This is a genomic window from Paenibacillus sp. JT22N15 (genome assembly GCF_059383755.1).
Genome location: NZ_JBXENV010000013.1, coordinates 57,672 through 241,931 on the forward strand (window position 1 = coordinate 57,672; position 184,260 = coordinate 241,931).

Here is a 184,260-nt window from a genome sequence, read left to right on the forward strand (position 1 = left end):
CTCCGCTTTGTTTGGACATCGTACGATAACACGCTGGAGCGATTGCTTCCATGAGCTGCTGGTTCAGGCTGCTCGCTCCCAGGATGCGAAGCTAGGGACATACGATATAGTAACGGGTCAGGAAAGAGAGCAACTGTTAGGCCAATTTGCCGGGACTAAGAAAAACTATGGCCCAGCAACCTCGGTGCTAACGTTATTTGAGCAGCAAGCTGTGGAAACTCCAGACCAACCGGCGGTCATTTTGGAAAAGGACGAGCTGAGCTACCGGCAACTCAATGAGTGGGCAGAGCAGCTCGGCGCTGAGCTGCGGAGGCAGGGAGTGGGAGCGAACACGATTGTCGCTGTTATGACTCATCGTTCGTTAGAAATGGCGGTAGGCATACTAGCGGTCTTGAAAGCAGAGGGTGCCTACCTTCCGATCGATCCTGAATTTCCGATCGATCGCATCCGGTATATGCTGGAGGACAGCCTCCCTCAAGTGCTGCTTACGTTCAGAACGTATGAGCCGCTCGTAGCGGAACTCCATCAGGACATTTCTGTTTTATATTTTGAGGACCACCCGCTACGGCAGATCCCAGTGAAGGCAGTAAAACGCTCGTTCGCTCTAGAACACTTGGCCTATGTCATCTACACATCGGGTACTACAGGGAAGTCTAAGGGCGTTATGATTGAACACGGCAGCTTGGCGAACACGATACAGTGGAAAAAACGCCACTATTCGTTTGGCCCGCAAGATAGAGCGTTGATGTTGAATCCTTTTATTTTTGATTCGTTTGTGACTCACTTTTTTGGGCCTATCGTCTCAGGGGCAGCCGTTGTTATTTTGAGTGATCAAGGCAGCAAAGATGCTTCAGCCATTCGCGAAGCGATCGTGAACCATCAAATTACCCATTTGCAAAGCCCTCCGAGCTTCTACTCTGCCATGCTGGAAAGCATGATGCATAAGGATTGGCGCTCGGTGCGAAGTGCGGTAGTAGCCGGCGAGGCGGTTGGCCTGCCTTTAATTCGTCGACTGAAGGCTATGAATCCCGATATGCAGCTGATGAATGAATACGGTCCAACCGAAAATACCGTCGTGACGACAGCAGTGGAACTAACGGAAGAGACGGCTGTAACCATTGGGCGCCCCGTACCGAATGCGCGGGTTTATATTTTGAATGCACAAGGCATGCTGAATCCGCTCGGTGTACCGGGCGAGCTTTGCATTGCCGGGGCCGGCTTGGCCCGGGGCTATATGAATCAACAGGAATTGACGGCATCCAAGTTTACGGCTGATCCTTTCGTGAAGGGCGAACGTATGTACCGAACAGGCGATTGGGGCCGGTGGTTGCCCGATGGCACGTTGGAGTATTTGGGACGAATGGATCATCAAGTGAAAATTCGGGGGAACCGGATTGAACTCGGCGACATTGAGGCGCATCTATTAACGCTTCCAGAAATGAATGAGGTAACCGTCACTGTGATCGAGGAATCAGAGGGCAACGCCAGTTTATGCGCTTATTTTGTAGCGGAGCGGGAATACGCAGTGAAGGAATTAAGACAGCTGCTTGGCTTGGCATTGCCGTCTTATATGATGCCGTCTTATTTTGTTCAAATACCGCAAATGCCGCTGACTGCCAATGGCAAATTGGACCGCCGAGCGCTTCCGCTTCCTGACAGCAGCAATCTGACCAAAGATGGCAGCTACTTGGCTCCGAGATCCGAGGCAGAACGAAAGATGATCGAAGTGTGGCAGGAAGTGCTGGGCGTACGTCCGATCGGGATTCGGGATGATTTCTTTGAACGAGGCGGGCATTCGTTAAAGGCCACGTTTGTAGTTGCTCGCATGCAAAAAGAGCTTCAGGCCGACGTTACGCTGCGGGATCTGTTCCAATACCCGACCGTTGAGTCGATGACAGAAGTGATCGCATCCAGGTCGATGAAAATATTCGATGCTCTGGAGCTAGCGACGCAGATGGACTATTATCCGCTTACGAGCGTGCAAAAAAGGCTATTCGTGCTGCAACAAATGGAAGGAGCAGAAGTCAGCTACAACATGCCCGCCGTTCTGCGGATGGAAGGCATGCTGGACCCATTACGCTTTGAGTCCTCCTTGCAGCAGCTCATTTTGCGTCATGACGCGTTGCGAACATCCTTTGCATTCATTGACAACGAGCCCGTACAGCAAGTGCATGAGCATGTGCAGATAGCCGCAGCCTACCGGGAGGCGGAACAGCAGCAGCTTGATGCCGTAATCGCGGAGTTTGTACGGCCATTCGATCTTGGACAGGCTCCTTTGCTTCGCGTGGAGGTTGTGCGCGTGGAAGCACAGCTGCACTATGTGCTGCTCGACATGAACCATATGATCTCTGACGGCGTGTCAATGAGCATTTTTGTAGAAGAATTTACGAAACTGTATGCTGGAGAAAAATTGGAACCGCTGCGGCTGCAGTACAAAGATTATGCCGTATGGCAGCAGAAATACGCCCAAAGTGCCGTGTATATGGAGCAAGAGGGCTACTGGCTCCAGCATTTGGGCGGAAAATTGCCTGTGCTGCATCTTCCTGCCGATTACACACGTCCGGTATTGCGCAGTTTTGCGGGGGACCGAGTCGATTTCAAGCTAGACAATGCGTTGTCGGAGGCGGTACAAAAGCTCGCGCTGGATAAAGGGGCCACTGTGTACATGGTGCTGCTGGCGGCGTACAGCACGTTCCTGTCGCGGCTGTCCAACCAGGATGAGATCATCATTGGTTCCCCTGTTGCTGGACGTCCGCATGCAGATTTGTCATCCATGATGGGGATGTTTGTTAATATGCTGCCTTTGCGTACATTCCCTTCAGGACCAAAGGGTTTTGCCCAATTTTTAGAGGAAATCAAGCAAACGACACTGGATGCTTTAGTGCATGGGGATTATCCTTTGGAGGATGTTGTAAATCAGGTTGTCAGAGAGCGGGATATGAGCCGCAATCCGTTGTTCGATGCCGTTTTTGTGCTGCAAAATACCGATTTGTTGCCCATTGCGCTACCTGACTTGAGCGTAGAATCGTATCCGTTTGCCGAAACATCGGCGAAGTTTGACCTCACGCTTCAGGTTAACGAGCATCAGGACGGCTACTACTGCTCCATGGAGTTTTCCACGGCATTGTTTGCTCGTGAAACGATAGAGCGCTGGTGCCGCTATTTTACGGACATGCTGCATCATGTAGTCGCTGAACCGGATACGCGGCTTGCCGAAGCGAGGTTGCTTCGTGAGCAAGAGCAACATGAACAGCTTATGGCCTATAGCGGGCTACCTGTGTCGCCTGTGATGCAAGTGTCTATTACAGAGCGTTTTCAAGAAATCGTCCATCATCATCCTGAACGACTGGCCGTTGTATGCGGCGAGCGGCAGCTTACGTACGAGGCGTTGCAGTGCCAGTCCTTAGCTGTAGCCGGGAAGCTATTTAGAAAAGGGCTGCTGCCTCAAGCGGCTGTTGGCATTTTGGCTGAGCGTTCCATCGAGTTTGTTGTTGCAGTCATGGGCATTTTGCAGGCGGGCGGCGCTTACGTACCTTTGGACCCGGAGGCTCCGGATGACCGTCACATGTATATATTGAACGATTGCGGTGCGGACTGCCTGATTGTTGTTGGCGATTTGCGCGTGTCGGAACGGTATGAGGGATCGGTAATCAGGCTTGATGCTGATATGCTTCTGGAGGAAGGTCTGGAGGACAACGGGGAATTGCGCACGATCCGTAAAACCCGCAGCGATGATCCTGCCTATATTATGTACACCTCTGGCACAACAGGCAGTCCAAAAGGCGTGCTGGTCACACACGGCAATGTCGTCAACCTGGTGACAGGAGGCGGGTATGTGCCGTTTCATAGCGATCATCGTTATGCGCAGACCGGCTCGGTCAGCTTTGATGCGGCAACATTTGAAATTTTTGGCGCGCTGCTTCATGGCGGAGCGCTGTACCCGGTAGAAAAAGACGTACTGCTGAGCGCGAGACGATTAGGACATTTTATTGCAGCAAACGGCATTACGGTCATGTTTTTGACAACATCGCTATTTCACCACTTGGCCAATGAGGATGCGGGAATGTTTGCTGGGCTTCAGCATTTGATCATGGGTGGAGAAATATTGCTGCCGAAGCCTGTTCACGCTGTTCAGAAGGCTAGCCCGTCCATCACGATATGGAACGGATACGGGCCGACGGAGAACACTACGTTTTCGACTGCTTTCCATCTCAGTGAGACGATCGGGATGACGAGCATTCCGATCGGACGGTCGATTGGCGGAACGACAGCCTACGTGCTGGGCGCTGGCGGTCAGATGCTTCCCGTTGGCGTACCGGGAGAGCTGCACCTCGGAGGTGCCGGTGTAGCCAAAGGCTACTGGAATCAGCCTGAGCTTACGAAGGAAAAATTCAAGTCTGATCCGTTTATTGAAGGTAAAACCATGTATGCAACAGGGGATTTGGCGCGCTGGCTGCCTGATGGCAACCTCGAATATATGGGCCGAATCGATCAGCAGGTCAAAATTCGGGGATACCGGATTGAACTGGGCGAAATTGAAGCGCATCTGCTGGTGCACGCCGATATTCGTCAAGCGTCAGTCGTCATTCGGAAAGATACACCTGGAAACGAAGTGCTTTGCGCTTATTATGTTAGCGACGGTATGTTAGATCCTTCAAAATTGAGATATATGATGAGCACAGCTCTGCCTGTATATATGGTTCCTGAGTATTACATTCGGCTTACGGAACTGCCGCTTACGAGAAATGGGAAGCTGGATCGATCGGCATTGCCTGCGCCTGCATACGATGCAGCGGCAACTGCGCCATATGTGGCTCCTCGTACAACGACGGAAGCTCAACTAGCGGCAATTTGGGGGGATGTATTGCAGACGTCGCAAGTGGGAGCGCGAGATAACTTTTTTGCACGGGGAGGGCACTCGCTAAGCGCGATGACGCTGGCCTCGCACATCCATCAAGTGATGAATGTGCGAGTGGAGATTCGTGACATATTCCGTTTTTCGACTCTTGAAGCGCTGGCGCTCAGAGTAGAACAGGGAGCGAAAGACCTGTTTGAAGGCTTGCAGCCTTCCGCTCCGCGTGACTACTATCCGCTGTCTTCCGCGCAAAAGCGGATGTACGTGCTGCACCAGCTTGAAGGTGCGGAAATGAGCTATAACATGCCTGCGGCCCTGCTATTCAATGGACGGGTGGAGTTTGCCCAACTGGAACGCGCTTTTAGGGAGCTTATCGCCCGCCACGAAGTGCTGCGGACCAGTTTTGAGATGCTTGATGGCGAGCCAGTTCAAAAAATTAGCGCAGAGGTTGATTTCAATTTGTCTTACCGGGAAGCGGGAGACAGACCAATAGAAGAAATGATTCGGGCGTTTATGCGTCCTTTCGATTTGGGCCTGGCTCCGCTGCTGCGCATTCAGTTGACGAAGCTGACCGATACGCAGCATCTGCTGCTGTTTGATATGCATCACATTATCTCCGATGGGACTTCAATAAGTCTTTTCATCGAGGAGATGACAAGGCTGTACGCTGGCAAACGTTTAGAGCCGTTATCCCTTCATTACAAGGATTATGCGGTATGGCTTGCAGCTAACAAACACTCGGAAACGTATGTCAAGCAAAAAGAATATTGGGTGCAGCAGCTTGGCGGTGATGTCCCGATTCTTCATTTGCCGTCGGATTTCCCCCGTCCAGCTATAAAAAGCTTTGCGGGAAGTCGGCTGGATTTTGTCATAGATGCAAAATTGAGCACCCATGTAAAACAACTGGCGCAAGACACAGGGACTACTTTATTTATGGTATTGCTTGCTGCTTACAACGTGTTCCTAGCGAAAATTTCAGGTCAAGATGACATTATCGTGGGCACGCCGATTGCCGGTCGTCCTCATGTCGACCTGTCCGATATGATGGGGATGTTCGTGAACACGTTAGCGATTAGATCAATGCCGTCTGTAGACAAAACATTCAGGGACTACTTGGAGGAAATCAAGCAAATTTCTTTGGCGGCGTTTGAACATGCGGACTACCCGTTTGAGGAAATTGTCGATCAAGTCGTTCAACACCGGGATGTGAGCCGGAATCCGGTCTTTGATGCGATGTTCGCTCTGCAAAATATGAAACGATCTGTTCTGCATATGTCAGATGTCGAGATCATTCCTGTCCCGATGGAAAACCCGACGGCAAAATTTGATTTGTCTTTGTTTGTCAACGAGTCCGCAGATGAGTTGCACGGCAGCTTGGAGTATGCAACATCGCTGTTTGAGGCGAGTACCATTGAACGTTGGAAAGATCATTTTATCGCATTGCTTCGGCATACCGTGGCTGAGCCGGACGTCATGCTCGGCAAGGCGAACTTGCTTAATGAACAAGATTTGATGACTCTGCATCGGTGGATGGACGGGCCTGTGAAGAAGCTCGAAGACACAAATGTGCATCAGTTATTCCATAAGCAGGCGGAGAAAACACCGGAAGCGGCTGCGCTCGTATTTGGCGATACCATGCTTACTTACGGGGAACTTGACCGTTTATCGGATCAAATGGCTGCTGCTCTGCGACAAGAGCAGATCGGAGACGGAAGCATTGTAGGGCTAATGGCTCAGCGTTCTCCCAAAATGATTATCGGTTTGCTTGGCATTTTGAAAACGGGAGCGGCCTTCCTTCCGCTTGATCCTTCCTACCCTGAGGAACGAATTTCGTTCATACTGGAAGATTCTAAAGTCTCTTGCCTACTGGTGGATTCGGATTCCGCCCAAACGCATGATCGCCTTGTCCATCGCAGCAAAACGAGAATCATCGAGCAGCTTCTTGCGACAATAAGCTTCAGCGATACAATTGAGGTTTCACATGAGCAGCTTCAAAGTCCGGCAGCGACCGAAAGCAGCCGGTTGCTCTACGTCATCTATACATCGGGTACGACAGGCAATCCGAAAGGTGTCATGCTTGAACACGGCAACCTCATCAACTTGATTATGCATCAATATGAGCATACTTATATTCCGTTTGACAAGGATGTGTTGCAGTATGCTTCGTATAGCTTTGATGTGAGCTATCAAGAAATTTTCTCGACTTTGCTTGCCGGAGGAACGCTGCACTTGATCGAGGAGGAGATGCGCCAAAATGCAACTGCGCTTTTCCGTTATGTGGAGGATCGAGGCATTCAGACCTTGCTTCTGCCTTCGTCGTTTGTCAAATTCGTCTGGAACGATCCGACTTATGAATCGGTATGGCCGAAGTGCGTGAAGCATTTGATTACAGCGGGAGAGGCGCTAATTGTTGGTCATACACTACAGCAATTTTTGCGAGAGCAGGGCGTAACGCTGCACAATCATTACGGTCCTTCCGAGACGCATGTGGCTACGACGTATACGATAATACCGAAAGAGCCGATGGTTGCGCTGCCTCCGATTGGTAGACCGATTAGCAATTCGTCTGTTTATATTGTCGATTCTCTGGGGCAGCTGCAACCGATCAACGTAGCTGGCGAGCTGTATATTGGGGGAGCTTGTGTCGGCAGAGGTTACCTGCATCAGCCTGATTTGACAAGTGAGAAGTTCCTTTCTAATCCCTGGTCACCCGGAACCCGGATGTACCGAACGGGGGATAAGGCCCGCTGGTTGGCCGACGGAAGCATTGAGTATTTAGGCCGTATCGACCATCAGGTTAAAATTAGAGGATACCGAATCGAACCGGGCGAGATCGAAACCAAGCTGCTGGAGTTGGACGGGATTCGAGAGGCAGCTGTAATTGCACTGCAAGATGAACGCGGCAGCAATGAGCTGTGCGCTTATGTGGCAGGGGAGCGTGAATATACCTTTGCTGAGCTGCGTGCAGCGCTTAGAACGATCTTGCCGGAATATATGATACCGGCCTATTTCGTGCAGCTTGCAGAGCTGCCGGTTACGCGTAACGGCAAAATTGACCTTAGAGCGCTGCCGAAGCCGACGGAAAGATTGGCGGAAGGCGATTACGTCTCGCCACGGACGCAAGTAGAAACAAAGCTGGCTCTGCTGTGGCAGGAGGTGCTGGGGCTTGAGCGCGTCGGCATTCGCGACAACTTCTTCGAGCTTGGCGGCCATTCGCTCCGAGCGATGACGCTCGTATCGCGCATTCATCAGGTATTGGAGACCGAGGTTCCCCTGCGGCAGTTATTCCTTTCGCCTACGGTCGAAGGCCTGGCGGCTGTACTAGAAACAGCCGACGAGCGCGAATTTGAAGCGCTGGTGCCTGTGAAGGCTCAGGAGGCGTATCCGCTGTCCTCAGCGCAAAAGCGCCTGTACATTTTACAGCAGTTAGAGGGAGCGGAGCTTAGTTATAACATGCCAGCCGCTCTGCGTCTGTCGGGACCGCTGGATCGTCAGCGGCTGGAAAGGGCGCTGCAAGCGCTGGTGGCCCGCCACGAATCGCTGCGGACAGGATTTGCAGTAGTTGACGGGGAGCCGATGCAGCGTATTGTGGCGTCTGCCGTGTTCTCGGTAACTTACGAGGAGGCGACGGAGGAGGAAGCACAGGAGCGCGTTCGGACCTTCCTTCGTCCGTTCGACCTCAGCGAAGCGCCGCTGCTGCGGACGACGGTGGTGCGCGTAGGCGAAGCGAATCATTTGCTGCTGTTCGACATGCATCATATTATTTCCGATGGCACGTCGATGAGTATATTTATCCAGGAGTTTACGAAGCTGTATGGAGGAGAAGAACTGGAGCCGCTGCGTTTGCAGTATAAAGATTATGCGGTGTGGCAGCAAAGCTACCGGGAAAGCGCGTCTTATCGGGAGATGGAGCGCTACTGGCTGAAGCAGTTCGCCGGGGAGCTGCCAGTGCTGAGCCTGCCGCTCGATTATCCGCTTCCGGCGGTGCGGAGCTTCGAGGGAGCACGCGTAGAATTCGAGCTGGACAGCGAGCTGTCAGCAGCGCTGCGGGAGCTGGCCCGGTCAAGCGGGGCGACGGTGTATATGGTGCTGCTGGCGGCGTACAGCGCGTTGCTTGGCCGGTTAAGCGGCCAGGAGGAGCTGATCGTCGGCACGCCGATTGCGGGACGTTCGCATGCTGACATGCAGGGCATGCTGGGGATGTTCGTGAACACGCTGGCGCTGCGGGTAAGCCCGTCGGGTGAAAAAACGTTCTCCGCCTACTTGCAGGAAGTGAAGCAGACGGCGCTAAGCGCCTTCGAACACGGGGACTATCCGTTCGAGGAGCTGGTGGAGCAGGTAGTCAGGCAGCGGGATTTGAGCCGCAATCCGCTTTTTGATGCGATGCTGGTGTTGCAAAACACGGAGCAATCGGAGCTGGAGCTGGCGGATCTGCAATGGACGCCGTATCCAATAGAAAGCGGAGCGGCGAAATTCGATTTGACGCTGTCGGTGAATGAAGAGGAGCAGGGCATGCGTTGCACGCTGGAATATGCGGTGAAGCTGTTTGAGCAGGCCACGATAGAGCGCTGGGTGGGTCATTTTACGGAGCTGCTGCGCCGAGTGACTCGCGATTCGCATACAACGCTTGGAAACATGGACTTGCTGATGGCAGGGCAGCGTGAGCAGCTCTTGGTGCACTTTAACGCTACGGAGCTGGAGCTCCCTGAAAACGCGACGGTGCATGGGCTGTTCGAGCAGCAGGCTGCCCGAACGCCGGGGCATCCGGCGTTGGTGAGTGGACTGGCCGTCTGGACGTACGGCGAGCTGGACGGTCAAGCGAACCGCATCGCGGGCTGGCTGCGCGCGCATGGCGTGAGCAGCGAAGACCGCGTCGGTGTGCTGCTATCCCGTTCGCCTTGGCTGATCGCCGGTCTGCTGGGGATTATGAAAGCCGGTGCGGCCTATGTGCCACTGGATCCGGCGCTACCAGCCGGGCGCATCGAAGGGATGATCCGAGATGCCGGAATCCGCATTCTCTTAAGCGAAGAAGCCCAGCGGGAAACGGTGGCGGGCTGGGTAGAAACCCCGCTGCGTCAGGTGCTGTGTCTGGAGGAGCAGGGCTCAGATGGACAGCAGGAGGAGCAAGCTTCGCAGGTGAGGTTTGCCTCCGTGGAGGAACTGAAAGCTTATTCCTCGGCATCAACGAAGGTGGAGACCCGCGCTGAAGGCAGCGCGTATGTGATCTACACCTCGGGGACGACCGGCACGCCGAAAGGCGTGGTGGTGGAGCATCGAAACGTCGTCAACTTTATGACGGGGATGGTGGAAGCTCTGCCCTTTGCGCCATCTGCCACGATGCTCAGCGTGACGACGGTGTCCTTCGACATCTTCGTGACCGAAAGCTGGGTACCGCTGAGCTGCGGCATGCAGGTTCTGCTGGCGAGCGAGGCAGAGCAGCAGGACCCTGCACAGCTGGCTGCGCTGCTTACGAAGCATCCAGCCCAGGTGATGCAGACGACGCCTTCCCGGCTGGTGATGCTGCTGGAGGATGCGCGCAGTGCAGCTGCGCTGCGCCCTATGCAGGCGCTGTTGATTGGCGGGGAGCCATTCCCTGCCCCGCTGGAAAGACAATTGCGGAGTCAAACGGAGGCGGAGCTGTACAATATGTACGGCCCGACAGAAACGACGGTTTGGTCGACGTTTGAACACCTGAGAGAAGCGGGCGAAGGAGGAAAAATGAGCATCGGCCGTCCGCTGTCCAATACGCAGGTGTATGTGCTGAACGAGGCGCTGCAGGTGCAGCCGATCGGAGCGGTGGGAGAGCTGTGCATCGGAGGAGCAGGCGTAGCCCGTGGCTACTGGGCACGCGAGGAACTGACGAACGAGCGGTTTGTCGCGCATCCGTTTGCCCCAGGCGAGCGGATGTACCGGACTGGCGATTTAGCCAGATGGCTGCCGGATGGTCGTCTGGAGCATTTGGGCCGGATGGACCATCAGGTGAAGATACGGGGTTACCGGATCGAGCTGGGCGAGGTGGAAGCGCATCTGCTGCAAATCGAAGGGGTAAAAGAAGCGGTGGTGACGGTGATCGCTGGAGAAAGGGAGACGGACGCAGCGGAATTGTGCGCGTATGTGACCGGCAGCAGCGAGCTGGGAACGAAGGAAATGCGCAGCAAGCTGGCAGAGGGACTTCCCTCGTATATGCTCCCTTCATATTTCATATCCCTGCCCGAGATGCCGCTAACGCCTAACGGAAAGCTGGATCGCAAGGCACTGCCGAAGCCGGAAGTTGGGGCGCAGAGCGAGGCGGCGTATGTAGCGCCGCGGACACCAGTCGAAGCGGAAATCGCGCGGCTGTGGCAGGAGGTGCTGGGACTTGAGCGTGTTGGTATTCGCGACAACTTCTTTGCGCTTGGCGGCCATTCCCTCCGGGCGATGACGCTTGTATCGCGTATGCATCAAGCATTGGAGACCGAGGTGCCGTTAAGAGAGGTGTTTCTTTATCCGACCGTTGAAGAGCTGGCAGTGGTGATTAGCCGACGGGAACAGAAGGCGTATGCCGCCATTCCACGTGTGGAAGCCAGAGACTACTATCCGCTGTCCTCAGCGCAAAAACGGATGTACATTTTACAGCAGCTTGAAGAAGCGGGTAAAAGCTACAATATGCCCGGGATGCTGATGCTGGAAGGGGCGCTGAACCGAGCGCGTTTTGAAGCGTCGTTCCGGCTCTTGATTGCCCGCCACGAAACGCTGCGTACCGATTTTGAGCTGGTGCAGGGCGAACCGATGCAGCGGGTAAAGGAAGCGGTTGACTTTGAGGTTGCCTATGTAGAGGCAAGCATGGAGGAGGTCGAAGCCCGAGTGCGCGATTTCGTGCAGCCGTTCGACCTCAGCGAAGCGCCGCTGCTGCGGGTGGAATTAATCGAATGGGCGGAAGAGCGCTATGTGCTGCTGCTGGATATGCATCACATCATTTCTGATGGGGCGTCGATGGATATTTTGGTGGAGGAATTCGCCCGTCTATATCGGGAGGAGAAGCTGCCTGAGCTGCGGATTCAGTACAAGGATTATGCGGTTTGGCAGCAGTCTGAAGCCTATAAAGAGCAAATGAAGCAGCATGAAGCTTACTGGCTGAAAGCATTGGATGGAGAATTGCCCGTGCTGGAGCTGCCGACGGACGCAGCACGTCCTGCGATAAGACAGTCCGATGGAGCCGCGTTTGACTTTGAGCTCGATTCGCATCAGAGGGATGCGCTGCACGAGCTTGCTGCTCAGCATGGATCTACGCTTTATATGGTGCTGTTAGCGGCGTATACGATTTTGCTGCATAAATACTCCGGGCAAGAAGACATTATCGTCGGTACGCCGATTGCAAGCAGAACGCATCCGGACGTAGAGCCGCTAATTGGAATGTTCGTCAATACCCTTGCGATCCGCACATATCCGCACGGCAGCATGCCATTTTTAAGCTATTTGCAGGAAATGAAGGAAACGGCGCTCGGAGCGTACGAGCATCAGGACTACTTGTTTGAACAATTGGTAGAAAACGTGCAGGTTAATCGTGATTTAAGCCGCAATCCAGTGTTTGATGCCATGTTTGTCCTGCAAAATACAGAAAACACAGGCATTCGTATAGAAGGGCTTGAACTAAAGCCATATCAGAGCGAATACGCAATAGCTAAATTCGACCTAGTTCTGGATGTTCGGGAAGAAAGCGACGGACTATCATGCAGCCTACAGTACGCAACAGCTTTGTTCAATAGGGAAACGGCGCAGCGGATGGCGAAGCATTTTGCTCATTTGGTAGACAGCATTATTGAAGCACCTGAGGCAGAGATTTCTGATCTGAGCATGCTGAGCAGCATAGAGCTTTCACAGATTTTGCACGCTTTCAACGATACAACAGCGGAGTATCAGCGGGAGAAGACAATTCAGCAGCTGTTTGAGGAGCAGGCGCAGCAAAATCCGAACGCTGTAGCCGTTCGGTTTGAGCAGGAGCAGCTGACGTATCGGGCGTTGAACGAACGAGCCAATCGCTTGGCCCGAACACTGAGGGCTGCAGGTGTGAAGCCTGATCAATTGGTGGGCATTATGGCCGAGCGCTCGCTGGATATGGTCGTTGGCTTGATGGCGATTTTAAAAGCAGGGGGCGCATATGTGCCGATTGATCCGGACTATCCACAGGAACGAATCAGCTACATGCTGGAAGACTCTGGGACGCAGGTACTGTTGGTTCAGGAGCAGAGGCAGCAGCAAGCTGTGTTTGAAGGCACAGTCATTTTGCTGGATCACGAGCAGTCTTATCATGAAGATAGGGCCAATCTAGAATCCGTCAATGCGCCGAGCGATGCGGCCTACGTCATCTACACATCGGGGACGACAGGCAAGCCGAAAGGAACCTTGATCGAGCATAAAAATGTTGTGCGACTGCTGTTCAACAGCAAAAACTTGTTTGATTTCGGCCCGTCGGATACGTGGACGCTGTTCCACTCGTTCTGCTTTGACTTCTCGGTATGGGAGATGTATGGGGCTTTGCTGTACGGAGGAAAATTGGTCATCGTGCCGTCGCTGGCGGCAAAAAATCCGGCGCAGTTTCTGCGATTGCTGGCTGAGCAGCAAGTGACGATTTTGAACCAGACACCAACCTATTTCTACCAATTGCTGCGTGAAGCGCTGGCAGAGGAAGCGCCGATGCTGAGCGTGCGCAAGGTCATTTTTGGCGGTGAGGCACTAAGCCCGCAACTGTTAAAAAACTGGAGGGCGAAATATCCAGCGACGCAGCTGATCAATATGTACGGCATTACGGAAACGACGGTACATGTCACGTACAAAGAGATTACCGAGGTAGAGATTGAGCAGGCGAAAAGCAATATCGGCCGTCCGATTCCTACGCTAAAAGTATACGTGCTGGATGCAAAGCGCAATTGCGTGCCTGTCGGTGTGATTGGGGAAATGTATGTAGCTGGCGAAGGGCTGGCGCGTCTGTACTTGAACCGTCCTGATTTGACAAGTGAGAAGTTTGTGGACAATCCTTTTGATGCTGGCGCAAAAATGTACCGTTCCGGGGATTTGGCCAGATGGCAGCCAGATGGCAGCATCGAGTATTTGGGCCGAATCGATCATCAAGTGAAAATTCGCGGGTACCGCATTGAGCTTGGCGAAATCGAAACGCAGCTGACCAAGGTGGAAGCAGTGCAGGAGGCAATCGTTCTCGCCCGCGAGGATGGAGGCGGAGAGAAGCATCTTTGCGCGTATTTTGTAGCGGATCAGCCGTTTGCGGTAAACGAGATAAGAAGCCTGCTATCGCAAGAGCTGCCGGGCTACATGATTCCGTCGTACTTTGTGCAGATGGATCGGATGCCGCTGACATCGAACGGAAAAATCGACCGCAAAGCGCTGCCAGCGCCTGAAGGCAGTTTGCAAACAGGAGAGGAGCATGTCGCGCCGCGCACGTCGCAGGAAGCGCAGCTTGCGGAAATTTGGCGGGAAGTGCTCAGGCTGGAGCGGGTTGGTGTAAAGGACAATTTCTTCGAGCTTGGCGGCCACTCTTTAAGGGCAGCAACGCTGGTAAGCATGGTGCGTAAAGCGATGAATGTGGACCTCCCGCTGCGGGATGTGTTCCACTTCGCTACCATTGAACAGATGGCGTATGCGATTGGTAAGCTGGAACAAGCTTCTTACAGCTTCATTCCTTCAATTATTGAAGAAAACGAATTTTATCCGCTGTCCTCAGCGCAAAAACGCCTGTACGTGCTACAGCAGCTGGAGGGAGCGGAGCTTAGTTACAACATGCCAGTCGCTCTGCGTCTGTCAGGACCGCTGGATCGTCAGCGGCTGGAAAGGGCGCTGCAAGCGCTGGTGGCCCGCCACGAATCGCTGCGGACAGAGTTTGCAGTAGTTGACGGGGAGCCGATGCAGCGTATTGTGGCGTCTGCCGTGTTCTCGGTAACTTACGAGGAGGCGACGGAGGAGGAAGCACAGGAGCGCGTTCGGACCTTCCTTCGTCCGTTCGACCTCAGCGAAGCGCCGCTGCTGCGGACGACGGTGGTGCGCGTAGGCGAAGCGAATCATTTGCTGTTGTTCGATATGCATCATATTATTTCCGACGGCACGTCGATGAGTATATTTGTGCAGGAGTTTACGAAGCTGTATGGAGGAGAAGAACTGAAGCCGCTGCGTTTGCAGTATAAAGATTATGCAGTCTGGCAGCAAAGCTGCCGGGAAAGCGCGTCTTATCGGGAGATGGAGCGCTACTGGCTGAAGCAGTTCGCCGGGGAGCTGCCGGTGCTGAGCCTGCCGCTCGATTATCCGCTTCCGGCGGTGCGCAGCTTCGAGGGAGCACGCGTAGAATTCGAGCTGGACAGCGAGCTGTCAGGAGCGCTGCGGGAGCTGGCCCGTACGAGCGGGGCGACGGTGTATATGGTGCTGCTGGCAGCGTACAGCGCGTTGCTTGGCCGGTTAAGCGGTCAGGAGGAGCTGATCGTTGGCACGCCGATTGCGGGACGTTCGCATGCTGACTTGCAGGGCATGCTAGGGATGTTCGTGAACACACTGGCGCTGCGGCTGAGCCCGTCGGGTGAAAAACCATTCTCTGCCTACTTGCAGGAAGTGAAGCAGACGGCGCTAAGCGCCTTCGAACATGGGGACTATCCGTTCGAGGAGCTGGTGGAGCAGGTAGTCAGGCAGCGGGATTTGAGCCGGAATCCGCTTTTTGATGCGATGCTGGTGTTGCAAAACACGGAGCAGTCGGAGCTGGAGCTGGCGGATCTGCAATGGACGCCGTACCCGATAGAAAGCGGAGCGGCGAAATTCGATCTGACGCTGTCGGTGAGTGAAGAGGAGCAGGGCATGCGTTGCACGCTGGAATACGCGGTGAAGCTGTTCGAGCAGGCCACAATAGAGCGCTGGGTGGGTCATTTTACGGAGCTGCTGCGTCAAGTGACCCGCGATTCGCATACAACGCTGGGAAGCATGGACTTGCTGACGGCAGGGCAGCGGGAGCAGTTGCTGGTGGACTTTAACGATACAGGGGCAGAAGTGCTGCTAGAGCAGCGGGCGACGCTGCATGCGCTGTTTGAGGAGCAAGCGGCGAAGACGCCGGAACGTGTCGCCGTCGTTTGCGGGGAGGAGGCCTTGACCTACCAAGAGCTGAACGAACGCAGCAGCAGTGTGGCGTTTAATTTGCAGAAGCGCGGCGTGGCGCCAGCAGATGTTGTTGCCATCATGCCTACGCGTTCCGTGGAACTGATCGTTGGCATCCTAGGCATTTTGAAAACGGGCGCTGCTTATGTGCCGATTGATCCCGACTATCCGACAGAACGGATTCATTTCATGCTGGAGGACAGCAGGGCTCGTTTTTGCCTGACGCATCAAGCACATGTTCATCAAGTTAAACAATCAGCAGTGGAGGTTCTTCTACTAGACGGGTTAGAAAAACTAGAGGAGCATTCCGAACAGCCTTTACCTGCAATCCTTCCGACAGATGTAGCTTACATCATTTATACGTCCGGTTCGACCGGCAGGCCGAAAGGCGTTATGATCGAACACCGCTCTGTCGTTCATTTGTGCAGATGGCATCAGGCCTATTTTGATATGAGTGCAACAGATCGGACAACCCAATATGCAGGTATTGGTTTTGATGCAGCGGTGTGGGAAATATTCCCTTCCCTTACGATAGGAGCCGCCGTGCATATCGTACCGGAAGATTTGCGTCTGGACCCTGTCGCCTTAAATGCCTATTTTGAGGAAAAAAACATAACGGTCAGCTTCTTGCCGACACAGGTGTGCGAACAGTTTATAACGCTGGAAAATCGTTCTCTGCGCGTTTTGTTGACGGGCGGGGATCGTTTGAAGAAAATCAGTCATACTAGGTATGCTTTATACAACAACTATGGACCTACAGAAGGTACAGTGCTTGCTACATCGGCCCGAGTGGATGCATCCCTTCCTGTCATACCGATCGGGAAGCCTATTTCTAACACCCGAGTGTATGTACTTACCCAGGAGAACGGCTTGCAGCCTGTCGGTGCTGTTGGTGAACTGTGCATAAGCGGAGTCGGTCTAGCCCGAGGGTATTGGGATAGAGCGGATCTGACTTTGGAAAAATTTGTGACGAACCCGTTTGAGCCAGGGGAGCGAATGTACCGTACGGGGGACTTGGTTCGCTGGCAGGCGGATGGTTCCTTGACGTATGTGGGACGAAGGGATGAACAGGTGAAAATTCGCGGTTACCGCATCGAGCTCAGCGAGATTGAGGCGGTGCTGCTTCGGGGGACAGGGGTTCGCGAGGTCATCGTGCAGGCGCTGCCGGATGCGGGGGGCAGCCATCAGCTGTGCGCCTACATCGTAGGCAGCGAGCTGGAGATTCCGAGGCTGCGCAGCTTGCTGTCGGCTTCCTTGCCCGCCTATATGGTGCCGGCCTCCTTTGTACAGCTGGAGAGCCTGCCGCTCACGGCCAACGGCAAAGTGGACCGTCAGGCGCTGCCGATGCCGGAGGCTCAGGCTTCGCACCTCCCGTATGCTCCGCCTCGCACAGCGATGGAGCACGCGCTGGTGACGGTATGGCAGCAGGTGCTCGGCGTGCCGGAGGTGAGCATCCATGACCATTTCTTTAATCTGGGCGGCGACTCGATCAAAGCGATTCAAGTCGCTTCCCGGCTGCTGCAGGTCGGGTACAAGCTGGAAATGAAGACGTTATTCCGCTATCCGGTGGTGGCGCAGCTAGGCACCCATCTGACGGCGGTTACCCGCACGGCGGAACAAGGAGAAGTACACGGGGCGGTGCCGCTGACGCCGATTCAGCACTGGCTGGTGGAACGCGATCCCGTCGACCTGCATCATTTCAATCAGGCGGTCATGCTGTATCGGGAAGAGCGATTTGACCGCGTGGCGCTGAGCGTGGCGATGCAGCACCTCGCCACGCATCATGACGCGCTGCGGATGACGCTGACGCAGGCCGAGGACGGCAGCTATGTCGCTTGGAACCGGAAGGTGGCGGACGGTGAGCTTTACAGGTTGGACGTTTTCGATTTCCGGGGTGAGCCCGGATGGAGCGAAAAGGTCGAAGCCGCTGCCGCTGAGCTGCAAGGCAGCATTTCGCTAGCGACCGGCCCGCTCATGCGGCTGGGCTTGTTCCAATGTGGGGATGGGGATCATTTGCTCATCGTCATTCATCACTGGGTCGTGGACGGGATATCTTGGCGAATTCTGTTTGAAGATTTTTCCACTGCGTACGAGCAAGCAGTACAAGGGGAAGACATCCGGTTGCCACAGAAAACGGACGCATTCCAGACATGGGCGCAGCAATGGAGCGCTTATGCAGGAAGTCCGGCAATGGAGGCGCAGCGTGCGTACTGGAAACGGATTGTAGAGATGGCGGTTCCGCCGCTGCCCAAGGATTACGACTCAGTAGCTTTAGGAGCTTTAGGAGCTTTAGGAGCTTTAGGAGCTTTAGGAGCTTTAGGAGCTTTAGGAGCTTTAGGAGCTTCAGAAACCCCAGTAGCCTCAGGAGCTTTAGGAGCTTCAACGCTAGCAACTAGCAAAACGCTGGCCGTGGAGTGGTCGCAAGTCCAGACGCAGCAACTGCTGAAAGAAGCGCACCGAGCTTACGGAACGGAGATCAATGATTTGCTGCTCACTGCCCTGGCGATGGCGGTTCAGGCGTGGAGCGGTATGGGGCGTGTGGGGATCATGCTGGAAGGGCATGGAAGGGAAACGATTCTTACGGATGTGGATGTCAGCCGGACGGTCGGCTGGTTCACGAGCGCGTACCCGGTGGTGCTGGAGATGAAGCCAGAGATGACCTTGTCGCAGCAGATCAAGCGAGTGAAGGAAACGCTGCGAGCGATCCCGGACAAAGGGGTTGGCTACGGCCTTCTGCGGTATGGGTCCAAGCAGGTGGAAGGGGAAGACTGGTCGTGTGACCCCGACATTTCCTTCAATTACTTGGGCCAGTTTGATCAGGATTTGGAGCGCAGCGCGCTTGAGCTATCCCAGCTCTCCTCGGGAGAGGCGATCAGCAGTAGAAGGCAACGAGCCGCGGTGTTGGAATGCAACGGGATGATCGCGGAGGGAACGTTGCGCCTGACCGTTAGCTACAGCGCTGCGCAGTACCGTCCAGCGACGGTGGAGCAATTCGCGCAGCGGTTGAAGCAGAGTTTGGAGGCGGTGATCGCGCATTGTATGGCGCAGGAGCGGACGGAGCTGACGCCAAGCGATGTGGGGCTGCCTGATCTGACACAGGAAGAGCTGGATGCGTTGGTGCAGCGGAGCGCCGCCATCGGGGAGCTGGAGGAGGTGTATGCGCTGACGCCGACGCAGCAGGGCATGTTGTTCCACAGCCGTCTGGAACCGCAAGCGGGGGCTTATGTGAACCAGATGCAGCTAACGCTGCAAGGGGAATTGGATGTGGCAGCGTTTGAGCGAAGCTGGCAAACGATCATTCAGCGGCATGCGGTGCTGCGGACGAGCATCGACAGCGGGTGGAGAAAAGAGCCGCTACAAGTCGTGTACCGCCACCGGCCGTTTCAGCTCGCGTATGCCGATCTGTCGCTGAAACCCGCCAGCGAGCAGGAAGCTGGCGTGGCGCAGTGGCGGACGGCGGATCGGAGGCAGGGCTTTGATGTGGAAGCGGAGAGCCTGATGCGAGTGGCGGTGTTCCGCACAGGGAAGCATACGCACGAGCTGGTCTGGAGCTTCCATCATATTGTGATGGACGGCTGGTGTTTGCCGCTCGTGATGGAGGAAGTACTGCGCACCTACAGCGCCTACAGTATGTCGGGTAGCGAAGAGGAGCAGCAGGAGCAGGAGCAGCCAAAAGGTCCGGCGTACAGCGCCTATATCCGCTGGCTGTCGGAGCAGGACGAGGCGTCGGCGCTGCGCTACTGGAAGGAACGACTGTCGGGCTGTGAAACACAGGCGGTGTTCCCGAAACGCCAGCGCCAGACGTCAGGCTATGAAGCGAGGCGTGTGAGCGGAGTCGTGCCTCGGGAGCAAAGTGAGCGAATCGCGGCGGCGGCCAAAGCGCATGGCGTAACGATGAACACGCTGCTGCAAACGGCATGGGGATTGTTACTGCACCGCTACAGCGGCAGCCGGGATGTGGTGTTTGGCGGGGTGGTGTCGGGCCGACCTGCCGACCTTCCAGGCGTGGAAAGCATGATCGGACTGTTCATCAATACGCTGCCCGTCCGGGTCGCGTGCGAGGGTCAGGATACGGCGGCGGATGTGCTGCGGCGGATGCAGGCGGACGCGCTGGCTGCGCAAGCCTATGGCTACTATCCGCTGCATGAGATCCAGGCGCATTGCACCGGAACGAGAGAGCTGTTTGACCATATTTTAGTGTTCGAGAATTATCCGATGCCGACGAGCTCGGAAGCCTCCCTGGATGCGAGCGGACTGGCGATTACCAGCGTGCAGGCAGACGAACAAACGAATTATGACCTGAATGTGATGATTCAGCCTGGAGAAGAACTGGTCGTACATTTCGACTATAACGGACAGGTATACGAACAGGAGGCTATGGAGCGGGTGCAGGGTCACTGGCTGCAACTGGTGGAACAGATCGTGAGCCAGCCGAACGTGCCGGTCACGCAGTTGGAGCTGCTGACGGCAGAGCAGCGGGAGCAGCTGCTGGTGCACTTTAACGCTACGGAGCTGGAGCTCCCTGAGAACGCGACGGTGCATGGGCTATTCGAGCAACAGGCTGCCCGAACGCCGGGGCATCCGGCGCTGGTGAGTGGACTGGCCGTGTGGACGTACGGCGAGCTGGACGGGCAAGCCAACCGCATCGCGGGCTGGCTGCGCGCGCAGGGCGTGAGCAGTGAAGACCGCGTCGGTGTGCTGCTGTCCCGTTCGCCTTGGCTGATCGCCGGTCTGCTGGGGATTATGAAAGCTGGTGCGGCCTATGTGCCACTGGATCCGGCGCTGCCAACCGGACGCATCGAAGGGATGGTCCGGGATGCCGGAATCCGCATTCTCTTAAGCGAAGAAGCACAGCGGGAAACGGTGGCGGGCTGGGTAGAAACCCCGCTGCGTCAGGTGCTGTGTCTGGAGGAGCAGGGCTCAGATGGACAGCAGGAGGAGCAAGCTTCGCAGGTGAGGTTTGCCTCCATGGAGGAACTGAAAGCTTATTCCTCGGCATCAACGAAGGTGGAGACTCGCGCTGAGGGCAGCGCGTATGTGATCTACACCTCGGGGACGACCGGCACGCCGAAAGGCGTGGTGGTGGAGCATCGGAACGTCGTCAACTTTATGACGGGGATGGTGGAAGCACTGCCCTTTGCGCCATCTGCGACCATGCTCAGTGTGACGACGGTGTCCTTTGACATCTTCGTGACCGAGAGCTGGGTACCGCTGAGCTGCGGCATGCAGGTTCTGCTGGCGAGCGAGGCGGAGCAGCAGGACCCTGCACAGCTGGCTGCGCTGCTCACGAAGCATCCAGCCCAGGTGATGCAGACGACGCCTTCCCGGCTGGTGATGCTGCTGGGGGATGCGCGCAGTGCAGCTGCGCTGCGTCCGATGCAGGCGCTGCTGATTGGCGGGGAGCCATTCCCTGCTACGCTGGAAAGACAATTGCGCGTTCAAACGGAGGCGGAGCTGTACAATATGTATGGCCCGACAGAAACGACGGTCTGGTCGACGTTTGAACACCTGAGAGAAGCGGGCGAAGGAGGAAAAATGAGCATCGGCCGTCCGCTTTCTAATACGCAGGTGTATGTGCTGAACGAGGCGCTGCAGGTGCAGCCGATCGGAGCAGTGGGAGAGCTGTGCATTGGAGGAGCAGGCGTAGCCCGTGGCTACTGGGCACGCGAGGAACTGACGAATGAGCGGTTTGCCGCGCATCCGTTTGCCCCCGGCGAGCGAATGTACCGGACCGGCGATTTAGCCAGATGGCTGCCGGATGGTCGACTGGAGCATTTGGGCCGGATGGACCATCAGGTGAAGATACGGGGTTACCGGATCGAGCTGGGTGAGGTGGAAGCGCATCTGCTGCAAATCGAAGGGGTAAAAGAAGCGGTGGTGACGGTGATCGCTGGCGAAAGGGAGACGGACGCAGCGGAATTGTGCGCGTATGTGACCGGCAGCAGCGAGCTGGGAGCGAAGGAAATGCGCAGCAAGCTGGCAGAGGGACTTCCCTCGTATATGCTCCCTTCATATTTCATATCCCTGCCCGAGATGCCGCTAACACCTAACGGAAAGCTGGATCGCAAGGCGCTGCCGAAGCCGGAAGTCGGGGCACAGAGCGAAGCGGCGTATGTAGCGCCACGGACACCAGTGGAAGCGGAAGTCGCGCGGCTGTGGCAGGAGGTGCTGGGGCTTGAGCGCGTTGGCATTCGCGACAACTTCTTTGCGCTTGGCGGCCATTCCCTCCGGGCGATGACGCTTGTATCGCGCATGCATCAAGCATTGGAGACCGAGGTGCCGTTAAGAGAGGTATTTCTCTATCCGACCGTTGAAGAGCTGGCAGCAACGCTGGAAATAGCCGACGAGCGCGAATTTGAAGCGCTGGTGCCTGTGAAGGCTCAGGAGGCGTATCCGCTGTCCTCAGCGCAAAAACGCCTGTACGTGCTACAGCAGCTGGAGGGAGCGGAGCTTAGTTACAACATGCCAGTCGCTCTGCGGCTGTCGGGACCGCTGGATCGTCAGCGGCTGGAAAGGGCGCTGCAAGCGCTGGTGGCCCGCCACGAATCGCTGCGGACAGAGTTTGCAGTAGTTGACGGGGAGCCGATGCAGCGTATTGTGGCGTCTGCCGTGTTCTCGGTAACTTACGAGGAGGCGACGGAGGAGGAAGCACAGGAGCGCGTTCGCACCTTCCTTCGTCCGTTCGACCTCAGCGAAGCGCCGCTGCTGCGGATGACGGTGGTGCGCGTAGGCGAAGCGAATCATTTGCTATTGTTCGATATGCATCATATTATTTCCGACGGCACGTCGATGAGTATATTTGTGCAGGAGTTTACGAAGCTGTACGGAGGAGAAGAACTGAAGCCGCTGCGTTTGCAGTATAAAGATTATGCGGTCTGGCAGCAAAGCTACCGGGAAAGCGCGGCTTATCAGGAGATGGAGCGCTACTGGCTGGAGCAGTTCGCCGGGGAGCTGCCGGTGCTGAGCCTGCCGCTCGATTATCCGCTTCCGGCGGTGCGCAGCTTCGAGGGAGCACGCGTAGAATTCGAGCTGGACAGCGAGCTGTCAGGAGCGCTGCGGGAGCTGGCCCGTACGAGCGGGGCGACGGTGTATATGGTGCTGCTGGCGGCGTACAGCGCGTTGCTTGGCCGGTTAAGCGGTCAGGAGGAGCTGATCGTCGGCACGCCGATTGCGGGACGTTCGCATGCTGACTTGCAGGGCATGCTGGGGATGTTCGTGAACACGCTGGCGCTGCGGTTAAGCCCGTCGGGTGAAAAACCGTTCTCCGCCTACTTGCAGGAAGTGAAGCAGACGGCGCTAAGCGCCTTTGAACACGGGGACTATCCGTTCGAGGAGCTGGTGGAGCAGGTAGTCAGGCAGCGGGATTTGAGCCGGAATCCGCTTTTTGATGCGATGCTGGTGTTGCAAAACACGGAGCAATCGGAGCTGGAGCTGGCGGATCTGCAATGGACGCCGTACCCAATAGAAAGCGGAGCGGCGAAATTCGATTTGACGCTGTCGGTGAATGAAGAGGAGCAGGGCATGCGTTGCACGCTGGAATATGCGGTGAAGCTGTTTGAGCAGGCCACGATAGAGCGCTGGGTGGGTCATTTTACGGAGCTGCTGCGTCAAGTGACCCGCGATTCGCATACAACGCTTGGAAGCATGGACTTGCTGACGGCAGGTCAGCGGGAGCAGTTGCTGGTGCATTTTAACGATACAGGGGCAGAAGCGCTGCTTGAGCGGCCAACGACGCTGCATGCGCTGTTTGAGGAGCAAGCGGCGAAGACACCGGAACGTGTCGCCGTCGTTTGCGGGGATGAGGCCCTGACCTACCAAGAGTTAAACGAACGGGCAAATCGACTTGCCAGAATGATACAGGGCTACGGTGCAGGGCCAGAACGTATTGTTGCGGTTCAGTGCAGGCGTTCCGTAGAGATGGCCGTCGCCTTGCTCGGGGTGCTTAAGGCAGGCTCTGTTTATCTGCCTCTTTCTTTGGAAGATCCTGTGGAACGTATCCAGTTCCTCTTGAAGAACAGCGGTGCATTGCTATTGCTGTCTGATTCTGTGCAGGAAGCGCCGTGCCCCGTATTGCTATTGGATGACGCCCGCATCGATGCCGAAATGTCTGGAAATCTCTTAAACAATGCAAAGCCCGAAAATTTAGCATATGTCATTTATACATCCGGCACGACAGGCCAGCCTAAAGGCGTTATGGTGGAACATCGCAGCATCGTTCATACGCTTCAATGGAAAGCTGCAACCTACCATTTTGATCAGGGAAAAGTACTTCATGCCAGCCCGTATGTGTTTGATGCATTCATCTCGCACTTCTTCGCACCTCTTATTACAGGAGCAACCGTCGTATTGATTCGAGATGAAGAACTGAAAGATCCGGGGGCCATTGCGAAGGCGTTAGAGGAGCACTCGATTACGCACGCTCAATTTACGACAGGGATGTTTGCAGTCCTGCTGGATATGTTGAAGCCAGCCCAATTAGCAACTATGCGCAGTGTGGTGATTGGTGGTGAGAAGCTCAGCAGGGCGCTCATTGAAAAAATACTGAATTATCCCCAAATTGAGTTTGTTAGCGAGTACGGACCGACGGAAAACAGCGTTGTAACAACCGCTTTGCCTATCACTGGTGTCTGGCAGGAACATGGACTTGGCAAAGCGATTGGCAAAACGAAGGTGTATGTACTCGCAGCGGACGGGCAACTCCAGCCGATTGGCGTGCCAGGTGAACTGTGCATAAGCGGAGTCGGTCTAGCCCGAGGGTATTGGGATAGAGCGGATCTAACTTTGGAAAAATTTGTGACGAACCAGTTTGAGCCAGGGGAGCGAATGTACCGTACGGGGGACTTGGTTCGCTGGCAGGCGGATGGCTCCTTGGCGTATGTGGGACGCAGGGATGAACAGGTAAAAATTCGCGGTTACCGCATCGAGCTCAGTGAGATTGAAGCGGTGCTGCTGCGGGGGACAGGGGTTCGCGAGGTCATCGTGCAGGCGCTGCCGGATGCGGGGGGCAGCCATCAGCTGTGCGCCTACGTCGTAGGCAGCGAGCTGGAGATTCCGAGGCTGCGCAGCTTGCTGTCGGCTTCCTTGCCCGCCTATATGGTGCCGGCCTCCTTTGTACAGCTGGAGAGCCTGCCGCTCACGGCCAACGGCAAAGTGGACCGTCAGGCGCTGCCGATGCCGGAGGCTCAGGCTTCGCACCTCCCGTATGCTCCGCCTCGCACAGCGATGGAGCACGCGCTGGTGACGGTATGGCAGCAGGTGCTCGGCGTGCCCGAGGTGAGCATCCATGACCATTTCTTTAAACTGGGCGGCGACTCGATCAAAGCGATTCAAGTTGCTTCACGGCTGCTGCAGGTCGGGTACAAGCTGGAAATGAAGACGTTATTCCGCTATCCGGTGGTGGCGCAGCTAAGCACCCATCTGACGGCGGTTACCCGTACGGCGGAACAAGGGGAGGTACACGGGGCGGTGCCGCTGACGCCGATTCAGCACTGGCTGGTGGAACGTGATCCCGTCGACCTGCATCATTTCAACCAGGCGGTCATGCTGTATCGGGAAGAGCGGTTTGACCGCGTGGCGCTAAGCGTGGCGATGCAGCACCTCGCCACCCATCATGACGCGCTGCGGATGACGCTGACGCAGGCCGAGGACGGCAGCTATGTCGCTTGGAACCGGAAGGTGGCGGACGGTGAGCTTTACAGGTTGGACGTTTTCGATTTCCGGGGTGAGCCCGGATGGAGCGAAAAGGTCGAAGCCGCTGCCGCTGAGCTGCAAGGCAGCATTTCGCTAGCGACCGGCCCGCTCATGCGGCTGGGCTTGTTCCAGTGTGAGGATGGGGATCATTTGCTCCTCGTCATTCATCACTGGGTCGTGGACGGGGTATCTTGGCGAATCCTGTTTGAAGATTTTGCGACTGCGTACGAGCAAGCAGTACAAGGGGAAGACATCCGGTTGCCACAGAAAACGGACGCATTCCAGACATGGGCGCAGCAATGGAGCGCTTATGCAGGGAGTCCGGCAATGGAGGCTCAGCATGCGTACTGGAAACGGATCGTAGAGATGGCGGTTCCGCCGCTGCCCAAGGATTACGACGCAGTCGACTCAGAAGCCTCCACGCTAGCCGCTAGCCAAACGCTGGCGGTGGAGTGGTCGCAAGTCCAGACGCAGCAACTGCTGAAAGAAGCGCACCGAGCTTACGGAACGGAAATCAATGATTTGCTGCTAACTGCTCTGGCGATGGCGGTTCAGGCGTGGAGCGGTATGACGCGTGTGGGGATCATGCTGGAAGGGCATGGCAGAGAAACGATCCTCCCGGATGTGGATGTCAGCCGGACGGTCGGCTGGTTCACGAGCGCGTACCCGGTGGTGCTGGAGATGAAGCCGGAGATGACCTTGTCGCAGCAGATCAAGCGAGTGAAGGAAACGCTGCGAGCGATTCCGGACAAAGGGGTCGGCTACGGCCTCCTGCGGTATGGGTCCAAGCAGGTGGAAGGGGAGGACTGGTCGTGTGACCCCGACATTTCCTTCAATTACTTGGGCCAGTTTGATCAGGATTTGGAGCGCAGCGCGCTTGAGCTATCCCCGCTCTCCTCGGGAGAGGCGATCAGCAGTAGAAGGCAACGAGCCGCGGTGTTGGAATGCAACGGGATGATCGCGGAGGGAACGTTGCGCCTGACCGTTAGCTACAGCGCTGCGCAGTACCGTCCAGCGACGGTGGAGCAATTCGCGCAGCGGTTAAAGCAGAGCTTGGAGGCGGTGATCGCGCATTGTATGGCTCAGGAGCGGACGGAACTGACGCCAAGCGATGTGGGGCTGCCTGATCTGACACAGGAAGAGCTGGATGCATTGGTGCAGCGGAGCGCCGCCATCGGAGAGATGGAGGAGGTGTACGCGCTGACGCCGATGCAGCAGGGCATGTTGTTCCACAGCCGCCTGGACCCGCAAGCGGGGGCTTATGTGAACCAGATGCAGCTAACGCTGCAAGGGGAATTGGATGTGGCAGCGTTTGAACGAAGCTGGCAAACGATCATTCAGCGGCATGCGGTGCTGCGGACGAGCATCGACAGCGGATGGAGAAAAGAGCCGCTGCAAGTCGTGTACCGCCACCGGCCGTTTCAGCTCGCGTATGCCGATCTGTCGCTGAAACCCGCCAGCGAGCAGGAAGCTGGCGTGGCGCAGTGGCGGATGGCGGACCGGAGACAAGGCTTTGATGTGGAAGCGGAGAGCCTGATGCGAGTGGCGGTGTTCCGCACAGGGGAACAGACGCACGAGCTGGTCTGGAGCTTCCATCATATTGTGATGGACGGCTGGTGCTTGCCGCTGGTGATGGAGGAAGTGCTGCGCACTTACAGCGCCTACAGTATGTCGGGTAGCGAAGAGGAGCAGCAGGAGCAGGAGAAGCCAAAAGGTCCGGCGTACAGCGCCTATATCCGCTGGCTGTCGGAGCAGGACGAGGCGTCGGCGCTGCGCTACTGGAAGGAACGGCTGGCGGGCTGTGAAGCACAGGCGGTGTTCCCGAAACGCCAGCGCCAGACGTTAGGCTATGAAGCGAGGCGTGTGAGCGGAGTCGTGTCTCGGGAGCAAAGCGAGCGAATCGCGGCGGCGGCCAAAGCGCATGGCGTAACGATGAACACGCTGCTGCAAACGGCATGGGGATTGCTATTGCACCGCTACAGCGGTAGCCGGGATGTGGTGTTTGGCGGAGTGGTGTCGGGCCGACCTGCCGACCTTCCAGGCGTGGAAAGCATGATCGGACTGTTCATCAACACGCTGCCCGTCCGGGTCGCGTGCGAGGGTCAGGATACGGCTGCTGATGTGCTGCGGCGGATGCAGGCGGACGCGCTGGCTGCGCAAGCCTATGGCTACTATCCGCTGCATGAGATCCAGGCGCATTGCACCGGAACGAGAGAGCTGTTTGACCATATTTTAGTGTTCGAGAATTATCCGATGCCGACGAGCTCGGAAGCCTCCCTGGATGCGAGCGGACTGGCGATTACCAGCGTGCAGGCAGACGAACAAACGAATTATGACCTGAATGTGATGATTCAGCCTGGAGAAGAACTGGTCGTACATTTCGACTATAACGGACAGGTGTACGAACAGGAGGCTATGGAGCGGGTGCAGGGTCACTGGCTGCAACTGGTGGAACAGATCGTGAGCCAGCCGAACGTGCCGGTCACGCAGTTGGAGCTGCTGACGGCAGAGCAGCGGGAGCAGCTGCTGGTGCACTTCAACGCTACGGAGCTGGAGCTCCCTGAGAACGCGACGGTGCATGGGCTATTCGAGCAGCAGGCTGCCCGAACGCCGGGGCATCCGGCGCTGGTGAGTGGACTGGCCGTGTGGACGTACGGCGAGCTGGACGGGCAAGCCAACCGCATCGCAGGCTGGCTGCGCGCGCAGGGCGTGAGCAGCGAAGACCGCGTCGGTGTGCTGCTGTCCCGTTCGCCTTGGCTGATCGCGGGTCTGCTGGGGATTATGAAAGCTGGTGCGGCCTATGTGCCACTGGATCCGGCGCTGCCAGCCGGACGCATCGAAGGGATGGTCCGGGATGCCGGAATCCGCATTCTCTTAAGCGAAGAAGCCCAGCGGGAAACGGTGGCAGGCTGGGTAGAAACCCCGCTGCGTCAGGTGCTGTGTCTGGAGGAGCATGCCTCAGACGGACAGCAGAAGGAACATGCCTCAGACGTACAGCAGAAGGAGCAGGGCTCAGATGGACAGCAGGAGGAGCAAGCTTCGCAGGTGAGGTTTGCCTCTGTGGAGGAACTGAAAGCTTATTCCTCGGCATCAACGAAGGTGGAGAGCCGTGCTGAGGGAAGCGCGTATGTGATCTACACCTCGGGGACGACCGGCACGCCGAAAGGGGTGGTGGTGGAGCATCGGAACGTAGTCAACTTTATGACGGGGATGCTGGAAGCACTGCCCTTTGCGCCATCTGCAACCATGCTCAGTGTGACGACGGTGTCCTTCGACATCTTCGTGACCGAGAGCTGGGTACCGCTGAGCTGTGGCATGCAGGTTCTGCTGGCGAGCGAGGCGGAGCAGCAGGACCCTGCACAGCTGGCTGCGCTGCTCACGAAGCATCCAGCCCAGGTGATGCAGACGACGCCTTCCCGGCTGGTGATGCTGCTGGAGGATGCGCGCAGTGCCGCAGCGCTGCGTCCGATGCAGGCGCTGCTGATTGGCGGGGAGCCATTCCCTGCTACGCTGGAAAGACAATTGCGCGTTCAAACGGAGGCGGAGCTGTACAATATGTATGGCCCGACAGAAACGACGGTCTGGTCGACGTTTGCACACCTGAGAGAAGCGGGCGAAGGAGGAAAAATGAGCATCGGCCGTCCGCTGTCCAATACGCAGGTGTATGTGCTGAACGAGGCGCTGCAGGTGCAGCCGATCGGAGCGGTGGGAGAGCTGTGCATCGGAGGAGCAGGCGTAGCCCGTGGCTACTGGGCACGCGAGGAACTGACGAACGAGCGGTTTGTCGCGCATCCGTTTGCCCCAGGCGAGCGGATGTACCGGACTGGCGATTTAGCCAGATGGCTGCCGGATGGTCGTCTGGAGCATTTGGGTCGGATGGACCATCAGGTGAAGATACGGGGTTACCGGATCGAGCTGGGCGAGGTGGAAGCGCATCTGCTGCAAATCGAAGGGGTAAAAGAAGCGGTGGTGACGGTGATCGCTGGCGAAAGGGAGACGGACGCAGCGGAATTGTGCGCGTATGTGACCGGCAGCAGCGAGCTGGGAGCGAAGGAAATGCGCAGCAAGCTGGCAGAGGGACTTCCCTCGTATATGCTCCCTTCATATTTCATATCCCTGCCCGAGATGCCGCTAACGCCTAACGGAAAGCTGGATCGCAAGGCACTGCCGAAGCCGGAAGTTGGGGCGCAGAGCGAGGCGGCGTATGTAGCGCCGCGGACACCAGTCGAAGCGGAAGTCGCGCGGCTGTGGCAGGAGGTGCTGGGACTTGAGCGTGTTGGTATTCGCGACAACTTCTTTGCGCTTGGCGGCCATTCCCTCCGGGCGATGACGCTTGTATCGCGCATGCATCAAGCATTGGAGACTGAGGTGCCGTTAAGAGAGGTGTTTCTTTATCCGACCGTTGAAGAGCTGGCAGTGGTGATTAGCCGACGGGAACAGAAGGCGTATGCCGCTATTCCACGGGTGGAAGCCAGAGACTACTATCCGCTGTCCTCAGCGCAAAAACGGATGTACATTTTACAGCAGCTTGAAGAAGCGGGGAAAAGCTACAATATGCCCGGGATGCTGATGCTGGAAGGGGCGCTGAATCGAGCGCGTTTTGAAGCAGCGTTCCGGCTCCTGATTGCCCGACATGAAACGCTGCGTACCGATTTTGAGCTGGTGCAGGGCGAACCGATGCAGCGGGTAAAGGAAGCGGTTGACTTTGAGGTTGCCTATGTAGAGGCAAGCATGGAGGAGGTCGAAGCCCGAGTGCGCGATTTCGTGCAGCCGTTCGACCTCAGCGAAGCGCCGCTGCTGCGGGTGGAATTAATCGAATGGGCGGAAGAGCGCTATGTGCTGCTGCTGGATATGCATCACATCATTTCTGATGGGGCGTCGATGGATATTTTGGTGGAGGAATTCGCCCGTCTATATCGGGAGGAGAAGCTGCCTGAGCTGCGGATTCAGTACAAGGATTATGCGGTTTGGCAGCAGTCTGAAGCCTATAAAGAGCAAATGAAGCAGCATGAAGCTTACTGGCTGAAGGCATTGGATGGAGAATTGCCCGTGCTGGAGCTGCCGACGGACGCAGCACGTCCTGCGATAAGACAGTCCGATGGAGCCGCGTTTGACTTTGAGCTCGATTCGCATCAGAGGGATGCGCTGCATGAGCTTGCTGCTCAGCATGGATCTACGCTGTATATGGTGCTGCTCGCGGCGTATACGATTTTGCTGCATAAATACTCCGGGCAAGAAGACATTATCGTCGGTACGCCTGTTGCGGGCAGAACGCACAGCGACTTGCAAGAGCAGATTGGTATGTTCGTTGGCACGTTGGCCATTCGTAGCTATCCAGCGGGTGAAAAGGTGTTATCGGCTTACTTAAATGAGGTCAAGGAAACGATGCTTAACGCCTATGAGCACCAGCAATATCCGTTTGAAGAACTGCTTGAGAATGTGCAAGTTAATCGTGATTTAAGCCGTAATGCAGTGTTTGACACGATGTTTGTCCTGCAAAATACGGAAAGCAAGCAGTTTGAACTGGATGGGCTCCAAATGAAGCCGTATGCCAGCGCACAAAGGACAGCGAAATTTGACTTGACCTTGCAGGCAATAGAGAGTGAGGCTGGGGTCGCTTTCAGCTTGGAGTACGCAACTTCATTGTATAAGCCGGAAACTATACAGCGGATTGCGGGGCACTTTGTCCGGTTGATTGATGAGATGATCGCCCACCCTCAGGCAAGCCTTGCGATGCTGCAAATGGTGACGGATGAGGAACGAACGCGGCTGATAGACGTGTTCAATGATACAAGGGCAGCGTATCCGCGAGAGCTGGCCATTCATCAACTGTTTGAGGACCAAGCGGAACAAAGGCCGAATGCACCAGCCATTTTATTTGGAGAGTCGCAATGGTCTTACGGCGAGCTAAACGATAAGGCCAATCGGTTGGCACGGACACTGCAGAAGGCGGGACTTGAAGCGGAACAACTGGTAGCCATTGTAGCAGAGCGTTCCTTTGAGATGATTGTCGGCATATTGGCGATTCTTAAAGCTGGAGGGGCCTACGTGCCTATTGATCCGGAGTATCCGGAAGAGCGCATTCGCTATATGATGCAGGATGCAAATGTGAGAACTGTACTGATCCAGAGCCATTTACAAAGACCTGTGTTTACGGATGCGATGGTTGTGCTGCTTGATGCTGAGCAGGCTTATGACAAGGATGGTTCAAATCTGGCATCAGCCACAGAATCAACTCAGATGGCGTACGTAAACTATACTTCCGGCTCGACAGGAACACCCAAAGGAGTGTGCGTCACGCATCGCGGGGTTGTTCGACTTGTGACACATGCAAATTATATGGATATTTGCGAGAATGACGTTTTCTTGCAGGGATCAACTATTTCCTTCGATGCCGCGACGTTTGAGATTTGGGGCAGCTTGCTGAATGGAGCAGTATTGGCGCTTCTGCCTCCTGTCACTTTATCGCTTGAGGATTGGTCGCAAGCGATCCGAAAGCATCAGGTTACGATTGCTTGGTTCACGTCAGGATGGTTCACGGTTATGGTAGAACACAAGCTTGAAGGATTGGCAGGAATCAGACAATTGCTCGTCGGAGGCGATGTGGTATCCAGAGCGCATGTGAAGAAAGCGATGGAGCATTATCCGCACTTGCGTTTGATCAATGGGTACGGTCCGACGGAAAACACGACATTTACAACTTGCCATACAATCCGTTTGGAGGATATGGATCGTGCCTTGATTCCAATTGGCCGTCCTATCGGAAATACGCAAGTATATGTGCTCGATCCATTAGGCATGCTGCTGCCGCAAGGCGCAATTGGAGAGTTGTATGCGGCTGGAGACGGTGTGGCACGCGGTTATTTGAATCAACCGGAATTGACGGCGGAGAGATTTGTTGATAATCCTTTTGTACCAGGGCAAAAAATGTACCGGACTGGTGATCTTGCACGCTGGTTGCCGGATGGTACGCTCGAATACGTAGGGCGTATGGACAGTCAGGTGAAAATTCGCGGGTACCGGATCGAGCTTGGGGAGATAGAAGCACAGCTTGGCCGAATTACTTCGGTGCGCGAAGCGGTTGTGGTCGCAAAGGCCGATAACAGCGCAATACAGCAGCTTTGTGCGTATGTTGTAGCCAATCGGGAGCTGGCTGCTGGTGAACTAAGAAGGCACTTAGCCGAGCAATTGCCGGGGTATATGATTCCAACGTACTTTGTGCAACTCGAACGCATGCCGCTGACGCCAAATGGCAAAATCGACCGCAAGGCGCTGCCAGCGCCAGAAGGAATCATTCCTGCTGCGGTCGAATATGCAGCGCCGCGCACGCACATCGAAGCGCATCTTGCCCGTATTTGGCAAGACGTTCTCGGTCTTGAACGTGTAGGCGTGTACGACAACTTCTTTGAGATTGGCGGTCACTCTTTGCGGGCAACGGCAATGGTGAGCCGTCTGCATAAAGAAATGCAAATTAATGTGCCGCTTAGACACATTTTCAGGTTCCCGACCATCGAGCAGCTTTCCAAAGCAATTGCAGACATGGAACAACAGGCGTTCCAGGCTATCCAACCTATCGAAGAAAAAGCGTATTATGCCGTTTCCTCAGCTCAGAAGAGGCTGTATATATTGCACCAGCTTGAAGGGACGGGACTGAGCTACAATTTGCCGAGAGCCATGCTGCTGGAAGGAACGCTGGACCGAAAGCTGTTCGAGGCCGCGCTGAACAAGCTAATTGCAAGGCACGAGACGCTGCGGACGAGCTTCCATATGGCGGAAGGTGAATCGGTGCAGCGCGTGCACAATGAAGTGCGCTTTGCTGTGGAATATATCCAGGCAAGTGAAGAGGAAACAGCAGAAGTGATGCGGCGATTCGTTCGCACCTTTGATCTGGAGCAGCCGCCGCTCTTGCGCGCCGGACTCATCGAGCTTGCATCTGAGCGCCATCTGTTCATACTCGATATGCACCATATTATCTCCGATGGTATTTCGATGGGCATTTTGGTGGAAGAGTTTGCACGCATGTATGCCGGGGAAGAACTGCCTCCATTGCGTAATCAATACAAAGACTATGCGGCATGGGAGCAGTCTCAGGAGCAGAAGAAGCGTCAGCTTCAGGAGGAAGCGTACTGGCTGGATGTGTTTAGCGGGGATTTACCGGTTCTGGAAATGCCAACGGATTATGTGCGGCCTGCGGTGCAAAGCTTCCAGGGTGAAGAGCTGTCATTTATGCTTGGCGCTGAGCAGTGTGAAAGTTTGCAGCGCATAGCGGCCGAAAGCGGATCAACGCTGTATATGATATTGCTGGCGATATACAAAACCTTACTGCATAAATATTCGGGGCAGGAAGATATTGTAGTCGGTACGCCAATTGCGGGCAGAACACATGGCGACTTCCAGTCGCTGGTGGGCATGTTTGTAGGCACATTGGCGATTCGCAGCTATCCGGCGCGCGAGAAAACATTTATATCGTACCTGGAAGAAATCAAGGAAGCGATGCTAGGCGCTTACGAGCATCAAGGCTACCCATTTGAGGAACTGGTGGAGAAGGTGCAGGTCAGCAGGGACATGAGCCGCAACCCGATTTTTGATACGATGTTTGTTTTGCAAAATATGGAACAAAGAGATTTACAAATGCACGGCTTGCAGATTCAGCCATATGCAAATGAACATACCGCGGCGAAGTTTGACTTAACCTTCCAGTTAGAGGAAATGGAAAATGGTATCTCGTGCAGCATCGAATATGCTTCTGGTTTATTCAAGCGAGAGACGGTGCTCCGGATGGCGAAGCAATTCGAACAGCTAGTTGAATCCGTTACGGCAAATCCGTATGCAAGGCTAGCGTCGTTAGATATCCTAACAGCGGAGGAGCACGCACAGCTTGCAGCATTCAATGCGACAGCATCGGAATACCCAAGCGAAAAAACAGTCTACCATTTGTTTGAGCAGCAGGCGGAAAAAACACCGGAAGCGGTAGCCGTCGTTCATGATGAAGAGCGAGTGACGTATGGCGAGCTAAACGCCCGTTCCAATCGCTTGGCAAGGACGCTGCGAGCATCCGGCGTGCGACCGGATCATTTGATTGGCATACTGGCTGATCGATCCGTGGAAATGATTATAGGCATACTGGCCGTGCTAAAAGCTGGTGGGGCTTACGTGCCAATAGATCCGGAGTATCCTGAGGAACGCATACGTTACATGCTGGAGGACGCTGGCTCGGAGGTGCTGCTAGTGCAGCAGCATTTGCTGAATCACGTACATTTTGAAGGAAAGCTTATCAATCTGAATGATCCGGAGGTCTTTAGCGAAGAAGAGTCGAATATAGAGCCGATATCTGGCGCGCATGATCTTGCTTATGTGATCTATACGTCGGGAACGACGGGAAATCCGAAGGGCGCGATGATTACCCACCAAGGGCTGACGAATTACTTGTGGTGGGCACAAGAGGTATATGTCACTGGGGAAAAGCTTGATTTTCCGCTGTACTCATCCATTTCCTTCGACCTGACGGTAACATCCATATTCACGCCGCTGCTAACAGGCAACCTTATTCGCATTTACAGTGGAGAAGACAAGGCGCTAATAATCGAGCGGATCGTAACAGATAACCAAGTGAACATTATCAAACTGACACCAGCCCATTTAAGTATAATCAAAGAAATGAATATAAGGGCTGGCTCAAATATCCGTAAGCTAATTGTCGGAGGTGACAATCTTGGCGCGGATATAGCGAGAAGCATCCATGACAAGTTTGGCGGAGATATTACGATATTCAATGAATATGGACCAACAGAAACCGTTGTCGGCTGCATGATTTATCGTTACGATCCAGAAACGGATACGAGCGGTTCCGTTCCCATTGGGGTACCGGCTGCGAATGTCAGCATTTATTTGCTTGATGCTGAGCGTAAGCAAGTGCCGATTGGAGTACCAGGAGAAATATACATCGTTGGAGATGGAGTTGCGCGTGGGTACTTCCGTCGTCCCGACTTGACCGCGGAGAAGTTCGTTGACCACCCATTCGTTCCTGGGAAGCGGATGTACCGTACAGGGGACTTGGCCAAAATGCTGTCAAACGGAAACTTGGAATATTTAGGCCGCGCAGATGACCAAGTAAAAATACGCGGCTTCCGTATTGAGCTCGGCGAAGTAGAGGCGCAACTGATGAAAGTAGAGGCGGTGAAGGAAGCCGCGGCCATCGCTCGCGAAAACGACGCGAAAGAGAAGCAGCTATATGCCTATTACGTAGCGGATAGCGAGCTTACGGCCGGGGAACTGCGGAGAGCGTTATTGCAGAAGCTCCCAGCCTATATGATTCCAAACCGCTTCGTGCAACTGGATAAATTGCCGCTTACAGCTAATGGCAAAGTCGATCGCAGACGTTTATCTCTTTTGCAGCAAAATGAGCCGCTTCAAGCCAATTACACTGCGCCAAGGAATCAGCTGGAACAAGCGCTTGCTGACATCTGGCAGGAGGTTCTGGGCATAGAACGGGTTGGCATTCACGATAATTTCTTCGATGCAGGCGGACATTCTTTGAAGCTGATTCATATGATCGGGGAAGCTCGCAGCAGGCTGGATGTGGAAATATCGTTTAGCACCGCCTTCACTTACCCGACGGTCATGGAGCTTGCCGAGCAGCTGGGAAGCCGAAACCACTTTGATGATTCTACAGATCAGCAAGGTACAGGGGTATCTGTATGGAACAGCAGCAAAGGAAACGGCTTAACTTTGCATTGCTTCCCGCCAATCGTAGGCTATGGGCAAGTGTTCACGATGATGGCACAATCGTTGCAGGATACGGCATCTATATATGCCTATGATTTCATCGTTTGCGACGATACAACGGAATACTTTGCACAACATGTTCAAAAATTGCAGCCTCAGGGCCCCATTTATTTGCTGGGCTACTCTGCCGGAGGCAACCTTGCATTTGAAGTAGCCAAGCGACTGGAGGAACAGGGTCGAATAGTAGCAGCTATCCTTATGTTTGACGCCTATCCGAGAGAAATGTCTTCATCTAATATGCAGCAAGAAGCGTATCTGGAGACGCTCAAAGAAGAGATTTCGATGTTCATTCGCCATGTTCCCGGGGAGACGGCAGAAAAAGTTAAACAAAACATCCTAGCTTACACAGCATGGATTGATGGGATGCAAACAAATGGAGAAGTTCAGGCTGAAATTCATCTGATCCAATCAGCAGATCCCATAGGAGAAGAGGAATGGAGAAGGAAATCCTGGAGCGCTTTAACAACGGGGCAACTGCACATTTATTTAGGAAACGGCAAACATGAGCAGATGCTGGAAAGAGATTATGCTTCAACCAACGCCTTACTTATAAAAACTATACTTGAAAATTTCACTGTTTAAAGGTGACCCGTAAAAAAGGTCAACCCTATTCATGAGATGCTCCTTGTTAAGCAGTCGGTTTATTCATTAAACCTGTCTGCTTAACGGGAAGCATGAATAATCAGGCTTTCAGATTGACGAGAAACCCGATCGTCTTGTCTCAAGACGTTTGTGGTTTCTCTTTGTTATGGGGACCTGAATGAAGATAAAGGAAGGGCATTGCGCAGCCCATTATCTTGTGAATACGTGCAAAAGTTGTCAAAGCAACTACAGTTGCTTTATCATAAAAAAGACATCTTCATCAGACCTATAACATGCCAAGGACATAAGAAAGGAGCCGAATGATGGCTGTTCAAATCGGACTTACAGGCTGGGGTGACCATGATTCGCTTTATATTCCCGGTTCAAAGGCGAAGGACAGGCTGGGCCAATATGCCAAATATTTTCCCGTCGTCGAAGTAGACAGCTCCTTCTATGCGATTCAATCTCGGGAACGGTTCGCCAAATGGGTAGCGGAAACGCCGGACTCGCTCCATTTTATGATAAAAGCGTATCAGGGCATGACGGGGCATCAGCGCGGTGAGGCAGCAGCAGCTGCGGCATTAAATGACACGGGCCAGATGTTCGCCGCTTTTCGCGAATCCATTGAGCCGGTTATGGAGGCTGGGCGGCTGACTGCTGTGCTTTTTCAATATCCGCCATGGTTTGATTGCACGCAGGACAATGTCCGGCTGCTTCGCGAGACGAAGCTCAGAATGGGCAGCATTCGCTGTGCTTTGGAGTTCCGCCATCAGAGCTGGTTTATGCCGGAGTTTCGGGCGAAGACGCTGGCGTTTATGGAGCGCGAGGGCTGGATCCACAGCGTATGCGATGAGCCGCAGGCGGGTGTCGGCTCGGTGCCGACCGTGCTGCAAGCGACCGATCAGGAGCTGACGCTGGTTAGGCTGCATGGCCGAAATGCAGCTGGCTGGAATCAGAGCGGAGCGCCGAATTGGCGCGAGGTTCGTTATTTGTATCGCTATAACAGCGTAGAGCTGCGAGAATGGGCAGACAACATCAAGGAGCTGCAGCAGCAGAGCAAGCATATTTGCATTATTTTTAACAATAACTCCGGCGGGGACGCGGCTGATAATGCCAAAGAACTGATGGACCTGCTTGGAATGAACTGCCCCGATGGGGAGGGGCCTTATTTTGTTCGAAATGAGCCAGAGCCGCCAGCGGTAGAGCAGCTGGAGTTATTTTAGAGTGGGAGGACAGGATTATGCCCTATCAGGGACTTGAGCAATCGATAGGTTTTACAATGGGAATGACCTATCGCAAGCTGACTAATTTATTTCAGCAACGGTTGAGAGAATATGCGATTACGCCAGAGCAGTGGTCGGTACTCATTCAAATTAGCAAGTCGGATGGCTTGATTCAGAAGGAAATTGCTTTGCGGACAAGCAAGGAAAATCCAACCGTTACCCGGATTATCGACCATTTGGAGAAGGAGCAGCTGATTCATAAGCGGCCTGGCGTTCAGGATCGCCGCAGCTTTGCTGTTTATATTACGGACAAGGGACGGCAGCTTATTAATGAAACAACCGCTATTAATGAGTCGGTAAACGATGAAGTGAAGAAGGTTATTTCCGCAGAGGAGTACGAGCTGATGATTTCGCTGCTGCTGCGGATTAATCATCATTTGCAAGCTTCAATCGAGAAAAATTAACCATTTCGCCAGCTGCTATATTTTTGCGCCACACAAGGTTTCTTGGCATCTGTTGAAATATCCTCTTAACAATCCAACATTTCCCACCGATATAATTAAAAGATAAATACGATGTCATTTAAGACGGGCTGCGCCGTGTACATATATAAAAGCGATATACATGCGCGCATGGGATAATGGTTGGAGGAGGGAAGGCTTTGAGCGGTACAGGCCACAGCAGCAAAGATGCCGAGGGGGCAGCTTTCAAGTGGATCAGGCTAACAGGGTTTGGACGAGAAGAGTCGTGCAGGCGGCGAGAGCGGAAAGATACCCGGAAAGCGCGGATGCTCCGTCATTTTTATAAAAACTGTTTTATACCTGCTCTTGAGCAAACGGTGTTTCAGGAAAATCGTTATTACCACATCCATCAAGAACAGCTGATTGAGCTGTTTTTGTCTTCTTTTCGCCAGTTATGCCATCGGCTTTATGCCAGGCAGCAGGAGCGGCTGATTGGAGCCATTAGCATTATTGAATATAGCTTGCAGGCATCTTCCAACGCGGACGAATTATTTGCCTATCGGGTAGAGGCCTATGGCGAGCAAGGATACGATGATTCGGAGCCTTATTTCGAGAACTATAATACCGCCTGGCTGTATCAGTTCGTTCCGGAGCTGATGACGAATTTGAACGAGCAGCGCAAAGCTTATGGGGGGGAAATATTGGGCGGCGATATTGAGGATATGATGCGGGGAGAGCTGGTTTTATTTCATCAGTTTGCGGTCGGGCTAATCCGCAGCGCCATTCCAAGGGCCATTAGCGAGCCGCAATATGCGGCGCTTGCCAAAACAGATTCATTCAACATTCGGCTGGGCCAAGAAGGAAAACAACGCAAGACGATATATATAAAGCATGATGTCATTGATTTTGAACAATGATGGCTTGAAGACAAGGCAAGAAGAAGGAGCGGACGATGAACCAAGAGCAGCTAATAGCTTTATTCACGAAGGAGCAGCGAATCGATATTACGTTTCCGGGCTATCGTCGCGAGCAGAAAGGCGCAGTCATCCGGCAAATCGCGCTGGAAAATGAGAGCGAAGGCGGCTTCGTCCTGTATACAGATTTGAACGAAAATAACGTTGATGAAGCCATTGCAGAGCAATTGGCGTATTTCCGCGAGCTGGGGCAATCGTTTGAGTGGAAGGTGTATAGCGATGACAAGCCTAGTAATCTCAAAGAACGGTTGCTGGCGCATGGCTTCGACATCGGCGAAGAAGAGGCCATGATGGTCATTCAGCTTGCTGATGGACATGAACTGCTTCAGTATGAAATTCCGCCTTCGATTCGCCCTGTCACGGATGCAGCGGGCATTGATGCATTGGTCGCGCTGGAAGAAGCGGTGTGGGGCGTGCCGCATGCCGAGCATGGCGAGCGATTAAAGCAGGATTTACAGGATAAGCAAATCGGACTGCACATCTACGCAGCTTATGACGGAGACCAAATGGTCAGTACCGCCTGGATGTATTTGCACGAAGGAACGTCCTTCGCAAGCATTTGGGGCGGATCTACGCTTGCGGAATACCGCGGCAAAGGGCATTATTCAGCGCTGTTGGCTGTTCGGGCACAGACTGCCTGGCAGGCGGGCTTTCGTTTGATGACGGTGGATGCAAGTCCAATGAGCCGTCCGATTTTGGCGAAGCGAGGCTTTGAGCTGCTCGCTTATACGTGGCCATGCCAGTCGCCTGCGCATAATATTTAATCTAGGTTGTTACTAGTAATAATGATACAATAGTCAAAGCTATAGTGAATAATAGGAAGATGCGGGAGGGCAAAATGACGACTTTATTGCTGCTTGGCAGCATCAATATGTTTTTATCGGTAATGCTCGGCGCATTCGGCGCGCATGCTTTGAAGAAGAAGCTTTCCGCCGACATGCTGGCTATTTTTCAGACGGGGGTGCAATACCAGATTGCCCACGCGCTTGGCTTGCTGCTTGCCGGCATTTTAGCGGGCGGGGTATTGACGAGTGGGCTCGTCGTAACCGCAGGCTGGTTTCTCTTTGCCGGCATTATTTTGTTCAGCGGCAGCCTTTACTCCCTTAGCCTCAGCGGTGTGAAGAAGCTGGGTGCGATTACTCCGCTAGGCGGACTTTGTTTTTTGATCGGCTGGGCCATTCTTGCCGTTGCGATTATTCAAGGCTAGCTGCATAGCCGTACAGGACGAGAGAGCTTGCCGCGGGCAGGCTCTTTGGTCATTTTGCTAAAGGATTGGGAGGAAGTTCGTTTATGTTTACGGGATGGCGCCTTTCGGTGCTGGGACTAATTATTGTGGGGACAACCGCTATTGTCGCTCCTCTGTTCAAATTAATGGAGTTCGGCAAGACGATTCCATTGTTCATTTTATTCGCGTTGTTTATCGGCTGTATGGAGCTGTTGGAATGGAACAAACGTCGCAATCGAAGACGCTAATCCTTGCAAGGAGTAATAGAGCCTGACGAATGACAAACTACTGCTTATTAAGAGAAAGGGGATTCAGCAAATGCCGCAAATCGACACGCCGTCTGTCCTGCTGCTTTTTTTCGCCCTGCTGGGCATATTGAGCAAAAACAACTCCATCACCATCGCTGCCTTATTTCTGCTGCTTCTCCGGGTAACGAATGTGCATCAGGCTTTCCCGTGGATCGAGAAACACGGTCTGACTTTGGGCATCATCATATTGACGATTGGCATTCTTGCGCCGCTGGCAAGCGGGACGATCAGTATGAAATCGGTCTATGAATCGTTTCTCCATTGGAAATCGATAGCGGCCATCGTCGTCGGCGTGCTGGTTGCTTATTTGGGCGGGCGCGGCTTTCATCTCATGTCCAGCCAGCCGACGATCGTGACCGGGCTTATTATCGGGACGATCATTGGCGTTGCTTTTTTTAAAGGTGTTCCAGTCGGTCCGCTTATTGCGGCTGGGCTGCTGTCGCTGTTGATTAGCAAGTGAGGCTGAGCCATTCTTCATGCAAAATAGCGTAGTAATACTCATCCCACCAAGCATGGGCGCCATTAGGAATGCATTTTTTGAAAAAGCCTTCTCTGCGCATGCCTATTTTCTCCATCATGCGATAGGAGGGGATGTTCTCGGGTTGGCAGGTGGCAATTATTCGGTGCAGCTGCAGCTCCTCAAACCCATATTTCAGCATGGAGCGTGCGGCTTCCGAGGCATAGCCTTGATTGCGATAATGCGGGCTGAATACCCAGCCAATTTCATAGGTATGATTTCCAAAATAGTTATGGAACACAAGATGCCCAATAAGCGGTTCGCCGTTTTTCAACAGTACAGCGTAATTTTGCGTCTGGTCTCCGATATTATCTAGAACGAACTGTTTAGCGCCTTCTTCTGTTTGCACGCCTCCGGGTATGTAAGTCATAACAGCAGGATCGCAGGTATAGGCCCACACAGCCTTCCAATCGTCGGATTTAAAAGCGCGAATACGCAACCGCTCTGTTTCAATTAACATGTAATGAACTCCATTTCACAATGAATGATTTTGGAAAGAATGATTTTTTTTAAAATGATTTTTAAAAAAAGATTGGATATAGGGGCAGCTTATCCCTCGAATTATACAAAAATCCTTCCTAATTACAAGCTTTAATTGTTTTGGGGCTTTGTGACAATACAAATGGCACGCATGCTTGCACCTAATAAGGTGAAGCTTGTGTGCCTTTTTGGTGTTTTGCTAGGTTTGCGGGGACAGGAAGCTGCTGTTACCTTTGCAGCTCCTGCTCCTGTTCTTCCTCTTCATCCAAAGCTTGCGGCGGCGGGTTGCCAATTCGCCATTGTACGCCTTGCGCCGATCCGTGGCCGTAGCCTCCGTATCCACTCGCGCCAGCTTGGGCATTAACGCAGGCTGGTCCGATAATAGTCGTATTTTGAATCGGCGACAGCACATGGGCGAGCTGTCCGGCATTAACGCAATAGGCGAGCTGGAATACTTCCTTCGGGGTAATGCGCAGCACGTCAGAGCCAAATACCGTTTGTGGACAGCGGTCATCAAAAATCGTAATAAAATGCGTATACTCGCTGCACGCAATAATCCAGTGCCACCAGCCCATTGGAATGTATACGGCCTGGTGATCGCACACCCGGTAAGTAAGCAGCTGCTTTGTGAAAGGATTCAAAATCGAAACGACAATTTCACCATGCGTGACGAATACAAGCTCCGTCGTATTGGGATGCCAATGGGGCTCAACAATATGATTTTTGGTCATATGCGCATCGAAAAACGACGTGCTTCTTAGCACAGGCAATTCATGTGCAGTTAATTGGTTTAAGTAATTGCAGGAGTCCTTATGGAACAAGGGGGCGCAATTGACATCGTAAAACAAATTTAATGCGGGTGATGTGAGGTCTACATATTCTGTACTCATGATCGGCCTGCCTTTCAGAATCTTAGTTTTTCCAGCAGTGTATGCAGCTGCCTAGATGGAGGTGAAGAGCTGGCGCGAAAGTCAGTTCTATCGGTGTCTATTGAAATCAGAATATAGTCCATTAGAACAAGTGTATCGTGAATTGGATCTCCTGCTCCCAGGCGCTAAAGTTAAAGCATTAAAGCTAGGGAGGAATCACGTTGGAGCAGCAAGTGAAGATTTGGGAAGAGACGGTTTCCATACCGACATATGGCGTAGGCAAACCAGAGCGAAATCCGATGTTTTTAGAAAAAAGAGTATATCAGGGCAGCTCGGGCCGGGTGTACCCGCATCCCGTAATTGATAAAATCGAAAATGAAAAGCAGCTTCAGCCCTACAAGCTCGTCATTCTCGAAAATGAATATGTGCGTATCGAAATGATGCCGGAGCTGGGCGGCCGCATTTATCGGGCGCTGGATAAGACGAATGACTATGATTTCGTTTATTACAACAAGGTGATCAAGCCTGCGCTGGTGGGGCTCGCGGGACCTTGGATTTCCGGGGGCATTGAATTCAACTGGCCGCAGCATCATCGTCCAAACACCTACGGGCCTGTAGAATATCGTCTGGCTGAAAATAAAGACGGCAGCGCTACGGTGTGGGTCAGCGAAATTGACCGCATGTATGGAACGAAGGTAACGGCTGGCTTTACGCTCTATCCAGGCAAGGCGTATTTGGAAATTTCCGCCCAGCTTTACAACCGTACGCCTCAGCCGCAAACTTTTTTATGGTGGGCCAATCCGGCCGTAGCGGTTAATGAGCATACGCAGTCGGTATTTCCTCCTGACGTCACAGCGGTGTTCGACCACGGCAAGCGGGACGTAAGCCGGTTTCCAATAGCGACAGGCACATATTATAAAATGGATTATTCCGCCGGCGTTGATATTTCCCGCTATCGCAACATTCCTGTGCCAACCTCTTATATGGCTTACAAATCCGACTATAATTTTGTTGGAGGCTATGACCATGGGGTGCAGGCGGGGCTGCTGCATGTGGCGAACCATCATATTTCCCCCGGCAAAAAGCAGTGGACATGGGGAAATGGCGAGTTCGGCATCGCCTGGGATCGCAATCTGACCGATGAGGACGGGCCTTATATTGAGCTGATGACGGGCGTATATACGGACAATCAGCCGGATTTCACCTGGCTTCAGCCGTATGAGGAGAAGGCGTTCAAGCAATATTTTATGCCCTACAAAAATATTGGGGTCGTCAAAAATGCGTCCATCGATGCCGCTGTTAATTTGGAGGTCGATGAAGAGGCGCGGGAAGCTGTCGTTTACGTTTATGCAACAGCTGTGTTCGAGGATGCCCAGATCGAGCTGCGTGGACGGGGACGCAGCTATATTCAAGAGAAGGTGAAGCTGTCACCGAACGACATATTCAAGTCGATCGTCACATGGGATGAAGCGGATCAGGCTTTTGATTTGTTGCTGTCGGTCCGTGATTCGGCAGGGAAGCTGCTCATTTCTTACCAGCCTGCCAAGCCTTCGCTTGAGCAAATACCCGATGCGGCTAAGCCGCTTGAAGCGCCTGCTGCGCTCAAAACCAATGAGCAGCTGTATTTGGCGGGGCTTCATTTGGAGCAATATCGCCACGCGACCTTTGAGCCGGAGGCGTATTATCTGGAAGGGCTAAAGCGCGATGCCAGCGATAGCCGGATTAATGTCGCCTATGGCACGCTGCTGCTGCGGCAGGGGAAATTTCAGCAGGCGGAAGGGTATTTCCGCACCGCCATTAAGTCGCTGACGTCGCGCAACCCGAATCCGTATGACAGCGAGGCGCTTTATCAGCTTGGTGTTGCCTTGAAGCATCAGGGGAAGCGCGAAGAAGCGTTCGCTGCTTTCTACAAGGCAACATGGTCAGCGGCTTGGCAGGATGCCAGCTACTTCTCGCTGGCGCAGATCGCTTGCGCGGAAGGCGCGCTTGCGGATGCGCTGGAGCTGGTGGAGCGTTCCATCGTGCGGAACGCTCGCAATTATAAAGCGCGCCATTTGAAGGCGGCGCTGCTGCGCAAGCTTGGACGCAGCGATGAGGCGATAGCCTTCGCGGCGGAAACGCTCGGGCTCGATGTGGCCGATTTCGGATCGGCCAACGAGCGCTGCTTGGCGCTGGCTGCTGGGGGGCAGCAGCAGCTGGCGGATCAGGCGCGCGCCGAGCTGCAGCGGCTTATGCGCGGCGATGCGCACAATTATTTGAATTTAGCTGCCGACTATATCGGCAGCGGGCTGCATGAGGAAGCGATTGCGGTGCTTGCGTGCATCGTGTCTTCACTAGAGGTTGCAGCAGCAGATGGCGCGGCAGCGGTCTACCCGATGCTGCATTATACGCTTGCTTATGCGTATGAGCAGTCAGGCCACACGGAAGCCGCGGCTGCCTCGCGCCAAGCTGCGGAAGCTGCTGCTCCCCATTATTGCTTCCCGAACAGCTTGTTTGAGCTGATCGTGCTGGAGCAAGCGATTGCGGCCAATCCGCACGATGCGAAGGCGCATTATTATTTGGGCAATTTATTGTATGACAAGAAACGGCATTGCGATGCGATTGCCCATTGGGAAGCATCGCGCGCAGCAGAACCGAATTTTGCTACCGTCCATCGCAACTTAGCACTCGCCTACTACAATAAAAGTGGCGACGAGGCAGCTGCGCTTGAAGCACTCGAGCTGGCTTTCGCACTCGATCAGACCGACGCCCGCGTCTGCTATGAGCTGGATCAGCTATATAAAAAGCTAGGGCATCCTACTCAGCAGCGGCTCGCCAAGCTAGAACAGCAGCGGACGCTTGTCGAGCTCCGCGACGACCTGTACATCGAATATGTCACGCTGCTCAATGCGACAGGGCAGCATGGTCAAGCAGTAGCTGCGCTCGCTTCACGCCAGTTCCATCCTTGGGAGGGCGGGGAAGGCAAAGTGACGGGACAGCATGTGTTCACGCATATTGAACTCGCCAAACAGGCGCTCCAGCAGGGGAATGCGTCCCATGCGATACAATTGCTGAACATGGCGCTCGTCTATCCGGAGCATTATGGCGAAGGCAAGCTGCATGGCGCACAGGAAAACAATATTTATTATTATTTAGGCTGTGCGTATGAAGCGCTGAATGATCCGCTTAGAGCGGAAGATTGCTTTAAGCAGGCTTCTCAAGGGCTGGAGGAGCCTGCTAGCGCGCTGTATTACAATGACCAGCCGCCAGATATGATTTTTTATCAAGGGTTGTCGTGGTTAAAGCTGGGCAACGACCCGGAGGCAAATCGACGCTTCCATAAGCTGCTCGATTATGCGGAAAAGCATATTTTCGACCGGGTTGAATTTGATTATTTTGCCGTTTCGCTGCCAGATTTCCTCGTTTTCGAGGATGATCTGAGCAAACGCAACGAAATTCATTGCCGTTATATGATGGGATTAGGCCTTCTTGGGCTTGGGGAGCGTAAACAGGCGGCGGAGCAGTTTGGCGCCGCTCTGCGATTGGATGGCAATCATAGCGGAGCGCGCATTCATAGCTTACTGGCGTTATCTAATTAAATAGTTTGTGTCTTTTAGTCAAAGGATGAAGCCGCTGTCCATGATCTGGACAGCGGCTTTTTTTGTTTTCATTTTACTGATTCTATGAACGCAGTAAGCATGGGGAGGAAATGATTGTTTTCTTTATTTTCCCATAAATATAAAAATGTATAAATTTTAAAACTCTTCGAAAAAATAAGATTAAATAAAAATGCAATAAGTATTGTAAGGAGAGTGTGCCTGTGTCAGACATCAACGTAAAGGAATTAAATCGCAAGCTTGAGGAGTTGTTTGTAAATCCCCTTCATGCTGAAATTGAAAATTTGGAATCGGAACCTTTTTCTTTAGGAGTTGAAAGGATTGCCCCGTCAAACATAGCTCGAAGAGAATTAGGGGCCATCCATCCATTTTCGCCATTTGATAATGAACAGTTGGAAGTGGCGGGCGATTTTGCCCGAAAATATGAGCATATTTTGGCAGTTGCGAGTGATCATGAAAGTGGGCTTGCACAAATCGTAGCAGCGTTTGCGCAGGATACAGCAAGTAAAGATGTTTTGGCTGCGCAGTATGGCATGAGATTGTTTTTAGTTCACCATCCTGATGTGCGCGGACTCGAGCTTCCAGCATTAGAAAAACAATATCCTGACTTTATTAAGCTAAATGTGGAAAATCAAATTCTACTCGAAATGCGGGGTGCCGGAGGGGCCATTTCATTTGAAGCTGCTGTGAGTACAGGCGAGCCTGATATTAAGCAATTTCGCGAGGATATATTACTCAATGAGCATCATATTCATTGGCATGTTGTCTATGATCGCCGTAAGATTGTGGATCGCGGCGGAGAAATGTTCTTATATATGCATCGGCAAATGCTAGCCCGATATGATGCGGAAAGATTGTCAGTCAATCTTTTACGTGTAGAAGCCTTTAGTCAATATGAGGGGCCAGTTGATCCGTATGATCCGGGCCTTCCTTCGAGCGGGAACAGAAAACTTGCAGTAGAAGATGTTACCAAGCTGAAAAATGGCCGCACAGGCATAAAAGGCAAATTCGAGCTTTATCTCAACAATCCGAAAAAAGCGGTAGATCTGCTTGGCAATGATACGGAATGGAGAGCGTCAAATGAGCCGGAAAATTTGAATGATTCCCAACGAGAAAATAATTTTCACGGATCAGGGCATGGGGCTGTTGTGAATTTGTCTGTTGCAACCTCAACTGTAGAGGATGAGCTTATGGGAGATCCGGCAACAGCTTGCCGTCACGCGTTCTTTTGGCGTTGGCACAAGGAAGTTGATAATCTTTACGACGAATTTCTCCAGCGAATGCCGGTTAATGCTTTCGGAGGCGGGCCCGAAGTAAGAATAAATAAAATTATTTTGTGCAGGGAAGATGGTCTGCCAACAGTAGGAGACTTGCAGCAGATTGGAAAAGAGGCTTTCGCCGATTGGGAAGCAGCTTTCCAGGACGGACCGTTTGAAGGTGGAGGAGCCACCATTACAACGACGGATGAGCTTCAAACGGTTTACAAAATGTATGAACAAATTAAATATTTGACCCATAAAGGGTTTGCTTATTTTTTACGTGTAGAAAACTTATCCTCGCGTGATATCGAATCGACCGTACGTATTTTTATTGCACCTGAGCAAACGCAAGAGGACTACCGCTCATGGATTGAAATGGATAAGTTTGTCGCCAAGCTTTCCCCTGGTAAAAATGTCATTTATCAGAATGCTAAAGAGTCTTCTGTTATTCAAAAACCAGCGGTATTAGAGCCTAATCCTGAAAGAACACAAGGAGATAGAGGCTGTCAGTGTGGTTGGCCTTATACGCTGCTGCTGCCCCGCGGCAACGAGGAGGGAATGCCGTATGTGATGATGGTTATGCTGACAGATTGGAATGAAGACAAGGTGAGTGAGAGCACCTGCGGTTCAATTAGCTTCTGTGGTGTAACGAATCAAAATCAGCCGTATCCAGACAGCAGAGCGTTGGGCTATCCTTTTGACCGTCCAATGGCGGGTATTGCAGATACACTCATCACCAATCCCCATATGGCGACTCGCCCCTTTAAAATCCGGCATTTGGGCATGGAGGGATAGGGTTGCGAATCGATATCGTTCGATCAGAGGATAATGCTGTGCTGGGGAGGCTGCGGGAGTGTCTGAAACAAGCTTTAGATAACCAAAACAAACTATCCACGTGGTCGGAATGGTTGGCGGGAGATCCGAGAATACCTTCGTATATCAAACGAAAAAAAGAGCATGGGCTATATATTAATGGAATTCGGGTATTAAGCCTGAAGGCTGGTGCTGACGTTTATGATGCTGCATTCCTGTCCCGGAGGATTGCTGAATTATCAGCAATCCCTGAGCCTAAGGGCAGACGAAGGTTGTCTTATCGTTTTTTTACATCTGTAGTACCAGGAATAGCGCTCATTGTGCTGCCAAAATGTGCCATTTGCGGTTCCGCCTATATGGGACTGTTCGAAATCATTGGTTTAGGTGTTGGGAGAGGGTTGGAACGTCCTTGGCTATTGCCTCTTATGGCTCTAATGATGATGGCAACAGTTGCTGCGATGGCGTATCGTGCGCGTGAACGCAATGGATATGGCCCGGTTGCTCTGGCATTCGTTTCGTCCGCGTTGATGATCGCGGGCAAATTCAGCGATAGTCGAGCGGAGCTTTATTTTGGAGGGGGCGTACTGATCGGGGCTACAGCATGGAATGCCATAGCTTTGCATAAACTTACAGCTTTCCAATATCAAATCAAACAAGGAGGGGTAAGTCTATCTCATTTTCTAGTGAAGACTTTAAACGTGCTGCAACGAAAATCTACGCTAAAGTAAATTACTGAATCTGCTAGCTCTTAGCTCCCATTTATCATACAATTGTTTCTGGTAATCTTATTTTCCAGAAGGAGTATATGATGAAACGATTGATTTGGCTAGGCTGTTTATCTTATTTCATTATCGGGCTTGCCCATGTTGTGCTGGGCTCTGTATTGCCCGTTGCGCTCGAGCATTATGGTAAAGCCTACAGCGAGGGCGGCACACTCATTTTCACACAGTTCGGCGGATTTCTAGTCGGAGTGCTGCTCTCGCCGTGGCTGAATCGGCATTTGGGCAAAAGAGGCGGACTGCTGCTGGCATTTGGCATGCTGTTTGCCGCTGAATTTATGTTTATGCTGCTGCCGCCTTGGGGCTGGCTGTATGCAATTGCCATCGTAGCCGGTTTTGGGTTTGGCATGATTGAAGCGGTAATCGGAACGATTATAATCGCAGCAGTCAAAAATCAAACGGCCGTCGCGATGAGCCGGCTTGAGGTATTTTTCGGCGTTGGCGCCATGGTCATGCCACTTATAGCAAGCGGCCTGATTTGGGCCAATTATTGGAAGCTGTCCTTTTTGGTCGTTTCTTTTTTTGCAATTTTGACTTTGTTCTTATGGGCAAAAGGCTCCTTCGGCGAGCTGGATGCGGTGCTGAAGAAGTCAGTCGCAGCCGCCGCAGCGGAACGGCAGCAAGCGAAGCGCGCAGGCAAGCCGCTTTATCAAGGCAAGGAATGGGTTATTTTTTCCTTATTTATTGTGTTTTTCTTCCTCTATGTAGGGACGGAGATGAGCCTTGCAAACTTTATGCCAGCCATTCTCATTGAGAAGCTAGGCATGAAGGAGGCAGGAGCAACGCTCAGTGTAACCTGCTTCTGGATTGCAATGGCTTTCGGTCGTTTGTTCGCTGGCGTCATTGCCGAGAAAATCAAATACCGGGTGTACATTATGGCGAGCTGCGGGGCGACGGTGCTGCTGTTCATCTTATTTCCGTTTATGAACCAGGTATGGTCGGCGTTCGCGGTCATTTTGCTGCTGGGACTCGCCATGTCCGGCGTGTTCTCTATTGCGCTCGTCTTTTCGAGCAAGCTGCTTCCAGGGGCAGAGGAATCTACCCCTAGCTTTATGATTGCAGCAGGCGGTGTCGGCGGCGCCGTGCTTCCGCTAACGATGGGCTGGGGGCTTGATCATTTGGAGGTGAACCAGTCAGTATGGCTGCTGGCAGCCTTTTCCGCGGGCTTGATTGTTTTAAGTGTCATCGCCTTTCAACTGGACCGCAGGCAAATAAGCATGCGAGCTGGCGGAGGGTCTATAGGACGCCCTAAGCACGAAACATAAAAGGTTAACGAAACTGTAAATCGCCATAGGGCGATTTGCAGTTTTTTTGTTGCCTCAGCATGCTGAGGCCTGATTTTTGGCTGCGGGGTGAAGGAAGGAGGAGCGTTGTGTTTTGCCGAATGTATAGCAAGGGCGCCTGCTGGGCTTAGGAGAGATGATGAGGAAAGCGGCGAAGCAAATATATACTAGGCTGGCATATGATTATGCCGACTAGCGACCGATATAAGAAATAAGAGTTTAAATATTATTTTTGAAAAAAAGAGGTGAGGGCATGTCTATTGCTCCAGTCAATCCAGTCTTTGAAGTAAAGCTTTTGCCTCTTGGAGATACGGCAATTATTGTCGAGCTCGGCAGCGCGATTGACCGCAAGACGCATGAGCGCGTGCAAGCACTCAGCTCTTATTTGCGGCGCGAGCCTTTTCCCGGTTTTATTGAGCTTGTACCAGCGTATGTAACGCTGACGATTTTTTATGATCCAATGAAGCTGCTGGCGCCGCTAGCCGAAAACAACTGGAATCCGCAGGCTGAAGCGGCTGCTTCCCCTTATGAATGGGTCTGCCAGCTGCTCTTGGACATGGTCAGCAAGCTGGAGGACGAGCAGGCAGCTGCTCCGCGAATCGTAACCCTTCCCGTCTGCTACGGCGGAGAGCTGGGGCCGGATCTTGCAGCAGTTGCGGAGCATAGCGGACTTTCGGAAAGCGAGGTCATCGCCATGCATGCGGCGCAGCCTTATCTCGTCCATATGGTCGGCTTTGCCCCCGGTTTTCCATATTTGGGAGGCTTGCCTGAGCAAATCGCTACGCCTCGGCGGAGCACGCCCCGCTTGCGGATCGAGCCAGGCAGCGTAGGCATCGGCGGCAAGCAGACTGGGGTCTATCCGATTGTCTCCCCTGGCGGCTGGCAAATTATCGGGCGAACGCCAGTGGCGCTGTTCCGCCCAGCGCATGAGCAGCCGAGTTTATTGCGGGCGGGAGATCAGGTTTATTTTGAGCCGATTAGCTATGAGGCGTTTATCGCATGGGAGGAGCAGGCATAATGGGCATTCGAATAAAACATGCCGGACTCCTCACGACCGTGCAGGATCGGGGACGTCATGGATATAGGCAGCAGGGCATTATTGCCGGAGGGGCGATGGATGATTTTGCGCTTCGCGCGGCTAATTTGCTCGTTGGTAACGATGCGGGAGCAGCGGTGCTGGAAGCTACGCTTATCGGCCCAAAGCTGATTTTTGAGCAGGATGCGTTAATTGCTATATGCGGGGGCAATTTGTCGCCTGCTGTGCAAGGAACAGCCGTTCCGCTGTGGCGGCCGGTGTACATAAAAGCAGGGAATGAGCTTTCGTTCGGAAATTGCGTCGCGGGCGCTCGCGCTTATATAGCAGCGGCTGGAGGCATTGATGTGCCGCTTGTTATGGGCAGCAGAAGCACGTACACACGTGCGGCTATAGGCGGCTTTGGAGGCCGGGCTTTAAAAGCGGGCGATGTGCTGGCGATTGGTGAAGGAGCCTCGGAAACGCTATATTATTGGGAGCAGGAAGCTGAAGACAGGCAGGATGCCGCGCCATTTTTTGCAACCAGCTGGTCGATTGGCTCAGAGGGACGTCCCTTTTATCGGAAAAACCCAGTCATTCGTTTTGTGCCGGGACGGCATTTTGATGCGTTTACCGAAGGGAGCAGGAAGCATTTTTTGCAGAGCGATTTTCGTATTTCGTCGCAATCGGATCGAATGGGCTATCGGCTGGAAGGGCCGCGTCTTAGTACAGTTGCAGCGCTTGAGCCTATTTCTGAGGCGGTATCCACGGGTACGATTCAGGTGCCTGCTGGCGGCAGCCCGATTATTTTGATGGCGGACCATCAGACGATTGGCGGCTATCCGAAAATCGCCCAAGTGGCGACGGTAGATTTGCCGCTGCTGGCGCAAGCGAAGCCGGGAGAGACGATTAGATTCAAGCAGATTACTAGGCAAAAATCGGAAGAGCTTTATATCAAGCACGAGCTTCAAATGCAGCGGCTTTCCATGTTTATTGAAATACGCTATAGAGAGGAGAGGTAGAAGAATGACGCTGGCTATCGATTTGAATTGTGATTTGGGCGAGCAATATGGCGTGTATGAGCTGGGGCAGGATGCTGAATTGCTGCCGCTCATTACATCGGCCAATATAGCTTGCGGCTTTCATGCTGGCGATCCGGGAACGATGAGACGGACAGTAAAGCTGGCGCTGAAAAATGGCGTTGCCATCGGCGCCCATCCTGGGCTGCCGGACTTAATCGGCTTCGGACGGCGTGAAATGGCGATTTCACCTGAGGAAGCGTATGACCTGACCGTGTATCAAATTAGCGCGCTGAATGGCTTCGTTGTGTCCGAAGGCGGCGTCATGCAGCATGTGAAGCCTCATGGCGCCTTATATAATATGGCGGCTAGGCGAGTGGAACTGGCTGAAGCGATTGCTGAGGCGGTGTACAGGGTGAATCCGGAGCTTATATTATATGGCTTGTCTGGCAGCAAATTGATTCATGCGGGGAAAAAGCGGGGTCTACGCACCGCAAGCGAGGTATTCGCAGATCGTACCTACCAGCAAGACGGCTCGCTAACACCGCGCAGTCACGAAGGCGCGCTAATAGAGGAGCCGAATGAAGCGCTGAAGCAGCTCCTTCAGATGATAAGAGAAGGAGCTGTATGGTCGACGCAGGGCGTAAAGGTTCCGATTGCAGCGGATACGATATGTGTCCACGGTGATGGCGAGAAGGCGTTCTTGTTCGTCCAGCAGATTCGCAAGCTGCTGGAGTCGGAAGGAATTATCCTTTGTGCGCCGGGCTCCCATAAATCCAATTAATCCACTTTAGGGCTTCTCTATTTATTTTCGTTTCTTTAAATTTTCCATAATTTTGCGGCCTGTCGGCGTTTGGGCGAGACCGCCCTGCGCCGTTTCTCTATGCTTGCTCGGCATGGCGCTGCCGACCTCCAGCATGACGTTAATGACTTCATCGGAGGGAATGATGCTGCGGACGCCAGCCATTGCCATATCTGCTGCCGCTAAAGCGGTGACAGCACCAAAGCCGTTGCGTACAATGCAAGGAATTTCTACTAAACCGCCAACGGGATCGCAAATGAGCCCAAGCGAGTTTTTAAGGGCAAGCCCAACCGCGTGAACCGCTTGGTCTGTCGTGCCGCCTCGCAGCTCAACCATAGCTCCGGCCGCCATGCCGATCGCTGAACCGACCTCGGCTTGACAGCCGCCTTCCGCACCGGAAATAAAGGAATTATTCGCAATGACATAGCCAATCGCGCCTGCGCAAAATAAACCTCTAACCATATGCTCATCGCTCCACCCAAAGCGCTCCTGCGCGCTCACGAATACGCCAGGAATAATGCCGCATGAGCCTGCGGTCGGCGTTGCAATAATCCGGCCCATGGAAGCGTTGACCTCGGAAACGGCGAGGGCATAGGCCATTGCTCTGCTTGCCGGCTCCCCAGAGGAGGGAGCGTTATTAGCGGTGAAGGATTGCACGCGCTTAGCATCGCCCCCGGTAAGCCCGCTCTTGGATTGCGTATTAGCAGTTAGCCCTTTATGCACGGCCTCCTTCATAACTTGGTAATAGTCGGCCATTTGCCTAAAAATATGCTCCTCGGTTTGGCCGGACTCTGCGATTTCTTCCTCAAGCATAATTTGCGATATAGGCTTGGCTTGCTGCTGTCCCGCTGCGGCCAGCTCATGCAAAAACCGATATTTCATGCGGCTCAGCTCCTTAAGGTGAGATCAATGACAGAGCTTTTGATCATATGGGGCAGCTGCTGGATTTTGAGCTGCGTCGCTGCTGTTATTTTCGTATCGGCTTCAATAACGGTCATCGCTTCGCCATTCCTCGCTTTCCGATCCACATCCATGTAACCTATATTGACGCCATCCTCGCAGAGCACATGTGTGATGCCGGAGAGTACGCCGGGGAAATCGCCATGAAGAAGCACAAGGGTTGGAAACTCCCCCGTACACTGAACATCAAATCCATTCATCTGATGAATCATAATATTGCCCCCGCCGATAGATGCGCCGACAATTTCAGCGTATCGATCTCCTGCCCACAGCTCGACTCTGGCCGTATTCGGATGCGGAACATGTCCGACTCCCAGACTGAAGTTGATTTCCACGCCAGATGACCAAGCATCTTTAAGCGAATGGCGAATTCGGGCATCATCTGTATCATAATCAAGCAAGCCTGCCGCGAGTGCGAGATCAGTGCCATGTCCTTGGTAGGTTTCGGCAAAAGAACCGTACAGCTTAATAGCAGCTTTGTTCGGAACCGTACCGAGCAATTGCCTTGCTACGCGGCCAATCCGGACGGCGCCTGCTGTATGCGAGCTGGAGGGGCCGACCATGGCAGGCCCGATTATAGAAAATACATTTTTAAAACGCATCGCTTTACCACCGTTCTGATCAGTAATCACTGCTACTTAGAGTAACGCAACACTACTTTTCATGTCAATATATATAACTTTAGTGTTCGTCATCTAGGTTTTTGCGTTATTAAACATAACATTATTGCCGTGGTGATTCGACTGGTTCGCTGGTGCTGCCGAGTGTCAAGAAGCTGCTGACATCTTATAAAGCTTATTCATTTGCCAGCTCGCTTATATCTATCGTATTTCTGATACGGAAAGAAAAAAAGTTGTAGCTGTGGAAAATGCTATGTTGATTTTTGTTGTAAATGCAACAAAAATAGTGTACTATTTTTTTAACTCATTTGAAAAATAATATAACCAAAAAATAAAAAAACTATTTTCTGCAGAGCAAGAAAAGACGGTTTGCCCTTTACAATAAGGGAAGCGCGAGAAATGATTGATCTAGTAACAGGAGGAAAAATAAAATGAGTATAAATATAAAAAAGTGCACAATTGAAGATGTAAGATTGCTTCAAGAAGTTAGTGTTGAAACATTTATTGAGACATTTAGCCATCAAAATTCGCCGGAAAATATGAAAGCCTACCTGGAAAAAGCATTTAACTTTAACCAATTAGAAAAAGAATTATGTAATAGCTCTTCGGAATTCTTTTTTATTTATTCTAATGAGGAAATTGCCGGGTATTTAAAGCAAAACACCGACGATGCTCAAACTGAAATAATGGGCAGCGATTCGCTTGAAATCGAGAGAATTTATATAAGGAACAAATTTCATAAGCAGGGGCTAGGCAAACATCTAATAAATAAAGCTGTGCATGTAGCGATAGAGCGGAACAAAGAGAAGATCTGGCTAGGGGTTTGGGAAAAAAATGAGGGCGCAATTGCCTTCTATAAAAAAATCGGCTTTGTTCAAACAGGGGCCCACTCTTTCTATATGGGTGATGAAGAACAAATAGATTTTATAATGACCAAATCGCTCCTATCCCATTTGTCTGAAAGGCCATTCAACTGACGGAAAACATCCCGCACGAATATAAATGCCTTTCCAAACAAGTGGAAATGCTATTATAATTTTAATAAGAATGAGGAAGATAGCATCATGATGCTTGCAGGAGGTTGGAAACTAGCATAAAGCGGCGGAAGAATTATTTTTTACTCGTAAAAAAGGGGGCGTTGGAATGGATTTACAACGTGTTTATTTGGATAGCATTCAATCACAGTTCCACTACTACAAGAAGCTTGCTGAAAAAGCAATGAATCAGGTCGAGCCGGAGCAGCTGTTTGTGCAGCCTAAAGAGGATGTAAACAGCATTGGCACGATCGTCAAGCATATGTGCGGCAATATTTTGTCCAGATGGACGGATTTTCTGACAGCAGACGGCGAGAAGGATTGGCGGGATCGCGACGCCGAGTTTGAAAATGACTGGGCGAATAAGGAAGAGCTGCTCGCAAGCTGGGACGAAGCATGGGCTTGTTTTTTTCAGGCGATAGATTCGCTCCAGCCAGAGCAGCTTGGCCAAATTATTTATATTCGCAACGAAGGGCATACCGTTTTGGAGGCGATCAACCGTCAGCTGGCGCATTACCCCTATCATATTGGGCAAATCGTTTACGCTGCAAAAGGGTTGAAGGAAAACGAGTGGAACAGCCTGTCCGTGCCAAGAAACGGCTCGAAGCAATACAATGCCGGAAAATTTGCCAAAGAGAAAGCGATCAAGCATTTTACCGATGAGGAACTAAAGCGGTTGGATGGAGATAGAGAAGGGGAAAATGTTTGAGAATTTGTTACACGCTGGTTATTATCTGCTTGCTGTTCATGAGCGCATGCAGCGGCGGCACGAATACGAATACTGGGAGCATTGAGCCTGAAGCTGATCCTATTTTGGCAAGCGCAGCGCCTAGTCTGTTCAGTCAGGATCATGCATTGGATATGAGTCAGGGTGATTCGGAATCGCCAATAGCAAGCGCCACGGATGACGGGGCTGAAGCAGCAGATTTCGAGTCACTCGTTCCAACTGGATGGAAGGTGCTGGAGATTTTTGAGGGAGAGCCTGAGCAAGCAGAAGGAGATTTGAACAACGATGGGCTTGTCGACATCGCCGCTGTGCTAGAGAAGGAAGACATCTCGCAAGAAGCGCCGGATCGCGCCATTATGGTTGCTTTTGGACAAGAGGATCATACATACAAGCGGTCTGTTATTGCAGAGCATGCGGTAATGAGCGCTAATGAAGGCGGCATTTACGGCGACCCGTTTGAAGGCTTGACGATTGAGAAGGGCGTTCTTGTTCTTCGTCATGTCGGCGGGAGCAACTGGAGATGGTACAATACGTATCGTTTTCGTTATCAGGATGAGGCCTGGTATTTGATTGGGGCCACAACGGGCTCGTATTTTACGGGCAATGAGCTTATAGATAATGCCGATGAGGATGATTATAATTTGCTGACAGGTGATTTCGTGAAAAAAACATGGGATGAAGAGGCTGGTAAGCAGGTGGTTGAGAGAGGAAATCGCGGCAAGAAGGCGCTTGTGAACATACAGAATTTTGATGTGCTGGCGGCAGAACCGCAATATTAGGTTGAGACGTATACGAGACCGTCAAAGTGCGCTTTGACGGTCTTTTTACGTTCAAGTGAGGGCGAAAATTTCCGAATGCATTACATATGCCTATACCACATAGTGACCTTCTGCATAGGCTGTTATCATTACAAAGTAACGAAGGAGCTTAATCCGGATGTCAAAAACCACTACAAAACCGGAATCGAATGAACCTTCAGCTGATGATCTCGCCTTATGGTCTGCTGTAATATTAGTGGTTGGCGATCTTTTTGGGCTATTTGCCGTTTTAAAAGCCAGAGCGGAGAAAGATGATAACTCCTGACGAGGTTTTGAACAATCCCGCTTTATATAGGGCTGATGAATATAATCATCTATTGAGGAGGAGTAAATAATGGCTAATGAACAAAAAATAACCTCTGACGATCTGTTTAAAATTTCTGCTTCGTTGTCGTTGATTGGTGATGGTTTGGCCTTGCTTGCTCTAAAAAAAGCGGAAGAGGAAAGCAATAATCAGAAAGCGATTTCCACAGCAATTAATCGCCTAATCCGAAAACGCCCCTGAATTTATAATTGAAGAGAGGGAACAATAAGCGAATGCATACAGGAAAAAAGCCTGTTTAAGCAGGCTTTTGGTTGTAATTTGATGATTTATTTGTTCTGGCAATAGGTGGTGAATGCCCTGCGTTTCCATTCATAAAGAAAAAAGTAGTATACTGTTAACGTCCTTAATTTTGCAATATGTTTACAAAGGGCAAGAGCTCACGATAGTAAGGAAGTGGTTGTGTTCTCTCTTTCAAAGTTGAATGTGCTTGCGCTTGCGAGCTTCGTTCTATTTATTTCAATTGGGCTATCCGTTCAAACTGAACTGGTGAGGATGCTGGATCAAGAGGTAATCCATTACATTCAATTGCTCCATGCTCCGATCTGGACAAGCATCATGAAGTTTCTATCTTTTATTGGGTCTGTGTACATCGTGTCTCTGTTAGCGGTTCCCATTACGCTTTTTTTGTTGCTTGTTTGGAAGAGCCGCAGGGAGACGATCGTGTTTTTAACAGCTGTAATTGGCTCCGCGCTGCTGAATCTTGGGCTAAAGCTATTGTTTCAACGTGCAAGGCCGAGTTTAAATGCGATTATTGTTGAAGCAGGCTACAGCTTTCCGAGCGGTCATTCCATGAGTGCGTTTACCTTTTATGGAATCGTTACATACTTATGCTGGCGTCATATTCCGTTAGAGCAGGCGAGGATATGGCTGCTCGCCTTCAGCTCGATTATGATTGCCAGCATAGGGATCAGCCGAATTTATTTAGGCGTGCATTATCCGAGTGATGTTGTAGGTGCTTATTTGATTAGCCTGGTTTGGCTCATTGTCGTCATTCAGTGCTCGCGATATTTCACTCGTGTAAAAGCTGCTTAAAGCGACCAAAAAGCACCCAAAAATAATAGGAAGCAGTATAGAAGACCGCCAAAGGGTTTGGATCATACGTCCAAATGCCACTTGGCGGTCTTCTTTGAAATTTAAGAATTTATCAGGTTCACACTTATAATCGGCTTATATTTCATCGCGAAACGGCTGTTACCGCCAGAGGACGGCAACAGCCGTTTACGCTTGAAATATAGGAAAGGATATGATTATTCCATCCATTCTCTATATTTCTACGCGAAACGGTAGCTTTGCCACCAGAGGACGGCTACAGCCGTTTACGCTTGAGCCAGGTGGATTTTGTCGGATAAAGGGAGCCGTTGTCGAAGAAAATTCAAATACCAAGTTGACAGATAGGGATTGATATGGTAGTTTTGGTCTAAGGTTTGAACCTTAATGTTTTTCTGTTGATTTGGAGGGGTCAAATGCAGTTCGAAAAAGTATCCGCTAAAAAAGTTAGCGATTTTATTTTGGAGCAGCTAGAGGAAGCGATTATCCTTAAAGATTTTCTGGCGGAGGAGCAACTGCCAACGGAACGTGAGCTTGCAGCAGTATTCAAGGCTAGCAGGCTTGCGGTCAGGGAAGCATTATCCGACCTTGAAGGCAAAGGGCTAATCGAGAAGCGGATTGGAGCCAAGGGCGGCACATTCGTTCTTCCTTTAACGATAAACTCGCACCAGAGAACACGCGAGGAGGTGCGCGGCGGCTGGGACGATATGCTGAAAGTATTCGAATATCGCTCCATTATAGAGCCGGAAGCGGCTTACCTTGCTGCTAAGCGGATAAGCACGGCAGAGCTCGAACTGCTGCGGGGTTTTATTGAAACGAGCATGGAGGAGGATTGCACGCGTGAAATGTTCCGTTCCTTGGACGTCAAATTTCACTTGTCGATTGCGAAAGCTTCCGGCAACGATTATTTCGAGAAGGCAGTCAGGAAAATTCGCACCAAAATTAATCCTGCACTGGATCTGATGCCCTATAACGAGAACGTCAGACGGACAAGTTATGACAAGCATATGCTGCTGCTCGAAGCGCTTCAAGCCGGCAATGGAAACGGCGCGAAAGAAGCGATGAATCAGCATATCGACGAAACCGTACATGCGATTTATGCGCGTGTCGTTGTCGAAGGAGACAGTTAACTGGTCAACCGGCACTGTAGGAGGGTGAACAAATTGAAATTAAATGAGCTTCTTGCTCTTGCAAATCAGCAGAAGGAACAACTAGTAGCATGGCGCAGAGATCTCCATCAATACCCTGAAACTGGATTTGAGGAAGTAAGAACTTCGGGAATCGTCGCCGAGCATTTGCGGCAGCTAGGCTTGGAGGTTCAGACGAATATTGGGAAAACAGGCGTTGTCGCACTGCTTCGCGGCGAAAAGCCTGGTCCCACCATCGCGCTTCGGGCAGATATGGATGCCTTGCCGATCGAGGATTTGAAGAGCGTTCCTTATAAATCGAAAATACCGGGAAAAGCACATTTATGCGGCCATGATGCTCATACGAGCATGCTTATGGGCGCAGCCCAGCTGCTAGCAGGTTTAGGGAAGCCGGTAAGCGGAAATATCAAATTTGTATTTCAGCCTGCCGAAGAAGGGCTTGCTGGAGCGAAAGCGATGATGGACGACGGTGTGCTGCAAAATCCCGCTGTGGACGTAATGGCAGGGCTTCATGTCTTTCCTGCGCTGCCGACAGGCTCCATTTCAGTAACGAAGGGAGTTGCCTTCGCTTCAGCGGACAGCATTAAGATCAAGGTGATCGGCAAAGGCGGTCACGCTGCCCGTCCTCATGAGGGAGTAGATGCGATTACGGTAGCGGCACAGGTGATATCAGCCTTGCAGCATGTAGCGAGCCGTCTGGTTGATCCGCTTGAGCCGGTGGTCGTGACCATTGGCAAAATCAACGGAGGCTACATGGGAGCAGCGATTGCACCCGAAGTGGAGATGGTCGGCACAGTTAGGACACTGACACCGGCAGTACGCGATCGGATGCCGCAGCTGCTTGAGGACATCATTCGCGGCGTGACCTCATCCTTTGGCGCGGATTACGAATTGAACTACCAGATGGGCTATCCGGTTGTGCAAAACGATGAAGCGATGGTTGATTTTCTTACCTCGACAAGCGAGCAGGTACTCGGCGGGAAAAAATGGATTTATGTAAAGCCGTCGATGGGCGGCGAGGACTTTGCTTTTTATTCAGAGGCTGTGCCAAGCGTGTTTTTCCGCTTGGGGGTTGGAAGCGGAGAGGCATATACATCCTACCCGCTGCATCATCCCCAATTTGATTTGGATGAAGCTGCTCTCCCTTATGGAGCTGCAATGCTGTCGGCCCTTGCACTTAACTATTTGGCTGATCCGCAATTGTGAATGGCAAGGTGAAACTTATAAATTCTTATATTAGAACAAACAAACTAAAACGAATTTCAGGAGGCTGTGCGATTTGAAAAGATGGTATGTACAGGGCTTTGCAGCAATAATAGCGGTTATGCTGGTTGTTACAGGATGCGGCAATGCCGCAGAGACGAAAAATGAGACGCAAACGAATGGCGGGACGGCTAGCGCTCCAGCTGGCGCAGACAAAACGACTTTAACGATCGCTAACTCGACGGATATCGAAAGCTTCGATACCCACAACAACAACAATACGATGAGCGAAGCGGTACTCGTCAATGTGTTTGATTATTTGCTGAAAAATGACGACGAGCAAAACAAAGTGCCCGTGCTTGCCACTTCGTGGGAGCAGGTCAATGATACAACATGGAGATTGAAGCTGCGCGAAGGCGTCAAGTTCCACAACGGCGATCCATTCACAGCGGCGGATGTAAAGTTCTCGCTTGAGCGTGTCGCAAAGGATACCACTTTGAAGCAAAACACCTATTACAAGCATATTAAAGAAGTCAATGTTATTGACGATTTTACGGTTGATATTATCACTGAAACGCCAGACCCGATTATGCTTAATCGTTTGTCCCGTATGGGTGCAGGCATTTTGCCTTCCAAATATATTGAGGAGAACGGCATGGAAGCTTTCTTGAAAGCTCCGGTAGGCACAGGCCCTTATAAATTTTCCAAATGGACGAAAGATGACCGCATTGAGCTGGTGAAAAATGCCGATTATTTCGGTGGAACGCCGAAATGGGAAAATGTTGTTTTCCGCTCCATTCCTGAAGCGTCCACTCGTGTATCCGAGCTGCTGACAGGCGGCGTTGATATTGCTGCTGGCGTTCCGGCAACGGACATTGCCCGTATTGACGGCGTCGATGGCCTGAGTGTAGAACAAGCGAAAATTCAGCGTGTGCTTCATATCATTATGCGCATGACTGAAGGTTCGATTACTGCTGATCCGAAGGTTCGCGAGGCGATTGATCTTGCGATCGACAATCAGGTTATTATCGACAGCATCGCTGGCGGCGCAGGCATTCCGACTAGAACGTCGGTTACCCCTGGCAACTTCGGTTCAGATCCGAGCTTGTATGATACGTTTGAGTACGACCAAGAGCGTGCGAGAGCTTTATTGAAAGAAGCTGGTTATGAAAATGGCGCGAAAGTATCGTTCTCAGCTTCTGTACAATACAAAGAGGTGGCCGAGGTCGTAGCAGCGATGCTTACGGATGTAGGCTTTGAAGTTAATTTGGAAATTTTGGAAGCCAGCAGCTTCAGCGAAAAGCTGAACTCGAAGAAATTCAACGAGCTGTTCCTGCTGGGCGTAGGAAATTCCTTGTTTGATGCCTCGAACAATTACAATCGCTTCAAGAAAGAAAATGCGGCAGGCGAGACGGATTATAACAACCCAGAAGTAGAGGAGCTGCTGCAATCGGCGCTGCAAAACATGGATTTAGCTGACCGTGAGAAGCAATACCAGAAGGTTCAACAGCAATTTACAGTTGACCGTCCTACTATTTATTTGTATCAAATGAAAGGCATTTACGGCGTCGGAGCAGGCATCAGCTATACGCCAAGGCTCGATGAAATGTATTATGCGGAAGATATTACGCTAAAATAGCATCAACTATAAAGGGGGGAATAGCGTTCTATTCCCTTCCTTTTGCTTTAATCTATTACAGGGAGAGGGGCCGTTCAGTGGGCAAATACTTGATCAAATCTTTGCTGCAAATGGTGCCGGTTCTATTTCTCATATCCGCCATCGTTTTTGTGCTTGTGCATGTGACGGGTGACCCGGTCAATCTGATGCTGCCGGAAACGGCAACAGCGGAGGATCGGGCCGTTCTGTCTGAGGCGCTGGGTCTGGACCGGCCTCTATATGTTCAATTCGGCCTATTTCTCTTTAATGCAATCCAGGGAGATTTCGGACATTCCTTCCATTACGGACAATCAGCTTTGCCGCTTGTGCTGGAAAGGCTGCCTGCAAGTTTCCAGCTTGCTGGAGCGGGAATGCTGATTGCCACGCTGATTGCAATTCCACTGGGCATTATTTCGGCGCTGAAGCGCAACACTTATTTGGATCTATTCATTTCAGGCTTGTCTGCGCTTGGCAAAGGGATGCCGAATTTCTGGACGGGCATTATGCTGATTTTATTATTTTCGGTCATATTAGGCATTTTCCCCGTTTCCGGCAAGGGCGGGCCGGAGCATCTTGTCCTTCCGGCCATAACGCTTGGAGCCGGCATTGCGGCGCAAATGACGAGGCTCATTCGAGCAAGCATGCTGGAGATTTTGAATCAGGAGTATATTCGTACGGCAAGAAGCAAGGGGCTGCTGGAGACGATCGTTATTTTCAAGCATGCGCTGCGCAATGGACTTATTCCCGTCGTTACAATCATGGGCCTGCAATTTACAAGCCTGATCGGCGGGACGCTCGTAACCGAGACTGTGTTCTCATGGCCGGGGCTTGGACAACTGCTCGTGTCGGCCGTCAATACGCATGATATGTCGATTGTACAGGCAGCCGTATTCGTCATTGCCATCATCGTATTGGTTGTGAATTTATTAACGGATATTGTATACCGGTATCTGGACCCACGCATTAAATACAGTTAAAGCCAGAGGTGAGGCAGATGTCGTTATTATCCAAATCGCAAGCGGATGACTTGCTGGGCAAGCGGTCCGAGGAAACGGAAAGCCGGTGGCGGCAAGGCATAAAGTCGCTTTTGAAAAGCAAGACCGGTACGCTCGGTATTCTGATTGTACTCGCCGTGTGCATCATTGCTATTGGCGCGCCATTGTTTGCCACCCATGAGCCAGCGAAGATCAGCCCGGCGCAGCGGCTGCTTCCGCCGATGTGGCTGGAGGGCGGCACGCATGAGCATTTTCTGGGGACGGATAATTTGGGCAGAGATATTTGGAGCCGAATTGTTTATGGCTCGCAAGTATCTTTAATCGTCGGCATTGGAGCCGTTATGCTGTCAGGTGCAATCGGAGCGCTTCTGGGCTTGCTTGCAGGCTTTTATGGCAAATGGGTAAATGCCATTATTATGAGGGTCGCCGATGCCTTTATCGCTATTCCAGCGATTTTGTTTATGCTCGTTGTACTGGCCGTACTTGGACCGGGACTTGGAACGCTAATCTTCGTTATTGGCGTAACCAACTGGGTCTCCTATGCGCGGGTTGTCCGCGGGGAAGTGCTCAGCGTGAAGGAACGGGATTTTGTAAAAGCTGCGAGAGCGCTAGGCGCACGGAATGGGCGGATTATTTTCACCCATATTTTGCCGAATGTATTGTCATCCTTCATCATTATTTCCACGATGAGCGTGGCTACAACGATTATTATGGAAGCGTCACTTAGCTTTCTAGGGCTTGGCATTAAGCCGCCTGCCGTTTCCTGGGGCGGGATGCTGAGCGATGGTCGCCAATATTTGGCTACTAGCTGGTGGGTTGCTACTTTTCCGGGGCTTGCCATTACGATTACGGTTCTAGGCGTTATCTTTTTCGGAGATTGGCTTCGCGATATGCTGGACCCTCGCATGAAATCGAAGGAATAAGAAGGGAAATGAGGGAGCAATATGCCGACACCTTTGCTGGAAGTTAAACATTTGCAAACGAGTTTTAAAACGGACAAGGGCGTTATCCCTTCAGTGAACGGCGTTTCCTTCTCCGTCGAAGCGGGGGAAACGCTAGCTATAGTAGGGGAATCAGGCTGTGGAAAAAGCGTTACGTCGCTTTCCATTATGGGTCTTATCGCATCTCCAGGTACTATAACGGGCGGGGAAATTACATTCCAAGGGCGCGATCTGGTAAAGCTCTCTCGCAAGGAGCTGCGAAAGCTGCGCGGCAACGAAATGTCGATGATTTTTCAAGAGCCGATGACATCGCTTAATCCTGTATTTACAATTGGCAATCAGCTGGCGGAAGTATTCCGCGTCCACCAAGGCACAAGCAAAGCGGAGGCCAAGCAGAAAAGTATAGATATGCTGCAGCGTGTAGGCATAGCTAATGCTTCCAAGCTGGTTCGCCAATTTCCCCATCAGCTATCGGGAGGGATGCGGCAGCGGGTTATGATTGCGATGGCGCTCGCCTGTGAGCCGAAGCTGCTTATTGCTGATGAGCCGACAACGGCGCTGGATGTGACGATTCAGGCGCAAATTTTAGATTTAATTTCAAAGCTCAGCAAGGAACAGCAGACGGGCGTTATTTTAATTACGCATGATTTAGGCATTGTTGCGGAAATGGCGGATCGGGTCGTCGTTATGTATGCAGGGGAGGTTGTCGAAGAGGCATCGGTCATTGATTTGTTTGCTGCTCCGAAGCATCCCTATACAGTCGGTCTGCTCGGTTCTTTGCCGAGAATGGATGAGCAGAGGGAGCAGCTAGCGTCAATACCCGGCATGGTACCTAATTTGCTGGACATGCCCAGCGGTTGTCCCTTCCACCCTCGCTGCTCCTATGCAGGCAGCGAATGCATGGTAATAAAACCGGAGCTTGAGCGAGTTGGCAATGGTCATTATGCGAGATGCCTGAAAAGCGAGGAGGTGTCATGATGAACCAGAGTGGCTTTAATGCGGCGCCCCTGCTGGAAGTGAAAGATTTGCGAAAGCATTACCCCTTGAAGCGGGGCTTGTTTGCCCGAGGCAATGAGTATGTCCGAGCAGTAGATGGCCTCAATTTCACGATTAATCAAGGGGAAACACTGGGCATCGTCGGGGAGTCCGGCTGCGGCAAATCAACAACGGGCGAGATGGTAGCGCAGCTGCTTGAGCCGTCGTCTGGCGAGATTTGGTTTGAGGGCAGGCGTCTTACGGGAATGAATGAGCAGGACATCCGACAGGTAAGGCGAGAGCTGCAAATTGTTTTCCAAGATCCATACGCCTCGCTGAATCCAAGAATGACCGTTAAAGATATCGTTGGTGAGCCGCTCAAAATTCATGGTCTGGCGAAAGGGCGCGAGCTGCAAAGCGAGGTAGTCCAGCTGCTGGAGACTGTGGGCCTTGGTGCCCATCAGTTGGACCGTTATCCCCATGAGTTCAGCGGCGGACAGCGCCAGCGAATCGGTATTGCAAGAGCGCTCGCGCTTAAGCCGAAGCTGATCGTCTGCGATGAGCCCGTATCGGCGCTGGATGTATCGATTCAAGCGCAAATTTTAAATTTGCTAAAATCGCTGCAGCAGCAGTTTTCACTCACTTATATTTTCATCGCCCACGGCTTGCCTTCCGTGAAGCATATTAGTGATCGCATTGCGGTCATGTATTTAGGGAGAATTGTTGAGCTTGCTGACCGTGACGACTTGTTTGCACGGCCAAAGCATCCGTACACGCAGGCTTTGCTGTCGGCCGTTCCTGTGCCTGATCCGACGATCCGCAAGGAGCGGATTGTGTTGTCTGGCGAACTTCCGAGCGCTGTTAATCCGCCGACTGGCTGTGCCTTTCATCCTCGCTGCCCTTATGTGCAGCCTATATGTAAAATTGAAGCGCCTGCCTTGGAGCCTTCCGGCTCCAGACATATGGCGGCCTGCCATTTTCCGCTTAACTAGACTAAAGCTAAGATCAAGAGGAGGCGCTTATATGCCTGAGCCTAAACGCTTAATCGAGCCTGAGGATTTATACCATTACAGCTGGATCAGCGATCCGTCCATTCATCCGGTGACATCTTCAGTCGCTTATGTGTACAAAGAAATCGATCAAGATAAAAATGATTATAAGACGCATATCCGCGTCGTAACGATAGATGGCCAAGAGGATGCTTCATTAACGGATGGTTCCAAGGATTTCGCACCGAGCTGGTCGCCGGATGGGCTGAAGCTGGGCTTTCTGCGGGTGAACGAAAACGGCAAGCAGCTGTGGCTGGCAGATGTGAGCGCAGGTACTGCTGCCCAGCTTACTTCGGCAAAGCATGGCGTTGCTGCTTTCGTCTGGTCGCCAGATGGGAGCGCAATCGCCTATACGAGCCGAATAAGCGAGGAAGAGGCGCAGGGAAAGCTCACAAAGGAAGAAATCGTCAAGCAGGAAAGCCGCCGCGGCCGAAGCTACGAGCGGACGATTCCGAAAGCGGAAGGATCAGGCTGGTGGGATGGCAGATACAGCCAGCTGTTTCGGGTTGAGGTAACAAGCGGAGAAGTGACGCAGCTTACGTCAGGCAGGTTTAATGTATCACAGCCCGTGTGGACGGAGGATGGGAGCAAGCTTGCTTTTTTAAGCAAAAAAATAGATGATCCCGAGCTTGACCCGGATTTAATCGCCTATCAGGATTTGTTTACAGTCAGGGCAGTTGGCGGAGAGCTTTGCCGGATTACGGATCGTTCACTGAGCATCAGCCAGTTCAGCTATTCGCCGGACGGCAGCATGATTGCGTTAATTGCCGAAGACCGCAAGTATGGCAGTGGCACTCAAAGCAACATTTATACAGTGCCAAGTAGCGGTGGAGCTCCTGTCGCATGGCAGGAGACGGATGTTCAGGTCGGAAATTATATTTTGAACGACATGCGCACAGCTGCGGTTATGCCCGGCCCGTTGTTTGCTAAGGATGGAACGAGTGTATTCGCATTAGGTACGCATCATGGACAAGCCCAGCTATATCGGTTCAGAGAAGCTGGAGCACCAGAGCCGGTCTCATCGGGGGAACGCGACATTTACCAGCTAGAGGAAACCATAGATGGCCGTTACTTTATTATGCTGTCTATGGATGCCCATGGATCAGGCGAGCTTTATCGTTTGGATCGACTGAGCGGAGAGGAGCTGCGGTTGACGTCATGGAATAAGGCGGCAATGGAGGAGCTGGACATCAGCATTCCTGAGACGTTCTGGTTCGATTCCACGGATGGCGACCGTATCCAAGGCTGGATGATGCGCCCGCCAGCACTCCCTCAAGGCGGAAAGGCGCCGCTGGTGCTCGTCATTCATGGCGGCCCGCATGCGATGTATGCGCCAACCTATAGCCATGAACTTCAAACACTAGCTTCCGCAGGATATGCGGTTCTTTATGTAAATCCGCGCGGAAGCTTCGGTTATGGCCAGCGCTTCGCGCAGAGCTGCCGAGGAGATTTCGGTGGCGGAGACTACCGCAATTTAATGGACGCCGTCGATGCGGCGCTTGAACGCTTTGATTTTATCGACCCTGAGCGCTTGGGTGTTATGGGAGGAAGCTATGGAGGGCTAATGACCAACTGGATCATTTCCCAAAATAACCGTTTCCAAGCGGCTGTGTCACAGCGCTGCATCTCAAATTGGCTTTCCTTCTACGGGACAAGCGATATTGGCATTTCCTACACAGAAGGCATCGTAGGTGGGAACCCATGGGAGCAGCAGGGCTTGCTGTTGGAAAAATCGCCACTGACCTATGTGAGCCAAGTGAAGGCTCCGGTGCTTATTATGCATGGTGAGCAGGATTTTCGCTGTCCAGTCGGCCAATCTGACGAGTGGTACACCGCACTTAAGCGGTTAGGCAAGCAAACGAAGCTCATTCGCTATCCAGGCTCTAATCACGCCTTCCTTAAAAGCGGCAAGCCCTCTTATCGCGTGGAGGCACTCCGTGAAGTAAACGCTTGGCTTTGCAAGCATCTTGCCGCAACTGCTCAAACAGGGGGCGCGCCAGATGAAGCATAAAATACAATTGCCGCTGCCGATTGCGTTGCTCATTGAAAACTGCCGGACTAGCGGCGAATCGGATGCGCATATTGCGGCTTGTATACGAAGCAAGGATTTCTCCTCCATTATCGATCGAACGGCAGAGCCTTCAATGGCATTCGTAGAGCGGGTCCAGCTTGCAGAGGAGCTGCATATTGATTTGGAGGAAGCTTTCCGCAGCGGCTATGAATTCGGTTTTTTGCATTTAAATGGTTTGAAGAAGCTGCTTCGTTTCCGCTTCGGCCTTCAAGCGGAGCGGGATTACAGAAGCGTGGACGATGGAGTGCGGGGTTTTGTACTGGATGAGCACGCAGCAAATGAGCTGCAAGCTCTTATCCATCGGCAGTGGCAGATCGTTCAGTATAGGGAAGCTGATGATAGCGGGAGACGCTTGTTCTCCATTCATTTAAAGCAGGAAAATTATTAATAAAGTATGGAGGGAAGGGCAGCCGGATGGCTGCCTTTTTTTCTTTGGTACAGGTTAGTCTCTTCCCGCCTCATATAGCTTTTGCGCCAGCATGCGCGGCTCGGTTTTTGCGGTAGAAAAATGATCGCCATGCCCATAAATTAGTCGGAATAAGCCCAGTCTGCTCGACATGTGAGGATGCCAGCCATACATTTGATTATATTGCGGCATAACGTTGTCTACCGTGAAGTACAGATAGCTTCTGGGGGTAGTCAGGCTGTAAAATTTTTTGAGATCCAGCTTTTCATAAAATGGGCCAGCGGGCTCCGGTGTAATTTGGCTGTACACATGTTTGGCAAAACCGAGGCCTGCAAGATTGACGAAGGTTTCTCGAAAAAAGGGAAATGGCAGCATAATTGTATTATCCTTGGAGCTTTCTCTCAGCTGTTGAAAAAAGACTTGGGCAGCCGGCTGAAACTCGTCCGCGACCATTTCCCCGTCATTCAGCACGAAGGCATTGAAAAATACGAGCCGTTTCAGGCGGTCCGGAACAAGCTCTGCCACTTTTTGAACTAAAGAGCCGCCAAAGCTATGTCCCACTAGGACAATTTGCTGCAAATGATGGGCGATAATGAAATCTGCAATCGAGCGCGATAACATCCCGTGGGTCACGGCTTTGTTCGGATCCTTGCCGTGTCCGGGATACTCTGGCGTATACACGGTATGGCCCATTTTGCGCAGCTCAGCAGCTGATTCGTCCCAAAAACTGGCATCCGCCCAAGAGCCGTGAATAAGCACAAAGGTAAGCGGCTGCTGTGGTTCGGCTGTTTGTACTTTCATATGCATCGCGGCATGATGAGGCTGGGCTTGCCAGCCATTCATCGGATACGTGCGATAAGGATCGCGATTATAGCTTGCATAAGTAGCATTCATCTTCATATTCCTCTCAGACTAAGATGCTCCACTATATGCCCAGACGTGTAAATAGGTTAATGCTCGGCAAGACTAGCTGCCTGTGAAAATGCGACTAGCCAGCCGCTCACTTGGCTGGGACTGCAAGATGGGTATGGATATCGGCGATCATTAGCTTATATTCTTCGCTCGCGACAAGAGTGGCGATATAACGCTCCCATTCCTCAATCGTTGCTGCCCCCATAATCACTTTAATTTTAAACATCACCAGCTTATTGTTTAGATCGGCATATTTGCCTTGGCTCCAGAAGCTGTTAAGCTGAGGCAGCGTCGTGTCGGCATAAGAGGTTTTACGCCACTCGGCAACGGCAGCTTCATAAGTGCTCCTTACATTGGCAGGCAACGCTGCTACACTTTGATTGCCTTTCAGCATATCGGTTTGTCCGAACAAATGATTGATGGCAGAATAGTCCGCGGCACCAAGCTCGGCAATCGCTCCCCATTCGTTTTTCTCCGTCATTTCATAGCCGCGATTCAGCCAGTTCAGCATCAGCCCAGGTTCGGTTCTCGTCATGGCGCTAATGATATACATCCCATTTCCCTCCAGCTTCCATGGGGCAATCGATGGGCTTGCTGAAGTAGCCTGAATGCCGGAAAGCGGCACCCACACCGCTTGTCCAGCAGAAAGCTGGGCTGCTTCGGTGACGCTCATGGCAGCAAGGCCAGTGAGATTTTCACTCAAGCGGTCTTGCGTCTGTTCCCCAGTTCTAACGGCGAATTCTTTGTCCACCAGCCCATCGCGGTAAGCGTGAGCGAGCCATTTCAGCGCCTGTGCTTGTTCAGGCGCAGCGGCATGATCAATCAGCTTGCCGTCTTTCATGGAGAAACGGTCAGGGCTTCCTGTAAAAGCTTGCTCGACCCAAGTTAGCGTACCTAGTCCGGCGGCAAAGGTATAGCCCGATAATCCGATTGTATCCTGTTTGCCATTGCCATCCGGATCGTTAAACGTAAATTGCTTTAATACCTCATATAGTTCATCCATCGTTTTGGGCTGGGCTAAATTCAGCTTATCCAGCCAATCCTGCCTAATGGCTGGGAAGGGCGCGTCATGCTGATCGCCAGGGCGGGCAATGCCATAAAGCTTGCCATTAATGACTCGGCCGCCCAAGGCGTTATTGCCCGCAAGCGCCTTTAAGCGCGGATAAGCATCCAACTGCTTCGTCAAATCAACCGCAAGGCTCTCCAGCAGCTCATCGTTGTACTGGTACGGATCTTCAAGCAGCATGATAGAAGCGGGATCACCCGCAGCGAACAGGACGGTTGTTTTTTCCTTATAAAATTCCGGATCAGCCAATTGCAGCCGCACATCGACATTCATATTTTCCTGCATATATTTAAGCAGCGGCATAGGTGAGGCTACCGTGCCGTCATTTGGCTTTGTCATCACGCTAAATTGCGGGAGAGCATGCGGATCGCTCACAAATGCCGTTCGATGGAAGGCGTCCCAGGTGACGCTGAGGCCAGATGCTTCTGCAACGAGCCTCAGCGGCAGCCAAATCATTTTTTTGTCCAAATAAGGGGCTGTTTTCAAATGGTTTATCCGTTTGCCACCGATCTCCATTTCCTTGCGATCCGCCCAAAATACGAGCCCCAGCTTGCTCGGATGTTCGGCGGTTAACCGCTTCTCACCAGCATGCCAGGTGAGCTTGTAGCCGTATCCTTCCAGAACGGCTTTTCCGGGAACCATTATTGTTCCTTCTATCATTCGCGGAGGAAGAGGAAGGCTGACAGTCGTATTTTGAAAAGAGACGGAAACTTGCGAGCGCGCCGTATTATTTTCAGAAGCGGTATCGTCTGTCCATGGGCTGGACATGCTGGCAGAAACGTCGGACACAGCGGTGAATGCGGTTACAGTGGCGACTAACGTCAGGCCAGCAAGCTTGGTTACGTGCAAGAAACGTCGTTTCATAAGTTATCCTCACTTTCAGTTTAAATAATTCCAATAATTACTAGACGTAATTTAGGCCAAAAGGTTACCGTTTTATTCAAATAATTGGCCATAAAAGCGGAATAATTCGGATTAGTCGGTTGGAATCCCGTCCAATAAAATTTATAATGGAAGGGACAAGGCAAGCGCCTCTATACATGTAGGAGGAAATGAATGATGGAAAGAGCGAAGGAGTTGTTCCTTCTGCATTTCGGCAGCTTTATGAGCATGCGCCAGGCAGGCGTTTATGAAGCGTACAAGCAGTTCGAGATTGATAGGGAAGTAGAAATCGAGTGGTATAACGAATGTATAGACAGCTGCACGAATCAATTGTCAATTCGAGACTGGGATGCGGCTGCATCGCTGCTGGCCATTGTGAAGGTACACAATAATGAGCGAATCATAAAAAATGTGGTCGCCTTCGTTACGAAGCAATTAATGAGTGCGGACAGCATCGTCAAGCTGATGTACGCCGAGCATATCATTGAAATGATTAAGGCGATGCGCCAAACGATTTCCGATTCCGTCCGCTTTGAGGCTTATGAAGCAGTGCTTCATTTGCTAGAGGATATTATGAAAAAGCCGCTGGTCGTTGATCCGGGGCATGAGCTGTCCCTTTTTCAGCTGAGAGACAAGAGGTCGCTTAACAATCGCGCGCAAATCAACATCGATACGATCAAAAACGATGGTTACTGGAAGGAATAACAGCTTTAAGGCATGTGCAATGAAAAATAATACGAATTTATAATTCGTCTCAACTTTGGGGGAATCACATTGAAATTCAGACCTTGTATAGATATGCATGATGGAAAAGTGAAGCAAATTGTGGGCGAGACGCTCAGTACGGACAAGCATGCGGTCGTGGAAAATTTCGTTTCCAGCCATCATTCCGTTTATTATGCCGAAATGTTCAAGAAGGACGAGCTCGTTGGTGGGCATGTCATTATGCTGGGGGGCGGCAACGAAGAGGAAGCGGTTCGCGCCCTTCAGGCGTATCCGGGCGGCTTGCAAATTGGCGGAGGCATTAATGCAGGCAATGCCCAGCACTACCTTGCTCAAGGCGCATCGCATGTCATTGTGACCTCTTACATTTTCAGCAATGGACAGCTTAATAAAGACAACCTGGAGACGATCGTCGCTGAAGTTGGCAAAGACAAATTAGTTATTGATTTGAGCTGCAAAGAGCGTGACGGCAAGTGGTATGTGGTGACGAACCAATGGACGCAGTTCAGTAATTTTGAAGTGAATGAAGCTAATATTCGCATGCTGGAGCAATTTTGCGATGAGTTTCTCATTCATGCTGTTGATGTGGAAGGCAAGCAGAGCGGCATCCAGCAAAGCTTGGTGAAGGCGTTGGCGCAATGGGTGACAATCCCTTGTACTTATGCGGGCGGCGCTCGTTCGCTGGCTGACCTAGAGCTGTTCGAGAGCCTCTCTGGCGGCAAGCTGGATATTACAATCGGCAGCGCATTAGATATATATGGCGGTGCCTTGCCTTACGAGCAGGTTGTTGCTTATTGCCAGAGCTAGTATGCAATCAATGACAGGAGGAGAATGAAAATGTGCCGAAACATTAAGCCTTTGTTTAACTTTGACCCTCCAGCAACAGAATATGAAATTATGGCAGCCTCGCTGCAATTTGTCCGCAAAATATCCGGCTATAACGCACCCTCGAAAGCGAATGAAGAAGCCTTCCGCATCGCTGTTGCAGAAGTGGCGGCTGCGGCAGAGAAGCTGATGAGTTCGCTTGTGACGAATGCCGAGCCGCGCAATCGTGAAATCGAGATGGAGCGCGCCCGCGCCAAATCGGCCAAACGTTTTGGTACAAGCAACGAATAAAAGCATAAATCAGCAGGAGATTGAGGGATGAGACTTGTACCTCGATCTCTTTTTTTAAAATATAGAGAAAGGATATGATGTTCCCATCTTTTCTCTATATTTCTACGCGAAACGGTGGCTTTGCCGCCAGAGGACGGCGACAGCCGTTTACGCTTGTGATAAGGGAAGGGGCTGGGGGTTCGCGTATGAAGTGGAAGGTTGTCGCTAATGGGAACAGTTATTTAGTTTGCCGTAAAACGTGGCACTCGCCTTTATGGATGGGGATTGTCAAGAAAGACATTCGCAGCATCACGATTAATAATCGCTCCTTTTCAGTTGAGGTATTTGCCGACTGTTCGACGTCCCAGCTTGCGCATAAGCTTCTAATGCTTGCGGAACGGCCGTAGGCTGGCCGCATTTGAGATCATCCGTAAAGATGATTATAATGAAAGTAAGTTCGCGATTGTTTTACAAATGTGCTTTACACAATTATCCAAATGAAAAGGGGAATTTACATATGTATCCTACACAGCAGCAATTAGAAAATTATGCGGCACTGGCCGTTAGAACGGGCGTCAATGTCCAACAAGGACAGACGGTTGTCCTGATGACGCCAATAAGCGCAGCTCCGCTGGCTCGGCTGATTGCCATGAAGGCTTATGAAGCAGGAGCGAAGCATGTACAAGTGGAGTATAACGATGAGGAGCTAGCTCGCATTAAGTATAAGCTGGCGCCAGAAGAGGCTTTTGGCGAATACCCAATGTGGCGCGCCAAGGCGTGGGAAGGGTATGTGGAGCAAGGGGCGGCGTTTATTACTATTTATTCGCCGAATCCTGATCTGCTCACGGGAGTGGATGCCAATCGGGTGGCGACAGCAACGAAAGCCGCATCGACTGCGCTCAGCGGCTATCGCGGTGCACTGATGAATCATTCGAACGCATGGACGCTTATTTCTTACGCGACACCAGAGTGGGCAGCTAAAGTGTTCCCGGATGTATCGCCGGAGGAGGCGGTGCAGAAGCTGTGGGAAAGAATTATTGAGGCGACACGCATTGGCCTGGAAAACCCGATTCAGGCTTGGAGCGAGCATAATGCCAAGCTGCTGCAAGTGGTGGAGCTGCTTAATGGCAAGCGTTATCGTCAGCTGCGCTATCAGGCGCCGGGTACGGACTTAACGATAGATTTGCCGGAAGGCCACATCTGGCTAGGCGGAGCCAAGGCAAATGCCAAAGGCGTGCTGTTCAATCCGAATATGCCTACTGAGGAAGTATTTACGATGCCGCATAAGGATGGCGTGAATGGCACGGTTCGCAGCACAAAACCGCTCAATTACAACGGCCAGGTTATTGACGGCTTTTCCTTGACGTTCAAGGATGGCAAGGTGACGGAATATTCGGCTGAGAAGGGCTATGAGGCGTTATCGCATTTGGTCGGAACGGATGAAGGGGCGGCGAAGCTCGGTGAAGTGGCGCTTGTGCCACATAACTCGCCCATTTCCAATTCTAATGTTATTTTCTTTAATACCCTCTATGATGAAAATGCTTCCTGCCATTTGGCGCTGGGGCAGGCTTATCCGGTTAATCTTAGCGGCGGCACGACCATGTCACCGGAAGAATTGCTTGCACATGGAGCGAATCGCAGCTTGGTGCATGAAGATTTTATGATCGGTTCAGCTGAGATGAACATTGACGGCATCACGCAGGATGGATCGGCAGAGCCTATTTTCCGGGGTGGCAACTGGGCAATTTAAATGTCTAAAGCAAAAGGAGCGGTCCTGGTGAGGGCCAGAGGGCCACTCCTTTTTTCTTAAACGCTTGTCTTAATAAAGTTTTTTTAAAAAAAGCCAACCTCTTGACTCGTTTAATCATTTCAGTTATTGTAATGTAAATTATAAAGCTTTTATCATAAACATCATGCAATAGCGTTGACCAAGAAAGAAGCGCTCCAGCTTCGCTGTCCAGAGAAGAAACCCACCGGCTGCAAGGTTTCTCGCTGCGAACGAGCCTTCTCCTGCCTTGCGAGCTGTGACGGGAATTCAACCGTTGCCGGTACATGCCGTTATCATGTTTGAGGATCGCCAGGCTTGCTGTTGGCTTTGTGGTCAAACTAGGGTGGTATCACGACACATTCGTCCCTGACGATGTGTCTTTTTTGTTTTTTCATACTAAATGATGGTCGAAAAAAGGGGAGTGCGGCTCATGCGCCAAAGTCAATTATTGCTTCATACTTTACGAGATTCACCTGCGGACGCCGAGGTGATGAGCCATCAGCTGATGCTGCGCGCCGGATACATTCGCCAGCTTGCTGCGGGAATTTATACATATTTGCCGCTTGGAAGGCGCGTGCTGCGCAAAGTAGAGACGATTGTGCGGGAGGAAATGGACAGGGAAGAAGCTCAGGAGCTGCTTATGCCTGCGATGCAGCCGGCTGATTTATGGCAGAAATCCGGGCGCTACACCGCCTACGGCCCAGAGCTGACTCGATTGAAGGACCGCCACGAGCGTGAATTTGTATTAGGACCAACACATGAGGAGGTTATTACTTCCTTAGTAAGCAACGAAATCAGCTCTTACCGGAGGCTGCCCGTCACCTTGTATCAAATTCAGACGAAGTTCCGGGATGAGCGGCGTCCGCGATTCGGCCTGCTGCGCAGCCGGGAATTTCTAATGAAGGATGCTTATTCCTTTGATACCGATTGGGAGGGACTGGACGCTTCCTATTGGAAAATGTACCGTGCTTATGAACGAATTTTCAATCGTTGCGGCGTTAATTTCCGTGCAGTAGAGGCGGATGCTGGAGCCATCGGAGGAGAAGGCGGCACGCATGAGTTTATGGCGCTTGCGGATATTGGCGAAGATACGATTGCGGTGTGCGACAGCTGCGCTTATGCTGCCAATTTAGAAAAGGCGGAGTCGGCGGCCGCGTCGTTTGAGGCGAAGCAAGAAGCCGAGACTATGAATAGCGAGCAGCCAGTGGAAAAATTTCACACCCCTAATATGAAGACGATTGATGAATTGGTTCAAGAGCTGAACGTTAAAGCAGCTGAAATCATCAAGACCCTAATTTGTCTCGTCGATGACCGCTTAGTTGCCGTTCTCATTCGAGGCGATCATGAAATGAACGATATTAAAGTGAAAAATGCGCTTGACGCCGAAAACGCAGCTATTGCCGATGCCGATACCATTCAGCGGCTGACAGGAGCGCCTGTAGGTTTTATTGGCCCGATCGGTCTCGATCTTCCATTGCTCATTGATGATGCGGTTATGAAAATGACGGCTGCCATCGCCGGGGCGAATGAACGGGACTACCACCATCGTCACATCGTTCCTGCGCGGGATTTCGCTCCCCAGCATATTGGCGACTTCCGGAGCGCGGCCGAAGGAGACGGCTGTCCGCGCTGTGACGAAGGGAAGCTGCAATTTTTCCGCGGCATTGAAGTGGGGCATGTGTTCAAGCTGGGCACCAAATACAGCGAAAAGCTTGGCGCTGTTTTTCTCGATCAAGCAGGCAAAAGCATGCCGATGATTATGGGCTGCTACGGGATTGGCGTATCGCGCATGTTATCCGCTGCGATAGAACAGCATCATGATGCGGCAGGAATAGTATGGCCGCTGGCACTTGCTCCGTACCACGTACATCTGATTCCGATATCCGTGAAGGATGAAACGCATATGAAGGTAGCCCAGCAGCTTTACAATGAGCTGCAAAGCAGCGGGGTGGAAGTATTGCTTGATGACCGGGAAGAGCGGCCAGGCATAAAATTCAAGGATTCGGATCTGATCGGCATTCCACTGCGAGTGGTTATTGGCAAAGACGCGGAGCAGGGGAAAGTCGAATTTGTTCAGCGCAAGGACAATCAGAAAGAGCTCATTACGATCGAAGAGGCCGGCGAACGCATTCGCCAAATGGTATCGGAGAAATAGTAAGATAAGACTTTCAACGGCTGTAACTAACTTGTGCAGCTGAATGTATGTTTATTAAAAATATAAGCTGCGTCATTAAAGGGCATTCTCGCAAATGAGAATGCTCTTTTTTACGCTGTCTAAAACTAAGTGATGCGAAAAAATACGTTCAAACCATTTCCTTTTATAAAAAGTGTTTTAAAATGCAACTAATTAGTCGAATTTTCTGAGTTTATTAAAATAAATGTTGCTAAAAAGGTCATATTGATTTACACTCACTAATGTAAACGCTTCGCATTATACGGATGAAAAGTTTGGGAGGATACGAGATGCCACGAGATGCCACTAGCAATTGAGGGAATTTATCCCGCATTATTGACTCCTTTTACAAAAGATGAAGAGGTAAATGAGGCTGCATTAAAACAGCTTGTCAATCGATTGATTGTTGCAAAAGTGAACGGTATCTTCGCATTAGGAACGAATGGGGAATTTCATGTTCTGTCCCGCGAGGAAAAATTAAACATAACCAAAATCGTTGTCGAGGAAACGCAGGCCGTGTACCAGTCATGGTGGGCAGCGGTGGAAACAGCACACGCGAGGTCATTGAGCTTTCGCAAGCGATAGAGAAGCTTGGTGTCGATGCGCTGTCGGTTATAACGCCATATTTTATTCCGCCAACGCAGGAGGAAGCTGAAGAGCATTACCGTAAAGTAGCGGAGGCTGTATCGATTCTGGTCGTGCTGTACAATATCCCGTCGCAAACAGGACTTTCCCTTGCGCTTGAGACGGTGGGGCGTTTGGCTAAACTGCCGAATATCGCCGGCATTAAGGATAGTAGTGGGGATTTTAGCAACATTGAGCAATATATAGCGCATACACGCGGCGAGCATTTTTCCGTTATTGCGGGTACTGACTCGCTTATTTTGAAAACGCTTCAAGCTGGCGGTAGTGGTGCTGTCGCTGCAACGGCGAATTTGCTCCCGGAAACGGTTGTTGCGATTTATAACAACTGGAAAGCTGGTGTTCCGGTCGGCCCTGCCAGAGCGCCGATTCAAGAGCCGACAGGCGAAGCGTTCAAGCAGATTGAAACAGCCGTTCAATTTTATAAAACGAATCAGGAGGGATAACGAATGCTGAATGTTTATCACTTTCAGACAGCAGACCGTATCATTGCCGGTGCGAACACCTTGTCGCAGCTGAAGGAGCATTTGCCTGCTGTTCATCCTCGCATTCAGCGCGCCTTGATTGTTACGCAGCCAACGGTTCAGCGCAAGGGCTACTCTGGCGTCATCGAGCAGCAGTTAACGGAGCAAGGCATCGCCTTTGACGTATGCACAGCGATTTTACCAGAGCCGACGGTGCAAAACATAGAAGAAACGTTCGCGGCATATCACGGTAATCACTATGAAATCATCATCGGCCTTGGCGGCGGCAGCGTGCTGGACGCGGCTAAAATTTTATCGGTGCTGATGACGAATGAGCAAAAAATCGCTGACATGCTTGGCACAAATGTAGTGGCTAAGTCAGGAGTGGCCACCGTATTGATCCCGACGACATCTGGCACGGGCTCAGAAGTGACGCCGAATGCGATCGTTACTTTCCCTGATCAGGAGCTGAAAATCGGAATTGTCAGCCCTTATCTGCTGCCGAAGCTTGTTATTCTTGATCCGGTTCTGACGCTGGAGCTGCCGAAGCCGATAACGGCTGCAACAGGCATGGATGCGTTCACGCATGCGCTGGAATCTTTTATTTCGAACAAAGCTAATTATTTCAGTGACATGTTCGCTTTGGAGTCCATCCGTCTCATATCTTCAAGCATTATTGAAGCTTACGAGAATGGTTCGTCACTAGAGGCGCGTGAGAAAATGCTGCTTGGTTCAACGTATGGCGGAATGGCGCTTACGGCAGCGGGAACGGCGGCGGTTCATGCGCTCGCTTATCCGCTTGGCGGCAAATATGGCATTCCTCATGGCGTCGCCAATTCGATGCTGCTGCCTGGTGTGATGGCGTTTAATATGGATCATTGTGTAGATCGGCTCCATCTCGTTGCTGGGCCAATGGGCATTGAGACAGAAGGGCTTTCGCCAGAGGCAGCAGCATACCGTGTCATCGAGAAAATTCGCGAGTGGACAGAGAAGCTGGAAATACCGCAGGATTTAACCGCCTATGGCGTACAGGAGGAAAATGTCGAGGCCTTAGCGCAAGCTGCTTCGCAGGTTACGAGACTGTTAAACAACAACCCGAAGGTGCTAAGCCTGGACGATATGAAAATGATTTATCGCAGCCTGATTGTGAAATAAGGGAGGATTACCGTGAAAATTGCGATTGTCGCCGACGATTTGACGGGCGCATGCGATTGCGGAGGGCAGCTGGTGCGTTATGGCATGCGCGTATCGGTTCGAATTAATCCGGTTATGGCGGAGGAGCCGCATTATGATGCTGTTGTATTCAACACGGTAAGCCGCTCCTTGCCTGCGAATGAAGCTTCGTCAATCGTCAAACAGATTAGCCAATATATTAATGAGCAGCCCTTTGACCTGATTTATAAAAAAATAGATAGCACGCTTCGTGGAAATATCGGTGCTGAGCTAAATGCGATGTCCGATGTCATTCAGCCGGACTTTACGATTATCGCCCCAGGTTATCCGCAGAACGGTCGGCAAATTATTGAACGTATTCATCATTTGAATGGCAAGCTGCTGCATGAGACCGAGGTAAGCCGTGATCCGAAGACGTCGGTGCTCCAGTCCGATGTGGTAGAGCTGGTAGCTAGCCAGACGGGACGGGCAGTTGCCCATCTTTCCGTATCAGATATTGACCAAGGAAAGGCGCATCTAGCTGACAGGCTTAAAGCATGCAAAATACAAAATATGACCTATATTGTCGCAGATTCAGTTACAGAGGGGGATTTGGAGAGGCTGGCGAATGCATTGGCGCAGCTGTCCTATAAATTTGTCTGGGTTGGCTCAGCTGGCCTGATGAACCATCTTCCGAAAGCATATGCTGTGGCTGAAAATGACAAGCCGCTGCATATGCCGCTGCCAGTTAGTTATGATCCCGTTCTGCTCGTCGTAGGCAGCGTGAGCAAGATGGGGCGCGAGCAGCTGCGCAATTTAATGAATCAGAATCTGGCAGTGCAAATCATTGCCCGTTCCGAGAAGCTGCTCGCTGACGAGGCTGGTAAGCAGGGGGAATTGCATCGCGTCATCGACGAGGCGAATCGTGCTTTGGCAGACGGTCGCGATACCGTTATCGTCGCCTCAGACAATATCGCCGACACACAAGCGGCAGGCCAATGGCTAGGCATGACACCGATCCAAATTAGCGATGCCATTTCTGCCGCTCTTGGCAGCATAACCGTTAAGCTTTTCGACAAGCTAGCAATCCATAAGCTGTTTTTGACAGGCGGCGATACCGCTTATCAGGTGTTGGAGCAGCTTGGCATAACGGCGGTCGAGCTTATGGAGGAGCTGGAGCCGGGCGTGCTGCTAGGCAAATATGAAGCTCGCGGCCTTTATATGGTGACGAAGGCTGGAAATTTTGGTTCAGATCGAACGATGGAGCATGTCATCAAAAAATTGCATGGAGGCGAATGGACATGAGCAAGCCGATTATCGGTATTACAATGGGGGATGCCGCTGGCGTCGGTCCGGAAATTATTGTGAAGGCGCTGCAGCATGAGGAAGTGCTGAATAAATGCCGCCCAGTCGTAATCGGTGATGCGAAGAGCATGCAGGGGGCTATCGAACAAACCGGTGCAGCATTTACGGTTCACACGGTAAGCAGCACAGCGGAATGCGAATTTAAGCCAGGCGTCATTGACTGCTTTGATCTAAATTTGCTGCCAGCGGATTTAAAGCAGGGCGAAGTATCGGCGGTTGCGGGTGATGCTGCATTCCAGTTTATTCAAAAAGCGGTTGAGCTGGCGCAGGCCGGCGAGCTGCAAGGCGTATGTACCGCTCCATTGAATAAAGAAGCGCTGCACAAGGGCGGACATTTGTACCCGGGGCATACGGAAATTTTCGCCGAGCTGACCGATACGCAAAATTATTCGATGATGCTATCGTCGCCGAAGCTGAAGGTGATTCATCTCACGACGCATGTCGGGCTGAGAAAAGCGATTGACAATATAACGCCAGAGAGAACGCTCACCGTTCTTCGCCTCGCTCATGCTACGTTGACTAGAGCGGGTTATGACCGTCCGCGGATTGCGGTATGCGGCATAAATCCGCATGCGGGGGAGAATGGCTTGTTTGGTGAAGGGGAAGAGGAAGAAAAGCTTATTCCCGGCATTCGTCAAGCGATTGAAGAGGGCATTAACGCAAGCGGTCCTTATCCGGCCGATACGCTGTTTTACCGGGCGGTGCGCGGAGACTTTGATATCGTCATTGCCTGCTACCATGATCAAGGCCATGTGCCGATCAAAGTGCTGGGGCTGGAGGAAGGCGTCAACATTACGGTTGGCTTAAAAGGCGGATTTATCCGCACTTCTGTGGATCACGGCACGGCCTTTGATATCGCAGGGAAAAATATAGCCGATGAGAGAAGCATGCTTGCCGCCCTTGCATCTGCTGTCGAGCTGTCGCCGAAATAAGCGCGGCCCTTGCCAATGAGCTTGAGAGAAGGGATGATCGGCTTCGTTCGGTCCCCTTCGAGTTGAAATGTAAGCGTTATCCTGCATAATGATGGTATCCGAAGCTGAATTTTGCTGACAGCCTTTATTGCGCTTTTCTCCACACCGTTCATTATCCAGGCCATTACTTCCACAAAAGATGCGAAGGCGGCTAAACGCGCTACGATTTATGCTGGACTGCTGTTTCTGCTGCTTGCTGTTGCTGTAGCGATCATCGGCGTTTGCGCGCGCTATTTGTACCCGGATATAGATCCGCTTTATGCGTTCCCGGTGTTTATGCAGCATATGCACCCGATTCTCAGTGCCATTGTCGCTACATCGCTGGTCGCTTCAATTTTTGTCGGGGTTTCCACTGTAGCTTTATCTACAACACTAGGCACAACGGTATGGTATTTACTGGATGGTCCATTCGGCATTGATAATATGTATATTGCAGTCGTCGTGCCTTACATTGTTGTGGTTATTGACCGCTGGATCAGCAAAGCTGCAGCTGGGTCGAATAAATAAGCTTACATGAATTCAAACTTATATTGCTTTTAGGAGGGTTATTGCCAATGAGTGAACAACATTCTGCTTTCCACCATGAAATGACAGCAACACCGGGAGAACCGTATCGCTCCGATGCTTATATTCCATCCCATCAGGTGCAAAATCATGCTTCCTTTCTTCATATTTTAGATAATGGCGATGTGCTCTGCGTCTGGTTTGCAGGAACACAGGAAGGCATTCCGGACATCTCCATTTATTTGTCCCGACTAAATAAAGGAGCAACGGCTTGGACGGAGCCGGTCAAGCTATCGGATGATCCGACACGCTCAGAGCAAAACCCGGTATTGTTTTCCCTCCCAGACGGCAAGCTGTGGCTGCTCTATACCGCGCAAAAATCTGGCAATCAGGATACGGCGATCATTAGACGCCGCATATCGGACGATAATGGCTATACGTGGAGCGACATTGATACGCTGTTCGATACGCCAGGCATCTTTATCAGACAGCCAATTACGGTGTTGGACAATGGCGATTGGCTGCTGCCGATCTGGTACTGCTGCACGAATCCGGGCGAGAAATGGACAGGGAACAAAGATGGGAGCGCCGTGAAAATTTCGTCCGATCAAGGGAAAACATGGGAGGAAGTAACGGTGCCGGGCAGTGTTGGCTGCGTGCATATGAATATCGAGAAGCTGGATGATGGCACGCTTCTTGCGCTCTATCGCAGCCGCTGGGCGGATTATATTTATAGAAGCGCTTCGGCAGATCACGGCAGAACGTGGAGCGAGCCTGTGCCGACATCGCTGCCTAACAACAATTCCTCCATTCAATTCACGAAGCTTGCGAATGGCGATTTGGCGCTAGTATACAATCATAAAAGCGCAAGTGATTCAATGGAGCGCCGTGCTTCGCTGTACGATGAAATAGAAGACGAGGAAGCGGATGAACTGGAGGCTGCAGCGCCTATCCTGACAGAGATTCCTTCCGGCGAGGAACGGCAAGCATTTTGGGGCGCACCTCGTGCGCCAATGACGCTGGCAATTTCCAAGGATAATGGCTTGACTTGGCCGATTAAACGCAATATTGAAGTGGGCGATGGGTATGCGATGACGAACAATTCCAAGGAGCGTCTAAATCGTGAATATTCGTATCCGACGATAAAGCAATCGAAGGATGGCAAGCTTCATATCGCTTACACTTATTTCCGGCAAGCGATTAAATACGTTGTTCTAACTGAGCCTTATATTGCGGAATAAAGGCAAACGAATCAGAGCTGCTATGAAATATGGCATAAGACAGAGGGTAGCAAGCTGTGTTATTGAGGCAGCCGTAAGTCATTTCGGCAAAATTGACAATCTCGTCAATAATGCTGGCATCAATAACCGCAGCTCTATGATTGAGATGGGGATTGATGACTGGCAGGAGGTAATGGATGTCAATTTAAACAGCACATTATACTTTTGCCGGGCTGCATTGCCGTATTATTCCTCGCTTCGTCCATGTCTGATTTTATTACCGGCGAAGCGATCAATTTAAATGGCGGTACGTATCTGAATTAACCGGACGAAACAAACAACCGACCTCAAAGGTCGGTTGTTTGTTTACACTTACAGATCGTTTGACTTGCTTTCCTCTCCATATAGCTCATTGAGATGCTCAATATGAGACATTCCCCATTCATTCATGGCCTGCAATAAAGGCGCCATTCTCATGCCGTATTCCGTAATGGAGTATTCGACCTTAGGGGGGATTTGCAAATAAATTTCACGATGAACGATGTCATGATATTCTAATTCCCGCAATTGGGAGGTAAGCATTTTTTTGGTGATGTCCGGCAATGATTTTTGCAGCTCGCTGAATCTCATCGTACCTTGCGAAAAAAGCTGATATAAAATAATAGGCTTCCATTTGCCAACTAAAATTTCTAAAGCCGTTTCCACTTTACATTCCTCAGGCATTTGAACGTTTTCCCCTTTCGTTTCCTATGGTATCTTTTTGTATACTAGGTTTAATTAAAGTTCCTACTTCTAATAAATAACTCTAGAGCTTATTATACATCTATGATTTAAACATACTCAAGGAGGAATCGTTACAGTGAAATGGCTTGTGCGAATATTGCAAGGACTGCTAGTGCTTGGATTTTTAATGTTTGGGTTTATGAAGGTTAGTGGAGATCCTACCCAAGTGGAAGCCTTTAATGACATTTATGGATATGGCACAGCGTTCATGTACGTTGTGGGGATTGTTGAGATTTTGGGGGCTGTCGGGTTATTGATTGGTTATTGGAGAAATAAGCTGATTCCTATTTTTAGCGGAGTATTAGCGGTTGTAATGGCTGGAGCTGTATTTACACATTTAAAGGCAGGCCAAGGCTTTGAAGTAGCAGGCATGCCATTGATTTTGCTGGTTTTAGCTTTGATCGTGCTTTTTGGCCAGATAAAGCTGCTTGCCAATAACAGACAATAAGGAGGCGAAAAAGCATGCTGCCATCCCTTTTTATTTGCCACGGCTCACCGTTGTCCGCGATGGCTGAATCGGATTACACCCGGTTTTTATCCGATATTGGGAAAAAGTATAAACCGCAAGCGATCGTGCTGTTCAGTGCCCACTGGGAGGAACGGAATACGACGATTTCGTTCGCTGAGGGGACATTAAACACGATCTATGATTTTTATGGCTTTCCGGATGAATTGTATCAATTGACTTATCCTGCCCCAGGTTCGCCTGATCTGGCTGCAAAATTAGAAGATCGTTTTAGACGAAATGGCATAACGGTTGATAGGGATGATGAACGGGGATTAGATCACGGCTCTTGGATTTTCCTAAGATACATGTATCCGGAGGCTAATATCCCAATTGTGACGATATCGGTAAACCCTTTTCTATCTGCGAATGAACAGCTCCAAATAGGCGAAGCGCTTAAAGGCTTGGGCGAGGAAAATATTTTGGTTATTGGCAGCGGAACGACCGTCCACAATTTTAATGAAATCAAAATGAATCAAGCGCATCCTGAAGCGTGGGCGGTTGAATTTGATGATTGGATAGCGGATAAGATCGTTCAACGCGACATAGCCGCATTTTTGCAATATGAAACATTAGCGCCACATGCCAAGCGGGCTGTCCCGAGAGCGGAGCATTTCGTTCCGATCCTTCATGCCTTAGGAAGCTCGTCTGGGGTGGAACAGCCAAAAATCATCTACAGAGGATATGAAATGGGAACCTTCAGCCATATATGCTTTGAGATGTAAGATGAAAAATACAAACGCGAAAGCTCGCAAGGCGCGATAGATGTTTAAATAGCGGTAGTCTAGGACGGTATTGACTTGTCCAAGGCTGCCGCTATTTTTTATTGCTAAAATAGTTCTAGTATTTTAATGATAGATAAAGTGACACTGAATTCGTTGTTGACAGTGAAAAAGGGTGGTGCTATTATAATTAAAACCTTTAATGTTAGATAAGTTAACATTAAATTATAAAAGCGTTATTCTTGTATAAGCCCATTAATAAGGGATGGGCGTTTCTACAGGCAACCGTGAATTGCCCCAGGCTACAAGAGACTGAAAGCGACGCATTTTTCCTGTTTAGCGATGCCCTAGGGCTGATCGCAGCAGGGAAATGAAGCTGAAGTCTCTTAAGTCTGGGTTTTTTGAAATATAAGAGCTTATAAGTTTCACACTTAGGGCGACAATAGAGAAATTTAAGGGAGAGAAGCATATGAGCCTCACAAACACCAGACTTTCCGATTCCATTGCTAATGCCAGAACAGTCAAAATTCAGAAACCAAATGATACCTTTTATGACTTTAAACTATATCCGTTCGGCGAGCGGGGAACCTATATCGTTCCAGAGCTTATCAATGAAATTACCGATAATTTGGCGGTGAGCATCGAGGACCATTTTCACAATTACGATTATATCGTATCGCCAGAGCCTGGTGGCCACACATGGGGGATGCTTGCGGCGTATAAGCTGCTGAAGCCGATTAACATTTTAAGGCTGAGCACGGATTTGTATAAAGATATTCATCTGGAGGCCAAGCGCGAAACGGCATACAACGAAAATCGCATTTGCTTTGACGGCTTTCAGAAAGGTGATCGTGTTCTGCTCGTTGATGATGTAATCAGCTCCGGTGCAACGATCCGCTCGATTGCTGTGCAGATGGAAGAGATGGGGGTAAAGCTTGTCGGCGTGCAGGCGATCATTGCCAAAGGCGAGCATTACCGCAAGCTGGAGGAAGACTTGAACGTTCCGGTGCGCATTCTTAGCCAGGTTTAAATGCAAAAAACGACAAACATAGCCCATATACGCTTAAGTCAAAGCGGTTAACTACGATAAAGAGGTGGACAATATGACGATTATGGAGCAAAACACAAGGACGGCAGCTAAAAAAAGAGAAGAGAGCGAGCTGCCGCGGAACTGTACCTTTTCTGCTGAGGATTGGCATGTATTGGCGCAATATTGGTATCCGATCGCGATTGCAAGCGAGATTGCAGATAAGCCGGTGGCGGTAACCCTGCTGGATATGAAGCTTGTCTGCTACCGCAGCAGCGACCGGGTCGTCGTCGCCCGTGACCTTTGCTTTCACCGCGGAGCCCCGCTCAGCAAGGGCTGGATTGAAAATGGCGAAATCGTATGCCCGTATCACGGTTTCCGCTACAATTGCGAAGGCAAATGCACGGCGGTGCCTGCGCATCCCGATTCGCGCATCTCGCCTAAACTAAAGCTCATCACGTATCCGGCCGTAGAACGTTACGGCTTGATCTGGACGTCACTGATGTCCTTGGAGGAAAATATTCCGCCGTTCCCCGGCTGGGAAGATCCCGATTACTTGAACGTTTTGCCGCCGAGCTTTGATATTGCCGGCTCTGCTGGCCGCCAAATGGAAGGTTTCTTGGACGTATCGCATTTTGCATATGTGCATACGGAAACGTTCGGCGACCGCAACAACACCGAGGTGCCGCAATATAAGGTGAAGCGGGAAGGACAGGAGCTGCTTGCGGAATATTGGAGCACGGTCAGCAACTATGGCAAGGGACAGGAGAATCCGGCTCCTGATGACTTTATGTGGCTGCGCGAATTCCGCGTGTTTCCGCCATTCGCTGCATCGCTCACCGTTTATTTTCCTGATGAGGGGAGATTGAATATTTTAAACTGCGCATCTCCAGTATCGGCCCGATATACAAGACTTTTCTGCCCAATATCGCGTAATTTCGATAAGAACGCTCCGATTCAAGATACGATAGATTTTAACTTAAAGGTGTTCCAAGAGGATGCTGAAATGGTCGAAGCGCAGACGCCGGAGGATTTGCCGCTTGATCTTCAAGCTGAGGCCCATATTCCGGCTGACCGTACCTCTATCGCTTATCGCCAGCTGTTGACAGAGCTGGGTTTAGGCAAAAACTACACGTCCTAATTCATTTGTATGAACGAATCTAATATTGCGCGGGATATAAGAGCTGGCCTCCGGGGCCGGCTCTTTTCCTGTTTTATGGCGAGTTCATTTGCGATTTAATAAGGCTGTGACGAGAGCTAAAGTGTCGTTGAAGACATACTGCGCAAATCTTACGGCATCAAAGCTTTTTAACCTTCGTGCTGTTTAGCTTTCTCATCGCCTCTTCGATTGCAATTAATTTTAACTTTCTCCCGATTTACTTCAAGGAAGCAGGCTTTAATAAAGGCTGGATAGGAACAGCTTACAGCATTGCCGCCATTATTGAAGTGCCGATGTTCTGGCTTGCGGTTAAGCTGCATAGACGCTTTGGCTTAATTCCGATGATGATGCTGGCAGCCTTATGCTATAGCGTGAAATGTCTCGTTATGGCTTTCTCCACTCAAGTGGGGTTGGTGCTTGCTGTGTAGCTGTTTGATGGCATAGCCTTTGCGTTCATGGCAAGCGCCTCGGTTGAGGTGATTAACCGCTATGCGAAAGCGACGTATCAGACCTTGTTTGTGGCGCTCACTTCCGGCATTGGAGGAATTATCGGCAGTGCCTTGGGCGGCGTGGTCATTTCACATTGGGGTGTCAATAAGCTGTATTTGCTTATGTTCAGCTTATGCTTTATTGCGTTGGCCGGTTTTACGGCAAGGCGCAAGCAGTTGGAGCCCCGCCCAGACAGGCCGGTAAAGCTAGAAGGAGAAGCGATTCTTTCCTGAAAATAAAGCAGATATCCAGAAGCATCTCCTCTCGCCCTCGGGTCTATTTCTTGGGAGCCGAAATCATAGCTTTCAGGTTGTCTTCTTGGTACTTGTCCATACCAGAGAAAACGGCAGTATAATAAATATTGTCCTGCTTCCACAAGTAATAAGGCATGGTGGGTGATACGTAGATTTGGTTCTGGTCATTATAAGCCGAAATTTCGACGCCATTAATCTCCAGTTTCCGAGTGAGCGTGAGCTTAGATGTGTCGAAAAGCGGCTCCTTGCTCTGATAAAGCGAGAAAGTATCCTCTATATTATAGGTTGAGGAATCGTACGATGCTCGATAGGTCGTCCATAGAGCGTCGGTCGCTTGTTTAAACGCATACTCAGTATTCTGATCGCCGGCCCTAAGTAATATTGAACCGCTCAGCTTAAGCCCCGGCAATTCCAAAGGAATTTTCACCGTAAAGTCAAGAATGTTTTCCGCCGCAAGCAAATCCTTTCCATCATAAAGGGGAAACGAATTTCCAGCTCCGTCGTAGCGGACATGCTGAACTTTCTGCGGTAAAACAAAGGATTTCACCATTTTTGCGAGCTCTTCTTGCGAAAAATACTCGCTATAATAATCGATTGCGTACCATATATTGTCATCCTGCCAGTAGAAGCTTGTGCCCGTTTCTGGCCTTTGTTTGTCGCGTCTCTTATCCGTGAATAAAGTGCCTTTGACATCGCCGATCGTCATAGTTTCCTGTCGGTACTGAGGAGTCTCGTTTGCACTTTGGGGATAGTGAGCCGCCCCCCGTAATTGATTGTGCTCCAACAAATTGCCATTTCCCATAGAAGCTTTGACTTCTATAATTTGTTTGTTTTTTTTGCCAAAGTTAGATACAAAAGTAATGGATGCTACATCAATAAGATCGTCATCGTTGGCGCTGGTGAAATTTTTATAATATAATACATTCTCGAACTGATAACCTTCAGGAAGATAATCCGGTATTTTAAAGTTATATTTCGGAAAATCGAGTGCCCGATCGAGACTATGAAACCATCTGAATGAATCGTTGTATATAGGATATAGATCCAAACTAGGGTTTGCTGCTTGGGCAACCATATCGAGCTCGGTACCATTCTCTGAATCCGACGCATTGGTGAGCAAGATGGCACTCAAGACAATAACCAAGAGAATAGCGGCGGCCGAGAGCTTGTACGAACCTTTTTTAAACTTGGTAATCATTATCATTCTCCGTTTTGCTTCATTTTTGTTGTCCCCAAAATACGATAGGTTGACCTGAGAAGAGGGGGGATGGGCAAATAAACGCGACAGCATAAGTAAGGTTCTGCCATAGGACAAAGCTTCACGCTCGCCCAGCGCTTCAAGAACACGAGCGTCGCAGGCCACCTCCTGATCGGCTTTCATCTTTCTTACGGAAAGCCACACCAAAGGGTTGTACCAATGCATCCCTACGGAAAGAGCCCACAGGGAGTTGAACCATAAGTCCTTGCGTTTGTAGTGAATGAGTTCATGCATCAGGATATGCGTTAGCTGGTTTGAATCGGCGATCGTGCTGATATCCTCGGGCAAATAAATCCGCGGCTTCCATAAACCATAAAGACAAGGGCTGCGAAGATGGCTAGTTTCATAGACGTATACTCTTTTTTTAATGTTCAGCTTCTGTTTGCATGCCTCAAGAGCCATGAGTACTTCAGCATCCTCAATTTTCACTGAGTTTCCGACTGTTTTTCTGAAAATCAGCGCGCTAAACAGATAATATCCACCCAAGCATAGAAGCCCTATAAGCCATACCAGCGAGCCAATCGATAGCCAGGTCATTCCATCTGTGCTTTCTGGAATATGGTCTTGAGAAGAACGTGTGGCGACTGAAGTTCCTGTTTCGTCTGCTTGGTTCGTGATGAACTCGGGAGGCTGCTTTTTTATATCCATATAATTGGATTGAATTTCCAAGTTGGAACCGATCTTAGTAAAGGGAGTGAGCTGCTTACTCTTCTGATCTGAATTCCATTCCAGCGGGAACGTTTGCGGCAGCACATTAAACAAGCTTAACTGACTCTGTGGAGCAATGGGAACCAGCAGCTTAATTAACACAAGAAACCACAATATATGGATAACTCTAGGTTTAAGGTGCTTTTGGAACAGCTTCCGAATCAAGAGTAATATTAATAGAATTACCGTCGATGCGGCTGACGCAGTGAACAGAAGAGAAAAGACCGTTTCCAGATACTTCATAGCTTCTTCTTGTTCTCCAAAATTTGTTGAAGTTCCTCAATATCTTTATCCGATAGTGTCTCTTCTTCGAGAAATTTCGCGCACATTATCCCTACTGCTCCTTTATAAACTCTATTCAGAAATGAACGATTCTCGGCCTTTAAGTATTCATCATGCGAAACCAGCGGATAGTAGAGGTAGTTCCGGCCGGACTTTTCGAATCGAATCGCTTTTTTCTTGTGAAGCCTATTCAGGAAGGTCTTAATCGTCTGATCCGACCAATGCATTTGTTGGGTTAGTTTGAAAATAATCTCACTGGCGGACAAAGGCTCCTTTTGCCAGAGTAGCTTCATCACTTCGCTTTCGGCCTCGGTAATGTGTGGGGACTCGTGCATCGTATTCACCCTTCTTGATTTTATTCGTTTACACTTGTAAACGATATTTAAAGTTTACAAGTGTAAACGAAACGTGTCAAGCTTAAATCGTGATCCCCGTATATTTTCTTTCGTCAGAAAAATAAGGGAAATATGTGAGCGGAGCTTGCATTTAGCGCCTATTTGAAGGACAATGGCTTCATTGTTCTGGAAGCGATTGCATTAAAGCAAGAGACTGAGCTGGTTAAAGCAGCAATGTTTTTTGAAGTGCAGCAGCTAAGGAGCTATTTTCAGACGTGGTCGGTTTCTGATAAGCATTTTGGTCTCATACATTATGATTCCGATGAGGAGATGTTGCCTGGCTGCCAAGGCTTTAACAGCGTGTACAGCTACGCTCGTGTAAGGAGGGCGATAGCGGAAACGTGGGACAATGAGTCGGAGTGGATGGTGCAGCTGCGTAGCAGATTGGAGCAGTCGCTTAAGGAAGCGGAAGCTTCCTTCGGGAAAGAAATTAAATAGAGGGAGCTGGGAGCATGAACATTTTAATTACAGGTGCAGGGCGAGGACTTGGCTACGAGTTGACGAGTGAGGCGCTGGAGCGCGGACATGCGGTTGTGGCGGGAGTTCGATCACCTAATGAGACTAATGAAAAGCTATCGGCACTTACTGAGAAGTATGGTGAGCGGCTGTCGATTGTGGAGCTGGATGTCACGAATGAGGAAGGCATTGCAGCGCTCGCTTCACAATTGAAGGAGCAGAACGTGAGCCTTGGAGCAATCATTAATAATGCAGCGATTCTCAATTCTCGAAATACACACATCGAACAGCTGGATTTTAAGGAAGTTGCGCTGACGATGGATATTAATGTATATGGGCCTATGCGTGTCGTGAAGCATTTGCTGCCTTTATTAACGGAGAAGGACGCTGCCATTTTTAATATTTCTTCTGAAGCGGGCAGCATCACGCATGCTTATCCAGGCGATTATCCTTATGCGATATCCAAAACAGCGCTCAATATGTTCACGCAGCAGCTTCATGTATATTTGCAAAAGCGGGGCATTCAGGTGCTCAGTATTCATCCTGGCTGGATGCGGACGGATATGGGCGGTGGAGAAGCGCCGCTGGATGCGAGCCACAGCGCTCGCGGCATTATTGGGCTATTGGAGCAGCGCCGCACGCCGGACAGCCGCTTTATGTTCGTTGATCATGAAGGTAATGCAATGCCGATTTAAAAAGTCGGAATTAGTTGTTGACAAATAACGGCTTTCCGCTATACTAGCATTAATTATTTGGTATGCGTAACTGGCGAAAACGCAGAGCACTGCGGTGGAGCGCATATGTCATAGCAGCCGTTCGCCTGGGCAAAGTATTTGGTCAAATGACCAAATACTTTTCTATTTTAAGGAGAGGTCGAATTGAAGCAGACGAGAAATGTAGCGGTGTTAGTTTATGAGAGAGTGGATACACTTGATTTTGCTGGTCCGTTTGATATATTCGCCATCTCGAGCGGCAAGGATAGGGATTTTAACGTATACACGGTTGGAGAGACGAAGGAAGCTTTGCATACGCTTAGCGGAATTGCGATTACACCAGCGCATAGCTTCGACGATTGTCCTATGCCTGATATATTAATCGTTCCTGGTGGCATGGGATCGCGTACGGAGATTCATAATGAGAAGCTTACGAGCTGGATTCGCCAAACGGCACAGCATGCTGAACTTATTTTATCTGTATGTACAGGTGCGCTGCTGCTGGCCAAAGCGAATTTGCTGGATGGACTCCAGATTACAACGAATCGCCGGGCACTTGATCTGCTGCGTGAGCTTGCGCCTTCCAGTGTGACGATTGTTGAGAACGTGCGCTATGTGGATAACGGAAAAATCGTCATGTCCGCAGGAGTGACGGCTGGCATGGATGCTGCACTTTATGTCGTGGCAAGGCTGCACGGTCAGGAGCGGGCTGAGCAAACAGCAGCTACTATTGAATATGATTGGCATGAAGAGAAAGTACAAAACAGCCTCCACTTGGCAGTGTCTGCATCGAAAGCCGAGCTTGAAATTAAACGCGCCGCATCTGATGATCTGGAAGCGATGCTTCGTTTATACAAGGAAGCAGCCCGCTGGATATATGAGGCGAAAGGCTTGCGCCAGTGGAGCGAGGATTCTTTTACAATGGAATATTTAGAGAAATTCATTAGGGAAAAAGAAGTGTTCGTCGCTTACTTGCGGGGCGAGCTTGCGGGCTGTTTTTCGGTCGAGTGGGGCTACGAGCCGATCTGGGGAGAGCATTTTCATACGGATGCCGGTTATGTGCATCGGCTGGCTGTATCTCGCAGTTTCAAAGGGCAAGGTCTTGGCGGTCAAGTGCTTGCGTGGTCGGAAGCATATATTCGCGGGCGTGGAAAAACCTGGATGCGCCTTGATTGCATGGCGGAAAATCCGTCGCTTAACGCTTTTTATGTTAGCCAAGGCTTGAGCTTATGCGGCAGATACGATGCAGAGGGCTGGAGCGCAAATTTATATGAGAAAAAGCTGTAACCGCCTATGAAGGGGAACTGCTATAGCATCCACCGGAGGGTGAGTTGTTATAGGTCCACAAAAAGGAAGCGCTGGACTTGCCAATACAAGACTGGTTCAAGCAGCGCTTCCCCTTATTTTTTAATTCCGCTGTAAGAAATTTCTTTTTACCAAGCACGAAGGTTTTATGCATTCCCTGATGGCTGCTTTGCCTCGGTTAAGTAATATAGAAAGGCAAGTACCGGCAGAGCGATACCGATCAGGGAAGCTAAAGCCCATCCCCCATAAGCATAGGCCCATCCTCCCAAAAAAGACCCCACGGCTCCGCCGATGAAGAAAATAGCCATGAATAGGCCATTAAGGCGTCCGCGCATCTCACTGCCTAGCGAATAGATAACGCGCTGGCCCAACACAAGATTTCCTGACACCCCCATATCCAAAACGATAGCAGCAACCAGCAGTAACGTCAAAGCGGCGAAAGAATCCCCTCGGACGAGATAGGCTGTCAAAAAAGCAAGGGCAGAAACGGCAATCGCGATGCCGCTCAGCAATTTAGTCAAACCACGATCAGCCAATCTGCCGGCAATAGGCGCCGCTACGGCTCCTGCTACACCAGCGAGAGCGAATAAAGCGATGCCTTGCTGCGTCAAATGAAAATATTCGGTTAAACGCAGTGGAATGACGGTCCAAAACAAACTAAAGGAGCCAAATAAACAAGCTTGATAAAAGGCGCGGCGGCGCAAAATAGGCGTTGCTTTCAAAAGCGAGCCTAAAGAACGGATCAATGCCCCATATTGGAGGGACGGTGTTGGTTTCCGCTGTGGAAGCGCACGGGATAGAACAATTGCGAGCAATATGATCACGATAGCAGATAAAATAAATACCGCCCGCCATCCCCAATATTCCGTTATGAGGCTGGCTAATGGCCGAGCAAACATAATGCCTAGCAGCAGACCGCTCATTACATTGCCTACAACACGACCGCGCTGTTCATCCGCTGCAAGGAAAGTGGCATAGGGGACAAGAATTTGCGCAGCAACCGAGCCTATTCCTATAAATAAAGCGGAGATGAGGAAGGTGGCTGTATTAGGGGCGAATATCGTTCCGATTAGCGCGATAATGACGACAACTAGTGAGGCGGTAACCAATCGGCGGTTTTCGATCAAATCACTGAGTGGGACGATAAATAATAAACCGACCACATAGCCTACTTGAGTTAGCGTTACAATTAGTCCTGCTGCTCCTAAGGGTATTCCGATGGAGGAACTGATCGGCCCGATTAACGTCTGGGCATAATAAAGATTAGCTACAATAAGACCGCAAGCAGCGGCTAAAAGAAACATAAGCCAGTTCGGAATGGATTTCTCCTTGGACTGTAAGTTGTTCATAACATCATGCCTTCTTTCTGCTCAAATGGGTGGTGCGAATCCTTTTTTTAATTATGGCTATATTATATACTAAACGTACAGTATTTAAAATGTTTTTTTTCAACGCGCCCAAAATTTTATATAATATAAAGAAAGTCCACAAAAGGAGCTATGACCATTGAATATAAAAAGAGGGCGACCTCGCAACGTTGAAGCGGAGCGTGCTATTTTAACGGCCTCCTACAACTTGCTGCTTGAAATCGGATTTGGCGGCGTTACCGTTGAGAAAATTGCCGAGCAGGCACAGGTGAGCAAAGCGACGATCTACAAATGGTGGCCTAATAAAGGTGCCGTTGTAATGGCTGGTTTTATGTATGCCATCACTGCAAGGCTGCCAATACCGGATACGGGCGCTGTATATGAAGATATTTTGCTTCATGCGACTAATTTATCCCGATTTTTAACGAGCCGTGAAGGAGAGGTGATTACGGAAATTATCGGAGAGGGGCAATTTGATGCGAAGCTTGCTGCTGCATTGCGGGAGGAGTATGTCCGTCCTCGCCGATTGGAAGCAAGGCAGCTGCTCATGCGAGGGGTAGAGCGGGGGGAACTGAAACGGGAGCTAGATATTGAATTGAGTATTGATTTACTTTATGGGCCGATTTTTTATCGCTTGTTAGTTACAGGAGACGGGCTGGAGGAAAGCGTGATTAAGCAATTAATAACGGGCGCTTTCGAAGGAATGAAGCAAGAGAGGGGACAATAAGCTGCCGATACCATAGCCGTATATTTGCGTTGTACCCTCTGAAGAAACCGTCAATACGATGATGAGTGACACGTATGGTGATACGGGAAATCCGATGCAAATTATTAAAAGCCTGCTTTAAGCTGTCAGTTTCATCTAAACTGCTTGCGATATTGGCCAGGCGTCTGGCCGACTCTTTTCTTGAAAAGCGCATTAAACGAATCAATGTGGCTATAGCCGACCATTTCGGCAATTGTACTAATTTTAAGCTGTGTTAAGCGTAAATGCTCACAGCTTTTTTGTATGCGCAGTTGGTTCAAATAGTTGCCAAACGTTTGTCCGGTGTGCTGGAGAAATAGACGCTGTAAATGCCGAATGCTCCAGCCGGATCTTGTGGCCAGCTTCGCGAGTGTCAGCTCTTCATGAACGTGCTGCTCCATAAACTGAATGAGCAGGTTGAAGTGCGACACATCCTTTATTTTCAACGGGCGGTTGTCGCTTCGCAGTCGGTGAATGGTTATGACCAGTTGCAGGAATAACGTGTATAGATAAGTGTCCGCTCCTGCTGCCGAGAAGGAAAACTCCTGATACATCGCCACGAGCAATTTTTCAATTGAACCATCGTGATCCTGAATCGAATGATAGGTGGCTTGACCATTTTGCAGCTCATCTAAATACTGCTCCAGCAGCGGATCGGTAAACAAGGTGGACATCGCAAGCAGCAGCTGCGGCGCAAATAAGCAATTATATACGATGAGCGGATGCTGGGATGGGTCAGGGGAGGAAGGCCTGAACACATGTGGAACGCCGACTGGTATCGTGAAAAACAACCCTTTGCTCACGGCAACAATATCGTCTCCAATATGATGAAAGCCTTTCCCTTCAGCCACAAAGTTGAACTCTATAAAATCATGGGCATGGAGGGGAACCTTGAAATCCTCCTGATAGCGATTGACGAAAATCGGAAGCTGATTGCCAAAAAAATGATCGCCTTTATACCATTGCACAGGTTTTTTCATCGATAAGCACCTCCTTAATTAGATGGCTGAATGACCGGGATATGTTGGCCTTTTTACAAGGATTGTCACTGAAAATGGACGCTATAATTATACGATAACAGGGTAAGTGATGAACAGCAGCTTTTCCTGATTAGAGGAGGTCGTCCCATGGTCCAGATCGCAAAAGTCAGATGTGAATATTTGAAAAATCCGCTTGGCATTGATGTGCCGCATCCTAGAATCAGCTGGCAAATCCAATCAGAGGAAAGAGGCATTCAGCAGCAGGCCTACCAGCTGCAAGTTTCATTGGAGCCAGAGTTTGGACAAATTTTATGGGATTCTGGCCGGAACGCTTCTGGTCAATCCGTTCATGTTGTGCTGGATCAAATCGAGCTGCAAGCGCGCACGCGATATTATTATCGGGTCAAGATGTGGACTACCGGGTTGTCTTTGGAAGGCAGCGTTTGGTCGGAAACGGCCTATTTTGAAACCGGTCTCTTGGATTACAGCGCGTGGATAGCGGAGTGGATTAGCGCGCCTTCCGATTTCGCTGCGACGGAAGAGGATGCGGAGCGCATTCCGCTGCTCCGAACTTTTGTCACCGTTGAAAAAACGGTCAAAAGCGCCCGGATTTACGCTACGGCACTAGGCATGTATGAGCTGCAATGGAATGGCAATCGCATTGGCAACGACTATTTTACACCGGGCTGGACCAGCTACGGCAAACGGCTGCAATATCAGGTGTATGATGTAACGAACCAGTTGGCCGTTGGCACGCATGCGATTGGCGCGCTGCTGGGCAATGGCTGGTACAAAGGGGAACTCGGCTGGAAGCAGGAGAAAGAGACTTATGGTTCACGCGCTGCGCTGCTCTTCCAGCTTCACATTAGCTATGAGGATGGTACGGAGGAAGTTGTCGTTTCGAATAATGATTGGCAAGCGGCTGGAAGCGCGATTCTAATGTCCGAAATGTATCATGGCGAGCGTTATGACGCCCGTTTGGAATTGGACTGGCATAGCAGCCAAACGGCGGATTCAGACGTATGGCAGCCAGTTGAAACGATTATACATCCTAAGTCGATCATAACCCAGCAGGTAAATGAGCCTGTTCGCCCCGCCGAAACACTGAAGCCGATTGCTGTAATCCAAACGCCAGAGGGCGATACGGTGATTGATTTTGGCCAAATCATGGTCGGCTGGGTAAAATTCGAAGTCGAAGGCGCCGCTGGACATAGGGTTGAATTGCAGCATGCGGAGGTGCTAGATCAGGATGGAAACTTCTATATGGGCAATATTCGCCGGGCCGAGCAGCGTATCCAATATACGTTGAAAGGGAATGGGAAGGAATCGTTTGAGCCGCATTTCACCTTTCAAGGCTTCCGTTATGTGAAGCTGACAGGGTTTAAAGCGCCGATTGAGCTCGAAGCTTTCCGTGGAATTGTGCTGCATTCGGATATGGAGCGTACAGGGTTTTTCGAATGCTCGGATGCCAAGGTGAACCAGCTGCATCATAATATCGTCTGGGGGCAAAAGGGCAATTTTGTCGATGTGCCGACCGACTGCCCGCAGCGCGATGAGCGGCTAGGCTGGACGGGCGACGCGCAAATGTTCATTCGAACGGCTTCCTATGTGATGAATGTTGCCCCATTTTTCACTAAATGGCTGCAAGATTTGAAAGCGGATCAGACGCCGGAAGGGGGCATTCCGTTCTACATCCCTAATCTGAAGCCTGAGTTTTCCGAAGGCTGGGGAGACACAAGCCATTCCTCTGCGGCTTGGGGCGATGCGGCGGTTATTTGTCCATGGACGATGTATGAAGCGTATGGCGATGCTAGGCTGCTGGAGGCGCAATATGACAGCATGAACCAATGGATTCAGTACATTTATGAGCAGGGGAGCAACCCTTATTTGTGGAACACGGGATTCCACTTTGGCGATTGGCTGGGGCTTGATTCCAAGCCGAACAGCTACGTCGGGGCCACGGACAGAGATTTTATTGCAACGGCCTATTACGCTTATTCGGTATCGCTTGTCGCTAAAGCGGCGAAAGCATTAGGGAAAGAAACGGAAGTGGAGCATCTTGCTGCTTGGCATAAACAAATTATTGCCGCATTCCAGCATGAGTTTCTGACCCCGTCCGGGCGGCTGTCTGTACCGACACAAACGGCGCAGGTGCTGGCGCTGCGCTTCGGCCTCGTGTCAGGGGCGGCGAAAGAGAGGGCCGAGCAGAAGCTTGCCGAGCTGCTAAAGGAACAAGATGACCATTTGACGACAGGATTTGTCGGTACGCCTTATTTGAATCCAGTGCTTAGCGAAGCTGGGCGCAATGATCTAGCTTACCGTTTGCTGCTGCAGGAGGATTATCCTTCCTGGCTCTATCAAATTACGAAAGGCGCGACGACGATTTGGGAGCATTGGGATGGCATCAAGGAAGACGGCAGCTTCTGGAGCGAGGATATGAATTCCTTCAATCATTATGCCTACGGTGCAATCGGAGAATGGCTGTACAGCTACGTGGCTGGCATTCAGCCAGACGAGGAGGAGCCGGGATTCAAGCATGTGAAAATCAGCCCGCAGCCGGGACCAGGTTTAACATGGGCGGAAGCAAGGCTTACAACGATGTATGGGGTAGTCGTTTCCTCTTGGCGCCGTATGGAAGCAGGACGAATGGAAATTCAAGTGACGGTGCCGGGCAATGCCCGTGCGACGCTAAAGCTTCCAGAAGCGCATGCGGCAGCCGATGTGCTGGAAAATGGCATTGCACTATCGCAAGCGGCGGGCATCACCGCGATTCATGAAGAAGCGGGAAGCGTTACGCTGGAGCTGGGCTCTGGCCAGTATCATTTTGCATACGATAGATATTTATAAGGTGTAACGGTGTTTAAGTAATAGGATTCCACTTGAGCGTGTGTGCAAAAGTAAACAATCCAGTTCCAGATCCAAATCCAGATCCAAATTCTGAGTGAAAAGGAATATCTCTCCTCAAGAATGTGAACCTGCTTACCCGAAAAGTTACGTTGTGCTCCTCGTTTCAGGGGTTTGCTCCGTGAGCAAATCCTACCAAGACACCAAGACACCAAGACACCAAGACACCAAGACACCAAGACACCAAGACACCAAGACACCAAGACACCAAGACGCCAAGGCACCAAGGCACCAAGGCACCAAGGCAGATTTGGTGGACACAGCAGCCGCTATTTTCACCGAATCGTGGATTATGGCACCGGCGGCGGACACAGGAGCCGCTATTACACTGCCCATCGCCATTTTGAGGGGATGATGAGGGCAATAGCGGCTTTCCTGTCCGCGTGCGGCCTGAAATCGAAGGAAAAGCCAAAATAGCGGAACCTCAGTCCTCCAAAGGAGGAGGGAAAGCCCGGAGCTGTGTGATTTCAGCAACAGTGGATTCATCAGCAGTCTCAGCAACAGTAGCCTCAGCATCAGTGGTCCCAGCCACAACCGGATGCTGTGGTTCCTTAAGCCTTGAATCGTCAGAAGAGATTGGCCGCGAATAAGCGCTAAGCCAGGAACAACTGGCCGACTCACGTATGCATACACACCCCAATGTATAAAAATGTTTGACGAAAAAGTCTGGTTTTCCAGGCTTTTTTTATTTTTTAATATATAGAAATTTAATAACCGGTTAACTAATAATTAATTAGCTTTGCGTATGCTAAGAAAAAAATGCTTGGATGCAGCTTGGCTATTTGACTTCGGCACTTATATTCGCAGCCATTATTGGCGCTGTAACGTCTGCCTATTACCGTTATCAATGCAATGCGGTGTTGGCATTTTGGATCGCCTATATTGTTACGCGGCCATTAGGAGCATCGCTTGGCGATTATTTGTCCCAGTCAACGGATGACGGCGGATTAGGCTTTGGAACTGTAGGAACAAGCGCGATTTTCCTGGTTTGCCTCTTAGGCAGGATTGTCTATTTAACCCGTTCGAAAAAGGATGTTATAACGGCTAGCGAGTAGGCCTTGTTACAAAAATCCATGGAGAAACACTTTGATTATATTAATTTTCTCAGTTATAATTATGTATTGATTATAAGGTGAAAAATCATATTTTCAGCGTGAAGCACAGCGATGTTTATGCAGACAAGTGTTTCTTCTTTAAGGCGAAAAGCCTATAAATGGATAGGAGTGAACGCCCATATGAACGTCATGGCTCGATTGAAGGAAGAGACTGCTGTGAATCACAAGCAGATCGAGGACAACCGCTTTGCCAAAGCCATTATGAATCAAACTTTAAACGTAACGGACTATTCCCTTTACTTACAGAAGTTTTACGGTTTTATTAAGCCGGTAGAACGCCATATTGCCGCTCTATCAGAAGCGCAAAACGTGCACGAGCTTGGCGAGTTTATTCAAAACCGGGCCAAATCCCCGCTGTTGGAACGCGATTTGCTGGCACTTGGTTTAAGCGAAGAGCAGCTGCAGCAGCTACCGGAATGCCAGCAGCTTCCTAAACTAGCTACAGTGGCCCAGATGCTTGGTTATATGTATGTGATTGAAGGCTCCACAATGGGTGGGCAAATTATTACGAAGCAGGTTCGCAAATTTCTGCCGCTTACGGACAACGCAAGCGAAGGCACGGCGTATTTTAACGCTTATGGTACCGAAACGAGAGCGAAATGGGCGGAATTCAGCCAATTTGTAAGCGAGTCTGTATTAACGGAAGAAGAGGCTACTCAGGTCGTTGAGACGGCGAAGCAAACGTTTCTGACTCTGGAGGTTTGGTTTAATGTTTAACCGAAAGCTAGACAATCCTGCCTTGAACCGCACGTTATTGACAGGAGAAGATTGTGTCACCCAAGACAGCATTGACCTGACGAATTGCGATAAGGAACCGATACATATTCCAGGCTATATTCAAAGCATGGCGTGCTGCTGGCAGCTAGAATGGATGCTCCTAACGAGATTGTGCAATGCAGCCGCAATACAAGCGAATTACTGGGCATATCTTCGGAGGGGTTGTTGGGGCGCTCCTTGGCAGAGCTCATTGGAGAGCAGTCGGTTAAGGAGATTTCGGATCGCGAACTGGCAGCATCTAACACATCTGACTTAAATTATTTGAATGTTACAATTGAAGTCGGCGGGAAACCGTCCGACTTTTTCTGTGTTGTCCACGAAAGCGAAGGGCTCATTATCGTGGAACAGAGCCGGTATCGGAAGATCAGGGGCCGGATCATGATGATTTTGGCTGGATTCGCCATTTTTTCGGAAAACTAAAGCATGCAGAGAATCGGGCTGAAGCGAGCCAGGTAGCTGCTGAGGAAATCCGCAAAATAATGGATTATAACCGGGTCATGGTCTATGAGTTCGATAAGGAATGGAACGGCAAGGTGATCGCCGAGTCCAAGGATGAGGGACTTGAATCTTTTTTCGGCCACCATTATCCCGCATCGGATATTCCCAAGCAGGCGAGGGAGCTGTATTTGCGCAACTGGCTTCGCGTCATCGTAGATGTAGCTTATGATCCGGTAGAAATTGTGCCTGCCGTTCAACCGCTCACGGGCAAATCACTTAACCTTAGCCTGTCGGTGCTTCGCAGCGTATCGCCCATGCTTGCAAAACATGGGTGTGGGGGCAACGATGACCATATCGTTGATTCATGATAATCAGCTGTGGGGATTAATTACTTGCCATCATTATTCGCGTAAATATATTTCTCATCGGGTCCGCAATTTGTGTAATTTTCTCGGTTCTTTTTTCTCCAGTGAATGGTTTCAGCGGCAGCAGCTTGACGAATATGAGCGTGAAGCGAGATTGCGGAAATGGGCTTCCCATCTTGCCAGTATTTTTGTGGGGGATAATAATCCCATTCGCCTTATGGACCAGTTGAAGCAAGAGGAATCGAACCTGCTGAATTTGATGAGCGCAACAGGAGCGGCGGTCTGTTACCAGGAAAAGCTGCTGCTGCTTGGGGAGACGCCGACGGAAGCGCAGGTGGAGCAACTGGCACAATGGCTGGCCGAGCAATCGTTAGATCATGTGTATCAGACTTCAAGTCTTAATGTGGTGCTTGATTTGGCGAAAAGCTACAAAGAGCTTGCTTCGGGCGTACTATATTTGGCGTTGTCTCCAGGACATGAAAACTTTATTATGTGGTTCCGGCCCGAGCAAGTACAAGTCGTTCACTGGGCTGGCGATCCGGCAAAAGCGGTTATTCAAGGCGATGACGGCATTCGTCTGTCACCGCGTAAATCTTTCGAGAAATGGAGACAGGTCGTTGAGTCAACGGCGCTATCCTGGTCGGATCAAGAGCTGCGAATGCTGCCTGAGCTTAAGAGCATCGTCATGAGGCATACGGAGGAGCAGCTTCGTCAAGCTCAATATTTAGCTATGCACAATTCCGCCATTGTCCGCAAAAACGAACAACGCTATATTCAGCTCATGGAAGCATCGTCTGTACCCTTTTTCACCTTAACCAATCGTGCATTTGTTTACGCGAACAGCCAGGCGGCGAGACTGCTCGGAGAAGTCGCTGCCAAAACGCTTATGGGACGCCCGTTTATGTCCTTCGTGCATGACAGCTCCCAGGCCGAGTTTGAGGCGCAGTTTCAAGAATTGGAACAGGACCCTTTAAACATAACAACCGTTATCGGCCGGATAAACAAGTCGGATGGTCAAATGATCGTTCTTGAGTTCATGCTCGTATCAGTCGTGTATGGAGGCGAGAACTCCATCATGGCCATTGCCCGGGAATATCAAACAGATGCCAATATGGAAAATGTGTATTCCGACATGTTAACGCAGCTGCAATCGCTCACGACAACGGATCCTTTAACCGAACTGCCTAATCGCCAAGCCTTTTATAAGGAACTGGCTGACGATGTGAGAGAAGGCGCAGAGCGCGGCTATTCGGTGGCCCTTTTAATGGTTGATATGGATGATCTGCGTATTTATAATGCCCTGCAGGGCTTTAACGTTGGCGACTCCTGTCTTCAGTATATAGCCGATTTGCTATCGGTCATGGGAAGGCAGGGAGAAGTCGTTGCGGGAAGGCTGGAAGGCGGGACGTTTGTGCTGTACAAAGCGAAGCAAGCCGGGAAAAATCGGGCTGTGCTGGAGAAGTGCTTTTAAGCTGCAATGAAGCATGGAAGCTTTCCTTAACGATGGTTGAATCCAAGCATTTGATCTGCGGATCAGATGCTTTTTTAATGCTATAGTATGGCGGTGTGTTATCACATTAATCATGTTATGATGAAACATAAACAAGGAACTTTATATATGGAGAAATTGAAATATGAAAAACAAAGCATTATTTGGCATGTTAGGATTTATTCTGCTATTGCTTATTGGGGCTAATGTTGCCTCTCAATTGAAGTGGGATGATCAGCCGGAAGCTAGAAATGGCGTGCTCGACTTAAGTAAATGGGACGGGTTCGGTCAGAAGGTCATTAAGCTGAAGGGGGAGTGGGACTTTTATCCGAAGCAGCTGTGGGGGGACATGGCAGAAGCGAAGACAGGCCCGTTATCCAAACAGGCGCATGTTCCTGGAAATTGGAGCAATATGCTCTTGAATATGTACGATAGTCAAGCTTTCGGATATGGCACCTATCATCTTCGCATACAATTTGGCGAGCATCAGCCAGAGCTTCAAGCCTTTCAGGTACCGCTTATCCGCAGCGCGCATCGGTTGTTGATCAATGGAGAAGAAATTGGAGCGAGCGGCGCCCTTGATGATGGTTTAAAGCAGTATAAGGGGAAAATCAAGCCGTATATTGCCTATACGCAAATTAGAACGGATAGCATAGATATTTTCGTACAGGTAGCTAATTTCGATCATGCAACAAGTGGGGGGATCATTCAAGCGATACGGATGGGGCCGCCGGATTTAATCGTTCAGGAGCAGCAGCAATTTGCCGCTTTCGAATTTGGCACCATTGCTTTTTTTATCGTGTTTGGCCTTTATTTTGGTGTGCTGCATCTACAGGACCGGGGCAGCGGCTGGATCTATTTATCCTTCTTTTTCTTATGTACGGCGCTATTAAACTCTGTTCAAGGGACGAGGTGGCTGCTGGCCATTTGGCCGGAAATGCCTTACCGAATGACGGTCACCGTATATTGGCTATGTTCAATCTCCATATTGGTAGGCATGTTCATGTACTTAGCTGTACGACATGAGCGGCGCGTTAACCGCCTGTTCAAAAGAGGTCTGCTCGTCATCTCCTCCGCAATGGCTGCCTGTATACTTATCATGCCGACGGCTATTTCCACCCGCTTGCTGCCTCTATGGCTAATGGTATCTTTTATTGTACATACATATATCCTTCTCGTAGTTTTACGAAACTTACGCAGCGGGGATGAGCAAAATCGCTATGAGTTTTGGTCGTTTTGCCTGTTTTCGGCACAGGCCTTGCTTAATTCGCTAGTGCTGTTTGGCTTTGGTGAGTTAACCCTATGGTATTTTATACAAATGATCGGGTTTAGCATCGCAATTTCGTATTTGTTTTTGCACCAGTTTTTTCGGGCTTATCAAAAAAATGAGGCGCTTACTTTGGAACTCCATCGGGTGAATCGCTTTAAGTCTGAATTTATGAAGGGTATTTCCGAACAGATGATTACGCCTTTAAATGCCATGATTGGCGTTGCAGAAGCACGCCTGCATGCGGATGAGAGCTTGTCTGAGGAGCAAATTCATGATTTGCGGCTGATTACTTCAGTAGGCTGGACGATGAGAAGGCTGGTAGACGATATGATGGATTTTGCCCGTTTACTTGAAGCGGGCATTGCGCTTACGGTTCGTCCGATTCATTTGCCATCTGTTGTAGGTGAAGTCATTGAACGCACCCGCGACTTGGTATTTAGCGATTCGATTACATTAATGAATACGATTCCACAGGGCTTGCCGCCAATTGTAGCGGATGAGCAGCGTTTGCAGCAAATATTGTCCGGACTTATACAGTCTGCTCTGAAGTTGACCATTGAAGGTGCGATTACAACGAAGGCAAGCGTGGTTAGCAATCGGATGGAACTTGAAATCATCATGCAGGGAACGGGAATAACGGACGATACTGCCGCGACTCTTGTGAAAATGCTGCATCTGGAGGACGAAGCGAGCAGACCGCTGCCCTATGATGAGCATCTGGGACTGTTCCTTGTCCATGCGCTCGTTAAGCTGCATCAAGGGCGAATCAGCATCGCCTCTGGCTTGCCCCAGGAGGTTATCATCGGTCTATCGCTTCCGATTGCTATAGAGCTATTGGCAGGGTCCAATGCCGGCAGCTTTCCTGAATTTCATGGAAACAGTGTGGATCTGTCCTTGCAGGCACAGGGGCTAGTGGATCAGCGATTAAGAAGTCGCAAGCTATATCAGAGTCAGGAAACAGAAAGAGCTGAAATTCTGATCGTTAGCGACGATTCATTAAACATCAATGTTTTGGTGAAGCTGCTTGCCATGGATCAATACCGAGTAACCGTTGTTAAAAAAGGCAGAGAAGCGCTTAAGCGGCTTCACCATATGCGGGATACGGATCTCGTAATTGTAGAACGCATCTTGCAGGATATGTCGGGGCTTGACGTATGCCGGAATATCCGTGAGCATTTTACCAGCTTTGAGCTTCCCATTCTTCTCATGACGTCCGCTGGCTATTCCGATCACGCGATAGCGGCGAGCCAAGCGGGAGCGAATGATTTTCTGGTGAAGCCTGTCGAGTGGTCAGAGCTTCGAGTGCGGATTTTGACGCTGGTGCAACTGAAGCGCTCGGTCGGCGCGCGTATTCAGATGGAGCTGGCCTTTTTACAGGCGCAAATCAAGCCTCATTTTTTATTTAATACGTTAAATTCGATTGCCGCTTTAAGTAAAAAACAGCCGGAGAAAATGACGGATTTATTGACGGAATTCGGGCATTATTTGCGGGAAAGCTTTCGTTTTGACAGCTCCGAGCCGCTGGTGCCTTTTGAGCGTGAGCTGAAGCTAGTGAAATCATACCTGCATATTGAAAAGGTTCGTTTCGAGGATTGGCTGACGTTTGATATTCAAGTGAAGACAGAGCTGTCTTTCTGGATTCCGCCCTTGACGATTCAGCCATTGGTGGAAAATGCGGTTCGGCATGGCATTATGCGCAGGGCGGATGGCGGGCATCTTGAAATTTGTGTCTGGCAGGAAGGTGGAGACATCCTGATTACGGTGAAGGATAATGGTGTTGGCATGCCAGCTGAGTTACCGCCCCATGCGGAAGCAGCACCCCTAGCCGGTGGAATTGGCCTGGCCAATATCGACCGCAGGATGAAACAATTATTTGGATACGGATTAACGATTTCCAGCCGTCCGGGAGAAGGCACGGAAATACTCATCCGATTGCCCATGGAGAAGGTAGGTATACATGAAAGTTATACTGGTTGATGATGAACCGCTAGCATTAAGTCATTTGGCCGATGAGCTTGCGTGCTTTGCAGGGCTTGAAATGATCGGCTCCTATCGCAATCCAAGGCTGGCGCTTGCCGATATCAGCAGACTGGCACCGGATGCTGTCTTTCTGGATATTGAAATGCCGGAGATGAGCGGCATAGCGCTGGCGGAGAAAATTTTGCAGCAGCGCCCGCATACGCAAATTGTATTTGTAACCGTATATGAAGAATATGCGGTTAAGGCATTTGATCTTAACGCTGTAGACTATCTATTGAAGCCCATTCAGCTGAAGCGCCTAGCTCAAACAACCGAACGGCTGCTGCAAAGAGCAGGCAGTCAGCTGCCCGCTGCGCCCCGTCAGGACTGGGTCCGGGTTCAATGCTTTCGTTCTTTGCAGTTTGAGCGGGCGACGGGCGGCTCGGCAACGCTGCGCTGGAAGACGTTAAAGGCTCAGGAACTATTCAGCTTGCTGCTGCATTTGCGCGGAAAGCCTATCCGCAAACAGACGCTGGTCGACCAATTATGGTCGGATATTGATTGGAAAAAAGGAATTACGCAATTATATACGGCGATTTATCAAATTCGCAAATTGCTACAGGATGAGCAGTTGAACATTCGCATTGAAAACGTCGATGAAGGCTACCGGCTGGATTTAAACGGCTTCCCGCTTGATATTGAGGAATGGGAGCGGCAAATGGATGCTGCTCCGCCTTTGACGAGCGAATCGCTGGAGCAGCATAAGCAATTGTCCGCCCAGTATAAAGGCGATTATCTCGCAGAATATGCTTACTTGTGGGCAGAGACCGAGAAGCAGCGGCTCCGGATGAAATGGCTGTCGCATGCCAAACAAATTGCGAATTATTTTATTGAAAGCAATAATCTCCCAGCGGCTGCCGAACATTATTTAGAAATGCAAAGTGTGCTTCCAACGGAAGAAAGTCTTTATTTTGAGCTGATGCGCATTTATGATTCTCTTGAGGATCGGCGTTCGGTCGAAGCCCAGTATGAGCTATTGCGAAAAATGCTGCTACAGGAGCTGGATATGGAGCCGCACGACTCCATCCGGTTGTGGTTTGATCGTTGGAGAAGCGTATGAACAGATGGACTGAGACAGGAAAAGCTCTAATAATCAGGCCTCTCCTATAAAAAAAGCAGGGCGATTCTCATCTTTCAAAAATGTTTCAAAATATTGTCGTATAGTAATGAGTAGACTTACTTGCGTAGGATGGGAGAAACACAGATGTTAAAAGAACTCAAAGACATAAAAGATATAAACTACGCTTTATCTGCTCTAGAACAATCCTCGATCGTTTCGATAACGGATGCACAAGGTATCATCCATTTTGCCAATGATTATTTTTGTGAGATTTCAAAATATACGAGAGATGAAATGATCGGCTCCAGCCATAAGGTCTTAAATGCCGACTTTCATTCACAAGCGTTTTTTAAAGAGCTGTGGGCAACGATCAGCGACGGGCAAGTGTGGAAGGGAGAAGTGAAAAATCGGGCCAAGGATGGCAGCGTATATTGGGTGAATATGACGATTCTGCCGTTCACTGATGATGACGGCATTGTTTATAAATATATGGCGATTGGCAGCGATATCACGACACGCAAACACAATGAACTGAAATTAATGCAAAACATGGAAAGCTTGCGCGATATTGAAAATGCATTGGACGAATCCTCAATTGTTGCCATTACGGACAATAAGGGAGTTATTACTTACGTAAATGAGAAGTTTTGTGTCATTTCCAAGTATGAACGAGAAGAATTAATCGGGAAAACGCATCGGGTCATTAATTCGGGTTTTCATCCGAAAGCTTTTTTCAAAGTGATGTGGGAAACGATTAAACAAGGCCATGTATGGAAAGGCGAGGTCAAAAACCGCGCTAAGGACGGCAGTGAATATTGGATGAATACGACGATTGTGCCTTTTCTCGGTGAAGATGGCATTCCTCATCAGTTCATCTCCATTCGTACCGATATTACCGATCGGGTCAAGGCAGAAACTGCGCTTGCCGAACGAACGGAACAGCTTGCCAAAGCGCATGACGAGGCGATTGAAGCGAGCTTGATTAAAAGCCAGTTTTTGGCCAATATGAGTCACGAGCTTCGTACTCCACTGAACGCGATCATTGGCTACAGCGAGATGCTTCAGGAAGAAGCGGAGGAGCTTGGCGAGTCTGTTTTCGTCGAGGACCTCTCTAAAATCAGCAAGGCTGGCAACCATCTGCTGGCGCTCATTAACGATATTTTAGATATTTCTAAAATTGAAGCCGGCAAAATGGAACTGCACCCGGAGACCTGCAGCCTGCCGAGCTTAATGCAGGATGTACTGACTACGATACGTCCGCTTGCGATTGGGAAGGGAAATAAGCTGCAAATGAATTGCGGAGAAAATGGCGACATTACCGCCGACATTACAAAGCTGCGGCAAATTCTCTTTAATTTGCTGAGCAATGCCAACAAGTTTACGGAATCGGGGTTTATTACCTTTGAGGTGCGGAAGGAAACGCGCAATCAGCGAGAAGGCTACAGCTTTATCGTTCAGGATACGGGAATAGGCATGACCCCAGATCAACTGAAAAAGCTGTTTCAACCCTTCACCCAAGCCGATGCTTCTACTACCCGCAAATATGGCGGCACAGGGCTTGGACTAGCTATAAGCCAGCGGTTTAGCCAAATTATGGGCGGCGATATTCAGGTAGAAAGCAGCTTTGGCGTAGGGACAACGTTTATTTGCTGGCTGCCGAATACGATGGAGGATACCCTCGTTCATTTGTCTTATCCTATAGCTGAACTACCTGTACATACGGTAGATGAGCATGGACAAACGAGCATTTTGCTAATTGATGACGAGGTGTTTAATCGGGAGCTGATGGAGCGTTACCTAGCCAAAACAGGGTGGACGCTAGCATTTGCGAATAATGGTTCAGAGGGGCTGCGGCTGGCCAAAAAACTGCGGCCAAAAGTCATTTGCTTAGATATTCTTATGCCCAATATGGATGGCTGGAGTGTGCTTAATGCCCTTAAAAATGATGCCGAACTTGCCGATATACCCGTCGTTATCTGGTCGATGACTAGCGACAGACAGCAGGGCTACACGCTGGGCGTTTCCGAGTATTTAACCAAGCCGGTTGAACGGGAACGGATGATCCGGGTGATGGACAAATATATTAAGCAAAGCGACGATCACCAAATTCTCGTCATTGAGGATGATGCGACGACAAGCGAGCTGATGACCAAGCTTTTACAGAGAGAAGGATATGTCGTTGCGCAAGCCCGTAATGGGAGGCTCGCACTAGAGCATATGGCAAGAGAAATGCCTTCCCTTATTTTACTAGATCTTATGATGCCGGAAATGGATGGTTTTCAATTTATTTCGGAGCTGCGCAAGCACGGGGAATGGAACGAGATTCCGGTTGTCGTTGTGACAGCTAAGTCGATTACACAGGAAGAACGGCAAAAATTAAACAGCTATGCCAAAAATATTATCCAAAAAGAAAAACTCGAATACCATTCGCTGCTTTCGGAAATTCGCCGATTGATGGCTCTTGCCAAGGAGAATAAAACAGAGGCTGCACCGCAAGCGAATCATGAATCAACCTGATAGATAATTTTAATAGGAGGAATAGCAAGTGAATGACGTTGTGAAATTAGTTTCCCAAAGTACGCAGGTGCTTGATGGGAAGGCGGTTCTATCCGCATTAGAGCAGTCGCTGGCGATGATCGAATTTAATTTGCAAGGAGAGGTGCTGTGGGCAAATGAGCAGTTTGCCAAGGCGATGGGTTATGCAGCTCATGAATTGCCAGGGAAAAATCATCGGCAGTTTTGCAGGCCCGAGTTTGCCAATAGTGCTGAATACAAGCAGTTCTGGGAAAATTTGCGCAAAGGCACAGCCTTTCAAGAGAAAATTGTTCGGTTGGCAAAGGACGGAGCGAGTATTTGGCTTGAAGCGACCTATATGCCTGTTTGTGATGAAGAGGGCGTTCCATTTGCCGTCGTAAAGGTTGCAACAGATATTTCTGCGCGCGAGCAGGCCGTAGTCAAAATGACCGACGAATTGCAGCAGATGGCAGCGGATTTGCTGGAGCGGACCCAAAGAGGCATCAATCGCAGCGAGCAAGTCGCCTCGGTTATTGAGCATGTTGTGAGCGATAATGCGATTCAAATCGATTTTCTGCAAACGCTGGAGCAGCAAACGCAAGCCGTGCGAGGGATTGTCCAGACGATTCGGGATTTTGCGTCACAGACGAATTTGCTTGCCTTGAATGCAGCGATTGAAGCTGCACACGCAGGGGAGCATGGCCGCGGGTTTAATATTGTAGCGATGGAAGTCAAAAAGCTTGCCCAGCATGTTCAAGGGGCTGCTAGCGAAATTCAAAATTCGCTGGAAGGAATATCAAAGCAGGTGGACAAGGTTAGCGGTAGCTCAAAAAGCTCCAGAGACGCAATTATAAGCAGCAAGCATGAAATCCAGCAGGCTGTAGGGGACTTTACAGGAATTAGTGAGGCGGCAGGCAAGCTGGAAGGGCAGGCTAAAGTGCTCAATCAAATGGTGTAATGGGGAGGCTGCTAAACGATGAACACCGTTCTGCTGATTGAAGATAATGAGATGAATCGCGATATGTTATCCCGGCGGCTGGAGCGCAAAGGGTATCGCATCATAACGGCTGAAGACGGCAGGCAAGGGGTAGATCTCGCTGAAGAGGTGCTTCCAGATTTAATATTGATGGATTTGAGCTTGCCGGTGCTTGATGGATGGGAGGCAACCCGCATGCTCAAAAGCTCAGCTCTTACGAAGCATATTCCCGTTATCGCCTTGACCGCTCATGCGATGACGAACGATGAGGATAAGGCCTATCAGGCGGGCTGTGACGATTTTGATACGAAACCGGTTGTGCTTGAGCGGCTGCTAGAGAAGATGAAGGCTGCTTTGGAGAAAGAAAAAGCGTAAGCAGGCATTTCACGAATACAGAATGGAGAAGAACGATGGAGGACATTTCACGCGCAAAAATATTAATCGTGGACGACCAGGAGCTCAACATTACGCTTTTAGAACGGATTCTGGTCCGCTCAGGGTTTACTCATATATATAGTATAATGGATCCTCTCCAGATTCAGCAAAAGCTATTGGAAATTGAGCCGGACATTATCCTGTTGGACATGCATATGCCGGGCATGGATGGACTGCAGGTATTGACACTCATTCGTGAGCAGCTTTCGGCCGACAGTTATTTGCCCGTTTTGATGCTTACCGCTGATGTCACTCCTGAAGTGAAGAGGCGCTGCCTGGAGGCGGGAGTGAATGACTTTTTGACTAAACCGTATGACCGGACCGAGGTCATTTTGCGAATTAATAATTTGCTCAAAACCCGTCAGCTGCACAATCAGATTCAACAGCATAAAAATACGTTGGAAATGAGAGTGTTGGAGCGGACGGAGGAGCTGCAAAAGGCAAAGCTGGAAATGTTGCTGCTGCTTGGGCGCGCGGGAGAATATCGCGATGATATGACGGGCAGGCATACGCTGCGGGTCGGACGGCTTGCGGAGCTTATTGCCAGCCGTTTGGGGCTTTCGGAAGAGGACGCTGATCGTATTCGCAAAGCGGCACCGCTGCATGATATCGGAAAAATCGGTATTCCTGATGAGATTTTGCTGAAGCCCGGGCGTTTTGAGCCTCATGAATTTGAGCAAATGAAGGCTCATACGATTATTGGGTCCAGCATTTTGGAAGGAAGCACATTTTCCATCCTGAAGCTGGCGGGGATTATAGCGAAATCCCATCACGAAAAATGGGATGGTTCCGGCTATCCGTTTGGTCTGAAAGGGGAAGAAATACCTCTGGAAGCACGAATTGTAGCGCTTGCCGATTTTTATGATGCGCTTACACATGAACGTCCCTATAAGAGAGCCTGGACGATTCAGGAAACGATTGAAGAGGTGAAAAAGCAAAGCGGCATGCATTTCGATCCACAAATTGCCAATGTTTTAATTGAATTGTTTGATGAAGGCATTTTATCTTCACTCGATGAAGAGGTTTATGTATAGGTTTGCGTGGACAAGCTGACTCCGATTCTATATCGAAGGCAGCTTGCTTAGGCAGTTTTTTTGCATGAAAGAAATGAAGCAGCATCAAACGGTATTTTTTATTTAAAAAGCTGGATTGGCAATCGAGTCAAGCTTTGTCCGGCAGCACTAGGGACAAGGCTGTCTTCCAAAATAAAGGTTGTATCGGGCTCAATTCTGGAAAATGTTTTTAAAAAGGTAGTAAGAACGAGAGTGGCTTCCAGCCTCGCTAGAGGTGCTCCTAGACAAAAGTGGGCGCCATAGCCAAATGCAAGCTGCTTATTGTTATTTTCCCGGTGAATGTTCAATGTAAAAGGATCTTCAAACATGCTTTCATCCATATTCGCTGCGCTCATCCAAGCCACGATGGTATCCCCTTTTTTGAGAGGAACCCCTAGCACATCATTATCCTCCTTCACAGTCCGGTCCATTTTGCTAATGTGAAACCGAAACCGGAGCAGCTCTTCAACCGCGTCTGGAACGAGCTCGGGATTATTTCTGAGTTCCTGATACAGCTCGGGCTGGTCGTATAAAAAAGCATAAAAGGAATTAGCCAGCAAATTACTCGTTGTTTCAATCCCCGCCCCAAGTAAAAACATCGTCGTGCGTACAATCTCATCATCTGTAAAATGCCCGCCATCTACTTCTACTCTAATTAAGTCAGATATAATATCGTCTTCTAAATGGGATCTCTTCGCTACAACGAGCGGATAAAGGTATTGATAATATTCGTCGCCGGCCTTCTTTTTCAATTCATTAATCTCATCGAAGTTTTCATGAGTTGCCGGCAAAAACAGCTTGTCTACCCATGCTTTGAATAAGAGGCGGTCCTTGGAAGGGACGCCAAGCAGGTCGGACATGACGACAACTGGCAATACGCTTGTGTAGGCTTCAACGATATCCACCTGTGATTGATCGGCAAATTGGGCCACTAATTCATCGACAGCAGCTTGAATGCGCGGTTCCCATAACCGCAGGCTTCTTGGTGTGAAAGCAGCGGCGAGCAGGGATCTCCGTTTGCGATGCTCTGGCGGATCAACATTGTGAATATCAAGCTGATCGGGAAACGTTTTGACCATTTCTTTATCTTTGTCGTCATTGCTCTGATAACCGACCTGGACGATGCTGCGTGTTCTAACGCTGGAAAAGTTTTTGAAATCACTAAGCACCGTTTTCACATAATCGTACTTGAATACATGGTAGGCATTTGATCCTTCATTAAAAATGACCGGGTCTTGATTCAACATGCGGCGATACCAACTATAAGGGCTGAACTCTTCTTCTTTAGACTGAAAGCTCGTAATATCAGCTAAAGAAATGACATGGTTATTCATTGCATATTCCTCCTTTAGTCGCTGCGGTGAAAACTGTTGTACGATTTTGATTCATCGCAATAGTAAGGCTGCTGGAATAGAGAGTCATCAGGTCAATTCAAATTACCATTGTTATTTACAAATATACCAGAAATTTATACTCTAATTCAAGTATTCTATTTTTTGTAATTTTGATAGAGTATAGGAGGTGTGAAAAATAAAGACGACCGCCGATAGTTGCGGTCGTCTCTCCCTGTATGCACTAGCTTAATAAACATCGCGGGCATATCGTTGCTCTTTGGCCATTTCCTTCACATATTGCTCCGCTTCAGCCGCCGATTTTCCGCCGTACTGCTCAATGACTTGTTTCAGTGCGGTGTCTACGTCCTTTGCCATTTTGCTGGCATCCCCACATACATAGAAATAGGCACCTGCCTGCAGCCAGGACCATAATTCAGCGCCGTGCTCAATCATGCGATGCTGTACATATATTTTTTCTGCTTGATCTCGTGAGAAGGCGGTATCCAAACGATGGAGAATGCCGCGTTGCTGCATCGCTTCCAGCTCCTCCTTATAATAAAAGTCGCATTCCGCGCGCTGTTCTCCGAAGATCAGCCAGTTTTTCCCTTTGGCGCCTGTCGCTTGACGCTCCTGCAAAAAACCGCGGAAGGGGCCGATGCCTGTTCCGGGGCCAACCATGATGACGGGTTTATCAGTATCGCTTGGCAGGCGGAAATGGGAGGTTTTCTGAACAAAGATGGGTACGCCAGCTGCTTTCTCCGCATGGTCAGCCAGAAAGGTGGAGCATAAGCCATTTCGCTGCTTGCCATTGAACGGATAACGAATGGTGGATACGGTAATATGAACTTCATCCGGATTCATTTTTGAACTGGAAGAAATGGAATAGAGTCGCGGCTGCAACGGCTTCAGCAGTTGAACAAGCTCAGCTGCTTGAATCGGGAAAGGGAATTCCTGCAGCAGATCGGCGAGCTGACGTCCCCACAGCCATTGCTTTAATTCTTCCTGATTTTCCTTCCTTAAAAGCCGGGATAAAACATCGTTATTTGTGCGTTCATGTACAGCTTGCAAAATGCTCGGAGTGATTCGGGTAATATCGTAATGCTTGGCAAGAGCAAGGCTTAATGGTAGCTCTCCAAAATCTTTAACGGACACGAACTCGGTAGGGCTCAGCTTTACAGCTTCCAATACTTCTTCCACAAGTGCCGGAGCATTTGTTGGCCAAACGCCTAAAGCGTCACCGGACTCATAGTGCAGCCCGGTATTTTTTAAATCAAAAATATAATGGCGGGTATCTTTCTCAGAGCCTTCCTTGCTTAACGGCTTGTTGGCGAGCAAGATGGTTGTAAGCGGCTGGTTCCGATCATAGTGAACCTGTATAGCAGTCTCATGTGCAGAAGAAGACGCAGCGCCATTTGTTCTGGTGCCCTTCTGAGCTTTTTGCAAAGCTGTTTCAAGCGATATGATCCATGCAGATACCTGCTCTTGAAAATCAGTATCGCAATCTGTTCGCGGCATTAGGCGCTTGGCTCCTAAATGCTCGAATCGGGCATCCAGTTGTTGTCCAAACCCGCAAAATAAATCATAGCTGGAATCGCCAAAGCCGAGTACAGCGAATGTCACTCCCGGCAGCTTAGGTGCATCGTCAGCTTGAAGGGAGTGCCAGAAGCCGGTGCCATTGTCAGGCGGGTCGCCTGCCCCAAATGTACTCGCGATGCATAGCACATACTGTTCATTAGCAAGATTCTTTATATCGTAGTCATCCATGTTTAACAGCTGGACATGATGACCCGCTGCCAATAATTGCTTGGCGCAAGCTTGAGCGGCTTCCTCGGCATTTCCGGTTTGAGACGCCCATACAATCGTAATCCGCAAAGCTTCTGCATCTTTTATGTGGACAAAAGGTACAGGCGGTTCTAGCGTCGCTTGCCCGGTACTTGCCGCAGCGCTCAAGGCTGCGCCGGATTCCGACAAGTAAGTGCGGGAGAACATGCCTGCGAGCAGCCCATCGAGAAATAGCTTTTTGGAGGCTTCCAGCGGCGCGGATGGAGGAAGAACAGGGATGCCAGGCGCGCTCTGGAGCTCGCTCGTTTTTAGGCTGGCAATAAAACCGGTCACATACGTTTTTTCATGGTTTTCCAGCGTCATAACAGATGTTGATTCAATGCCAAGCATACTGGCGAGCGTATCGACTTTAGACATGTAAATCTCCTCCTCATAAACGTTGCTCGCACTGCGGAATGCCGAGTGGGAGGCTGTTATTTCCTCATCAGAATGAATAATCGGCGCAGCCTCTGCGGAAGCGGCGACGCGAATAAGAGACACTGCGCAAAATTTAAATTCAGGTTGAAAGGAGATCGGATCAATAGCATCGTTGGTTACATCATTAATAGCCAGATTTTTGCCGAAAATATCATTCCAATGAAACGGGGCAAAGCAATTGCCGGGACGAACCCGATCGGTTATGACAGCTGGTAAAATAGCAACCCCCCGCTTAGAGCGAATCTCGACTTGATTATCAGCTGTAATGCCAAGAGTGGCCGCATCCTCGGGATGAATTTCCACGAAGGGACCTGGGTTCAGTTTATTCAGCTTGGCTATTTTACCGGTTTTCGTCATTGTGTGCCATTGATGCTGTACGCGTCCCGTGTTCAAGATAAAGGGGAATTCCATATCGGGAAGCTCAGCCGGAGGCAAAAAGGGGCGGGCGAGAAAGATGCCTTTGCCGCTTTCGGTCGGAAATACAAGTCTCGGCAGACTGCCATCTTCCTTGAGCTTCAACGTTTGGCTGATTCCATTGTTGATATAGCGGATAGGGTTGCGATCCGCTTCGCTTTCAGGAGCGCACGGCCATTGCAGCGGTGTACTGCGTAGCCGCTCATAGGATGCGCCGCGAATATCGTAGCCGGTCTTGGGATTCCAAGCCTGTTGAATTTCCTGATAAACCTCCTCGGAGCTGCTATATGAAAAAGCGTCGGCAAAGCCCATTTCACATGCTACACGAGCGATGATCTGCCAATCGGGCAGCACCTCGCCGGGCGGCTTTACCGCCTTCTGCATCAACGTCAAATTACGCTCGGAGTTGATCATCACGCCTTCAGCCTCAGACCATAACGCGCCGGGCAGCATAATATCCGCATAGGCATTCGTTTCCGTTTCAAGGAAAGCATCCTGTGTAATGACAAGCTCGGCTTTCTCTAAACCGGCAATGATGTTTCTTCGATTGGGAACCGTCACTACGGGATTCGTGCAAATAATCCAGCATGCCTTAATTTGACCAGCTTGCATTTGCTCAAACATCGAGACGGTTCCTGTACCTACCTCGGTTGTAAGGGTTCCTGATGGCAGCCTCCACAGGCTCTCGATAAAATCACGTTCCTTTTCTACGAGGACGGAACGCTGGCCGGGCAAGCCGGGTCCCATATAGCCCATCTCGCGGCCGCCCATTGCGTTGGGTTGACCGGTGAGGGAGAAGGGGCCGCTGCCTGGACGGCATATTTTGCCGGTAGCCAAATGCAAATTACAAATTGCATTCGTGTGCCAAGTACCGTGTGTGCTTTGATTGAGGCCCATCGTCCAGCAGCTCATCCAATTCGGCGATTCGCCGATCCAAGCCGCGGCCTTGCGAATATGTTCCTCCGGGATGCCCGTTATTTCAGCTACTTTATCCGGAGGGTAATCGTCTAAAAACGCAATCATCGGTTCCCAGCCGGAAGTAAAGTCAGCAATAAATGCTTCGTCAATATCATTATTTTTCACCAGTAGATGCAAAAGTCCGTTTAGCAGAGCCAGGTCGGTTCCCGGTTTTATTTGCATATATAGGGATGCTTTATCGGCCGTAGCATTGCGGCGCGGGTCAACGACAATGAGCCTCGCACCCGCTTTTATTCGATCCATCATTCGCAGAAACAAAATAGGGTGGCAGTCAGCCATATTTGCGCCAATGACGAAAAAAAGATCGCTTTGGTCAAAATCCTGATAGGAGCCTGGCGGACCATCCGCTCCAAGAGACAGCTTATAACCGCTGCCGGCGCTTGCCATACAGAGCCTGGAATTGGATTCAATATTGTTCGTGCCCACGAAGCCTTTGGCGAGCTTATTAATTAAATACTGCGACTCCAGTGACATCTGGCCGGATACATAAAAGGAAAGGGCATTTGGCCCATGCTCGTCAAGTATGGAACGCAGCTGTGCTGCTGTTTTGCTTATCGCTTCGTCAATAGCTAATTTTTGCAGCTCGCCCTTGCGCGAGAGGCGTTCATAAGCGTATTCCATTCGTCCTGACTCCGAAATCGCTTCGGCGCACGTGTTGCCTTTCGTGCACAATCGCCCGAAATTGGTAGGATGCTCTTTGTCTCCCGTTACTTTAATGACACGATTTTCCGATACCTCAAGTATAATGCCGCATCCAACACCGCAATAAGGGCAGACGCTTTTTATTTTTTCAGTAGGCAAGCAGGTTCACCACCAGCGTTAGAAGTTAATAGGAGTGTGATAAAGAAGTGAGTTTTTGATTTCAAACTTAACGGATTATAACTAGATATGCTCAATATATATCGCACTACGATCTAAGTCAATGAGTTTGTGTTATGTTATATAACATGAAAACGTTTTTATTTTAATTTTGTTTGTTTGACTCTACATTGGGTGAGGAAACTTGACTTTATCAGGGTATGATTTTCACTTCATCGTTGTGATTGAATGAATGACAGCTATGGGATAGACTAGAAGAAAAGCAGGAGCCCTTATATGACCAATAACCGTTTGTCCAAGCAGGTTTATGAAGAATTGGCTTTATTTCGATATCGCATTCGCAAGTTTATTCGGTTTAGTGAAGAGGCAGCGAGAAGCAAAGGTTTAACTCCCCAATACCATCAACTTATGTTAGCTATCATGGGATTTCCAGAGAGGGACTATGCGACGCCGAAAGAGCTGGCCGAGCGTTTGCAAATTACGCCGCATGCCTGCCTGGAGCTCATTAAGCGCTGTGAAGATTTAGAGCTCGTAAGCCGGTTCCCGAATTCTGAGGATAAAAGAAGCATCTTTATAAAGGTGACTGAGCGTGGCATGGGTTTATTGGAAGCATTGTCAGAAATTCACGCCGAGGAGCTTAAGAGGGCGGGATTGCTTGAAATACAAAGTAATGGTGGAGGATATTTGGGCGATTAATCGAGGGGAAGATTAGAAACAAAGCCAAATTCGGTATATTTGATCTTTAAAGTGCTGGTTTAATAAGTTTAATTCGTTTGTTTGGTTTAATATTTATATTGATTGAAAAGTATAGTAAAATGAATGGGAGGTGAACAGCATGGCAAAAACAAGTGAAGAGCTGGCTCAAGAGATTGAAGTATTCACAACGAGTGTTACTTTAGTTGAAGAAGAACTTGAAACGTTACGAAGAGCCGCTGCGATTATTCGAATCAGGAAGGCACAAGATTATATTCAAGCTCGAAATGTACTAGCCGTCCCGTTAGAGCATCAAGAGAAGAATAGCAAATATGTCAGTGCCGATGAAGTCGCCGAGATGTTCGGAATTAGCGTCCAAGGTGTTTACAAATGGATCAAGCTTGGGAAGATAGATACTGAGAAGCTTGAGACACCTGGAAGCAGCAAAAATTTAATTATGCGCTCTCAATTTGATGTGCCCAAATATCAAAAACAAATTGAAGCAGTACGTCGAACCAAAGAAGCGCTTAGTAAAGTAAAACCGGCCGAGAAAGACGAGGATCTTTATCCTATCAGTGATGAAGATGCGGACATGGAGGAACTTGATGTCAAATAAGCAGAAGGTTATTTGTGACACGAATATTTATATCTATGCTTCATGGGGATATCAACCTGCTGTTCAACTTATTAACGAACTTCGCTTTGATGATGATATAGAGCTTTTAATGCCTACAATCGTCCAAGTAGAACTATTGTCCATTCCCAGAACACAAAAAGATTTATCGTATAAGGATGTTATTGAAGAATATATTGAATACCCAAAGTCTGAGGGTTTGATGGTTCATATTAATGATAATGTTGCTAAAAATGCAGCTGATATTCGTATATTGTGGTTCGAGTCAGAAGGCAAAAAGCTTCCATCGCCTGACGCTATTATTGCAGCCACAAGCATTGATTTAGATGCACAGCTTTATAGTAATAACGATAAAGATTTTGTATACGCCGCCCAACATTTTGGACTGAAATTTGAAAATCCAATTAATCGCAATGATTTAGAAAAATTCATGAAAGAAAACGAACTTGCTCATGAGGAAAGCGACATTATGGACACAGCTATGCGAGTACTTGCCAAAATGGACGAAGAGTCGCTGCGGGAGTTATCTTATAAATCCATCGGGCTTTTAAATGATCAGGCAAAAAAGGAACAAATTAAATTTGCAAGAGGACTCAAAAAGAGAAGGAGCGAAAGTTAACTTTCAATTCTTCTCTTTTTATTTTATATACAAAGCTTTAATGCACAAGCTCAATAAATCGGCTAGCTGTACTCGACAGCGGCAAATTCCGCATTTTCATTATGCCGACATGGGAGGGAGGCAGCTGCACATCCAATTGAATTTCGAAGAGCGAGCCTTCCTCTAGCTCCTTCGATACAAATTCCCGCGTTACATACGAAATGCCGAGTCCTCTCCGGGCAAATTCGATCAGCAAATCGACGCTGCCGACCTCGATTTCAGGCTTCAGCATATAACCGAAGCTTTGAAAAAGCTCTGTAATGGCCATTCGCGCCCGGCTATTGCGGGAGAAAAGAATGACGGGATGCTGTAACAATTGGTCCAGCGTCAAAACTTCATTTTTCAGCTTCGCGTAGCGCTCCCCTGCAACAAAACAATCCTTCAGTTGAATGCTTTCACGCACTTCCAGCTGGGAATCGACAATCGGCATGCGAACGACACCAAGGTCTATCTTGCCTTCCTTCAGGAAAGAAATCACTTCCGGCGTCGTGCCGTGATTAAGATGAAGCCTAATTTCGGGATACATATAATGAAAGTTTTCCAAATACGGCAGCAAATAATGCTTGAACAGCGAATCGCTGCCGCCAATACGCAGCTCGCCGCTCTCTAGATTTTTCAGTGCAGCCATTTTTTCCTCTGCAAGGGTTATCAATATTTGCGACTGCTCGATGTAGGAGTACAAGATCGTACCTTCCTGCGTTAGCGCAACTCCTTTGGAATTTCGATAAAACAAAGTGATGCCGAAGCTGTTTTCCAGCTGCTTAATGGCGTGGCTGACACTCGGTTGCGTGAGGTACAGCGCATTAGCAGCTTTCGTTAAGCTGCCTGTTTTAGCGGCCCAATAAAAAACCTTATATAATTCGTAATTATTGATCATAGATGTGGTCTATACCTCCTCTTAAATATATTAATTACTTGTATGGCTCTTAAACGTATTATAGTGTAACTAAGAAAAAGAAACCATAGCTAACGAATTGGAAGGAGAACGGAAGATGGAGCCAACCACTTTTGTGTTGTTTGGAGCGACAGGGGATTTAGCGAAAAGAAAAATCTACCCCGCTTTGTATAATTTGTTCATCGAGCAGAAACTGCCGCAAGCATTCTCCTTGATTGGCCTTGGACGAAGAGAGCTGACGCATGAAACCTTTCAGGCAAATGTCGAGCAATCTCTCCGTGATTTTTCCAGACGGGAAATAAAGGACGAGGCGAGCGTAAAAGCTTTTTTAAAAGCTTTCCGTTACCAAGTTCTGAACATAGACCATAAGGAAGATTACCAGAAGCTGCTTCACATGATTGAACAGCGGGAGGAAGCTTTAAATCTTGCCCCGAATCGCCTGTTTTATTTATCGGTTGGGCCTGAATTTTTCGAAACGATTGCCTCCAACATTCAGGCTAGCGGGCTTGGCTCTGCGCAGGGCTGGAAGCGTCTCGTCATTGAGAAGCCTTTCGGCCATGATTTGCAATCTGCACGCAATTTAAATGAAAGCCTTAGCCGGTCTTTTGAGGAAAAAGAAGTTTTTCGGATCGATCATTATCTCGGCAAGCCGATGGTGCAGCGTCTTGAGGCTTTGCAGCAGACGAACCCGGTCATTCAGGCGCTGTGGAACAATCATTACATTGCCAATGTGCAAATTACAGCGAATGAAACGGTCGGCGTAGAGGAAAGAGCCGGTTATTACGATCATGTCGGCGCACTAAGAGACATGTTCCAAAACCATTTGCTGCAATTGCTTATGATGACGGCGATCCAGCTTCCTCAGAAGAGCGACCCTGAAAAGGTTCGTTCTAAGAAGAAACAGGTGATGGAAGCTCTTGAACCGCTGCAAAAGAAAGATGTTGCCCTCAGCATCGTTCGCGGACAATACAGCGCTGGCAGCATTCAGGGCAAGCCGGTTGTCGGCTATAAGTCTGAGCCGGGGATTGCCGAAACTTCGATGAATGACACCTTTATCGCAGCAAAATTGCAAATTGATGATTTCTTTTGGCGGGGCGTTCCTTTCTACATTCGTACCGGCAAAAGAATGAAGGAAAAATCGACGCGAATCGTCATTGAATTTAAAGAGCCGTTAAAACAAGCTCCTTCCGTAAACGAAGAAGGGGTGGCTCCGAATCTGCTCGTCATTGAAATGAGCCCTAATGAAAGCATTACGCTTCAGCTCAATTCCAAGGATTCGCAGCAAAATGGTGAATTCAAGCCGATTCAAATCGATTTTCACCCGAACAAGGAAGAGCTTCCAGAAGCTTATGAAAATTTGATTCACGATGCTTTGAACGGCAACCCTACGTTTTTTGCGCATTGGGATGAAGTTGAAATGTCGTGGGCCTGGGTTCAGCCTATTTTGGAAGCTTTCGCAGAAAATCAGGTTCCTCTTCATCATTATGAGGCTGGTACTTATGGGCCAGCGGAATCCGATGCTTTGCTAGCGCAGGATGGCTACCACTGGTGGTTCGATTCCAAGCTGGAACAACAATCTGAAACAGAGAAAGGACAACAATATGCCTATCACACAAACCATTGATCAGTTATCGATTGACACGATTCGTACTTTATCGATTGACGCCATTAACAGCGCCAATTCCGGTCATCCGGGCCTTCCTATGGGCGCAGCGCCAATGGCGTACACGTTATGGTCCAAATTTTTAAGCCACAATCCCGGTCATGCCAAATGGTTCAACCGCGACCGTTTCGTGCTTTCGGCGGGCCATGGTTCAGCGCTGCTTTACAGCCTGCTGCACTTATCCGGCTATGAAGTGTCGCTCGACGATTTGAAGCAATTCCGCAAGCTGAACAGCAAGACGCCAGGCCATCCTGAGTTTGGACATACGGATGGCGTAGATGCGACGACTGGCCCTCTAGGCCAAGGGGTTGCAATGGCTGTCGGCATGGCAATGGCAGAGGCGCATCTGGCTGCAAAATTCAATCAGGATGGTTTCCCAATCATCGACCATTATACGTATGCGCTCGTTGGCGACGGCTGTTTGATGGAAGGAATTTCCTACGAGGCTATGTCGATGGCTGGCCATATGAAGCTGGACAAATTGATCGTGCTCTATGATTCAAACGATATTTCCCTCGACGGAGAATTAAACCTTTCTTTTGGGGAGAATATTCAAAAAAGAGCGGAATCTGCGAATTGGCAATATCTCCGCGTGGAAGATGGCAATGACACTTCGGCCATCGCTGAGGCAATTGCAGCTGCCAAGCAAAACGATTCACAGCCAACGCTTATTGAAATCCGGACGATTATCGGTTACGGAAGCAAAGTAGCGGGCACGAATAAAGCGCATGGCAATCCGCTTGGCAAGGAAGAAGCAATCGCAACGAAAGCCGCTTATGGCTGGCAGTATGAAGAAGAGTTCACCGTTCCCGCTGAGGTCAGAGCGCATTACGAGCAGTTGAAGCTTGCGGGTGCAGCTAAAGAGGCGGAATGGAACAAACAGCTTGCTTCCTACACCGCACAATATCCGGCGCAAGGCAAGGAACTGGCTCAAGTCATCGATGGTTCCGTAACGATTGATGCGGCTGACATTTTGACCTTTGATGCCTCCAAAACACTTTCAACTCGCGTAGCGAGTGGTGAAGCCATCAATCATTATGTGAAGACCGTTCCTTCCATCTTCGGAGGCAGTGCAGATCTATCGCATTCCACGATGACGGACATTAAAGGAGAAGAGACATTCGCGGTTAAATCGTATGCAGGACGCAATATTTATTTCGGCGTTCGCGAGCATGCAATGGGCGCGGCGGGCAATGGCATGGCGCTGCATGGCGGCGTAAAACCATTCGTGAGTACCTTCTTCGTATTCAGCGATTATTTGCGCCCGTCGATTCGTCTGGCTGCCTTGCAGAAGCTGCCTGTTACGTATGTATTCACGCATGATTCCATCGCAGTCGGCGAAGATGGTCCTACGCATGAGCCAGTTGAGCATTTGGCTGCGCTTCGCACCATTCCAGGGCTCACTGTCATTCGTCCAACGGATGCCAATGAAACGGCAAGTGCTTGGGCTTATGCTTTGCAGCAAAATGATGGTCCGGTTGCGCTCGTGCTGAGCAGACAAAATCTGCCGATCTATGAAGCGACGAAAGCTAACGTTGCAGAAGTAGCTAAAGGCGCTTATGTGCTGACAGAAACGAATGAGAAGCCTGACGTCATTTTGATCGCTACAGGTTCTGAGGTATCGCTTGCCGTAAGTGCTAAAACCGAGCTGGAGAACGATAACGTATCCGTTCGCGTCGTGGCTATGCCGAGCAGAGAGCTGTTTGAGCGTCAGCCAGCAGCTTACAAGCAAAGCGTTCTCCCTGATGCCGTATCGAACCGTATCGCCATTGAAGCGGGTATTTCGCTCGGCTGGGAGCGTTATGCAGGGCCAAGCGGCAAAGTGTTGTCCATTGATACGTTTGGGGCGTCAGGCCCGGGCAACCAGGTGATGGAATACTTTGGCTTCTCAACGGAAAATGTCGTTAGCCTGGCAAAAGAATTATTGAAATAATTGAAATGCAGGGCAATCAAATTTAAAATTAAAATGTAAATCAAAAATGAACCCAAAAAACGGAGGTAATTGACTATGAAATTTTTTATCGATACGGCTAATGTGGAAGATATTAAGAAAGCTTATAAAATTGGCGTTTTGTCCGGTGTTACCACTAACCCGTCTTTAGTTGCTAAAGAAGGCGTGAAATTTGAAGACCGTATTGCTGAAATTTTGCAAATCGTGCCTGAGGTTGAATCCGTTTCTGCAGAAGTAACGCCTAACGCGATTACAGCTGAAGAAATGATCGCTGAAGCGGACGAGCTAATCAAAATCAACAACAACGATAAAAACATTACAATCAAGCTTCCGATGAACCTTGCTGGACTAGAAACTTGCCGTTACCTGACGAAAAAAGGCGTAAAAACGAACGTAACGCTTATTTTCACAGTGAACCAAGCGCTGTTGGCTGCTCGTGCTGGCGCAACCTATGTTTCCCCGTTCCTTGGTCGTCTGGACGATATTTCCGAAGATGGCGTTCTATTGGTTTCTAAAATTGCTGAATTGTTCCGCACGCACCAGCTGGATGCGCAAATTATTGCAGCTTCGGTTCGCCACCCGGATCACGTTACTCGCGTAGCGATGGCTGGCGCGCATATTGCAACTGTGCCATTCGCGGTTATCGAGCAAATTTCGAAGCACCCGCTTACCGATCAAGGCATGGAGAAATTTGCTGCTGACTGGAAAAAAACTTCCCTGTAAGAAGGGGAGTTTGAAGCGATAAGTAATATGTAATATGGCATTTATTTTGAAAATGGCGACAGCCATTTACGCTTATATAAAAAGAGCTTGAATAGGATTGGGAGGCAGATTTCCGTGAGCAAACAGCAAATTGGTGTCGTTGGTCTTGCCGTTATGGGCAAAAACCTCGCTTTAAACATTGAAAGCAGAGGGTTCTCGGTTGCGCTATACAACCGTTCCCCAGAAAAAACAAATGAGCTTCTGGAAGAAGCAAAAGGCAAAAATTTTGTAGGTGCATACAGCGTCGAAGAATTTGTAAACTCGCTTGAAACGCCGCGCAGAATTTTAATAATGGTCAAAGCAGGCGCGCCAACTGACGATACGATTAATCAGCTTGTACCTTTTCTAGACCAAGGGGACATTTTGATTGACGGCGGCAACGCTTATTTCCCTGATACGCAAAGAAGAAATGAAGAGCTTTCAGCTAAAGGCTTCCGCTTTATCGGTGCGGGCGTTTCCGGCGGCGAAGAGGGCGCGCTTAAAGGTCCGGCAATTATGCCAGGCGGTCAAAAAGACGCTTATGAGCTCGTTGAGCCGATCTTGACAGCTATTTCGGCGAAAGTGAATGGCGATGCTTGCTCTACTTACATTGGTGAAGGCGGCGCTGGACACTATGTGAAAATGGTGCACAACGGCATCGAGTATGGCGACATGCAGCTGATTGGCGAAGCATACCATTTGTTGAAAGATGTACTCGGTGTAAACACGTCCGAGCTGCATAACATTTTCACCGAGTGGAATAATGGCGAGCTGGACAGCTATTTGATCGAAATTACAGCTGACATTTTCTCGAAAACAGACCCGGCTACAGGCAAGCCGATGGTCGATGTAATTCTCGATTCCGCAGGCCAAAAAGGAACTGGCAAATGGACGAGCCAAAGCGCTCTTGATCTCGGCGTTCCATTGTCGATCATTACCGAGTCCGTATTCTCGCGCTTTATTTCTGCGATGAAAGAGGAGCGCATAGCGGCAAGCAAGAAGCTGAACGGCCCTGCGGTATCGAGCTATGACGGCGATGCGCAAGAGTTTATTGAAGCGGTCCGCAAAGCGCTATTCGCGAGCAAAATCGCTTCGTACGCCCAAGGCTTCGCGCAAATGCGCGCTGCTTCTGACCAGTACAACTGGAACCTGAACTACGGCAGTATTGCAATGATTTTCCGTGGCGGCTGCATTATTCGTGCCGGCTTCCTGCAAAACATTAAAGATGCGTATGACCGTGATCCGGAACTGAAAAACTTGTTCCTTGATGATTATTTCGGCGGCATCGTAGATAACTACCAAGAGGCTTGGAGAAAAGTGATTGCCATTGCCGTAACAAGAGGGATTCCAGTTCCTGCTTTCGCATCGGCACTAGCTTATTATGACAGCTACCGTACAGAAAGACTGCCGGCTAACCTGCTGCAAGCACAGCGTGATTATTTCGGAGCGCATACGTTTGAGCGTCTCGATCAACAAGGCAGCTTCCATTTCCAATGGATGGAAAACAACGAATAGGAAATGCGTAGTCATAAATAAGTAAGTAATTGGAAAAACAACAGGAAGGTTGGCCTCACATCCGTGAGGTCAGCCTTATGTTGGATTTTATCGAAAAAGGGCGATAACCCGCTGCGAGTGGATGACGGGGAAATGTCGTCCTTTTTGCTGTGCCGCTAGGCGGCGTTCATCATTATAAAAGTGCACTGATCAGGTCATACGGTTAGAATATTAGCTCGAGAAGCACATGCTGCCTTACGGGCTGAAGAAGGTGGTGCCTTCCACACAAAAAGATATTTAAAAGGGGTATATTCAGCGGATTGAGGATCCGGACAGAGGAGAGGCAAGCATATAAAGGAGCCTGAAACGCAGACATCCCAGCGATCTTCCACAAGAGGCGGAGCAGCCTGAGACGCTCGCTCCTTTTTTGGCGGACTGAGGTTCCGCTATTATGGCTTTTGATCCATTTTCAGGCCGCAGGCGGACAGGAAAGCCGCTATTGCCCTCATAATCGGTCAAAATGGCTTTTGGCAGCGCATTAGCGGCTCCTGAGTCCGCAGAATGTGCCAAACCCGTGATTCGGTTGAAATAGCGGCTGCTGTGTCCACCAAGTCTATCATTGTGCAGGGAGTAACCCCTGAAACTCGCTTGAAATGTCCAATTTTTGGGTGATTTAATGACGTATTTTTATGGTATTATGTGGATGGTGTTTGTGGTATATTGGGAATAGTTCCGTTTTTTCCACCGTAAGTGGGCATGCCCCTAGGCATATTCCGCCCCCTCTAGAGCGTCTTTTTGCCTTCACGCAGCTAAGCATATCACTCCAAGGTCCGATAGTATCTCTTGTAAAATGAAATGGGTTTCAAAATTTTTGCACGCTTATTAAGTGCGGAACGACTAGTATCAGCAATTTTTAGAGCGATTTCATTTAAACATCGGCGTTTATTCGCCAAAATTAGAACGTGATGACAGCATCAGCGACAAATAAAAGTTACATGATTTGTAACTTAAATCTAAATATGTACATGAAAATAAATATTGTAAAAAAACATAGAATTATGGTATAACTTTATTAACGGCGCTATTGGTTGCATCGACGACCGCATCTTCGTTAAGCAGCATTCCTCAAGAGATATAGTCGTCTACTCCTTTAGCGACACATTCAACTATGAATGATCTTCTCTCAACCCACCCACACCTATTGTTTTCCTTTCTAACGCACATTCATCCAGATGAGTTTGTACAATTGAAGCCTGCTGTTTTAAGCTGCACTGCCTATGTCATTTCCATTTGAGGAGTGAGTGCCGAGCAATGTCTATCCCTAGACAATGAAAGCGCTTTATATTTTGACGGCTATTTATGCTGCCTCTGGAATGACATGCAATCTTTTATCCAATAAAGGAGCTGAAACAATGGAAAACGTACAGCTATCGATTGAAAATCAAATTAAAAACATGATTGTTACTAAGTTTGGACTGGATATCTCCCCGGAAGAAATCAACGATGATGATCCGCTTTTTGATGTTAATGAACAGGGAGAAGGGCTAGACCTGGATTCCGTTGATGCTTTGGAGCTTGCGGTTGGACTGAAGGAGCTTTTTGGCGTTAAGCCGCAAAGCAGCGATATGTCCGTTTTCAAAAGCGTTCGTTCCATAGCGAATATTATCCGCAGCACGATCGGGGATTAATCGATGAGCAGACCGCAAGCCGTAGTAACCGGAATTGGCATCATTGCGCCAGGCGGCTCTAACAGAGAAGCCTTCTTCCAGTCGATTGTGAATGGTGCCAGCGGGCTTCGGGCTCATGAAAAGCTGAAAAAGCTTGGCGTTAGTGGCGAGGTCGCTGGCAGCGTTGACGAGCTGTATCGAGAGATGGAAGAGGATGAGCGGGCCGTTCAAATGACGTATGCCGCACTTGATGAAGCTTTGGCAGACAGTGGGCTGACGAAGGAGGACATCAGCAAGCTGGAAACTAGAGCGGGCTTGTCCCTTTCAGAATCTGTGCCCGGCCATATTAAAACGATGAGATACATTCAAAATAACCGGGAGCAGAAGTGGAATGATCCCGATGGACTGATCGAAATTCCATCTTTGCTCTCACATATTGTTTCGTATATAGATATAAGGGGCCAAGCCTACACAACGATGTCGGCCTGCGCCGCTGGAACTGCGGGAGCAGGAATAGCTCTTGACGCCATTCGCAACGGAATAGCGGATTTAATGGTCGTTGTTGGGGCAGAGCCCTTATCGGACAACTATATTGCCGGGTTTCACAGTCTCCAGTCCATGAGCCTGGGTGGCTGTGTGCCGTTTGATAAGAACAGGGATGGCATGTCACTGGGAGAAGGAGCGGCGGTCTTTATTTTGGAAACGCTTGATGGAGCGAAGGCAAGAGGAGCCCATATTTACGGCGAGCTGCTGGGATACGGCTTAAGCAATGATGCCTATCATATTACAAGTCCCGATCCCGAAGGGGAAGGGGCTGTGCGGACGATGCTGATGGCTCTGGAGGATGCCGGTTTAGAGCCAGGTGACATTGATTATGTTAATGCCCATGGAACAGCGACGGAGCTGAATGACTTAATGGAAATGCGAGCGCTGTCCAAAGTTTTTGGAACCGAGGAGAAGCAGTCCCAGGTTATGATATCTTCAACGAAGGCGGTTACCGGACATTGTTTGGGAGCTGCGGGAAGCGTTGAGCTGGCGGCAACCTTGCTCGCTATAGATCGCGGCATTGTGCCTCCAACTGCATTTCTGAAGGAGCAGCCTGAACCTTTTCAGGAACTCCAGATTGTTAAAGGGAACTATGAGGAACGGTCGATCCAATATGCGATGTCCAACTCATACGCTTTCTTCGGCCATTCTGCAAGTATAGTTGTTGGAAAGGTCTAAGCATCTATCGGCTTGAATTTTCCTTATACACACCACATGCTGGGAGCTGTCATGGATGGAAACCATTGATATTGCAAAAGGCTTGCCTCATCGCTACCCGTTTGTGATGGTAGACCGAATTACCGAGGCCCTTTATATGAAGCGCTCCAAAGGCTACAAAAACATAAGCTATAACGAGCCTTGGACAGTTGGACATTTCCCGGATGAACCTATTTATCCAGGCGTTCTCATGATTGAGACGATGGCGCAGGTCGGCGGATTTATTTTTTACAACGGGGAGAGCGGGGCAGCCCACAAATTTTATTTAAGTGCAGTTAACCAAATCAAGTTTCTACAGCCAGTTGTGCCAGGCGATACATTTGCGGTAGAAGCAGAGTTAGTCGAGTCGTTCCACACCTTTCACCAGATCAAATGTACGGCTTCAGTCGGAGATAAAGTTGTCGCCTCCGGGATGCTGACCTTAAGCTATTCCGATTAAAACAAGCGGTGTTTAGCTGCTTGGAGCATAATTTCATAAATTTGGGAGAATCCATATGCATAAAATATTTGTTACGGCTGTAGGAGCGATAAGCTGTGCAGGGTCCGGTGCAGATGAATATTGGGAAGGCATAAACGCACAGGCGGGAATCAGGCCGGATGAGCTTAAGCTGCCCGTGGATATTCCACAAAATATTGAAAACCGGGTCGCTAGACGGATGGATCGGTTTTCCCGGTTGACCATGAGCGCTTCGAAACAAGTGCTGGATGAAGCTTTGATCGAGCAGGAGCAACTGGATCATAACCGAATTGGTACTGTTTTTACAACGGGATACGGTCCATTGGTATCTAACCTGGCCCTCAGCAATCAAATTTTGTCAGGTGGCGTCGATATGGTTAGTCCGACCGTATTCGCTAGTACGGTATACAACTCGGGAATCGGACATGTTTGCTTGAGTTTAAAGCTAAAGGGCGCGAGCACCGTGTTAACGGGCAGCAATGCGATTGCCTATGCCTCTGATCTGCTCAAAAGCGGCAAGGCGGATGCGATATTATGCGGCGGAGTAGAGGAATATTGCCAAGAGCTGCTTGACTCCTTTCAACAGCAGGATTATACAACTAAGGATGAAAACTATTTGTGCCAGCCTCTGGACAGGAATAGAAGCGGTACGAGAATGACCGAGGGTGCCGCTGCATTGCTGCTTGAGACCGAGAGCGTCTTGGTTCGCAGTCCAGAACGCATCGTGTGCGAGGTTATTGGATATGCAAGTTTAATCGGCAGCGGATACCTAGGTAAAGACCGTGCCGATGCAGATTTTAAGCAATTCGCTCGTGTGATGGATATGGCGCTCAAGCATGCCTCGATTTCTCCGAGCGTTATTGATGGCATTTTGCTGGCTGCCGGAGGCGGACGTTATACCGACAGGGCAGAAGCCAAAGCCATTCATGAAGTTTTTGGGCAGCGTGCCGCTTCCATACCGGTTTCTTCGATTAAGGGAGCAACGGGTGAAACGCTCGGCGCCTCGTTTATGCTGAATGTTGCAGCAGGGGCTCTTGCCATTGCCAAAGGGAGCATGCCTTTAACCGCAGGCTGCACCGAGCCGGATGCCGCTTTAGAGCTGGATATCGTCCATCATGAGCCGCGTATAGGCGATTACGAATATTTATTAGTAAATGGATATGATGTCAACGGATGCTTGCACAGCGTCATCCTTGGAACGGTCCGGAGGTGAGCCATTGAAATTTGCCGATAAAGTCGTCTTTATTACCGGAGGAGCAAGAGGAATCGGATACGCCATCGTACAAGCTTTTGCTAGCGAAGGGGCTACCGTTCTCTTTACCTATAAAAGCAGTGAGGACGAAGCTGCGGAGCTGGAAGCTTCCTTGCAGGAAAATGGGGGCAAGGCGAAGGCGTTTGCGCTAGACGTGTCCGATCATATGAATACGCTTGCTGTAATCGAGGAGGCTGTTCAGGAGTTTGGGAAAATTGATGTGCTGGTCAACAATGCCGGCGTAACGGAAGATGGTTTTCTGATGCTGATGGAGGAAGCCTCTTGGGATAAGGTCATTAATACAAATTTGAAGGGAGCCTACAATTGCTGCAAAGCAGTGCTGCCTTCGATGATCAGCAAGAGGCGCGGAGTCATCGTGAATATTTCCTCCGTTTCCGCATTGGCGGGTGCCTCAAGTCAGACGAATTATAGCGCGTCCAAGGCGGGCCTTATTGGCTTGACTCGATCACTATCAAGAGAAGTTTCTGGAAAAAACATCCGTGTGAACGCCATTGCACCAGGATACATCGTTACGGATATGCTCGGGAAAGTTCCCGATCGCGTGCGCCGTCATTTTGTCGATAAAATTGCCTGCGGCCGGTTAGGCGAGGCTGATGAAATTGCAAAGGTAGCCTTATTTCTAGCTTCTGACGATGCAAGCTACATATATGGACAGACGATTATTGTCGATGGAGGAATGATTTAAGGCAGCCTTGTAAGTGAAAATGAACGATTTTAGGGAGGTTAAATGATGAGTGGAGAAGTAAAAGTAGCGGATTTTAATGCGAGGTTTAATGAAATTTTGCAAAAAAATATTGAGCTGTTGACTATTGATGAGAGTGTATTGCAATCAGATTTAGAAACAGTGGGCCTAAACTCGATTTCCTTTGTTAAATTAATCGTCGCATTGGAAAATGAATTTGATGTCGAGTTTGAAAATGAAATTTTAATTATCGACCATTTTGCTACCTTGGGCCACTTTAAGGACGGCGTACAAAAGCTAGTAGAAGGGCAAGATCATTAATTTTCTCCGCTCGCGGGGCTCTGTGCGGCGATATTACCCTATAGTGGAGGGCAATTATGCAAATAGCAAGTCGTAACTCTGCTTTCGTCTCGATGCGCCGGTTGTTTGTTTTTCTTAAGCCCTATCGGTTTTGGATAGCGCTCAAGCTGATAAGCACGATCATCATAGCGGCAAATGATATTTTGCTCATCTACATTATTAACCTTTTATTTTCGTCCACCCAGACGGGTGATATGGATGGTGTGATGCAGGCTGTAAAATTAATCCTCCTTTTTATAGTGACAGGCATCATTGTGAATTTTTTCAGCGTTTATTCATCGGGACGCTACAGCGCCTTTGTAACCCGAGATTTGAAAAATAAAGTTAGCGAGCATATTAATAAACTCCCTATTTCGTATATGGAAGCTCGCCACTCGGGTGACTTTAGCTCCAGAATGACGAACAGCATCAATCAAATTGAAGGATATATTTACAATGATTTTGCCGCTCTTATTTTTCATATTGTCAGGGTCGTTGCCTGTATAGCGGCTATGTTTTATATGAATTGGCAGCTTACGCTGTTTTGCTTCGGCATGTTGCTGTTTATGACCTTTTTGAGTGAAAAAATCAGCCGCCCGTTAAATCAATATGCGGCAGATGTGCAGCAAAGCATGGCTCAGATGAGCACAGTTGTTCAAGATACAATTGGCGGGATCTATATGATCAAGTCTTACAATCTGGTACAGGTTGTGTATCAAAAGTGCCAGCTGCTGCTTGACAAGCTGCTTGAACATTTTTTGAAAATCGAGAAACGCGTTGCTGCTATTGGGGCACTCAGTGTATTTGTCCGAACGGCTCCGCTGGTTGTGTTCTTTCTGTTCGGTGGATATTTGGTTAGCCAAGGACAGCTTTTAATAGGCGCTTTAATCGCGTTTGTGCAGTTCATCAATTATCTCGTGTCCGGGATGGGAGAAATTCCAAATCAGATTAGCCGATTCAAAATAACAGCTGGCGTTGTCGATCATCTGTTTGAATTGCTCGATGCTGAAACAGAACGGATGGATGGCAAGCAGCCGGAAAACCTCTCGTCGTCAGCTCCTGCGCTTGAATTTGAACAGGTTACTTTTTCCTATGACGAACATTCGAAGGTGCTTGACGAGGTCAGCTTTACATTGCCGCAAGGTAAAACGGTCGCCCTAGTTGGGCCAAGCGGTTCAGGCAAATCGACCATCTTTAAACTTATCACCGGCTTTTATGATTATAAGGGTGGACAAATCAAGCTGTACAACGAGCCGCTCACTGATTGGAAGCTATCATCCGCAAGGGCGCTCATTTCACATGTTTCGCAGGATACATTCCTTTTTCCAGGCTCCATCGCTGAAAATATTGCGTGCACGGATGACGGCTACAGCATGGAAGACGTAGAAAGCGCAGCTAAGCTTGCTAATATCCATGAATTTATACGGGTACTTCCACAAGGGTACGATACGCTTGTCGGTGAACGGGGAGTAAAGCTATCAGGCGGACAAAAGCAGCGGATAGCGATTGCCAGGGCCATATTAAAGGATGCTCCCATTTTGCTGCTGGATGAGGCGACTTCGGCACTTGATTCCGAATCTGAACAGCTTGTTCAACAATCCATTAACCGGATTATGCGAAACAAAACGGTTTTGGTCGTCGCACATCGCTTGTCTACGGTCATGAATGCAGACCACATTTTTGTACTGAACGAGGGGCGAATTGAAGAAAGCGGCACACATGAAGAGCTGCTTGCCAAAAACGGCACTTATTATCGTCTATACAACAATCAGGCAAGCAATCGTGGAGACCAGCCGTACGGGCTTGGTCAAGAGGGGGCGTAGTTGCTTGGAAAAAAGCAATAAACAACAAATCGCGAGACTTGCCCGATTGCTTGGTCGGCGTAAACTATCTTTTATTCTCAGTTTTCTGGGTTTCGGTCTCATGAGCTCAAGCGTATCGATTATTACAGCCATGCTGGTCTCTACTTTTCTCGATGCGATAACGGAGAAGAATATGGATGCGGTTATGACGCTTAGCATCCAGTTCATGCTCATCGTCGTTGCTATGTGCATCCTAACGCCACTTTTCCAATATTGGTACGGTAAAACGGTCAAGACGATCATGAACAGCATGCGGCTTCGCGTCTTTCATCATATGGAGAAGCTTCCTGTTACTTATTACGAGAACAGCCATAGCGGTGACAGCCTGTCCAGAATTACAAATGATTTGCAGACAATGGAAAATGCCTTCTCTGGAGAAGCACTTACGCTTCTTTCCTTAATGGCTACCGGGACAATATCAGCCGTTATTATGTTTTATCTGGACTGGAGATTCGCTGTTGCCATGATTTTTTTAGGACTGCTGTCTACGTATGTGAATGCAAGATACGCAAAGCCGTTTAGAACGATCAGCACCGAAATTCAGGAGCAGTCCGGTGTTCAGCTTGAGCGGTTAACGAATCTCGTTGCTGGCACGCAGGTGAGCAGAACGTTTCAGATGGTCGATGGGATGAATCGCAAGTACAAGGAGACGACGACTCGGCTTGCCGACTTGTTTTTAATGCGAGCGAAAAAAAGCGCCTATTTAACAAGCACCAATTATTTTCTGCTTTGGATCAATAATGGCGGTGCCTTTATTATTGGAGCCTTTATGCTGATTAACGGCCAGCTGACAATCGGCAGCTTGCTGGGGGTTATTTTACTGCTGGAGAACGTAACGAATCTCTTCCGCAATTTAGGTGTTTTCTGGGCCAATTTGCAATCCTCGCTGGCGGGGGCTGACCGGGTATTTGACCTGCTGGATGTGGCAGAAGAACCTGGGCGATACGCAGCTGTCTCGAAGGAAGCTGCTGTCGCAAGCTCAAACGAAGACGAAATGCTGAATTTCAAAAACGTATCGTTTGCCTACCACAAAGACGAAAATGTGCTAAACCGCTTGAATCTTCAGGTGGACAAAGGACAGCTTGTCGCGCTTGTAGGGCCCAGCGGGGGCGGCAAAAGCACCATAATGAAGCTGCTGCTCGGCTTTTATCCGTTCTCGGAAGGCGATATTCAAATTGCGGGCAAAAGCTTTGCAGATTATTCGCTTGAGGAGCTTAGGAATAAGATGGCCTACGTTTCCCAGGACCCGTATCTGTTCGAAGGAACGATTGAGCAAAATATCCGCTACGGAAAAATGGACGCCACGACTGACGAGGTTATAGAGGCAGCGCGTGCAGCATTTGCCCATGATTTTATTACGGAACAGGCAGATGGCTACAACACTGTGGTTGGTGAAAGAGGCGTGAGGCTGTCCGGTGGTCAAAAGCAGCGAATAGCCATTGCCCGAGCCATATTGAAAAATGCCCCTATTTTGCTGCTTGACGAGGCAACATCGGCACTGGACAGCGATTCAGAGCTAGCGGTCCAGCAAGGAATCGAGCGGCTGATGGAAGGGAAAACGACGATTGCCATCGCCCACCGGCTGTCCACCATTGAGCAAGCGGACACGATTGTAGTCGTTGACCGTGGAAGGATTATGGAGCAGGGCAAGCATGACGAGCTCCTGGCAGCTGGAGGCGCATACAGCCGCCTGCATCACACGCAGAAGCGAACCCAGGAGTGGATTCCACAGGAACTTCAGCAAGAAGCTTGAGTGCTAGGAGCTGGCGCCAACGTGGCCGCTCACAAAATGTTGAAGAAATAAGGAAGGTGAAATAATGAGGATACTTGGCATTAGCGGGGGGATCGATTTCCCTCATGAGGACGGGTTTATAACGACCATATTGAATTCAGAGGTTCATGATGCTTCAGCCGTATTAATTGAAAATGGGCAAGTTGTTGCCGCCTATGAGGAAGAGCGTCTGAATCGGATTAAGCACACAGGGAAGATGCCTATTTTATCAATTCGCCGTTGTCTGGAGCTGGGTGGAATACGTTTGGACGATGTGGACAAAATCGTCTATTTCTACTCGGAAACCCAGTTTAAATACGAGATGACAACCCACCGACATGAGTATCGGCAATTTCCTTACAGCGATCCGCAGGCGTGGGTGGTCGAGCGACTAAAGCAATTTTTTGATACGGATTTTAAAAAAGAGAATGTGGTGTTTGAAAATCACCACTACTGCCATGCTGCAAGCGCCTATTATATGTCTGGGTTTGAAGAAGCGCTCATCGTTACAATAGATGGTGCTTCATTGGAAGGAAATGCTGGAATTGTGCTTGATGCTGATGGAGATTCGCTCAAACCGCTCGGCCATATTTCCAACGATGACAGCTTAGGTTCTTTTTATACGCAGATTATCGAATTTCTCGGCTATAAGACTCATGATGAATATAAAGTAATGGGACTCGCTCCATATGGAGATCCTTCCAAATTCAGAAGGCTGTTCAAGAAAGCCTTCACCTTGCTTCCTGAAGGAAAATTCCAGCTTAATAGAAGCTTCTATTATGTGCTTATGGATTCAATGTCAAGCCCGCGGATGAAGGGGGAGTTGTTTACACAGGAGCACAAGGACATCGCGGCTGCTCTACAGGAAGCGCTCGAAAACGTCGTCATGCATATGCTTGTCCATTATCAGCAGGCGACTGGGCGCAAGAAGCTGTGCATGGCTGGCGGCGTAGCGCACAACTGTACGTTAAATGGGAAAATTTTGTACTCTGGCTTATTCGACGAGGTGTTTGTACAGCCTGCCGCCCATGATGCGGGCAATGCGCTGGGAGGAGCACTGTTGCAGTCCCGCAAGCTGGCTCCTAGCACACAGACAGAAACGCTGCGGCATCTCTACTGGGGAAGCGCCATTCAGAGCAATGACAGCGTTCTCGAAATTTTGCAGCAGTGGGAGCGATTCATTACATATCGCAAAGTGGATCGTGTTGTCGAAGTTGCGGCTAAGCTTATTGCGGAGGGAGCGGTTATCGGTTGGGTGCAGGGACGCTCGGAGTTTGGCCCCCGGGCGCTAGGCAACCGGAGCATCTTGGCTGATCCGCGTCCAGCGGAAAACAAAAGCATTATTAATGCAATGGTGAAAAAACGGGAGGGCTACCGGCCGTTTGCCCCTTCCATATTGGAAGAGTATGCAGACGATTATTATGTGCTGCCACAGACGAAAGCCCCCTACTCCTACATGAATTTCGTGCTCAAGACGAGGGAGGACAAGCAGGAGCTACTTGGCGCGGTTACTCACGTTGACGGCACGGCGCGCATCCAAACGGTATCTCGTGAAACGAACGAGAAGTACTGGCACTTAATTGATGAATTCCGCAAGCTGACAGGTGTGCCGGTGCTGCTGAATACATCGTTTAACAACAATGCGGAACCGATTGTCGATTCGGAAGAGGATGCGATTGTCAGCTTCCTGACAACCAACATTAACACATTGATTATCGGAGACTACGTCATCGATAAAAAAACGGTCGGCAAGGAAGAGTTTTTGAAGTTTGTGCCAAAGCGTCCATTCAGCTCAGAACTGAAGCAGTCGGTCGGCTATACAGCAGAAGGAAACAAGGAAACCGCTTACGAAATACGCCTCCACTTTGGGGATAAATATAAGACAGCTTTATCGGAAGAGATGTACGATCTGCTAGAGCAATCTGACGGGGAGAAGACGCTGGCAGAGCTGATTGAGCTTGCTGGATGCGGCGGGAAGTCGGAAGAGGATATCGTAGACGAAGTGATCGAATTATGGTCTTTGCGGCTGATTCATTTACGGCCATTTGAAACCGTTGCTCTGGCTACCGTTTAAAGGCTGCATTAAAAAGCGGGGAAGGCAAACCAAGTAAAGTGAATAGGTAGGAGGATGAATATGCTCGTATTAGGTCTTAATGGCGGCATAGAATTGCCGCATGAGGATTTGAAGGTGTTTGGAAACGGCGGAATTGCACACGACTCGGCTGCTGTTCTTATTAAAGACGGGGTGGTGATTGCCGCCTCAGAGGAAGAAAGGCTGAATCGAGTGAAGCATACCGGCAAGGCGCCGCTGCAGACGATCTATTTATGCTTGAAGCGGCTAGGCATTACGTTTGCGGATATTGACAAAGTAGTCATTACGACGAGAGAGCAGGAAACCGACCTGCTTGTGCGGGATGATTTTTTCTATCGTGATTCTCTGCATAAAAATACGAGAGAGCTGCTGGTAGATTTCTTTTACCAGATTGACGGAACGAAATACGATTCGAATAATATCGTTTTTGTTGACCACCACATCTGCCATGCAGCCAGCGCACATTTCATGTCAGGCTTTGATCGAAGTCTAACGGTTACGATTGATGGAGAATCGCAGGAGGGCTATGCCGGCTATATTATAAGCTCCGAAGGTACGAGCTTCAAAATCCTTGACCGCATCACCAATGCCAACAGCTTAGGCTCCTTCTATATTTCGGTTATCCGCATGCTGGGCTATCACCAGCACGATGAATATAAAGTAATGGGACTCGCGCCGTATGGCGATCCAAGCAAATTCAGACGGATGCTCAGAAAAGCGTATGTCCTGCTTCCCGAAGGCAAGTTCAAAATCAATTTGGCCTGGTCTACTGCGCTTTTCGATTTTATGACGCCAAGAAAGAAGGGCGGGCCAATCACTCAGGAGCATATGGATTTGGCCGCCTCCCTGCAGGAGGCGCTCGAAACGATTGTCATGCATATGCTGACGCATTATCAGCAGGCAACCGGACATACGAAGCTTGCCATGGCAGGCGGTGTAGCGCATAACTGTTCGATGAATGGAAAAGTATTATATGCTGGGCTTTTCGAAGAGGTTTTTGTACAGCCTGCTGCACATGATGCGGGCAATGCGCTGGGCGGCGCCTTGTTCGTATCCAATAAATTTGCGCCTGACAAGCCGCTGGAGAAGCTGAAGCATCTCTATTGGGGAAGCGAAATTCAAGGCAATGAGGGCTTGGAGCACATTTTAAAACGGTGGGAACGTTTCGTCAGCTTCCGCAAGGTGGACAATATCGCTGAAGAGACAGCCAAGCGAATAGCGGAAGGGGCCGTCTTCGGCTGGGTTCAAGGTCGTGCCGAATTTGGTCCGCGCGCGCTAGGAAACCGCAGCATTCTTGCTGATCCAAGGCCAGCGGAGAACAAGAGCATTATTAACGAGATGGTGAAAAAGCGTGAGGGATATCGGCCGTTTGCGCCATCTATTTTAGAAGAGCATGTGGGCGACTACTACGAGATGCCGCAGACGAAAGCGCCTTATTCATATATGAATTTCGTACTGATGACGAAAGAGGATAAGCAGCCGCTGCTTGGAGCGGTTACCCATGTGGATGGCACGGCACGCATTCAAACCGTTTCCAAGGAAACGAATGAACGGTATTGGGAGCTCATTAATGAATTCCGCAAGCTGACCGGGGTGCCGATTTTGCTGAACACGTCGTTCAATAACAATGTAGAGCCAATCGTAGACTCGGAGGAGGATGCCATCGCAAGCTTCCTGACGACGAATATCCACTACTTGGCTATCGGCGATTATATGGTAGACAAGAAGGAAGTAGATAAGGCCGATTATTTGCATATGGTACCGACGAGGCTGGTCAATTCCGAATTAAAAAAATCGATCGGCTATTCCGCTGACGGGACGAAACGCACGCTTCATGAAGTCCGACTTCATTTTGGCGATAAGTACAAAAAAGCGATACCGGAGGAAATATTCCTTATGCTCGAGCATTCAGACGGTCAAAAATCGCTGGACGAGCTTGCCGATGAGCTGGGCGGCACCACGCTGACGAAACCGGAAATAGCAGAGCATTTTATTGAGCTTTGGTCGCTCCGTCTCGTTCATCTTAGACCATCCGAGCGCGTAGCAGCCCTCTCGGCTAAGCTGTAAGGCAGCAGGATGAAGAAGCTGAAGCTGCTTGCCTTTCCTTTTGCCGGTGCCTCATCTATGTACTATTACAAGTGGAAAAAACATATTTCTGACCAAATCGATTTCGTGCCTGTGAAGCTTGCAGGCAGGGGCGCCCGGCCAAGAGATCCTTTGTACAACACCTTTGATGAGGCGATTGAAGACGTGTATAAGCAAATCGACAGCATTATTGACGATGGGCCTTATGCTTTTTTTGGCCACAGCATGGGAAGCATGCTGGCCTTTGAATTATCGCATAAGCTGAGGGAGCAGCAACGCCATGACCCTGCGATGATATTCGTATCAGGCAGATGGGCTCCTCATATTCAGAGACCGGATTTGGTCAATCCAAGCACGCCAGATGAGCAGCTGAAAGAGCGTCTGCTGGAGCTTGGAGGAACATCTCCGGAGCTGTTTGAAAACCCGCTGCTTGCGGATGCTTTTATTCCGATATTGCGAGCCGATTTTTATGCAATGGAGTCCTATGTTTATGACAGCAGCAGAGAGCCGTTGTCCACAGCTATTGATGCGATGACAGGCGTGAAAGACTGGGATGTCAATAAGCGGGATTTTGCTGAATGGGGCAAGCACACGACGGGTGAATTTTCAATTCATAAATTTATGGGCGGACATTTTTATATTAATGACAGCTTTGATACGGTCATTCAACATATTAATCGCACATTGCTTAGCAGTGTGCATGAAGCGAGAGCATAAAGCCTTGCGCTGAACCTATAAAACGAATGGGGGTGAGCCAGCGGTTATGGACAAGCACCGGCTCATGCATCATATTTTCGCAGCAAACCGTGAAATGGTTGACCGGGGAATCACATTTATCAACGAGGCAGACGAGGAGGAGTTTGTCTCCTACCGCCAGCTGTACGAGCGTTCATTATGTCTCCTTCATGATTTGCGTCATTACGGGGTACAAGCGGGACACGAGCTGTTATTGCAAATACAGGATAATCGGCTGTTTCTTGAAGTTTTCTGGGCTTGCATACTGGGGCGGATTATCGCCGTCCCGGTAACCGTAGCGACCAATGACGAAACGAAGCTGAAGGTTTGTAAGGTGTGGGGCAAATTAAGCAACCCGCATTTTATGGGCAGTGAAGCGACGATGAAGGGTATGACTTCATTCGCAGAGGAAAGCCAAAAATTTGCTCCTAGCGTGGACGCCATAAAAGGTAGATTTATAGACATAGCATCCTTAAAAGGAGAGAGCAGTGCAGATCTGATGGAGGCTGAGCCGGATGATATCGCCTTTATACAGTTCTCTTCTGGATCGACGGGAGACCCGAAGGGCGTTGTGCTGACCCATAGCAACGTAATGGCCAACGTCGCTGCCATGCAGAAAATATGGCATATAGATGCTGGAGAACGGGTTTTAAGCTGGATGCCGCTTACACATGACATGGGATTAATTGCGATGCATCTATTGCATGCCTATACACAATCCTCGCAGTTTATTATGCGGACGAAGCTGTTTATTCTTAACCCGCTGCTCTGGATAGAGAAGGCGAATAAGCACCGCGTTAATCGGCTGTACAGCCCTAATTTCGGCTATAAATATTTTTTGGCCTTTTATGATCAAGAGCATGACTACGGCTGGGATTTATCTGGCCTTTCCTGCCTCTGCAACGGCGCCGAGCCCATTTCAACGGAAATTAGCGAGCGTTTTATGGAGCAGCTGGCCAAATATAATCTCCCGCAGACGGCCATGAGGCCGGCATACGGGCTTGCAGAGGGAACGGTTGGCGTGTGCTTTACCCCGCAAAATGAGCCGTTCAAGTATGTGGCTGTAGACCGGAGATTTCTCCGGATTGGAGAGACCGTTCGTTTGCTTAAGCGAGGTGAACCGGGCAGCCTGCTTTATGTGGACGTAGGCGGTCCGATTGAAAGCTGTGAAATCATGATTGCTGATGAGCAGGGCAGCCCGCTTCCGATGTCCACAGTCGGTTACATTTTCATTAAAGGGCCGAGCGTCACCAGAGGGTATTACAACGAACCAGAAGCTGCTGAAAGGCAGGCAGACGAGTGGCTGAATACAGCGGATATTGGATTTATGCAGAATGGGCGGCTAATCGTTGTCGGAAGGGCAAAGGACATATTGTTCGTCAACGGGCAAAATGTTTTCTCCCACGACATTGAGAGAGTAGCAGAGGAAGTTGACGGGGTCGAGCTCTGGAATGTGGCAGCCTGTGGAACGGGTGGAACGACTGGGGATATGGAGGAAGCGTGCCTGTTCCTACTCTACAGAGGTAAAAATCTGGAGGCGTTCTGCGAGCTTGCGAGCCGAGTTAAGCAGCATATTCACCGGAAGATGGGCCTATTTATCGACCATGTTATCCCTGTGAAATCGATACCTAAAACAACGAGTGGAAAAATCCAGCGCTATAAGCTGGGCGAGCAATATGCAAGCGGGCAGTTCGATTCCATCATTCATGATATGGAGAGCATCAAGAGCAAGCAGGCTGCCTTCGAAAATACAGAGCAGATGCTGCTGAGGCTCTGCCAGGACTTGCTCGGGCGGGAGCTCGGTATTCACGACCATTTTAATGAGAGCGGAGGCAATTCGCTGATTCTCACCCAGCTTTCCGATGAGCTGGAAAAATGGCATGGCTGCAGCGTATCCGTTCCTGACCTGTACAAATATCCGACGATTGCTAAGCTGACCGCGTTCATCGACCGCGGCGGCAGTCTAAGCCTGCCATCCGTCAGTATGGATGAAGCCTACTTTAACAAAGAGGGCAGCCAGGTCGTTTCAGCCTTTGAGGCTGAACTGGATAACGAAACATGCAGGGTGCTTCAAGCCATAGCCGATGAGGCGAAGACGGACCTCAAGCATATCCTGTTGTCCGGTTTTCTCTATTTGCTAAAGCTGGCATCCGGTGAGGAAACTATTCATGTTCAAGTGGCGGCTGATGAAAATCAGTTCCGCTCGCTGACTATCGATTTTGCAGAGGTGGATTCCTTTGAGAGGTTGATTGAGCTCGCTGCAACGAAGCTGGAAGCCCGCAACGGCAATGGTGATGACAATGGGGACGGCGATGAATCCGTCTATGCCGCTAAGGATTTGGATCGCATTCAGCCAAGCGAGGAGCTTCGGATTTTGCCGCTCTTCGTTATTCATGCTGATGGCTCATCCACCCAAGGCCAATGGCTCGAAGTGTTTGATCTTGTGATCGAGCTTGCAGAATACGATGAGCAAGTTGAGGTGCTGTGCGGCTTTAACTCGCGAAAACTGAAGGAGCACAAAATAAAGGAGCTTTTTACCCAATACATGCTGTTGCTCGCTGACATCGTGGAAAATAGCGATAAGGTTTCGGTCTAGCGAACCGCTGAAGAACAGGGGGATGAAGTTGAAGACGAAATCGCCGGATTTGACGCAATTGCGTCTAAGAAGCCAGGACGAACTGCCAACGGCAGCTATAAAGGAAGTGAGCAACCATGACATTGCCATCATCGGCATTTATACGCGTTTTCCAAATGCTCGCAATACAGAGGCGTTCTGGCAAAATATTAAAAATGGGGTAAGCTGCGTAACGAAATTTCCGGAAAAGCGCCGGGAGGATGCTGATCGGTTTGTCCGATTTTCGGGTAAATCGGAAATCCCCTACTCCAACGGCGCCTATCTCGAGGATATCGACGCATTTGACTATTCTTTCTTCAACATTCCGCCCAAAGAAGCGCTATTGATGAATCCTCGCCAGCGTGTGTTTCTGGAAGCAGCATGGAATGTGTTCGAAGATGCAGGATATGGGCCGCAGCAGCTGGCAGGCAGCAATATCGGGGTGTATGCCGGACATATCGGAGACGTTGAAAGCTATGTATACCGGGAGATGATTGAAGCCGTTGATCCCTCTCTGATATCGGCAGCGATGCCGGGAAATTTGTCTTCCATCATTCCGAGCCGGATTTCCTATTTGCTTAACCTTAAAGGGCCAAGCATGACCGTGGACACAGCGTGCTCCTCCTCGCTTATAGCTGTCGATCTGGCTTGCCAGGCGCTTCGCAAGGGAGACTGTGAAATGGCGCTTGCTGGCGCAGTCCGCATTAACCTGCTTCCGCAAAACAAAAATCATGCGAAGCTGGGTATCGAGTCTACGGACGATGAAACCCGCGCCTTTGACGACGGAGCCGACGGATCGGGAATGGGGGAAGGCGCAGCCGTTGTTCTGCTTAAGCCCCTTAGCAAAGCTAAGCGGGACGGCGATTCCATCTATTGTGTCATTAAGGGCAGCGCGGTGAATCAGGATGGCGCTTCCATGGGAATTACGGCTCCAAATCCGTCCGCTCAAACAGCCGTTCTAAATAAGGCTTGGAAGGAAGCGGGCATTGATCCAGCAACGCTTGCCTATATCGAAACACACGGTACGGGGACAAAGCTGGGTGACCCGATTGAGATCGAAGGAATAAGCAAAGCATTCGCAAAATATACGGACAAAAAACAGTTTTGCGCCATCGGGTCCGTGAAGACGAATATCGGCCATCTGTATGATTGTGCAGGAATTGCGGGGCTCATTAAAGCCGCGCTGGCACTAAAGCACCAGCTGCTTCCGCCAAGCATTCACTTTAAGACGCCGAATAAACAAATTCCGTTTATTGATTCGCCAGTATACATAAACACGTCGCAGAAGCCATGGGCTCAAGGAGAGGCGCCAAGGCGCTGCGGTGTCAGCTCATTCGGCTTGTCCGGTACCAATTGCCATGTCGTGCTGGAAGAATATATCGCTCAGCCCGCGAACGCTGATCAGGTGGCTGGCGCGCCAGAGCAGCCTTATATCATTCCGCTATCGGCAAAAAGCGGGGAAGCGCTGCATACGCTGCTTCTGCATATGGACGAATATTTTGATGGGGAACATCGGGCCAGCCTTAAGGATATTAGTTATACGCTGGCAGCAGGACGCGATCACCATTCGATTCGTTTAGCTATTGTCGCTTCAAATATTGCGGATCTGAAAGGGAAGCTAAAGCAGCTAATCGCACAGCGGCAGCATTTATCCGGATTGGATGCTTCCTGGTTCTCTTACGGCACAGCGAAGCCGGCAGGTGATCATACTCCTTTCGTACAGCTAGCCGAGCAGCTTGTCAAACAGTTGAAAACCGCTGCCGAACTTGAGCTTCCAGAGCTGCTTCATCAAATCGCTGAGCTGTATACGGCTGGGGCAGCCATTGGATGGTCCGCGATGTACAGGGGAAGCCGGGCGAAAAGGGCGCATATACCCGTTTACCCGTTTGAGCGGAAGCGCAGCTGGCTGCAAATCCCCGAACGTGCGCCTGCTGAACGCGCAAACGCACTCTATTACACGATGAAGTGGATGGAGGAGGCGGCGGATCAACGCACCCGCGCTATGCGGGGAGAAACGGTCATTATTTTGGGCGAATGGCAGCAGCTTACCCAGCAGCTAGAGGAGGAAGGCGTTCATTGCATACAGGTTAAACGGGGGACACACTATCAGGTGGTTAGCCCGCAATCCTACATGATCAGCGAGAACGAGGAAGATTACGACAAACTGACGGAAGCACTTAAACATGTGAAGTTTACGAAAATACTGCATCTGCTTTGCTGCAACGGACCAGATGGGATGATGTCGGCGGAGCAGCTAAGTGAAAGACAAAGCTTAGGTGTGTACAGCTTGTTCCACTTGACTAAAGCACTCCTGAATGCCGGCGTTGGGCATAATCATGAAATCATTATCGCAGCCGACTATGTAAACCGGGTTACCGGTGAGGAAACGTGCTTGAAGCCAGAAAACTCGCCACTATTCGGCTTGGGTAAAGTCATTGGCATTGAATACCCGCATATTACTTGCAAAGCGATAGATATGGATGCCTTGACAACTGCCCGCGATGTTATTTCGGAGCTGGGCCGCAACAAAACGACTTATCAAATCGCCTATCGGGATGGCAAGCGTTTTGCAGAAATAATGGAAGAGACCGATGTTGAGCAATTGCCTGATGATCCCGTTTCCATTAAGGAGGAAGGCGTTTACGTCATTACAGGCGGCGCCGGCAATCTCGGACTGCTTACGGCCAAGCATTTGGCGTCCAAAGGAAAAATAAATGTGGCGCTGTTAAACCGCTCCCCGCTGCCGAAGCAGGAGGACTGGCCCACGTATTTGGAGCAGGATGGCGGATCACGGCTGCATGACACCATTAAGAAGCTGCATGAAATAGCTGCCACTGGAGCACAGGTGGAGTGCATCTCGCTTAACGTCACCTCCTTCGATGAAATGAGCGCCACCATGGAGAGGCTGCGGCAAACCTATGGAAAAATAAACGGCGTCATTCATGCGGCGGGCGTAGCGGGCAGAGGCTTTCTCATCCGCAAGGACACAGCCGTATTCGAGGAAGTGCTGAACCCGAAAGTGATGGGCACCTGGGTTTTAGATAAAGTAACGGAGCAGGATGACCTCGACTTCTTTGTATTATTTTCGTCAGGCGTGGCGCTTGTTGGCGAAATGGGTCAAGGCGATTATACAGCTGCAAACTGCTATCTTGATGCTTTTGCTGATTATAGAAGAAAGCTCGGCAAGCCCGCTCTTTCCATCAACTGGGTCGTATGGGATGGGGCGCGAATGGGAGAAGGAACGAGTGAAACGATCGACAGCATTTTCAAAACGCTGCCCGCAACGTTAGCGCTCCAAGGCTTCGATAAAGTCATCAGCAAGGCTATCACCCGTGTATTAATTGGGGAAGTGAACACGTCTAACCCGAGCGGTTTGGAACTGTTCAGCAAAGATGTATTCCATTTGCCAGAAAAGCTGCGAGCTATCATGTTTAGTGACAGCAGCAGTGAGCAGGCTGTTCAAAGCAAGCCGCTGCCCATGCAGGAAGTGAAGGTGAAGCTGTTAGGCAGCAAAAACGGCTCCTACTCCGAAGTGGAGCAGACGCTGGCGGGCTTGTACCGCGAAGTACTCGGATACGAGGAGCTGAGCATCAACGATACTTTCTTTGAACTTGGTGGAGATTCCGTGCAGCTGCACCGGCTGCATAAGCTTGTAGATCAGCGGTACACGGGACAAACCTCAATAGCTGATTTGTTTGCATACGCTTCAATAGCCAAGCTGGCGTCATTTTTGACTAAGGAAGATAACAAAGCAGTGAACAAAGTAGTCAAGCGCAATACCTCTGCTGCAGATGTTCCTGCCGCGCATGATGATGATATCGCGATAATCGGAATGTCCGCGCTGTTTCCAGGAGCGGATACGGTTGACCAATATTGGACGAACATCAGCAATGCCGTAGATTGCACGGGGCCTATCCCGCAAGAGCGGCGCTCATACGCAGACGATTATCTGGCAGCTATAGGGCAAGCTCCAGATGGACATCCCGGCTATATGGACTGCGCTTATGTGGAAGGTATCGACGAGTTTGATTACCGATTTTTCCGAATATCGCCCAAGGAAGCTAATTTGACGGACCCGTGCCAGAGGGTGTTTATGCAGAAGGCCTGGCATGCCATTGAGGATGCGGGGTATGGGGGAGATAAGCTGCGTGGCAGCCGAACCGGCATTTATGTCGGATTTGCCAACATTATTCGCGATTCGTATCAGAAGATGCTCACCGATGTGGACCCCGTCATGATGTCGGAAGCCATTGTCGGCAACGTATCAGCGATGCTTCCAAGCCGCATTTCCCATTTGCTGGATTTGAAGGGGCCAACCATGGTCGTGGATACCGCCTGCTCCTCCTCCTTAGTTGCTGTTCATCTGGCGAGCAATGCGATCCGGGGCGGCGACTGCGACATGGCGATAGTTGGCGGTGTCAAGCTGTTTCTCATTCCGCTCGACCATGAGCATAACAAAATCGGCATTGAATCTACGGATGGAAAAACACGCGCCTTCGACGCCTACGCCGATGGCTCAGGCAGCGGCGAAGGGACAGCGGCCATTATTCTCAAGCCGCTCAGCAAAGCCAAGGCAGATGGTGACCATATCCATGCCGTTATTAAAGGGAGCGCCATCAATCAGGACGGCGCATCGATGGGCATAACCGCGCCAAATCCAGCTGCACAGACGGACGTTATTACGCGGGCGTGGGAGAAGGCGGGCATTCATCCGGAGTCGATTGCCTTTTTCGAAGCGCATGGCACAGGGACTGCGCTTGGCGATCCAATCGAATTCAGCGGGCTGAAGCAGGCAATCGAGACTTATACGGACAAAAAGCAGTTTTGTGCAATCGGTTCGGTTAAATCAAACATCGGCCATCTGAATGAAGGGGCTGGAATGGCATCCATTATAAAAGCTGTCATGGCGCTCAAGCATCGCGAAATACCGCCGACCCTGTACTTCCAAACGCCGAATCCTAAAATCGATCTGCAGGATTCACCTCTGTTCATCAACGCCCAATCAAGAAAATGGGAAAATGATGAGCAGCCGATGAGAGGCGCGATCAGCTCCTTTGGCCTAAGCGGCACGAACTGCCACATGATTATTGAGGAGTACAGACCGGAAGCCGCTGCACCGGAAGAGGCAGATGAGCCGAAAGCTTCGGTTCAATTATTGACCTTGTCCGCAGCTAGCAGAGGATCGCTTATAAGGTTGGCAGGGCAGTATGCCGGTCGCTTTGTGGATGGCAACGTCGGGTCACTTGCTGATATTTGCTATACGGCGAATACGGGAAGAGGACATTATTCCCACCGCCTCGCCCTGATCGTCGCTGATGCGGCTGACCTGTCTAGAAAGCTGAAGCTTTTGGCCGAGCAGGAAACCTTTAGCTCGCTTCCGAAGGAGGGTGTTTATTACGGCGAATACCGGGCGGTAAGCGACGAGCGCAGCATTCGGAACCCAGGCGACATTACAGAGGCGAGAAAAAGCGAGCTCAGTCGAGAAGGAGAACAAGCCGTCTTGGCATTGGAAAATGCGCCAGCACTGGACCATACCGAAGCGTTACAGCAGCTATGCGAGCTTTATGTACAGGGTGCAGATATCCCGTGGGAACAGCTCTATGCGGAACAGACCCACGCCAAAGTTCAACTGCCAGTTTATCCGTTTGAGAGGACGAAATGCTGGGCGGAATTTCCTAAGTTTGCGAAGCAAGCTGTGCTCAAGGCAGCTTCCGCTGACGCTTCTGCTGAAGATATGAAAAAACGGCCAGCCGCCTTTACGATGAGCTGGAAACAGCAGGCGCGGTTAGCCGTTTCTGCGGCAGAGCCTGCTGCTGGTGTGACGGTGATCGTCAAGGACAGCGAAGGCTTTGCTGACCGTTTGGCCAGCGCGTTAAGAGACCAGGGCAGGCAGGTGCTGTTAGCGGAGATTCCTGATTTGTCCGCTACAGAAGAGATGGGTGCGATTGAAGCAAAATGGCTGGACCGTTATAGTCAGCTATTGCAGGAGGAAGCGGAGCAAGGCATTGCTCAAATCATTCATTGCGGCAGCCTGGCGGGGAGCGTCATTTCCAGCATAGATGAGCTGAAAGCAAGCCAGCAAAGAGGCGCTATGAGCTTGTTCCTGCTGATGAAGGCATGGGCAGCCTGCGGCTTCGAGCACGATACGGAAGTCATTGTACTGACTGAAAATGCCTGCCGCATTACGGGGGAAGAACGTCAGCTCCGACCGGAAAACGCACCGCTGCTTGGGCTAGCCAAAGCCCTTTCCAAAGAGCATGCGAATATACGCTGCCGCAGTATCGACATGGACGGAGAGGTGCAGCTGGAGGAGATTTTATCTGAATTATCGATAAATTCAGACGCCAGACTTGTAGCTTTTCGAAACGGCATTCGCTATGTCGAGTTGTTTGAGCCATGCAGCAGCCAGAATGCATCCAGCAGCGAAGAGCTGACCGTTCAAGCCGGAGGCGTCTATTTGATAACGGGCGGTACAGGCGGAATCGGCCTTGAAACGGCAAAATGGCTAAGCCGCAAAGACCGCATAAAACTGGTGTTAATCAATCGTTCTGAACTGCCTGATCGGCCGACATGGGATAGCATATTGCTGAACAATGAGGATCGTAAGCTATGTGAGAAAATCGCGAGCATTCGGGAGATCGAAGCTGGCGGCTCAGAAGTGATTTTGTACCGATGTGATGTATCCCAATACGATGAAACCGCAGCCATGCTGGAACACATCCGGCTAACGCATGGGGAAATCAAAGGAATTGTACACGGCGCAGGAATTGCCCGCACCGAGTCCATAATGGAGAAAAGCTTGGATACATTTGAGCAAGTCATTCGTGCCAAAATCTACGGCACATGGCTGCTGGATCAGCTGACTTTGCAAGATCAACTTGATTTTTTCCTTATGTATTCCTCTATTGCAACGATGTTCGAGACTGGCTATCAAAGCGACTATCTTGCGGCAAACGCCTACCTCGATGCCTATAGTATGGCGCCATCAAGCGATGGAAGAAGAAGATTGACGATCAATTGGACGACATGGCAAGGCAAGGGGATGGCTTCCGATCACAATTTTCAGGCGGATACCATTTTCAAGACGATACAGGCTGCCCGTGCGATGGAGCTGCTGGATGCTGTATGGCAAACACGACAAAGCAACGTACTGATCGGGGAGCTGAATTTGGAGAGCAGAATGGCGTTATGGCTGCATAATTATGCAATTCAATTGTCAGATGACATTACGGCAAGCCTGGATGCGTTGAACGAACGTTTGGCGCAAACGCCGGAAAGATCATCCAAATCTGCCGGATACGCAGCGGTTAAGCTGATTGGAAGCGAGCATGATGCGTTCAGCGAGACCGAGCGGCAGGTCGCTCAAACTTGCAAAGGGGTGCTCGGATTTTCCGAGATCGACATCCACGAAAGCTTTTTCGAAATGGGTGCTGACTCGCTAATGATTCGGCAGATTTATCAGAAGCTTTCACAGCTTTACACCGAGGAGGTTGTCATTACTGATATGTTTGAGTATCCGACGGTTCATAAGCTGGCTAAGCATATCGAACGGCGACAAGCAGGGGTGGTCGCAGCAGCTGCTCCAGTAAGCAATCGGACGGCACTGCAGGATGACGAATTAAACCGGATGTTTGACGAGCTTGATAATGGGGATCTCGATCTTGAACAGGTGCTCTCCAAGCTTGGCTCCAAAGAGAGGTGAGAATATGGATAAGGCGTACAAATATTTGGTACAGGGTGTTCAGGACAAAAAGATAGACAGGCAGGTAGCCATTGATTTAATTAAGCTGCTGGAAACAGAAGCCGTAACGGATGCGGGTGATATCGCCATTATCGGCATGGCTGCCAAACTCCCGTCTGCGAGTACGATAGAGGAATTTTGGGACGTGGTCGAGAGCGGTGTTGATTGCATTACCGGCTTTCCAGATACACGCAGCGGCGATATTAGCCGCTACCTTCGATTCAAGGGGGTGCCCGAGGAGGAAATCCGTTATAACAAAAGCGCTTATTTGCCAGAAATCGATAAATTTGATTATAAGTTTTTTAAGCTTTCCCCTCGTGAAGCAAGCTTGATGGACCCGTGCCAGAGAATGTTTCTGGAAACAAGCTGGCAGGCTGTTGAGGATGCGGGCTACGGAGGAAGCAGGCTGGAGGGCTCGAAGACAGGCGTGTTTGTCGGATATGCCAGCAATTATAGGGACATGTACGCCAAAATGATTGAGGACATTGATCCGACTGCTCTTTCGATAGGTTTGGTTGGAAACTTGAACGCCGTCATCTCGGGCAGAATTTCTTATTTGCTCGATTTGAAGGGGACTAGCATGGTCATTGATACAGCTTGCTCCTCATCGCTTGTCGCAATAGATTCGGCCTGCCAGGCGCTGCGCAGCCGCACTTGCGAAATGGCCATTGCCGGCGGCATCAACATTAATACGGTGCCGCTCAGCAAAGATTATATGCAAACGGGCATAGAATCGACCGACGGGGTGTCAAGAACGTTCGACAACCATTCGAACGGTTCTGGGGTAGGGGAAGGCATTGGCGCAATCGTTCTCAAGCCGCTGAAAGATGCCTTAAGAGATAAGGATGTCATCTATGCGGTCATTAAAGGGAGCGCCACCAATCAGGATGGCAGGTCCGCAGGACTTACCGCGCCAAACCCGCAAGCGCAGACGGACGTTATTTTGCAGGCGTGGGAAAATGCTGGAATTGACCCTGAAACGATTGCTTACATTGAGACTCACGGCACGGGCACCAATTTGGGTGATCCGATTGAAATTCAAGGTATACATTCGGCTTTCCGCAAGCATACGAGCAAAAAGCAGTTTTGCGCGGTCAGCTCCGTGAAAACGAATATCGGTCATTTAAGCGAGGCTGCTGGCATCGTAAGCGTCATAAAAGCTGTGATGGCTTTGCGGACGAAGCAGCTGCCGCCTTCGATTCATTTTAATCATCCGAACCGGTCAATACCGTTTGAAGACTCGCCGGTGTATGTAAGCGCAAAGCTGCGTGCTTGGGAAACGGATGTAGCGCCGCGCAGATGCGGTGTAAGCGCCTTCGGCATTAGTGGAACGAATTGCCATGTCGTGTTGGAGGAGGCTCCAGCTCAAGCAGCTTCTGTACAGGAATCGGGGGCACCTCATCTGTTTACGTTATCTGCCAAGTCAGAACAGGTACTGCTTGAATTAATTCATCTTTACTCGGAATTTTTGGCGCATAATAGCCAGCTGAATTTAGAGGAAGTTTGCTATACCGCGAATTCGGGCAGAGGCCATTACTCGCATCGGTTAGCGCTGCTTCCGACAAGCGTAGCGGATTTGCGGGACAAGCTGGTCAGCGCTCGTCTTGATGAAGCCGAAGGCGCAGTATATTACGGGGTTCACCGGCTCATCGATTCCGCGAAGGAAGCGCTTGAAGCAAACGATCTGCCTGCAAAGGAGCAAGAACGGTTAAGCGCAGAAGCGGCGGTGTTGATAGCTGCATACTGGGCTGAGCCGGATGCGTCCAGCAGCTTAATCGAGCAAGTAGCACAGCTGTATGTCAAAGGCGCAGATGTGGATTGGGAAATGCTAGCTGGAGAAGTGAAGCCCTCCAAGACCTCGCTTCCTGCTTACCCTTTCGAGCGGAGCAGATGCTGGATGGATGCGCCGCTGCAGCAGCCAGTACAAGCCTTAGCGGAAGAAGCAGAGCGTGGTCTATTCTACGGGTTTAATTGGAGAGCAGAAGCGCTGTCAGAGGATGCGGACCACGCACCAATGGCCGATGTGCTCCTTATCGAGGACGAGGCCCGTTCCCCATTCGTGCAGTCGATGATCGACAAGCTGCGGGCACAAGGGCGGAATGTCATCGTTGCTTCCCTTGGGCATCGCTTCAAGCGGCATGACGATTGCCGCTATACGCTTGCGAGCCGTGAGGACGATTATGACAAGCTCATGGTTGACTTGGTTGGGCGTCCCGTTACCCATATTTTGCATATGAGCGGACTTTCCGAAAGTGCTGCTCCCGAAACGCTGGAAGAGCTGGAGCAAACCCAGCAGTACGGGATATACAGTCTGCTCTATTTAACAAGGTCCATCATGAGGCATGACCCGAGGTCCAAACGGCATATGCTGCTGTTTACGAAGCTGCTGCATGCCGCAACGGGGCGGGAAGCTGAATTAAGCCCAGAATGGGCAACGCTCGTTGGGTTAGGGAAGGTTATTCCACAGGAGTTTGCGCAAATCGTATGCAAAGCGATTGATGTTGATGATTTCACGCCAGTGGATGCCATATGGCTGGAATTGGAGCATTTTACGAAGCAATATCACGTGGCTTATCGAGAAGGCTGCCGGCATACGGAGGAGTACGGCCCGATTGATCCGCTCAAGCTTGAAGAAGCTGAAACAGCCATTCACGATACTGGCGTATACCTCATAACAGGTGGCACCGGAGGCATTGGGCTTGAAAACGCCAAGTATTTGGCTTCCAAGGCGAATGTAAATGTGGCCCTTGTGAACCGTTCCCAGCTTCCTCCGAAGGAGGAGTGGGCAGCCGTTGTTGCAGGCGGCGAGGACGAGGATACGATTCGTAAAATACAAAAGCTTCAAGAAATTGAAGCGATGGGCGGCCGTATTACGCTTCATAGTGCGGACATAGCGGACTATGCAGTAATGGCGGCGCTAATCGGTTGGCTGAGAGAGAAGTTTGGACGAATAAATGGCGTCATTCATGGCGCTGGCATAGCTGGTGCGGGTTATTTGTTCAAGAAGGATTTAAACATTTTCAAAAACGTGCTGGAGCCGAAAGTGGCGGGAACCTGGATATTGGACAGGCTTACCCGGCAAGACCAACTCGATTTTTTCATTATGCACTCCTCTGGCGTTTCGATGGTTGGAGAGGCTGGACAAGGCGACTACGTGTCTGGAAACGCTTATTTGGACGCATTTGCTGCCTACAGGAGAAAGCAGGAGCGCCATGCGCTGGCGTTAAACTGGGTTTCCTGGAAGGAGGCGGGCATGTCCGTCCGCTTCGGCATCAACGTCGATTCCTTCTATAAGGCGCTGCCTACCGTGCAAGCGATTGAAAGCATGGATACGGCGCTGCAGCGGAATATGACGAGGGTGCTCATCGGAGAAATGAACGAAAGTCCGGAATATTTGTCCTTGCTTTTGGCGTTTCCATTTCACTTAACCGAAGAGCTGAATGATCGGGTCAGCGGGTTGTTGAACGGAAATACCGAGCAGGAAGGGCATAAAATCATCTCCAATGGAAATTATGATGCCGCCATGCTCGACCAAGGCAGACTCATTATTTTACCGAAAGGCAGCAGCCCTGTGAACAACAGCACAAAACCTTCGAAAGCCGCGCTTCGGGGCAAGCAGGGAGATGGCTATAATGCGGTCGAGCAGGAGGTAGCCAACATTTTCAGCACCATTCTTGGCTATCCGGAAATTGACATTCATGATACTTTGTTCGAGCTCGGCGGGGACTCGCTGCTGCTGATGAGAATTCATAAATTGATTGACACGGAGTATCCGGGCAAGGTGACGATTACCGACATGTTTGAGTTTCCTTCCGTCCAGCGGCTAGCGCAGCATATTAACAAAGAGGAGCAGCAGCAGCAACTGGTTGCTGCAGCCAAGGACGTTCGCCAGGAAGCAAGAGACATATTCGGGAAGCTTGCAGAGGGCAATATGAGTCTGGAAGAAGCCATTCACGTGATTGAAGATCTGTAGGAAAAGGGGAAAATCGTGCAGAACAATATTTTTACATTTATCGTGAATCAGACGACAAGCGGCAACATCGACAAGGAAACGGCTGTCGAGATGATTGCCATGCTGAAGCAGGGTGGAGCAAAGGTAGAGGATGACATCGCCATAATCGGCATGTCTGCGAGACTTCCAGGAGCCAGGGATATCCATGAATACTGGAGCAATATTGAAAATGGGATAGACACGGTCAAGCAAATTCCGCAAAACCGGAAAAATGACACCGACGATTATATCAAATTTAAGCAGCTTGACCAGGATAAAATCATTTATCCCGAGTATGGCTATTTGGAGGATATTGACGGCTTTGACTATGAGTTTTTCCGCATGTCGCCAAGGGAAGCGAGCTTGACCGACCCGCATCAGCGTATTTTTCTGGAGCAGGCGTGGAAGGCGATTGAGGATGCCGGCTACGGTGGCGATAGGCTGACAGGCAGCAAAACCGGCGTTTATCTCGGCTATACGCAAAGCCCGAAGGATCTGTATTGCAAAATGATTATGGATATCGATCCGACGCTGATACCGATTGCAACGGTGGGCAATATGCAGGCGATGGCGGCAACCCGCATTTCCTATTTGTTAAATTTGAAAGGGCCTGCGCTCGTTGTAGATACGGCCTGCTCGTCTGCTTTAGTAGCCATTGAGCTTGCTTGCCAAGCGATTAAGCAAGGACAATGCGACCAGGCTATCGCTGGCGGGATTAAGCTGAATATTATTCCAGTCGATGATGAAAACATTCGTATTGGCATTGAGTCGGGCGATTGGAGAACTCGGGCGTTCGACGATACGGCCGACGGCTCCGGTGTCGGCGAAGGTGCAGGAGCATTGCTGCTCAAGCCTTTGAAGAAGGCGCTTAAAGATGGCGATCATATTTATGCCGTTATTAAAGGCAATGCAGCCAATCATGATGGCCAGACCGCAGGCATTACCGTGCCGAATCCGGCATCGCAAACCTCGGTCATCCAGCAGGCGTGGGAGGAAGCGAACATCGACCCGGAGACGCTTGACTATATTGAAACACATGGAACAGGCACGATTCTCGGTGACCCCATTGAAATTAGGGGCATTGAAGGCGCCTTTAAAAAATATACGAACAAGAAGCAGTTTTGCGCAATCAGCTCTGTCAAGACGAATATCGGACATTTAAGCGAGGCGGCAGGCATCGCGAGCATTGTCAAAATGGCGCTGTCGCTGAAATATAAAAAGCTGCCGCCAACGATTTATTTTCAAAAACCCCATTCTTCAATCGCATTCACAGATTCGCCTTTGTATGTCAATACGAAGCTTCGTGAATGGGAAACGGACGGGCACCCAAGAAGGGGCGGAGTGAGCGGCTTTGGCATGAGCGGCACCAACTGCCATCTCGTGTTGGAGGAAGCGCCGGAGCAAGTGGCTACAGAGCTTGCATCTGCGGGGCCTGAGGTGTTTACTCTTTCGGCCAGAAGCAGTAAAGCGCTGCGGGAGATGCTGCAGCTTTACAATGAATATTTGCAGCAAAGTGGAGGGAACTCTTCGCTTTCCGATATATGCTACACGGCCAATACGGGCCGCAGTACGTATGCTTACCGCCTGGCGCTAATGGCTGCTGATTTGGACGATTTGCAGGTTAAAATCCGTGCTTGCCTGGAAGCCGATCTGGAGTCTTTCACGGCCCCTTGGGCCTGCTATGGAGTTCACCGGGTAGCACGTGCCAACGCAACGCCGAAACTAGGCGAAATCGATGAGCAGGAGAAGCGCCGACTTGGCAGCGAGGCAGACCAGCATTTAGAGAGCTGGATTGCGTCTGGAAAATCCGATGAGCATACGCTGCATTTGCTTTGCTCCGCTTATGCAAGCGGCGGCGATGTGAGCTGGAGCGGGCTCTATGAAGGAGAACGGAGGCAGCGCGTCAGCCTGCCGACCTATGCCCTGCAAAATTCGCGATGCTGGCTGGAGTTTCCCGAGCTGGAGACGTCAGCAGAAGCACAGGAGGATGGCTTCTACTTCGCGCCGGTATGGACGCCAGAGGAGCGTTCGTCCCAAACCGGAGCAGATTTGGCTGGCGCTGTCCTGCTCCTTGGCGGAAGAAGCGATAGCCATAAGCAAATCGCTGAAGGCTTGGAGGCAGCATGTGCGCGGGAGCAAAGGGCCATTATTAATGTCTCGCTAGGCGAGGAATACATCCAGCACCATTCCGGTTCTTATACAATTCGCAACACGCAGGACGATTATATTAGACTTTTTGAAAATATTGGTGCCGAAACGCTCACGCAAATCGTCCATATGCTCAGTTTGGATACTATCGCTCCAATCGACCGCGTAGAGCAGCTGGATGAGAGCCAAAAACGCGGATTATACAGTCTTTTCTATCTATATAAGGCTTGGCTGCATACGAACGGAAAGCAGCCGCTTGACGTTGTTCTTCTAACAGACAATGCCCAAGAGGTGAGCGGTGTGGAAACGCTCATTCGCCCGGAACACGCAACCGCGATTGGCTTCGGCAAGGTTGTGACGAAGGAGCATCCGCCGTTCAATGTCCGAAGCATTGATATGGATCAGGATACGGATGCGGTGCAGCTTAATGAGGAGATTATGTATGGCGCAGGAACATCGCCGTATGGGGTCGCTTTCCGCGCAAATGGCCGTTACGTGGAGCAATTTGCCCAAATGGAGCTCGATCGCATCGCGGATGAGCCTGTAACGATTAAGGAGCAGGGCGTTTACATCATAACGGGAGGAACAGGAGGAATCGGTCTTGAGGTGGCAAAGTCGCTAGCTGCAAGTGCCTCTTCCATTAATCTGATCCTCGTGAACCGGTCGGCGATGCCTGAGCGGGAACGCTGGGATGCGATTGTCCAGACCGGGACGGATCTGCTTTTAATCAGCAAAATTAACGCCATTCGCGAGTTGGAAGCAGCTGGAGCACAGGTCAAGCTGTATCAGGCAAACATTTCTGATGAGCCGGAGCTTAGAGCAATGCTTTCGGATGTTCGCAGCGTGTATGGAAAAATTGACGGTATCGTTCACAGCGCGGGCGTGGCTATCGACCAGCTGCTGAAGGACAAGCAGGAAAACGTTATACGCGACGTACTGCTGCCTAAAGTAAACGGAACGTGGCTTCTGAACAAATGTACGGAGGATGATCAGCTTGATTTCTTCGCCATGTTCTCATCCGTCGCTACCATATATTACGGTTCGACCCAAAGCGATTATGTGGCAGCTAACGCTTATATGGATTCATTCACTCATTATCGAAGCAAGCAGGGCAAGAAGACGCTGACGATTAACTGGACGACGTGGAAGGAAACCGGCATGGCGAAAAATAGCGGCGTGGCGGTGAGCACCATCTTCCAGACGCTGCCAACGGCCAGCGGCATTGAAGGGTTTACCGCATTGCTGAACAAGCAAAGCCGCCGAGCGTTAATCGGCAGCTTCAACTATGACCGGTTGGGCATTTTATTGCTGGAAAAAGCTACGGTCAGGCTGTCAGAGCTGCTGCAGCGCAGACTCGACTATCATAAGCAGCAGCTTGCCAGCGCTGGCTCCACTTCCAATAAGGCTGCGAAGCCGAAGGGAGCGGCAAAGAGCGGTGAAGTGCAGCTGACTGGCCGTGACGGGGCAGCCTACAACGAAACCGAAAAAACGATTGCTGCGGTTTGCCAAAATGCGCTCGGCTATGCCGAGATCGACATTAACGACAATTTCTTTGAGCTTGGAGCCGACTCCATATTGCTGATGCGCATCCATGCGGAGCTGGATAAACGCTACACCGGCTTGTTATCGGTTGCGGACATGTTCGAGCATTCGACGATTTCCAAGCTGGCGGAATATATCGTAGAGCAGGATACGGAGAGCAGCATGCCTCAGCAGACGATCACTGCGCGTGAAGCTTTGTCAACGGATAGCGATATTGCAGTAATCGGCATGTCATTCCAGTTCCCGAAGGCGAGCACGAACGAGGAATTTTGGGGAGCGCTGCAGGCTGGCGTTGATAACGGCAGCGGCTATCCGGATGTTAGAAGAAAGGATATGGAAAAATACGTTGCCTTCAAAGGTTGGCCGCTCAATGCGGTCGATTACGAGATGGGCAGTTATTTGGACGAAATCGACAAGTTCGACTATCGCTTTTTCCGAATGTCTCCGAAGGAAGCGAGCACGACCGATCCGAACCATCGCTTATTTTTGCAGACAGCATGGCATGCCATCGAAGATGCCGGCTACGGAGGCAAAAAGATTTATGGCACGAAAACGGGGGTTTACCTCGGATTTGCGTCCAATATGGTCTATTTCCACCGCATTATTAGCGAGGTCGAGCCGCAGTCGGAAGGCGCTTCGCTAGTTGGCAATACGGCTTCGGTAGCGACAGGCAGAGTTTCATATCTGTTCGATTTGAAGGGCCCGAGCGTCGTTGTTGATACGGCTTGTTCTTCCTCCTTGACCTCCGTGCATTTGGCTTGCAAATCAATACGCATGGGCGACTGCGAAATGGCGATTGCCGGCGGGGTACGGCTGAACATGATGCCTATTTTCCGCAAGGGCTCGCCAAGAGGCATCGGCATGGAGTCGACAGACGGCAAAACAAGGGCGTTTGATGAGCTCTCCGAAGGGACGGGAACAGGCGAAGGGGTTGGGGCGATACTGCTCAAGCCGCTGCAGAAGGCGATACAGGACAGGGATAATATTTACGCTGTCATCAAGGGAAGCGCATCGAACCAAGATGGAAGCTCCGCTGGCTTGACTGCGCCGAACCCGGCTGCTCAGGAGGAAGTTATTATTCAGGCATGGGAAGATGCCGCGATTGATCCTGAAACGGTTACGTACATTGAAACGCATGGAACGGGCACCCAGTTGGGAGACCCGATCGAAATTCAGGGTATCCAGCGCGCTTTTAAACGGTATACCCAGAAGAAACAATTTTGCGCGGTCGGATCTTCAAAAACGAATTTAACGCATTTATCAGAGGCTGCGGGCATCGCGGGCGTCATTAAAGCGGTTTTGACGCTGAAAAACAAAGAGCTGCCGCCAAATCTGTATTTTAACCGTCCGAACCGAAAAATCGACTTTATGAACTCGCCTGTGTATGTCAATGCAACCCGCAAATTGTGGGAGCCGGAAGGCCATCCGCGAAGATGCGGTGTAAGCGGCTTTGGCATGAGTGGAACGAACTGCCATGTCGTTATGGAAGAGTATTTGGGCGCTGAAACCTCGCATCTGCAAGGCGAAGAGGAGCTTAGTCAACGTCCGCAGCTGTTCACGCTCTCCGCACTGACGGATACCGCTCTTCGGCGCCTCGTCAGCCAATACAAATCGCAGCGTTTTGGCGACGGTTCAGCGGCTGCCTTCCGCAACGCCTGCTATACCGCGAACACGGGACGCGGCCACTACGCACACAGGCTGGTTCTTATCGTAAACGACGCGGAGGATTTCAACCGGAAGCTTGCGGAAGTGGACGAATACGGTTTCGAAAACGTACAACAGCCTTGGTTGTTCTACGGCTTCCATAAAATCGTCTCGGAAACGAAAGCGAAAAAATCCGACGGCGAAATTACAGAAAGCCAGCGAATAAGCATGACGAAGCAGTTCGGACAATTGGTCGACGGTTATGTAGATGGGGAACGCACTGATGCCAGCAGCCTGCCGAACATTTGCGAGCTTTACGTACAAGGGGTGGAAACCGATTGGGAACCTTTCTACTTCGGTGAAGAGCTGCATCGAATCAGCCTCCCAACCTATCCGTTCGAAAGAGAGCGCTGCTGGGTTGAGATTCCCGAATATGAGCAGGCTGTGACAGAAGTAACGGCTGGCGGCTTGTATTACGGGGGGCAGTGGGTAAGACAGGAGCAGCTGATGGCAGAGCAGACAAGCCAGGCCGGACCAGTTCTTATCTTTATGGATGAGAAGGGCTTGGGACAATCGCTTGCTGCTGAGTGGAACCGGAGAGGAACCAAGACCGTTCAAGTTTATTTGCGAAAGCAATATGCCAAGCTCGATGACGGCAGCTATCACGTAAGCGGTACAGTGGACGATTATGTGTTGCTGCTGAAAGATAACAAGGGCACAACGTGGAGCAAAATCATCCATCTGTTCAGCATCGTGCCGGAAGGCATGGCGGTTGACTGGAACAGCTTTAATGAAACGCAGTATAGAGGCGTCTACAGCCTGTTTTATTTGTCCAAAGCGGTAGCCCAAGTAGGATTAAGCGCTGTAACCGATACGGTTATCATTTCTGATTATGTCGATGTTGTAAGCGGACGTGAACCCCGGGTCAATCCGTGGAATGCACCGCTCCTGGCACTCGGAAAATCCGCAAGGCAAGAGCTGCCGAGCATGCTGTGCCGCGCTATTGATATCGATGAAGCAACGAGTTTGGATACGATTATACGCGAAATAGGGGCAGCACCGTCGTATTATATGGTCGCTTTTCGCGACAATGAGCGCTATGCCGAAATTTTCAAGGAATACCGCGTGCAAGAGGCAAATGAGCAGCCGATCGAGGTCAAGGAAGAAGGGATCTATCTCATTACAGGCGGGACAGGCGGCATGGGCATTGAGACAGCCAAATATTTGGCGGCGAGAAAGAAAGTCAATATTGCGCTCATTAACCGTACGCCTTTGCCAGACAAGGCAACATGGGATGATATGATCGACCGCAACAGCAGAACCGACCGCAAGGCTATCCAGAGAATAAAAGCGGTACGTGAGATTGAAGCAATGGGTGCACATGTCGAATGCTACAGTCTCGATATCGCTAATATGCAGCAAATGGAAGAGTTGGTCGGCGGGCTACGCGCACGTTATGGACGCATTAATGGCATTGTCCATGGCGCCGGTGTTGGCGGTGATGGCTTCCTTTATTTGAAGGAAGAGCAGGTGTTCAACGAGGTCGTCCATCCGAAGGTGTTCGGAACGTGGATTCTCGACAAGCTGACCGAGCAGGATCGGCCTGATTTCTTCCTCATGTTCTCCTCCATGAGCTCGCGTTTCGCAGTGCCGGGGCAAGGGGATTACTGTGCAGCTAATACGTTTTTGGATGCATTTGCAAAATACAAAACGTTGAACCAGCAAAAAGCGCTGTCCATTAACTGGGTTGCGTGGAAGGAAACCGGTATGGCGGTGGAGTTCGGCGTCAATGCAGACGGCGCCTTCAAGGCACTTCCTACAGCAGTGGCTATGCGCGGTTTGGACGAAGCTTTGAACCGGAGCGTATCGAACGTTTTAATTGGGGAGCTCAACTACGGCTCGGATCTGCTGTGGGAGCTTGGTCTCGTTCCGCAGCTGCTGGATGCGCCGATTGATGCTGCCATAACGGGGTCCCAGAAACGGTGGGAGGCAAGGCAGCTGGCTTCGCAAAGACGCTTCGAGGGCGAAATCAAGCTTACGGGAAAAGACGGCGATTACACCGATCTGGAAACGAAGCTGGCGGAAATCTATTGCCAGGTTCTTGGCTTTAATGAAATCGACATGGACGATAATTTCTTCGAGCTTGGCGGCGACTCGATTTTGCTTGGCAGAGTTCACGCTTCTCTGGAAAAACATTATCCGGGCAAGGTCAGATTGCTGGATTTGTTTGAATACACTTCCGTCAGCAAGCTGCAGCAGTATATGCGGGAGGATGAAGAGGAGCAGGATGCAGCAGGCACAGAAGCTCTGGAACATCTTGCGTACGACCGCGAGATGTCGCAAGTATTGCAGCAGGTAAGTGCAGGAGCAAGCCTGGAGGAAGATACGAAGCGGCTAATGGAGGAACTGGGCAATGGCACACTATCCATTGAACAAGCGATTGACCAGCTGACGAAAACCGGCCAGAACAGCAGCGATACAAGGAAAAAGTAATTGGCGCAGCAACTTTGGACGCCCGGAGGGTAAAAGGCTATGGATAAGCTTTACCACTATATTCTCAAGAGAGCTACCGAAGGAAAAATCGAAAAAGAAGATGCCATCCGCATGGTCACGCTGCTTAGGCAGGCGCAGGCAGTGCAAGAGGAGAGCCGCAAGGAGGACATCGCCATTATCGGGATGGCCTCCCATATTGCGGGCACTGACTCCTCAGAGGAGTTCTGGCGGCAAATCGCCTCCGGCGTTGATTTAGTAGGAGCTTTTCCGAAAGAGAGAAGTGCTGACATTGACGGCTACCTGACCAATATGCTGGATGAAATGGGCTGGGAATTAAAATATTCGCCGGGCGCGTACATGCACGATATAGCTTCCTTCGACTACAGCTTTTTCCGCATTACGCCCAATGAGGCCGCTCTGATGGATCCTTCCCAGCGCATCTTTTTGCAAACGGCCTGGGAAGCGATTGAGGACGCTGGTTATGGCGGGAATAAGCTTGTTGGAAGCCATACAGGCGTATACGTCGGCTATTCCAGCAGCTCGAGCTATCATTCCATGATACTGGAAACCGAGCCGGAATCAGCAGCAACGGCATTAACAGGCAACATTGCCGCCATGCTTCCGACGAGAATTTCCTACATGCTTGATTTGAAGGGGCCGACGCTCATTTTGGATACAGCCTGCTCCTCCTCGTCGGTTGCGATTCATCTAGCCAGCAAAGCTATTCATAACGGCGATTGCAAAATGGCGATTGCAGGCGGCATCAGGCTTAATCTTCTGCCGATCGACAACTCAGGCCTGAAGCTGGGAGTTGAAGCGGTGGACGGACGAACGCGAACGTTTGACGCTGAGGCCGAGGGTGCTGGCTGGGGAGAGGGCAGTGCTGCTGTTTTGCTAAAACCGCTTAGCCAGGCCGTAAAGGATGGGGACCGGATATATGCTGTTATAAAAGGGAGTGCCATTAACCAGGACGGCACTTCCATCGGTATAACCGCTCCCAATTCGGCTGCCCAGGCTGAGGTGCTGCTTAAGGCGTGGCAGGACGCAGGCATTGATCCAGAGACGTTGTCTTACATTGAGGTGCATGGAACAGCAACAAGGCTTGGCGATCCGCTCGAAATAGAAGGGTTGTACAGGGCGTTCCGAAAGCATACGAACCGCAAGCAATTTTGCGCAGTCAGCACCGTTAAGACGAACGTGGGCCACTTGTACGAATGTGCCGGCATTGCCGGTGTTATCAAAGCCGCTATGTCGTTAAAGCATCGCAAAATACCGGCTACGGCCCATTTCAACCGCCCTAATGCAACGATTGGCTTTAGCGATTCGCCAGTCTATGTCAACACCCAATTGCGGGAGTGGGAGGCTGGGGAGCATCCACGCAGAGCGGGCATCAGCGCCTTCGGCCTAAGTGGAACCAATTGCCATATCGTTCTGGAGGAGTATGCTCCACCGCAGCAGTCGGAGCACGCAGACGATGTATACGCCGGGCTGCCTCATATCCTTGCGATATCGGCAAAAAGCATCGCGCCGCTGCTTGGAATCATATCTGGCTACGAGCAGTACTTAAACCGGGAAGCACAAATCCCGCTGCGGGATTTATGCTATACGGCTAACACCGGGAGGGGGCATTATGCGCACCGCATTGCCATCATTTTCGAGGATGCCGCCGACCTAATGCGCAAAGTCGCTCTGTTAGCAGACAATTCCCTTGATGAAACCATTCACGATGATATCCGCTACGGCAGGCATAAGGTCGTCTCCGGCAATAAGCAGGTACTGGGTGAAAATGAAATTAAAAAGCCGGAGCATGCGGAGCTGACCCGCACCGCTTCCGAGAAGGTCCGGCAATTTATCGGCACCGAGAAAAAGGACAAGCAGCTGCTTCATGACATTGGCAGCCTGTATGTCCGCGGCGCGGATGTCAATTGGGAGGAACTGTATCAAGGCGAAGGCCGCTGCAAAACGTATGCGCCAACCTACGCCTTTGAGAAGCAGCGCTGCTGGCTTGATCTCAATATGCCGCAGCGGGGCGACAAGGATGGTGCTGAAGCTGCGCTGCACTATGCCATGCAGTGGCGCAAGTGCGGCAGAAGCCCCGAACCATCCGGCATTGAAGGAGCAGCCATCGTATTTATGGATGCGTCGGGAGTCGGAGAGACCATTGCTGCATCCTTGCGGGAAAACGGCAGGCTCGTTATCGAGGTGAAGCTTGCAGAGGATGATGGGCCCTTTGGCTGCACAGCAAATTCTAGCGGCGAAGGATACGAGATTGACGGTTCCAAGGCAAGCTATCTCCAGCTTATGCAAGCATTGAAGGATGTGCCGTTTGGCCAAATCATTCATCTATTGGCGCTGGACGCACATGATGCCAGCGATACGCTGGAGACGCTTAAACGGCGGCAGGAAAGCGGTGCCTACAGTCTGTTTTATTTGACAAAAGCGCTGGTGCAGGCGGAAATTCAGCAGCCGCTTGCGCTGCATATCCTCACTAGAAATGCTGTAGAAGCTACCGGCTCAGAGAAGCTGCTTATACCCGATCATGCTCCTGTTTACGGCCTGGGCAAGGTTATGGCCAAGGAGCTCCCAAATGTGTCATGCAAATATATGGATATAGAGGAATCGGTTCCGCTCGGGCAGCTTATCGGAGAGCTTCAGGCGAATGACGTGTACGGTGTCGCGCTTCGAAACGGTGATAGATATACCGAAATATTTGCTGAGCTGCGGGATGAACAGTTAGAAACCAGCCGCCGCTTGGATTTGCAGGAGCAAGGGGTATACCTGATTACAGGCGGCTTAGGCGGCATTGGGCTGGAAATGGCAAAGTGGTTTGCAGCTCAGAGCAAGGTCAATTTGGCTTTGATTAGCCGCACTCCGCTGCCGCCGAGCTCGGAATGGGCAACTGTTCTAGAAGGCAGCGAGGCTTCAGACAAGCTTAGAAAGCGGCTTCGCATAGTGAAGGAGCTGGAGAGGCTTGGTGCGACGGTAGAATGCATCAGTGCCGATGCAGCCGACTATAGCGCTATGGAGAAGGTTATTGCTGATTTGAAAAGCAAGTATGGACAAATACGGGGCATCGTGCACGGTGCGGGCGTCTCGAATGACGGGCCGCTTGCTGACAGAGGCGATGATATGTTCAATGCCATCTACGCTCCGAAGGTGTATGGCACCTGGGTGCTAGATGCGCTTACGAAAGACCAGAAACTTGATTTCTTTATTATGTTCTCGTCAGTCGCGACCATATTCAGTGCCTTCGGGCAAGGGGATTATGCGGCAGCCAACGCCTATTTGGATGCTTATGCTCTTTATCGGCAAAGAAGAGGCGGGCGTACGCTTACTGTGAACTGGACGACGTGGAAAGAGACTGGGATGGCCTTTGATGGCGGGCACGTATTCGATACGATTTTCAGGACGCTGCCGACTGAGCTAGCGCTTGAAGGCTTCGCTTCTTTGCTGCAAAGCGGTGCAAGCAGAGCGCTAATAGGACAAATCCACTACGATGGCGCAGGTGCTATGCTGCTTGAACGCTCCGGTGTATCTTGCTCCGATTCGATTCGGAAGCGGATTGCGGCGAAGAAAGACAGCAAGCGGAAGCAAAGCGGCGGCAATGTGCAGAAGAAGGAACGCAGCGCGGAAGGCGTTGTCATGCTTGGCCGGGAGGCCGGCAGCTACTCTGAGCTGGAGCAGAAGCTTGCCTTATGCTGCAAGCTTGTCCTCGGCTATGAGGAGATCGACATCTATGACAATTTCTTTGAAATGGGTGCAGATTCACTCGTATTAATGAAGCTCCAGGGCGAGATTGAGACGCATACGTTCGAAATGGTGACGATCAGCGATCTATTCGAATATTCGACTGTCGTTCAATTGGCGGAGCATCTGCAAAAGCAATCCGCCAGTCGGGACCCCATCCGCTCGAGCCAGTATCCGCCTATGCAGAATGCAGCTATTAAGCCGTACTATCCAGCATCCCATGCCCAGAAACGCATGTTCCTTGGCTTTAAACGGGAGCCGCAGCTGACAAGCGCCAATCAGTTCAGAGTTTCGGTGCTGAACATCCGGGTGGAGCCCGAGCGGATGGAGCTGGCTGTGCGCCGCATGATTGATAGGCATGAGGTGCTGCGAACAGCTGTTACGAGCATGGATGGGGAAATTGTCCAAGTAATCAGGGAACAAGTCCCATTCGAGATGGGGTACTGGGAGGCAGATGAAGCTGAGGCGAAAGACATTATTAATCGGTTCAAGCAGCCGTTTAATTTGAATGAACCGCCGTTTTTCCGGCTTGGCCTCGTGAAGGTCGAGGAGGAAAAATATTATCTGCTTTACGATGCCCACCACATTATTACAGATGGCGTATCCATGGAAATTTTCATGCGGGAGCTTGTTCAGCTGTACAAAGGTGAATCGCCGCCGGCCCTGCCGTACCAATACAAGGATTATGTGGAATGGCAGTTCTCCTTCATGCAGACGGAGCAAATGAAGCGCCAGCAGCTTTTCTGGGAAGAGACGTTTACGGGCGAAATCCCTGTGCTGCGGCTGCCGACAGATCAGCCAAGGCCCGAGCATTTTGTTTTTGAGGGCGGTATCGTCATGAGCTTGGTTGACCGTGAGCTGACGGAAAAGCTGAAACAGCAGTCAAGCGTATCTGGAGCGACGATGTATATGCTGCTGCTTGCCGCTTATGCCGTGCTGCTGTCCAAGTATTCCGCGCAAGACGACCTGGTCATCGGATCACCGGTTACGGGACGGCCAAAGCGGGAAATGGACAAAATTCTCGGCATGTTCATCAATATGCTGGCGATGCGGCTTGCTCCCCGTAAGGAACTGACCTTCTTAAGCTGTTTGGAACATATAAAAGCAAGCGCAGTGCAGGCTTTCGACAATCAGGATTACCCGCTTGACGAGCTGATCCATCATTTGAATGTAAAGCGAAGCGCAAACCGCCACCCGCTGTTCGATACGGTGTTTATTTATCAAAATGTTCCTGTTGATGAAAGGGCGATTGGCCATTCTATCGATGAAGTTTATAATCTGACCGATTATGAACTGACGCTGGAGGCTATGGAGCAGGGCGGGATGCTTCGCCTGAGGCTGGAGTACAACATGCGGCTGTATGATCGACAGACAGCGGAGCGAATGCTGAAGGATTACTTGAGCATTCTTGAGGCTATCGCGAAGCAGCCCGATATCCTTCTGCAGAACATTGAACTGGCCAGCGGTAGAACCGAGGAGCCGTTATATGAGGATGATGAGGAAATCTCCTTTAATTTTTAGGCGGCCATCCCCATCAACCATATAGAAAAGAAGGGAGGGAATGGATATGGATTCCTATTCGGAAAATATGCTGTTGACGAGCGGCAAATGGCAGGAGGAGAGAGAGTATTGGCTTAGCAAGCTTGATCCTTCCGCTGAGCCGAATGCTTTTGAGGGCGACCTCAAGGATGCTGGCTTGCGCCCGGGAGCGGTCGATTTGGTCAAAGGCCCGATTCCGCCTGAATTGACCGAACGGCTGCTGCCCTTATGCAGGTACTCCCAGCAAGGCTTGTATGCGTTTTTGCTTTCAGGTGTACTCTATTTGCTTCATCGATATACGGGGGAACGGATCGTGACCACTGGCATGCCATCCGGACAACAAACGGTAGAAAACACTGCCCCCAACCGGCTGATCGCCCTGCAGGTGCATGTCGATGAAGCATTGCCGTTCAAAGAATATATACAGCAAGTTAGCCAAACGGTGCAGGAGGCAAGGAAGTACAAGCACATTCCCTTCCAAGCTATTATCAGACTGCTTAAGCACAATCCCGAAGCAGCGGTCCCTGCCTTCAAAACGGTCGTTGCCCTGAATACGCTGCATGCTCCTTTATACATGCAGGACTCGAAAGCTGCGGTTACCTTTTATTTCATTATGGAGGGCGATCGCCTGCAGCTGGAGCTGCTCTATGAACGTTCCATGTATTCGCAGCGATATATGGAACGGATGTTTGATCATTTTGTCGGTTTTCTGGAAGAGGTGATTCAGCAAACGGATATTCCGCTGAACCAGATACGCTTGCTTTCACAGGGGGAAATAGAGTCGCTTGAGCGGTTAAATCCGGCGGCTATACGTTATCCAAAGGATAAAACGGTACATGAGCTGTTTGACAGCCAAGCGATGAATACTGCGGATTGGACCGCGCTGCGTTTTGGCAGGATGGAGCTTACTTACGGGGAGCTTAAGGATCGTTCGGACCGGCTCGCTTGCCTGCTTCGCAGCAAGGGCATTGGAAGGCACCGAGTTGCCGCTGTCATGACGAATCGGTCTTTGGAAATGATGATCGCGATTTTGGCGGTGTTGAAGGCTGGGGGCGCCTATTTGCCTATTGATCCGGCTTATCCGCCGGACCGGATTAGGCATATGCTGGCCGATAGCGGCGCAGGCGTCCTGCTTACACAGGATGGATTGATCAGCCATGTTGATTTTCAGGGGGAAACCGTCAATCTCGACGACAATCGGGTATATGGAGAGCTCGATCCTCTGCTTTCAAATGTGAATGACCCGGAGGATGCCGCTTATTTAATCTATACGTCCGGCTCTACTGGCCTGCCGAAAGGGGTGCTGGTTCCGCACAGGGCAGTCGTTAATTTTATAACGGGCATTACAGGCCGAATCCCTGCCTTCACAGAAGGAAAAACCATTGCTGCCGTTACGACGCTCTGCTTCGATATTTTCGTGCTGGAGACACTCCTGCCGCTGACGCAGGGACTAATTGTTGTTATTGCGGGCGAGGAGGAGCAGCATAATCCGGCCATGCTCCAGCGGTGGCTTGCGCACAATCGGATCGAGCTGCTGCAGGCGACGCCTTCCCGGATTCAACTGCTGCTGAACGATAATTCGGCAGAAGCAGGCTTGGAGCAGATAACGACGCTTATGGTAGGCGGGGAAGCCTTCCCCGATGAGCTGCTTCACCAGCTTCGGGAACGGTGCGGCGGGGCAAGCATTTACAATATGTACGGCCCAACAGAGACTACGGTTTGGTCCTCTGTCAAGGATGTGACGAATGCGAGCGGCATAACGCTTGGGGCACCTATCGCCAATACGCAAATGTATATTGTCGACCCGCTTCTGCGTCTGCTGCCGGAAGGCGTGGCTGGAGAGCTTTGTATCGCCGGAGACGGCGTCGCGATGGGCTACTGGAAGCGGGAGGAGCTGACGGCTGACAAATTCGTACCATGTCCTTATGGAAACGGTGGGAAGATGTACCGGACAGGCGATCTGGCACGAAGGCTGCCCGGCGGGGATATTGAATTTCTGGGGCGCATGGATCATCAAGTGAAAATTAGAGGGTTTAGAGTCGAGCTTGGCGAGATCGAATCTGCCCTATTAAGCCTAGAGCAGATTAAAGCGGCTGTGTGCATTGCACAGGAGGATGGTGAAGGAAGCCACATTCTTTGCGCCTACTATGTTTCCACGGCGGCTCTGTTGGCGGAAGGCATAAGAAGCGCAATAGCTTCCCGGCTGCCTGATTATATGCTGCCCTCATTCTATATTCCGCTGAGCGAGCTTCCATATACACCAAACGGGAAAATAGACCGGAAGCAGCTGCCCAGCCCTTATGAAAAGGTCAGCGGACTTTCCATCGGCGAGCCGCCAGCAGATGAGCAGGAGGAGAAGCTGCTCCGCATTTGGAAGGCTGTGCTGGAGGTAGAGACGATTGGCGTAACCGACGACTTCTTTAATGTCGGCGGCCATTCGCTAAAAGCGTTGAAGCTGGAGGTAGAGCTGGAGAAAGCGGGATTTTCCTTCGAAAGCGAGGAGATTTACCGCTACCCGACGATTAGGGGCTTTCTGCGGCGGATGAATGGCGAAGGAGCAGGAGCAGCAATCTTTTCGCCAAAAAGCCGAGCGGCATTTGAATCTGAATCATTTGCTAGTGCGGCATTGCTGACGCTCAAGCATGATGAACGGATCCAACCGTTTAACGATTTATTTTACAAGGAGTGCTTCTATCACTCGCTGTTTCCCATTCTGTCCTACTACCAGCAAAGCCTGCTGCCGATTCTCGCCAATGATACGGTTATCTATCGATATGATGAGGATACGGTTCACTTTCAGGTAGATTACGCAGCGGCAAGGCCAATAGAGCAGCTTTTGCTAGGATTAGGCATTCGGACGGAAACGAGAACGGTCGGACATTCCGTAATCGAGGAGCTCAAGCGAGCTGTCCTCAGCAATAAGCCGGTTATTGTACGAATTGACTGCTACTACGCCTCAAACCGGGCTGAAACGTACAAAAAGCAGCATTGGCCGCATTCATGGCTCGTATTCGGCTTTGATGACAGCAGGCAGATGTTCGGCGTCATAGAGCATGACCATATTGAAAGGCTGACCTATGAGAAAAGATGGGTGAGCTACGAGGATGCGCTGCAGGGGCATCTTGGCTTTATGGACCATTTTGGAAGCGAAATACCTGTTTATTATGAATTTTCAGCTATTCATTCCGATGATGTAGTGCCTCAAACAGATAGCTTAGTAGAAACGACTGCTTCCGCCGCGGCACATCGCCAGCAGCTTCTAGACAGCAGCATGCAGTCGCTGTACAGCTTTCTGGAGAAGGTTAAACAAGCGCTGCGGGATGGGCAGCTGATCAAAGATTATGGCGAAAGCTTGCTTGATACGCTTAATCAAATTGTAAATGCCAAGCTCGTAGACCTATATCGCTATGAGAAATTAGCCGGTGGGTATATGGAGCTGCAAGGCGCGGTTGAAGAGAGCCTGGAAGCTTGGAAGCAAATTCGGGCTCTAGTGGCAAAAGCGGTGTTTACCGCCAAATTAAGCGCCAAATCTGCTGTTATGCTGAACCAACAGCTGGATACGGCACTCGCGCTGGAACGCGAATACGCGGCAAAGCTTGTGGACATGCATCCCCAGACGTTTGAGCTGGAAGGTACCCAAGCGACTTACTAGACAACATTTTGCTAGCCAATAGGAAGGCCGTCTTGCTGTCTTGCTGTCTTGCTGACTAGGGAGCAGACCTATTAAAATCCAATGAAGAAAGAAGTGAAGATCGCTGTGAAAATTGGGGTAATCGGAGCAGGTGTAATGGGAAAAGGGGTTGCCCAAGCGCTCGCCCAATCAGGCTTATCGGTGGTACTTGTAGACATTGAGCAAGCGAAGCTTGAACAGGCGAGGGAGGAAATTGCCACCCAGCTGCGATTCCGTGGGCTGTTCGGCTCATCGGGAAACTTGGAGCCTTCAGAGCAAATTATGGATCGCATCGTATTTACGATGGAGCATCATAATCTCAGCGACGTCAGCTTTGTCATTGAGAACGCTACGGAAAATTGGGACGTCAAGCGCAGCATTTACGAGCTTATTGATGGCATCTGCCAGCAAGATTGCATTTTTATGATTAACACGTCCTGCATCTCCATTACAAAGCTGGCCGCTGTGACCACACGTGCGCCGCAGGTCATCGGAACTCATTTTATGAATCCGGTGCCAACCAAAAAAACGGTCGAGGTCATTCGCGGTTTTCATACCTCTGAGGAATGTATCCGAGCGGTCGATGGGCTTATGGGCAGCATGGGCAAGGAAATGATCGTCGTTAACGACTATCCGGGCTTTGTATCCAATCGTATTTCCCATTTGTTTATGAATGAAGCTGCTTATGTCGTGCAGGATCAGGTGGCGTCCGCGGAGGAAGTCGATGAAATTTTTAAAAAATGCTACGGACATGCGATGGGGCCGCTCGAAACGGCTGACTTGATCGGTCTGGACACGGTCGTGCATTCCTTGAATGTCCTTTATGAAAGCTATCAGGACTCGAAGTTCCGCTGCTGTCCGCTGCTTAGGAAAATGGTCGACGCGGGGCTGCATGGCCGCAAGAGCGGTCAAGGGTTTTATACGTATTAATGCGTAATCATGCATGCTAATGACTGCTAATGATTGGATTTCGTACTAGATTAACCCGAATCGGGATGAGGAGAGTGCCAATAATGGAAGAAATGAAAGTTAAAATCAAGAAGTTTTTATCGCGGTTTTTCCGCAAGCATGAGCTTGGGGATGATGAGGATATTTTCGCATTAGGATTTGTCAATTCCCTGTTCGCGATGCAGCTGGTTATGTTTCTGGAGAAGGAATTTGCGCTTACTATCGATAGCCGTGACATGGATTTGGACAACTTCCGCACCATTAACCGGATGGTCAGTCTGATTCAAGAGAAAGCAGCGGTTGATCAGCAGTCTTCACAAGTATCGGGAGGTTAAGGATGAAAATTGAACTGACTCCAGAACAGGAAAATTGGCAAAATGAGTTCAGCGCGTTTGTTGATAGCGAGATGGCGCCGCTAGCTGATCTCAATGACAGCGAGGAGCGTATTCATCCAGATATGCTTAGGAAAATGGCAGAGGCTGGCTATCTGGGATCGATGCTGCCCAAAAAATACGGCGGTATGGAGCTGGACAACGTCACGCTAGGCATTCTTAACGAAGAGGCGGGTCGCGGCTGCTCGTCCGCAAGAAGCTTGTTGACCGTTCACGGAATGGTATCCCTTGCTATATTGCGCTGGGGAACAGAGCAGCAGCAGAGCAACTGGCTGCCGAAGCTTGCGACCGGCAGCACATTGGCAGCATTTGGCCTAACGGAGCCAAACGCCGGCAGCGATGCCAAGAGTATTGAGACAACGGCCGAGTTAGACGGGGACGAATACGTATTGAATGGCCGCAAAAAATGGATTACGATCGCGCAAATTGCCGATCTGTTTCTCATCTTCGCCAAAGTGGGCGGCCAGCCAGCGGCATTCCTCGTTGAGCGGGAGCGAATCGGAGTATCGGTATTGCCCATGTCCGGCCTGCTCGGTGCAAGGGGATCTATGATTGCCGAAGTCGTGCTTTCCGACTGCCGAATTCCGCAAGAAAATTTGCTTGGCAAGCTCGGCATGGGACTGACTCATATCGCGCTGCCTTGTCTCGATTACGGCAGGTACACTATAGCGTGCGGTTGTGTCGGTTTGGCGCAGGCCTGTCTGGAGGCTTCTCTAGAATACGGAAGCACTAGAGTCCAATTTGGACGGCCGCTCCGGGACAATCAATTGATTCAGAAGATGATTGCAGAAATGGCCGTACAGGTGAAGGCGGCTAGAATGCTTTGTTATAAAGTCGGATATTTACGCGATAGCGGCGATCCCGACAGCATTATGGAAACGTGGACGGCCAAATATTTTGCTTCGACTATGCTGGGCAAAATCACCAGCGATACGGTGCAAATTCATGGTGCTAACGGCTGCCATAGCGGCTATCCGGTTGAACGCTATTTCCGCGATGCCAAAATTAATGAAATCATCGAGGGAACGTCGCAGATGCATGAAATGCTGATTGCAGAGCAGCAGTTCGTGACCAGCCGCCGAGCAGGGCGGACAATGGCTCAAACAGCCAATTCATAAGGAGATGAATGCCTGTGGCGTACAATGTTGAGGAGAAGAAGGATACGGCCAAGCGTAAAATCAAATGTGTCGTGTGGGATTTGGATCATACGATTTGGAACGGTATTTTAATGGAGGATACAACCGTTGAGCTGCGAAGCGATATTGTCAACGTCATCAAAACGCTGGATGAGCGAGGCATCCTGCAGTCCATTGCCAGCCGCAATGAGCATGAAGTGGCGATGGAGAAATTGAGAGAGCTCGGGATTGATCATTATTTCATCTACCCTCAAATCAGCTGGAACCGCAAATCTTCTTCGATTAAGACGATCGTCGAATCGATTAATATCGGGATGGATACGATTGCGTTTATCGATGATCAGCCGTTTGAGCGGGAGGAGGTCAGCTTCAACCATCCAGACGTCCTGTGCATAGATGCTGCGGAGACAGAAGGGCTGCTTGAAAGGCCGGAATTTAATCCAACCTTTGTTACTGAGGACTCCCGGAACCGCAGAAGCCTTTACATGAGCGATATCGTACGCAATGAAGTTGAAGCCAGCTTCGATGGCTCACAGGAGGAGTTTCTCGCTTCGCTAAGTATGGTATTTACGGTTTCCTCGGTTGAGGGAGACGATTTGAAGCGGGCGGAGGAGCTGACGGTAAGAACTCATCAGCTGAATGCAACGGGCTACACGTATTCCTATGAGGAATTGGATGCATTCCGCCATTCACCGAACCATAAGCTGTTTATTTCCGAATTGGAGGATAAATACGGCACGTACGGCAAGATCGGCTTAACGCTGCTTGAATGCAAGGATAATATTTGGACGCTGAAGCTGCTGTTAATGTCATGCCGTGTCATGTCCAGAGGCGTAGGCAGCGTCATGCTTCAATACATCGCCAGGATGGCGCATGATGCGGGAGCGGTATTGCGCGCTGAGTTCGTGCCTACTGACCGTAATCGCATGATGCTGCTTACGTATAAATTTGCTGGATTTAAGGAAGTGGAGGAGAGGGACGGACTGCTCATTTTCGAGCATGATGCTGCCCATCTGCAAAGCGCTCCAGACTATCTCACCTTAATCAGCCGTGTTGAATGAATGGATGAATAAACAAAACAGGTTCACGATGAACATCGGCTAGAGGGTATAGCTGAAGCAGGATAGCAGGTTAAGTGGTCGTGCGTGCCTGTTTACGGAAAAAATACGGCTAATATGATATTGGAGGAAGTAATAATGGAAAAAATGGCGTTTCTGTTCCCGGGTCAAGGCTCTCATTTTGTCGGCATGTCGAAAGGTCTTTATGACCAATATACGATCGTGAAGCAAACGTTCGAGGAAGCTAACGATGTGCTTGGCTATGATTTGGCTAAGCTTTGCTTTGAAGGCTCGCTTGCAGAGCTGTCCAAAGCAAAAAATGCCCAGCCTGCCATTCTCGTATCAAGCGTAGCCAGCTTCCGCGTTTATATGCAGGAGATTGGTATTGTTCCGCAATTTCTTGCCGGGCACAGCCTTGGCGAATATGCGGCGTTTACTTGCGCGGGAGCGATTCGTTTTTCCGATGCGGTGAAGCTGCTGCACGAACGGGGAAAAATGACCGACGAGGTTGCGTCAAGCGATGTTGGAGCCATGTCCATTATTGATGGCGTTGAGCGAAAGCTGGTTGTGGATGAGTGCAAAGCGATGGAGCAGGAGGGCCGTCAGGTTTGGGTGTCCTGCTATAATACGCCGAATCAAACCGCGATTTCCGGGGAAAGCGATGCGGTTATGGAACTAGAGGATAGGCTCGCGAATCATGGCGGGCTGGCAACGCCGCTGCTTGCGAGTGCACCGTTCCACTGCAGCTTCATGCAGCCGATGGCTGACCAATTATTGGACAAATTGTCCGGGCTGGAGTACGGTTTTTTCAAATATCCGGTCATTACGAACCGCAATGCCGAGCCGATGGCACATTCGGAGAAAGTAGCGCAAAATCTTGCGCTGCATTTAACTAGCCCGGTACAATGGGAACGTACGATGCAATATTTTAAACATAAAGGCGTTACACTTACGGTTGAAATGGGACCTAAAAATGTATTGACCAATATGGTGAAGGCGAACGTGGATGGAATTGAAGCGCTCTGCTATGGCACGAAGGAGGATCGCAAAAAAATCGAGCAAATTTTAGCCGCTTATCCGGGTCTAAGAAAGCATATCCCGACGATTATTACGCGAAGCCTGGCTGTCGCAGTAGCTACCCTTAACCAAAACTGGGATAATGAGGAGTACCAGGAGAAGGTTGTGAAGTCGTACCGCAAAATTCAGGAGATCCAGGATCGTCTTGAGGAGACAGGGGAGAAGCCAGCTTTGGAACAAATGAGAACAGCGCTCGATTTGCTGAAAATCATTTTGGATACGAAGAAGGTTTCGGTAGAAGAGCAGACACGCTGGTTCCATCAAATTATTGACGAGACGGGCATGTATTATGAATTAAACGACTATCTTGCTCCTTCACGTCTAGCAGAAAAAATTTCCCGATAGGAGTTTATCCATGATTGAGGTTTATATGCTGCGGCTGGATGAGAGGAAAGCTGAGGCGCTTTACCCCGTTATGCTGAAATACGTTTCAGAAAGCAAGCGGGAAGCTGTCCGCCGCTTTCGCCGGCCGATTGACGCTTATCGATCGCTGACGGGTGAGATTTTAGCCCGTCTTGCGATTTGCAAGCGGTGGCAGTTATCGAATAATGAGCTTTCTTTCTACAAAAATGAGTTTGGCAAGCCGCTGCTAGATAACGCTACCATCGACTGCGAGTTTAATGTGTCACATTCCGGGGACTGGGTAGTCTGCGCCTTCGGCGACTGCCCGGTCGGAATTGACGTTGAGCGCATGAAGCCGCAAGACTTGTCGATTGCAGAGCGGTTCTTTGCTCCGGTTGAATATGAGATGCTGATGAGTTTGGCTGGCAGCCGCCAGCTCACGTATTTTTACCAGCTGTGGACGTTGAAGGAAAGCTATATCAAGGCAGTAGGCAAAGGAATGTCGATCCCGCTTGACTCCTTCTCTTTCTTAGTCAAGGAGGACGGTGAAGTGGCGGCAAGCCTTGAAGCAGGGGCGTCTGCCGCTTATTTTATGCAAACCTTTGCAGATGAGGATCATGCGCTGGCACTATGCACCTTCCAGCAGACGGAGCCCATCTTTAAAGAACTGGATTATGAGGAGCTGGAAAGCCTGCTTTCCATGCTCCAATAATCATTAACAGCTAGTTGCATAAAGGAATATAACCTTGCTTGGAGGAGATAGAGCTGATGCTGATGAAAGACCGTACCATTGTCGTATCAGGCGTTGCTAATGAGAAAAGTTTAGCGTGGGGAGTTGCTAAATCGCTTCATCGAGAAGGAGCAAGGCTTGTGTTTACTTACCGAAAGGATAAGTCTTTGCGTAAACTGACGAAGCTGCTTCAGGAGCACGGAATAGAGGCGGCAGCTGTTGTTCCATGCGATATACTGAATGATGCGAGCATTGAAGAGGCATTCAGCACCATTGGAGAACAGGTCGGGACGATTCATGGTCTCGTGCATTCTATCGCCTATGCGGATCAACTTCAAGGAGAATATATCGACACGACGAGAGAAGGCTACCTGCTGGCGCAAAACGCCAGCAGCTTTTCATTAGTGGCAATGGCCAAGCAGGCTCGCGGCCTAATGAAAGAGGGGGGCGCCATTGTGACGCAAACCTATATAGGATCTGGTCGTGTCGTGAAAAATTATAATGTTATGGGCGTTGCGAAGGCCGCGCTCGAAGCGAGCGTTCGCTACTTGGCTGAGGATTTAGGCAAGCATGGCATTCGTGTGAATGCCGTCTCGGCTGGACCGGTGCTCACATCGGCAGCTTCAGCGATTGCTGATTTTCAAGATAAGCTGACGGCCATGGAGCAGCAGGCGCCGCTTCGGCGCAATATTGACCAGAATGAAATAGGAGATGCGGCGATGTTTTTGCTAAGCGTCCTATCAAGAGGGGTTACAGGTGAAGTTCTCCATGTCGATGCAGGCTGCCATATTCTAGGACTCTAGCCTATGCTGGCCGTTACAAAGCGGGAGGAGGCAAGTGATGTCAAGAAAAGCGCTATACCTTCAAGAGCCGGAAATTAGCACTTACACCTCATACGGATGCTTGTTTTCCATTATGAGCGAACCTTTATGGCCGTGGATCTACAATCATTTTATTCAAATCAGATATGCCAAGGGCTGGAAAATGTTTGCCTTTGACAATCATCATATGCTGCTCAAAAACTGTCCCGGTGTATCGTTCTATCAGCTTCCCCAAGACATGGTCGTTGCCAAATGGGGGAAATCGTTAAAAGAGGTCATCATAGAGTCGATAGATTTAGGCTATTATTTATATATTTTTGTGGACAGGCACCATATATCGTTGGCAGATTCGTACCATAATGGTCATCTTATTCATGATCTATTGATTTACGGTTATGATTCGGACAACGATATGGCGTTTGTCGCCGACAACTTTGAGGAGCGGTTTATAACAGCGGAATGCCCTTTTTCCGAATTGGAGAAGGGCTATTGGTGTCTGCCGGACAAATACGATTTTTGGACAGAAATTCGTTTTTTGAAGCGTCAGACAGCGGTTGAATGCAGCATTAACATGGAGCAAATTGCCGCTGGGCTGGAAAGTTATCTATATTCCAAACCAACATTCGATATCGTGGAGGAGCAGCAGTTCGATTTCGGATTTCAAGCGCTGCAGCGGCTTGTGCCCGATTTGCAGGAAATCGATTCCCCATCATCTGCATCTGCCAAGTTTGATCTGCGTGCGTTTCACCTGTTGTATGAGCATAAAATTTTAATGGAGAAGCGCCTGGCCTATTTGATGGATCATGGGCATATGAAGCTTGACCAGCATCTTTTAGACACTAGCGAAGCTATGAAAAATAATTATTTGTCCTTGCGAAATCTAGTTATCAAATACAGATTTAAAGAGGATGACAAGCTGTTGCTGAGCATCTGTGATAAGCTGCAAGACAATTTAAAGCAGGAGCAATTCTTTATTATAAGCTGTTTGGAGAAAATGAAGGCATAGCACATAAGGAAGTGGCAAAAGGCTGATTTCACCTTGGTGATCATCAGTCTTTTGTTGTATCATGAACTGGTAAGAAGTCTGCCTCTGAGCAACGAAATGACATTATTTATTGAATAAGGAGACCTATAAAATGAAGTTTGAGCTCCATAAAACATTTTGGCTTCATGAACCGAAAGAATATGCCGTGGAACCTCATATGGTTGCGATTACAACAGAGCCGGGAACCGATTTTTGGCAGCGAACCTATTACGGTTTTCAAAATGATTCCGCCCCCGCTTTATTGCTGAAAACAGTCGAGCCTTACTTTTCATTTGTTGTGAAGACGGAGTTTAACAGTAAACATCGTTATGACCAGTGCGGCGTTATCCTTTATCAGAACAGCGAAAACTGGTTTAAAGCGTCTATTGAATTTGAAAATGATGACTATCAACGGTTAGGAAGTGTCGTTACCAACCATGGGTTTTCGGATTGGGCGACAACGGACATCCCGGCAAATGTAAAGACGATGTACTACCGATTAAGCCGTCGTGAAAGTGATTATTGTATTGAAAATTCCTATGACGGAATCACTTATAAACAAATGCGTATCTTTCATATGTTCGAAGGCGGAGCAGAAATTCAATTTGGCGTATATGCCTGCAGTCCGGAGCAATCTTCTTTTGAGGCTGTTTTTAGCGAGCTTGAAATGACAGAATGCATGTGGAAGACGCATCAATAAAAGGGATAAAATTGCGGTACTTACTTGAAAAATGCCCCGAAATCCATAAGGATTCCGGGGCATTTTTGATGATTCGGACAAGCTTTTTTCAGTGCTCGTTTATATCAATTTGCGGGATAAGCTGGTTACCAACAAGACAACAGAAAGTCCAGCTGTTATAAGCCCAATGGTGTGCAGTCCGCTTGATGTAATCGCACCGGCGAAGGTAAGTCCCAGCAAGCTGGTGGATAAGATGCTCCCGATTGAACGAAATGTGACATATAAGCCGGAAGCAGCTCCGGTCTCTTGCGCTGGAGTTACAACGTATAAAGCAGTTTGCAGCCCCATATTGTTGAACCCATTAGGAATGCCAAGCATTGCATTAATCAGAACAATTATAAGGATAGAGCTGTTATCGCCCAAAAGCAGCAGAAGCAACGTACTGAGTACAAGAAGACCATTGCCAGCGATAATCGTTGTACGGTAGCCGAAACGCTTGTTGCACTTGACTGCCACGGAAGTCATGATTATACCTAGTCCAGCTAATGGCAGCATTAGCAAGCCGGTGGTTTTCGGATCAAAGCCTTTCACTTGACTGAGCCATAGCGGGATACAGAAGAATAGGGAATAGAATACAATATTCACTCCAATATACTGAAAATACACAGACCGCAATCGGCGGTTGGAAGTGAGCATCTGTAAGTTAAGAAACGGATTGGCTGCCCGCTTCTCCCATATCACAAGTGCAAGCATGGATATGATTGCGCAGCCAAGAAGCCACCATGACATTCCTTTTGACAAGGACAACAGAAACAACATTAGAGTAGTAAGCATGATCATAAAGAGAGTGATTCCCGGAATATCGATACGTGACCAAATGTTTGGTGTGGAGGCCGGGAAGGCATCTTCGCTGCTTGCTGCTTGCCGGTCTTGGTCTTTGGGCAGCCATAGTCGAGCAATAAATAATGTAGCCAATGCAATGGGAATGTTGATCCAGAAAATAGACGGCCAACCGACAGAACCGACAAGAATGCCTCCAAGTGTAGGGCCGAATGCAGCCATGACGTTAGCCATAATGGAGACAAGGGCTAACGCCGAGGAAATCCGGTCTGGATGATCCTGCTCATTGTGCTTTGCTGCGGTCGAGCGTAGCATGGACATGCCAGCAGGGAAAGCAACGGCACTGCCAAGTGCTTGCATCATTCTCAGCGCCAATAGCATGCCGAAATTTGATATCCATATTGCCAGCAGGCTGCTGATTACAACGAGTATAAGTCCACTCATGAAAATTTTTTTGGCTCCAAACAGATCGGATAGCTTGCCTGCAAGGGAGGGACCGACAGCTCCGGCTAAGTAAAAACTGGAAAGCAGCCAGGTGACCGTCGCCAAATTGACCTGAAACGCATTGCCAATCTGCAAAAGAGCAACGGCAATCATCGATGAATTAAGCGGATTGAGAAGTACGCCAAGCGCGACAACCCATGCAACCTTGCGGAGCATCTTATCTGGATTTTCAGTTGATCGTGAAGTGGGAAAAGCTAATTGCTGTGCCATGGGCGACCTCCAAAGTGCATTAGAATATTCCCAGTATAAATCAATATATTCATTATTAAAAATATATGAATTATTATATAATCATAATTAATTTTATATGAGTGAAAGGAGGGATGAGTGTGGATTTGATGCATCTCAAATATTTTCAAACCGTTGCCCGCACAGAACATATGACAAAAGCGGCTAATCATTTAAATATGGCCCAGCCGGCACTCAGTATGATCATATCACGATTGGAGGATGATTTAGGTGTTGCTTTATTTGATCGGGTAGGCAGGAAAATTCGCCTCAATGAACAGGGCACGGCCTATTTAAAGAGAGTCAACATCGCCTTGGCCAGCTTGGAAGAGGGAAGAAGAGAAGTTACGGCGTTAGGATTCCTGTAGAGCGTTAATTTTGCGTTTTGCATAAAAACGAGCGCCTCCAGTAAGATGGGGTAGTCACGGGTCATAGCCCTTTAGCCATCATAAGGAGGTCGCT

Annotated in this window: 108 protein-coding genes, 5 pseudogenes and 2 riboswitches (1 of these 115 cut by a window edge); of the genes and pseudogenes, 98 read left to right on the top strand and 15 right to left on the bottom strand. The window is 50.1% G+C overall.

Features of this window, described 5'->3' with window-relative positions; all coding sequences use genetic code 11:
- The 8 genes from AC50X8_RS23870 to AC50X8_RS23905 form a co-directional block, all read left to right on the top strand.
- Nucleotides 1-37,036 carry the 3' portion of a non-ribosomal peptide synthase/polyketide synthase gene (locus AC50X8_RS23870; protein ID WP_494881912.1) on the top strand. 4,379 nt of this gene lie to the left of the window's left edge, so the window shows 37,036 of its 41,415 coding nt (coding positions 4,380-41,415); the start codon falls outside the window, past its left edge; its stop codon occupies nucleotides 37,034-37,036.
- A gap of 323 nt (nucleotides 37,037-37,359) precedes the next feature.
- Complete coding sequence (locus AC50X8_RS23875; protein ID WP_056035468.1) at nucleotides 37,360-38,259, top strand: DUF72 domain-containing protein; 900 nt, start codon at nucleotides 37,360-37,362, stop codon at nucleotides 38,257-38,259.
- A gap of 17 nt (nucleotides 38,260-38,276) precedes the next feature.
- Nucleotides 38,277-38,723, top strand: coding sequence for a MarR family winged helix-turn-helix transcriptional regulator (locus AC50X8_RS23880; protein WP_056035471.1), 447 nt, complete (start codon nucleotides 38,277-38,279; stop codon nucleotides 38,721-38,723).
- A 197-nt stretch (nucleotides 38,724-38,920) separates the two neighbouring features.
- Complete coding sequence (locus tag AC50X8_RS23885; RefSeq protein WP_056035474.1) at nucleotides 38,921-39,637, top strand: hypothetical protein; 717 nt, start codon at nucleotides 38,921-38,923, stop codon at nucleotides 39,635-39,637.
- Nucleotides 39,638-39,672: 35 nt separating this feature from the next.
- Complete coding sequence (locus AC50X8_RS23890; protein WP_494860661.1) at nucleotides 39,673-40,458, top strand: GNAT family N-acetyltransferase; 786 nt, start codon at nucleotides 39,673-39,675, stop codon at nucleotides 40,456-40,458.
- Between the two features lie 74 nt (nucleotides 40,459-40,532).
- Nucleotides 40,533-40,901 carry a DUF423 domain-containing protein gene (locus AC50X8_RS23895; RefSeq protein WP_056035479.1) on the top strand — a complete coding sequence of 123 codons (369 nt, stop codon included), beginning with the start codon at nucleotides 40,533-40,535 and terminating at the stop codon, nucleotides 40,899-40,901.
- Nucleotides 40,902-40,984: 83 nt separating this feature from the next.
- Nucleotides 40,985-41,167 carry a hypothetical protein gene (locus AC50X8_RS23900; protein WP_056035480.1) on the top strand — a complete coding sequence of 61 codons (183 nt, stop codon included), beginning with the start codon at nucleotides 40,985-40,987 and terminating at the stop codon, nucleotides 41,165-41,167.
- 70 nt (nucleotides 41,168-41,237) lie between these two features.
- Nucleotides 41,238-41,687 carry a DUF441 domain-containing protein gene (locus tag AC50X8_RS23905; protein ID WP_494881916.1) on the top strand — a complete coding sequence of 150 codons (450 nt, stop codon included), beginning with the start codon at nucleotides 41,238-41,240 and terminating at the stop codon, nucleotides 41,685-41,687.
- Here AC50X8_RS23905 and AC50X8_RS23910 read toward each other — a convergent pair.
- Nucleotides 41,677-42,204, bottom strand: coding sequence for a GNAT family N-acetyltransferase (locus tag AC50X8_RS23910; RefSeq protein ID WP_494860658.1), 528 nt, complete (start codon nucleotides 42,202-42,204; stop codon nucleotides 41,677-41,679). The genes AC50X8_RS23905 and AC50X8_RS23910 overlap by 11 nt on opposite strands.
- A gap of 247 nt (nucleotides 42,205-42,451) precedes the next feature.
- Nucleotides 42,452-43,114, bottom strand: a complete 663-nt coding sequence (locus AC50X8_RS23915) for a cupin domain-containing protein (RefSeq protein ID WP_494860656.1) — start codon at nucleotides 43,112-43,114, stop codon at nucleotides 42,452-42,454.
- 200 nt (nucleotides 43,115-43,314) lie between these two features.
- Here AC50X8_RS23915 and AC50X8_RS23920 point away from each other — a divergent pair, with 200 nt between their 5' ends.
- The 7 genes from AC50X8_RS23920 to AC50X8_RS23950 all read left to right on the top strand — a co-directional run bounded on the left by AC50X8_RS23920 (nucleotide 43,315) and on the right by AC50X8_RS23950 (nucleotide 53,638).
- Nucleotides 43,315-46,671, top strand: a complete 3,357-nt coding sequence (locus AC50X8_RS23920) for a DUF5107 domain-containing protein (protein ID WP_494881918.1) — start codon at nucleotides 43,315-43,317, stop codon at nucleotides 46,669-46,671.
- 221 nt (nucleotides 46,672-46,892) lie between these two features.
- Entirely contained in the window at nucleotides 46,893-48,743 is a 1,851-nt protein-coding gene (locus AC50X8_RS23925) for a hypothetical protein (protein WP_494881920.1), read from the top strand.
- A gap of 2 nt (nucleotides 48,744-48,745) precedes the next feature.
- The gene (locus AC50X8_RS23930) at nucleotides 48,746-49,489 is read left to right on the top strand and encodes a hypothetical protein (RefSeq protein ID WP_056035494.1); all 744 of its coding nucleotides are present in this window, start codon (nucleotides 48,746-48,748) and stop codon (nucleotides 49,487-49,489) included.
- Between the two features lie 80 nt (nucleotides 49,490-49,569).
- Nucleotides 49,570-50,805, top strand: a complete 1,236-nt coding sequence (locus AC50X8_RS23935) for an MFS transporter (protein WP_494881927.1) — start codon at nucleotides 49,570-49,572, stop codon at nucleotides 50,803-50,805.
- A 271-nt stretch (nucleotides 50,806-51,076) separates the two neighbouring features.
- Nucleotides 51,077-51,841, top strand: a complete 765-nt coding sequence (pxpB, locus tag AC50X8_RS23940; RefSeq protein WP_494860650.1) for a 5-oxoprolinase subunit PxpB — start codon at nucleotides 51,077-51,079, stop codon at nucleotides 51,839-51,841.
- A complete protein-coding gene (locus AC50X8_RS23945; RefSeq protein ID WP_056035503.1) occupies nucleotides 51,841-52,857 on the top strand; it encodes a 5-oxoprolinase subunit C family protein in 1,017 nt (338 codons plus the stop codon). The genes pxpB and AC50X8_RS23945 overlap by 1 nt, the downstream gene beginning before the upstream one ends.
- Nucleotides 52,858-52,861: 4 nt before the next feature.
- The gene (locus AC50X8_RS23950; protein ID WP_056035505.1) at nucleotides 52,862-53,638 is read left to right on the top strand and encodes a 5-oxoprolinase subunit PxpA; all 777 of its coding nucleotides are present in this window, start codon (nucleotides 52,862-52,864) and stop codon (nucleotides 53,636-53,638) included.
- A gap of 21 nt (nucleotides 53,639-53,659) precedes the next feature.
- On the opposite strand, the gene sdaAA is transcribed toward AC50X8_RS23950, so the two are convergent.
- On the bottom strand, nucleotides 53,660-54,538 hold the full coding sequence (sdaAA, locus tag AC50X8_RS23955) for an L-serine ammonia-lyase, iron-sulfur-dependent, subunit alpha (RefSeq protein WP_056035510.1): 879 nt from the start codon (nucleotides 54,536-54,538) through the stop codon (nucleotides 53,660-53,662).
- 5 nt (nucleotides 54,539-54,543) lie between these two features.
- Nucleotides 54,544-55,218, bottom strand: a complete 675-nt coding sequence (gene sdaAB, locus AC50X8_RS23960; protein WP_056035512.1) for an L-serine ammonia-lyase, iron-sulfur-dependent subunit beta — start codon at nucleotides 55,216-55,218, stop codon at nucleotides 54,544-54,546.
- 449 nt (nucleotides 55,219-55,667) lie between these two features.
- Here sdaAB and paiA point away from each other — a divergent pair, with 449 nt between their 5' ends.
- From paiA to AC50X8_RS24035, 15 genes are all read left to right on the top strand, one after another.
- On the top strand, nucleotides 55,668-56,213 hold the full coding sequence (paiA, locus tag AC50X8_RS23965; RefSeq protein ID WP_056035515.1) for a spermidine/spermine N(1)-acetyltransferase: 546 nt from the start codon (nucleotides 55,668-55,670) through the stop codon (nucleotides 56,211-56,213).
- A gap of 166 nt (nucleotides 56,214-56,379) precedes the next feature.
- Nucleotides 56,380-56,979, top strand: a complete 600-nt coding sequence (locus AC50X8_RS23970; protein WP_056035518.1) for a DUF1572 family protein — start codon at nucleotides 56,380-56,382, stop codon at nucleotides 56,977-56,979.
- Nucleotides 56,976-57,776, top strand: coding sequence for a hypothetical protein (locus tag AC50X8_RS23975; protein ID WP_056035521.1), 801 nt, complete (start codon nucleotides 56,976-56,978; stop codon nucleotides 57,774-57,776). Before AC50X8_RS23970 ends, AC50X8_RS23975 begins: the two co-directional genes overlap by 4 nt.
- Before the next feature lie 157 nt (nucleotides 57,777-57,933).
- Entirely contained in the window at nucleotides 57,934-58,080 is a 147-nt protein-coding gene (locus tag AC50X8_RS23980; RefSeq protein ID WP_155973146.1) for a hypothetical protein, read from the top strand.
- 69 nt (nucleotides 58,081-58,149) lie between these two features.
- Nucleotides 58,150-58,320: a hypothetical protein gene (locus AC50X8_RS23985; protein ID WP_155973149.1), complete on the top strand. Its 171-nt coding sequence runs from the start codon at nucleotides 58,150-58,152 to the stop codon at nucleotides 58,318-58,320.
- A gap of 243 nt (nucleotides 58,321-58,563) precedes the next feature.
- Nucleotides 58,564-59,172: a phosphatase PAP2 family protein gene (locus AC50X8_RS23990; protein WP_494882021.1), complete on the top strand. Its 609-nt coding sequence runs from the start codon at nucleotides 58,564-58,566 to the stop codon at nucleotides 59,170-59,172.
- Nucleotides 59,173-59,603: 431 nt separating this feature from the next.
- On the top strand, nucleotides 59,604-60,317 hold the full coding sequence (locus AC50X8_RS23995; protein ID WP_056035523.1) for a FadR/GntR family transcriptional regulator: 714 nt from the start codon (nucleotides 59,604-59,606) through the stop codon (nucleotides 60,315-60,317).
- Between the two features lie 33 nt (nucleotides 60,318-60,350).
- Complete coding sequence (locus AC50X8_RS24000) at nucleotides 60,351-61,541, top strand: M20 metallopeptidase family protein (RefSeq protein ID WP_056035526.1); 1,191 nt, start codon at nucleotides 60,351-60,353, stop codon at nucleotides 61,539-61,541.
- A 118-nt stretch (nucleotides 61,542-61,659) separates the two neighbouring features.
- Nucleotides 61,660-63,177: an ABC transporter substrate-binding protein gene (locus AC50X8_RS24005; RefSeq protein ID WP_494882023.1), complete on the top strand. Its 1,518-nt coding sequence runs from the start codon at nucleotides 61,660-61,662 to the stop codon at nucleotides 63,175-63,177.
- A 77-nt stretch (nucleotides 63,178-63,254) separates the two neighbouring features.
- Nucleotides 63,255-64,172 (top strand): ABC transporter permease, encoded by a 918-nt coding sequence (locus tag AC50X8_RS24010; RefSeq protein ID WP_099520528.1) that lies wholly within the window; start codon nucleotides 63,255-63,257, stop codon nucleotides 64,170-64,172.
- 17 nt (nucleotides 64,173-64,189) lie between these two features.
- Nucleotides 64,190-65,113, top strand: a complete 924-nt coding sequence (locus AC50X8_RS24015) for an ABC transporter permease (RefSeq protein WP_494881931.1) — start codon at nucleotides 64,190-64,192, stop codon at nucleotides 65,111-65,113.
- Nucleotides 65,114-65,134: 21 nt separating this feature from the next.
- Nucleotides 65,135-66,109 carry an ABC transporter ATP-binding protein gene (locus AC50X8_RS24020; RefSeq protein WP_056035532.1) on the top strand — a complete coding sequence of 325 codons (975 nt, stop codon included), beginning with the start codon at nucleotides 65,135-65,137 and terminating at the stop codon, nucleotides 66,107-66,109.
- Nucleotides 66,109-67,098, top strand: coding sequence for an ABC transporter ATP-binding protein (locus AC50X8_RS24025; protein ID WP_056035535.1), 990 nt, complete (start codon nucleotides 66,109-66,111; stop codon nucleotides 67,096-67,098). Before AC50X8_RS24020 ends, AC50X8_RS24025 begins: the two co-directional genes overlap by 1 nt.
- 31 nt (nucleotides 67,099-67,129) lie before the next feature.
- A complete protein-coding gene (locus tag AC50X8_RS24030; RefSeq protein WP_494881933.1) occupies nucleotides 67,130-69,166 on the top strand; it encodes a S9 family peptidase in 2,037 nt (678 codons plus the stop codon).
- Nucleotides 69,156-69,614, top strand: coding sequence for a hypothetical protein (locus tag AC50X8_RS24035; RefSeq protein ID WP_494860622.1), 459 nt, complete (start codon nucleotides 69,156-69,158; stop codon nucleotides 69,612-69,614). Before AC50X8_RS24030 ends, AC50X8_RS24035 begins: the two co-directional genes overlap by 11 nt.
- Nucleotides 69,615-69,668: 54 nt before the next feature.
- On the opposite strand, the gene AC50X8_RS24040 is transcribed toward AC50X8_RS24035, so the two are convergent.
- Both AC50X8_RS24040 and AC50X8_RS24045 read right to left on the bottom strand, forming a co-directional pair.
- Nucleotides 69,669-70,526, bottom strand: a complete 858-nt coding sequence (locus AC50X8_RS24040) for an alpha/beta hydrolase (protein ID WP_235533160.1) — start codon at nucleotides 70,524-70,526, stop codon at nucleotides 69,669-69,671.
- Between the two features lie 106 nt (nucleotides 70,527-70,632).
- A complete protein-coding gene (locus AC50X8_RS24045) occupies nucleotides 70,633-72,474 on the bottom strand; it encodes an extracellular solute-binding protein (protein ID WP_494881935.1) in 1,842 nt (613 codons plus the stop codon).
- Nucleotides 72,475-72,666: 192 nt separating this feature from the next.
- On the opposite strand from AC50X8_RS24045, the gene AC50X8_RS24050 reads away from it, so the two are divergent.
- The 13 genes and pseudogenes from AC50X8_RS24050 (at nucleotide 72,667) to AC50X8_RS24110 (ending at nucleotide 84,870) form a co-directional block, all read left to right on the top strand.
- Entirely contained in the window at nucleotides 72,667-73,197 is a 531-nt protein-coding gene (locus tag AC50X8_RS24050) for a hypothetical protein (RefSeq protein ID WP_494881941.1), read from the top strand.
- 69 nt (nucleotides 73,198-73,266) lie between these two features.
- Nucleotides 73,267-74,022 carry a phosphoribosylformimino-5-aminoimidazole carboxamide ribotide isomerase gene (gene hisA / locus AC50X8_RS24055; protein ID WP_494881944.1) on the top strand — a complete coding sequence of 252 codons (756 nt, stop codon included), beginning with the start codon at nucleotides 73,267-73,269 and terminating at the stop codon, nucleotides 74,020-74,022.
- Between the two features lie 30 nt (nucleotides 74,023-74,052).
- The gene (locus AC50X8_RS24060) at nucleotides 74,053-74,331 is read left to right on the top strand and encodes a DUF2277 domain-containing protein (RefSeq protein ID WP_056035556.1); all 279 of its coding nucleotides are present in this window, start codon (nucleotides 74,053-74,055) and stop codon (nucleotides 74,329-74,331) included.
- A gap of 185 nt (nucleotides 74,332-74,516) precedes the next feature.
- Nucleotides 74,517-74,717 (top strand): hypothetical protein, encoded by a 201-nt coding sequence (locus tag AC50X8_RS24065; protein ID WP_056035559.1) that lies wholly within the window; start codon nucleotides 74,517-74,519, stop codon nucleotides 74,715-74,717.
- A 110-nt stretch (nucleotides 74,718-74,827) separates the two neighbouring features.
- Nucleotides 74,828-76,060, top strand: a complete 1,233-nt coding sequence (locus AC50X8_RS24070; protein WP_056035566.1) for an aminopeptidase — start codon at nucleotides 74,828-74,830, stop codon at nucleotides 76,058-76,060.
- 448 nt (nucleotides 76,061-76,508) lie between these two features.
- Entirely contained in the window at nucleotides 76,509-78,233 is a 1,725-nt protein-coding gene (locus tag AC50X8_RS24075) for a proline--tRNA ligase (RefSeq protein ID WP_494881946.1), read from the top strand.
- Nucleotides 78,234-78,551: 318 nt separating this feature from the next.
- A pseudogene (gene dapA, locus AC50X8_RS24080) lies at nucleotides 78,552-79,339 on the top strand (4-hydroxy-tetrahydrodipicolinate synthase).
- 3 nt (nucleotides 79,340-79,342) lie between these two features.
- Nucleotides 79,343-80,512, top strand: a complete 1,170-nt coding sequence (locus AC50X8_RS24085; protein WP_494881948.1) for an iron-containing alcohol dehydrogenase — start codon at nucleotides 79,343-79,345, stop codon at nucleotides 80,510-80,512.
- A 12-nt stretch (nucleotides 80,513-80,524) separates the two neighbouring features.
- The gene (locus tag AC50X8_RS24090; protein WP_494881950.1) at nucleotides 80,525-81,814 is read left to right on the top strand and encodes a four-carbon acid sugar kinase family protein; all 1,290 of its coding nucleotides are present in this window, start codon (nucleotides 80,525-80,527) and stop codon (nucleotides 81,812-81,814) included.
- Entirely contained in the window at nucleotides 81,811-82,806 is a 996-nt protein-coding gene (gene pdxA / locus AC50X8_RS24095; RefSeq protein ID WP_494881952.1) for a 4-hydroxythreonine-4-phosphate dehydrogenase PdxA, read from the top strand. The genes AC50X8_RS24090 and pdxA overlap by 4 nt, the downstream gene beginning before the upstream one ends.
- 129 nt (nucleotides 82,807-82,935) lie before the next feature.
- Nucleotides 82,936-83,352, top strand: a pseudogene (locus AC50X8_RS24100) (sodium:solute symporter family protein); the annotation flags it as partial.
- Between the two features lie 47 nt (nucleotides 83,353-83,399).
- Complete coding sequence (locus tag AC50X8_RS24105; RefSeq protein ID WP_056035584.1) at nucleotides 83,400-84,590, top strand: sialidase family protein; 1,191 nt, start codon at nucleotides 83,400-83,402, stop codon at nucleotides 84,588-84,590.
- A 22-nt stretch (nucleotides 84,591-84,612) separates the two neighbouring features.
- On the top strand, nucleotides 84,613-84,870 hold the full coding sequence (locus tag AC50X8_RS24110) for an SDR family NAD(P)-dependent oxidoreductase (RefSeq protein WP_235533161.1): 258 nt from the start codon (nucleotides 84,613-84,615) through the stop codon (nucleotides 84,868-84,870).
- Nucleotides 84,871-84,941: 71 nt separating this feature from the next.
- Here the strand turns inward: AC50X8_RS24110 and AC50X8_RS24115 are convergent, their stop codons facing one another.
- On the bottom strand, nucleotides 84,942-85,292 hold the full coding sequence (locus AC50X8_RS24115; RefSeq protein ID WP_056035591.1) for a winged helix-turn-helix transcriptional regulator: 351 nt from the start codon (nucleotides 85,290-85,292) through the stop codon (nucleotides 84,942-84,944).
- 136 nt (nucleotides 85,293-85,428) lie between these two features.
- Between AC50X8_RS24115 and AC50X8_RS24120 the strand changes: the two genes are divergently transcribed.
- The 5 genes and pseudogenes from AC50X8_RS24120 (at nucleotide 85,429) to AC50X8_RS24140 (ending at nucleotide 89,487) form a co-directional block, all read left to right on the top strand.
- Nucleotides 85,429-85,800, top strand: a complete 372-nt coding sequence (locus AC50X8_RS24120) for a DoxX family protein (protein WP_056035594.1) — start codon at nucleotides 85,429-85,431, stop codon at nucleotides 85,798-85,800.
- A gap of 14 nt (nucleotides 85,801-85,814) precedes the next feature.
- Nucleotides 85,815-86,582: a DODA-type extradiol aromatic ring-opening family dioxygenase gene (locus AC50X8_RS24125; protein ID WP_494881955.1), complete on the top strand. Its 768-nt coding sequence runs from the start codon at nucleotides 85,815-85,817 to the stop codon at nucleotides 86,580-86,582.
- Nucleotides 86,583-86,801: 219 nt separating this feature from the next.
- Nucleotides 86,802-86,904: riboswitch (purine riboswitch) on the top strand.
- A gap of 144 nt (nucleotides 86,905-87,048) precedes the next feature.
- Nucleotides 87,049-87,609, top strand: a complete 561-nt coding sequence (locus tag AC50X8_RS24130) for a phosphoribosyltransferase (RefSeq protein ID WP_494881957.1) — start codon at nucleotides 87,049-87,051, stop codon at nucleotides 87,607-87,609.
- Nucleotides 87,610-87,691: 82 nt separating this feature from the next.
- Nucleotides 87,692-88,747: a Rieske 2Fe-2S domain-containing protein gene (locus AC50X8_RS24135; protein WP_056035703.1), complete on the top strand. Its 1,056-nt coding sequence runs from the start codon at nucleotides 87,692-87,694 to the stop codon at nucleotides 88,745-88,747.
- Nucleotides 88,748-88,893: 146 nt separating this feature from the next.
- Nucleotides 88,894-89,487 (top strand): annotated as a pseudogene (locus AC50X8_RS24140) (MFS transporter).
- Between the two features lie 43 nt (nucleotides 89,488-89,530).
- Here the strand turns inward: AC50X8_RS24140 and AC50X8_RS24145 are convergent.
- Nucleotides 89,531-91,717: a M56 family metallopeptidase gene (locus tag AC50X8_RS24145; RefSeq protein ID WP_494881959.1), complete on the bottom strand. Its 2,187-nt coding sequence runs from the start codon at nucleotides 91,715-91,717 to the stop codon at nucleotides 89,531-89,533.
- Nucleotides 91,714-92,091 (bottom strand): BlaI/MecI/CopY family transcriptional regulator, encoded by a 378-nt coding sequence (locus AC50X8_RS24150; protein ID WP_056035614.1) that lies wholly within the window; start codon nucleotides 92,089-92,091, stop codon nucleotides 91,714-91,716. The genes AC50X8_RS24145 and AC50X8_RS24150 overlap by 4 nt, the downstream gene beginning before the upstream one ends.
- Nucleotides 92,092-92,253: 162 nt before the next feature.
- Between AC50X8_RS24150 and AC50X8_RS24155 the strand changes: the two genes are divergently transcribed.
- From AC50X8_RS24155 to AC50X8_RS24165, 3 genes are all read left to right on the top strand, one after another.
- The gene (locus AC50X8_RS24155; protein WP_494881961.1) at nucleotides 92,254-92,589 is read left to right on the top strand and encodes a hypothetical protein; all 336 of its coding nucleotides are present in this window, start codon (nucleotides 92,254-92,256) and stop codon (nucleotides 92,587-92,589) included.
- Between the two features lie 14 nt (nucleotides 92,590-92,603).
- Entirely contained in the window at nucleotides 92,604-93,302 is a 699-nt protein-coding gene (locus AC50X8_RS24160) for an SDR family oxidoreductase (protein ID WP_056035619.1), read from the top strand.
- Nucleotides 93,303-93,358: 56 nt separating this feature from the next.
- Nucleotides 93,359-93,440: riboswitch (ZMP/ZTP riboswitch) on the top strand.
- 45 nt (nucleotides 93,441-93,485) lie between these two features.
- Nucleotides 93,486-94,607, top strand: a complete 1,122-nt coding sequence (locus AC50X8_RS24165) for a GNAT family N-acetyltransferase (RefSeq protein WP_063892563.1) — start codon at nucleotides 93,486-93,488, stop codon at nucleotides 94,605-94,607.
- A 164-nt stretch (nucleotides 94,608-94,771) separates the two neighbouring features.
- On the opposite strand, the gene AC50X8_RS24170 is transcribed toward AC50X8_RS24165, so the two are convergent.
- Complete coding sequence (locus AC50X8_RS24170; protein ID WP_056035622.1) at nucleotides 94,772-95,974, bottom strand: MFS transporter; 1,203 nt, start codon at nucleotides 95,972-95,974, stop codon at nucleotides 94,772-94,774.
- A 157-nt stretch (nucleotides 95,975-96,131) separates the two neighbouring features.
- Here AC50X8_RS24170 and AC50X8_RS24175 point away from each other — a divergent pair, with 157 nt between their 5' ends.
- Nucleotides 96,132-96,719: a TetR/AcrR family transcriptional regulator gene (locus AC50X8_RS24175; RefSeq protein ID WP_056035627.1), complete on the top strand. Its 588-nt coding sequence runs from the start codon at nucleotides 96,132-96,134 to the stop codon at nucleotides 96,717-96,719.
- A gap of 131 nt (nucleotides 96,720-96,850) precedes the next feature.
- Here AC50X8_RS24175 and AC50X8_RS24180 read toward each other — a convergent pair whose 3' ends face one another.
- On the bottom strand, nucleotides 96,851-97,717 hold the full coding sequence (locus AC50X8_RS24180) for an AraC family transcriptional regulator (RefSeq protein WP_056035628.1): 867 nt from the start codon (nucleotides 97,715-97,717) through the stop codon (nucleotides 96,851-96,853).
- Between the two features lie 147 nt (nucleotides 97,718-97,864).
- Here AC50X8_RS24180 and AC50X8_RS24185 point away from each other — a divergent pair, with 147 nt between their 5' ends.
- From AC50X8_RS24185 to AC50X8_RS24240, 12 genes and pseudogenes are all read left to right on the top strand, one after another.
- Nucleotides 97,865-100,564 carry a family 78 glycoside hydrolase catalytic domain gene (locus AC50X8_RS24185; protein WP_494881964.1) on the top strand — a complete coding sequence of 900 codons (2,700 nt, stop codon included), beginning with the start codon at nucleotides 97,865-97,867 and terminating at the stop codon, nucleotides 100,562-100,564.
- Nucleotides 100,565-101,388: 824 nt separating this feature from the next.
- A pseudogene (locus AC50X8_RS24190) lies at nucleotides 101,389-101,676 on the top strand (COG4705 family protein); the annotation flags it as partial.
- 180 nt (nucleotides 101,677-101,856) lie between these two features.
- On the top strand, nucleotides 101,857-102,453 hold the full coding sequence (locus AC50X8_RS24195) for a biliverdin-producing heme oxygenase (RefSeq protein ID WP_494860583.1): 597 nt from the start codon (nucleotides 101,857-101,859) through the stop codon (nucleotides 102,451-102,453).
- A 132-nt stretch (nucleotides 102,454-102,585) separates the two neighbouring features.
- Entirely contained in the window at nucleotides 102,586-102,933 is a 348-nt protein-coding gene (locus tag AC50X8_RS24200) for a PAS domain-containing protein (protein WP_494881966.1), read from the top strand.
- 59 nt (nucleotides 102,934-102,992) lie between these two features.
- A complete protein-coding gene (locus AC50X8_RS24205) occupies nucleotides 102,993-103,319 on the top strand; it encodes a hypothetical protein (RefSeq protein ID WP_494881968.1) in 327 nt (108 codons plus the stop codon).
- Nucleotides 103,297-104,787: a diguanylate cyclase domain-containing protein gene (locus AC50X8_RS24210; RefSeq protein WP_494881970.1), complete on the top strand. Its 1,491-nt coding sequence runs from the start codon at nucleotides 103,297-103,299 to the stop codon at nucleotides 104,785-104,787. The genes AC50X8_RS24205 and AC50X8_RS24210 overlap by 23 nt, the downstream gene beginning before the upstream one ends.
- A 163-nt stretch (nucleotides 104,788-104,950) precedes the next feature.
- On the top strand, nucleotides 104,951-108,052 hold the full coding sequence (locus AC50X8_RS24215; protein WP_494881972.1) for a hybrid sensor histidine kinase/response regulator: 3,102 nt from the start codon (nucleotides 104,951-104,953) through the stop codon (nucleotides 108,050-108,052).
- Nucleotides 108,033-109,154 carry a response regulator gene (locus AC50X8_RS24220; protein ID WP_494881974.1) on the top strand — a complete coding sequence of 374 codons (1,122 nt, stop codon included), beginning with the start codon at nucleotides 108,033-108,035 and terminating at the stop codon, nucleotides 109,152-109,154. Before AC50X8_RS24215 ends, AC50X8_RS24220 begins: the two co-directional genes overlap by 20 nt.
- A gap of 144 nt (nucleotides 109,155-109,298) precedes the next feature.
- Nucleotides 109,299-111,671: a hybrid sensor histidine kinase/response regulator gene (locus AC50X8_RS24225; RefSeq protein ID WP_494881976.1), complete on the top strand. Its 2,373-nt coding sequence runs from the start codon at nucleotides 109,299-109,301 to the stop codon at nucleotides 111,669-111,671.
- Between the two features lie 28 nt (nucleotides 111,672-111,699).
- Entirely contained in the window at nucleotides 111,700-112,626 is a 927-nt protein-coding gene (locus tag AC50X8_RS24230) for a methyl-accepting chemotaxis protein (protein WP_494860570.1), read from the top strand.
- A gap of 18 nt (nucleotides 112,627-112,644) precedes the next feature.
- Nucleotides 112,645-113,019: a response regulator gene (locus AC50X8_RS24235; protein WP_056035662.1), complete on the top strand. Its 375-nt coding sequence runs from the start codon at nucleotides 112,645-112,647 to the stop codon at nucleotides 113,017-113,019.
- Nucleotides 113,020-113,054: 35 nt separating this feature from the next.
- Complete coding sequence (locus tag AC50X8_RS24240; RefSeq protein WP_494881978.1) at nucleotides 113,055-114,113, top strand: HD domain-containing phosphohydrolase; 1,059 nt, start codon at nucleotides 113,055-113,057, stop codon at nucleotides 114,111-114,113.
- A gap of 98 nt (nucleotides 114,114-114,211) precedes the next feature.
- Here the strand turns inward: AC50X8_RS24240 and AC50X8_RS24245 are convergent, their stop codons facing one another.
- Complete coding sequence (locus tag AC50X8_RS24245; protein ID WP_494881980.1) at nucleotides 114,212-115,465, bottom strand: cytochrome P450; 1,254 nt, start codon at nucleotides 115,463-115,465, stop codon at nucleotides 114,212-114,214.
- Nucleotides 115,466-115,711: 246 nt separating this feature from the next.
- Entirely contained in the window at nucleotides 115,712-119,917 is a 4,206-nt protein-coding gene (locus AC50X8_RS24250; protein WP_494881982.1) for a sulfite reductase subunit alpha, read from the bottom strand.
- Between the two features lie 294 nt (nucleotides 119,918-120,211).
- Between AC50X8_RS24250 and AC50X8_RS24255 the strand changes: the two genes are divergently transcribed.
- From AC50X8_RS24255 to AC50X8_RS24265, 3 genes are all read left to right on the top strand, one after another.
- Nucleotides 120,212-120,631 (top strand): MarR family winged helix-turn-helix transcriptional regulator, encoded by a 420-nt coding sequence (locus AC50X8_RS24255; RefSeq protein WP_056035674.1) that lies wholly within the window; start codon nucleotides 120,212-120,214, stop codon nucleotides 120,629-120,631.
- A gap of 139 nt (nucleotides 120,632-120,770) precedes the next feature.
- On the top strand, nucleotides 120,771-121,244 hold the full coding sequence (locus tag AC50X8_RS24260; protein ID WP_494881984.1) for a helix-turn-helix domain-containing protein: 474 nt from the start codon (nucleotides 120,771-120,773) through the stop codon (nucleotides 121,242-121,244).
- The gene (locus tag AC50X8_RS24265) at nucleotides 121,234-121,881 is read left to right on the top strand and encodes a type II toxin-antitoxin system VapC family toxin (protein ID WP_494881986.1); all 648 of its coding nucleotides are present in this window, start codon (nucleotides 121,234-121,236) and stop codon (nucleotides 121,879-121,881) included. Before AC50X8_RS24260 ends, AC50X8_RS24265 begins: the two co-directional genes overlap by 11 nt.
- A 37-nt stretch (nucleotides 121,882-121,918) precedes the next feature.
- Here the strand turns inward: AC50X8_RS24265 and AC50X8_RS24270 are convergent, their stop codons facing one another.
- Nucleotides 121,919-122,797, bottom strand: coding sequence for a LysR family transcriptional regulator (locus AC50X8_RS24270; RefSeq protein ID WP_056035684.1), 879 nt, complete (start codon nucleotides 122,795-122,797; stop codon nucleotides 121,919-121,921).
- A 115-nt stretch (nucleotides 122,798-122,912) separates the two neighbouring features.
- Between AC50X8_RS24270 and zwf the strand changes: the two genes are divergently transcribed.
- From zwf to AC50X8_RS24420, 30 genes are all read left to right on the top strand, one after another.
- Nucleotides 122,913-124,439, top strand: coding sequence for a glucose-6-phosphate dehydrogenase (gene zwf, locus AC50X8_RS24275; protein WP_494881988.1), 1,527 nt, complete (start codon nucleotides 122,913-122,915; stop codon nucleotides 124,437-124,439).
- Nucleotides 124,423-126,411: a transketolase gene (gene tkt, locus AC50X8_RS24280; RefSeq protein WP_494882027.1), complete on the top strand. Its 1,989-nt coding sequence runs from the start codon at nucleotides 124,423-124,425 to the stop codon at nucleotides 126,409-126,411. The genes zwf and tkt overlap by 17 nt, the downstream gene beginning before the upstream one ends.
- A 75-nt stretch (nucleotides 126,412-126,486) precedes the next feature.
- Nucleotides 126,487-127,152, top strand: coding sequence for a fructose-6-phosphate aldolase (gene fsa / locus AC50X8_RS24285; RefSeq protein ID WP_046230868.1), 666 nt, complete (start codon nucleotides 126,487-126,489; stop codon nucleotides 127,150-127,152).
- A 114-nt stretch (nucleotides 127,153-127,266) separates the two neighbouring features.
- Nucleotides 127,267-128,685, top strand: a complete 1,419-nt coding sequence (gene gnd / locus AC50X8_RS24290) for an NADP-dependent phosphogluconate dehydrogenase (RefSeq protein WP_494860555.1) — start codon at nucleotides 127,267-127,269, stop codon at nucleotides 128,683-128,685.
- A 1,391-nt stretch (nucleotides 128,686-130,076) separates the two neighbouring features.
- The gene (locus AC50X8_RS24295; protein WP_056040811.1) at nucleotides 130,077-130,352 is read left to right on the top strand and encodes an acyl carrier protein; all 276 of its coding nucleotides are present in this window, start codon (nucleotides 130,077-130,079) and stop codon (nucleotides 130,350-130,352) included.
- Nucleotides 130,353-130,355: 3 nt separating this feature from the next.
- The gene (locus tag AC50X8_RS24300) at nucleotides 130,356-131,555 is read left to right on the top strand and encodes a beta-ketoacyl-[acyl-carrier-protein] synthase family protein (protein WP_056040164.1); all 1,200 of its coding nucleotides are present in this window, start codon (nucleotides 130,356-130,358) and stop codon (nucleotides 131,553-131,555) included.
- A 55-nt stretch (nucleotides 131,556-131,610) separates the two neighbouring features.
- On the top strand, nucleotides 131,611-132,033 hold the full coding sequence (gene fabZ / locus AC50X8_RS24305) for a 3-hydroxyacyl-ACP dehydratase FabZ (protein WP_056040166.1): 423 nt from the start codon (nucleotides 131,611-131,613) through the stop codon (nucleotides 132,031-132,033).
- Nucleotides 132,034-132,088: 55 nt separating this feature from the next.
- Nucleotides 132,089-133,264, top strand: a complete 1,176-nt coding sequence (locus AC50X8_RS24310) for a beta-ketoacyl-[acyl-carrier-protein] synthase family protein (RefSeq protein ID WP_494860550.1) — start codon at nucleotides 132,089-132,091, stop codon at nucleotides 133,262-133,264.
- Between the two features lie 4 nt (nucleotides 133,265-133,268).
- Nucleotides 133,269-134,009, top strand: coding sequence for a 3-oxoacyl-[acyl-carrier-protein] reductase (gene fabG, locus AC50X8_RS24315; protein WP_494860545.1), 741 nt, complete (start codon nucleotides 133,269-133,271; stop codon nucleotides 134,007-134,009).
- A 45-nt stretch (nucleotides 134,010-134,054) separates the two neighbouring features.
- A complete protein-coding gene (locus tag AC50X8_RS24320) occupies nucleotides 134,055-134,327 on the top strand; it encodes a phosphopantetheine-binding protein (protein ID WP_056040170.1) in 273 nt (90 codons plus the stop codon).
- A 56-nt stretch (nucleotides 134,328-134,383) separates the two neighbouring features.
- Nucleotides 134,384-136,168, top strand: a complete 1,785-nt coding sequence (locus tag AC50X8_RS24325) for an ABC transporter ATP-binding protein (RefSeq protein ID WP_056040172.1) — start codon at nucleotides 134,384-134,386, stop codon at nucleotides 136,166-136,168.
- A 4-nt stretch (nucleotides 136,169-136,172) separates the two neighbouring features.
- Nucleotides 136,173-137,960 carry an ABC transporter ATP-binding protein gene (locus AC50X8_RS24330; RefSeq protein WP_494860542.1) on the top strand — a complete coding sequence of 596 codons (1,788 nt, stop codon included), beginning with the start codon at nucleotides 136,173-136,175 and terminating at the stop codon, nucleotides 137,958-137,960.
- Between the two features lie 64 nt (nucleotides 137,961-138,024).
- Nucleotides 138,025-140,052 carry a carbamoyltransferase family protein gene (locus AC50X8_RS24335; protein WP_056040175.1) on the top strand — a complete coding sequence of 676 codons (2,028 nt, stop codon included), beginning with the start codon at nucleotides 138,025-138,027 and terminating at the stop codon, nucleotides 140,050-140,052.
- Nucleotides 140,053-140,112: 60 nt separating this feature from the next.
- Nucleotides 140,113-142,137, top strand: coding sequence for a carbamoyltransferase family protein (locus AC50X8_RS24340; RefSeq protein ID WP_056040177.1), 2,025 nt, complete (start codon nucleotides 140,113-140,115; stop codon nucleotides 142,135-142,137).
- A gap of 9 nt (nucleotides 142,138-142,146) precedes the next feature.
- A complete protein-coding gene (locus tag AC50X8_RS24345) occupies nucleotides 142,147-142,872 on the top strand; it encodes a thioesterase II family protein (RefSeq protein WP_056040179.1) in 726 nt (241 codons plus the stop codon).
- Nucleotides 142,873-142,918: 46 nt separating this feature from the next.
- A complete protein-coding gene (locus AC50X8_RS24350) occupies nucleotides 142,919-145,486 on the top strand; it encodes a non-ribosomal peptide synthetase (RefSeq protein WP_494860537.1) in 2,568 nt (855 codons plus the stop codon).
- Nucleotides 145,487-145,514: 28 nt separating this feature from the next.
- A complete protein-coding gene (locus tag AC50X8_RS24355) occupies nucleotides 145,515-153,206 on the top strand; it encodes an SDR family NAD(P)-dependent oxidoreductase (protein WP_494881991.1) in 7,692 nt (2,563 codons plus the stop codon).
- Nucleotides 153,207-153,210: 4 nt separating this feature from the next.
- Nucleotides 153,211-157,218 (top strand): SDR family NAD(P)-dependent oxidoreductase, encoded by a 4,008-nt coding sequence (locus AC50X8_RS24360; RefSeq protein WP_494881993.1) that lies wholly within the window; start codon nucleotides 153,211-153,213, stop codon nucleotides 157,216-157,218.
- Between the two features lie 15 nt (nucleotides 157,219-157,233).
- Nucleotides 157,234-165,063 carry an SDR family NAD(P)-dependent oxidoreductase gene (locus AC50X8_RS24365; protein WP_494881995.1) on the top strand — a complete coding sequence of 2,610 codons (7,830 nt, stop codon included), beginning with the start codon at nucleotides 157,234-157,236 and terminating at the stop codon, nucleotides 165,061-165,063.
- 39 nt (nucleotides 165,064-165,102) lie between these two features.
- Nucleotides 165,103-170,331 carry an SDR family NAD(P)-dependent oxidoreductase gene (locus AC50X8_RS24370; RefSeq protein WP_494881997.1) on the top strand — a complete coding sequence of 1,743 codons (5,229 nt, stop codon included), beginning with the start codon at nucleotides 165,103-165,105 and terminating at the stop codon, nucleotides 170,329-170,331.
- A 46-nt stretch (nucleotides 170,332-170,377) separates the two neighbouring features.
- Entirely contained in the window at nucleotides 170,378-174,001 is a 3,624-nt protein-coding gene (locus AC50X8_RS24375; protein ID WP_494881999.1) for a non-ribosomal peptide synthetase, read from the top strand.
- 81 nt (nucleotides 174,002-174,082) lie between these two features.
- Nucleotides 174,083-174,949, top strand: a complete 867-nt coding sequence (locus AC50X8_RS24380; RefSeq protein WP_494882001.1) for a 3-hydroxyacyl-CoA dehydrogenase family protein — start codon at nucleotides 174,083-174,085, stop codon at nucleotides 174,947-174,949.
- An 83-nt stretch (nucleotides 174,950-175,032) separates the two neighbouring features.
- Nucleotides 175,033-175,302: an acyl carrier protein gene (locus AC50X8_RS24385; protein ID WP_046230893.1), complete on the top strand. Its 270-nt coding sequence runs from the start codon at nucleotides 175,033-175,035 to the stop codon at nucleotides 175,300-175,302.
- A gap of 2 nt (nucleotides 175,303-175,304) precedes the next feature.
- Nucleotides 175,305-176,477 carry an acyl-CoA dehydrogenase family protein gene (locus AC50X8_RS24390; protein ID WP_056040196.1) on the top strand — a complete coding sequence of 391 codons (1,173 nt, stop codon included), beginning with the start codon at nucleotides 175,305-175,307 and terminating at the stop codon, nucleotides 176,475-176,477.
- 14 nt (nucleotides 176,478-176,491) lie between these two features.
- Nucleotides 176,492-177,556, top strand: a complete 1,065-nt coding sequence (locus tag AC50X8_RS24395) for an HAD-IIIC family phosphatase (RefSeq protein WP_494860517.1) — start codon at nucleotides 176,492-176,494, stop codon at nucleotides 177,554-177,556.
- Nucleotides 177,557-177,691: 135 nt separating this feature from the next.
- Nucleotides 177,692-178,975 (top strand): ACP S-malonyltransferase, encoded by a 1,284-nt coding sequence (fabD, locus tag AC50X8_RS24400; RefSeq protein ID WP_056040200.1) that lies wholly within the window; start codon nucleotides 177,692-177,694, stop codon nucleotides 178,973-178,975.
- Nucleotides 178,976-178,985: 10 nt separating this feature from the next.
- A complete protein-coding gene (locus tag AC50X8_RS24405; protein WP_494882004.1) occupies nucleotides 178,986-179,684 on the top strand; it encodes a 4'-phosphopantetheinyl transferase family protein in 699 nt (232 codons plus the stop codon).
- Between the two features lie 56 nt (nucleotides 179,685-179,740).
- On the top strand, nucleotides 179,741-180,505 hold the full coding sequence (gene fabI, locus AC50X8_RS24410) for an enoyl-ACP reductase FabI (RefSeq protein WP_494882006.1): 765 nt from the start codon (nucleotides 179,741-179,743) through the stop codon (nucleotides 180,503-180,505).
- A 112-nt stretch (nucleotides 180,506-180,617) separates the two neighbouring features.
- Entirely contained in the window at nucleotides 180,618-181,529 is a 912-nt protein-coding gene (locus tag AC50X8_RS24415) for a hypothetical protein (protein ID WP_494882008.1), read from the top strand.
- 130 nt (nucleotides 181,530-181,659) lie between these two features.
- Nucleotides 181,660-182,247, top strand: a complete 588-nt coding sequence (locus tag AC50X8_RS24420) for a DUF1349 domain-containing protein (RefSeq protein WP_494882010.1) — start codon at nucleotides 181,660-181,662, stop codon at nucleotides 182,245-182,247.
- A gap of 99 nt (nucleotides 182,248-182,346) precedes the next feature.
- Here the strand turns inward: AC50X8_RS24420 and AC50X8_RS24425 are convergent, their stop codons facing one another.
- On the bottom strand, nucleotides 182,347-183,780 hold the full coding sequence (locus AC50X8_RS24425) for an MFS transporter (RefSeq protein WP_494882012.1): 1,434 nt from the start codon (nucleotides 183,778-183,780) through the stop codon (nucleotides 182,347-182,349).
- Nucleotides 183,781-183,899: 119 nt separating this feature from the next.
- Between AC50X8_RS24425 and AC50X8_RS24430 the strand changes: the two are divergent.
- Nucleotides 183,900-184,163: pseudogene (locus AC50X8_RS24430) on the top strand (LysR family transcriptional regulator); the annotation flags it as partial.
- Nucleotides 184,164-184,260: the final 97 nt, after the last annotated feature.

Bases quoted from the DNA above. Each gene is read 5' to 3' on its own strand.
- AC50X8_RS23875 (WP_056035468.1), top strand. From the start codon at position 37,360: ATGGCTGTTCAAATCGGACTTACAGGCTGGGGTGACCATGATTCGCTT.
- AC50X8_RS23880 (WP_056035471.1), top strand. From the start codon at position 38,277: ATGCCCTATCAGGGACTTGAGCAATCGATAGGTTTTACAATGGGAATG.
- AC50X8_RS23890 (WP_494860661.1), top strand. From the start codon at position 39,673: ATGAACCAAGAGCAGCTAATAGCTTTATTCACGAAGGAGCAGCGAATC.
- AC50X8_RS23895 (WP_056035479.1), top strand. From the start codon at position 40,533: ATGACGACTTTATTGCTGCTTGGCAGCATCAATATGTTTTTATCGGTA.
- AC50X8_RS23900 (WP_056035480.1), top strand. From the start codon at position 40,985: ATGTTTACGGGATGGCGCCTTTCGGTGCTGGGACTAATTATTGTGGGG.
- AC50X8_RS23905 (WP_494881916.1), top strand. From the start codon at position 41,238: ATGCCGCAAATCGACACGCCGTCTGTCCTGCTGCTTTTTTTCGCCCTG.
- AC50X8_RS23910 (WP_494860658.1), bottom strand. From the start codon at position 42,204: ATGTTAATTGAAACAGAGCGGTTGCGTATTCGCGCTTTTAAATCCGAC.
- AC50X8_RS23915 (WP_494860656.1), bottom strand. From the start codon at position 43,114: ATGAGTACAGAATATGTAGACCTCACATCACCCGCATTAAATTTGTTT.
- AC50X8_RS23935 (WP_494881927.1), top strand. From the start codon at position 49,570: ATGAAACGATTGATTTGGCTAGGCTGTTTATCTTATTTCATTATCGGG.
- pxpB (WP_494860650.1), top strand. From the start codon at position 51,077: ATGTCTATTGCTCCAGTCAATCCAGTCTTTGAAGTAAAGCTTTTGCCT.
- AC50X8_RS23945 (WP_056035503.1), top strand. From the start codon at position 51,841: ATGGGCATTCGAATAAAACATGCCGGACTCCTCACGACCGTGCAGGAT.
- AC50X8_RS23950 (WP_056035505.1), top strand. From the start codon at position 52,862: ATGACGCTGGCTATCGATTTGAATTGTGATTTGGGCGAGCAATATGGC.
- sdaAA (WP_056035510.1), bottom strand. From the start codon at position 54,538: ATGAAATATCGGTTTTTGCATGAGCTGGCCGCAGCGGGACAGCAGCAA.
- sdaAB (WP_056035512.1), bottom strand. From the start codon at position 55,218: ATGCGTTTTAAAAATGTATTTTCTATAATCGGGCCTGCCATGGTCGGC.
- paiA (WP_056035515.1), top strand. From the start codon at position 55,668: ATGAGTATAAATATAAAAAAGTGCACAATTGAAGATGTAAGATTGCTT.
- AC50X8_RS23970 (WP_056035518.1), top strand. From the start codon at position 56,380: ATGGATTTACAACGTGTTTATTTGGATAGCATTCAATCACAGTTCCAC.
- AC50X8_RS23980 (WP_155973146.1), top strand. From the start codon at position 57,934: ATGTCAAAAACCACTACAAAACCGGAATCGAATGAACCTTCAGCTGAT.
- AC50X8_RS23985 (WP_155973149.1), top strand. From the start codon at position 58,150: ATGGCTAATGAACAAAAAATAACCTCTGACGATCTGTTTAAAATTTCT.
- AC50X8_RS23995 (WP_056035523.1), top strand. From the start codon at position 59,604: ATGCAGTTCGAAAAAGTATCCGCTAAAAAAGTTAGCGATTTTATTTTG.
- AC50X8_RS24005 (WP_494882023.1), top strand. From the start codon at position 61,660: ATGCTGGTTGTTACAGGATGCGGCAATGCCGCAGAGACGAAAAATGAG.
- AC50X8_RS24015 (WP_494881931.1), top strand. From the start codon at position 64,190: ATGTCGTTATTATCCAAATCGCAAGCGGATGACTTGCTGGGCAAGCGG.
- AC50X8_RS24020 (WP_056035532.1), top strand. From the start codon at position 65,135: ATGCCGACACCTTTGCTGGAAGTTAAACATTTGCAAACGAGTTTTAAA.
- AC50X8_RS24025 (WP_056035535.1), top strand. From the start codon at position 66,109: ATGAACCAGAGTGGCTTTAATGCGGCGCCCCTGCTGGAAGTGAAAGAT.
- AC50X8_RS24030 (WP_494881933.1), top strand. From the start codon at position 67,130: ATGCCTGAGCCTAAACGCTTAATCGAGCCTGAGGATTTATACCATTAC.
- AC50X8_RS24035 (WP_494860622.1), top strand. From the start codon at position 69,156: ATGAAGCATAAAATACAATTGCCGCTGCCGATTGCGTTGCTCATTGAA.
- AC50X8_RS24040 (WP_235533160.1), bottom strand. From the start codon at position 70,526: ATGAATGCTACTTATGCAAGCTATAATCGCGATCCTTATCGCACGTAT.
- AC50X8_RS24045 (WP_494881935.1), bottom strand. From the start codon at position 72,474: ATGAAACGACGTTTCTTGCACGTAACCAAGCTTGCTGGCCTGACGTTA.
- AC50X8_RS24050 (WP_494881941.1), top strand. From the start codon at position 72,667: ATGATGGAAAGAGCGAAGGAGTTGTTCCTTCTGCATTTCGGCAGCTTT.
- AC50X8_RS24060 (WP_056035556.1), top strand. From the start codon at position 74,053: ATGTGCCGAAACATTAAGCCTTTGTTTAACTTTGACCCTCCAGCAACA.
- AC50X8_RS24065 (WP_056035559.1), top strand. From the start codon at position 74,517: ATGAAGTGGAAGGTTGTCGCTAATGGGAACAGTTATTTAGTTTGCCGT.
- AC50X8_RS24070 (WP_056035566.1), top strand. From the start codon at position 74,828: ATGTATCCTACACAGCAGCAATTAGAAAATTATGCGGCACTGGCCGTT.
- AC50X8_RS24075 (WP_494881946.1), top strand. From the start codon at position 76,509: ATGCGCCAAAGTCAATTATTGCTTCATACTTTACGAGATTCACCTGCG.
- AC50X8_RS24085 (WP_494881948.1), top strand. From the start codon at position 79,343: ATGCTGAATGTTTATCACTTTCAGACAGCAGACCGTATCATTGCCGGT.
- pdxA (WP_494881952.1), top strand. From the start codon at position 81,811: ATGAGCAAGCCGATTATCGGTATTACAATGGGGGATGCCGCTGGCGTC.
- AC50X8_RS24105 (WP_056035584.1), top strand. From the start codon at position 83,400: ATGAGTGAACAACATTCTGCTTTCCACCATGAAATGACAGCAACACCG.
- AC50X8_RS24110 (WP_235533161.1), top strand. From the start codon at position 84,613: ATGAAATATGGCATAAGACAGAGGGTAGCAAGCTGTGTTATTGAGGCA.
- AC50X8_RS24115 (WP_056035591.1), bottom strand. From the start codon at position 85,292: ATGCCTGAGGAATGTAAAGTGGAAACGGCTTTAGAAATTTTAGTTGGC.
- AC50X8_RS24125 (WP_494881955.1), top strand. From the start codon at position 85,815: ATGCTGCCATCCCTTTTTATTTGCCACGGCTCACCGTTGTCCGCGATG.
- AC50X8_RS24130 (WP_494881957.1), top strand. From the start codon at position 87,049: ATGAGCCTCACAAACACCAGACTTTCCGATTCCATTGCTAATGCCAGA.
- AC50X8_RS24135 (WP_056035703.1), top strand. From the start codon at position 87,692: ATGGAGCAAAACACAAGGACGGCAGCTAAAAAAAGAGAAGAGAGCGAG.
- AC50X8_RS24145 (WP_494881959.1), bottom strand. From the start codon at position 91,717: ATGAAGTATCTGGAAACGGTCTTTTCTCTTCTGTTCACTGCGTCAGCC.
- AC50X8_RS24150 (WP_056035614.1), bottom strand. From the start codon at position 92,091: ATGCACGAGTCCCCACACATTACCGAGGCCGAAAGCGAAGTGATGAAG.
- AC50X8_RS24160 (WP_056035619.1), top strand. From the start codon at position 92,604: ATGAACATTTTAATTACAGGTGCAGGGCGAGGACTTGGCTACGAGTTG.
- AC50X8_RS24170 (WP_056035622.1), bottom strand. From the start codon at position 95,974: ATGAACAACTTACAGTCCAAGGAGAAATCCATTCCGAACTGGCTTATG.
- AC50X8_RS24180 (WP_056035628.1), bottom strand. From the start codon at position 97,717: ATGAAAAAACCTGTGCAATGGTATAAAGGCGATCATTTTTTTGGCAAT.
- AC50X8_RS24185 (WP_494881964.1), top strand. From the start codon at position 97,865: ATGGTCCAGATCGCAAAAGTCAGATGTGAATATTTGAAAAATCCGCTT.
- AC50X8_RS24195 (WP_494860583.1), top strand. From the start codon at position 101,857: ATGAACGTCATGGCTCGATTGAAGGAAGAGACTGCTGTGAATCACAAG.
- AC50X8_RS24205 (WP_494881968.1), top strand. From the start codon at position 102,993: ATGGATTATAACCGGGTCATGGTCTATGAGTTCGATAAGGAATGGAAC.
- AC50X8_RS24210 (WP_494881970.1), top strand. From the start codon at position 103,297: ATGACCATATCGTTGATTCATGATAATCAGCTGTGGGGATTAATTACT.
- AC50X8_RS24215 (WP_494881972.1), top strand. From the start codon at position 104,951: ATGAAAAACAAAGCATTATTTGGCATGTTAGGATTTATTCTGCTATTG.
- AC50X8_RS24220 (WP_494881974.1), top strand. From the start codon at position 108,033: ATGAAAGTTATACTGGTTGATGATGAACCGCTAGCATTAAGTCATTTG.
- AC50X8_RS24225 (WP_494881976.1), top strand. From the start codon at position 109,299: ATGTTAAAAGAACTCAAAGACATAAAAGATATAAACTACGCTTTATCT.
- AC50X8_RS24235 (WP_056035662.1), top strand. From the start codon at position 112,645: ATGAACACCGTTCTGCTGATTGAAGATAATGAGATGAATCGCGATATG.
- AC50X8_RS24240 (WP_494881978.1), top strand. From the start codon at position 113,055: ATGGAGGACATTTCACGCGCAAAAATATTAATCGTGGACGACCAGGAG.
- AC50X8_RS24245 (WP_494881980.1), bottom strand. From the start codon at position 115,465: ATGAATAACCATGTCATTTCTTTAGCTGATATTACGAGCTTTCAGTCT.
- AC50X8_RS24255 (WP_056035674.1), top strand. From the start codon at position 120,212: ATGACCAATAACCGTTTGTCCAAGCAGGTTTATGAAGAATTGGCTTTA.
- AC50X8_RS24260 (WP_494881984.1), top strand. From the start codon at position 120,771: ATGGCAAAAACAAGTGAAGAGCTGGCTCAAGAGATTGAAGTATTCACA.
- AC50X8_RS24265 (WP_494881986.1), top strand. From the start codon at position 121,234: ATGTCAAATAAGCAGAAGGTTATTTGTGACACGAATATTTATATCTAT.
- AC50X8_RS24270 (WP_056035684.1), bottom strand. From the start codon at position 122,797: ATGATCAATAATTACGAATTATATAAGGTTTTTTATTGGGCCGCTAAA.
- zwf (WP_494881988.1), top strand. From the start codon at position 122,913: ATGGAGCCAACCACTTTTGTGTTGTTTGGAGCGACAGGGGATTTAGCG.
- fsa (WP_046230868.1), top strand. From the start codon at position 126,487: ATGAAATTTTTTATCGATACGGCTAATGTGGAAGATATTAAGAAAGCT.
- AC50X8_RS24295 (WP_056040811.1), top strand. From the start codon at position 130,077: ATGGAAAACGTACAGCTATCGATTGAAAATCAAATTAAAAACATGATT.
- AC50X8_RS24300 (WP_056040164.1), top strand. From the start codon at position 130,356: ATGAGCAGACCGCAAGCCGTAGTAACCGGAATTGGCATCATTGCGCCA.
- fabZ (WP_056040166.1), top strand. From the start codon at position 131,611: ATGGAAACCATTGATATTGCAAAAGGCTTGCCTCATCGCTACCCGTTT.
- AC50X8_RS24310 (WP_494860550.1), top strand. From the start codon at position 132,089: ATGCATAAAATATTTGTTACGGCTGTAGGAGCGATAAGCTGTGCAGGG.
- AC50X8_RS24320 (WP_056040170.1), top strand. From the start codon at position 134,055: ATGAGTGGAGAAGTAAAAGTAGCGGATTTTAATGCGAGGTTTAATGAA.
- AC50X8_RS24325 (WP_056040172.1), top strand. From the start codon at position 134,384: ATGCAAATAGCAAGTCGTAACTCTGCTTTCGTCTCGATGCGCCGGTTG.
- AC50X8_RS24335 (WP_056040175.1), top strand. From the start codon at position 138,025: ATGAGGATACTTGGCATTAGCGGGGGGATCGATTTCCCTCATGAGGAC.
- AC50X8_RS24340 (WP_056040177.1), top strand. From the start codon at position 140,113: ATGCTCGTATTAGGTCTTAATGGCGGCATAGAATTGCCGCATGAGGAT.
- AC50X8_RS24345 (WP_056040179.1), top strand. From the start codon at position 142,147: ATGAAGAAGCTGAAGCTGCTTGCCTTTCCTTTTGCCGGTGCCTCATCT.
- AC50X8_RS24350 (WP_494860537.1), top strand. From the start codon at position 142,919: ATGGACAAGCACCGGCTCATGCATCATATTTTCGCAGCAAACCGTGAA.
- AC50X8_RS24360 (WP_494881993.1), top strand. From the start codon at position 153,211: ATGGATAAGGCGTACAAATATTTGGTACAGGGTGTTCAGGACAAAAAG.
- AC50X8_RS24370 (WP_494881997.1), top strand. From the start codon at position 165,103: ATGGATAAGCTTTACCACTATATTCTCAAGAGAGCTACCGAAGGAAAA.
- AC50X8_RS24375 (WP_494881999.1), top strand. From the start codon at position 170,378: ATGGATTCCTATTCGGAAAATATGCTGTTGACGAGCGGCAAATGGCAG.
- AC50X8_RS24380 (WP_494882001.1), top strand. From the start codon at position 174,083: ATGAAGAAAGAAGTGAAGATCGCTGTGAAAATTGGGGTAATCGGAGCA.
- AC50X8_RS24385 (WP_046230893.1), top strand. From the start codon at position 175,033: ATGGAAGAAATGAAAGTTAAAATCAAGAAGTTTTTATCGCGGTTTTTC.
- AC50X8_RS24390 (WP_056040196.1), top strand. From the start codon at position 175,305: ATGAAAATTGAACTGACTCCAGAACAGGAAAATTGGCAAAATGAGTTC.
- fabD (WP_056040200.1), top strand. From the start codon at position 177,692: ATGGAAAAAATGGCGTTTCTGTTCCCGGGTCAAGGCTCTCATTTTGTC.
- AC50X8_RS24405 (WP_494882004.1), top strand. From the start codon at position 178,986: ATGATTGAGGTTTATATGCTGCGGCTGGATGAGAGGAAAGCTGAGGCG.
- fabI (WP_494882006.1), top strand. From the start codon at position 179,741: ATGCTGATGAAAGACCGTACCATTGTCGTATCAGGCGTTGCTAATGAG.
- AC50X8_RS24415 (WP_494882008.1), top strand. From the start codon at position 180,618: ATGAGCGAACCTTTATGGCCGTGGATCTACAATCATTTTATTCAAATC.
- AC50X8_RS24420 (WP_494882010.1), top strand. From the start codon at position 181,660: ATGAAGTTTGAGCTCCATAAAACATTTTGGCTTCATGAACCGAAAGAA.
- AC50X8_RS24425 (WP_494882012.1), bottom strand. From the start codon at position 183,780: ATGGCACAGCAATTAGCTTTTCCCACTTCACGATCAACTGAAAATCCA.